At 67.0% G+C, this 230,686-nt stretch carries 194 protein-coding genes, 1 tRNA gene and 1 pseudogene (2 of these 196 cut by a window edge); 84 read left to right on the top strand and 112 right to left on the bottom strand.

Going from position 1 to position 230,686, the window contains the following annotated elements; all coding sequences use genetic code 11:
• Positions 1-939 carry the 5' portion of an L-piperidine-6-carboxylate dehydrogenase gene (gene amaB, locus ACZK4H_RS09830; RefSeq protein WP_049398541.1) on the bottom strand. Its footprint begins 594 nt before the window's first position, so 939 of the gene's 1,533 nt are visible here — the first part of the coding sequence; it begins with the start codon at positions 937-939; its stop codon lies beyond the left edge, outside the window.
• A 183-nt stretch (positions 940-1,122) separates the two neighbouring features.
• Between amaB and ACZK4H_RS09835 the strand changes: the two genes are divergently transcribed.
• The 5 genes from ACZK4H_RS09835 (at position 1,123) to ACZK4H_RS09855 (ending at position 4,817) form a co-directional block, all read left to right on the top strand.
• Positions 1,123-1,199, top strand: a tRNA-Arg gene (locus ACZK4H_RS09835).
• Between the two features lie 820 nt (positions 1,200-2,019).
• Positions 2,020-2,472: a hypothetical protein gene (locus tag ACZK4H_RS09840; RefSeq protein WP_049430985.1), complete on the top strand. Its 453-nt coding sequence runs from the start codon at positions 2,020-2,022 to the stop codon at positions 2,470-2,472.
• A gap of 323 nt (positions 2,473-2,795) precedes the next feature.
• Positions 2,796-3,221 (top strand): GFA family protein, encoded by a 426-nt coding sequence (locus ACZK4H_RS09845; RefSeq protein WP_099552869.1) that lies wholly within the window; start codon positions 2,796-2,798, stop codon positions 3,219-3,221.
• A 120-nt stretch (positions 3,222-3,341) separates the two neighbouring features.
• Complete coding sequence (locus ACZK4H_RS09850; RefSeq protein ID WP_099552868.1) at positions 3,342-3,806, top strand: GNAT family N-acetyltransferase; 465 nt, start codon at positions 3,342-3,344, stop codon at positions 3,804-3,806.
• Positions 3,807-3,923: 117 nt separating this feature from the next.
• Entirely contained in the window at positions 3,924-4,817 is an 894-nt protein-coding gene (locus ACZK4H_RS09855; RefSeq protein ID WP_099552927.1) for an AraC family transcriptional regulator, read from the top strand.
• Here the strand turns inward: ACZK4H_RS09855 and ACZK4H_RS09860 are convergent.
• Positions 4,765-5,595 carry a universal stress protein gene (locus tag ACZK4H_RS09860; RefSeq protein ID WP_099552867.1) on the bottom strand — a complete coding sequence of 277 codons (831 nt, stop codon included), beginning with the start codon at positions 5,593-5,595 and terminating at the stop codon, positions 4,765-4,767. The genes ACZK4H_RS09855 and ACZK4H_RS09860 overlap by 53 nt on opposite strands.
• A gap of 170 nt (positions 5,596-5,765) precedes the next feature.
• Between ACZK4H_RS09860 and ACZK4H_RS09865 the strand changes: the two genes are divergently transcribed.
• The 3 genes from ACZK4H_RS09865 (at position 5,766) to ACZK4H_RS09875 (ending at position 16,558) form a co-directional block, all read left to right on the top strand.
• Positions 5,766-6,332 (top strand): TetR/AcrR family transcriptional regulator, encoded by a 567-nt coding sequence (locus ACZK4H_RS09865; protein WP_099552866.1) that lies wholly within the window; start codon positions 5,766-5,768, stop codon positions 6,330-6,332.
• A gap of 438 nt (positions 6,333-6,770) precedes the next feature.
• Positions 6,771-12,872, top strand: a complete 6,102-nt coding sequence (locus ACZK4H_RS09870; RefSeq protein WP_239503748.1) for a CshA/CshB family fibrillar adhesin-related protein — start codon at positions 6,771-6,773, stop codon at positions 12,870-12,872.
• Positions 12,869-16,558: a TonB-dependent receptor gene (locus tag ACZK4H_RS09875; RefSeq protein ID WP_099552865.1), complete on the top strand. Its 3,690-nt coding sequence runs from the start codon at positions 12,869-12,871 to the stop codon at positions 16,556-16,558. The genes ACZK4H_RS09870 and ACZK4H_RS09875 overlap by 4 nt, the downstream gene beginning before the upstream one ends.
• 74 nt (positions 16,559-16,632) lie before the next feature.
• Here the strand turns inward: ACZK4H_RS09875 and ACZK4H_RS09880 are convergent.
• Together ACZK4H_RS09880 and ACZK4H_RS09885 are read right to left on the bottom strand one after the other, a co-directional pair.
• Positions 16,633-16,983: pseudogene (locus ACZK4H_RS09880) on the bottom strand (response regulator); the annotation flags it as partial.
• Positions 16,973-18,136, bottom strand: coding sequence for a two-component system sensor histidine kinase NtrB (locus ACZK4H_RS09885; protein ID WP_428843490.1), 1,164 nt, complete (start codon positions 18,134-18,136; stop codon positions 16,973-16,975). The gene ACZK4H_RS09885 and the pseudogene ACZK4H_RS09880, both read right to left, overlap by 11 nt.
• A gap of 151 nt (positions 18,137-18,287) precedes the next feature.
• Here ACZK4H_RS09885 and ACZK4H_RS09890 point away from each other — a divergent pair, with 151 nt between their 5' ends.
• The 5 genes from ACZK4H_RS09890 (at position 18,288) to ACZK4H_RS09910 (ending at position 24,436) form a co-directional block, all read left to right on the top strand.
• Positions 18,288-21,398, top strand: a complete 3,111-nt coding sequence (locus ACZK4H_RS09890) for a response regulator (protein ID WP_099552862.1) — start codon at positions 18,288-18,290, stop codon at positions 21,396-21,398.
• Positions 21,395-22,219, top strand: coding sequence for a CheR family methyltransferase (locus ACZK4H_RS09895; RefSeq protein WP_099552861.1), 825 nt, complete (start codon positions 21,395-21,397; stop codon positions 22,217-22,219). The genes ACZK4H_RS09890 and ACZK4H_RS09895 overlap by 4 nt, the downstream gene beginning before the upstream one ends.
• The gene (locus ACZK4H_RS09900) at positions 22,219-22,794 is read left to right on the top strand and encodes a chemotaxis protein CheB (protein ID WP_478473081.1); all 576 of its coding nucleotides are present in this window, start codon (positions 22,219-22,221) and stop codon (positions 22,792-22,794) included. Before ACZK4H_RS09895 ends, ACZK4H_RS09900 begins: the two co-directional genes overlap by 1 nt.
• Positions 22,791-23,924 (top strand): hybrid sensor histidine kinase/response regulator, encoded by a 1,134-nt coding sequence (locus ACZK4H_RS09905; protein WP_099552859.1) that lies wholly within the window; start codon positions 22,791-22,793, stop codon positions 23,922-23,924. The genes ACZK4H_RS09900 and ACZK4H_RS09905 overlap by 4 nt, the downstream gene beginning before the upstream one ends.
• Before the next feature lie 83 nt (positions 23,925-24,007).
• Entirely contained in the window at positions 24,008-24,436 is a 429-nt protein-coding gene (locus ACZK4H_RS09910) for a BLUF domain-containing protein (RefSeq protein WP_099552858.1), read from the top strand.
• Positions 24,437-24,451: 15 nt separating this feature from the next.
• Here the strand turns inward: ACZK4H_RS09910 and ACZK4H_RS09915 are convergent, their stop codons facing one another.
• Complete coding sequence (locus ACZK4H_RS09915) at positions 24,452-24,772, bottom strand: ArsR/SmtB family transcription factor (RefSeq protein WP_099552857.1); 321 nt, start codon at positions 24,770-24,772, stop codon at positions 24,452-24,454.
• A gap of 86 nt (positions 24,773-24,858) precedes the next feature.
• On the opposite strand from ACZK4H_RS09915, the gene ACZK4H_RS09920 reads away from it, so the two are divergent.
• From ACZK4H_RS09920 to ACZK4H_RS09930, 3 genes are all read left to right on the top strand, one after another.
• Positions 24,859-25,296: a YeeE/YedE family protein gene (locus ACZK4H_RS09920; RefSeq protein WP_099552856.1), complete on the top strand. Its 438-nt coding sequence runs from the start codon at positions 24,859-24,861 to the stop codon at positions 25,294-25,296.
• Entirely contained in the window at positions 25,293-25,706 is a 414-nt protein-coding gene (locus ACZK4H_RS09925) for a DUF6691 family protein (RefSeq protein ID WP_099552855.1), read from the top strand. Before ACZK4H_RS09920 ends, ACZK4H_RS09925 begins: the two co-directional genes overlap by 4 nt.
• Positions 25,707-25,774: 68 nt before the next feature.
• Positions 25,775-26,827 (top strand): linear amide C-N hydrolase, encoded by a 1,053-nt coding sequence (locus tag ACZK4H_RS09930; RefSeq protein WP_099552854.1) that lies wholly within the window; start codon positions 25,775-25,777, stop codon positions 26,825-26,827.
• Here the strand turns inward: ACZK4H_RS09930 and ACZK4H_RS09935 are convergent.
• Positions 26,824-27,603 carry a DUF6491 family protein gene (locus ACZK4H_RS09935; protein ID WP_099552853.1) on the bottom strand — a complete coding sequence of 260 codons (780 nt, stop codon included), beginning with the start codon at positions 27,601-27,603 and terminating at the stop codon, positions 26,824-26,826. The genes ACZK4H_RS09930 and ACZK4H_RS09935 overlap by 4 nt on opposite strands.
• An 81-nt stretch (positions 27,604-27,684) precedes the next feature.
• On the opposite strand from ACZK4H_RS09935, the gene ACZK4H_RS09940 reads away from it, so the two are divergent.
• Together ACZK4H_RS09940 and ACZK4H_RS09945 are read left to right on the top strand one after the other, a co-directional pair.
• Positions 27,685-28,383 carry a helix-turn-helix domain-containing protein gene (locus ACZK4H_RS09940; protein ID WP_099552852.1) on the top strand — a complete coding sequence of 233 codons (699 nt, stop codon included), beginning with the start codon at positions 27,685-27,687 and terminating at the stop codon, positions 28,381-28,383.
• Between the two features lie 111 nt (positions 28,384-28,494).
• Complete coding sequence (locus ACZK4H_RS09945; RefSeq protein WP_099552851.1) at positions 28,495-29,445, top strand: DMT family transporter; 951 nt, start codon at positions 28,495-28,497, stop codon at positions 29,443-29,445.
• A 9-nt stretch (positions 29,446-29,454) separates the two neighbouring features.
• On the opposite strand, the gene ACZK4H_RS09950 is transcribed toward ACZK4H_RS09945, so the two are convergent.
• Positions 29,455-29,772, bottom strand: coding sequence for a hypothetical protein (locus tag ACZK4H_RS09950; RefSeq protein ID WP_164145908.1), 318 nt, complete (start codon positions 29,770-29,772; stop codon positions 29,455-29,457).
• Between the two features lie 27 nt (positions 29,773-29,799).
• On the opposite strand from ACZK4H_RS09950, the gene thrA reads away from it, so the two are divergent.
• The 3 genes from thrA to thrC are packed head-to-tail and all read left to right on the top strand — an operon-like array spanning position 29,800 to position 34,531.
• Positions 29,800-32,304, top strand: coding sequence for a bifunctional aspartate kinase/homoserine dehydrogenase I (thrA, locus tag ACZK4H_RS09955; RefSeq protein WP_099552850.1), 2,505 nt, complete (start codon positions 29,800-29,802; stop codon positions 32,302-32,304).
• Positions 32,301-33,215, top strand: coding sequence for a homoserine kinase (locus ACZK4H_RS09960; RefSeq protein ID WP_099552849.1), 915 nt, complete (start codon positions 32,301-32,303; stop codon positions 33,213-33,215). The genes thrA and ACZK4H_RS09960 overlap by 4 nt, the downstream gene beginning before the upstream one ends.
• A 29-nt stretch (positions 33,216-33,244) precedes the next feature.
• Entirely contained in the window at positions 33,245-34,531 is a 1,287-nt protein-coding gene (gene thrC / locus ACZK4H_RS09965) for a threonine synthase (protein WP_099552848.1), read from the top strand.
• Positions 34,532-34,693: 162 nt separating this feature from the next.
• On the opposite strand, the gene ACZK4H_RS09970 is transcribed toward thrC, so the two are convergent.
• Positions 34,694-35,446: a Crp/Fnr family transcriptional regulator gene (locus ACZK4H_RS09970; RefSeq protein ID WP_099552847.1), complete on the bottom strand. Its 753-nt coding sequence runs from the start codon at positions 35,444-35,446 to the stop codon at positions 34,694-34,696.
• Between the two features lie 126 nt (positions 35,447-35,572).
• On the opposite strand from ACZK4H_RS09970, the gene hisS reads away from it, so the two are divergent.
• The 19 genes from hisS (at position 35,573) to cueR (ending at position 56,563) form a co-directional block, all read left to right on the top strand.
• On the top strand, positions 35,573-36,970 hold the full coding sequence (gene hisS / locus ACZK4H_RS09975) for a histidine--tRNA ligase (RefSeq protein ID WP_099552846.1): 1,398 nt from the start codon (positions 35,573-35,575) through the stop codon (positions 36,968-36,970).
• A gap of 26 nt (positions 36,971-36,996) precedes the next feature.
• Positions 36,997-37,263, top strand: a complete 267-nt coding sequence (locus tag ACZK4H_RS09980; protein WP_239503749.1) for a hypothetical protein — start codon at positions 36,997-36,999, stop codon at positions 37,261-37,263.
• A 486-nt stretch (positions 37,264-37,749) separates the two neighbouring features.
• Positions 37,750-38,058 carry a YerC/YecD family TrpR-related protein gene (locus ACZK4H_RS09985; protein WP_005416326.1) on the top strand — a complete coding sequence of 103 codons (309 nt, stop codon included), beginning with the start codon at positions 37,750-37,752 and terminating at the stop codon, positions 38,056-38,058.
• A 34-nt stretch (positions 38,059-38,092) separates the two neighbouring features.
• The gene (gene hisG / locus ACZK4H_RS09990; protein ID WP_099552844.1) at positions 38,093-39,004 is read left to right on the top strand and encodes an ATP phosphoribosyltransferase; all 912 of its coding nucleotides are present in this window, start codon (positions 38,093-38,095) and stop codon (positions 39,002-39,004) included.
• A complete protein-coding gene (hisD, locus tag ACZK4H_RS09995; protein ID WP_099552843.1) occupies positions 39,001-40,296 on the top strand; it encodes a histidinol dehydrogenase in 1,296 nt (431 codons plus the stop codon). The genes hisG and hisD overlap by 4 nt, the downstream gene beginning before the upstream one ends.
• Positions 40,293-41,387, top strand: coding sequence for a histidinol-phosphate transaminase (hisC, locus tag ACZK4H_RS10000; protein WP_099552842.1), 1,095 nt, complete (start codon positions 40,293-40,295; stop codon positions 41,385-41,387). Before hisD ends, hisC begins: the two co-directional genes overlap by 4 nt.
• Positions 41,384-42,457: a bifunctional histidinol-phosphatase/imidazoleglycerol-phosphate dehydratase HisB gene (gene hisB / locus ACZK4H_RS10005; RefSeq protein ID WP_099552841.1), complete on the top strand. Its 1,074-nt coding sequence runs from the start codon at positions 41,384-41,386 to the stop codon at positions 42,455-42,457. The genes hisC and hisB overlap by 4 nt, the downstream gene beginning before the upstream one ends.
• Positions 42,454-43,056 (top strand): imidazole glycerol phosphate synthase subunit HisH, encoded by a 603-nt coding sequence (gene hisH / locus ACZK4H_RS10010; protein ID WP_099552840.1) that lies wholly within the window; start codon positions 42,454-42,456, stop codon positions 43,054-43,056. Before hisB ends, hisH begins: the two co-directional genes overlap by 4 nt.
• The gene (gene hisA, locus ACZK4H_RS10015) at positions 43,053-43,787 is read left to right on the top strand and encodes a 1-(5-phosphoribosyl)-5-[(5-phosphoribosylamino)methylideneamino]imidazole-4-carboxamide isomerase (protein ID WP_099552839.1); all 735 of its coding nucleotides are present in this window, start codon (positions 43,053-43,055) and stop codon (positions 43,785-43,787) included. Before hisH ends, hisA begins: the two co-directional genes overlap by 4 nt.
• Positions 43,781-44,557: an imidazole glycerol phosphate synthase subunit HisF gene (hisF, locus tag ACZK4H_RS10020; RefSeq protein ID WP_099552838.1), complete on the top strand. Its 777-nt coding sequence runs from the start codon at positions 43,781-43,783 to the stop codon at positions 44,555-44,557. The genes hisA and hisF overlap by 7 nt, the downstream gene beginning before the upstream one ends.
• Positions 44,547-45,167 (top strand): bifunctional phosphoribosyl-AMP cyclohydrolase/phosphoribosyl-ATP diphosphatase HisIE, encoded by a 621-nt coding sequence (hisIE, locus tag ACZK4H_RS10025; protein WP_099552837.1) that lies wholly within the window; start codon positions 44,547-44,549, stop codon positions 45,165-45,167. The genes hisF and hisIE overlap by 11 nt, the downstream gene beginning before the upstream one ends.
• Positions 45,168-45,269: 102 nt before the next feature.
• Positions 45,270-46,859, top strand: a complete 1,590-nt coding sequence (locus ACZK4H_RS10030; RefSeq protein ID WP_099552836.1) for a calcineurin-like phosphoesterase C-terminal domain-containing protein — start codon at positions 45,270-45,272, stop codon at positions 46,857-46,859.
• Between the two features lie 35 nt (positions 46,860-46,894).
• Entirely contained in the window at positions 46,895-47,179 is a 285-nt protein-coding gene (locus ACZK4H_RS10035; RefSeq protein ID WP_005409434.1) for a hypothetical protein, read from the top strand.
• Between the two features lie 84 nt (positions 47,180-47,263).
• Complete coding sequence (locus ACZK4H_RS10040) at positions 47,264-48,286, top strand: glucokinase (RefSeq protein ID WP_099552835.1); 1,023 nt, start codon at positions 47,264-47,266, stop codon at positions 48,284-48,286.
• Between the two features lie 51 nt (positions 48,287-48,337).
• Positions 48,338-49,336: a glycosylasparaginase gene (locus ACZK4H_RS10045; RefSeq protein ID WP_099552834.1), complete on the top strand. Its 999-nt coding sequence runs from the start codon at positions 48,338-48,340 to the stop codon at positions 49,334-49,336.
• Entirely contained in the window at positions 49,333-50,064 is a 732-nt protein-coding gene (locus ACZK4H_RS10050; RefSeq protein WP_099552833.1) for a copper homeostasis protein CutC, read from the top strand. Before ACZK4H_RS10045 ends, ACZK4H_RS10050 begins: the two co-directional genes overlap by 4 nt.
• A 399-nt stretch (positions 50,065-50,463) precedes the next feature.
• Complete coding sequence (locus ACZK4H_RS10055) at positions 50,464-53,421, top strand: TonB-dependent receptor plug domain-containing protein (protein WP_099552832.1); 2,958 nt, start codon at positions 50,464-50,466, stop codon at positions 53,419-53,421.
• Between the two features lie 173 nt (positions 53,422-53,594).
• Entirely contained in the window at positions 53,595-56,096 is a 2,502-nt protein-coding gene (locus tag ACZK4H_RS10060; protein ID WP_099552831.1) for a heavy metal translocating P-type ATPase, read from the top strand.
• An 11-nt stretch (positions 56,097-56,107) separates the two neighbouring features.
• Positions 56,108-56,563 (top strand): Cu(I)-responsive transcriptional regulator, encoded by a 456-nt coding sequence (cueR, locus tag ACZK4H_RS10065; RefSeq protein WP_099552830.1) that lies wholly within the window; start codon positions 56,108-56,110, stop codon positions 56,561-56,563.
• Between the two features lie 78 nt (positions 56,564-56,641).
• Here cueR and ACZK4H_RS10070 read toward each other — a convergent pair whose 3' ends face one another.
• On the bottom strand, positions 56,642-56,836 hold the full coding sequence (locus ACZK4H_RS10070; protein ID WP_008267227.1) for a heavy-metal-associated domain-containing protein: 195 nt from the start codon (positions 56,834-56,836) through the stop codon (positions 56,642-56,644).
• Between the two features lie 200 nt (positions 56,837-57,036).
• Complete coding sequence (locus tag ACZK4H_RS10075) at positions 57,037-60,111, bottom strand: TonB-dependent receptor (RefSeq protein WP_099552829.1); 3,075 nt, start codon at positions 60,109-60,111, stop codon at positions 57,037-57,039.
• Positions 60,112-61,278: 1,167 nt separating this feature from the next.
• Here ACZK4H_RS10075 and ACZK4H_RS10080 point away from each other — a divergent pair.
• The 6 genes from ACZK4H_RS10080 (at position 61,279) to ACZK4H_RS10105 (ending at position 71,199) form a co-directional block, all read left to right on the top strand.
• A complete protein-coding gene (locus tag ACZK4H_RS10080; RefSeq protein ID WP_099555228.1) occupies positions 61,279-63,744 on the top strand; it encodes a GH92 family glycosyl hydrolase in 2,466 nt (821 codons plus the stop codon).
• A 96-nt stretch (positions 63,745-63,840) separates the two neighbouring features.
• Complete coding sequence (locus ACZK4H_RS10085) at positions 63,841-64,890, top strand: LacI family DNA-binding transcriptional regulator (protein ID WP_087922403.1); 1,050 nt, start codon at positions 63,841-63,843, stop codon at positions 64,888-64,890.
• A 60-nt stretch (positions 64,891-64,950) separates the two neighbouring features.
• A complete protein-coding gene (gene fucP / locus ACZK4H_RS10090) occupies positions 64,951-66,264 on the top strand; it encodes an L-fucose:H+ symporter permease (RefSeq protein WP_099555230.1) in 1,314 nt (437 codons plus the stop codon).
• A gap of 7 nt (positions 66,265-66,271) precedes the next feature.
• The gene (locus ACZK4H_RS10095) at positions 66,272-67,267 is read left to right on the top strand and encodes a carbohydrate kinase family protein (protein ID WP_099555232.1); all 996 of its coding nucleotides are present in this window, start codon (positions 66,272-66,274) and stop codon (positions 67,265-67,267) included.
• Positions 67,264-68,490 carry an AGE family epimerase/isomerase gene (locus tag ACZK4H_RS10100; protein WP_099555234.1) on the top strand — a complete coding sequence of 409 codons (1,227 nt, stop codon included), beginning with the start codon at positions 67,264-67,266 and terminating at the stop codon, positions 68,488-68,490. The genes ACZK4H_RS10095 and ACZK4H_RS10100 overlap by 4 nt, the downstream gene beginning before the upstream one ends.
• A 90-nt stretch (positions 68,491-68,580) precedes the next feature.
• Positions 68,581-71,199: a beta-mannosidase gene (locus ACZK4H_RS10105; protein WP_099555236.1), complete on the top strand. Its 2,619-nt coding sequence runs from the start codon at positions 68,581-68,583 to the stop codon at positions 71,197-71,199.
• Between the two features lie 86 nt (positions 71,200-71,285).
• Here ACZK4H_RS10105 and mtnC read toward each other — a convergent pair whose 3' ends face one another.
• The 3 genes from mtnC to ACZK4H_RS10120 all read right to left on the bottom strand — a co-directional run bounded on the left by mtnC (position 71,286) and on the right by ACZK4H_RS10120 (position 73,276).
• A complete protein-coding gene (gene mtnC, locus ACZK4H_RS10110; RefSeq protein ID WP_099555238.1) occupies positions 71,286-71,981 on the bottom strand; it encodes an acireductone synthase in 696 nt (231 codons plus the stop codon).
• A 3-nt stretch (positions 71,982-71,984) separates the two neighbouring features.
• Positions 71,985-72,542, bottom strand: coding sequence for a 1,2-dihydroxy-3-keto-5-methylthiopentene dioxygenase (locus ACZK4H_RS10115; RefSeq protein WP_049434983.1), 558 nt, complete (start codon positions 72,540-72,542; stop codon positions 71,985-71,987).
• 92 nt (positions 72,543-72,634) lie between these two features.
• Complete coding sequence (locus tag ACZK4H_RS10120) at positions 72,635-73,276, bottom strand: methylthioribulose 1-phosphate dehydratase (RefSeq protein WP_099551687.1); 642 nt, start codon at positions 73,274-73,276, stop codon at positions 72,635-72,637.
• Between the two features lie 252 nt (positions 73,277-73,528).
• Between ACZK4H_RS10120 and ACZK4H_RS10125 the strand changes: the two genes are divergently transcribed.
• Positions 73,529-73,903 carry a hypothetical protein gene (locus tag ACZK4H_RS10125; RefSeq protein WP_099551650.1) on the top strand — a complete coding sequence of 125 codons (375 nt, stop codon included), beginning with the start codon at positions 73,529-73,531 and terminating at the stop codon, positions 73,901-73,903.
• A gap of 209 nt (positions 73,904-74,112) precedes the next feature.
• Complete coding sequence (locus ACZK4H_RS10130) at positions 74,113-74,430, top strand: hypothetical protein (RefSeq protein ID WP_199157860.1); 318 nt, start codon at positions 74,113-74,115, stop codon at positions 74,428-74,430.
• A 350-nt stretch (positions 74,431-74,780) separates the two neighbouring features.
• Here ACZK4H_RS10130 and ACZK4H_RS10135 read toward each other — a convergent pair whose 3' ends face one another.
• Positions 74,781-76,208 carry an amino acid permease gene (locus ACZK4H_RS10135; protein WP_032128776.1) on the bottom strand — a complete coding sequence of 476 codons (1,428 nt, stop codon included), beginning with the start codon at positions 76,206-76,208 and terminating at the stop codon, positions 74,781-74,783.
• A gap of 82 nt (positions 76,209-76,290) precedes the next feature.
• Positions 76,291-77,766: an amino acid permease gene (locus ACZK4H_RS10140; protein WP_099551651.1), complete on the bottom strand. Its 1,476-nt coding sequence runs from the start codon at positions 77,764-77,766 to the stop codon at positions 76,291-76,293.
• 133 nt (positions 77,767-77,899) lie between these two features.
• On the opposite strand from ACZK4H_RS10140, the gene ACZK4H_RS10145 reads away from it, so the two are divergent.
• On the top strand, positions 77,900-78,514 hold the full coding sequence (locus ACZK4H_RS10145) for an NUDIX hydrolase (protein WP_099551652.1): 615 nt from the start codon (positions 77,900-77,902) through the stop codon (positions 78,512-78,514).
• 69 nt (positions 78,515-78,583) lie between these two features.
• Here the strand turns inward: ACZK4H_RS10145 and serA are convergent, their stop codons facing one another.
• Positions 78,584-79,825 carry a phosphoglycerate dehydrogenase gene (gene serA, locus ACZK4H_RS10150; protein WP_014037034.1) on the bottom strand — a complete coding sequence of 414 codons (1,242 nt, stop codon included), beginning with the start codon at positions 79,823-79,825 and terminating at the stop codon, positions 78,584-78,586.
• Positions 79,826-79,994: 169 nt separating this feature from the next.
• Here serA and ACZK4H_RS10155 point away from each other — a divergent pair, with 169 nt between their 5' ends.
• From ACZK4H_RS10155 to ACZK4H_RS10165, 3 genes are all read left to right on the top strand, one after another.
• Positions 79,995-81,383: an FAD-binding oxidoreductase gene (locus ACZK4H_RS10155; RefSeq protein WP_099551653.1), complete on the top strand. Its 1,389-nt coding sequence runs from the start codon at positions 79,995-79,997 to the stop codon at positions 81,381-81,383.
• 62 nt (positions 81,384-81,445) lie between these two features.
• The gene (locus ACZK4H_RS10160; RefSeq protein WP_099551654.1) at positions 81,446-81,745 is read left to right on the top strand and encodes a DUF2388 domain-containing protein; all 300 of its coding nucleotides are present in this window, start codon (positions 81,446-81,448) and stop codon (positions 81,743-81,745) included.
• Positions 81,746-81,755: 10 nt separating this feature from the next.
• Positions 81,756-83,609 carry an Lnb N-terminal periplasmic domain-containing protein gene (locus ACZK4H_RS10165; RefSeq protein ID WP_278252883.1) on the top strand — a complete coding sequence of 618 codons (1,854 nt, stop codon included), beginning with the start codon at positions 81,756-81,758 and terminating at the stop codon, positions 83,607-83,609.
• On the opposite strand, the gene ACZK4H_RS10170 is transcribed toward ACZK4H_RS10165, so the two are convergent.
• Both ACZK4H_RS10170 and ACZK4H_RS10175 read right to left on the bottom strand, forming a co-directional pair.
• Positions 83,587-84,663 (bottom strand): ATP-binding protein, encoded by a 1,077-nt coding sequence (locus ACZK4H_RS10170; protein ID WP_099551656.1) that lies wholly within the window; start codon positions 84,661-84,663, stop codon positions 83,587-83,589. The genes ACZK4H_RS10165 and ACZK4H_RS10170 overlap by 23 nt on opposite strands.
• On the bottom strand, positions 84,663-85,379 hold the full coding sequence (locus tag ACZK4H_RS10175) for a response regulator (protein ID WP_185959206.1): 717 nt from the start codon (positions 85,377-85,379) through the stop codon (positions 84,663-84,665). Before ACZK4H_RS10175 ends, ACZK4H_RS10170 begins: the two co-directional genes overlap by 1 nt.
• Before the next feature lie 129 nt (positions 85,380-85,508).
• Between ACZK4H_RS10175 and ACZK4H_RS10180 the strand changes: the two genes are divergently transcribed.
• The 4 genes from ACZK4H_RS10180 (at position 85,509) to ACZK4H_RS10195 (ending at position 90,989) form a co-directional block, all read left to right on the top strand.
• Complete coding sequence (locus ACZK4H_RS10180; RefSeq protein WP_099551657.1) at positions 85,509-86,654, top strand: efflux RND transporter periplasmic adaptor subunit; 1,146 nt, start codon at positions 85,509-85,511, stop codon at positions 86,652-86,654.
• Between the two features lie 36 nt (positions 86,655-86,690).
• On the top strand, positions 86,691-89,840 hold the full coding sequence (locus tag ACZK4H_RS10185) for a multidrug efflux RND transporter permease subunit (RefSeq protein WP_099551658.1): 3,150 nt from the start codon (positions 86,691-86,693) through the stop codon (positions 89,838-89,840).
• Complete coding sequence (locus ACZK4H_RS10190) at positions 89,821-90,213, top strand: nuclear transport factor 2 family protein (RefSeq protein ID WP_099551659.1); 393 nt, start codon at positions 89,821-89,823, stop codon at positions 90,211-90,213. Before ACZK4H_RS10185 ends, ACZK4H_RS10190 begins: the two co-directional genes overlap by 20 nt.
• Before the next feature lie 83 nt (positions 90,214-90,296).
• Positions 90,297-90,989 carry a COG3650 family protein gene (locus tag ACZK4H_RS10195; protein ID WP_099551660.1) on the top strand — a complete coding sequence of 231 codons (693 nt, stop codon included), beginning with the start codon at positions 90,297-90,299 and terminating at the stop codon, positions 90,987-90,989.
• A gap of 47 nt (positions 90,990-91,036) precedes the next feature.
• On the opposite strand, the gene ACZK4H_RS10200 is transcribed toward ACZK4H_RS10195, so the two are convergent.
• From ACZK4H_RS10200 to ACZK4H_RS10225, 6 genes are all read right to left on the bottom strand, one after another.
• Positions 91,037-91,582, bottom strand: coding sequence for a hypothetical protein (locus tag ACZK4H_RS10200; protein ID WP_099551661.1), 546 nt, complete (start codon positions 91,580-91,582; stop codon positions 91,037-91,039).
• Positions 91,572-92,138, bottom strand: a complete 567-nt coding sequence (gene yeiP / locus ACZK4H_RS10205) for an elongation factor P-like protein YeiP (protein WP_006363947.1) — start codon at positions 92,136-92,138, stop codon at positions 91,572-91,574. The genes ACZK4H_RS10200 and yeiP overlap by 11 nt, the downstream gene beginning before the upstream one ends.
• Positions 92,139-92,187: 49 nt before the next feature.
• Positions 92,188-92,958, bottom strand: a complete 771-nt coding sequence (locus ACZK4H_RS10210) for an SDR family oxidoreductase (RefSeq protein WP_099551662.1) — start codon at positions 92,956-92,958, stop codon at positions 92,188-92,190.
• A 100-nt stretch (positions 92,959-93,058) separates the two neighbouring features.
• Positions 93,059-93,955 carry a hydroxymethylglutaryl-CoA lyase gene (locus ACZK4H_RS10215; protein ID WP_099551663.1) on the bottom strand — a complete coding sequence of 299 codons (897 nt, stop codon included), beginning with the start codon at positions 93,953-93,955 and terminating at the stop codon, positions 93,059-93,061.
• Positions 93,952-94,353, bottom strand: a complete 402-nt coding sequence (locus ACZK4H_RS10220; RefSeq protein WP_099551664.1) for a VOC family protein — start codon at positions 94,351-94,353, stop codon at positions 93,952-93,954. The genes ACZK4H_RS10215 and ACZK4H_RS10220 overlap by 4 nt, the downstream gene beginning before the upstream one ends.
• A 2-nt stretch (positions 94,354-94,355) precedes the next feature.
• A complete protein-coding gene (locus tag ACZK4H_RS10225; RefSeq protein ID WP_099551665.1) occupies positions 94,356-95,144 on the bottom strand; it encodes an enoyl-CoA hydratase/isomerase family protein in 789 nt (262 codons plus the stop codon).
• Positions 95,145-95,263: 119 nt separating this feature from the next.
• On the opposite strand from ACZK4H_RS10225, the gene ACZK4H_RS10230 reads away from it, so the two are divergent.
• Genes ACZK4H_RS10230 through ACZK4H_RS10240 form a run of 3 tightly spaced genes read left to right on the top strand, consistent with a single transcriptional unit; the run spans position 95,264 to position 97,625 of the window.
• Positions 95,264-95,518 (top strand): FeoA family protein, encoded by a 255-nt coding sequence (locus ACZK4H_RS10230; RefSeq protein ID WP_005409473.1) that lies wholly within the window; start codon positions 95,264-95,266, stop codon positions 95,516-95,518.
• Positions 95,515-97,380, top strand: coding sequence for a ferrous iron transporter B (feoB, locus tag ACZK4H_RS10235; protein ID WP_099551666.1), 1,866 nt, complete (start codon positions 95,515-95,517; stop codon positions 97,378-97,380). Before ACZK4H_RS10230 ends, feoB begins: the two co-directional genes overlap by 4 nt.
• Positions 97,380-97,625: a DUF6587 family protein gene (locus ACZK4H_RS10240; RefSeq protein WP_099551667.1), complete on the top strand. Its 246-nt coding sequence runs from the start codon at positions 97,380-97,382 to the stop codon at positions 97,623-97,625. The genes feoB and ACZK4H_RS10240 overlap by 1 nt, the downstream gene beginning before the upstream one ends.
• Before the next feature lie 114 nt (positions 97,626-97,739).
• On the opposite strand, the gene ACZK4H_RS10245 is transcribed toward ACZK4H_RS10240, so the two are convergent.
• The 3 genes from ACZK4H_RS10245 to ACZK4H_RS10255 are packed head-to-tail and all read right to left on the bottom strand — an operon-like array spanning position 97,740 to position 99,538.
• The gene (locus tag ACZK4H_RS10245) at positions 97,740-98,321 is read right to left on the bottom strand and encodes an NAD(P)H-dependent oxidoreductase (RefSeq protein WP_099551668.1); all 582 of its coding nucleotides are present in this window, start codon (positions 98,319-98,321) and stop codon (positions 97,740-97,742) included.
• Between the two features lie 55 nt (positions 98,322-98,376).
• Positions 98,377-98,772 (bottom strand): MerR family transcriptional regulator, encoded by a 396-nt coding sequence (locus ACZK4H_RS10250; protein ID WP_099551669.1) that lies wholly within the window; start codon positions 98,770-98,772, stop codon positions 98,377-98,379.
• 4 nt (positions 98,773-98,776) lie between these two features.
• Entirely contained in the window at positions 98,777-99,538 is a 762-nt protein-coding gene (locus tag ACZK4H_RS10255; RefSeq protein WP_428843491.1) for a 3-oxoacyl-ACP reductase, read from the bottom strand.
• A 138-nt stretch (positions 99,539-99,676) separates the two neighbouring features.
• Between ACZK4H_RS10255 and ACZK4H_RS10260 the strand changes: the two genes are divergently transcribed.
• The 6 genes from ACZK4H_RS10260 to recJ all read left to right on the top strand — a co-directional run bounded on the left by ACZK4H_RS10260 (position 99,677) and on the right by recJ (position 108,507).
• The gene (locus tag ACZK4H_RS10260; protein ID WP_239503824.1) at positions 99,677-100,348 is read left to right on the top strand and encodes a 4-hydroxy-tetrahydrodipicolinate reductase; all 672 of its coding nucleotides are present in this window, start codon (positions 99,677-99,679) and stop codon (positions 100,346-100,348) included.
• Positions 100,349-100,657: 309 nt separating this feature from the next.
• Positions 100,658-101,785, top strand: coding sequence for a glutamine-hydrolyzing carbamoyl-phosphate synthase small subunit (carA, locus tag ACZK4H_RS10265; RefSeq protein WP_099551672.1), 1,128 nt, complete (start codon positions 100,658-100,660; stop codon positions 101,783-101,785).
• Positions 101,786-101,936: 151 nt separating this feature from the next.
• The gene (gene carB / locus ACZK4H_RS10270; protein ID WP_099551673.1) at positions 101,937-105,179 is read left to right on the top strand and encodes a carbamoyl-phosphate synthase large subunit; all 3,243 of its coding nucleotides are present in this window, start codon (positions 101,937-101,939) and stop codon (positions 105,177-105,179) included.
• A gap of 8 nt (positions 105,180-105,187) precedes the next feature.
• Positions 105,188-105,652: a transcription elongation factor GreA gene (gene greA, locus ACZK4H_RS10275; protein ID WP_026347191.1), complete on the top strand. Its 465-nt coding sequence runs from the start codon at positions 105,188-105,190 to the stop codon at positions 105,650-105,652.
• A gap of 4 nt (positions 105,653-105,656) precedes the next feature.
• Positions 105,657-106,574 (top strand): phosphoglycerate mutase, encoded by a 918-nt coding sequence (locus ACZK4H_RS10280; protein WP_099551674.1) that lies wholly within the window; start codon positions 105,657-105,659, stop codon positions 106,572-106,574.
• A 175-nt stretch (positions 106,575-106,749) separates the two neighbouring features.
• Positions 106,750-108,507, top strand: coding sequence for a single-stranded-DNA-specific exonuclease RecJ (gene recJ, locus ACZK4H_RS10285; protein WP_099551675.1), 1,758 nt, complete (start codon positions 106,750-106,752; stop codon positions 108,505-108,507).
• 85 nt (positions 108,508-108,592) lie between these two features.
• Here recJ and ACZK4H_RS10290 read toward each other — a convergent pair whose 3' ends face one another.
• Positions 108,593-109,642: a DUF1176 domain-containing protein gene (locus tag ACZK4H_RS10290; RefSeq protein ID WP_099551676.1), complete on the bottom strand. Its 1,050-nt coding sequence runs from the start codon at positions 109,640-109,642 to the stop codon at positions 108,593-108,595.
• A 128-nt stretch (positions 109,643-109,770) separates the two neighbouring features.
• On the opposite strand from ACZK4H_RS10290, the gene ACZK4H_RS10295 reads away from it, so the two are divergent.
• From ACZK4H_RS10295 to ACZK4H_RS10335, 9 genes are all read left to right on the top strand, one after another.
• A complete protein-coding gene (locus ACZK4H_RS10295) occupies positions 109,771-112,683 on the top strand; it encodes a VIT domain-containing protein (protein WP_099551677.1) in 2,913 nt (970 codons plus the stop codon).
• Positions 112,684-112,761: 78 nt separating this feature from the next.
• The gene (locus ACZK4H_RS10300; protein ID WP_197577884.1) at positions 112,762-113,013 is read left to right on the top strand and encodes a hypothetical protein; all 252 of its coding nucleotides are present in this window, start codon (positions 112,762-112,764) and stop codon (positions 113,011-113,013) included.
• Positions 112,936-114,061, top strand: a protein-coding gene (gene prfB / locus ACZK4H_RS10305; RefSeq protein WP_099551678.1) for a peptide chain release factor 2 whose coding sequence is annotated in 2 segments (ribosomal slippage) — positions 112,936-113,010 and positions 113,012-114,061 — 1,125 coding nt in all. Because the reading frame shifts where the segments join, the coding sequence is not laid out codon by codon here. Before ACZK4H_RS10300 ends, prfB begins: the two co-directional genes overlap by 78 nt.
• 217 nt (positions 114,062-114,278) lie before the next feature.
• Positions 114,279-115,061, top strand: a complete 783-nt coding sequence (locus ACZK4H_RS10310) for a helix-turn-helix transcriptional regulator (RefSeq protein WP_008267447.1) — start codon at positions 114,279-114,281, stop codon at positions 115,059-115,061.
• 668 nt (positions 115,062-115,729) lie between these two features.
• The gene (locus tag ACZK4H_RS10315; RefSeq protein WP_099551679.1) at positions 115,730-117,115 is read left to right on the top strand and encodes an NAD-dependent succinate-semialdehyde dehydrogenase; all 1,386 of its coding nucleotides are present in this window, start codon (positions 115,730-115,732) and stop codon (positions 117,113-117,115) included.
• Between the two features lie 65 nt (positions 117,116-117,180).
• Positions 117,181-118,821, top strand: a complete 1,641-nt coding sequence (locus ACZK4H_RS10320) for an acetolactate synthase large subunit (RefSeq protein WP_099551680.1) — start codon at positions 117,181-117,183, stop codon at positions 118,819-118,821.
• 197 nt (positions 118,822-119,018) lie between these two features.
• Positions 119,019-120,530 (top strand): lysine--tRNA ligase, encoded by a 1,512-nt coding sequence (gene lysS, locus ACZK4H_RS10325; RefSeq protein WP_099551681.1) that lies wholly within the window; start codon positions 119,019-119,021, stop codon positions 120,528-120,530.
• A gap of 204 nt (positions 120,531-120,734) precedes the next feature.
• Entirely contained in the window at positions 120,735-121,880 is a 1,146-nt protein-coding gene (gene rpfG, locus ACZK4H_RS10330; protein ID WP_099551682.1) for a cyclic di-GMP phosphodiesterase response regulator RpfG, read from the top strand.
• Positions 121,877-124,054 (top strand): response regulator, encoded by a 2,178-nt coding sequence (locus ACZK4H_RS10335; RefSeq protein WP_099551683.1) that lies wholly within the window; start codon positions 121,877-121,879, stop codon positions 124,052-124,054. The genes rpfG and ACZK4H_RS10335 overlap by 4 nt, the downstream gene beginning before the upstream one ends.
• Positions 124,055-124,231: 177 nt before the next feature.
• Here ACZK4H_RS10335 and ACZK4H_RS10340 read toward each other — a convergent pair whose 3' ends face one another.
• From ACZK4H_RS10340 to betI, 6 genes are all read right to left on the bottom strand, one after another.
• Entirely contained in the window at positions 124,232-125,419 is a 1,188-nt protein-coding gene (locus ACZK4H_RS10340) for a hypothetical protein (protein WP_099551684.1), read from the bottom strand.
• 251 nt (positions 125,420-125,670) lie between these two features.
• Positions 125,671-126,543 (bottom strand): crotonase/enoyl-CoA hydratase family protein, encoded by an 873-nt coding sequence (locus ACZK4H_RS10345; protein WP_099551685.1) that lies wholly within the window; start codon positions 126,541-126,543, stop codon positions 125,671-125,673.
• A gap of 161 nt (positions 126,544-126,704) precedes the next feature.
• Positions 126,705-128,381, bottom strand: a complete 1,677-nt coding sequence (locus tag ACZK4H_RS10350) for a long-chain fatty acid--CoA ligase (protein ID WP_099551686.1) — start codon at positions 128,379-128,381, stop codon at positions 126,705-126,707.
• Between the two features lie 227 nt (positions 128,382-128,608).
• Entirely contained in the window at positions 128,609-130,291 is a 1,683-nt protein-coding gene (betA, locus tag ACZK4H_RS10355) for a choline dehydrogenase (protein WP_006441623.1), read from the bottom strand.
• Positions 130,292-130,390: 99 nt separating this feature from the next.
• The gene (gene betB / locus ACZK4H_RS10360; RefSeq protein WP_099604582.1) at positions 130,391-131,863 is read right to left on the bottom strand and encodes a betaine-aldehyde dehydrogenase; all 1,473 of its coding nucleotides are present in this window, start codon (positions 131,861-131,863) and stop codon (positions 130,391-130,393) included.
• 37 nt (positions 131,864-131,900) lie between these two features.
• Positions 131,901-132,491: a transcriptional regulator BetI gene (gene betI, locus ACZK4H_RS10365; protein ID WP_005409501.1), complete on the bottom strand. Its 591-nt coding sequence runs from the start codon at positions 132,489-132,491 to the stop codon at positions 131,901-131,903.
• 170 nt (positions 132,492-132,661) lie between these two features.
• Here betI and ACZK4H_RS10370 point away from each other — a divergent pair, with 170 nt between their 5' ends.
• Together ACZK4H_RS10370 and ACZK4H_RS10375 are read left to right on the top strand one after the other, a co-directional pair.
• Positions 132,662-134,212 carry a BCCT family transporter gene (locus ACZK4H_RS10370; protein ID WP_014037077.1) on the top strand — a complete coding sequence of 517 codons (1,551 nt, stop codon included), beginning with the start codon at positions 132,662-132,664 and terminating at the stop codon, positions 134,210-134,212.
• Between the two features lie 103 nt (positions 134,213-134,315).
• Positions 134,316-134,762, top strand: a complete 447-nt coding sequence (locus ACZK4H_RS10375; protein ID WP_239503832.1) for a hypothetical protein — start codon at positions 134,316-134,318, stop codon at positions 134,760-134,762.
• Positions 134,763-134,838: 76 nt separating this feature from the next.
• Here ACZK4H_RS10375 and acnA read toward each other — a convergent pair whose 3' ends face one another.
• Both acnA and bamE read right to left on the bottom strand, forming a co-directional pair.
• On the bottom strand, positions 134,839-137,592 hold the full coding sequence (acnA, locus tag ACZK4H_RS10380) for an aconitate hydratase AcnA (RefSeq protein WP_099554757.1): 2,754 nt from the start codon (positions 137,590-137,592) through the stop codon (positions 134,839-134,841).
• A gap of 260 nt (positions 137,593-137,852) precedes the next feature.
• On the bottom strand, positions 137,853-138,224 hold the full coding sequence (gene bamE, locus ACZK4H_RS10385) for an outer membrane protein assembly factor BamE domain-containing protein (RefSeq protein ID WP_005409504.1): 372 nt from the start codon (positions 138,222-138,224) through the stop codon (positions 137,853-137,855).
• A gap of 190 nt (positions 138,225-138,414) precedes the next feature.
• Between bamE and ACZK4H_RS10390 the strand changes: the two genes are divergently transcribed.
• The 3 genes from ACZK4H_RS10390 to acnB are packed head-to-tail and all read left to right on the top strand — an operon-like array spanning position 138,415 to position 141,679.
• Entirely contained in the window at positions 138,415-138,639 is a 225-nt protein-coding gene (locus ACZK4H_RS10390) for an AbrB/MazE/SpoVT family DNA-binding domain-containing protein (RefSeq protein WP_099554759.1), read from the top strand.
• A 6-nt stretch (positions 138,640-138,645) separates the two neighbouring features.
• The gene (locus ACZK4H_RS10395; protein ID WP_005409506.1) at positions 138,646-139,044 is read left to right on the top strand and encodes a type II toxin-antitoxin system VapC family toxin; all 399 of its coding nucleotides are present in this window, start codon (positions 138,646-138,648) and stop codon (positions 139,042-139,044) included.
• Between the two features lie 43 nt (positions 139,045-139,087).
• The gene (acnB, locus tag ACZK4H_RS10400) at positions 139,088-141,679 is read left to right on the top strand and encodes a bifunctional aconitate hydratase 2/2-methylisocitrate dehydratase (RefSeq protein ID WP_099554761.1); all 2,592 of its coding nucleotides are present in this window, start codon (positions 139,088-139,090) and stop codon (positions 141,677-141,679) included.
• A gap of 172 nt (positions 141,680-141,851) precedes the next feature.
• On the opposite strand, the gene ACZK4H_RS10405 is transcribed toward acnB, so the two are convergent.
• The 67 genes from ACZK4H_RS10405 to ACZK4H_RS10735 all read right to left on the bottom strand — a co-directional run bounded on the left by ACZK4H_RS10405 (position 141,852) and on the right by ACZK4H_RS10735 (position 215,770).
• Complete coding sequence (locus tag ACZK4H_RS10405; RefSeq protein WP_279947818.1) at positions 141,852-143,444, bottom strand: hypothetical protein; 1,593 nt, start codon at positions 143,442-143,444, stop codon at positions 141,852-141,854.
• Between the two features lie 119 nt (positions 143,445-143,563).
• A complete protein-coding gene (locus tag ACZK4H_RS10410; protein ID WP_099554765.1) occupies positions 143,564-144,508 on the bottom strand; it encodes a hypothetical protein in 945 nt (314 codons plus the stop codon).
• A gap of 90 nt (positions 144,509-144,598) precedes the next feature.
• On the bottom strand, positions 144,599-146,185 hold the full coding sequence (locus ACZK4H_RS10415; RefSeq protein WP_099554767.1) for a hypothetical protein: 1,587 nt from the start codon (positions 146,183-146,185) through the stop codon (positions 144,599-144,601).
• Between the two features lie 93 nt (positions 146,186-146,278).
• Entirely contained in the window at positions 146,279-147,352 is a 1,074-nt protein-coding gene (locus ACZK4H_RS10420; protein ID WP_099554769.1) for a protein-glutamate methylesterase/protein-glutamine glutaminase, read from the bottom strand.
• The gene (gene cheD, locus ACZK4H_RS10425) at positions 147,349-147,945 is read right to left on the bottom strand and encodes a chemoreceptor glutamine deamidase CheD (protein ID WP_014037083.1); all 597 of its coding nucleotides are present in this window, start codon (positions 147,943-147,945) and stop codon (positions 147,349-147,351) included. The genes ACZK4H_RS10420 and cheD overlap by 4 nt, the downstream gene beginning before the upstream one ends.
• Positions 147,942-148,811 carry a CheR family methyltransferase gene (locus ACZK4H_RS10430; RefSeq protein WP_099554771.1) on the bottom strand — a complete coding sequence of 290 codons (870 nt, stop codon included), beginning with the start codon at positions 148,809-148,811 and terminating at the stop codon, positions 147,942-147,944. Before ACZK4H_RS10430 ends, cheD begins: the two co-directional genes overlap by 4 nt.
• Before the next feature lie 37 nt (positions 148,812-148,848).
• Entirely contained in the window at positions 148,849-151,125 is a 2,277-nt protein-coding gene (locus tag ACZK4H_RS10435; protein ID WP_099554773.1) for a methyl-accepting chemotaxis protein, read from the bottom strand.
• Positions 151,126-151,868: 743 nt separating this feature from the next.
• Positions 151,869-154,247, bottom strand: a complete 2,379-nt coding sequence (locus ACZK4H_RS10440) for a methyl-accepting chemotaxis protein (protein ID WP_099552081.1) — start codon at positions 154,245-154,247, stop codon at positions 151,869-151,871.
• A gap of 101 nt (positions 154,248-154,348) precedes the next feature.
• Positions 154,349-154,732: a hypothetical protein gene (locus ACZK4H_RS10445; RefSeq protein ID WP_099552080.1), complete on the bottom strand. Its 384-nt coding sequence runs from the start codon at positions 154,730-154,732 to the stop codon at positions 154,349-154,351.
• Positions 154,733-154,868: 136 nt separating this feature from the next.
• Positions 154,869-155,360 carry a chemotaxis protein CheW gene (locus ACZK4H_RS10450; RefSeq protein ID WP_099552079.1) on the bottom strand — a complete coding sequence of 164 codons (492 nt, stop codon included), beginning with the start codon at positions 155,358-155,360 and terminating at the stop codon, positions 154,869-154,871.
• A gap of 176 nt (positions 155,361-155,536) precedes the next feature.
• A complete protein-coding gene (locus ACZK4H_RS10455; RefSeq protein WP_099552078.1) occupies positions 155,537-156,310 on the bottom strand; it encodes a flagellar brake protein in 774 nt (257 codons plus the stop codon).
• Between the two features lie 157 nt (positions 156,311-156,467).
• On the bottom strand, positions 156,468-158,717 hold the full coding sequence (locus ACZK4H_RS10460; protein WP_099552077.1) for a methyl-accepting chemotaxis protein: 2,250 nt from the start codon (positions 158,715-158,717) through the stop codon (positions 156,468-156,470).
• 357 nt (positions 158,718-159,074) lie between these two features.
• Positions 159,075-161,066 carry a chemotaxis protein CheA gene (locus ACZK4H_RS10465; protein WP_099552076.1) on the bottom strand — a complete coding sequence of 664 codons (1,992 nt, stop codon included), beginning with the start codon at positions 161,064-161,066 and terminating at the stop codon, positions 159,075-159,077.
• Between the two features lie 45 nt (positions 161,067-161,111).
• Entirely contained in the window at positions 161,112-161,477 is a 366-nt protein-coding gene (locus ACZK4H_RS10470) for a response regulator (RefSeq protein WP_005409521.1), read from the bottom strand.
• Positions 161,474-161,782 carry an STAS domain-containing protein gene (locus ACZK4H_RS10475; RefSeq protein ID WP_099552075.1) on the bottom strand — a complete coding sequence of 103 codons (309 nt, stop codon included), beginning with the start codon at positions 161,780-161,782 and terminating at the stop codon, positions 161,474-161,476. The genes ACZK4H_RS10470 and ACZK4H_RS10475 overlap by 4 nt, the downstream gene beginning before the upstream one ends.
• A 287-nt stretch (positions 161,783-162,069) precedes the next feature.
• Positions 162,070-163,305 carry a chemotaxis protein CheW gene (locus ACZK4H_RS10480; RefSeq protein WP_099552074.1) on the bottom strand — a complete coding sequence of 412 codons (1,236 nt, stop codon included), beginning with the start codon at positions 163,303-163,305 and terminating at the stop codon, positions 162,070-162,072.
• Complete coding sequence (locus ACZK4H_RS10485; RefSeq protein ID WP_099552073.1) at positions 163,302-164,084, bottom strand: ParA family protein; 783 nt, start codon at positions 164,082-164,084, stop codon at positions 163,302-163,304. The genes ACZK4H_RS10480 and ACZK4H_RS10485 overlap by 4 nt, the downstream gene beginning before the upstream one ends.
• 4 nt (positions 164,085-164,088) lie before the next feature.
• Positions 164,089-165,105, bottom strand: coding sequence for a flagellar motor protein MotD (motD, locus tag ACZK4H_RS10490; RefSeq protein ID WP_099552072.1), 1,017 nt, complete (start codon positions 165,103-165,105; stop codon positions 164,089-164,091).
• A gap of 1 nt (position 165,106) precedes the next feature.
• Positions 165,107-165,847 (bottom strand): flagellar motor protein, encoded by a 741-nt coding sequence (locus tag ACZK4H_RS10495; RefSeq protein ID WP_005409527.1) that lies wholly within the window; start codon positions 165,845-165,847, stop codon positions 165,107-165,109.
• A gap of 102 nt (positions 165,848-165,949) precedes the next feature.
• Positions 165,950-167,779 carry a chemotaxis protein CheA gene (locus ACZK4H_RS10500; protein ID WP_099552071.1) on the bottom strand — a complete coding sequence of 610 codons (1,830 nt, stop codon included), beginning with the start codon at positions 167,777-167,779 and terminating at the stop codon, positions 165,950-165,952.
• A gap of 2 nt (positions 167,780-167,781) precedes the next feature.
• Positions 167,782-168,387 carry a protein phosphatase CheZ gene (locus ACZK4H_RS10505; protein WP_099552070.1) on the bottom strand — a complete coding sequence of 202 codons (606 nt, stop codon included), beginning with the start codon at positions 168,385-168,387 and terminating at the stop codon, positions 167,782-167,784.
• Positions 168,387-168,779: a chemotaxis response regulator CheY gene (gene cheY, locus ACZK4H_RS10510; RefSeq protein ID WP_005413247.1), complete on the bottom strand. Its 393-nt coding sequence runs from the start codon at positions 168,777-168,779 to the stop codon at positions 168,387-168,389. The genes ACZK4H_RS10505 and cheY overlap by 1 nt, the downstream gene beginning before the upstream one ends.
• Before the next feature lie 57 nt (positions 168,780-168,836).
• Positions 168,837-169,580, bottom strand: a complete 744-nt coding sequence (locus tag ACZK4H_RS10515; RefSeq protein WP_005413248.1) for an RNA polymerase sigma factor FliA — start codon at positions 169,578-169,580, stop codon at positions 168,837-168,839.
• Positions 169,577-170,464, bottom strand: coding sequence for a MinD/ParA family ATP-binding protein (locus ACZK4H_RS10520; RefSeq protein ID WP_005409532.1), 888 nt, complete (start codon positions 170,462-170,464; stop codon positions 169,577-169,579). Before ACZK4H_RS10520 ends, ACZK4H_RS10515 begins: the two co-directional genes overlap by 4 nt.
• Positions 170,451-172,073, bottom strand: coding sequence for a flagellar biosynthesis GTPase FlhF (gene flhF / locus ACZK4H_RS10525; protein ID WP_099552069.1), 1,623 nt, complete (start codon positions 172,071-172,073; stop codon positions 170,451-170,453). The genes ACZK4H_RS10520 and flhF overlap by 14 nt, the downstream gene beginning before the upstream one ends.
• Positions 172,074-172,218: 145 nt before the next feature.
• On the bottom strand, positions 172,219-174,279 hold the full coding sequence (gene flhA / locus ACZK4H_RS10530) for a flagellar biosynthesis protein FlhA (protein WP_180853118.1): 2,061 nt from the start codon (positions 174,277-174,279) through the stop codon (positions 172,219-172,221).
• Positions 174,280-174,323: 44 nt separating this feature from the next.
• Positions 174,324-175,454: a flagellar biosynthesis protein FlhB gene (flhB, locus tag ACZK4H_RS10535; RefSeq protein WP_099552067.1), complete on the bottom strand. Its 1,131-nt coding sequence runs from the start codon at positions 175,452-175,454 to the stop codon at positions 174,324-174,326.
• 163 nt (positions 175,455-175,617) lie between these two features.
• Complete coding sequence (locus ACZK4H_RS10540) at positions 175,618-177,864, bottom strand: CocE/NonD family hydrolase (RefSeq protein ID WP_099552066.1); 2,247 nt, start codon at positions 177,862-177,864, stop codon at positions 175,618-175,620.
• Positions 177,865-177,977: 113 nt separating this feature from the next.
• Entirely contained in the window at positions 177,978-180,110 is a 2,133-nt protein-coding gene (locus ACZK4H_RS10545) for a putative bifunctional diguanylate cyclase/phosphodiesterase (protein WP_099552065.1), read from the bottom strand.
• A gap of 164 nt (positions 180,111-180,274) precedes the next feature.
• Complete coding sequence (fliR, locus tag ACZK4H_RS10550; RefSeq protein ID WP_099552064.1) at positions 180,275-181,066, bottom strand: flagellar biosynthetic protein FliR; 792 nt, start codon at positions 181,064-181,066, stop codon at positions 180,275-180,277.
• Positions 181,067-181,079: 13 nt separating this feature from the next.
• Positions 181,080-181,349, bottom strand: coding sequence for a flagellar biosynthetic protein FliQ (locus ACZK4H_RS10555; protein WP_005413254.1), 270 nt, complete (start codon positions 181,347-181,349; stop codon positions 181,080-181,082).
• An 84-nt stretch (positions 181,350-181,433) separates the two neighbouring features.
• Positions 181,434-182,213, bottom strand: coding sequence for a flagellar type III secretion system pore protein FliP (gene fliP / locus ACZK4H_RS10560; protein WP_099552063.1), 780 nt, complete (start codon positions 182,211-182,213; stop codon positions 181,434-181,436).
• A 1-nt stretch (position 182,214) separates the two neighbouring features.
• Positions 182,215-182,613: a flagellar biosynthetic protein FliO gene (gene fliO, locus ACZK4H_RS10565; RefSeq protein ID WP_180848852.1), complete on the bottom strand. Its 399-nt coding sequence runs from the start codon at positions 182,611-182,613 to the stop codon at positions 182,215-182,217.
• 17 nt (positions 182,614-182,630) lie between these two features.
• Positions 182,631-182,966: a flagellar motor switch protein FliN gene (gene fliN, locus ACZK4H_RS10570; RefSeq protein WP_005409543.1), complete on the bottom strand. Its 336-nt coding sequence runs from the start codon at positions 182,964-182,966 to the stop codon at positions 182,631-182,633.
• The gene (gene fliM, locus ACZK4H_RS10575; RefSeq protein WP_099552062.1) at positions 182,963-183,967 is read right to left on the bottom strand and encodes a flagellar motor switch protein FliM; all 1,005 of its coding nucleotides are present in this window, start codon (positions 183,965-183,967) and stop codon (positions 182,963-182,965) included. Before fliM ends, fliN begins: the two co-directional genes overlap by 4 nt.
• Positions 183,968-183,977: 10 nt before the next feature.
• On the bottom strand, positions 183,978-184,493 hold the full coding sequence (locus ACZK4H_RS10580) for a flagellar basal body-associated FliL family protein (protein ID WP_099552061.1): 516 nt from the start codon (positions 184,491-184,493) through the stop codon (positions 183,978-183,980).
• 186 nt (positions 184,494-184,679) lie between these two features.
• The gene (locus ACZK4H_RS10585) at positions 184,680-185,843 is read right to left on the bottom strand and encodes a flagellar hook-length control protein FliK (RefSeq protein WP_099552060.1); all 1,164 of its coding nucleotides are present in this window, start codon (positions 185,841-185,843) and stop codon (positions 184,680-184,682) included.
• Positions 185,843-186,310, bottom strand: coding sequence for a flagellar export protein FliJ (fliJ, locus tag ACZK4H_RS10590; RefSeq protein WP_005413256.1), 468 nt, complete (start codon positions 186,308-186,310; stop codon positions 185,843-185,845). The genes ACZK4H_RS10585 and fliJ overlap by 1 nt, the downstream gene beginning before the upstream one ends.
• Positions 186,311-186,313: 3 nt before the next feature.
• The gene (locus ACZK4H_RS10595; RefSeq protein ID WP_099552059.1) at positions 186,314-187,699 is read right to left on the bottom strand and encodes a FliI/YscN family ATPase; all 1,386 of its coding nucleotides are present in this window, start codon (positions 187,697-187,699) and stop codon (positions 186,314-186,316) included.
• Complete coding sequence (locus ACZK4H_RS10600; protein ID WP_099552058.1) at positions 187,696-188,337, bottom strand: FliH/SctL family protein; 642 nt, start codon at positions 188,335-188,337, stop codon at positions 187,696-187,698. The genes ACZK4H_RS10595 and ACZK4H_RS10600 overlap by 4 nt, the downstream gene beginning before the upstream one ends.
• Positions 188,334-189,320: a flagellar motor switch protein FliG gene (fliG, locus tag ACZK4H_RS10605; protein ID WP_024958226.1), complete on the bottom strand. Its 987-nt coding sequence runs from the start codon at positions 189,318-189,320 to the stop codon at positions 188,334-188,336. Before fliG ends, ACZK4H_RS10600 begins: the two co-directional genes overlap by 4 nt.
• Positions 189,321-189,327: 7 nt before the next feature.
• Positions 189,328-190,974, bottom strand: a complete 1,647-nt coding sequence (gene fliF / locus ACZK4H_RS10610; protein WP_099552057.1) for a flagellar basal-body MS-ring/collar protein FliF — start codon at positions 190,972-190,974, stop codon at positions 189,328-189,330.
• A 13-nt stretch (positions 190,975-190,987) separates the two neighbouring features.
• Positions 190,988-191,353 carry a flagellar hook-basal body complex protein FliE gene (gene fliE, locus ACZK4H_RS10615; protein WP_005409552.1) on the bottom strand — a complete coding sequence of 122 codons (366 nt, stop codon included), beginning with the start codon at positions 191,351-191,353 and terminating at the stop codon, positions 190,988-190,990.
• A 393-nt stretch (positions 191,354-191,746) separates the two neighbouring features.
• Positions 191,747-192,169 (bottom strand): hypothetical protein, encoded by a 423-nt coding sequence (locus ACZK4H_RS10620; RefSeq protein WP_099552284.1) that lies wholly within the window; start codon positions 192,167-192,169, stop codon positions 191,747-191,749.
• A gap of 200 nt (positions 192,170-192,369) precedes the next feature.
• Entirely contained in the window at positions 192,370-193,875 is a 1,506-nt protein-coding gene (locus ACZK4H_RS10625; RefSeq protein WP_099552283.1) for a sigma-54 dependent transcriptional regulator, read from the bottom strand.
• The gene (locus ACZK4H_RS10630; RefSeq protein ID WP_005409556.1) at positions 193,872-194,249 is read right to left on the bottom strand and encodes a response regulator; all 378 of its coding nucleotides are present in this window, start codon (positions 194,247-194,249) and stop codon (positions 193,872-193,874) included. Before ACZK4H_RS10630 ends, ACZK4H_RS10625 begins: the two co-directional genes overlap by 4 nt.
• 14 nt (positions 194,250-194,263) lie before the next feature.
• Positions 194,264-195,673, bottom strand: coding sequence for an RNA polymerase factor sigma-54 (gene rpoN, locus ACZK4H_RS10635; protein WP_099552282.1), 1,410 nt, complete (start codon positions 195,671-195,673; stop codon positions 194,264-194,266).
• Positions 195,674-195,958: 285 nt separating this feature from the next.
• Positions 195,959-196,591 (bottom strand): response regulator, encoded by a 633-nt coding sequence (locus ACZK4H_RS10640; protein WP_005413261.1) that lies wholly within the window; start codon positions 196,589-196,591, stop codon positions 195,959-195,961.
• A gap of 92 nt (positions 196,592-196,683) precedes the next feature.
• On the bottom strand, positions 196,684-197,262 hold the full coding sequence (locus ACZK4H_RS10645) for a PilZ domain-containing protein (protein WP_099552281.1): 579 nt from the start codon (positions 197,260-197,262) through the stop codon (positions 196,684-196,686).
• Complete coding sequence (locus tag ACZK4H_RS10650; RefSeq protein WP_099552280.1) at positions 197,259-197,552, bottom strand: hypothetical protein; 294 nt, start codon at positions 197,550-197,552, stop codon at positions 197,259-197,261. The genes ACZK4H_RS10645 and ACZK4H_RS10650 overlap by 4 nt, the downstream gene beginning before the upstream one ends.
• Positions 197,549-197,965, bottom strand: a complete 417-nt coding sequence (gene fliS / locus ACZK4H_RS10655; protein WP_049448908.1) for a flagellar export chaperone FliS — start codon at positions 197,963-197,965, stop codon at positions 197,549-197,551. The genes ACZK4H_RS10650 and fliS overlap by 4 nt, the downstream gene beginning before the upstream one ends.
• A gap of 128 nt (positions 197,966-198,093) precedes the next feature.
• Positions 198,094-199,512, bottom strand: coding sequence for a flagellar filament capping protein FliD (gene fliD, locus ACZK4H_RS10660; RefSeq protein ID WP_099552279.1), 1,419 nt, complete (start codon positions 199,510-199,512; stop codon positions 198,094-198,096).
• Between the two features lie 440 nt (positions 199,513-199,952).
• Entirely contained in the window at positions 199,953-201,131 is a 1,179-nt protein-coding gene (locus ACZK4H_RS10665; RefSeq protein WP_005413265.1) for a flagellin, read from the bottom strand.
• Positions 201,132-201,217: 86 nt separating this feature from the next.
• A complete protein-coding gene (locus ACZK4H_RS10670) occupies positions 201,218-202,393 on the bottom strand; it encodes a flagellin (RefSeq protein ID WP_099473109.1) in 1,176 nt (391 codons plus the stop codon).
• Positions 202,394-202,465: 72 nt separating this feature from the next.
• Entirely contained in the window at positions 202,466-203,686 is a 1,221-nt protein-coding gene (locus tag ACZK4H_RS10675; RefSeq protein ID WP_099552278.1) for a flagellin, read from the bottom strand.
• 418 nt (positions 203,687-204,104) lie between these two features.
• On the bottom strand, positions 204,105-205,307 hold the full coding sequence (flgL, locus tag ACZK4H_RS10680; RefSeq protein WP_049432134.1) for a flagellar hook-associated protein FlgL: 1,203 nt from the start codon (positions 205,305-205,307) through the stop codon (positions 204,105-204,107).
• Entirely contained in the window at positions 205,304-207,184 is a 1,881-nt protein-coding gene (flgK, locus tag ACZK4H_RS10685; protein ID WP_099552277.1) for a flagellar hook-associated protein FlgK, read from the bottom strand. Before flgK ends, flgL begins: the two co-directional genes overlap by 4 nt.
• Before the next feature lie 8 nt (positions 207,185-207,192).
• The gene (locus tag ACZK4H_RS10690; RefSeq protein WP_099552276.1) at positions 207,193-208,392 is read right to left on the bottom strand and encodes a flagellar assembly peptidoglycan hydrolase FlgJ; all 1,200 of its coding nucleotides are present in this window, start codon (positions 208,390-208,392) and stop codon (positions 207,193-207,195) included.
• A 1-nt stretch (position 208,393) separates the two neighbouring features.
• Positions 208,394-209,530, bottom strand: a complete 1,137-nt coding sequence (locus tag ACZK4H_RS10695) for a flagellar basal body P-ring protein FlgI (protein ID WP_099552275.1) — start codon at positions 209,528-209,530, stop codon at positions 208,394-208,396.
• A 2-nt stretch (positions 209,531-209,532) separates the two neighbouring features.
• The gene (gene flgH / locus ACZK4H_RS10700) at positions 209,533-210,225 is read right to left on the bottom strand and encodes a flagellar basal body L-ring protein FlgH (protein WP_099552274.1); all 693 of its coding nucleotides are present in this window, start codon (positions 210,223-210,225) and stop codon (positions 209,533-209,535) included.
• A 22-nt stretch (positions 210,226-210,247) separates the two neighbouring features.
• Entirely contained in the window at positions 210,248-211,033 is a 786-nt protein-coding gene (gene flgG / locus ACZK4H_RS10705) for a flagellar basal-body rod protein FlgG (RefSeq protein WP_005409571.1), read from the bottom strand.
• A 102-nt stretch (positions 211,034-211,135) separates the two neighbouring features.
• Positions 211,136-211,885 (bottom strand): flagellar basal body rod protein FlgF, encoded by a 750-nt coding sequence (locus ACZK4H_RS10710; RefSeq protein WP_099552273.1) that lies wholly within the window; start codon positions 211,883-211,885, stop codon positions 211,136-211,138.
• 32 nt (positions 211,886-211,917) lie between these two features.
• Positions 211,918-213,141: a flagellar hook protein FlgE gene (gene flgE / locus ACZK4H_RS10715; RefSeq protein WP_099552272.1), complete on the bottom strand. Its 1,224-nt coding sequence runs from the start codon at positions 213,139-213,141 to the stop codon at positions 211,918-211,920.
• Between the two features lie 32 nt (positions 213,142-213,173).
• Positions 213,174-213,857 carry a flagellar hook assembly protein FlgD gene (locus ACZK4H_RS10720; protein WP_099552271.1) on the bottom strand — a complete coding sequence of 228 codons (684 nt, stop codon included), beginning with the start codon at positions 213,855-213,857 and terminating at the stop codon, positions 213,174-213,176.
• 23 nt (positions 213,858-213,880) lie between these two features.
• Positions 213,881-214,288, bottom strand: coding sequence for a flagellar basal body rod protein FlgC (gene flgC, locus ACZK4H_RS10725; RefSeq protein WP_010485892.1), 408 nt, complete (start codon positions 214,286-214,288; stop codon positions 213,881-213,883).
• 3 nt (positions 214,289-214,291) lie between these two features.
• Positions 214,292-214,687 (bottom strand): flagellar basal body rod protein FlgB, encoded by a 396-nt coding sequence (flgB, locus tag ACZK4H_RS10730; protein ID WP_099552270.1) that lies wholly within the window; start codon positions 214,685-214,687, stop codon positions 214,292-214,294.
• A gap of 138 nt (positions 214,688-214,825) precedes the next feature.
• Positions 214,826-215,770, bottom strand: a complete 945-nt coding sequence (locus ACZK4H_RS10735; RefSeq protein ID WP_099552269.1) for a chemotaxis protein — start codon at positions 215,768-215,770, stop codon at positions 214,826-214,828.
• Positions 215,771-216,030: 260 nt separating this feature from the next.
• On the opposite strand from ACZK4H_RS10735, the gene flgA reads away from it, so the two are divergent.
• The 4 genes from flgA (at position 216,031) to ACZK4H_RS10755 (ending at position 218,715) form a co-directional block, all read left to right on the top strand.
• Positions 216,031-216,687: a flagellar basal body P-ring formation chaperone FlgA gene (gene flgA, locus ACZK4H_RS10740; RefSeq protein ID WP_099552268.1), complete on the top strand. Its 657-nt coding sequence runs from the start codon at positions 216,031-216,033 to the stop codon at positions 216,685-216,687.
• 75 nt (positions 216,688-216,762) lie between these two features.
• Positions 216,763-217,068 carry a flagellar biosynthesis anti-sigma factor FlgM gene (gene flgM, locus ACZK4H_RS10745; RefSeq protein WP_006444133.1) on the top strand — a complete coding sequence of 102 codons (306 nt, stop codon included), beginning with the start codon at positions 216,763-216,765 and terminating at the stop codon, positions 217,066-217,068.
• Complete coding sequence (locus ACZK4H_RS10750; protein WP_006366325.1) at positions 217,065-217,403, top strand: flagellar protein FlgN; 339 nt, start codon at positions 217,065-217,067, stop codon at positions 217,401-217,403. The genes flgM and ACZK4H_RS10750 overlap by 4 nt, the downstream gene beginning before the upstream one ends.
• A 91-nt stretch (positions 217,404-217,494) precedes the next feature.
• Positions 217,495-218,715, top strand: a complete 1,221-nt coding sequence (locus ACZK4H_RS10755; RefSeq protein WP_099552267.1) for an ATP-binding protein — start codon at positions 217,495-217,497, stop codon at positions 218,713-218,715.
• 93 nt (positions 218,716-218,808) lie between these two features.
• On the opposite strand, the gene ACZK4H_RS10760 is transcribed toward ACZK4H_RS10755, so the two are convergent.
• Positions 218,809-220,581, bottom strand: a complete 1,773-nt coding sequence (locus ACZK4H_RS10760; RefSeq protein WP_032127372.1) for an EAL domain-containing protein — start codon at positions 220,579-220,581, stop codon at positions 218,809-218,811.
• Between the two features lie 4 nt (positions 220,582-220,585).
• A complete protein-coding gene (locus ACZK4H_RS10765; protein WP_099552266.1) occupies positions 220,586-222,688 on the bottom strand; it encodes a sensor histidine kinase in 2,103 nt (700 codons plus the stop codon).
• Between the two features lie 131 nt (positions 222,689-222,819).
• Here ACZK4H_RS10765 and ACZK4H_RS10770 point away from each other — a divergent pair, with 131 nt between their 5' ends.
• Entirely contained in the window at positions 222,820-225,579 is a 2,760-nt protein-coding gene (locus ACZK4H_RS10770) for a bifunctional diguanylate cyclase/phosphodiesterase (RefSeq protein WP_099552265.1), read from the top strand.
• A gap of 140 nt (positions 225,580-225,719) precedes the next feature.
• Here the strand turns inward: ACZK4H_RS10770 and ACZK4H_RS10775 are convergent, their stop codons facing one another.
• From ACZK4H_RS10775 to ACZK4H_RS10805, 7 genes are all read right to left on the bottom strand, one after another.
• Positions 225,720-226,226 carry a hypothetical protein gene (locus ACZK4H_RS10775; RefSeq protein WP_099552264.1) on the bottom strand — a complete coding sequence of 169 codons (507 nt, stop codon included), beginning with the start codon at positions 226,224-226,226 and terminating at the stop codon, positions 225,720-225,722.
• 137 nt (positions 226,227-226,363) lie between these two features.
• Positions 226,364-226,711 (bottom strand): hypothetical protein, encoded by a 348-nt coding sequence (locus tag ACZK4H_RS10780; protein WP_099552263.1) that lies wholly within the window; start codon positions 226,709-226,711, stop codon positions 226,364-226,366.
• 97 nt (positions 226,712-226,808) lie between these two features.
• A complete protein-coding gene (locus ACZK4H_RS10785) occupies positions 226,809-227,024 on the bottom strand; it encodes a hypothetical protein (RefSeq protein ID WP_099552262.1) in 216 nt (71 codons plus the stop codon).
• 98 nt (positions 227,025-227,122) lie between these two features.
• A complete protein-coding gene (locus ACZK4H_RS10790; RefSeq protein ID WP_032127364.1) occupies positions 227,123-228,313 on the bottom strand; it encodes a methyl-accepting chemotaxis protein in 1,191 nt (396 codons plus the stop codon).
• A 164-nt stretch (positions 228,314-228,477) separates the two neighbouring features.
• Positions 228,478-229,092, bottom strand: a complete 615-nt coding sequence (gene hflD / locus ACZK4H_RS10795) for a high frequency lysogenization protein HflD (protein WP_010485865.1) — start codon at positions 229,090-229,092, stop codon at positions 228,478-228,480.
• Positions 229,089-230,231 (bottom strand): tRNA 2-thiouridine(34) synthase MnmA, encoded by a 1,143-nt coding sequence (mnmA, locus tag ACZK4H_RS10800; protein ID WP_099552261.1) that lies wholly within the window; start codon positions 230,229-230,231, stop codon positions 229,089-229,091. The genes hflD and mnmA overlap by 4 nt, the downstream gene beginning before the upstream one ends.
• Positions 230,228-230,686: the 3' portion of an NUDIX hydrolase gene (locus ACZK4H_RS10805; protein WP_099552260.1), read on the bottom strand. Its footprint extends 3 nt past the window's final position; 459 of the gene's 462 nt are visible here — the last part of the coding sequence; the start codon falls outside the window, past its right edge — the gene reads right to left on this strand; its stop codon occupies positions 230,228-230,230. Before ACZK4H_RS10805 ends, mnmA begins: the two co-directional genes overlap by 4 nt.

A 230,686-nucleotide genomic window follows, 5' to 3' on the forward strand; every position in this document is an offset into this window, starting at 1 on the left:
GTCGGCGTAGATCGAGCGGTGCACGATCAGGCGGCGGGTGGTGGTGCAGCGCTGGCCGGCGGTGCCGACGGCGCCGAACACGATGCCCGGCACGGCCAGCTTCAGGTCGGCGGTTTCGTCCAGGATGATGGCGTTGTTGCCACCCAGCTCCAGCAGGCAGCGGCCAAGGCGGCGAGCGACCTTTTCGTTGACGGTGCGGCCGACCTGGGTCGAGCCGGTGAAGCTGATCAGCGGCACGCGACGGTCATCGACCATCTTTTCCGACAGCGCGGTGCCCGCATCGTTGATCAGGAAGAAGATGTCCGGGAAGCCGGCTTCGCGCAGGGCGTCGTTGCAGATCTTCAGCGAGGCGATGGCGGTCAGCGGCGTCTTGTTGGACGGCTTCCAGATGCACACGTCGCCACAGATGGCGGCCAGGAACGAATTCCAGCTCCACACCGCGACCGGGAAGTTGAAGGCCGAGATGATGCCGACCAGGCCCAGCGGGTGGTACTGCTCGTACATGCGGTGGCCGGGGCGCTCGGAATGCATGGTGTAGCCGTACAGCATGCGGCTCTGGCCCACGGCGAAATCGGCGATGTCGATCATCTCCTGCACTTCGCCATCGCCTTCCGGCTTGCTCTTGCCCATTTCCAGGGCGACCAGCGAGCCCAGCGCATCCTTGTGCTTGCGCAGCGCTTCGCCGCACAGGCGCACGGCTTCACCGCGACGCGGCGCCGGCGTGGTGCGCCAGACCTTGAAGGCTTCCTGGGCGCGGGCGACGACGGTCTCGTACTCGGCCTCGGTGGTCGCGCGGACCTGCGCGATCGGCTCGCCGGTGGTCGGGTTGACCGGGGTGATCAGCTCACCGCTGGTCGCGCTCGACCACTCCCCGTTGCCCAGGTACGTGCCAGCGTTGATCGCGTCCAGGCCAAGGGACTTGAGCAGCTCGGAAGACATGCAGACTCCTGTGTTTCGTTACGTTGTTTGGTGCCATCGCGGGCAGGTGGGGGACGCGATGAACTGAATCGCCGATGGTAGCAGAGCGGCCTGTCCGGCCATGGTGCAACGCGCCAGCGGAATCGTACGGAGCATGAATGCTTGGAGGGCAGGGTGTGTTGCCTGTAAACTTCCCGGCTGCATGGCCCCGTAGCTCAGCTGGATAGAGCGTCCCCCTCCTAAGGGGAAGGTCGCCCGTTCGAATCGGGCCGGGGTCACCAGAATCAACAGCTTGCGAAAGCCGCTATATCGCCACAGGCCATATCGGGCCATCAAAAGGCACCATAAGGCACCATTTGGTCACAGTGATGGTAATGGCGAATCAATAGGTTGGCTTCGCCACCGCACTGTCATCGCCCTCAGGGGAGAGGTGCGCGTAGTACTTCCAGTAGTGGCGTAGTCGGCATGCCCGGCCGGGATCTGCACCTGTCGCAACGGCACTCCGGTGATGGCCATACCGTGTTCTTGTGCACGGCGACAAGCGGACCGGAGAGACAGCGAAGTGCCCAGCGCGCATACCGGCCCAGCGGCGCCTCGCGCCACTTGCCGACTTCGTGCGCCCCGGCCATCCTCGACTGGATCGCTCTCAACACTTTGGCTGCCCACCTCGTGCGTCCGGACTGGGTACCTGGCCCAGGTGGAGGCTGGATTCACGCGGCCGCAGGCCATGCAACCGGTGTACGCCAAGCTGTGCCCCGGCAAAATGCAGGCAGCGTCGGATTGTCGGTCCCGTGAAAACCGCAATCCTGTGGTAGTAAAGGCCCCAGCGGTGGCATGACGCCGCCGACAGGGGGCAACATGAAGGCGATGACCGCTGTTCTGGTTGCGGCTGTGCTTTGCGTTGGTTGTTCAACCAAGGGGGGTTCCACTGCACCCTACAACGTCTCTTTCGTTGGCCATCCTTCCCGGGCCGACGTAGCACCACCTCCACCTCCACCTCCGCCGCCCCCCGTTGACGGTCAGACCCAGGCGCCTGATCCCAACGGAGTCAAGCCTCCGAGGAGGCATCCCCGCGGCGGATGGTATGAGCCTGGAGAGGAGGTGGATGACGCCTCGGACGTTGAGGAGGCGTTGCCAGCGGTACTGGCGGAATGCAAGAAGCTCATCCTCGGGATGGAGAACAAATCCGTTGATCAGCGAAAGGCGTCCCTCTGGGTGTACGGGATCGGGCTGGTTGCGGGCACGGTCATCGCACCTGCACTTACGGCGGCGAACGCTGCCAAGCACGCCGGTGCGATAGCCGGACTAAGTGCATTGGGGGGCGCCTCGGGTATGGCGGGAAAGGCGCTGGAGGACTCTGGGTTTGGGGGATCCGCGGCAATTGCTGATCGTAGAGCCGTCGCTGACGTGATTCGTCTGAAGCTCCCAGTGATCACGGATCGCAGAGAGGCGTCGCACGATCGACGGAAGGCGCTTACGGAAATGCAGGCTGCATGCTTTGCCTACGATCTGACCACCCCGAAGCCCATCCAGTCGTCAACAACCGGCAAATGAACAAGGAAGGGCCCGCTCTCCGGCGGGCCCTTCTCTTTTACACCCGGCGCCAAGCTCGCCGCCGTCACCTTCCTCCGGGTGAAGAAGGTGGGCAACATCGGCGAGCGCGCCATCAACACCATCGTCGTGCGGTACGACATGCCCGATACCTTGGTGGCCCTGAAGGGAAAGGGTATCGGGAGGAAGCGCCCGAAGACCCCGACGGCGATGGACGACACGTTGCGTCTGTGGGTGAGGCCGATTGAATTTTCTGTTGGGGCAGTCGGCATGTGTTCCAGATATGGCAGTAGAATCCGCGCCAGTCCCCTCTCTTCCGGGTCATCATGTCGATACGAGTAGCGTGCCTGTGCGGGAACGTCGCCATTGAGCTGGCTGGAGAGCCGGTCGCACGCGCCAACTGCCACTGTTCATCGTGCAGGGACTTCTACGGTGTCACCATGTTCTCCGCGACGGCTTGGGAGGCTTCGTCGGTTCAGATGGCCTCCTTCGATGCGCGAAGCTTCAGCCACCCCCAGAAGCAGCTGAAGAAGACCTTCTGTGCTACGTGCGGCGAGGTTGTGTTCGGCACGAACCGTCTGGGCATGTGTGTCGTTCCCAACGCCATGCTCGCCCGCGCAGGCGGCGGATGGCTGGACGTTGCCATGGCGCCCACAATGCATCTCTATTACCGGCAACGCGTAGTTGAGGTTCGCGATGAGTTGCCGAAGTACCTTGATGGCTGGGACGGCCCTACCTACCTGCAGGGCTGAAGCTGCGACTGTGATGGTGCAAGGGCATTGTCGCCGGACAACATTCAACGGCTGCCGCGCAACGTGACGGCGCTGGGCGGGCCGCTCACGATCAGTGGACCAGACCACACAGGCATCCTCATGCCCGCACAGTTGCAACCGGTCCAACCACTGCATTACCCACGTATCGCTGGCTGGCTCGATTCGCTTGCAGCGACGCAACGCTGGGCCGGCCCAGGCGTTGCGTTTCCTCTGCTGCCCGAAGCGTTCGCACAGACGCTTGAACTGGGTGAGCGCCCCGGTTGGGTGCTGCTGGACGGGGAGGGCGCGTGCATGGGGTTCGGCCATTACTGGTTGAGCGCGCCCGGCACCGCCCACCTGGGCCGCATCATTGTTTCGCCACAGGCGCGTGGGCGCGGCCTGGGGCGGGTGCTGATGCAGTTGTTGGGTGCCGAGGCCCTGCGGTCGCCTGGAGTGCAGCGCCTGACCCTGCGCGTCTACCGTGACAATGTCGCAGCGGTGGCCCTCTACCGCGATCTCGGCTTCCAGCCGGTGGAAGACGCTTCGACGCCGGAGCTGCTGTTCATGCAGCGCAGCGGGGTCTGATCCAGCCTCAGCGTCGGCTACTGCGGGTGGGGGCGGTATCTTGATCATTTCGGTACTTTTCACAAGTCTGGCGCCGGGCCCGATATGCTGGGCCCCGGAATCCAGCCGGATCAGCCCGTGGACCGCATTCCCCAGCTTCTGGAACAGGAAGAGTCCATGCGCCTGGAGGTCAGTACGCTGGCTGAAGGCTTGGGTGTTCCACTGTCGTTCGGGCACGCGTATCTGGCGGTGCTGGTGTGCGTGTCCGGGCGTGCGCGATTCGCACTGAACTTCCGCGAGGTGGCGGTGCAGCGGCACGACGTGCTGGTGCTGGCGGAGGATACGCTGGCGCTGCTGCGGCAGCGTTCGCGCGGTTTCCTGGCGGTGGTCTGCCTGATGCCGAAGGCGTTGGCCTCGGAGGTCGCCTACGTGCTGCCCAATGCATTGTTCAAGTTCCTGCACGAGCACCCGCATTGTGTGCCGTCACCGCTGGAGGTGCCGCTGCTGCAGGGCTGGCTGCAGCAGTTGATGGACGCGCAGCACAACGGCGGCCGCCATCGGCACGTGATGCTGCGCAACCTGCTGCAGACCTTGTTCCTGAAGTTCGCCACGCTGCTCCCGGCACACTACGAGGCCGCGCCGCAGGTCGGCCGGCGCGAGCGCCTGGCCTGGAACTTCTGGGAGCTCGTTGGCCAGCGCAGCACGCGCCAGCGCGACGTGCAGTCCTACGCCGAGGCGCTGTGCATTACCCCGTTCTATCTCTCGCAGTTGACCCGGGAATGCTTCGATGAAACGCCGAAGGCGCTGATCGACCGCCAGGTGGTGCTGGAGATCAAGGCCCTGCTGAGCTACAGCGAACTGCCGATCGGACGCATCGCCGAACGCCTGTGCTTCGAGGATGCGTCCTACCTGTGCCGCTACTTCCGGCGGCATACCGGCCAGTCGCTGACCGGCTACCGTCGCGCCGGGCAGGGTGACGCTAGTGCGATACGAACAGCGGCGCCGGAACTTCGGCCAGCAGATCCTCGGTGACGCCGCCGAGCACGCGTTCGACCACGCGGCTGCGGCTGTAGGGCCCCAGCACCAGCAGATCGGCTTCGGCATCGAGTACATGCTGGCGGATGGTGGCGGCAACGCCCCCCTGGCTGGAGCTGATCGCCTGGATTTCGACCTCGACGCCATGCCGCGCCAGATGCTGGGCCATTTCGGCGCCCGGCGCGGCTTCAGCCTTGGGCGTGTCGACCATCAGCAGGTGCACGGCCTGCGCCCGGGCCAGCAGAGGCAGGGCATCCGCCACGGCACGACGGGCCTGTTTGCTGGCATTCCAGGCCACCACGATACGCCGGCCGACCTGCTCGCCCTTCCAGTGCGGCGGCACCAGCAGCATCGGCACGCCGGTCTGGCGCAGTGTGCCCAGTGGGTGCCAGCCGGAAGGAGCGCCGGGCGTACGCGGATAGCCGGCGACGATCAGATCGCAGTAGAGCGACTGCAGGGCCAGATCGGCGCCGCCCAGATAATCCGAGACGATGCGCAGTTCGGTGCTGATCTGCAGCGGCTCGGCGGTGTCGCGCAGGTTCTGCATCAACTGCGCGGTGCAGGCGGCGTCGGCGCGGGCTTCATGGTCGAGTGCGGCGGCGATGCCCGCGCCACGCGCGAAACCGTTGGCGATGTCGGTGGGATGCTGGGCGGTCGATACCGCGACCAGATGCGCCTGCTGCGCCTTCGCCAGATGCGCGGCAATGCTCAGTACGCGGTCCCCGGTATCGCTGGCGTCGAAGAGCACGGCGATGTCGCGTAGCGGATGCAGCATGGCGTTGTCTCCTTCGATGCCTGTGACGCGTTCCCTGCCGTGCACCGACCCGGGTGCACCGGACGCAGGTGTGTTGTAGCGCATTCGTGATTCGAGTGAATCAAATATGATTCAGTTTATTAATTGATGATTCATGCTAGCGTGATCGGACTCTGCATCCAGGCCCCTCCATGCGACCTGCCACTGCCCGCACACGCCGCGACCTGCACCACGCCCTTGCTGCCACCCTGGTCAGCCATCCTCGCTGCACGCTCAGCGAACTGGCGCGCGGGGCAGGCATCAGTCGCGCGACCCTGTACCGGTTCGCGCCAACGCGGGAGGCGATTGACGAGGCCTTGTTCGCGGCGGGATTCGAACGCCTGGAAGCAGCGGCAAGCTCGTTCGATGGCAACGTGGATGCACAGCAGGTGCTGGAGCAGGTCACGGCAGCGCTGCTGGCCGACTGGGAACTGGTGACGCTGGTGTTCGCGCGCATGATGGAAGAGCAGCAGCGCCAGGGTGACCTGCATCTGCTGCCGGAGCGCTGGGCTCCGATCGGTGAACGTTTCGAGGCGTTTTTCCTGCGCGGCCAGCGAGTGGGTGAGTTCAACGTGGAGTTCACCGCGGTGTGGTTGGCCGACTTCTACTGGACCTGCTTCTACGGCATCACCTGGTCGCTTGCGCGCGGCCGTCTGGCCCCGGCAATGGCCGCATCCACGCTGTTGGCCTCGTTCCGGCATGGGGCGATGAAGGGCTGATCGTGGCGCCCATGGCGCATTTCGTGCCGACAAGACCTACGGAACCTGCGCCGAATTCGCGTGACGTCTTGCCGGAAAGGGCGTTCGCGCTGCCGGAATCGTGCACGGTGCCGCACTTCCGGATTGCTACAACTGTGGTCGTCGAACAACGCCGGAATCGGCAAAATTAAATGAGACGTTCATCACACTTTTGTTGCGGTGCGGTATCGTAGTCACTGAAATTCATACCTGACCTACGAGGTCCAGGGACGGTTGTAGTGGCCATCGAGCCGGCAGAACGTGCTTCGCGCGCGTTGCGTGGCTGATGAGTTCGTCCCAGGCGACCTACTGAACAGCGGCCTCTGCGGGCCGCCCGGGGAAATCACCATGTGGCAGTCGACGACGTCGCGCATTCGCGCGGGCGGTGGATGCGTTCATCCCAAGAAAAACACCCGATGCGTGCGGCCCGGCCGCTGGATCGCGCTTGTCCTGATCCTGCTGCTGTCGATGGTGGCGCCATCGTTTGCCTGGGCAGCCGCCTACGCCACGGGTGGCAGCAGCCCGTATCGCAATACGGTGTTGTGGTTGACCTGGGGGGGCGGTGCCAACGGCGTCGACAACGTCGTGCTCAATGATGGGGCGCTGTCGTCCATCGACATGCCGATTGCCGCGGGCATCAACCTGCGCGTCGATTGCCGCTTGAACACGGCCGAGACCGGCGTGCTGCGCAGCTATCGGCCAGGCAACTGGCGCGGCGACAGCCTTGATGATCTGTACAACATCGGTGGTACCGATTCGAGCAACCAGCTGATCGCTGGCATCGCGCGCACCGCCGGCACCTCCAGTTTCAGCATCACCTGCACCTCGACCATGGGTGGTGCCCCGTACCGCCTGCGCGGTGTGGTGATGGCCGACGCCGAATCGATCAACAACAGCGGCGAGTTCGTCGAAGCCAGCGCGCAGGGCACCTGGAACGTGGTGGAGGTTCGCAAGAACCTGGCCAATGCCACCCCCTATCTGGTGAACAAGTCGACCAGCGGTGGCAACCAGGTGATCCGCTTCGGTCCCGGCAACGACGACAACACGGCTGCCGTTACCTTCCTCAGTTTCGACAATGCCGCACACGCGCCGGGCAACCTGGCGGTGAACATGGGCTTCTCGATGCGCGGCGGCGGTACCACCGCCATCGCCATCGGCCTGCTGGTGCCGTATGCCGACTTTGGTGACGCCCCGCAGAGCTACGGCGATGCGATGCACGTGGTGGACGATCTGCAGTTCCGTTCCGATGGCATTCCGCAGGGCGCCAGCAACTTCAACATCAACACCGCCGGTTACACGCCGGGTGGCCTGGCACCACCGCTGACCGATTTCCTCGGCAGCCTGGGCCCGGATACCGAACAGAGGAGCAGCTACAGCGCGGACGCGCTGGGTGATGACAACTTCCCGCAGGCGGGCAGCCGTGAGGAAGACGCGTGGCCGACCAGCTACCGGTTGACGGTGATGCAGGCCGGCACGCTGATCACCCAGGCAGTGGCCTGCGTGGGCAATGGCAGCGTCGCAGGCTGGATCGACTTCAACCGCAACGGCCAGTTTGATGCCAACGAACGCAGCACCACCGCGCTGTGCAGTGGTGGCCAGGCCAACCTGGGTTGGACCGTGCCGACGTCGGTCAGCGCGGGTACCAGCTACGTGCGCCTGCGCTACGCCACCAACGCCACGCAGATACAGAGCCCGACCGGTGTGGCCGATGACGGCGAGGTGGAAGACCACCGCATCACCATCACCGCTCCGTCGCTGAAGGTGGTCAAGGGCAACAACGCCACCGGTGGCATCTGGAACTACGGGCAGGCCGGCACCCAGTACACGCTGGCGGTGAGCAATACCAGTGATGTGCCCACCGGCAATCCGCCGAATGTGCCGGCGGGCGCGATCATCGTGCGCGACCAGCTGCCGGCCGGGATCGTGCCGAACTGGACGGGTGCCCATGTGAGCGGCAACTGGAGCTGTACGGCCAGTGGCCAGGATGTCACCTGTACCAGCAGCCAGGTGCTGGCCGCAGCCGGCAACCCCGGCTCCAGCTCGGCGTTCACGCTGCCGGTGACGGTCACCGCGGCTGCGACCGGCGTGCTGACCAACCATGCCAGCGTGGGCGGCGGCTACGATCCCTTCAACAATGGCAATCCGCCGGCACCGGGCAGCAGCTGCACAGACGCCGACCATTGCACGCGCAGCGACGTGACCGTGCCGGTGACGCGGGTGGGCTACGCCAAGCGTTCGAACACCACCGGCCCGGTCGCGGTAGGCGCGACCGTGAGCTACACGGTGGATGTCACCGTGGCCGACGGCAACACCCGCGATGTGCTGACCTTCACCGACACCCTGGGCACCGGTCTGGATTTCGCCAGCGTCAGCGGCCCCGGTGCATTTACCTGCAACGCGGCCAACCCGCTGGTGTGCACGCTGCCGGCGGGCACGGTGCCGGGCACCTACAGCCTGAGTTACACGGCCACGGTGAATGCGCAGGCCAGTGGCCAGGTGGTCAACACCGTGGTCGGCACGGGCACTGATACACCCACCTGCAGCAGCAACTGCACCACCACCACGCCGGTGGCGGCGCCGCGCATCTCGGTGTCGAAGGCCAGCGGCACCGCCGGTCCGGTCGCCATCGGCGACAGTGTTGCCTATACCGTGACGGTGCTGGTGGCAGACGCGCGCACCACGGCGGTGACCACGCTGACCGACACGCTGGGCACCGGCCTGGACTTCGGCAGCGTCACCAGCGCGGGTAGCTTCAGTTGCACGCCAGGCAATCCGCTCGTCTGCACGCTGCCGGCCGGCACCGTGCCGGGCAGCTATGCGTTGTCGTACACCGGCGTGGTCAATGCGCAGGCCAGCGGCCAGGTGCGCAATGCGGTGGTGCCCAGCGGCACCGACAACCCCTCCTGCGTGGGCAGCTGCGACACCACCACGCCGATGGCCGCCGCGCAGGTGGTCTATGCCAAGCAGGCCTCGACCGGCGGCCCGGTACGGGTGGGTGACCGCATCGACTACACCCTGACTGCGACGGTGACGCGTGCGCGCACCAGCGCCGTGGTCACGTTGACCGACACGCTGGGCAACGGCCTCGATTTTGCTGGTGTCAGCAGCGCAGGCATCTTCACCTGCAACGCCGCCAATCCGCTGGTGTGCACGCTGCCGGCCGGCACCGTGCCTGGCACCTACAGCCTCACCTATGGCGCCACCGTCAACGCGCAGGCCAGCGGCAGCGTGCGCAACGCCGTGCTCGGCAGCGGCACCGACAACCCGTCGTGCAGCGTGAACTGTGACACCACCACCCCGGTGGCGACACCGGGCGTGAGCTACGCCAAGTCGGTGAACAGCACCGGTCCGGTTTCAGTGGGCGATCGCCTGACCTACACCCTGACCACGGTGGTGACCAACTCGCGCACCACCGATGTGGTGACCCTGACCGATACGCTGGGCACCGGCCTCGACTTCGGCGCGATCACCAGTGCGGGCGCCTACACCTGCAACGCCGCCAATCCGCTGGTGTGCACCTTGCCGGCCGGTACCGTGCCGGGCAGCTACAGCCTGACCTACACCGCGGTGGTGAACGCACAGGCCACCGGCCAGGTCACCAACGCCGTGCTCGGCAGCGGTGGCGACAATCCGTCGTGTACCGCCAACTGCGGTACCAGCACGCCAGTGACCGGCAGTGCGATCGACTATCGCAAGACCTCGGCCGCAGCCGGTTCGGTGAAGGTGGGTGACAGCATCGCCTACACACTGTCCGCGGTGGTCAGCAACTCGCGCACCACGGTGGTGTTCACCCTGACCGACACGATGGGCCCCGGCCTGGACTTCGGTGCGGTGACTGCCAGCCAGGGCTTCAGCTGCAATGCCGCCAATCCGTTGGTGTGCACGCTGCCTGCCGGTACGGTGCCGGGCACCTACACGGTGGACTACACCGCGCGGGTGAACGCGCAGGCCAAGGGCAGCGTCAGCAACGCGGTGCTCGGCAGTGGCACCGGCATCAACACGTGCACCAGCAACTGTGGCACCACCACGCCCGTACTGTCGGCGGTGGTGACCTACCGCAAGCAGTCGAGCACCGTTGCCCCGGTTGCCGTGGGCGATGCGGTGGACTACAGCGTGGAAGTGACGGTCGCCAACTCGCAGACCCTCGATACGCTGACCCTGACCGATACCCTGGGCACCGGCCTGGACCTGCAGTCGGTCACCCAGCCGGGACCGTTCACCTGCAATGCCAGCAATCCGCTGGTCTGCACGCTGCCTGCCGGCACGGCGCCGGGCACCTATACGCTGGGCTACCGCGCGCTGGTCAATGCCCAGGCCAGCGGCAGCGTGCGCAATGCCGTACTCGGCACCGGCGGTGACACGCCCACCTGCAGCAGCGACTGCAGCACCGAGCACGCGCTGGCCGAACCGCGCGTGGTGCTGGAGAAGCAGTCCGGACCTGCCAGTGGCACCGAAGTGCGACCAGGCGACCGCCTGCGCTACACGCTGGTGGCCACGGTCGAGCGCGCTGCGCTGCGTCGTCCGCTGCAGCTGGTGGATACGCCCGATGCCGGCTTGAGCATCGAGAGCCTGCCGGCCGGATGCGTCCAGCAGGGGCCGGACATCGTCTGCACGGTGCCGACGGGTACCTCGATCGGTCGCCACGAGTTCGCCTACCAGGCCGTGGTCAACCAGGAGGCCCGCACCGAGGTGCTGAACCGCTTGCGCGGGCAGTATCCGGATGGCTCACCGCCGCCGGACTGCACGACCTGCGAGACGCGCCACAAGGTAGTGTCCGACTTCGCCCTGCGCATCACCAAGACTGCGAGCCCGCGCCGGGTGAAGGTGGGCGACCTGGTGCGCTACCAGCTGGTGGTCGAGAACGTGGGCGGCAGCCATTGGCGTGATGGCGTAGTGGTCGACACCCCGCCGCCAGGCTTCAGCTATGTCGATGGCTCGATGCGCGTGGCCGACGATGACGGTGCATTCTCGCTGGCCAGCAGCCAGGTACCGCTGCGCATCGGTGCGGTGGACATTGCCGTGGGCCGCAGTGCCACCATCACCTACCTGTTGCGGGTGGGCGCCGGCGTGCGCGCGGGCAACCACGTGAACCAGGCGGTGGCGACGGCCGATGACGGCAGCCCGTTGTCGAACGTGGCCACTGCCGAAGTGGCGATGGATGCCGACCCGCTGCTGGAAGACAGCCTGGTGTTCGGCACCGTGTTCGATGATCGCGACGGTGACGGTTGGCAGGACAGTGCCGAGCTGAGCGGCGTGCGCGTGCAAGGCGGATTCGCTGCTGCGGCCTACGTGCCGGGCTCGACCACGCTGGATCGTGGCGAAGGCCCGCAGCCGCTGGCCGATGCCAGCGCGCCGCTGCTGCACGGGGTGCAGATTGGCGTGGTGCATGGCCGCGCGTCCACGTCCGACACCGCTGAGGCGCATCAGGTGGTGCTGCGCCAGCGCCTGCGCGAACTGTCCTTCAGTGATGACTTCGTGCTGGAGAGCGCGCAGGGCCATCGCCTGCGGATGGACGCGCAGGGCGCCACGCGCGTGGAACGCAGTGGTGAGGCCGGCAAGGGCTTGACCGCGGCCGAGCCGAGCGTGCGCCGCGAGATCGCCCGTGTCGCCGAGGGCTATGAAGTGGCCTACGTGATCGGCAACGAAGGCATCCAGGAGCAGGGCATTCCCGGTGTACGCCTGGCCACGGTGGAAGGCCTGCTGGTCGAGACCGATCCGTTCGGGCGCTACCACTTGGCTGACGTGCACGGTGGTGACGCGCGCCTGGGCCGCAACTTCATCATCAAGCTGGACCCGGCCACGCTGCCGGCCGGTGCCGAACTGACCACCGAGAATCCGTTGCTGCGGCGGGTGACGCAGGGCGTACCGACCCGCTTCAGCTTCGGCGTGCGGCTGCCGCCGTCGCCGCAGGCTGCCGCCGAGCGCATGGAGATCGCGCTGGGTGAGGTGCTGTTCGCGCCGGGCAGCAGCGAGCTGCAGGCCAGCTATCGCCCGGTGCTGAAGAAGATGGCCGAGGTGGTGGACCGCTACCAGGGTGGCGACGTCGTGATCGCTGCCAGTGGCGAAAGCCAGGCGCTGGCCTTCGCCCGCGCGGCGGTGGTGCGCGATGCGTTGCAGGCCGAGGTTGTGGAAAGTGCCCGTGCGGGCCTGGCCGTGCAGCTGCGCACCGACGTGCGCGATCCGCACTCGCTGCTGGCCGGTGTGGATGCCGGTGGCGCGCTGCTGGGCAACGTGCTGTTCGACACCGACAAGGCCACCGTACGCGACGAGTTCAAGCCGCTGCTGGCCGCTATCGCCGCGCGTCTGGAAAAGCTGGGCGGTGGTCAGGTCAGCCTGGTGGGTCACACCGATGTGCGCGGCAGCCATGCCTACAACCAGGCGTTGGGCCTGCGTCGTGCCAACGCCGTGTTCGAGGCGCTGCGCAGCCAGCTCAGCCCCGCCGTGCAGCAGCGCCTGCGCGTTCGCAACGAGGAGAGCGCCGCCACCCGTGCGGCTGCCCGTCAACAGGAGGCACGCCGATGAGCGCGCATCACTCAGCCGCCCGCCGTGCGGCCCGCCTGCCGCGCGCCGCGCTGTATCAGGCCCTGCTGCTCGGCCTGGCCGGTGCCGCCCAGGCCGCGCCGCCCGCCGCCGAGCCGGCGCCGATCCGTTGTGACGGCACCCAGTGCAACGCCGAGGGCGAACTGTTGTTCAGCCTGCGCTCGCGCAGCTACGACGAACCGGTGACCGAGGGCACCTCGTCGCGTTCCAGCTCGCAGGCCCTGCAACCGGACCGCCGGGTCAGCCTGGCGATTGATGAGCCGGGCAGGGCCACCGTGCGCGGTGAGTTCATGATCCGCCTGCCGGAAGGCGGCGCGATCTGGGCCACCGAAGACCCGGCGATGGGCCAGCCGGAACTGTCGGTCTCCGCACCGGGCATGGTCGCCTTCGACGAAGGCCGCATCGTGCGGCCGGTCGAGTTCTACGTGCGTGGCAACTACACCGCCTTCATCCAGCGCCTGGAAGTCAGCGTCTACCGCGGCAGCGACACGGATCGCGTGGCAGCACTGGCGACGTTCGAACTGCCGGTGGCCGCCGTTGCCCAGGGCGTGTGGGATGGTACCTTGCCGGCCTCGACGCCGCTGCGTCGGGGCGACCGCCTGGTCTATGTGCTTCGCGCCTTCGATGCCGAGGGCAATGTCGATGAAACCACCGCGCAATCGATGCAGCTGGTGACGCCGGCGGAATTCGAGCGCGGCAACCAGCAGTTGCGTGACGCGCTGGAAGACCGCCGCGGTACCTCGGTGGACGCCAACCAGGCAGCATCGTTGTCACTGCTGCAGCAGGTGTTCGATGGCAATGGCCTGCGCCAGCAGAACATCCCGGTGCATGGCTCGCGGGTGCGCCTGCGCGGCCGCGACCTGCCGCTGGGGGCGTCGCTGAAGATCAACGGCGACAGCTACCCGCTGGACCAGGATCGCAAGTTCGCCGCCGAGTACCTGATGCCGATCGGACATCATGCGTTCGACGTACGCGTGGAGCGGCCGGATGCACCGGTCATCGCACGCACGCTGGAGGTCGATGTCAGCGGCCAGTACCTGTTCGGCGTCGGCCTGGCCGATATCACCGTGTACCAGAACAAGGCCAGTGGGGCAGGGCAGGACCTGGCCCGCGGCGAGCGCAACGATGACGTGCTCAGCGATGGCCGCCTGGCGTTCTACCTGAAGGCCAAGACCCGCGGCCGCTACCTACTGACCGCGCAGGCCGATACCCAGAACCGTCCGCTGGATGAGTTGTTCACCGGCTTCACCACGGCCGATCCGCGCGACCTGTTCCGCAGCCTGGACCCGGACCTGTACTACCCGACCTACGGTGACGACTCGTTGACCCAGCGCGATGTCGACAGCATGGGCCGCTTCTACCTGCGCATGGACTGGGACAAGAACCAGGCGTTGTGGGGCAACTACAACACCGGCCTGACCGGCACCGAATACGCGCAGTACGTGCGTTCGCTGTACGGTGCGGCGCTGTCGTGGCGTTCGCGTGGCGCCAATGCCTGGGGCGATGCGCGCAGCGAGCTGCGCCTGTTCGGCTCACAGGCCGAGACGGCGCCGGGCCACAGCGAGTTCATCGGTACCGGTGGCAGTCTGTACTACCTGCGCCACGCCAGCATTCTCAGCGGCTCGGACCAGGTGGTGCTGGAAATCCGTGACCGCACCACCGGCCGCGTGGAGCAGCGTGTGCCGATGGTGCGGGGTGCCGACTACGAGATCGACGCCCTGCAGGGTCGCATCCTGCTGACCCGGCCGCTGGCCCAGGTCAGCCGCGAGAACCTGCGCCGGATCAGCCGCGACGTGCCGCTGGACGGCTATGAGCAACGCCTGATCGTGGACTACGAGTGGGTGCCGGCCGGATTCGACAGCGATGACATCACCGCGGGTGTGCGTGGCAAGCACTGGTTCGGCGATCACGTTGCCGTGGGCGCCACCTACGTGGACGAGCAGCGCTCCGGCCAGGACTATTCGCTGAGGGGCGCGGACCTGACCCTGCAGGCTGGGCGTGGCACCTACCTGAAGATCGAGCACAGCCGCAGCGAGGCGACCAGTGCGCCGGTGTTCTTCTCGGACAACGGCGGTCTGAGCTTCAGTCGGCTCAATCCGGAGGGGCCGCGCGAAGGCGAGGCGACCGCAGTGGAAGCGCGCGTCAACCTGCGCGAGCTGGGCTGGACCCAGCGCGACTGGAGTGCCGGGGCCTGGTGGCGCCAGGTCGATGGAGGCTATTCGGTGGGGCGCTTCGACACTGGCCAGCGCGTGCGCGAGCAGGGTGCCGAGCTGCTGGGTTACGTGACCGACGACTTCAGCCTGTACGCCCGCTACAGCGAGGCTCGCCGTGGCAGCGAATCGCTGATCCAGGCACAGGCCACCGCCGAGTGGCGGATCGGCGAGAACGACCGCCTGTCGGCTGAGCTGCGTCGCGTGCAGGAAGACCGCGGTGCGGGCGGCAACGTGGCCGGTGTGCTGGCCGCCGCCCGCTACACGCACCGCATCGGCACCTCACTGGATGTGTACGGCGGAGGCCAGCTGACCGTGGATGATGACCATGGCCGCTATGCCGACAACGATGCGGTGGTGGCCGGTGGTACCTGGACCTTCGCCAACCTGTCCACCGTCGGTGCCGAGGTGAGCGATGGTGACCGTGGCACCGCCGCGCAGGTCAACGCCGAGTACCGGCTGACCCCGCAGCACAGCTTCTATGGTGCGTTCACCCAGTCCACCGACCGCAGCGAGTACGACCCGTTGTTCAGCCCGAACGCACAGGATGGCTGGACCCTGGGCCAGCGCTGGCGTCTGTCTGATCAGGTCAATGTGTTCAATGAAAGCCAGTTCCTGAAATCCGGGCAGGAGTCTGGTCTGGCACACACCTTCGGCATGGACTTCTATCCTGCGGTGGGGTGGAACGCGGGCTTCACGCTGAGCAACGGCAAGCTTGATGCCAGCAGTGGCCAGGTGGACCGCAAGGCGGTCAGCCTGTCCGGCGGCCGTACCGCGCCGGGCACCGAGTGGCAGAGCAAGCTGGAATGGCGTCGCGATACCGGCGCCGAGCGGCGCACGCAGTGGGTCAGCACCAATCGCCTCAGCCACCGCCTCAACGACAGCTGGCGCATCGCGGCGCGTTTCAACTATGCCGACACCGACGATGCGATCAATCCGGTGGCGGGCGCGCGCTTCATCGAAGGCAACCTGGGCTTCGCCTACCGGCCGTGGGACAACGACCGCTGGGCGTTGTTCGGTCGCTACAGTTACCTGTACGACCTGTCGACGATGGGCCAGGTGAACGGCGTGGACTACGATCAGCGCACGCAGATCCTGTCGCTGGAGGGCGTGTACCGCATCGACCAGCGCTGGGAGGTGGCGGCCAAGGCGGCGCGGCGCGAAGGCGAGGTGCGTTATGGACGCGGCACCGGCCCCTGGTTCGACTCGGCCACCAGCTTCGCTGCGGGACAGCTGCGCTATGACCTGTATTACCAGTGGCACGGCCTGCTGGAGTACCGCGTGCTGGACGTCCGTGACGGCGGCAGCAGGCAGGGTTGGCTGGCCGGTGTCGATCGCGATATCGGCCGCAATTTCCGCGTGGGCGTGGGCTACAACTTCACCGACTTCAGTGATGACCTGACCAAGTTCGACTACACCCATCGCGGGTGGTACCTGAACCTGGTGGGGCGCTATTGAGGAGCGCAGCCGGGCCTGGGCCCGGCGCTACAGGAACCAGATGCCGGGCCATGCCCGGCGACGGGGCATTCCTGCTTGAGCAGCTGCACCAGCTGGCGCAGCCGATACGGCTTGGGCAGGAACTCCACCTGTTCGGGCAGCGGCGGCAGCTGCGAACGGGCATAGCCGGATGACAGGATCATCCGTGCCTGCGGCTGTTCGCGTGCCACATGCTCGCTCAGCTCGATGCCGGACATGCCGTTGGGCATGCTGACGTCGCTGAACACCACGTCGAAACGTGCCTCCCCCTTCAGCAGGGCGGCGGCCTCATGCGCATCGGCGGTCGTGGCCACGTCGATGCCAAGGTCGCGCAGGGCCAGGCCGATCATTTCACGCAGATCGGTCTGGTCTTCCACCATCAGTACGCGGATCGGGTCATCGGTCATGGGCAGGGTCCTCCATTGCGGGTAGCAGCAGGCTGACCGTGGTGCCGACACCGGGCGTGGTGGACACGTCGACGAAGCCGCCGCTCTGGGTAGTGAATCCGAACACCTGGCTCAGGCCCAGGCCGCTGCCTTTGCCGATGTCCTTGGTGGTGAAGAAGGGCTCGGTGGCCCGCTCGGCGATGTCGGCCGCCATTCCGTGGCCCTCATCGCAGACGCTGAGCGTGACATAGCCACGTTGCAGGGTGGAGTCCGCATCCGGGTCGAGGCGATGCTCCAATGCGGTGCCGATCAGGATGCGCCCACCTTCGAGGGTAGCGTCAGCGGCATTGGCGACCAGGTTGGCCAGTGCGGTCTGCAACTGCATCGCATCAGTGTTCACCCGGGGCAGGCCGGGTGTGAGCCGTACCTCCAGCAGCACCGCAGGTGGGCAGGCACGCTGCAGGTCCGGCAGCCCTTGCCGTACCAGCGCATTGATGTCCAGCGGCTCGCGGATCAGGGTCTGGCCGGTGCTGAAGGCCAGCAGCTGGCGGGTGAGCAGTGCGCCGCGGTCGGTGGCCGCCTGCGCGGCATCCAGCAGCTCGGCGGCGCGCGCATCGTCACCGTTCACGCGCAGCGAAAGCAGGTCCAGGGCATTGCCGATGGTGGTCAGCAGGTTGTTGAACTCGTGGGAAAGGCCGCGGCTGAGACGGCCGACGGTCTCGAACTGCTGGGTATTGCGCAGCGCACGCTGGGCATCACGCAGCAGTCGCTGTGCCTGCCACTGCTCGGTGATGTCGCGGGTGATCTTGACGAAGCCGAGCAGCTCGCCTGCCTCGACGACCGGCTCGATGACCACGCTGGCACGGAACGAGGAGCCATCGCGGCGTACCCGCCAGCCCTCACTGGCAACGTGGCCATGCTGCGCCGCCAGGCGGAGCAGGCGCTGTGGTTCACCGGCGTCGCGGTCGTTGGCCAGGTAGAAGCGGCTGAAGTGCGTTCCTACCACTTCATCGGCTGAATAGCCCTTGATGCGTTCGGCACCCGGGTTCCAGCTGCAGACCACGCCTTCCGGATCAAGCAGGTACAGCGCATGGTCGCGCACGCTGTCGATCAGCAGTCGCAGTTGTCGGGAAGGGTCCGTCAGCACGGACGTCGTAGAAGCGGCTGCGTCCACGTGGAAATGAGCATTACCCCTGGGAGGGACGTGAAGCTAGGCAGTGCAGTGTGAAGAGTGTGTGGAGGCGTGACACGTGCCATTTGTCCTGTGCGGCTGAATACGACACGGAGTACCATCACCGACCCTTTGTCTTCTGGAACCGACCTGCATGCGTCCTGGTGCGACCACGCGTGACCGCTGGATCTGGATGACTTCCGCCGTGCTGCTGGCGGCAACCATCGCCCTGGAACTGGTGGTTCCACTGGGCTATGCCGTGTGGCTGGCCTATTTCCTGGCCGTGGGCGTCACGGTGTTCCAGCGCAGCGCACGCGCGCCGTTCATCGTGGCCGTGCTCGCCTGCGTCCTGCTGGTCATCGGGTTCAACATCGCCCCGGCCAGCTCCAATTCGGCGTTCTCGGTCGTCAACCGAAGCATCGGCGGTGGTGCGTTCCTGATGATCGCGCTGATCGTTTCCCGTGCGATCCAGGCACGCCGGGATGCAATGCGGGCGTTGTGGCTGCAGGAGGCCGAGAACGCGGTGGCGATGAGCCTGCGCGGCGACCTCGGTCCGGAGCAGATTGCCGAGGCGGCAGCCACCAGCCTGGGCGCGCAACTGGGAGCCGACGTCGGCGCCGTATACCGGCTGGACGGAGGGCGGTTGCAGCTGACCGGTGGCCTGGCGTTGCCGTCCGGCATGCCGGCGTCGCTGGCGTTGCAGGAGGGCGTGGCCGGGCAGGTGGCGCGGGACGAGCACATCCGCCACCTGCAGGGGGGCGACGACGCTGTACTTGAACTGCAGACCAGCCTGGGGCGGCTGCCGGTGCGCGAGCGCATCCTGGCGCCGATCAGCAGTGATGGCACCGTGGTCGGCATCATCGAGCTGGGACGCGCCCGGATGGGTGGGCAGCGCGATCTGGATCGCGAGCTGCTGGAGCGCTGCGCCGAGACGATCGGCATGGCGCTGCGGGCCTCGCTGCTGCGCGCGCAGCTGGTCGTGCTGCTGGAAGAGTCGCAGCGCCAGGGCGAGGAGCTCCAGGCGCAGCAGGAAGAGCTGCGCGTGGCCAACGAGGAGCTGGAAGAGCAGAGCCGAAGCCTGCTGCAGTCGCAAAGCCATCTGGAAGAACAGCAGGCCGAACTGGAACAGAGCAACGTCCAGCTGGAAGAGCGCACCCACGAGCTGGAGGCGCAGAAGCAGGCGCTGCTGGTCGCACAGTCACAGCTGGTGCGCAACAGCAACGAGCTGGCGGCTACGTCGCGCTACAAGTCCGAATTCCTGGCCAACATGTCGCACGAGCTGCGCACGCCGCTGAACAGTTCGCTGATCCTGGCCAAGCTGCTGGCCGACAACAAGGACGGCACGCTCACCGGAGAGCAGGTGAAGTATGCGCGTGCGATCCTGTCGTCCAACAATGACCTGCTGGCGCTGATCAACGACATCCTCGACCTGTCCCGCATCGAGGCCGGCCACGTCGAGCTGGCCGACGAAGTGGTGGTGGTGGACAGCGTGCTGCAGCGCCTGCGCGAGACGTTCGAGCCGATGGCGCGGCAGAAGGGCCTGTCCCTGCAGATCGAGGCCGACGCATTGGCGCCAAGCCAGTTGATGGCCGACAGCCAGCGCCTGCAGCAGATCCTGAAGAATCTGCTGGCCAACGCCCTGAAGTTCACTGAGCACGGCAGGGTCGGCCTGCAGGTACGCGCGGGTGGCAATGGCCGCGTCCGGTTCGAGGTCAGCGACAGTGGCATCGGCATCGCGCGGGAGCAGCTGCAGGTCATCTTCGAGGCGTTCCGCCAGGCCGATGGCAGTACCCGCCGTCGCTATGGCGGCACCGGCCTGGGCCTGTCGATCTCGCGGGACCTGGCCGAGCGCATGGGTGGCAGCATCCAGGTCGACAGCGAACCGGGCCGAGGCAGCTGCTTCATCCTGGAACTGCCGTTGCAGGGCGCCCCGGTATCGGTGCCCGGCGACACCCTCGTTGCCGCATCTCCGTCGCCGCAGCCTGCGGTAGCGGTGGTCGATGCACGCAGCACGACCGCACCTGTGGTTGCGCCAACATCGGTGTCTGGCGCCGCCAGCGTGGCCGACGATCGTGGCCGCCGCCAGCGTGCCGGCCGCCTGATCCTGGCGGTGGAGGACGACGCCACCTTTGCCGAAGCCCTGGTGGCACTGGCCCATGAGCTGGACTTCGACTGCGTGGTGGCCGGTACGGCCGAAGAGGCCCTGGCTCTGGCCAGCGAACTGCGACCGAACGGCATCCTGCTGGATATCGGCCTGCCGGATGTGTCCGGCCTGAGCGTGCTGGAACGCCTGAAGCGCAACCCCGATACCCGCCACATTCCGGTGCACGTGGTCTCGGCGATGGACCGAAGCCAGGTCGCGCGCGAACTCGGTGCGATTGGTTTTGCGATCAAGCCGACCACGCGCGAACGCCTGGTGTCGGCCATCGAGCAGCTGGAGCAGACCAGCCAGCGCGATATGCGGCGCCTGCTGATCGTCGAGGACGACAACGAGCTGCGCCACAACCTGGAACTGCTGCTGGGTCGCGAGCAGTTGCAGATTGTCGCGGTGGGTACCCTGGCCGGTGCGCTGGAGCAGCTCAGCACGGTCACCTTCGACTGCATGGTGATGGACCTGTCGCTGCCCGACGGCAGCGGCTACGACCTGCTCGAGCACATGGCCGGCAACGACGATGTCGGCTTCCCGCCGGTGATCGTCTACACCGGCCGCGCGCTCAGCCGCGAGGAAGAACAGCGCCTGCGCCGCTACTCGAAGAGCATCATCATCAAGGGCGCGCGTTCGCCCGAACGCCTGCTCGACGAAGTGACCCTGTTCCTGCACAGCGTGGAGGCCAGCCTGCCGAGTGACCAGCAGCGCCTGCTGCGCGAAGCACGCCGCCGCGACACCGTGCTCGATGGCCGTACCGTGCTGCTGGCCGAAGACGATGTGCGCAACATCTTCGCGTTGTCCAGTGTGCTCGAGCCGCTGGGGGTGACGCTGGAGATCGCACGCAACGGCCAGGAAGCGGTGGACCGGCTGGCCGAGCGTGAGGTTGACCTGGTGCTGATGGACATCATGATGCCGGAGAAGGACGGGCTGGCCGCGATGCGCGAGATCCGCGCGCAGCGACACCTGCAGGACCTGCCGATCATCGCGCTGACCGCCAAGGCCATGCCGGACGATCGCGAGCGCTGCCTGCAGGCCGGCGCCAACGATTACATCGCCAAACCAATCGACGTCGACAAGCTGGTCTCGTTGTGCCGGGTCTGGTGCTCGCGGCAATGAACGAACAGGCCCTGTTCGACCTGGAGCTGAAGGTCCTGCTCGAGGCGCTTTACCAGCGCTACCACTATGATTTCCGCAGCTACGCGGTATCGTCGCTGCGCCGGCGCATGCGCCAGGCCATGCAGCGTTACGAATGTGAGCGCCTGTCTGACCTGCAGCACCGTCTGCTGCACGAGCCGGAACTGTTTGCCCAGGCCATGCAGTTCTTTACCGTGCAGGTCTCGGAAATGTTCCGTGACCCGGCCTATTTCCGTGAGCTGCGCGAGCAGGTGGTACCGGTACTGCGCACCTATCCCTCGGTGAAGCTGTGGGTCGCCGGCTGCAGCACCGGTGAAGAAGTGTGGTCGCTGGCGATCCTGCTGCACGAGGAAGGCCTGCTCGAGCGCAGCATCGTCTACGCCACCGACATCAACCCGTCGGCGTTGGCCACGGCCGAGGCGGGCGCCTATGGCATCGACCGGATGGCCCAGTTCAGCCGCAACTACCTGGCCGCCGGTGGCACCGCGTCGTTGTCCGACTACTACGCCACCGCCTATGACGGCGCGGTGTTCGATCGCCAGCTGCGCCGCAACGTGGTGTTCGCCGATCACAGCCTGGCCACCGATACCGTGTTCTCCGAAGTGCACCTGGTGTCGTGCCGCAACGTGCTGATCTATTTCAACCGCGACCTGCAGGACCGCGCCGTCGGCCTGTTCCGCGAGGCGCTGGTGCACCGTGGCTTCCTCGGCCTGGGCAGCAAGGAGTCGCTGCAGTTCGGGCGTCACCATGATGCCTTCGAGGTTTGTTCGCGCGAGCACCGCTTGTACCGGAAGGTGGCCTGATGGTGGTGCCGGCGCGTCCCGCGCTGCTGGTGATCGGTGCGTCGGCGGGTGGGGTCGCGGCGCTGCAGGCCGTGCTGGGTGCGTTGCCAGCGGGGCTGTCGGCGCCGGTGCTCGCCGTGCTGCACCTGCCGCGTGACCGCACCAGCCGCATCGCCGAGGTGCTGGCGCCGTACTGCGCGTTGCCGGTGCGCGAGGCCGAGGACAAGCAGCCACTGCAGCCCGGTACGGTGACGTTCGCGCCACCGGACTACCACCTGCTGGTGGAAGACACCGGGTCGCTGGCGTTGCCTGTGGATGCGCCGGTTCTGTTCTCGCGGCCGGCCATCGACCCGTTGTTTGAATCCGCCGCCGCGGTGTTCGGTCGGCAGTTGCTTGCACTGCTGCTGACCGGTGCCAGCAGCGATGGCAGCGAAGGTGTCGCCGCGGTGCGTGCTGCCGGTGGCCGCGCCTGGCTGCAATGTCCCGAGGAAGCCGAAGCGTCGATGATGCCGGCTTCTGCCCTGCAGTACGCCGGAGCCGATGCCGTGCTGCCTCTTGAAATGATGTGTCGCCGCCTGAAGGAGTTGTTTGCATGAACCTGCTGCCACCGGACCCTGCGAACTCGCAGACCCCGGTCAACCTGCTGATCGTCGACGACGTGCCGCAGAACCTGGTAGCCATGCAGGCATTGCTGCAGCGCGAAGGGGTCAACCTGCTGCTGGCTGCCTCGGGTGCGCAGGCACTGGAGCTGCTGCTGGAGCACGAAGTGGCGCTGGCCCTGCTCGACGTGCACATGCCGGAGATCGATGGCTTCACCCTGGCCGAGTTGATGCGCGGTTCGCATCGCAGCCGCGACGTGCCGATCATCTTCCTGACCGCCTCGCCTGACGATCCGCTGCGCGTCTTCAAGGGCTACGAAAGCGGCGCGGTGGATTTCCTGCACAAGCCGGTGGCGCCACAGGTGATCCTGAGCAAGGTCAATGTCTTCATCGAGCTGTACCAGCAGCGGCAGTTGCTGAAGGCGCGCAACGAGGCACTGGAGCGCGCGCTGAAGCTCAACGAGACGATGGCGGCGGTGCTGACCCACGATCTGCGCACGCCGCTGTCGGCGATCCTGCTGTGCACCGACAAGCTGGCGCTGGAGCTTCCGGAAGGCAACGCAGGCGCGCAGCAGACCCTTCAGTACCTGGAAGCCAGCACCCTGCGGATGGCGCGGATGGTCGAGCAGCTGCTGGATTTCTCGCGGATCCGCAGCGGTGGCCTGAGGCTGGAGGCAGGTGCCTGCGATCTGGCCGACGTGACCCGCGCGGTAGTAGCCGAAGCGGGCAGCGCGCATGGAATGGACCGGATCCGCCTGGACACGCAGGGAGACACGCGGCTGCAGGGCGATCTGGATCGCCTTGGCCAGGTCGCCGCCAACCTGGTCGGCAACGCGCTGACCCATGGCAGCGAGGCGAGGGTGGAGGTGGATGGGCGCGACCCGCGCAGCGTGCTGCTGCGGGTCAGCAACGCCGGCCGGATCGATGACGCGCTGCTGCCGCGACTGTTCGAACCCTTCAAGGCCAGCTTCCACCAGAGCAAGGGCCTGGGCCTTGGCCTGTACATCGTCGATCAGTTCGTCCGCGCGCACGGCGGTCGCATCGCGGCCCGCAACGACGCGGGCCAGGTGGTGTTCGAGGCAGTGTTGCCACGGCGCTGGGACGCAGCGGTCGTGGCGGCAACCTGAACTCTTCAGCCAATGTCCCGGCGAACTGAGACGGGCTCTTCCGCAACTGCTACCGTGGGTGCACATCCTGTCAAGGAAGCACCATGCCATTGCGTGCCATCGCCTACGTCAGCCGGGCGCTGCCGGACCTTTCCGCCGAGCGCCTGCATCGGCTGGTCGAGGACGCGGCACGTTTCAACAAGCTGGCAGGGGTGACCGGCGTGCTGCTGCATGACGACGAGCGTTTCCTGCAGTACATCGAGGGCCCACCGGACGGCATCGATTCGGTCTACGAGCGCATCCTGCAGGCAGGAAGCCACATCGACATCATCGAACTGGGACGCGGCCGCCTGGGCCAGCGCCAGTTTCCCTATTGGGCGATGCGTTCGCTGCCGGTCGACGCGGCGATGCTGCGCCAGCTTTCTTCCAGTGACTGGTCCGGGTTCACCCGGACCCTGCGGGGCGACCGCTCGGCACCGACGCCGGTGGACCTGCTCGATCAGGTGGTGCAGCCGGCGCTGCACGCTGGCTGAAGGTCTGCGCCGGATTCAGCGCGAAGTACCACCGCAGTAGGCTGCATGTAGCGCCTGCAGCACGCCCAGCGCCGGCCCTTCAACGACCCGGTAGTGGATCGCCTGTGCTGCGCGCCGGGTCGCCACGATATCCAGTCCGCGCAGTACTGCCAGGTGCTGTGACAACGCCGATGCGCTCAGGCCGGTCAGTGCCTGCAGTTCCGGGACCGATGCCTCACCTTCGACCAGGCGGCACAGCACCCGCAGCCGGGCCGGGTGGGCCAGGCTTTTGAGCAGCGTGGCGGCCTGCGAAGCGTGTTCGGCCATCGCGGCGCTGTCGAGCTGGGTCCGGGCCATGGTTGACCAGTTTGTTTAGGATGATCTAATTTAGAGTAATCTAAATAAACGGGCAATCCCATGCACGGCAGCGAAGAGGGCGGGGCATGAACGTGCCATGGAGTGCGGTGGCCGGTGGTGCGTTGATCGGCGCTGCTGCGGTGCTGTTGCTCGCCACCCTCGGGCGCGTGGCAGGCATCAGCGGTATCGCCGCGGGCAGCCTGCGCGCAGCCAAGGGCGAGCGTGGCTGGCGCTGGGCCTTCCTGGCCGGCCTGCTCGCATCGGCGGGGTTGGTGTTGTGGTGGCAATCGGTGCCCGGGGCGTCGCCACGCGCGCTGCTGCGTGACGTGTTGCCGGCGTGGCAGCTGATCGGTGCCGGCCTGCTGGTCGGCTTCGGTACGCGGCTGGGCAATGGCTGTACCAGCGGTCACGGCGTCTGCGGCATGGCCCGCGGTTCGAAGCGATCGCTGACGGCCGTGCTGGTGTTCATGGCATGCGCGATGCTGACCACCTACCTGGTCCGTCATGGCGGAGGCCTGGCATGAGCCGCGTAGTCTGGGCCGCCGGCGCGGCGGGCGCATTGTTTGGCATGGGGTTGGCGCTTTCGGGAATGACCGACGCGCGCCGTGTCCTCGGCTTCCTCGACATCACCGGTGACTTCGATCCCACGCTGATGTGGGTGCTGGGCTCGGCGCTGCTGGTCAGTGCGTTCGGGCAGCGATGGGTGTTGCGGCGCGTGCGGCCGTGGTTTTCGCTCCACTTCCAGCTTCCTGCTGCCCGCAGTGTCGATACTCGTCTGCTGCTGGGTGCCGCGCTGTTCGGCATCGGCTGGGGCTGGGCGGGCTATTGCCCGGGCCCGGCCATCGCCGGGCTGGCAGTAGCGTCGCGCGAGGCCCTGTGGTTCGTGCCGTCGATGCTTGCAGGATTCTGGCTGCACGATCGCTTCGTCCGTTGAGGCTTCACCCCTGTGTCACCGGGCTTGGGGTCCTATGCCTGGATCACGGGGAAAAGGAGTGCAACGTCATGGCACGGACGAAGTGGATGGAAAGGGGCATGCTGGCGGTCGCGCTGGCCGCAACCGTGGCACCGGTACTGGCCTGCACCCGCGCGGTATACCTGGGCGACAACGGTGATGTGATCACCGCGCGCTCGATGGACTGGAAGGTCGATGTGGCGACCAACCTCTACGTGCTGCCGCGCGGCATCGCGCGCACCGGCCAGGCCGGGCCGAAGTCGCTGGCCTGGACGGCACGCTACGGTTCGGTGGTGGCCACCGGCTACGACGTATCGACCACCGATGGCATGAACGAAAAGGGCCTGGTGGCCAACCTGCTGTGGCTGGTCGAGTCTGAGTATCCGCAGCAGCGTGGCAACAAGCCGGGCCTGGCGATTTCGCTGTGGGCACAGTACGTGCTGGACAACTTCGCTACGGTGGAGGAGGCAGTGGCAGCGCTGAAGCGGGAGCCGTACTCCATCGTCACCGACAAGGTGCCCGGCGAGGATCGGCAGGCGACACTGCATCTGTCGTTGTCCGATGCCAGCGGCGACAGCGCCATCGTCGAGTACATCGGCGGTCGCCAGGTGATCCACCATGACCGGCGCTACCAGGTAATGACCAACTCGCCGATCTTCGAGCAGCAGCTGGCGCTCAACAGCTACTGGCAGCAGATCGGCGGCACGGTGATGCTGCCCGGCACCAACCGATCCGCGGACCGTTTCGCGCGCGCCTCGTTCTACATCAACGCCATTCCCAAGGCGGAAGACCCGGTGGTGGCGCTGGCCAGTGTGTTCAGCGTGATCCGCAACACCTCGGTGCCGTATGGCATCACCACGCCGGGCGAACCGAACATTTCATCCACGCGCTGGCGCACCGTGGCTGACCACAAGCGGCGCCTGTACTTCTTCGAATCGGCGCTGACCCCGAACACGTTCTGGGTCGACCTGAACAAGGTTGATTTCGCCGGCAAGGTGCTCAAGCTCGACCTCGGCAAGGACCAGCGCAATACCTTCGCCGGCGATGCGCTGAGCCAGTTCGTGCCCAGCGCGCCGTTCACCTTCCTCGGCGTCGACGGTTAGTTCGACGCTTGGCTGGAGGCCGGGTAGACGGCCTGGATCGTGCAGTTGCCGCGGGTGTACTGCGGCAGCGGCGCGATTCCGTCATGGCGCAGGTCGCCTGCTTCGAACCCGGCGGTCGTGATCCGGTCGCCGGGATTGCCGCAGATCAGGCCATTCTGCAGGCCGGAGTGGAAGCTGAGCTGTGGCGCACGATCGAGCTGACGACAATGGCTGCCGAGTTCCACGCGATAGTAACGATGGCCGCCATTGCGGCGCGGATTGGTCTCCACCAGCATGCCCTGCGCGTCGGACGACCAGGCGCGCACGTTGCGGGTCGCGAAGCAGTACGAGGGCGAGCCGCCGAAGCTGCGGCGCACCTCCCTGCGTTCACGGATGGTCATGGCGGGGAGGGTGGCCGTGCGCAGGCGGTCGCTGTCGCGGGCGACGCTGGCGTAGTCACGATCCTGCAGCGGGGTGACCGCGCTGATGGCGCATCGGCGGCCGTCGACCACGACGCGTTCGCTGGGGCGGCCGCAGGCCCAGCCGGAGGGGGCTTCCAGTTTCAGCGAGGTGGCACCGCGGACGCCGGGACAATCTTCGTTGAAGTCGATCCGATAGGCCTGGCCGGAGGCGGCACGCAGTGCGATCGAGCGTAGTGATGCCTGCTCCACTTCCTGTACGCCGACAGCGTCCATGCAGTGCGGAGCCGGGGGCGTTCGCTCCTGTGCGAAGGCCGAAGCGGCGAGCATCAGGCTGAGGCTGGTGGCGAACACCAGGGAGACCTGCTGATGGGTCATGTCCTGCACTCCCTGCGTTGGATGACGGATCGACTATAGCAACGGTTTGCACGGCCGTTGTTACACGCGCACACTTCACGGATGGGCGCCATCCTCCACCTGCGGCACTATGGTCAGGCCACCGGCCTTGACCGCCATGACTACGCGCAGTGGGTGCTGCCGCTGCAGGGTGAACTGCAGTTCGAGATGGAAGGTCGTGGCGGTCGGCTGGACCTGCTGCAGGGGGCGTTCGTTGCCGCAGGCGAAGCGCATGACCAGATGGCTGATGGTCCCAATGGATTCGTGATCGTTGATTGTCCTCCGGGCGTGCTCGATGACGGCACGCAGGAGCATCTGTGCCGCCAACGCTGGCTTCACCTGCCATTGGCTGTGCGCCAGCGCCTTGCCAGCGTGCAGGCAGGGCAGCCGATGCCGGCGCTGCTGCCGCAGTTGCTGCAGGTATTTGCACCTGCTGGCAGTGGCGCGCGCATGCAGGGCCTGTGTGCGGCGGCCCAGGCCGACCCCGGGCAGGCGTGGCCGGTGGCGCGCATGGCTGCGTTCGTCGGGGTCAGCGAGAGCCGGTTGCACGCGCTGTTCCAGCAGGAGTTCGGGCTCAGCCCGCAGGCCTGGCTCAGTGCGTGCCGCCTGCGCTGGGCCAAGCATCAGCTGCGTGCCAGTACCGCGCCGATCAGCGAAATCGCACTGTGTGCAGGCTACTCCGAGCAGAGCGCACTGACCCGTGCGCTGCGCCGCGAGTGCGGCCAGACCCCGGCCGCCTGGCGCCGGGGCGCCGGACTGTAGCCTCGAGCCATGCTCGACCCTACAAACGCGACGGGGCAGTAGCCTCGGTCAAGAACGACCTACCGGTCACCGCGTACACTGCGCGGCCTCTTCTCCCCCCGAAGAACCCGAATGCGCAACAACCCGATGGCCCTGGGCATCGCCAATGGCGTGGCCGCTGGCGCGCTGTGGGGCGTGGTTTTCCTCGCGCCCGCCGTGCTGCAGTCGTTCAACGCCCTGCAACTGTCGGCCGGCCGCTATCTGGTCTACGGCCTGATCGCCGTGGCCCTGCTGCTGCCGCGCTGGAAGCGGCTGGCACCGCGGCTGGGCCGCGCCGAATGGATCGGCCTGCTGTGGCTGAGCCTGGCCGGGAACCTGGTGTATTTCCTGCTGCTGGCGACGGCGGTGCAGTGGGCCGGCGGGGCGGCGGCGTCCTTGATTGTCGGCCTGATTCCGGTGGTGGTCACCCTGGTTGGCGTGCGCGAGCAGGGAGCTGTACCACTGAAGCAGCTGCTGCCGGCACTCGGCCTGTGCGTGCTGGGCGTAGCACTGGTTGGCTGGGAAGCACTGATGTCCGAGCATCTGGCAACCCCGTGGCGGCAGCGCCTGATCGGCCTGCTGTGCGCGTTCGGCGCGCTGTTCTCGTGGGCGTTGTACTCGATCGGCAACAGCCGCTGGCTGGCACGCCGACCGGATCTGTCCAGCCACGACTGGTCGCTGCTCACCGGCGTTACGACTGGCGGCCTGGCCCTGCTGCTGGTGCCGATGGCCTTCATCGGCCACGCCGGCGGGCACACGGCGGCGCAGTGGAGTGGTTTCTGGGCGATCAGCGCCGGTGTGGCGGTGGTGGCCTCGATCCTCGGCAACGCATTCTGGAACCGCGCCAGCCGCCTGCTGCCGCTGACCCTGACCGGCCAGATGATCGTGTTCGAGACGCTGTTCGCGCTGGCGTATGCCTTCGCCTGGCAGCAGCGCTGGCCCTCGCTGCTGGAAGCACTGGCGATCGTGTTCCTGGTGGCCGGCGTGATGCTGTGCGCGCATGCCCACCGCACGCCGCGGGCGATCGCCGAACATGCCGGCTGAATGCGCGCGTCAAGCGTGCTGATGCCGCCTTGGTCTCAGATGCAACCAAATGCCGGCACGTTGACCGATGATCGCGGCAATGGTTTTTTGCATCGCAGCACTTGACAGCGGACCGGCGCACAGTGTTTTCTGTGCGTCATGGTTCTTGATGCCGCCCACGCCAGCCTGATCGCCCCCGCCACTGCGGGTCGTTCGACTGCGCCGGTCGCCACCACCACCATTACCACCACCGTCACCACTGCCCTGGTGCGGCCCGTCGTCTTCGTGTAACTCCCGAAAACCACGGCCCCGCACCATACAGGTGGCGGGGAAACTCGACACCTGCATGCGACGGGGCCTCCTACCGAGGTCTGCATGTCTTCCCACGCCCCCGCTCATCCCGTTGTCTCGGCCGACCTGGCTGCACCGTCCACTGTCGTGCACAAGTTCGGCGGCACCTCGGTGGCCGATGCCGAACGCTACCGCCATGTTGCCGGCCTGCTGCTGGCCCGTCCCGAATCGCTGCAGGTCACTGTCGTCTCGGCGATGAAGGGCGTCACCGACGCCTTGATTGAACTGGCGCAGCTGGCGGCCAAGGGCGACGAGCGTTGGCGCGAGGCCTGGCATGCGCTGCGCGCGCGCCATCGTGGCGCTGCCGTGGCCCTGCTGGGCGAGCAGGTGGGCGAGACCGTGGAGTGGATCGACGCCCGCTTCGAGCAGCTGGCCGAAGTGCTGGCGGCGCTGGTGGTGATCGGTGAGCTGCCGCGCGAGGTCCTGGATCGTGTGCAGGGGCTGGGCGAAGTGTTCTCCGCGCAGCTGCTTGGCACCCACCTGCGTGCATTGGGCGAAGACTGTGCGGTGCTCGATGCGCGTGATGTGCTGGTGGTCGGGCACGGTGAACTCGGCGTGGATGTCGACTGGGAAACCAGTGCCGACCGCCTGGCCAAGTGGCGCCTGCAGCACCCGCAATCGCGCCTGGTTGCCACCGGGTTCGTCGCGCGTGATCGCGATGACCGCATCACCACGCTCGGCCGCAACGGCAGCGACTACTCCGGCGCGATCTTCGCCGCGCTGTTCAACGCCGATGAGCTGCACATCTGGACCGACGTCGACGGCGTGCTGTCGGCCGACCCGCGGCTGGTGCCCGAAGCGGTGCAGCTGGAATCGCTCAGCTACGACGAGGCCTGCGAACTGGCCTACTTTGGGGCCAAGGTGGTGCACCCGCAGACGATGTCGCCGGCGATCCGCCTGGGCCTGCCGATCTTCATCCGCAACACGTTCCAACCGGCGCATCCGGGTACGCGTATCAGTGCCGAGCGCTCGCCGCGCGGGCCGGTGAAGGGCCTGACCCTGAGCCCAGGGCTGGCCCTGCTGAACCTGGAAGGCACCGGTCTGATCGGTGTACCCGGTACGGCCGAACGCGTGTTCGCGGCGCTGCGCCAGGCGCAGGTGTCGGTCGTGATGATCTCGCAGGGGTCGTCGGAGCATTCGATCTGCTGCGTGGTGCGTGCTGCCGAAGCGGCGCGTGGCCGTGAGGCGCTGCTGCACGCGTTCGCGCATGAACTGTCGGTCGGGCAGGTGCAGCGCGTGCAGGTCAGTGAGGGCGTCAGCGTCCTGGCGGCGGTCGGTGACGGCATGGCCGGGCAGCCGGGTGTGGCCGCGCGCCTGTTCGAGGCACTGGGGCGTGCGCAGGTGAACATCCTGGCGATCGCGCAGGGCTCGTCGGAGCGCAATATCTCGGTGGCGGTGGACAGTACCGATGCCACCCGCGCATTGCGTGCCGCACATGCCGGCTTCTGGCTGTCGCCGCAGACGTTTGCAGTGGGCGTGATCGGGCCGGGCAATGTCGGTGCGGCACTGCTGGACCAGCTGCTGGCGGCGCGCCCGCAGCTGCTGGCCAAGGCCAATGTGGATCTGCGCCTGCGTGCGCTGGCCTCGCGTTCGCGCATGCGGCTGGAAGTGGACGGTCTGCACGCCGATTGGCGGGAGGCACTGCAGGAAGCGGGCGAATCCAGCGACCTGGATCGCTTCACCGAACACCTGCTGGCCGCGCACCTGCCGCATGCGGTGGTGATCGACTGCAGCGGCAGCGCCGACGTGGCCGAGCGCTATGAGGGCTGGCTGGCCGCCGGCATCCACGTAGTCACCCCGAACAAACAGGCCGGTGCCGGGCCGCTGCCGCGTTACCAGCGCATCCGTGCTGCTGCGGCCGCCAGTGGTGCGCGCTTCCGCTACGAGGCCACGGTGGGCGCGGGCCTGCCGGTGATCACCACGCTGCGTGATCTGGTGGATACGGGCGACGAGGTGCTGGCGATCGAAGGCATCTTCTCCGGCACGCTGGCCTGGCTGTTCAACCGCTTCGACGGCAGCCAGCCGTTCTCTTCGCTGGTCGCGCAGGCGCGTTCGATGGGTTACACCGAGCCGGACCCGCGCGATGACCTGTCCGGCGTGGACGTGGCACGCAAGCTGGTGATCCTGGCCCGCGAGGCCGGCCATACGCTCAGTCTGGAGCAGGTGCAGGTGGAAAGCCTGGTGCCGGCACTGCTGCGCGAGGGCAGCGTGGAGGACTTCATGGCGCGATTGGGTGAGTCCGATGCCAGCCTGCTGCAGCGGCTGCACGATGCGCGGGCGCACGGGGCCGTGCTGCGCTATGTGGCGCGGCTTGGCGCCGATGGTGCTTCGGTGGGTCTACAGGAGCTGCCGGCCGATCACGCCTTCGCCAACCTGCGGCTGACCGACAACGTGGTGCAGTTCCGTACCCGCCGCTACTGCGACAACCCGTTGGTGGTGCAGGGGCCGGGCGCCGGCCCGGAAGTGACCGCGGCCGGTGTGTTCGCCGACCTGCTGCGGGTGGCCGCCGGTGAAGGAGCGCGCCTGTGATCGCACGTGCGTTTGCGCCTGCGTCGGTGGCCAACGTGGCGGTGGGCTTCGACATCCTCGGCCATGCCATTGCCGGTGTTGGCGATAGCGTGAGCGTGCGCCGCATCGAGGAACCGGTGGTGCGCATCGAGGCGATCCGTGGCAGTGCGGTCGAGCTGCCGTTGGATGCGGCCGGGAACACCGCGGGCGCTGCGCTGATGTCACTGCGCGAAGGCCTCGGCCTGGAGTTCGGCTTTGAGGTCGAGATCGACAAAGGCATTCCGTTCGGCTCCGGCATGGGTGGCTCTGCAGCGTCATGCGTCGCGGCGCTGGTGGCCGCCAACGCGCTGCTGGATGTGCCGCTGTCGCGCGAGGCGCTTTACCCGTTCGCGCTGGATGGCGAAGCAGTGGCCAGCGGTGGCCGCCACGGTGACAACGTGGGGCCACTGTTGCTGGGCGGTCTTGCGTTGTGCACGGCCGATCGCCTGCTGCCGATCCCGGTGCCCGCGACCTGGCACAGCCTGCTGGTGCATCCGCATGCGGTGCTGGAAACACGTCGCGCGCGCCAGGCGCTGCAGGGCAGCTATGCATTGGGTGAGTTCGTGGCGCAGAGCGCGAACCTGGCGCTGGTACTCAGTGGCTGCCATCGCAGTGATGCGGCACTGGTGCGGGCGGGACTGCGCGATGTGCTGGTGGAACCACGACGGGCCGGCCTGATCGCGGGTTTCGTGGCAGCCCGCGATGCGGCACTGTCGGCGAATGCGATGGGCGCAGGCATCTCCGGTGCCGGTCCCAGCGTGTTCGCCTGGTTCGAGGATGCCGACCAGGCCCACGCTGCCGTGGCGCCGGTGCGGGCCGCCTTTGCGGGTGCCGGCTTTGACAGCGATGCCTGGGTCTCGCCGCTGGACGCGCCGGGAGCCCGGCTGTGCTGAATCCTTCCCCTTTACTGGATACCCAACCCATGCAATTTGTTTCGACCCGCGGCCAGTCTCCGGCCGTTGGCCTCAGTGCGGCCATCGCCGCAGGACTGGCGCCCGATGGAGGGCTGTATGTGCCCGAGGTGCTGCCGGCGCCGCGTGAGCTGCAGGCCGGTGCGACGCTGGCCGATACCGCCACCGACCTGCTGGCTCCGTTCTTTGCCGGCGACGCGCTGGAGTCTGTGTTGCCGTCGATCTGCGGTGACGCGTTCGATTTCCCCGTGCCGCTGCGCCCGCTCGGCGATGGCGACCATGTGCTGGAGCTGTTCCATGGGCCGACGGCCGCATTCAAGGATATCGGTGCGCGCTTCCTTGCCGGTGCGCTGTCGCGGCTGCAGGCTGGCCAGGGTCGCGACCTGACGATCGTCGTCGCCACCTCCGGCGATACCGGTGCCGCGGTGGCGGCGGCGTTCCATCGCCAGCCCGGCGTGCGCGTGGTGGTGCTGTATCCGGATGGCCGCGTGTCACCGCGCCAGGCACACCAGCTCGGCTGCTTCGGTGACAACATCCAGGCGCTGCGCGTGGCCGGTGCATTCGACGACTGCCAGGCCATGGTCAAGCAGGCGCTGGCCGACCGTGACCTGCAGGCGCAGGTGCCGCTGAGCTCGGCCAACAGCATCAGCCTGGGCCGCCTGCTGCCGCAGATGAGCTACTACGCGCATGCGGCACTGACCCATCATGCTGAAACCCGCCGCCGGCTCAACCTGGTGGTGCCGACCGGCAACCTCGGCAACGCAATGGCTGCGGTGCTGGCGCGTGCGCTGGGTGTGCCGATCGGGCAGATTGTGCTGGCGACCAATGCAAACGCCGTGTTGCCGGCCTACTTCAATGGCGCTGATTACCAACCGCAGGCCAGCGTGGCCACCGTGGCCAATGCCATGGACGTGGGTGCGCCGAGCAACTTCGAGCGCCTGCGCTGGCTCTACCAGGGCGATGACGCAGAGCTGCGTGCAGCCTTCCGCGCGTTCGCGGTGGATGACGTGACCATCCGCGCGACGATTGCGGCGGCGCACGCCAGCAATGGTGAGCTGTTCTGCCCGCATACGGCGACAGCGGTGAAGGTGCTGCAGGACCTGCGTGCGCGCGGCGCCGAGGGCGACTGGGCGGTGGTGGCTACGGCGCATCCGGCCAAGTTCGAAGCTGTGGTCGAGCCGTTGATTGGTGGCGTGGTCACGGTGCCCCCGGCGTTGGACGCGCTGTTGCAGCGGCCTGCGCACGCGGAACCGTTGGCGGCCGATTACGCGGCGTTGCGCGAGGTGTTGTTGCGCTGATCGGGGATGTCTGGGGTTGCCGGCCAGCGGCCGGCACTACCGGATGGAGACAACCTGGGTTGGGCACGACCGGATGGAGGCAACACGGGTTGGGCACGACCAGATGGATGGAGCACGGGTAGTGCCGGCCGCTGGCCGGCAACCCAACCAACCGCGATGCGGTCAGATCAACCCTTCGCCGGCCAGCATGCGCAGCCCGTCCTCGTCGAGGATCTCCACTACGTTCAGGTGGGGCAGGGCAATCAGCCCCTGCTGGCGCAGCTTGGTGAAGGTGCGGCTGACCGTTTCCATGGTCAGGCCCAGATGATCGGCGATGTCGCCACGACCCATCGGCAGCGACACGCGCAGGCCGTCGCCGCCCAGCTTGGCCTCGCGTGCGGCCAGGCGCAGCAGGAAATCGGCCAGCTTCTCGGCCGGCTGCAGGCGAGCCAGGGCCAGCGCGGCGTCCTGTGCGGCATCCAGCTCCTGGCAGGCGCGCTGCAGCAGCTTGCGCTCCAGGTGCGGGAAGCGGCTGCGCAGTGCCTTCATCTGCGGCAATGCGACGCGGCAGACGCGGCTGTCGGCGATGGCCTCGATGTCGTAGCGATGGTGGTCGCTGCCGCTCAGGCCCAGGTAGTCGCCGGGCAGCACGAAGCCGTTGATCTGGCGGCGGCCGTCAGCCAAGGTGCGCACCAGGCGCAGTGCGCCGCCGGTCAATGTATAGACATGGTCGCGCTCTTCGCCGGTGCGGGCCAGCGTGCTGCCCATGCTGACCTGCTGCGAGACGGTGACCTGCTCCAGCGCCTGCACTTCATCGGGCGACAGCGCCGAGCACACCGCAAGGTGGCGAACCGAGCAGTGCAGGCAGTCCAGCGTGGTGCAGGACGGCGAGGCGGGATCGTTGGTGGCGGGCGGAGCGCCGGAAGGCCGTGACATGTTGCGGGGGCGTATCGCGGGCGGGGAGGGCCTTATGATACTTCAAGCGGCCGTTCGACCCTGCCCGAGGCGGGGGCGCTAGAATGTCGCCCCCTCCCACGTCCCGTTCCAGCAGGAGTTCCGCCCGTGATCAAGCCCCGTACCCCGCCCGGCACCCTTGAACTGCTGCCGCGCGAGCAGATTGCGTTCCAGCGCATGCTGGACGTCATCCGCCGCAACTACGAGCGCTTCGGGTTCCTGCCAGTGGAGACGCCGGTGTTCGAGCTGTCCGACGTGCTGCTGACCAAGTCCGGCGGTGAGACCGAGCGCCAGGTGTATTTCGTGCAGTCCACCGGTGCGCTGGCCAACGCCGCCGAATCGGGTGACCGTTCGCTGCCGGAAATGGCGCTGCGCTTCGACCTGACTGTGCCGCTGGCGCGCTACGTGGCCGAGCACGAACACGAACTGACCTTCCCGTTCCGCCGTTACCAGATGCAGCGCGTCTACCGCGGTGAGCGCGCCCAGCGCGGGCGCTTCCGCGAGTTCTACCAGTGCGACATCGACGTGATCGGCAAGGACAGCCTGAGCGTGCGATACGACGCCGAAGTGCTGGCGGTCATCCACGCCGTGTTCTCGGAACTGCGCATTGGTGACTTCAGCATCCAGCTGAACAACCGCAAGCTGATGCGCGGTTTCTTCGAAAGCCTGGGCGTGGCCGAGGGCGAGCGCCAGCTGGCCGTTCTGCGCGAAGTAGACAAGCTGGACAAGCGCGGTGCTGACTACGTGCGCGAGACGCTGGTGGGCGAGGGCTTCGACATCCCGGCCGGGCAGGTCGAGAAGATCCTGGCATTCGTGGCCGTGCGTTCGCAGGGCCATGCCGATGCGCTGGCGCAGCTGGCCACGCTTGAAGCCGATGCCGGTTCTTCGGAGATCCTGCGTACCGGTGTTGCTGAACTGCGCGAAGTGCTGCAGCTGGTGCAGGCGCTGGGCGTGCCGGAAACCGCGTACTGCCTGAACTTCTCCATTGCGCGCGGCCTGGACTATTACACCGGCACCGTCTACGAGACCACGCTGACCGACCACCCGCAGATCGGCTCGATCTGCTCGGGCGGCCGCTACGAAGACCTGGCCAGCCACTACAGCAAGTCGAAGCTGCCGGGCGTGGGCATCTCCATCGGCCTGTCGCGCCTGTTCTGGCAGTTGCGCGAGGCGGGCCTGATCGACGGTATCGAAGCCAGCAGCGTGCAGGCGCTGGTGGCGCTGATGGACGAGCAGGGCATGCCGCAGTCGCTGGACATCGCCCGTCGACTGCGCGTCGGTGGCATCAACACCGAAGTGCAGATGGAGCCGAAGAAGATCGGCAAGCAGTTCCAGTACGCTGCCAAGGCCGGGATCCGCTTCGTGGTGCTGGCGGGTGAGGACGAACTGGCGCGCGGCGTGGTGGCGGTGAAGGACCTGCTGCGAGAGCAGCAGTTCGAAGTCTCCCGCGACGAGCTGGCCAGCACCCTGCAGGTGGAGCTGGAGCAGTCCAAGGCAATGGCGTGATGCGGGCCGCCGCAGGAGCGCTGTGCGTGCTCCTGCTGGCGGGCTGCCAGAGCGACCCGGCGCTGCACAGTGCACGGATAGGGCCGGCACAGTACCGGCTGCAGGTCGATCGCTGCCACGTGATCGACCGCGCGCAGCTGGAGGGCGACCTGCAGGCCTTGGCCTCGCGCACGTGTCCGACGGGCGCAGGGGCGTTGCAGAACATCCAGTCCCTGCCGAGCCGGCAGGGCAGCCTGTTCGGCGAATGCCTGCGGCGCGGGGCGCTGCAGGCCGAGGTGCGCTGCGCGCCCTGAGTCGGGCCAGGTTGTTGATTTGAAAGCAGAACGCCCGCCCTTTGGTGGGCGTTCTGCGTTTCAGGGCAACAGCAGTCGAGCATGGCTCGACTCTACAGAAGCCGGTTTCAATCAGTTTCCTGACGAGATCCAGCAGGCCGCAGCCAACTGTCTAAGGCGAGGAGGGTCCGGTGGCAGGGGTGTGAGCGGCATGGGCCCGAGGCATGCCTCGGGCGGTTGGGCAGGATGCCCAGCCCCGGTCTTGCCGTGTGCGCAGGACAGCGCACACGAGCAAGCCGCGACCAAGCCCCCATGGATGGGTTTACGGCGTCCCCTGCCACCGGACCCTCCTCGCCAACGCTCAGGAAATCAGCATTTGCTTTTGCTCTGGCTCTTGGCGGGTGCAGGGCAGCAGCCCTGCCGCACCTCAACCCTCGATTTGACGCACTGCGCAAGAATGCGCTAATGTACTAACGCGCTATTACATTGATGCATGGAAACGACCCCTTGAAAGCCCGCCCCGAAATTGCCGCCAAGGACCCGAAGGCCGACCTGGAAGCCCTGGCCCGGGCCTTTGCTGCCCTGCGCGAACCGGAGCAGGTCGAGGCCTTCCTGCGCGACCTGTGCACGCCGGCCGAACTGGAAGCCATGGCCGATCGCTGGAAGGTGGTGCCGCTGCTGCAGCAGGGCGTGCCTTACCGCGAGATCCACGAGCGCACCGGGGTCAGCGTGACCACCACCGGGCGGGTGGCACGCACGCTCGAGCATGGCCATCGAGGCTATGCCGCCGCCATCGACCGCCTTGCTTCGCGCTGATCCGCGCCCCGTTCCGAACTTCGAGACCTCCCCCATGAGTGCAACCCAGGCAGCGCCGGCACGCGACCGGCTGCGTATCGCCATCCAGAAGAGTGGCCGGCTGGCCGAGCCCGCCCGCAACCTCCTCAGCGCCTGTGGCCTGAGCTGGCGCGAAAGCCGCGACAAGCTGTTCTGCTACGGCGAATCGCTGCCGGTGGACCTGCTGCTGGTGCGCGACGACGATATCCCGGGCCTGATCGCCGACGGCGTCTGCGACCTCGGCATCGTCGGCCGCAACGAACTGGATGAGCAGGCCGCGTCGCGTCGCCAGATCGGCCTGCCGGATGCCTACCAGGCGCTGCGCGGGCTGGGCTTCGGCCAGTGCCGGCTGATGCTGGCGGTGCCCGAGGAGTGGCAGTGGCAGGGCCCGGCGCAGCTGGCCGGTACCCGCATTGCCACCAGCTATCCGGCCATCCTCAAGCAGTGGCTGGATGAGCAGGGCGTGGATGCGCAGGTGGTCGAGCTCTCCGGTTCGGTGGAAATCGCCCCGCGACTGGGCACCGCCGACCTGATCTGCGATCTGGTCTCCAGCGGCGCCACGCTGCGTGCCAACCAGTTGACCCCGGTGCACAACCTGCTCGACAGCGAGGCAGTGCTGGCCGGTGCGGTGCGCGTGCCGGATGATGCGCGTGCATCGCTGCGCGCGATGCTGCTGCGTCGCCTCGACGGCGTGGTGCAGCGCCAGGACCGCAAGCTGCTGATGTTCCGTGCAAGCGAGGATCGCCTCGACGCGCTGTCGCAGCTGCTGGCCGATGCCGAGCCGCTGGTGCGGCTGCCGGCCGATGGCGGCGCGCTGCGCCTGCAGACCATGTGCCCGGGCCCGCTGAGCTGGCAACGCATGGAAGAACTCGAGCGCGCCGGCGCGCAGGGCCTGATGGTACTGAGCGTGGAGCGGTCGCTGGCATGAACCGTCTGATCTGGTCCCGACTTGATGAGACCGCGCGTAGCGCGGCATTGACCCGCCCGGTGCAGACCGTGGCGCAACAGACCCGCGACGCGGTGGCGGCGCTGATCGCGCAGGTGCGCGCAGAGGGCGACGACGCCTTGCGCGCGATCACCGCACGCTTCGATGGCGTGGAGCTGGCGTCCTTCGAAGTGTCCAATGACGAGTTCGCGGCAGCCGAAGCGGCGGTACCCGCCGAACTGCGCCAGGCCATGATGGAAGCTGCCGAGCGCATCACGCGCTTCCACGAGGCTGGCATGGGCAAGGGCTACGCGGTGGAAACCGCACCGGGCGTGGTCTGCGAGCGCATGCTACGGCCGATCGGCCGCGTCGGCCTGTACGTGCCGGCAGGCAGTGCGCCACTGCCGTCCACCGCGTTGATGCTGGGCGTGCCGGCACGGCTGGCCGGTTGCCCGCAGGTGGTCCTGTGCACGCCGCCACGCGACGACGGCACGGCCGATCCGGCGGTGCTGGTGGCCGCGCGCCTGACCGGCGTGCAACGCGTGTTCAAGCTGGGCGGCGCGCAGGCCATCGCGGCGATGGCTTACGGCACGGCCAGCATTCCGGCCTGCGACAAGCTGTTCGGGCCCGGCAACAGCTTCGTCACTGAAGCCAAGCAGCAGGTCGCACAGGATGGCGCGGCCGCCATCGACATGCCGGCCGGCCCCTCCGAAGTGCTGGTGATTGCCGATGCCGGTGCCAATCCGGCGTTCGTCGCCGCCGACCTGCTGTCGCAGGCCGAGCACGGCCCGGATTCGCAGGTGTTGCTACTGACCGACGATGCCTCGATGCTGGCGGCGGTCGAGGCCGAAGTCGAGCGCCAGGTGGCCTTGCTGCCGCGCCAGCAGATCGCACGCCAGGCGCTGTCGGCCTCGCGCCTGATCCAGGTCGATTCGCTGGACGAAGCCTTCGCGATCAGCAACCGCTACGCGCCCGAGCACCTGATCCTGGCCCTGCGTGATCCGCGCGCGTGGCTGGACAAGGTGCAGGCGGCCGGCTCGGTGTTCCTGGGGGATTACACGCCCGAAGCGCTGGGTGACTACTGCAGCGGCACCAACCACGTACTGCCGACGGCGGGTGCTGCACGGGCCTACAGCGGTGTCAGCGTCGCCAGCTTCCAGAACCTGATCAGCGTGCAGAGCGCCAGCGCCGCTGGCTTGGCGGCAATCGGCAGCTGCGCGCGCATCATCGCCAGTGCCGAGGGCCTGGATGCGCATGAGCGTGCGGTCGCAGTGCGCATGGAGGTGGCGGCATGAGCGTGCCTATCGATGATGTGCTGGCACTGGTGCGCCCGGATCTGCAGGCCTTCGCCGGCTACAGCTCGGCGCGCAGTGCGGCAGTGCAGGGCGAGGTCTGGTTGAACGCCAACGAGTCGGCCTGGGCCAATCCGGCCGATGCCGCCGGCAGCAGCCGGCGCTATCCCGAACCGCAGCCGCTGGCGCTGCGCGAAGGCCTGGCCGCACTGTATGGCGTGCAGCCGCAGCAGCTGCTGGTCGGCCGTGGCAGCGACGAAGCGATTGATCTGCTGGTGCGTGCGATGTGTGTGCCGGGTCGCGACGGCGTGCTGGTTACGCCGCCGGTGTTCGGCATGTATGCGGTCTGTGCACGCCTGCAGGGCGCCGGACTGATTGAAGTGCCGCTGGTGGATGGCGAGGACGACCTGCGCGCCGATCTGGATGCGGTCATCGAGGCCGCGACCGCGCGCAATGCCAAGCTGGTGTTCCTGTGTGCACCGTCGAACCCGGCGGGCAGTGATATCAGCCTGGACGAGGTCGAGCGCGTGGCCACGGCGTTGCGCGGGCAGGCGCTGGTCGTGGTGGACGAGGCCTATGTCGAGTACGCGCAACGCCCGTCGGCAACCACGCTGCTGGCCGCGCACGCGAACCTGGCCGTGCTGCGCACGCTGTCGAAGGCACACGCGCTGGCCGCAGCGCGCATCGGCAGCCTCATTGCCGCCCCCGAACTGATCGCCGTACTGCGCCGTTGCCAAGCGCCGTATCCGGTGCCGACCCCATGTGCCGAGCTGGCCGTGCAGGCGCTGCAGCCAGATGCACTGGCGCGCACCGCCGAGCGCGTGGCCACGGTCATCGCCGAGCGCGAACGCCTGTCTGCAGCACTGCCGGGCCTGCCCGGCGTTCGTCGCGTGTATGCCTCGTCCGGCAACTACCTGCTGGTGCGCTTCGCCGATGCCCAGGCGGCGTTCGATACGTTGCTGGCTGCGGGCGTGGTGGTGCGCGACCAGCGCGCAGCGCCGCAACTGGGCGATGCCCTGCGCATCAGCATCGGCAGCCCCGAAGAGAACGACCGCGTGCTTGCGGCCCTGTCGGCGCGGAGGGCCGCAGCATGACCCCCATCCTGTTCATCGACCGCGATGGCACCCTCATCGAGGAGCCGGCGGATTTCCAGATCGACGCCTACGAAAAGCTGCGCTTCGTGCCGCAGGTGATCCCGGCGTTGCTGAAGCTGCGTGATGCGGGTTACCAGTTCGTCATCGTCACCAACCAGGATGGCCTGGGCAGCGAAAGTTACCCGCGTGCCAGCTTCGATGGCCCCAACGACCTGATGCTGCAGATCTTCGAAAGCCAGGGCATCCGCTTCCGTGACGTACTGATCGACTGCAGCTGGCCGCAGGACAATGCACCCACGCGCAAGCCGGGCATCGGGCTGATGACGGCCTACCTGCAGGACCGGAGCATCGACTGGGCGCGCTCCGGAATGGTCGGCGACCGCATCACCGACCTGCAGTTCGCCGACAACCTCAACATTCGCGGTTTCCAGCTGCGCACCGAGCAGTTCGGTGGCGAGTGGGACTGGCCGGGCATCGCCCACGCGCTGGCCGACGCGCCGCGTACCGCAGTGGTCCAGCGCAATACGAAGGAGACGAAGATCCGCGTCGAACTGGACCTGGATCGGGCCGGTGATGCGCACATCTCCACCGGGCTGCCGTTCTTCGACCACATGCTGGAACAGATCGGCAAGCACGGCGGCTTCGCGCTGGACATCCAGGCCGAGGGCGACCTGCATATCGACGAGCACCACACCATCGAAGACACCGGCCTCGCCCTGGGCCAGGCGCTGCGCGAGGCGCTGGGCGACAAGCGCGGCATTGGCCGCTACGGCTTCACACTGCCGATGGATGAGACGCTGGCCAGCGCCGCACTGGATTTCAGCGGCCGCCCGTACTTCGTGTTCGACGGCGAGTTCAAGCGCGAGCGCGTGGGCGACATGCCGACCGAGCTGGTGCCGCATTTCTTCCGCTCGCTGTGCGATGCCAGCGGGTTGAACCTCAACCTGCAGGTACGCGGTGACAACGACCATCACAAGGTGGAGGCCTGCTTCAAGGCGTTGGCGCGCGCGCTGCGGCCGGCGTTGGCTCGGCAGGGCACGGCGTTGCCGACCACCAAGGGGGCGCTGTGAGTGACGTTGCGCTGATCGACGCGGGTGGTGCCAACCTTGGTTCGGTGCGCTATGCGCTCGAACGCCTCGGCGCCAGCGTTCGGCTGGTGCGCGATGCCGATGGGCTGGTCGGTGCGCAGCGGGTGATCCTGCCCGGCGTCGGTGCAGCTGGTCCCGGCATGCAGCGCCTGCATGCGCAGCGCCTGGTCGAGCCGTTGCAGCGGCTGGAGGTGCCGTTGATGGGCATCTGCCTCGGCATGCAGCTGTTGTTCGAGCGTTCCGAGGAAGCGGGCGTGGAGACGCTGGGGCTGATTCCAGGCGTGGTCCGCAAGCTGGTGCCGGCCTGCGGCATCCGCGTGCCGCACATGGGCTGGAACCGCCTGCTGCCGCTACGTGAGTCGCTGCTGTTGCAGGGTGTACCGGAGCGCGCCAGCGCCTACTTCGTGCACAGCTACGCGGCGCCCCTCAATACCCACACCGTCGCTGCCTGTGACCACGGCGGCCTGTTCACCGCCGTGGTGGAGCAGGGGCGTTACTACGGCGCACAGTTCCACCCCGAGCGTTCGGGAGAAACCGGATCGTTGATGCTGCGCAATTTTCTCGAGGGCACTGCTGCATGAGTTTCATCGTTTATCCCGCGCTGGATATCCGCGATGGCCGCGTGGTGCGGCTGCGCCAGGGCGACTACGCGCAGGAAACCTCGTATGGTGATGATCCATTGCCGCGTGCGCAGGCCTTCGTCGCGCAGGGCGCGCAGTGGATGCACCTGGTCGACCTGGACGCTGCGCGCGCCGGTGGCTACACGCTGGCGCCGCTGCTGTCGTCGATCCGCGCGCAGACGTCGCTGCAGGTGCAGACCGGCGGCGGCGTGCGTGGCCGCGACGATGTGGCGCGCATTCTCGACGCCGGCGCGGGCCGCGTGGTGGTCGGTTCGCTGGCGGTGCGTCGCCCCGATGAAGTGGTCGGCTGGCTGGAGGAATTCGGCGCCGAGCGCATCACGATTGCCCTGGACGCGCGCCAGGATGCGCAGGGGCAGTGGCAGCTGCCGGTGCACGGCTGGACCGAGAACGCCGGCGTGACCCTGGATGATCTTGCACAGCGCTACGCGCGCGCCGGCATGCGCCACCTGCTGTGCACCGACATCGCCCGTGACGGCATGCTGGCCGGGCCCAACATCGGTCTCTACCAGCACCTGTCGGGCTTGTTGCCGGGCGTGGCGGTGCAGGCCTCCGGTGGCATCCGCAACGTGGCCGACGTGGCCGAGGCGCGTGCCGCCGGCTGCGGGGGGGCCATCCTCGGCAAGGCACTGCTGGAGCAGCGCATGGATCTGGCGGAGGCGCTGGCATGTTGAGCCGCCGCATCATTCCCTGCCTGGACGTGCGCGAAGGCCGTGTGGTCAAGGGCGTGCGTTTCCGCGACCACGTCGACATGGGCGACATCGCCGAGCTGGCACAACGCTACCGTGACCAGGGGGCCGACGAACTGGTGTTCTATGACATCGGCGCCAGTCCCGAGGCGCGTTCGGTAGATGTTGCATGGATCGAGCGCATCGCGCGGCTGATCGATATTCCGTTCTGCGTGGCCGGTGGCATTGACAGTGTGGAAACCGCGCGTCGCGTATTGTTCGCTGGCGCCGACAAGGTGTCGATCAACTCGCCCGCGCTGGGCCGTCCCGAACTGATCACTGAGCTGGCCGACGAGTTCGGCGTGCAATGCGTGGTGGTCGGTGTCGACTCGGTACGCGAGACCGATGGCCACTGGCGGGTACGCCGCTTCAGCGGCGACCCGGACAAGACCCAGGCAGTGCCGCTGCGCACCCTGGACTGGATTGTCGAGGCGCAACGGCGGGGCGCCGGTGAGATCGTGCTGAACTGCATGGACAGCGATGGCGTACGCCGTGGCTACGATGTGGTGCAGCTGCAGCAGGCGCGGGCATTGTGCCAGGTGCCGCTGATCGCGTCCGGCGGTGCCGGTGCGATGGAGCACTTCGCCGAAGCCTTCGACCAGGCCGACGTCGATGGCGCGCTGGCCGCCAGTGTGTTCCACAGCGGCGCCATCGCCATTCCGGAATTGAAGCGCTACCTGCGCGGACAGCAGATCGAGGTGCGGGATGTCTATTGAAATCAGGCCGTCATTGGACGCATTGCAGGCGATGGACTGGGGCAAGGGCGACGGCCTGCTGCCGGCGGTGGTGCAGGATGCCGATACCCTGCAGGTACTGATGCTCGGTTATGTGAGTGCCGAATCGCTGGCGGCCACGCTGGCCATCGGCCACATGACCTTCTTCAGCCGCAGCAAGCAACGGTTGTGGACCAAGGGCGAGCAGTCCGGAAACGTGCTGGTGGTGCAGTCGATCAGCGTGGACTGCGATGCCGATACGCTGCTGGTGATGGTGCGCCCCGCCGGGCCGACCTGTCATACCGGTGCGGAGAGCTGCTTCGATGGCGCGCCGAAGGACTTCCTTGGCGGGCTGGGCCAGCTGGTGGCGATGCGCGAGGCGCAGCGGCCACCGGGCAGCTACACCACGAACCTGTTCGAGGGCGGTATCCGTCGCATCGCGCAGAAGGTGGGCGAGGAGGGCGTGGAGACCGCGCTGGCGGCGGTGGCGCAGGGCGACGAAGCGCTGCTGGGCGAGGCCTCGGACCTGCTGTACCACCTGCTGGTGCTGCTGCGCGCGCGTGGCTTGTCGCTGGAGGATGCGCGGGCGGTGCTGGAAAAGCGCCATCGTTGAGTGGTAGTGCCGGCCGCTGGCTGGCAACCACCTGGTGCCACCGCGTGCGCGATGTCATCAACGGAATCTACAATAGGCGGTCTTTCTTTCCCGGACCGCCCCATGAAACTGCCTGCTGCCTGGCTGTGCTGCCTGTTGCTGACCTCGCCGGCCTGGGCCGCGGACACCGTGGTCACCGGCAAGGTCTACCTGGAGCGCGACGGCAAGCCGGGCCGCGGTGCCACCGATCCGGGCCTGGCCGGGGTGCAGGTCTCCAATGGCGAGACCATCGTCAAGACCGCTGCCGATGGCAGCTACAGCCTTCCGGTGCGTGACGGCCAGACCGTGTTCGTGATCAAGCCGGATGCCTACGCCTTCCCGAAGGCGACCGATGGTCTGCCGTCATTCTGGCGCCACTACCGCCCGAGCGGTTCGCCGGCACTGAAGTACGGCGGCATCGCCGCGACCAGCGACGTCACCCGCAATTGGGATTTCGCGCTGCAGCCGGATCGCCATGACAGCCGCCGTGGCTTCCAGATGCTGGTGTTCACCGATTCGCAGACCGCCAGCCTGAAGGACATCGGCTACTACCAGCAGTCGATCGTGGCGCCGCTGGTCGGCCAGACCAAGGCCCGCCTGGGTACCACTCTGGGCGACATCGTCAACGACGATCTGACCCTGTACCCGGCGATCAACAAGGTCACCACGTCGCTGGGCGTGCCGTGGTTCCACGTGCCGGGCAACCACGACCTCGATTTCGATGCAGCCAGCGACGAACACTCGCTGGACAGCTGGCGCAACATCTACGGCCCGGACACTTACGCGGTGGAAGAGGGCGGCGCCAGTTTCGTGTTCCTGGACGACGTGGTCTATGACCCCAAGGCCAGGCCGAAGTACATCGGCGGCCTGCGCGAAGACCAGTTCGCCTTCCTCGCCAGCTACCTGAAGGGCCTGCACAAGGACCGCCTGCTGGTGCTGGGCATGCACATTCCGCTGTTCGACGCGGCACCGGGGCGCGAGACCTTCCGCCATGCCGACCGCCAGCGCCTGTTCGATCTGCTGAAGGACTTCCGCAACGTGCTGGTGCTGAGCGGCCACAGCCACACCCAGCAGCACGTCTACCACGGCAAGGCCGAGGGCTGGCAGGGTGACAAGCCGCTGCACGAGTACAACGTGGGTGCCAACTGCGGCGCGTTCTGGTCGGGCGTGAAGAATGCCGCCGGCGTGCCGGACAGCACCATGAGCGACGGCACGCCCAAGGGTTACGCACTGCTGGACGTGGCCGGCAACGGCAGCTACCGCTTGCAGTACCGGGTGGCCGGCGCTGCGGCCAGCGAGCAGATCGGCCTGCATGCACCCAAGGTGCTGCGCCAGGGCGCCTACCCGGCCTGGGGCGTGTACGCCAACGTCTACATGGGGGAGGACGCCAGCGTGGTCGAGTACCGCGTCGATGGCGGCGCCTGGCAGCCGATGAAGCAGGTGAGCCAGCCCGACCCGCGCCTGCTGGTGGAAAACGTGGCCGACGATATGGCGAACAGCCTGCGTGGCTACGACCGTTCGCCGGAGGCCACCGCATCGCCTCACCTGTGGCGGGGCGCGCTGCCGACCGATCTGGCGGTGGGCAGCCACAAGGTCGAGGTTCGCTCCACCCAGCCTGATGGTGCAGTGTTCACCGCCACCACCAGCTACAGCCTGCAGACTGCCCAGCCCTGACCCGCCGCAAGGCCTCTCCAGCGAAAGGACCCCGCATGGATATCCGCTTCATGGCCGGCACCACGCCGGTGACCCTCAGCCGCCACTGGTTCACCGGCGCGATGCTGCTGCAGAGCGCCACCGAGAAGGTCTGGGTGCAGCACCCGCTGCATCCGGGCACCCACTTCTCGTTCTCGCTGGTACAGTCGTGGCTGCGCCACATCGCCGGCCACGAAGTACTGGTAGAACGCACCCGGCCGCTGCTGTTCGCCGGCTTCCGCCCGCAGCGCCTGCGCGTGCTGGTGGACGGCGTGCAGGTGGCCGAACAGGAAGGCATGTAGACCAACCTGAACCACCGGCGTGCTAGGCAAAGCCGCCCCGATGCCCGAGAATCGGGGCGATTCAATCGATCCAAGCAGGCCAGCGTGACCATCGCAGCAGCGTCCCCGGTTTCCTCCGACTCCGCCCGCGGCGGTCTTCCGCGCCATCTGGTCGTCGCCGATGTCGGCGGCACCTTTGCCCGCCTTGCGCTGGCGGAAACGCAACCCGGCCAGGCGCCGCTGCTGGGCAGCCATCGCACCTACGCCTGTGCCGAGCATCCCAGCCTGGCGGCGATCCTTGCTGATTTCACCGCAGGCCTCGGCCAGCCGGTGCAGACCGCCGTGGTGGCCATCGCCGGCCTGCTCGATGGCGATGTACTGATCAATTCCAACCTGCCGTGGATGGTCTCGCTGTCGGCCACCCGCGCGCAGTCCGGGCTGCACGAACTGCAGCTGATCAATGATTTCGAAGCGGTGGCGCTGGCCATCCCGTACCTGCAGCCGGAAACCCTGGCGCCACTGAACGGCGACGCCGATCCGGCGCAGGCGTTCCCGGCGCTGGTGCTGGGGGCGGGCACCGGTCTGGGCGCCGCGCTGCGTTTCGCCGACGGTGAGCGGCCGGTGCTGGCCAGCGAGATCGGCCATGCCGCGCTTGGCGCCGGCAACGCGCTGGAACTGCAGGTGCTGGGCAAGCTGCTGCAGCGCTGGGCGCACGTGGACAACGAGCGCGTGCTGTCCGGCAGTGGCCTGATGAACCTGTATCCATGCCTGTGCGAACTGCGCGGCGTCTCCCCGGTGTGGAGCAGCACCGAGGCGCTGATCGGCGCTGCCCGCAGCGGCGAGGATGCGCTGGCGGTGGAGACGTTGCAGGTGTTCTGCGCCTGGCTGGGCAGCCTTGCCGGTGACGCGGCGATCGCCGTCGGCGCGCGCTCGGTCTACCTGGCCGGCGGCATTTCCGCGCACGTGCAGGATTTCCTGGCCGATGGCCGTTTCCGCGAGCGCTTCCTCAACAAGGGCGTGCTGACCGAGGTGCTGCGCCAGGTGCCGGTATGGCGCGTGGAGCATGGCCAACTGGGGGTGCTGGGCGCAGCGGTCTGGCACGCTGCACGGCAGCCCGCGCACGACTGATCGCTGCGACCGGCATCGTGCCGGCCGCACATTGCAGACTGGGAGGGGAAAATGGTGGATCGCAGGCAGTTCCTGCAGGCCGGTGCGCTGGCCGCAGGCATGGCGGCATTGCCGGGCGTGCAGGCGCGCACATCGGGTGGGGCCAAGGTGGTTTCGACGTGGGACTTCGGTGTTCCGGCCAACCAGGCTGCTTGGAAAGTGCTGGCGCAGGGCGGCAGTGCGCTGGACGCGGTGGAAGCCGGTGCACGCTGGGCCGAGAGCGAACTGTGCAACCCCACCGTCGGCCATTGCGGTAATCCGGATCGCGACGGTGTGCTGAGCCTGGACGCGAGCATCATGGACGGCGATGGCCGCTGTGGTGCGGTGGCCGCGCTGGTCGACATCCTGCATCCGGTGTCGGTTGCCCGCAAAGTGATGGAGAACAGCCCGCATGTGCTGCTGGTGGGCGAGGGCGCGCAGCAGTTCGCGGTGCAGCAGGGCTTCGAGCGCAAGCGCCTTCTGACGCCGCAGGCCGAAGCGGCCTGGCGCGAGTGGCTGAAGACCGAGAAGTACCAGCCACAGATCAATGCCGAGCGCCGTGGTATCCCCGGCAACAGCGACAACCACGACACCATCGGCATGCTGGCGCTGGATGCCAAGGGCCATCTGGCGGGTGCCTGCACCACCAGCGGCATGGCCTGGAAACTGCACGGCCGCGTCGGCGACAGCCCGATCATCGGTGCCGGCCTGTATGTCGACAACGAAGTGGGCGCGGCCACCGCCTCGGGCGTTGGCGAGGAGATGATCCGCAACGCCGCTTCGTTCCTGGTGGTCGAGCTGATGCGCCAGGGTCGCTCGCCGGCGCAGGCCTGTCGCGAGGCGATCGACCGTGTGGTGCGCAAGCGCCCGGAAGCAAGCAGAACGCTGCAGGTGTGCTTCCTGGCCATGAACAAGCAGGGCGAGGTGGGCGCCTACGCATTGCATCGCGGCTTCGTCTACGCCGTATGCGATGGGCAGCGCCAGGATGACCTGCGCGACTCGCCGTCGATCTACACGAGCACCCAGGCGTGAGCACGCGGCTCACCCTGGAAATCGCCAGCAACTCGCTGGCCTCGGCGCTGGCCGCGCAGGCCGGCGGCGCCGACCGCATCGAGCTGTTCGACAACCTGGCCGAGGGCGGTACCACGCCGTCGTTCGCCAGCATCGCGATTGCCCGCGAACGCCTGTCGATTCCGCTGTTCGTGCTGGTGCGCCCGCGACCGGGTGACTTCCACTACGACGCGCTGGAAACCGAACTGATGCTGCGTGATATCGCGCAGTGCCGGGCACTCGGCTGCGATGGCGTGGTGATCGGCGCACTGGATGCGCAGGGCAACGTCGATCTGCCGCTGTGCCGTGAACTGGTGCAGGCCGCCGGGCCGTTGCAGGTGACCTTCCATCGCGCCTTTGATGCCGCCCGCGATCTGCCTGCCGCACTGGAGCAGGTGGTTGGGCTGGGCTGCCAACGGGTACTGACGTCGGGGGGCCAGGTCAGCGCCGAGGCTGGTGCCGATGTACTGGCGGGCCTGGTCACCCAGGCGGCGGGGCGCATCACGGTGATGGCTGGCGCCGGGCTGGGCCCGGCCAACATCACCAGGGTCGCGCGGAAGAGCGGCTGCAGCGAACTGCACGCCTCGGCCAAGGGCCTGCGGCGCTCGGCCATGCAGTTCCAGAATCCGGCCCTGCGCGGCCTGGACCCGGATTGGAGCCAGACCGCCACCGCCACCGTGGCCGCACTGCGGCAGGCGCTGGACGGCTGAGGGCTGCCCGGGGTCGGGTCCCTCCGCAGAAGGGCTTTGACCCCACCGACGCAACCGGGTCAGAGCCCCTCTGCGAGGGGAGCCGACCCGGCCGCTGATCCGCGACGGACAAAACCGTTCCGCGCGCGCTTGTCGCGATCGTGTCATTGATTTCTGCGCCGTTCTCTCAGCGATGTATCGCAAACCTTTGATTGCTCAGGAAAGCGGTAGCCAATAGCGGCACTCCGTTGCGTCTTGCTGCGCCGCCACATGCCGTGCATGGTTCAGCTGTGCTTTAGTTTGGATCGATCCACAGGGGAGGGCGCCGCAACGGTCTTGAACCGATCCAGGCGCCCGGATCAGCCGTAGTGCCGCGCCACCACCCGTCCGTGCGTCCACACTTTCGAAGAGCAACCACCCATGGCTCAGATCGTCCGCAAGCGCCGTCACCTGCTGTCCCAGGCCCTGGTCCTGGCCCTGCTTCCCCTGGCTGCCAATGCGCAGGAAGCCTCAAGCTCGTCCACCAAGGATCTCGACGCGGTCACCGTTACCGGCTCGCGCATCAAGCGCGCCAGCGTTGAAGGGCCGGCGCCGGTCAACGTGATCACCGCCGCGCAGATCCAGAAGGAAGGCTTCGTCAGCGTGTACGACGCGCTGAAGACGCTCACCGAGGCCACCGGCACCGTTGAAGCTGCCTCGCAATGGGGCTCGCACACGCCCAACGCGAGCGGCCTGAACCTGCGCGGCATGGGGCCGAACCGCTCGCTGCTGCTGGTCAATGGTCGGCGCGTGGCCGACTACCCGCTGCCGTACGGCGGCGAGACCAACTTCTCCAACTACGGCAACATTCCGGCTGCTGCGGTGGAGCGCATCGAAGTACTGACCGGAGGCGCCTCGGCCATCTACGGTTCCGATGCGATCGCCGGTGTGGTCAATGTCATCCTGAAAACGAATTACGACGGCGATGAAGTGCGCGTACGCGGCGGCACCTCCACCGAGGGCGGCCGTGATACCTGGGATCTGTCCTGGGCCGGCGGCAAGACCGGTGACAACTGGAGCGTGACCTACGCGCTGCAGTACACCAAGCGCGATCCGTTGTTTGGCCGTGACCGTCCGCAGATGGACGACGCAGACGATGCGCCATACCCGTCCTGGAACATGGAACAGCGAAAGGTCGGCTTCCGTCCCACTGCCGGCCTGGCGCTGATCGACCCGAGCAACGGCCAGCGCCTGGCGCCACCGGCTGGCACCTGCGAGAAGTTCAACGGCGAGTACTACACGGCCGACCGGCTGGTCTACAACTACGCCGCCAACACCATCACCAACACCGGCCGCCTGTGCGGCATGAGCGCCGACTACGCCAACTGGCTGCTCACCGGCGGCGCCGAGAACGTGTCCGGCAACCTGTATGCCACCTTCGATTTCAGCACTGACCTGCAGGCCTGGACCAACCTGGCGGTGTACCGCTCCGAAGCGATCTGGGGCACCAATCCGCCCGGCGTGTCGCTGATCGACGATGACAATGGCTACTACTGGGACGCCAACCGCAAGCGCCCGATCCTGGGCGTGCGCCAGTTCACCCCGAACGAAGTCGGCGGCCTGGATACGCTGCGCAACACCAACCGCGAACTGTCATGGGATTGGAGCGCGGGCCTGCGTGGGCGTCTTGCCGATCGCTTCGACTGGAGCGCCACGGTGGGGCGTTCCTACTACCGCGTGGAAGAGCGGCAGAACGTGGTCGACAAGCAGAAGTCGTACGACTACTTCCTCGGCCCGCGGCTGGGCACCACTGCCGATGGCGAGGCGATCTACGCATTGAACGAGTCGCGCTGGTGGAACCCGCTGACGCCGGACCAGTACTGGCAGATGGGTACGGTGGCGAAGAACCGCGCGACCTCCTGGGTCAACCAGGCGTCCGCGGACATCACCGGCGAGCTGTTCCAGGGCTGGGCCGGCCCGATTTCGTTCGCAGCCGTGGCCGAAGTCGCGCAGCAGGGCTACCACCTCAGCCCGGACCCGCGCGCCGGCATCGACTTCGATCTGCAGAACGTCGACCGTGGTGGCGGCGAGCGCACCCGCTATTCGGCCGGCGTCGAGTTCAAGATCCCACTGCTGGAAACCGTGACCGCCACAGCGGCCGCGCGCTATGACCGCTATGGCAACTACAAGGCTGACAACAGCGGCGAAGCGCTGGACATCGGCAGCCAGAAGGAAACCACCTGGAATGTCGGCCTGGAATGGCGCCCGGTGGAATCGCTGCTGGTGCGCGGGTCGTATGCCACCAGCTTCCATGCGCCGGACATGCACTACCTGCTGGGCCAGCCGAGCAGCTCCGAAGTACAGACCTATGACCGCCTGCGCTGCATCCAGAGCGGCGCTTACCTGGTCAACAACTGCGGCGTCGGCAACACCGATGTCTGGTACACGTTCGACGTGAACCGGCGTGGCACGCCGCTGCTCCGCTCGGAGACCGGTGATTCGTGGACGGTCGGTTTCGTCTGGGATGTGATGCCGAACCTGTCAGTCAGTGCCGACTATTGGGCGATCAAGCTGGAAGACATGATCGTCGACGTCGGTGCCGACGAGGTGCTGGCCAGCGAAGCAGGCTGCCTGACCGGCAAGAACATGGACGGTACGCCGTGGGCCAATCCAGCTGGTGGCGATTACTGCGCCGGCATCCTGGCGCGCGTGAACCGTGACAGCAACGGGCGCCTGGTATCGATCGAGCGCGGTCCGTTCAACCTGGCCAGCCGCGAGGTACGTGGCATCGACCTGACCGCACGCTATCGCCTGGACACCGCGCAGTGGGGCAGCTTCCAGCTGGGCCTGAACTACACCAACCAGATCTCCACCAAGGAACAGCGCTACGCCAACGACCCGAATCCGGAGCGGCGCGATCGTGACCTGCGCAGCAAGCTGCGTGCGAGCCTGGCCTGGCAGCGCGGCAACTGGAACGCCAATGTCTACGCCGACCGCGTCGGCTCGGTGCCGGGCGTGCGCTACCACTGGGGCACCGACCGCCTGGACAACCCCGGCGGCTGCCTGCCGTTCGCCGATGGCTACGTGCCCAGCGACAGCCCGTTGCTGAACTGCCTGGAGCCGGCGACGCGTCCGGATGGCTCGCCCAACCCGAACCCGAATGCAGGCCAGCAGACCGCCCGTTATTTCGGCCGGGTCGGGCCGTTCATCACCTGGAACTTCAACGTGGGCTACCAGGTGACCGAACGCGCCAAGGTCAACGTCTACGTCAACAACGTGTTCAATTCGGCCAGCTGGAACCACAAGGATCCGTACAAGCTGGATTACGACTTCGCCCCGACCCGCCTGCTGGGCGCGGTGGGCCGTGAGTTCGCGTTGGAGTACGTGTTCACCTTCTGAGCAGACCCGCAGGGGGCGCCGGGCTTGATCCGCCTGGCGCCTCCGTCCGCTCAGTAGTTCCACGCCATGCGTGGATGAACCCCATCATGAACCCGGGGGTGGCTGGATTTGACCTTCCCACGATGGCAAGGTTTAGCCTGTCCGCATCCAGAAGGAACCCCGGGAATCCGATCATGAGCACGCCTCGCGCCACTGCAGTCCCCGCCAGCCCCTCCACGATCAGCCTGCCCATCGAGGGCATGACCTGCGCCAGCTGTGTCGGCCGGGTCGAGGCGGCGCTGTCCAGGGTCGAGGGCGTCGGCAGCGTCTCTGTGAACCTGGCTACCGAGCGTGCGGACATCCGGCCCTCCGGCCCGGTTGATCGCGCGGCGCTGATCCAGGCGGTTGAACGTGTGGGCTATGACGTACCCGCCGCGACCGTTGAACTGGCGGTGGAGGGCATGACCTGCGCGTCCTGCGTTGGTCGCGTGGAGCGCGCGCTGCTGGCGGTACCCGGGGTCAGCCAGGCCAGCGTGAACCTGGCCACCGAGCGTGCCACCGTGCGCGGCGTGGCTGATACGGCCGCCCTGGTGGCGGCCATCGACAAGGCCGGCTATGCCGCCCGCCCGATCGAGGCCGGTGTGCAGTCCGATGATGAAGCCGCTGAAAAGAAGGACGCCGAGCGCGCTGAACTGAAGCGCGACCTGATCGTGGCGTCCGCGCTGGCGCTGCCGGTGTTCGTGCTGGAGATGGGTTCGCACCTGATTCCCGGCATGCACGAATGGGTGATGGCCACCATCGGCATGCAGGCCAGCTGGTACCTGCAGTTCGTACTGACCTTGCTGGTGCTGGCCATTCCCGGTCGCCGTTTCTACCAGAAGGGTTTCCCGGCGCTGCTGCGGCTTGCGCCGGACATGAATTCGCTGGTGGCGGTGGGCACCGCCGCAGCGTTCGGTTACTCGGTGGTGGCGACCTTTGCACCGCGGCTGTTGCCGCCGGGCACGGTGAACGTCTACTACGAAGCGGCCGCGGTGATCGTCGCGCTGATCCTGCTCGGCCGCTTCCTCGAAGCCCGCGCCAAGGGCCGCACTTCCGAAGCGATCAAGCGCCTGGTCAACCTGCAGGCCAAGGTCGCCCATGTGATCCGTGACGGCCGCACTGTCGACATCCCGGTCAATGAAGTGCAGAGCGGCGACGTGGTGGAAGTGCGGCCGGGCGAGCGCGTGCCGGTCGATGGCGATGTGGTTGAAGGCCGCAGCTACATCGATGAATCGATGATCAGCGGCGAGCCGATTCCGGTCGAGAAGCAGCCGGGCAGTGGCGTGGTGGGCGGTACGGTCAACCAGAAGGGCGCACTGACGGTACGTGCCACGGCGGTGGGCGCGCAGACCATGCTGGCGCAGATCATCCGCATGGTCGAACAGGCGCAGGGCTCGAAGCTGCCGATCCAGGCGGTGGTCGACAAGGTCACGCTGTGGTTCGTGCCGGCGGTGATGCTGGCCGCGCTGGCGACCTTCGTGGTCTGGTTGGTCTTCGGGCCCTCGCCGGCGCTGAGCTTCGCGCTGGTCAATGCGGTGGCGGTGCTGATCATCGCCTGCCCGTGCGCGATGGGCCTGGCCACGCCGACCTCGATCATGGTCGGGACCGGTCGTGGCGCCGAACTGGGCGTGTTGTTCCGCAAGGGTGAAGCACTGCAGCTGTTGAAGGATGCGCAGGTGGTGGCAGTGGACAAGACCGGCACGCTGACCGAAGGCCGCCCGCGCTTGACCGATCTGGAGATCGCCGACGGTTTTGATCACGGCACCGTGCTGGCAGCGGTGGCGGCGGTGGAGTCGCGCTCGGAGCATCCGATTGCCCGCGCCATCGTCGACGCGGCTACCGAGCAGGGCATCGCGTTGCCGGCGATGGCCGATTTCGAATCGGTCACCGGCATGGGCGTGCGTGCCAGCGTTGATGGCGCGCGCGTGGAGGTCGGTGCCGATCGCTTCATGCGCGACCTCGGCGTGGACATCACCTTGTTTGCGACGCTGGCGGCAGAGCTGGGTACCCAGGGCAAGTCGCCGCTGTATGCCGCCATCGACGGCCACCTGGCCGCAATCATCGCGGTGTCCGATCCGATCAAGCCGAGCACGCCGGCCGCGATCGCGGCGCTGCACCAGCTTGGCCTGAAGGTGGCGATGATCACCGGCGACAATGCCGGTACCGCGCAGGCGATCGCGCGGCAACTGGGCATTGATGAGGTGGTGGCCGAGGTACTGCCGGAAGGCAAGGTTGACGCAGTGCGCCGGCTGAAGGCCGCGCATGGGCATGTTGCGTTCGTCGGCGATGGCATCAACGATGCACCGGCGTTGGCCGAGGCCGATGTCGGTCTGGCCATCGGCACCGGTACCGATATTGCGGTGGAATCGGCCGACGTGGTGCTGATGTCCGGCAACCTGCAGGGCGTGCCGAATGCCATCGCACTGTCGAAGGCGACGCTGGGCAACATCCGGCAGAACCTGTTCTGGGCCTTCGCCTACAACACCGCATTGATTCCCGTGGCGGCCGGCGTGCTGTACCCGGTCTGGGGTGTGCTGCTATCGCCGGTGTTCGCGGCCGGTGCAATGGCACTGTCCAGCGTGTTCGTACTGGGCAACGCGCTGCGCCTGCGCCGTTTCCAGCCACCGATGGCGGATGCCGCCGCAGCGACCCATTGAAGGAGATCCGTATGAACATCGGCGAAGCCGCCAAGGCCTCCAGCGTGTCGGCGAAGATGATCCGCTACTACGAACAGATCGGCCTGATTCCCGCGGCCGATCGCACCGAGTCGGGTTACCGGGCTTACTCGCAGGCGGACATCCACCGCCTGCGCTTCATCCGCCGCGCGCGCGATCTGGGCTTCCAGGTTGCCGAAATCACCGACCTGCTGGGCCTCTGGAACGACACCTCGCGGCACAGTGCCGACGTGAAGCGCCTGGCCGAACAGCACATCGTCGATCTGGAGCAGCGCATCGAGAACATGCGGCAGATGGCCGACACGCTGAAGTCGTTGATCAGTTGCTGCGCGGGCGACGATCGCCCGGAGTGCCCGATCCTGCAGCGGCTGGTCGAGGATGACGAAATACAGTCACCGGTTGATGCTCCGAAGACAGGTGCGGTGCGACGCCGCGCACACAAGCACTGAACTGCCGTCGCGCACATGAAAAAGCCCGCCCGATGCGGTTGCATCGGGCAGGCTTGGTTGTGGATGCGAGGCTGCGGATCAGGCCGTGCGCGGCGGGAAACCGGCATCGTTCACCGCGGCGAACACCTGTTCCTGCGACGCGGTGGTCTGCACCTTGACCAGGCCGGTCGGTGGGTCGGCCACCACGCTGGCGTTCGGATCGATCTGCTGGATCGCGCGGGTCACGCTGCGCGCGCAGCCGCCGCAGGTCATGCCGTCGACATGGAATTCCATCTGTAGCTCCTTGGATGCTCTTGGGATAGGGCCAGTGTGCACCTTCCAACGATGGCAGGGTCAAGCGCCGGGCTGAACGACGGACAAGGCGCGGACAAAAAACGGCAGCCACCTGTACCAGCGCGGCTGCCGTGGAGGATCGTCCCGCCGGAGCGGAGCGCGGGTTGCGCCGGGGCGGGCCCGGGCAACCCGATGCGGGCTTAGAACTTCCAGTTCACGCCGAAATACAGCTGGCGGCCGGCGTACAGGTTGGACAGCAGGCGGGCCTGGCTGTCGTTGCCGATGTAGCTGCGCAGCTCGGACTTGGTGGCGTTCAGCACGGCAGCCGTCACCGTCCAGTCCGGGGTGAGGTTGTAGGCCACGTTCAGGTCAAGCTGGCTGTACGGCTTGGTGTAGGTGGTCATGCCATTGTTCAGGCCGCCGACCACTTCGCCACGCCGGTTGTACGAAGCACGTGCCAGGAACTTGTCGTTCTCGTAGAACACGGTCACGTTGGCCTGGTTCTTGGCACTGCCGACCAGAGGCGATGAGCCGATTTCCTCGCCGTCCAGCACGATCGAGGCCAGGTTGGTGTCGTTGTAGGTGTAGTTGGCCTGCACACCCAGACCGAAGTCGAACGTGTACTGGCCATACAGTTCCACGCCCTGCGACACGCCATCGCGGCCGTTGGCCTGGGTCTCGTACTTCTGCACGGTCACCGACTGCCCACCGACATTCATCTGCTGGTCGCGCACCACCGGCACGGTGAAGTTGTCCACGTTCTTGCGGAACAGCGAAACACCTGCGACCGCGCCCGGCTTGAAGTACCACTCCAGGCCAAGGTCGAACTGGACCGCCTTGAACGGCTCCAACGCCTTGTTGCTGCCCGAGCCGTACCAGCCGGGCGTGTCGGTGCCGCCGGTGACACGACGATCGTTGGCGTACTCCTCGCTGATGTAACGCAGGCCGCCGGGGTAGGCGATGCTGGTGTAGCTCGGGCGCGCGACCACCTTCGATGCCGCGCCGCGCAGCACCAGGTTGTCGGTGATGTCCCAGGCGATGTTGAAGCTGGGCAGCACGTCGGTATAGGTCTTTTCCAGCGACGACAGCGCGTACACCTTGTCGCGCACCTGGGGGTCAGGGAGGCGGACGAAGCCACCCTGGCAGCGCAGGTTCGGATCGGCGGCCGGATCATCGCAGCTCATCGGTGCGCCGCTGGCGTTGTCGACGAAGTAATCGTTGAAGCGCTCTACCGAATCGCTGGACTGGGCGAACTGCTTGGTGCGCACCACGCGCACGCCGATGTTGCCGCGGACGCGCTCGGTGTGGAAGTTGGCCTGGAAGTATCCGGAGTAGATCTTTTCGTTGACGTCGTAGACGAAGTCTTCCTCTGTACGGTTGTGCGAGCCGCCGTAGGTCTTGTTCAGGTAATCGATGTAGGCCGGGTAGTTGATGCCCGGGAACACGTTGGCGTTGAACGCGCCGGTGATGTTGCTGATCGGGTTGGACAGGAAGAAGCCCGGCTGCGCATCGCCTGCGGTCGGGTCGCAACCGGCCTGGTAGCGATTGTTGTCATAGTCTGACGGGTCCAGGCCCGGGCATACCCAATAGGTGTTGCCGGTATTGCGGTGGACCTTGCCATCGCGGTACTTGGCACCGAACTGGATCGAGTCCAGCCAGCCGGCCTCGAACAGTTTGGTGACGTCTGCCTGGAAGTAGTTCTGCTTGACCTCCGTCTGCATCCACGACGAGTCGGTCGAGCCGGTATCGACTTCCGCGACGCCAGCCATCAACTGCTGCTGCAGGTCCGGCGAGAACTGCACCGACGGCGTGCCGGTCAGGTCCCACGCGGTGTACTGGTTGCCGGACTGCCACTGGTTGCCGACCTTGCGGCGCGGCTTGGCCGACATGCGGAAGTTCATCGACGGGCCACCTTCGGACCAGGTGCGGCCACCGGTGAACGAGGCCTTCCACAGCGGGCTGATGTCCCAGTCGATGGTCAAGTCGGCGGTCTGCGAAAGCGCCTTCTCCTTGCTGTAGCCGCCGGTGAGCTGCGGGGTGGGGATGGTGCAGTCGTCCGGGCCCCAGCCGCCGGGCTTGAGGCCGGCGGCCGCCGCTTCTTCTTCGCTGCAGTAGTAGGTCTTTCCGGCCAGCTTCTGGTACTGCGCGCCGGTAACGATGCTGCCACTCGGGTCGAAGTCCAGGCCGTTGAGGAGGCGGCCACCGGCCCAGTTGCCGTCTTGGTTGTAACGGGCCAGGTTCCACTCCGGCACCTTCAGCATGTTCTGCGTGTAGTCGCCCTGCAGTTCGAAGCGGAAGTAGTTGGCCGTCATCGTGACGTTGTCGACCGGCTTGAACTGGAACGTCAGCTGCCCGCCCTTGCGCTCGCGCTTTTCTTCCTTCACTGCGAAGTTCACAGAGGTCGGCATGAAGAACTCGCTGTAGTTCTTGCCGGCCTGGTTGTTGAAGCCGGACTGGCCCCACCAGTAGTGAATACCATCCTGTTCCAGCAGATTGCCATTGGCATCGCGGGCCGTGGTGCCGTTGCCGTACCACTGGTAGTCCTCGGTGCTGGCTTCCATGGTGCGGGTGGTGCGGTTCTGCTGGGTCACGCCGACCAGCACGCCGAAGCGCTCATCCTTGCTGTGCCATGAGTACAGCGCCGACACCTGCGGATCGACATCGTGGCTGGTGTCGGAGGTGGTGCCCTCCAGGTTCACGTAGCCGGAGTTGGATTCCATGTCGAGCGGACGGCGGGTATGCAGGATGACCGTGCCGCCGATGCCGCCTTCGTCGATGCGTGCTTCCGGCGACTTGAACAGCTCGGCGCTGGACAGCATGTTCGACGGCAGCAGGGTGTAGTTGAAGGAACGGGTCGCTTCGTTGTTTGTCTCAGACGAGGCGACGAAGTTGCCATTCAACTGGGTCAGGGTCAGGTCCGGCGCAAGGCCGCGCACGCTGACACTCTTGCCTTCGCCACCGCTGCGGGTGATGACCACGCCGGGCACGCGCTGCAGTGCGTCGGCGACGTTCTTGTCGGGGAACTTGCCGACATCCTCGGCGGTGATCACTTCGACCACGGCGTTGGCGTCGCGCTTCTGCTCAAGGCTCTTTTCAATGGCGTAGCGGTAGCCGGTGACCTGGACGCTGTCCAGGTTGGTGGCCTCCTGCGAGCCGGTGGAAGCGGCCTGCTGCGCGGCGGCGCCGGCCGGAATGACGGCGGCGGCCAGGGCCAGCGCGATGGCCAGCGACAATGCGTCCTGGCCATGCGTACGTGTTGAATGCTTCATTCCCATCTCTCCCTCTCTCCTGGATTGATCCGGTGACGTGGCACGGACAACTTGAATCGATCTAATTTGAAGTGACATTGTCGCTATCGCCATGCAGTGGCCGTAGCACCGTGCGCGTGGCCTGGTACGTCCTGTTACTGCTCCCCCAACTCCCGGCCATCGCAATGTCGTCTTGGATCGATCTAAGCGATGGGCGGGCGATTTTTAGCATGGGTTGCCCGCGGGCGCATGCTGCTGCGCAATATGGTACTGGCGTGGCGAAGGGATGACGGTTTGCTGAAAACAGTGGAAACGTTTTCGTGCGCAGGTGAGGGGGGGCGGCAGGGCTGCGCCCTGCACCTGCCGAAGCCAGGGCAACGGCCAAAGCCAAAGCCAAAGCGGCTCTGGGTTGTCTGTGGGTTGGGCGGGGCGGTGTCGGATTGCGGGGACGCCGTAAACCCCGCTCCGCGGTCCGGCCCAGCCGCTGGCGGCTGTGCGTTCGGGCGCTTGCGAAGCAGTGCTTCGCAAGCAAAGCGCCCTCACCCCTGGGGGCTTGGCCGCGGCTTGCTCGCGTGCGCTGTCCTGCGTACACGGCAAGACCGGGGTCGGGCCTCCTGCCCAACCCGCCCGAGGCATGCCTCGGGCCCATGCCGCGGACACCCCGCAATCCGACACCGCCCCACCTTCGACAGTCTCCCGATGACGGTTGGATTGATCCTGGAACAACATGGGATCTGACCCCGATTGATTTCGTTATCTGTCAGAGATTCATCCACGCATGGCGTGGATCGGCTGCAGATCGCGGAAATCTGTCGAAGGCGGGGTGGGTCCGGTTGCGGGGGCGTGAGCCGCATGGATGCGGCGACCGAGCTTACATGGACGTACTTGCAGCGTCCCCCGCAACCGGACCCACCCCGCCTCCCCTCAGGAAGTCAGCTTCTGCTGTTGCTCTGGCTTCGGCTTCGGCTTCGGCAGGTGCAGGGCGCAGCCCTGCCGAACACCCCCCCTCATGCTGCGCCGCAGAATGCATTCGGCTGAACCTGCATGCTCTACTTGAATCGATCTAAATTCACGGTTGCACGGGTCGGGCGTCATTCCAGGGGGAGCTCTTTGCCGGTCACGGCGGCGCTCAGCGGAACGGTGCCGGACGGCCCCGGCCGTGTGCCTCCGCATCATCGACTACAGGAACCCGACATGCGTCCAGTGCCGTCCGCTCCCGCCGTCCCATTGTCCTCGCGCCCGCTGGCGCGCCTGGCCTGCCTGCTCGCCCTGTCAGCGTCGCCGATGCTGCTGCAGGCCGCGCCGGCTGCGCTGGAGCGCGAGGTCAACACCTTCATCGGCAGCAAGGACGACGGCAATACCTTCCCGGGCGCATCGGCACCGTTCGGCCTGATCCAGGTCAGCCCGATCGGCAGCCACTATTCCGGCTGGCGCTACGACGACGAGAAGATCCGGGGCTTCGGCCACTCGTTCATTTCCGGCGCGGGTTGCTGGGAGCAGGGCGGGCAGGTGTCCATCCTGCCGGTCACCGGCAGTATCGGTCCTGGCGGCGATTTCGATACCGGCAACGCCAAGCAGTTCGACCACAAGGCCTACGCATCGAACTACACCCATGACGGCGAGATCGGCCAGGCCGGCTACTACAAGGTACGGTTGACCAGCTACGGCGGCATCGACGCCGAGGCGACCGCGCGCACCCGTGCCGCGGCCGAGCGCTACACCTTCAGCCAGCGCAGCGGCGATGGCCACGTGCTGGTCAATGTCGGACAGGCCAACGAGCGCCATTCGGTGATCGGCAGCGTGGTTGATGTGGTCGGCGACCGCGTGGTCGAAGGCAAGCTGGTCACCAAGAGTTTCTGTGGCGGCCATCAGTACACCACCTGGTTCCGCATCGAGTTCGACCGTCCGTTCAAGGCCCATGGCACCTGGGGCGAGGGCGGTGGCCTGCCCGGCGCGCGCCACAGCATGGAAGGCGAGCAGAAGCCGAATGGTGCCTGGCTCAGCTTCGATCTGGCCAAGGGCCAGTCGGTGACCGCGGTCAGCGCGATCTCGCACGTGGATGCCGAAGGCGCGCGCACCAACCTGCGCGCCGAGGGCATGCAGGGTGGTTCGCTGCTCGGCTTCGACCGGATGCGCACGCTGTCCCAGCAGTCGTGGCGTGAGCAGCTGGGTCGCGTGCGCGTGCAGGGCGGCACCGCCGACGATCGCAGCGTGTTCTACAGCGCGGTCTACCACGCACTGCTGCAGCCGATGACCGGCAACGATGCCGACGGCCGCTACCGCGGCTATGACGATGGCATCCATCGTGCCGATGGCTGGACGTACTACGAGTATTTCTCGCTGTGGGATACCTACCGCGCGCAGAACCAGTGGCTGGCGCTGACCCGTCCGGATGTGGCGCGCGACATCGGCCGCACCCTGCTGGCGATCGACGAGCAGGGCGGTTGGTTGCCGCGCTGGGGCTATGCCAACTTCGAGACCAACATCATGACCGGCGATCCGGTCACCCCGTTCCTGGTCGACCTGTGGCGCTTCGGTGCGCTCAAGGGGCGCGAATCGCAGGCCTGGGATGCGCTGCGCCGCAACGCCTTCGGTACGCCGCCGTTGAACTCGCGCATGGCCGGCCGCTCGGGCAATCCGACCTATCTGGACAAGGGCTACGTGGTCTACGACCGTGCGTTCCCGTCCAAGGGCATGGACGTTGATCCGCACCATGGCGGTTCGGCCACCTTGGAATACGCGCTGGCCGACTGTGCGCTCTCGCAGATGGCCGATGGCCTCGGCCACGCGCAGGACGCGGCGACGCTGCGTGAGCGCGGCCGCAACTGGCGCAAGGTGTGGGACCCGCAGGTGCGCGACGCCGAGACCGGTTTCACCGGTTTCCCGCGCCCGCGCACCGAAGATGGCCAGTGGTACACGCCGGCCGATGGCCACTACAGCCCGCGCTCGCATCACGGTTTCCATGAAGGCACGGCGTGGCAGTACCAGTGGCTGGCGCAGCAGGACGTGCCGGGCCTGGTCGAAGCGATGGACGGCCGCGAACAGGCCGGTCGCCGACTCGACGCGTTCTTTGCGATGGACGCACTGCAGGCCGACCCGCTCAACGCCGCCCGCAAGGAGTGGGTGGTCGGGCCGTACAGCTACTACAACCAGTTCCGCTACAACCCCAACAACGAACCCGACCTGCACTCGCCGTGGCTGTACACGCTGATCGGCCAGCCGTGGAAGACCGCTGCCGTGGTGCGTGCCGCGCAGCAGCTGTTCACCAACGCCCCCAATGGCGTGACCGGCAATGACGACCTCGGCACGATGTCGGCGTGGTACCTGTTCAGTGCCATCGGCGTGTACCCGGCGGTGCCGGGCAGCGGCCAGTTCCTGCTGCACACCCCACGCTTCAGCAAGGTGGAAGTGGACATGGGCAACGGCCGCACGCTGCGCATCGATGCGCCGGGCGCCGATGGCCGCCGACTGCAGTACGTGCAGGGCGTGCAGGTCGATGGCCAGGCGCATGCACCGGTGTGGCTGGACTGGAACCGCCTGCAGCAGGGCCCGCGCCTGCACTTCGCGCTCGACGAGAAGGCGCCGGAGCAGGGCTGGGGCACGGCGGTGAAGGACCTGCCGGTGTCCTGGTGCGCGGCACCGGGCAGCCAGCTGCGCTGAGCCGGACTGTGCCGTTCGCGGTGACCCAGCGAACGGCACGGCACGACACGGCCCTGATCCATTAGGCTTGAGCCTCCAGCGGAGTCCGGGAAGACGATGAACGACAACGGCAGCAGTCCCAGCAAGCGCGCCGGCAAGGCGGTGACGGTGACCGACATCGCGCGTGCCATCGGCGTGTCACGGGCAACCGTGTCGCTGGTGCTGCGTGGCAGCCCGCTGGTCAATGTCGATACCCGCGCCAAGGTCGAGGCCGAGCTGCGCCGGCAGCGCTATGTCTACAACCGCGCGGCCGCCAACCTGCGCCGTCGTACCTCGTCGAGCATCGCGCTGGTGATCAACGATCTGTCCAACCCGTTCTTCGCCGAATTCGCTTCGGGCGTGGATGAGGCGCTGGGCGGGCGTGGTTATGTGACCCTGCTCGGCAGCACCGGCGAATCGCCGGAGCGCCAGCAGGCGGTGCTGTCCACGCTGATGGAGCACACCCCGGCCGGCCTGATCCTGTCTCCGGCCGAAGGCAGCGACACCGCGCAGCTGCGCCAGGCATTGGGCGCCAATGCCAACGTGCTGCTGTTCAACCGCGAACTGGAAGGCGCCGACTGGGACTTCCTGACCCTGGACAACCAGCACGGCGCCTATCTGGCGACGCGCCACCTGATCGAGCGCGGCCATCGCCAGATCGCCTTCTTCGGCGGCCACGCCGCATCGAGCTCGTGCCACCAGCGTCGTGCCGGCTTCCAGCAGGCGCTGGCCGAAGCCGGCCTGTCGCTGCCGCCGGGCTGGATGATCGAGTCGGCGCCGAACCGGCTGGAAGCCGCTGCGCGCACCGATGAGCTGTTTGCCGATGGCCATCGCCCGAGTGCAGCGGTCTGCTACAACGACACCGTCGCGCTGGGCCTGATGCTGGGCTTGAATTCACGGGGTATCCGTCCGGGCGGTGATTTTGCAGTGACCGGCTTCGACGATATTTCCGAGGCATCGGTCGCGGTTCCGCCATTGACCACGCTCACCGCCGATCCGCGCGAGCGGGGCCGGCAGGCTGCCGCGCTGTTGCTGCAACGATTGGACGAGCCGGACGCGCCACCACGGCGCACGGTGGCGCCGGTGCAGTTGCGCATCCGAGAAAGCAGCGCTGCACGGCCGAACTGATTCCTTCCACGTACCCCTTCCACGCAACAACGACCTTCCGCGCATCGAGGCGCGTACCGCATGCCGATCTCCGCAACGCCCCGTCCATCGGGTTCTTCGGGCAACGCACCCGCCGTCACCAACGGCAAGGCGCTGGCCGTGGTCACCACGATCTTCTTCATGTGGGGCTTCCTGACCTGCCTCAATGACATCCTGATCCCGCACCTGAAGGCAGTGTTCGAGCTGAACTACGCCAAGGCGATGCTGGTGCAGTTCACCTTCTTCGGCACCTATTTCCTGATGTCGCTGCCGGCCGGCCGCCTGGTGGCGGCGCTGGGCTACAAGAAGGGCATCGTGGCCGGCCTGGTGATCGCCGGTATCGGCGCACTGGGATTCTGGCCGGCGGCCGAGCTGCGCGTGTATGGCGCCTTCCTCGGCGCACTGTTCGTGCTGGCCACGGGCATCACTGTGCTGCAGGTCGCTGCCAATCCCTACGTCGCGCTGCTGGGGCCGGAGCAGACCAGCTCCAGCCGCCTGACCCTGGCGCAGGCGCTGAACTCGCTGGGCACGGCCATTGCGCCGATCTTCGGCGGCATGCTGATCCTGTCCAACACGGTCAAGAGCGCCGATGAACTGAGCGCGCTGCCGGCCGCCGAGCAGCTGGCCTACCGCGCCGCTGAGGCGCAGGCCGTGCAGGGTCCGTACGTGGGCCTGGCGGTGGCGCTGGTGTTGCTGGCGCTGTTCGTTTTCCTGTTCCGCCTGCCGGCGCTGAGTGACGCCACCGAGCAGGCTGACCAGGGCCATCACCACAGCTATCTGGATGCGCTGCGCAAGCGCCACCTGCTGCTGGGTGTGCTGGGCATCTTCTTCTACGTCGGCGCCGAAGTGTCGATCGGCAGCTTCCTGGTCAACTACCTGTCGATGCCGAGCATCGGCGGCTTCAGCGAACAGGAAGCCACGCACTACGTGTCGGCCTACTGGACGATGGCGATGATCGGCCGCTTCGCGGGCTCGGCGCTGCTGGCGCGCTTCTCGCCCAGCCGCCTGCTGGCGATCTTCGCGCTGGTCAACGTGGCCCTGCTGGCCACGACCATGCTGACCTCCGGCAGCATCGCGCTGTATTCGGTGGTGGCGATCGGCCTGTTCAACTCGATCATGTTCCCGACCATCTTCGCGCTGAGCATCGAGCGTCTGGGCCCGCTGACCAACAAGGGCTCCAGCCTGCTGATCATGGCCATCGTCGGTGGCGCCGTGGTGCCGTACCTGCAGGGCGTCCTCGCCGATCACATCGGTGTGCAGGCCAGCTTCATCCTGCCGTTGCTGTGCTACGGCTACATCATTTTCTACGGACTGGTCGGCGCACGTACGCCGGCTTCCGCAACGCAGGGAGGCTGAGTCCGGAATGGGTGCCATTGTCTGCTTCGGCGAAATTTTGATCGATCTACTAGCGCAGCCCCCGGCCTCGGCCGATACGCCGCGTGCGTTCCTGCAGTACGCCGGCGGTGCACCGGCCAACGTCGCGGTGGCCGCCGCACGGCTGGGTGCGAAGACCCAGTTCGTTGGCATGCTGGGCCGTGACATGTTCGGTGACTTCCTGGCCGACAGCCTGGTCGAGCATGATGTGGGCACCGATTACATCGTGCGTACCGATGCGGCGAAGACCGCGCTGGCCTTCGTCGCCCTCGACGCCAGTGGCGAGCGCAGCTTCAGTTTCTACCGCCCGCCGGCGGCCGACCTGCTGTTCCGTGACAGCGACTTCCAGGCCGCGTGCTTCGACAGCGCGCAGTGCTTCCACGTCTGTTCCAACAGCCTGACCGAACCGGCCATCGCCGAGGCGACCTTCGCCGGCATGGACCGTGCACGTGCGGCCGGCGCGGTGGTCAGCCTGGACCTCAACCTGCGTCCTGCCCTGTGGCCGGCCAACGAGGACCCGACCCCGCGCCTGTGGCAGGCGCTGGAACGCGCCGATCTGGTCAAGCTGTCGCGCGAGGAGCTGGACTACCTGGCCGCGCCGCTGGGCGCCGATGGCGAGGCGGCGGTGCTGCGACGCCTGCTGGCCGCGCAGGCGCGCTGGGTCATCGTCACCGATGGTGCAGCGACGCTGCATTGGTACACCCGCGACAACCACGGCACGGTCACCAGCTTCCGCGTGGCCACGGTCGACACCACGGCGGCCGGTGATGCCTTCGTCGGTGGCGTGCTGGTCGGCCTGCTGGAGCGCGGCGGGGCCGGTGCAGGTTTCGCCGCGTTCTGCCAGGACCCGGAGGCGATCACCGCCACGCTGCGTTTCGGCGCCGCCGTGGGTGCGCTGGCGGTTACCCGCAAGGGCGCGTTCGCCGCGATGCCCTCGCTCGATGAAGTGCAGCAGCTGCTGCAGGCACAGGACATTACTGCATGAGCACCTCGCCCGATTTCCGTTCGCCCGCGTTCCTGCGCGCGCATATCGCCGATACGATGGCGTTCTACCATCCGCGCTGCATCGATCCGAACGGCGGCTTCTTCCACTACTTCCGTGACGACGGCAGCATCTACGATGCCAGCCACCGCCACCTGGTGAGCAGCACCCGTTTCGTCTTCAACTACGCGATGGCCTACCGCGAGTTCGGCAATGCCGAATACCGGGAGGCGGTCGAGCACGGCGTGCGCTACCTGCGCGAGGTGCACCGCAACCCGGCCACCGGCGGCTACGCCTGGACCCTGCGCGACGGCAAGGTCGAGGATGACATGAACCACTGCTACGGCGTGGCCTTCGTGCTGCTGGCCTACAGCTGCGCGCTGAAGGCCGGTGTCGAGCAGGCCCGCGGCTGGATGGACGAGACCTGGCAGCTGCTGGAAGCACGCTTCTGGGAGCCGCAGCACGGCCTGTACAAGGACGAGGCCGATGGCCAGTGGAACTTCACCGGCTATCGCGGCCAGAACGCCAACATGCACATGTGCGAGGCGATGCTGGCGGCGTTCGAGGCCAGTGGCGAGCAGCGGTATGTCGAGCGCGCGCTGCAGCTGGCCGACAACATGACCCGCCGCCAGGCCGCCAAGGCCGGAGGTCTGGTCTGGGAGCACTATGACGTGAACTGGGAGATTGACTGGGATTACAACCTGGACGACCCCAAGCACCTGTTCCGCCCGTGGGGCTTCCAGCCCGGCCATCAGACCGAGTGGGCCAAGCTGCTGCTGATCCTCGATCGCCATGTGCAGGCCGATTGGCTGGTGCCGACCGCGCAGCACCTGTTCGATGTGGCAGTGGCGCGCAGCTGGGACGAGGCGCGCGGTGGCCTGTACTACGGTTTCGCACCGGAAACGCGCCGTCAGCCGGGCATGGACGGTGCCCCGATCGGCGGCGACAGTTTCGTCTGCGACGACGACAAGTACTTCTGGGTGCAGGCCGAAACGCTGGCCACCGCCGCGCTGATGGCCAAGCGCACCGGCGACGACCGCTACTGGCAGTGGTACGAGCGCATCTGGGCGTACTCGTGGGAACACTTCGTCGACCACCAGTACGGCGCCTGGTTCCGCATCCTCGATGCCGACAACCGCAAGTACAGCGATGAGAAGAGCCCGGCTGGCAAGGTGGATTACCACACCATGGGCGCGTGCTACGAAGTGTTGAACGTCGTGCGTTGAGGTGGGTACGCCGGGCATGGCCCGGTGCTGCCGTGAATCGGATTTGCAGGTAGCGCCGGGCCATGCCCGGCGGAAAAACAGGAGCATCCCGTGCATCGCCTTCCCCTCGTTGTCCGCCTGCTCCTGCTGTTGATCGCGGCCTCCGCTTTCCCGGCACTGGCCGCCCCGCTGCAGGCGCAGTGGGAATTCCGCATGCTGCCCGGTGACGCGCAGGGCGCGGCCCACCCCGGTCTACAGCAGTGGCGTGCGGCCCGGGTGCCTGGCAGCGTGCACACCGATCTGCTGGCGCATGCACTGATCCGCGACCCGTATGTCGGTGCGCCCGAGGCCGAGCTGCAATGGATCGGCCTGGCGGACTGGGAATATCGCGCCCGCTTCGATGTGGATGCCGCGACGCTGGCCAAGGCCAACGCCGAACTTCGCTTTGACGGGCTGGATACCTATGCCGAGGTCGTCCTCAACGGCAAGCCGCTGCTGCGCGCGGACAACGCGCACCGTACCTGGCGTGCCCGGGTGGAAGGGCGTCTGCGCGCCAAGGACAATGAACTGCAGATCGTGTTCCGTTCGCCGATCCGCACGCTGTTGCCGGGCGTGCAGGCGATGCCGCACAGGATCGCCGGCAACTATCCTTCGCCCTATGGCGACGAGCCGAAGGACGCGATGGTCGGCAACTTCGCGCGCAAGCCGGCCTACCACTTCGGTTGGGACTGGGGCCCGCGCTATGTCACTGCCGGTGTCTGGCGCGGTGTCGACCTGCAGGCCTGGGATACGCATCGATTGACTGATCTGGCGGTGCGCACCGATGCACTGGATGCGGAACAGGCGAAGCTGGCGGTGCTGCTGCAGGTGGAGCAGGGCGCAGCGGCGGGCTCGGCGGTGGTGAACGTGGATGTGCAGGATCCGCAGGGCCGAAGCGTGGCCCAGGTGCAGCGCACGGTGCTGCTGAAGCCCGGTCAGAACAGCATCGAGGTTCCGGTTGAACTGGCCGATCCGCGGCGCTGGTGGCCGGTGGGCCATGGCGCGCAGGACCGCTACACCGTGCAGGCCCGCCTGGACGACGGTGGCAGGCCGGAGCTGGCGCGCGAGCAGCGCATCGGACTGCGCACGGTCGAGCTGCGCCGCGAGAAAGACGACAAGGGCGGCCAGGGCTTCGCATTCGTCATCAATGGCGTGCCGATCTTCGCCAAGGGTGCGAACGTGATTCCGTTCGATGCCTTCCCCGCGCGCGTCGATGCCGCGCGCCTGCGCCAGGTGTTGGTCGCAGCGCGCGACGCCAACATGAACATGCTGCGCAACTGGGGCGGTGGCTATTACGAGGACGACGTGTTCTTCGATATCGCCGATGAGCTGGGGCTGCTGGTCTGGCAGGACTTCATGTTCGGCGGTGGCATGCAGCCCGGTTACGATCCGGCCTTCCGCGCCAGCGTGGTGGCCGAGGCGCGCGACAACGTCCGGCGCCTGCGCCATCACCCCAGCATCGTGCTGTGGTGTGGCAACAACGAAGAGGAGACCGCCTGGAAGGACTGGGGCCACGGCCGCGACCTGAAGGCGGCCGACCCGGCGTTTGCAGCGAAGGTGTGGCAGGGCTATGTCGATCTGTTCGGCAACGACCTGCGCCAGGTGGTGGGCGAGGAGGGGTTGGGCGTGCCGTACTGGTCCAGCTCGCCCAGCAACGACCTGGATGAAAAGGCCAACGATTCCACCCGCGGCGACAAGCACTACTGGCAGGTCTGGGGCAATCCGGCACTGCCAGTCCAGGCCTACCTGCGTGAGACCCCGCGCTTCATGTCCGAGTACGGACTGCAGGCGTGGCCGTCGGTGGCGACGGTGGACCAGATCGCCACCCGCGCCGAGCAGCGCATCGACAGCCCGGTGGTCCGCGCGCACCAGAAATTCATGGCCGGCGAGGGCAACAGCCGCCTGCTGCACTACATCGAGCTGGGCTATGGCACACCGAAGGACTTCGAGGACTTCGTCTACCTCAGCCAGGTGATGCAGGCCGATGGCATCGCCCTGGCGGCGCTGCATCACCGTGCCTCGCGGCCGTACACGATGGGATCGCTGTACTGGCAGCTCAACGATGTGTGGCCGGGCGCCTCGTGGTCCAGCGTGGACTACTTCGGCCGCTGGAAGGCGCTGCATTTCGCCGCGCGGCGTTTCTTCGCGCCGGTGACGGTGGCTGCACTGCGCGACGAGGGCAGCACGTGGGTGCGCCTGATCAATGATGGTGCCGCGCAGGAGGCACGTTGGCGGCTGTGGGTGATGGATGTGGATGGCAAGGTGCTGCGGCAGCGTGAAGAAGCGGTGGCGCTGGCGGCGGAGGGTGTGACCTCGATCGGTGACTTCCGCGACGCGGAGCTGCTGGCCGGTGCCGATCCGAAGCGGACGGTGGCGGTGTTCGAACTGCTGCAGGAAGGCGGGGTGAGCGCGCGGCAGGTGGTCGGTTTCGTCGAAGCCCGGGACCAGGTGCTGCCACGGCAGAAACTGAAGGCGACTCTCGCCATCGACGGCGATCACTATCGCCTGCGGCTGCAGAGCGCGGCCTATGTGCGTGCGGCGTGGATCGACTTCGGCGCGCTGGACGTGCAGGTGGAAGACAATCTGCTGGACCTGTTGCCGGGCGAAACCCGCGATATCGCGGTGCGCGGCCCGGTGGATCTGACGACGCTGCGCGAAGCGTTGAAGGTAAAAACCCTCAACGATCGTTGAGCAAAAAAGGGGACGGAGGGGATTAAGTCGTTTGTGGCCCATGTGTGCCACAAACGACTTAATCCCCTCCGTCCCCTTTTTCTTGCTTACAGCTGGATCTGCTGGAAGTTCTCGACCCGCTCATGGCCGTTGGCGGCCTGGCCGGTGCGCGGCAGCGGGTAATCATCCAGGCGGTCGATCAAGCGGGTCTGCAGGCCGGCTTCGCGGGCGGCGTCCAGTTCTTCGACCACATCCGACAGGAACAGAATCTCCCCGGCCGGTACGCCGATCGCCTGCACGATGCGCCGGTAGCTGTCGGCCTCACGCTTGCCGCCCACTTCGGTATCGAACCAGCCCGACACCAGCGGGCTGAGGTCACCGGCATCGCTGAAGCCGAAGAACAGCTTCTGCGCCGGCACCGAGCCGGAGGAGTACACGTACAGCGGCAGGCCCGAAGCGTTCCAGCCCTTCAGCATCGGTGCCACTTCCGGGTAGAAGTGCGCGGTGTAATCGCCTCGGCGGTAGCCTTCGTCCCAGATCAGGCCCTGCAGTGCCTTCAGCGCGGTGTGCTTGCGGTCCTGGTCGATCCAGCCCTGCAGCGTCTCGGCCACCAGGCTGTCCTGGCAGGCGCCGCCGATCTCGGTGGCCACTGCATCCAGCCAGCGACGCACCTCCGGCTGCTGGCCGTGTTCGGCGACGAACGCGGGCAAGGCCTTGCGCGCATAGGGGAACAGCACGTTCTTGACGAACGAGATGCTGCTGGTGGTGCCTTCGATATCGGTCAGGATGACGCGGGGTTGCATGGATCAGGACGCCTGGGTGGGTACGTAACGGGGGAACTTCTGCGCGATGTCGGTGCCGGTGAAGTGACCGACCCAGCCATCCGGCTCGGTGAAGAAGCGGATCGCCACGAAGCTCGGCTCGTCGCCCATGTCGAACCAGTGGGTGGTGCCATCGGGTACGGCGATCAGGTCGTCCTTCACGCACTCGATCTCGTAGACCTTGTCTTCCACGTGCAGGGTGAACAGGCCGGAGCCGGCGACGAAGAAGCGCACTTCGTCTTCCTTGTGGAAGTGTTCGTCGAGGAACTTCTTGCGCAGCTCGGCGCGGTTCGGGTTGTCCGGCGCGATCGAGGCCACGTCCACGCTCTTGAAGCCGTTCTCGGCAACCAGGCGATCGATGTCGGCGCGGTAGGCGGCGAACACTTCCTCCTGGCTGGCGCCGGGTGCGACCGGTGCAGTGGCCTGCCAGCGTTCGAAGGTGACGCCGATCTTCTGCAGTTCGGCGGCAATGAGCGCGCCGTCCTGGGTGTCCAGCAGCGGCGATTCGGGGCGGGTGTCGTCGTAGATGCGCAGTCGGCTCATGGCGGCAGCTTGAACGTCTCGGGGGGAAGACAGGGTAGCAGGGCGGGGGCGGGGCGCAGATTCCGGATCGGCATCTGCACCTGCGCGCGGGTTCAGCCACGCAGCTTGCGCAGTTCCAGCTCGCAGTGGAACAGGAATTCGAAGGCTTCCAGGTGGCGGCGCGCCTCGGCCATGTCACGGCCCCAGGCGTACAGGCCGTGGCCATCAATCAGGTAGCCCCACAGGTTCTGCCGGTCGAGCAGATCGTCGACCTGGGCCGAGAGCACGTCCATGTCCTGGGTGTTGGCGAACACGGGCACATCCACCGCCATCTCATGGGTGCTGTTGCCAGCGAAGGCCTTCAGCAGCTCATAGCCTTCCAGGTGCACATGGCCCTGCGGCGCGTACAGGCGCGAGGCGATGGTCTGTACCGGCGAATGGGTGTGCAGCACGCAGCCGATCTCCGGGAAGCGGCGGTACAGCTGGGTGTGCAGGAGGGTTTCGGCGGAGGGGCGCAGCGGGCGGCCAACGGCCTTGCCATCGAAGTCCACCACCATGATGTCGTCCTCGATCAGGCGGCCCTTGTCCTTGCCCGAGACGGTGATCGCGGCGTGGCGGTCGTCCAGGCGGTGGGAGAAGTTGCTGCTGGTGGCCGGGGTCCAGCCGGCGTGGGCCAGTTCGCGGACGTTGTCGATCAGCAGCTGGGCCAGTTCGCCCAGGCGGGCGGTGTCGTAGGGGAAGGTGGGGGTGTCCATGGCCGCCATTTTACGTGATCCGGCCCATGGCTGGGCCTGTGGCGTGGCGCTGGGCTGTTGCACCGAACATGAGTCGCGGTTGTGCCCGCAGCCAGTGGAGTGGGTTTGGATCGAGTCAGACATAGCGCAAGCTGAATGGGGGAAGCTGCGCTCGCGCTGGAAGCGGTTCCGGTCGTGGACAGCCCTCGTGCTGCGAAACACCATCGAAGTGCCGCAGGAGTTCCGGCGAGCGCCAGGGAAAGGAGTACTTCGATGATCACGCGCGCGATGGGGATGATGGGGGTGATCGGCATCATGCTGGCCAGCAGTGGCTGCACGATGGAATGGGTGAAGATGGATGCAGGTGCGCGTTCATTCGGCCCCGCTCACGCGAGTTGCAGGGCACGGGCAGACGATCACTGGCCGGTCAGGAATGAAGTGGCCACGCGCACCGTCTACGAGGACCGCAAGGTGCCCTGCAGGCTTGATGAAGTCTGCGCCATTGACGGCAAGTACAACATGGTACCCATGCCGAAAGAGGAGAGTTACATCGTGGACGTCAATGCGTCCGACCGCAGCAGCGAGTTCAATGCCTGCATGGCCGGTGCCGGCTGGCAGCAGCAGCTCATCTGGTTCAATCGCCGCTAGCCGAGGCCGGCGCAACGGACTACGGCTGCTCGACCGATTACTGCTCAGCGGCGGCGAGGGAACAGTGGTCAGCGGAGAATGACGTGGCCCTGCGAACCGATCAGGTGTAGAGGCTGGAGACGTGCAGGGAGCAGGACAAGAACACGCACGACGTGAATGGAAAGCACAGTCGCGCCCAGCGGCCGGAAATCGAGGGCGGTGTCCTGGACATGAACCAGAGCCACCGCCACCGCCGTGGCGCGCACACCGGTCCGCTGGATGAGTCGCGGTGGCGCTGCAGGGCAGAGGCCAACGAGAAGTGGCCGGAGAAGATGGACGTTGTCGAGCGCACCGAGGAGATCGAGGTGCTGACGGTCTGCAAGGAAGGCGAGACATGCGACGTGGATGGCAAATACAAGAAGATGCTGATGCCAAAGACCGAGCGCTACACCGTGGACGTCAACGCCAACGGTAACCATGAGTACTTCATGGGGTGCATGGGCGGCGCCGGTTGGATACAGAAGACCATCTGGTTTGGCCGCAGATGATCATCGTCGGGCGCCTTGGTCGCTGGGAATGACCATCATCCACGCATGGCGTGGATCTACCGGACGTGCCGGGAACGTGTCAGGAGTGGGGAGGCATGGGTTCGCGGGGGTGTCCGCGGCATGGGCCCGAGGCATGCCTCGGGCGGGTTGGGCAGGAGGCCCAACCCCGGTCTTGCCGTGTGCGCAGGACAGCGCACGCGAGCAAGCCGCGGCCAAGCCTCCAGGGATGGATTCACGGCGTCCCCCCGCTAACCCATGCCTCCCCGCCAAATCCTCAACCCAGCTGTTGCTCTGGAAGTTGCTCCGGCTCCGGCGGGTGCAGGGCCGCAGGCCCTGCAATGCAGAACCCCTTACTTCCCCCGCAGGCGGCTGTGCCTGAAGCCGTAGCAGAAATAGATCACGAAGCCGACGAAGGTCCACACGCCCATCAGCATCCAGTTGTGCATCGTCATCGCCGACAGCAGCGCCAGGCAGCTCAACACGCCCAGGCTGCAGATCAGCCACGCCATCGGCATGCGGAACGGCCGCGGCAGGTCCGGCTGGGTACGGCGCAGGATCAGCACGCCGGCACACACGGCGGCGAACGCGATCAGCGTGCCCATCGAGGTCAGCTCGCCGAGGATGTCCAGCGGGAACAGTGCCGCCAGCAGCGCGATGCCGATGCCGGTGATCACCGTGTTGATGTGCGGGGTGCGGTACTTCGGATGGATCTTGGTGAACACAGGCGGCAGCAGGCCGTCGCGGCCCATGATCATGAAGATGCGCGGCTGGCCGATGATCATCACCAGCACCACCGAGGACAGGCCGACCAGCGCGCCGACCTCGACCACCCAGCGCAGCCAGCCCAGCTGCGGATGCGCGGCCACGGCAGTCACCACCGGCTCATCGGTGCCCAGCAGCTGGAACGGCACCAGCCCGGTCATCACTGCCGCCATCGCGATGTACAGCACGGTGCAGATCACCAGCGACAGCATCATGCCGAACGGCATGTCGCGCTGCGGGTTCTTCGATTCCTGCGCCGCCACCGATACCGCCTCGAAACCGATGTAGGCGAAGAACACCATCGCCGCGCCGCGCAGCACGCCCTCCATGCCGTACTTGCCGGGGCCTTCGTTGGCCGGGATGAACGGGGTCCAGTTGCTGGTGTCCACGTACTTCCAGCCGACCACGATGACCAGCACGATCAGGCCGGTCTTGAGCACGACCATCGCCATGTTCATCGCCGAGGACTTGCTGATGCCGACGTAGCACAGCCAGGTCAGCAGCAGCACCAGGGCCGCGGCGGGCAGGTTGGCGATCGCGCCGGTGGGGCGCAGCTGTGCATCCAGCGGGGCACTGACCAGTGCTGCCGGTAGATGGATGTCGAACTGGCTGAGCAGGCTGAGGAAGTAGCCGGTCCAGCTGACTGCGACCGCCGAGGCGGAGACGCCGTATTCGAGCACCAGCATCCAGCCGATGAACCAGGCCGACAGTTCGCCGAAGGTGGCGTAGGTGTAGGTGTAGGCGCTGCCGGAGACCGGCACCATCGACGCGAACTCGGCGTAGGCCAGCGCGCAGAAGGCGCAGCAGATGGCGGCCAGCACGAAGGACAGCATGATCGCCGGGCCGGCGTGGTTGGCGGCGGCCTGGCCGGTGATGACGAAGATGCCGCCGCCGATCACGGCGCCGATACCGAGGGCGGTGAGCCCCCATGGGCCGAGGTGGCGGCGCAGGCTCAGGCCGTTGGCGTCTTCATGGGCGGCATGCGGGTGCTTGGTGGCCCACAGTTGCTTGAACATGTGTGGTGGTCTTGTCGAAGCGCGCCGTCAGGGGCGCGCAGGGAAAACGGACGGGCCGGCACGAGGCCGGCCCGTAGGCGGATCAGGGCGACTTGGCCAGCTTGCTGTTGCGGATGCCGTAGCCCAGGTAGATCAGCAGGCCGAGCAGCGTCCAGCCGACGAACAGGTGCCAGTGCACCACGAACGCCTGCCAGAACAGGAACAGGCAGGTGGCTGCACCGAGCGGGCAGATGATCCACACCGCCGGCACGCGGAACGGGCGGTGGATGTCCGGCTTGGTATAGCGCAGCACCAGCACGCCGATGCAGACCGTGGCGAAGGCCAGCAGGGTGCCCATCGAGACCAGTTCGCCCAGCACGTTCAGCGGCACCAGGCCGGCCAGTGCGGCAGCGATCACGCCGACCACGATGGTGGCGACGTACGGGGTGCGGAAGCGGGCGTGGACCTTGCCGAAGAACTTCGGCAGCAGGCCGTCGCGGGAGATGGTGTAGGCGATGCGGGTCTGGCCCATCATCATCACCAGCACCACCGAGGACAGGCCGGCGATGGCGCCGATCTCGACCAGGGTCTTCAGCCAGGACAGGGTCGGGTAGGGTTCCAGCGCGGTGGCCACCGGCTTGTCGGTGCCCAGCAGGTGGTACGGCATCATGCCGGTCAGCACCGCGCAGACGATGATGTAGACGATGGTGCACACGGCCAGCGAGCCAAGCAGGCCGATCGGCATGTTGCGCTGCGGGTCCTTGGTTTCGCCGGCGGCGGTGGAGACCGCATCGAAGCCGATGTAGGCGAAGAACACGATGGTGGCCGCGCGGAACACGCCGCTCCAGCCGAACTCACCCGGCACGCCGGTGTTTTCCGGGATGAACGGCTGCCAGTTGGCCGGGTCGATGTGGGCCGCGCCGATGCCGATGAACAGGCAGATGACGGTGACCTTGATCGCCACGATGATCGCGTTGACGAAGGCCGACTGGGTCACGCCCACGTACAGCAGGCCGGACACCGCCGCCACGATCAGCACCGCCGGCAGGTTGAACAGCTTGCCCGAGGCGACGAACTCGCTGCCGGTCCAGGCGATCGGGGCCGCGCTCAAGGCATCCGGGAACGGCATGTGCAGGGTGGTGGTGATGAAGCTGATCAGGTACGCCGACCAGCCCACCGCGACCGAGGCCGAGGCGAACAGGTACTCCAGCACCAGGCACCAGCCGATGAACCAGGCCATGCCCTCGCCGAGGGTGGCGTAGGAATAGGAGTAGGCACTGCCGGAGACCGGCATCATCGCCGCGAACTCGGCGTAGCACAGGCCCGCCAGGGCGCAGGCGAAACCGGCGATGACGAACGACAGCATCACTGCCGGGCCGGCGTGGTTGGCTGCGGCCTGGCCGGTCAGCACGAAGATACCAGCGCCGATCACCGCACCCACGCCAAGCAGGATGAGGTGTTTAGCCGTGAGGGTCCGTTTCAACGTGGCTTCGCCGTCCAGGCTGCCTTCGATGGGTTCGCCGGCATCGACGTGCCCGGCCGGTTCAACCGGCTTGACCCTCAACAGAGCTTTCAGCATGCAGTACTTCCTAGTGATCGGATTGGGTGGGCCGCCGATACGTTGCCGGCAACCCTGGAATGGTGAAGGCCGCGCGAACGGCCCGCTGTACCTTAGCCAAAGCTGAAGCCAACGCACAAGCGCAATCGCAACAATGAACGGCGATAATGAGCAGTATTTTTCCAGACGCCGCCCATTCATGAGCCAGACCGCCGAAACCCTTGCCGTGCTTGACGATCGCCTGCGTGGCCTGCTGCGGGACTATGCCCGCCGTGAGCCCGCCCACGACGCACTGGCTGCCGAATTCGGCACATTGCTGGACGATCCGGAAGATCCGTTCCGGCGTGAACGGCTGGCCGGGCACTTCACCGCCAGCTGCTGGCTGGTCAGCGCCGACGGCCAGCGCCTGCTGCTGACCCACCACCGCAAGCTGCAGCGCTGGCTGCAGCTGGGCGGCCACGCCGACGGCGACCGCGACCTGGCCCGGGTGGCGCTGAAGGAAGCCGAGGAGGAGTCCGGCCTGAGCGGCCTGGTGCTGGAAGACCCGGCCATCTTCGATCTGGACAAGCATTGGATTCCGGAGCGCAGGGACGTGCCGGGGCACTGGCACTACGACGTGCGTTTCGTGATCCGGGCGCTGGGTGGCGAGGCCTTCGTGCTCAGCGAGGAGTCACTTGACCTGGCCTGGCGGCCGGTGGCCGAGGTTGCCGCAGACCCGGAATCGGACGAGTCCATGCAGCGCATGGCGCGCCGCTGGCTGGCACGTTGAAAAAAGGGGACGGAGGGGATTAACTCGTTAATGCATAAACGACTTAATCCCCTCCGTCCCCTTTTTCAGCTAGTACAGAATGCGCGTACGCAGCGTGCCCGGAATCGCGGCCAGCTCGTCGCGCACGGCGGCGGCCTGTTCCTCGCTGGCGGTGATGTCGATCACCACGTAGCCCACCTTCGGGTCGGTGCGCAGGAACTGGCCGTCGATGTTGACGTTGTGGCGCGAGAAGATCTCGTTGACCTTGGACAGCACGCCCGGCACGTTCTGGTGGATGTGGAGCAGGCGCAGGCTGTCGGCGTGCTCGGGCAGCGTCACCTCGGGGAAGTTGACCGCCGACAGGGTGCTGCCGTTGTCGCTGTAGCGCACCAGCTTGGCCGCCACTTCCACACCGATGTTGTCCTGCGCCTCCAGCGTGCTGCCGCCCACGTGGGGGGTCAGGATCACGTTGTCGTGGCGGGTCAGCGGCGATTCGAAGATATCGCCGTTGCCCTTCGGCTCGACCGGGAACACGTCCAGCGCGGCGCCGCCGACGTGGCCGCTGGCCAGGGCCGCGTCCAGCGCATCGATGTCGACCACGGTGCCGCGCGCGGCGTTGATCAGGTGCGCGCCCTTGCGCATCTTCGCCAGCTCGGTGCTGCCGATCATCCATTGCGTGGACGGGGTTTCAGGCACGTGCAGGGTGACGATGTCGGCGCGTGCCAGCAGGTCGTCCAGACTGGCTGCTGCACGGGCATTGCCCAGCGCCAGCTTGGTTTCCACGTCGTGGAAGATCACCTGCATGCCCAGCGATTCGGCCAGCACGCCGACCTGTGTACCGATGTGGCCGTAACCGATGATGCCCAGGGTCTTGCCGCGCACCTCATGGCTGCCGCTGGCCGACTTCGACCAGCCGCCGCGATGGCACTCGGCGTTCTTCTGGGGGATGCCGCGGGTCAGCATGATCGCTTCGGCGATCACCAGCTCGGCCACGCTGCGGGTGTTGGAATAGGGTGCGTTGAACACCGGGATGCCGGCCAGTTCGGCCGCATCCAGATCGACCTGGTTGGTGCCGATGCAGAAACAGCCCACCGCGATCAGGCGCTTGGCCTCGGCCAGCACCTCAGCGCTGAGCTGGGTGCGTGAACGGATGCCGACGATGTGCGCCTCGGCGATGCGCGCCTTCAGTTCGTCCTCGGGCAGCGCCTTGGTGTGCGCTTCGATCTGGCTGTAGCCGGCGGCGCTGAACACCTCCACGGCGGTCTGGCTGACCCCCTCCAGCAACAGCACGCGGATATCCTGCTTCGGGAACGAGGTCTTCTTCGGCGACATGGGGCAACACGGCCAGTGGGACAGGGGCCAACCACTATGCCAGATCGTGCCGCCAATGGTGCAGTGCGCAATTGGTTGCATCCGTAGCTATCTGCACGACTGCGGGGCTGGACGCTGGCGCGTGCCGCTGGCACGCTTGCCCGTTCTTCACGCCCCGCGCTGGACCGCCATGACCGATTCCCGCATTGCCTCGCTGCAGCTGGCCTGTCCCGGCCTGAAGCTGAAGACCGATCCGGCCGACCTGGAGCACTACGGGCGCGACTGGACCCGGCGCTGGACGCCGGCGCCGCTGGCGATCGCACTGCCGGCCACGGTCGAGGAAGTGCAGGCGGTGATGCGCTGGAGCGCAGGCGAGGGCGTGGCCGTGGTGCCGTCCGGCGGTCGCACCGGCCTGTCCGGTGGCGCGGTGGCCGCCAACGGCGAACTGGTACTCAGCCTGGAGCGGATGAACAAGGCACTGGCCTACGATGCGGTCGATCGCACGCTGGTGGTGCAGGCCGGCATGCCGCTGGAAGCCGTCCACAATGCCGCACTGGACCACGGCCTGATCTACCCGGTGGATTTCGCCGCGCGTGGTTCCTGCACGATCGGCGGCAACATCGCCACCAATGCGGGTGGCATCCGCGTGATCCGCTACGGCAACACCCGCGAGTGGATCGCAGGGCTGAAGGTGGTCACCGCCAGTGGCGAACTGCTCGAGCTCAACAAGGGTCTGATCAAGAACTCCAGCGGCTACGACTTCCGCCAGCTGCTGATCGCTTCGGAAGGCACCCTCGGCGTTATCGTCGAGGCGACGGTGAAGCTGACCGACCCGCCGCCTGCAAGCAACGTGATGCTGCTGGCGCTGCCCAGCTTCGAGGTGCTGATGCAGGTATTCGCCGCGTTCCGCGCGCGCCTGCAGCTGCAGGCCTTCGAGTTCTTCACCGACCGGGCACTGGAGCATGTGCTGGCGCACGGCGCGCAGGCGCCGTTCGATGAGGTGCACCCGTACTACGTGGTGACCGAATTCGCGGCCAATGACGAGGCGCAGGAAGCGGCGGCGATGGCCGCCTTCGAGGACTGCATGGGCAACGGCTGGGTCAGCGACGGCGTGATCAGTGCCAGCGACGCCCAGGCCGCCCAGCTGTGGCGCCTGCGCGAAGGCATCACCGAATCGTTGGCGCGCTACAAGCCCTACAAGAACGACGTGTCGGTGCGGATCTCGGCGATGCCGGCGTTCCTGGCCGAGACCCAGGCGCTGATCGGGCAGGCCTACCCGCACTTCGACGTGGTCTGGTTCGGCCATATCGGCGACGGCAACCTGCACATCAACGTGCTCAAGCCCGACGACACCGGCGACGCCGAATTCGTGGCGCAGTGCGAACATGTGACCAAGCTGCTGGCGCAGGTGCTGGCCCGCTTCGACGGCAGCATTTCGGCCGAGCACGGCATCGGCCTGGTCAAGAAGGGCTACCTGGACAGCACCCGTGGCCCGGCCGAGATCGCCCTGATGAAGGCGGTCAAACGCGCGTTCGATCCCCAAGCGCGGCTGAATCCCGGCAAGCTCTTCGACCTCTGAGTCGGCAAAATCCTTCACGTACCCGTTACGCTCCACGCACCTTCACAACCGGCTTCGCACCGATGACCCGTCCGCTTCTGCTGCTCGCCCTGCTGTCCCTGCCGCTGGCCGGCTTCGCTTCCAGCTTCGCCGGCACCTCGGCCGGCTCCGCCACCGGTGCATCGTCGGGCTCTTCGGCCAGCAGTTCGGGCGATGACAAGGTGGTGCAGGCTGCACGTGATGATGCCGCTGCTTTCGTTGCCAGCGACGGCCAGATCCGGGGCGCGCGCCTGCAGGCCGCGCTGGTCCACCTGCGCGAGCGGAGCACCGCCGCACAGCAGCAGAGCGATCTGGAACTGGCCCGCGCGCTGCTGGCGCGTTGATCCAGGCGGCATGACCTCCGCGTCATCGCTTTCTGTAGCGCCGAGCCATGCTCGGCTGAGCGCCAGGCGCAGATGGGCGGTTACAGCAGCCGCGCATGGCGTGGCTCTACTGCTGGCCGCTCACGTCGCGCATGCAGCTGATCGCCTGGAGCTCGATCCCTCAGGTCTCGATCCGGCACAGCAGCAGCTCGCCAGCCAGACCCTGGCCGACGTGAGGGCGCTGCTGCCGGATGGCCTGCTGGCTGCATTGCCGGCACAGGTCCAGGTGCGCTGGAGCGATGACCTGCCGGCAGATGTGCACGGCCGCGCTTTCGCCGGGCACATCGACCTGCGTCGGGAGTTGCTGGATGACGCCGTGCCCGGCGCCCGCCGCGCGCGGCGCAGCGCCCTGGTGCATGAGCTGACCCATGTTGCAGACCGTGGCGGCGCGAACTGGTCGCGCAGTGCGCGCTGGCGTGATCTGGCCGGATGGCAGCGCAAGCCCTGGCATCTCGGCCGTGGTCACAACGACTTCCGTGACCGTAGTCCGGACACCTATGAATTGAAGGACCCGGCCGAGCATCTGGCCGTGAACGCCGAGCACTTCGTGCTCGATGCCGAGTTTGCCTGCCGTCGCCCGGCGCTGGCGCAGTGGTACCTGGCGCATTTCGGATCACCTCCGTCGCTGCCGCAATCCCATTGCTCCACCGCGCTGCCGTTGCTGCAGGCCGATGCGGAAGAGGGCGCCGCGTCATTGCTGCAGCTCGATCCCTCCCGTGTCTACGCGGTGGACTACCTGTTCGCCGAAGGCAGCGCGCAGCCGATGAGCCGCTGGGGCCACAGCATGTTGCGGCTGGTGATCTGCCGGCCCGGCCGCGCTCCGGGGCCGGACTGCCGCCTGGACCTGGAGTACCACCGCGTGCTGTCGTTCCGCGCATTCGTCGGTGACGTGCAGATCTCCAACTGGCGCGGGCTGACCGGGGGTTATCCTTCGCGGCTGTTCGTGTTGCCGCTGCAGCAGGTGGTGGACGAGTACACCAAGGTGGAACTGCGTGGGCTGCAGTCGCTGCCGTTGCAGTTGTCGCCCGGCGAGATCGCCAGCCTGCTCGAGCGCACTGCACAGGTGCACTGGAGCTATGACGGGCGCTATTACTTTGTCAGCAACAACTGCGCGGTGGAAACCGCGAAGCTGTTGCAGGCGGGTGTGCCGCGCCTGGGCGAGGCCGGGCTGGCCCAGCTGAGTCCGCGCGGATTGAAGCGTCGGCTGTCCCGGCTGCATGTACTGGACGAGCAGGTGCTGACGGACCGCAATGCAGCGCAGGCGCAGGGTTACTACTTCGCCTCGGCACGCGACCACTACCAGCAGTTGTTCGATGTGGCGGCTTCGCAGCTGGACCTGCCGGTGCGCGACGTGCGCGGCTGGCTGAAGCTGCCCGCGCATCAGCGAGCGCCCTGGTTGCTGCAGGGCGACCTGCGTGCCAGCGCCGGCCTGCTGCTGCTGGAGCAGGCCGCGCAACGCCGCGCCGAACTGCGCGCGCGTGACGTGCTGAAGCGGCAGCTGCTGGCCGCACCGGGCAGCAACGAATCCCGGAATCTGCACGGGCTGCTGGAACAGAGCGGGCAGTGGCTGCGCCCCGGCACGTTGCTGCGGGATGGCGGCTATGGACTGCCGTTGGCCGATGAGCAGGCGGCACTGGCCGGGGCAGTGGCCACCGCCAGTGCGCAGGCAGTTCCTGCATGGCGGGCATTGCGCGTGCAGCTGCGCCAGACGCTGCCGGTGCCGCAGCGCGAGGAAATGGACGCGATCGATGCCAATCTCGCCAGGCTCGGCTCGCATCTGCGCGAACAGGCTGCGCCACCGGTTACTGGCGCGGAAGCTCGATGACGAAGCGGCTGCCCCCGGCATTGCCGGGCGTGCAGTAGACGCGGCCACCATGCGCATCAGCGATGGCCTTGACCACCGCCAGGCCCAGCCCGCTGCCGCCGCCCTGGCGGGAGCGCGAGCCATCGGCGCGCATGAACGGAGTGAAGATGTCGGTGTGGAGTTCCGGGTCGATGCCCGGACCTTCGTCTTCGATTGCCACCTGCACGTGTCCCGGCGTGTCATGCACGGCAATCCTCACCTTGCCCGGGCTGGCGTAGCGTCGCGCGTTCTCCAGCAGTGCCAGCAGCGCCTGGCGCAGGCGGGTCGGGTCGCAGTGCGCGTTGTGTTCCTCGCGGCTGGTTTCCAGCTCCAGCACGAAGCCGGCGGCACGGAACTGCGGGTCGACCAGGGTCATCACCGAGTGCACCTCGGCGACCACGTCGGTGCGTGCGCGGCGCACGTCCAGCCGCGCATTGTCGGACAGGCTGAGTACGCGCAGATCCTCGATCAGTCGCGACAAGCCCTCGACCTGCGCGAGCAGGCTGCGGAACTGTGACTGGTCGGGCTGGAACACACCCTCGGCCAGGCCCTGCAGGCGGCCGCGCAGGATCGTCACCGGGGTCCGCAGTTCATGGGCGATGGCCGCATGCCACATCGCGCGCTCGCTCTCCATGTGCTGCAGGCGGCGCGCCATTGCATTGAAGTCCTCAACCAGGGTCGCCACCTCGCCCGGCGAATTCTCTTCGACGCTGGCACGTGCCCCCAGGTCGCCGCCAGCGAGCGCGCGCACGCTGTCCACCAGTGAATTCAAGGGTGACAGGATGCGATGGGCGAGACGGAACGAGGCGGCGATGGCCAGCGCCAGGCCGGTCAGGATCACGCCGACCATCCACGCCAGCTCCGGCCCGGTCGGCAGCCAGCCTTCCGGTTCCTCGGTGCTGCCGGGGAAAAACTCGACCAGCACCGCATACAGCAACCATGACGACAGGATCATCATCACGATCACGCCGATCACCATCAACGACATCGAGACGATGATGTGCCGGCTGAGCCCGGATCGGCGCAGGCGGCCCATCAGCGGTCGGCCATCAGCCGGTAGCCTACACCCCGCACGCTGGCCGGTACGTTGACCATGCCGACTTCGTCCAGCTTGCGGCGAAGCTTGCTTACATGGCTGTCGACGGTGCGCTCCAGCGCCTCGCTTTCCGGCAGGCATTCGTGCATCAGTTCGCTGCGGCTGAAGATGCGTGTCGGCGCCAGCGCCATGCAGTGCAGCAGCTTGAACTCGGTGAGAGTGAGCAGTACTTCATGGCTGTAGCCTTCGCCTTCGACGTGCACGGCGTGGGTGGCCGAGTCGATCAGCAACGGGCCAGCGCGCAGCGCCGTCGGCGCGTCCACGCGTGAGGCACGCAGCGTGCGCCGCAGTACCGCACGCACGCGCGCGGCAACTTCGGCCGGATTGAATGGCTTGACCACATAGTCGTCCGCGCCCATGCGCAGCGCGGTCAGCTTGTCCAGGTCCTGGTCCAGCGCGGTCAGCATGATCACCGGCGTTTCGCCGCGCTGGCGCAGCTGTGTCAGGACGCTCCAGCCATCCAGTCGCGGCAGCTGCACGTCGAGCAGGACCAGGTCGGGGCGGGCGCTGCGGTGCAGGTCCAGTGCACTGTGGCCATCGGCGGCGCGCAGGGTGCGCAGTCCTTCGCGTTCCAGGTAGGCGGTAAGAATATCGGCGATCTCGGCCTCATCCTCGACGATCAGGACGAGGGCGGCGAGGGCAGGGGAGGCATGCATGCAGGGGCGGGGCCTTAAGGTGCTTGCCTCCATCGTATCTCCACAGTTCCTCCATCGAAACCCCATCATCGCCCCGCAGACTGCACCCTTCAGAACCTATCAGCCGCCTGCGCGGCATTGTGCACAGCAATGAGAACCTTCAGGACTCCGGTCGCGTTGATCGCGGCCCTCGCCCTGGCCATGACGGCCTGCTCCAACCCCGAAGCCACGCCCGAAGCCACACCGCGTGTCAGCGTGGTCACCGTCGGCCCGCAGGTGGTACAGCGTGATGACGAACTGCCCGGCCGCGTGGCCGCCGTGCGCACCGCGCAGATCCGTGCCCAGGTGGGCGGCATCGTGCAGCGCCGCCTGTTTGACCAGGGCGCGGAAGTGAGCGCCGGCCAGGCCCTGTTCCAGATCGATCCGGCGGCGTTCCGCGCCGACGTGGATTCTGCACTGGCTGCCCTGCAGCGCAGTGAGGCCGCGCTGGGCCGCAGTCGCGTGCAGTCGCAGCGCCTGCATGCGCTGGCCGCCGCGCAGGCGGTCAGCCAGCAGCACCGCGACGATGCCCGTGCCGAGTACGAACAGGCACGCGCTGCGGTGAACGAGGCGCGCGCGATCCTGTCCCGTCGCCAGCTCGATCTGCGTTACGCGACGGTCAGTGCACCGATTGCCGGCCGCATCGATCAGGCGCTGGTGACCGAGGGCGCACTGGTCGGTGCTGCCGATGCCGAACCGATGGCAGTGGTGCAGCAGATCGACCAGGTTTACGTCGACGTGCGCCAGCCAGCGGCGCAGCTCGAGTCGCTGCAGCGCAGCGCTGGCGGTGGCGAGCTGCCGGTGACGATCATCGGTCCCGCTGGCAAGCCGCTGCCCGAGCGCGGCCAGCTGCTGTTCTCCGGCATCAATGTCGACACGCGCACCGGCGATGTGATCCTGCGCATCCTGGTCGACAACCCACAGCGGCAGCTGCTGCCCGGCATGTATGTGCGCGCGAGGGTGCCACGGGGCGCGCCCGCCAGCGCATTGACCGTGCCACAGCAGGCGGTGCTGCGCAGCGCCGGCGGCCAGGCCTATGCCTGGGTGATCGGCGCCGACGGCAAGGCGGTGATCCGCACGCTGGAAGTGGACGGTAGTGTCGATCGCCAGTGGCTGGTGCGCACGGGCCTGAAGGCCGGCGAGAAAGTAGTGGTCGAGGGCCAGGAACGCCTGCAGGAAGGTGTGGTGGTCGATGCGCGTGACTGGCAGCTGCCGGTCGCAGGCGCCGGTGCCGTGCAGGCCGGCAGCAAGGGCTGAGCCTGTTCCGGGCCGGTCCCTCCAGGAAAATCCAACATGGCACGTTTCTTCATCGATCGCCCGGTGTTCGCCTGGGTGCTGGCGATCTTCATCATCCTGGCTGGCGTACTGGCGATCCCACGGCTGGCCGTGGAGCGCTATCCGGCGGTGGCGCCACCCAGCGTCAGCATCTATGCCAGCTACCCCGGTGCCAGCCCGCAGACGCTGAATGATGCGGTGGTCGGCCTTATCGAGCGCGAGCTGTCCAGCGTCAAGCACCTGCTGTACTTCGAGTCGTCGGTGGACACCTCCGGCGAAGCCTCGATCACCGCCACCTTCAAGCCCGGCACCAACCCGGAGCTTGCACAGGTGGACGTGCAGAACCGGATCAAGGCGATCGAGCCGCGCCTGCCGCGCAGCGTGCGCCAGAACGGCCTGTTCGTGGAGGCCGCCGATTCCGGTTTCCTGATGCTGGTCGGCCTGCGTTCGCCGGATGCCAGCGTCAGCGAGGCCGCGCTGGGCGACTTCATGGCGCGCAACATCATCGAAGAGCTGCGCCGCATTGATGGCGTCGGCCGCGTGCAGCTGTTCGGTGCCGAACAGGCGATGCGGGTGTGGCTGGACCCGACCCGGTTGACCGGCTACGGCCTGACCATGGGCGATGTAGCCACCGCCATCGAGCAGCAGAACCTGGAGATTTCGCCGGGGCGCATCGGCGATTCGCCGGGCGTGCCGGGCCAGCGCATCACCGTGCCGCTGAGTGCCGATGGCCAGCTGTCCACGCCGGAGCAGTTCGCTGCCATCGTACTGCGCGCCGGGGCCGACGGCTCGCGGGTGGTGCTGGGCGATGTCGCCCGCGTCCAGCTGGGCGCGCAGAGCTATGCCTGGGGTACCCGCGAAGATGGCCATCCGGCTACCGCCGCCGGCGTGCAGCTGCGCCCCGGCGCGAATGCCGTGCGGACCGCATCTGCAGTGCGCGAACGCATGGCCGAACTGGCGCCGCTGCTGCCGCGCGGCGTGGAGTCGAGCATTCCGTTCGACACCGCGCCCTTCGTGAAGATCTCGATCCAGAAGGTGGTGCAGACCCTGCTGGAGGCGATGCTGCTGGTGTTCGCGGTGATGTACCTGTTCCTGCAGAACTGGCGTTACACGCTGATCCCGGCGCTGGTCGCGCCGATCGCGCTGCTGGGCACCTTTGCAGTGATGCTGGCGCTGGGCTTTTCGATCAACGTGCTGACCATGTTCGGCATGGTACTGGCGATCGGCATCATCGTTGACGATGCGATCGTGGTGGTCGAAGGCGTGGAGCGGATCATGGCCGAGGAAGGCCTGCCACCCCGTGAGGCCACCATCAAGGCGATGCGCGAGCTGACCGGTGCGGTGATCGGCATCACCCTGGTGCTGACTGCGGTCTTCATTCCGATGGCATTCGCCAGCGGCTCGGTGGGCGCGATCTACCGCCAGTTCACCGTGGCGATGGCCGTGTCGATCCTGTTCTCGGCGCTGCTGGCATTGAGCTTGACCCCGGCGCTGTGCGCGACCCTGCTGCGCCCGAGCACCCATGGCCATCATGGTCGTGGTGGGCTGTTCGGCGCCTTCAATCGCGGCTTCGAGACGATGACCGGGCGCTACCAGCGCGGCGTGGCCTCGGTGCTGCAGCGCAGTGGGCGGGTGATGGGCGTGTTCGCCGCGCTGGTGGTTGCGCTGCTGCTGGGCCTGCACTGGCTGCCGGGCGCGTTCCTGCCGGAAGAGGACCAGGGCTATTTCATGACCTCGATCCAGCTGCCGGCCGAAGCCACCGCCGAACGTACGCTGGCCGTGGTCGAAGCCTACGAACGGCATGTGGCCTCACGCCCGGGAATCGGCTCCAACCAGTCGATCCTCGGCTACAGCTTCTCCGGTTCCGGCCCGAGCGCGGCGCTGACCTACACCATGTTGAAGGACTGGGGCGAGCGTGCAGGCGCTACCGCAGCCGGCGAAGTGGAGGCCGCGCAGAAGGCGATGGCGACGATTGCCGAGGGTGAGGTGATGAGCGTGATGCCGCCGGCCATCGACAGCCTGGGGCGCTCGTCCGGCTTCTCGCTGGCGCTGCAGGCGCGCACCGGGCAGAGCCAGGCAGAGCTGCGCGCGGCGTTGCAGCAGCTGCTGAAGCTGGCCGAGGCCAGCCCGTTGCTGTCGGAGGTGCACGCCGATGGCCTGCCGGCAGGTACCAGCGTGCGGCTGGACATCAACCGCGCCAAGGCCGAGGCGATGGGCGTGGGGTTCGAGCAGATCAGCAGCACGCTGTCGGCGGCAATGGGCTCGCAGTACGTCAACGACTTCCCCAACAAGGGCCGGTTGCAGCAGGTGATCCTGCAGGCCGATGCACCCCACCGGAAGGAGCTGGAGGATGTGCTGAAGCTGTACGTGCGCAACAGCGACGGCGGCATGGTGGCGTTGTCGGAACTGGTGACGCCGCACTGGACCGAGGCGCCGCTGCAGCTGCAGCGCTATCTCGGCTTCCCGGCGTTGAACCTGTCCGGCGCACCGGCCTCCGGCGTATCGACCGGCCAGGCCATGGCGGAGATGGAGCGGTTGGCGGAGAAGCTGCCGTCCGGTTTTGCCCTGCAGTGGACCAGCCAGTCGCTGCAGGAGCGGGAATCGGGGGCGCAGGCGCCGTGGCTGTTGCTGCTGTCGATGCTGGTGGTGTTCCTGGTACTGGCGGCGCTGTACGAGAGCTGGTCGATTCCGCTGGCGGTGATGCTGGTGGTGCCGCTGGGCCTGCTCGGTGCGGTTGCTGCGGTGCTGTTGCGGGGCATGCCCAACGACGTGTTCTTCAAGGTCGGCATGATCACCGTGATCGGGCTGTCGGCGAAGAACGCGATCCTCATCGTCGAGTTCGCGCGCCAGCTGCAGCAGCAGGGGCGCGGCCTGATGGAAGCGGCATTGGAGGCGGCGCGGCTGCGCCTGCGGCCGATCGTGATGACCTCGCTGGCCTTCGCGCTGGGCGTGGTGCCACTGATGCTGGCGCAGGGCGCGTCGAAGGAAACCCAGCAGGCGATCGGAACCGGTGTGTTTGGCGGCATGGTCAGTGCGACCGTGCTGGCGGTGTTCTTCGTGCCGGTCTTCTATGTAGTGGTGCAGGGCGCGCGGCAGTGGATCGCGCAGCGCCTGCGCAGGCGCCGGCCGATGCCGGAAGGATCCGTGGATGGAACGGGACATCGTTGAAGACCTGCATGAGCGGCAGCTGGCAGCGCTGGAACAGCGCCTGCGGCAGGCATTGCTGGATGACGACCACGATGCGCTGACCGCGCTGGTATCGCCGGCATTGTTCATGATGGACGGGCAGGGCGGGCGCATGCTCGATCTGCCCTGGCTGGGCGACTGGCTGGCCGGAAACCTGCAGGTGCGCAGCCTGCAGTCGTACACGGTGGAAACGCTGCTGTGCGGGCGCCTCGCATTGTTGTCCAGCGACGTGCGCTTGTCGGTGCGCGGGCAGGGCCAGGAGCGCGAGCTGAAACTGCGGCTGCTGCGGGTGTGGACCTGCAGTTCCGGCGAAAGCGGCGCACAGCTGTTGTCGATGGCGGTACTGGCCGCATGAGTGCGGTCAGGCCGCTTTCAGGCCCCGCTCACCAACAGGTGGTAGGGTCGAGCCTCTCTGTAGTGTCGACAAGGAGTCGAGCCATGCGTGTAGTTCCCAGTCTGTTGGCAGCCTCCCTCGGGTTGGTGCTGGCCGCGTGCCAGCCAGCCCAGTCACCCGCTGCGGGCGGCAATGACACTCCGCCTGCCATGCCGCAGCCAAGTGCCAGCACCGCGGGTGGCAGCGAGACCACCTATCAGTGTGGTGATCTGAACGTGCGTGCGACCTTCAATGGCGAAGACGCCGCCACGGTGGTGATCGGCGAACGCACCTTCGCCATGACCTCCGAGCGGGCGGCGTCCGGCGCCAAGTATGGCGATGGCCAGGGCAACAGCTTCTGGACCAAGGGCAGCGATGATGGCCTGCTGAGCCTGAAGGGCGAGGCCGACCGCGAGTGCCATGCAGTGGAGGCCACCGAAGGCGATGGCAGTGCCGGCAATGCCGCGTTCCGTGCCACCGGCAATGAACCCGGCTGGCTTGCGGTTGTCGACGGCGACACGCCGGGCCTGCAGGTGGAAGTGGATTACGGTGAGCGTCGTTTCGATGTCGCCAAGCCCACCGAAGGTGCTGACGGATGGAGTGGCAAGGCGTCTGATGGCACCGACGTCAAGCTCAGCTTCCAGCGCACTACCTGCCAGGACGATATGAGTGGCGAGGCGTTCGAGGCCAAGGTGAATCTGACCATCGGCACCCGCCAGTACCACGGCTGCGGCAATTTCGGCGCGAAGCAGCCGTAAGCCATCCGTAGAGCCGAGCTCATGCTCGGCTCTACATCATCGACGGGTCAGCCCTCGCAGGGCTTCAGGTCCAGCTCGAAGTCCAGGTCATAGCGACCGTTGATTCCGATCAGCGCTTCGCGGATCGCACAGTCACCGCGATGACGCGCAACCAGATCGGTGAAGATCTTTTCGCGGCCCTCGCAGTACTTCGCTCCGGCCTCTTCAAGTTCGCGGCGACGCTCGTCGTCGTAGGGTTCTTCACCCGCAAAATGCTGGCAGGTGTTCTCGCGCGCAAGGAAGGCCTGCACGTCAGCCGGCATCGCGCAGTAGATGCGCACGTCGTCGACGTCATACACATCCTCCGGAACCGGACAGCCTGCGGCTGCACGTGCCTTGTCCAGTGCTTCACCGCCCGAGGGCAGGTCGGTAGTGGGCTCGGCTTCGGCGGTGGCCTCGACGGCGGCCGGTGCCTCCACCGCCGGTGCGGTCGTCACCGCCGGTTCGGCCGGCGCGGGTTTCAGCGCAGCATCGGCAGCATTGTCCGCTGCCTGCGGCGAACACGCCGCAAGCAGGGACAGGCAGCCGATCAGCGCTAGGCGCTTAGTCGGCACGGCCAGCGAATTCGCCGGTGGCGGTGTTCACCAGCACGCGTTCGCCGTTGACGATGTACTCCGGCACCATGATCTCGATGCCGGTATTGAGCTTGGCCGGCTTCGGGCGCTTGGTGGCGGTGCCGCCCTTCAGTTCCGGCGGCGTCTCGATCACTTCCAGCACCACCGAGGCCGGCAGCTGGATCGCCACCGGCTGCTCGTCGATCACCTGCACGTAGATGCCGGTCAGGCCGTCGGTGATGTAGCCGGCGTCGTCGCCGATCACGTCCGCGTCCAGGGTGTAGGGGGTGTAGTCCTCATCATCGAGGAAGACGAAGGCGTCGCCGTCCTTGTACGAATACGTGGACTGGCGGCGCAGCAGTTCGACCTCGACCAGGTTGTCGTCGGCATCGAAGCTGGCATCGAGCTTGTTGCCGCCCGGCACGCTGTACATGATGAAGCGGAAGCGGACGTTGCCGCCGCGACCCTGCGGCGAGCTGCGCTCGATGTCGCGGATCTGGTACACGCCGTTGTTGAACTCGACGACGTTGCCCTTCTTGATGTCGTTGGCTTTCATGGTGATCTAGGTCGTTGGGGGAGGGCGCCGTCCCGGCGCCCGGGGGGAATCACTTCGGAGCGAGGCGGGTAGCGCCGTCCAGGCGGATGGTCTCGCCGTTGAGGTAGGTGTTGCCGAGGATGAAGCCGACCAGGCTGGCGAAGTCTTCCGGCTTGCCCAGGCGCGACGGGAACGGGATGGAGGCGGCCAGCGACTGCTGCACGGCTTCGGGCATGCCGTCGACCATCGGCGTCCAGAACACGCCCGGGGCAATCGTGTTGACGCGGATGCCGAAGCGCGACAGTTCGCGTGCCATCGGCAGCGTCATCGAGACCACGCCGCCCTTGCTGGCGGCATACGCGGCCTGGCCGATCTGGCCTTCATAGGCGGCGATGCTGGCGGTGTTGATGATCACGCCGCGCTCGCCGTCGGTGCCGGCTTCATTGTGCTGCATGCGGTTGGCGGCGGCCTTGGCGACGTTGAAGCTGCCGACCAGGTTGACCATCACCGTGCCCTGGAAGCCGGCCAGCGGCATCGGGCCTTCCTTGCCGAGCACGCGGCCGGCGCCGAGGATGCCGGCGCAGTTCATCGCCACGTTCAGGCCGCCGAGGAAGTCGTGGGCCTGGTCGATGGCCGCAGCCACGGCCGCCTCATCGCTGACGTTGACGTTGAAATAGCGGGCCTTGTCGGCACCCAGCCCGGCGACGGCGGCAGCGCCCTTGTCGTCGTTGAGGTCGAACAGGGCCACCTTGGCGCCCTGGGCGACGAGGTGCTGGGCCACGGCCAGGCCGAGGCCGGAGACGCCGCCAGTGATCACGGCACGTACGGAAGACAGCTGCATTGAACGGTCCTGCAGGTTCGAGAACCGCCGATTCTAACGGAAGCCGGGACCGTCGCTGTTGTGCACTGCGCCGCCTTTGCGGGGCGGCGCAGCGCGGCGGTCAACCGGCGGCGGCCAGCGCCTGCCCGGTGCGGCTGGCGGTGGCGCGGCCGAGCAGGCCGGCCAACCAGCGGCCGGTCTCGGCCAGTGCCGGCAGGTCCACGCCGCTGTCCAGGCCCAGGCCCTGCAGCAGGTAGACCACGTCTTCGCTGGCGACGTTGCCGCTGGCGCCCTTCGCATACGGGCAGCCACCGGCGCCGGAGACGGCACTGTCGACTACGCGCACGCCTTCTTCAAGGCAGGTGGCGATGTTGGCGATGGCCTGGCCGTAGGTGTCATGGAAGTGCACGGCCAGTGCTGCCATCGGAATCTCGGCGGCCACCGCCTGCAGCATGGCCCGTGCCTTGCGCGGGGTGCCGACGCCGATGGTGTCGCCCAGCGAGATTTCGTAACAGCCCATCTGGTGCAGGGCGCGCGCCACCCGCACCACGTCGGCCAGCGGTACGTCGCCCTGGTAGGGGCAGCCGAGCACGGTGGAGACGTAGCCGCGCACGCGCACGCCATCGGCGGCGGCACGGCGCAGGATCGGCTCGAAGCGGGCCAGCGATTCGTCGATGCCGGCATTGGTGTTGGTGCGGTTGAACGCCTCGGACGCGGCGGTGAACACCGCCACTTCCTCCACGCCCACCGCACGGGCACGGTCGTAGCCCTGTTCGTTCGGCACCAGTACCGGGTAGTGGATGCCCGGCCGGCGCTGGATGCCGGCATAGACCTCGGCGGCGTCGGCCAGCTGCGGGATCCACTTCGGGCTGACGAAACTGGTCGCCTCGATGCTGCGCAGGCCGGTGGCCGACAGGCGGTCGATCAGTTCGATCTTGTCGGCGGTGGAGACCGACTGCTTTTCGTTCTGCAGGCCGTCACGCGGGCCGACCTCGACGATGCGGACGTAGTCGCTCATGCGGTCACCCCGGCGGCGGGGCGGTGGCAGACCGCCTCGATGTTGTTGCCATCCGGGTCCAGCACGAAGGCACCGTAGTAGTCGGGGTGGTACCACGGGCGCAGGCCAGGCGCACCGTTGTCGCGGCCGCCGGCGGCGAGGGCGGCGGCATGGAAGGCGTCCACCTGGGTGCGGCTGGCGCAGGCGAAGGCCACGTGCACGCCGTGGCTGGCGGTACCGCCATTGCCGAGCCAGAAGAACGGCTTGCCGTCGCTGCCGAAGCCGATGTGGTCATGGGCGCCGGTCTGTTCGGCGGTGACTTCCATCACCACGCCGATCTGCAGAGGTGCCAGCGCCTGCAGGAAGAAGGACTTGCTGCGCGCCAGGTCGGCGCTGGTCAAACCAAGATGATCGAGCATGTTCAGGCTTCCGTGACCCAATGGGGGGCGCGCTTGTCGAGGAAGGCGCCCAGGCCTTCCTGGCCCTCGGCGGACACCCGCAGGCGCGCGATCAGGGCGGCATTATCGCGATCCAGGGCGTCACGGTCATGGCTGTCACGCACCTGCCGCACCAGCTGCTTGGCGCTGGAGGAGGCGATCGGACCGGCCTTGTCGAGCAATGCCAGCTGGCGTTGCACCGCCTCGTCCAGGCGCTCGGGCTCGACCAGCTGGTGGACCAGGCCGATGCGCAGCGCGGTCTCGCCGTCGAAGTGCTCGCCGGTGGCGAACCAGCGACGGGCCTGGCGCGGGCCGATGGCCTCGATGACATAGGGCGAGATCACCGCCGGCAGCAGGCCCAGGCGGCTTTCGGTCAGGCCGAAACGGGCCGAGGTGCTGGCAATGGCAATGTCGCAACAGGCGACCAGGCCGACGCCGCCACCGAAGGCCGCGCCGTGGACCCGGGCAAGGGTCGGCTTGGGCAGCTCGTCCAGGGTGCGCATCAGCCGCGCCAGTGCCAGTGAGTCTTCGCGGTTGTCGGCCTCGCTGGCCGCAGCCATGCCGCGCATCCACTGCATGTCGGCACCGGCCGAGAAGGAGGCGCCGTGGCCGGCCAGTACCACCGCGCGCACCGAAGCATCGTGGCCGGCGGCCTCCAGTGCGGCGGTCAGCCGGGCGATCAGCCCGGCGTCAAAGGCGTTGTGCAGCTCCGGCCGGTTCAGCCAGAGGGTGAGGACGGCGCCGCTGCGCTCGATCTGCAAAGCATCGTTCATGGGATTCCAGGGTCACTCCATACCTGTATGGATCATAGCGGGCCATTGGTCATGGGCCATGACGCGACGCGGGAATGTTAGAATCGAGAACCATTTACATCCAGCAGAGAACACGCTAGATGACGCTGTCCGAACTGCCGCTGCACACCTCGGCCGTGGTCGAGTCCGTGCAGGACCTGCATGCCAACGATGCCATCGCCCGTCGCCTGCGCGAGCTGGGTTTCGTGAAGGGCGAGGAAGTACGCCTGGTGGCCAAGGGTCCGGTGGGGGGCGAACCGCTGCTGGTGCAGGTCGGGTTCACCCGTTTCGCGCTGCGGATCAGTGAAGCCAAGCGGGTCGTGGTCGACGCCGCCAGCCAGGAACGACGCGCATGACCGCCACTGCCACTACCGCCCCCCTGCGCGTTGCGCTGGTCGGCAACCCCAACAGCGGCAAGACCGCACTGTTCAACCAGCTGACCGGCAGCCGGCAGAAGGTTGCCAATTACACCGGCGTCACTGTCGAACGGAAGGAAGGCCGCCTGCGTGCGCCGTCCGGCCGTGAATTCGCGGTGCTGGACCTGCCGGGCGCCTACAGCCTGCACCCGGCCAGCCTGGACGAGGCGATCACCCGCGACCTGTGCCGGGGTTTCTACCCGGGCGAAGCCGCACCGGACGTGCTGCTGTGCGTGATCGACGCCACCAACCTGCGCCTGCACCTGCGTTTCGCGCTGGAACTGCGCGAGCTGGGCAAGCCGATGGTGGTGGCCCTGAACATGGTCGATGCCGCCCAGCGCCGTGGCATCCAGGTGGACGTGGCCGCGCTGGAGCGCGAGCTGGGCGTGCCGGTGGTGGAGACCGTGGCGGTGCGCAAGCAGGGCGCCAAGGCCCTGGTCGAGCGCCTCGATGCGATGGTGCCGCACCTGGATGCGCCGGTGCCGGGCCCGGAAGGTGGCATCGACTACCACGCCAAGGTGCGCGAGATCCTGTCGGTGGCCGTGCGCATGCCGGCGCGGACCGCGAAGGTCGACGATGCGCTGGACCGCTGGCTGCTGCACCCGGTGTTCGGCCTGATCAGCCTGGCCGTGGTGATGTTCCTGATCTTCCAGGCGGTGTACGCCTGGGCCACGCCGCTGATGGACGGCATCGAGGCCGGTTTCGCCTGGCTCGGCGCCTTCGTCGGCAGCGTGCTGCCGGAAGGGCCGCTGGCCAGCCTGCTGACCGACGGCATCATCGCCGGTGTCGGTGGCGTGGTGGTGTTCCTGCCGCAGATCCTGATCCTGTTCTTCTTCATCCTGGTGCTGGAGGAATCCGGCTACCTGCCGCGTGCGGCGTTCCTGCTCGACCGCATGATGGCCGCCGCCGGCCTGTCCGGCCGCTCGTTCATCCCGCTGCTGTCCAGCTTCGCCTGTGCGGTGCCGGGCATCATGTCCACCCGCAGCATCCAGGACCCGCGTGACCGCCTGGCCACGATCCTGGTGGCGCCACTGATGACCTGTTCCGCACGCCTGCCGGTGTACGCGCTGCTGATCGGTGCGTTCATCCCGCAGAAGACGGTGTGGGGCGTGTTCAACCAGCAGGGCCTGGTGCTGTTCGGCCTGTACGCGGCCGGCATCCTCAGCGCGCTGGCGATGTCGTGGATCATGAAGAAGTGGCGCCGCGACAAGAGCGAGCATCCGCTGATGCTGGAGCTGCCCTCGTACCGCCTGCCGCACGTGCGCGACTTGGCGGTCGGCCTGTACGAGCGCGGCATGATCTTCCTCAAGCGCGTCGGCGGCATCATCCTGGCGCTGACCATCCTGTTGTGGGTGCTGCTGTCGTTCCCGGCGGCACCGGCCGGCGCCACGATGCCGGCCATCGACTACAGCTACGCCGGCCAGATCGGCCATGCGATGGCCGTGTTCTTTGCGCCGCTGGGCTTCAACTGGCAGATCTGCATCGCGCTGATCCCGGGCCTGGCCGCGCGTGAAGTGGCGGTGGCTTCTCTGGCCACGGTGTACGCACTGTCCGCGGCCGATGACGATGCCGCCAGCCAGGCACTGACCCCGCTGATCAGCGATGGCTGGTCGCTGGCCACCGCGCTGTCGCTGCTGGTCTGGTACATCTACGCCCCGATGTGCATCTCGACGCTGGCCACCATCAAGCGCGAGACCAACTCGTGGAAGCAGATGGGCTTCGCCGCGTTCTACCTGTTTGCCGCAGCTTACGTGGCCGCACTGATCACCTACCAGGTGACCAAGGCGCTGGGAGGCGGCTGATGGATACCGGCCTGCTGATCCAGTACCTGATCATCGCGGTGGCCGTGCTGGTCAGTGCCTGGGTGGTGCTGAAGAAGCAGTTCCCCGGCACCGTGCGCAAGCTGCGCGGGGCGCTGGCGCTGGCCCTGCTGAAGCCGGACCGTGCTGCCTGGCTGCAGGCGCTGGGGCGGAAGGTCGCGCCGCCGGCGAGCGGGAGTGGTGGTGCCTGTGGTGGCTGCGACAGCTGCGGGCCAACGAAAAAATAGCGTCGAGCCGTGCTCGACTGCCGTCGCCTGGTGGGTGCGAACCATGGTTCGCACGCTTTCGAGGCCCATCCACGCATGGCGTGGATCTACTGGACCGTGGCATAGGGCGTGGAACTACGTGGCCCGTGATCCGAGCTCTGCCGCCAGCGCCAGCCACGTGCTGCGTTGTGCCGGAGTACTGCTGCGTACCGCGCCGAGGCGGCTGACGCGCACCGGGCGGATGCCGCAGAACTCCAGGAGGGTGGCGCGGATCTGGGTGATGCCCGGGTCGCGGTAGATCCAGCGGTAGTACCAGGGGGGTGTATCCAGCGTGGTGATCACCCGTGCGCTGCGCCCGGCCAGCAACCGGTCCCACCACACTGAGTCGCGCCGGTAGCGGAAGGCGTACCCCGGCAGCAGCACGCGGTCGAAGAAGCCCTTCAGCAGCGCCGGCATCGCGCCCCACCAGGTGGGGTAGACCAGCACCAGATGATCGCAGGCCTCGATCGCATCGGCGGCGTCCTGCAGGTCGGCTTCCAGTGGCTGGATCTGGCGATAGCCATGGCGCAGCACCGGATCGAACTCGAGTTCACCCAATGCGATCAGGCGCACCCGGTGGCCGGCGTTCTCGGCGGCCGTGGCATAGCGCTGGGCGAGGGCGCCGCACAGGCTGTCACGGTCAGGATGGCCGAGCAGGATCAGGATGGAACGGGACACGGCAACCTCGGGCAATGGAAAGTGCGCGAGGTTGGGGTCTGTCCCAGGGGCAGAGTCAAACCGGGGTGGTGCAGCCGCTGGGTTCCAGGATGCAGTCGCCGCTGCCGGAGTGCAGCCACAGCTGCAGTTCGTCGCTGACCTGCTGCAGGTCGCGCTCGACCTGTGCCAGCCGCACCCGCTCGCTGGCAATGCGGCTGCGCTGCTGCTCCAGCAAGGCCAGCACCGCTGGCCAGTCGAGCCGACCATCACGGCCCTGCAGGCGCGAGATCGCGGCCAGGGTGATGCCCAGCCCCAGTGCCTGCCGGATCAGCTGCACCCAGGCCACGTCCTGTTCGCTGTAGTCGCGATAGCGGTTCAGGCGTGGCACCGGCGGCAGCAGTCCACGCGCCTCGTACAGGCGGATGGCCTTGGCGCTGGCACCGGTCAGGCGGCTGACCTCGGAGATGCGCATCGGCTCAGTCCCGCACCAGCCCGCCATCGACCACCAGGTTCTGGCCGGTTACCGCGCGCGACCAGGGACTGGCGAAGAACAGCGCGGCATCGGCGAACTCGGCCGGCGTGGTGACGCTGCGCAGCGGGGTGTTGGCAGCGATGTAGTCGAATACTGCTTCCGGCGTGGCGGCACTGGCATCGGTGGTGCGCAGCAGGCCACCGGACAGCATGTTCACGGTGATGCCATGCGGGCCCAGGTCGCCGGCCAGGGTGCGGGTCAGCGACAGCAGTGCGGCCTTGGCGGCGGTGTAGTCGTGGTAGGGCACCACCGGATTCTGGAACAGGTTGGTGCCGATGTTGATCACGCGGCCGAAGCGACGCGCCTGCATGCCGGGCAGGGCGGCCTGCACGGTGTTCAGCGCGCCGCGCACGCTGCCCTCGAACTGCGCCTGGAAGGCCGGCCAGCCGATATCCGCGGCGCCGTCGCGGGCATCGCCATTGAACGAGAAAGCGGCCAGCGCGTTGTTGACCACGGTGGTGACACCTTGGCCGAAGTGGGCCAGAGCGTGCTGCAGCATCGCATCGACCTGAGCGCGGTCGGTGACGTCGGCCGGCAGCGCGATCGCCTGCCCGCCCAGCTCGGCAGCCAGAGTACGTGCGGCGGCTTCGCTGCGGTGATAGTTGACGATGACGCGCGCGCCCTGCGCAGCGAACGCGCGGGCGATGTGCTGGCCAAGGCCGCGGCCGGCACCGGTGACCAGCACCAGCTGTTCGCTGATCTGCATGAGGGAGCTGCCATCCATTGCATGAAAGGGCATGCAGCGTAGCAGCGATGACGCTTGCCGGAGCGGGCGTGCTGCCGCTAGCCTGCAGGCATGAACCAGACTCCCCTGCGATTGCTCATTCACGGTGCCTCCGGGCGCATGGGCCAGGCCCTGCTGCGGCTGGCCGCCGAACAACCCGAAACCCTGCAGATCGTGGCTGCGGTAACCGGCCGTGCGCCGGCGCAGCGCGTGGTTGACGGTGTGCCGTTCTTCGGCGCCAGCGAACTGCCCGGCGCGCCGGTGTTCGATGTGGCGATCGACTTCAGCCTGCCGGAGGGTTTCGACCCGATGCTGGCGTTGTGCGTGGAGCGCGGGGCAGGGCTGGTGTCGGGCACCACCGGTATCTCCAGCACGCAGCGCCAGGCGCTGGAGGCCGCGGCGGCGAAGATCCCGCTGGTCTGGGCATCGAACTTCAGCCTGGGCGTGGCGGTACTGGACGAACTGGTGGAGCGTGCGGCGCAGGCGCTGGCCGGCTGGGACTGCGACATCGTCGAATCGCACCACACCCAGAAGAAGGACGCGCCATCGGGCACCGCGCTGACCCTGGGCACGGCCGCGCAGCGGGGCGGGGCGGAGCCGCATTACGCCAGCCTGCGTGCCGGTGACATCGTGGGCGAGCACCTGGTGCAGTTCACCGGGCTGGGCGAGCGCATCGAGCTGGTGCACCGCGCCACCAACCGCGACATCTTCGCCCGCGGCGCCCTGTTCGCCGCCCGCCAGCTGCAGGGCCGGGCGGCGGGCAGCTACCGGGTAAGGGACCTGCTGCAGTAAGTCGGTCGTGCCGGCCGCTGGCCGGCAACCTCGTGAAGCCCGACGGCAAGGGAATTGCCGGCCAGCGGCCGGCACTACCGGGCGGCGGACCCCGCATACGCCGCCGGATTGAAATGAACGCGCAATCGCCTGTTCATGAACAGCGATAACCGCTGGCGCGAGCGCCCCGGCAGCGCTACAATTCGCACTCGCCGAATCACGAAAGCCGGACCGGTCCCAGACCGTACGTCCGCGCTTTTTTGCAACCGGATTTCCGTGAAGCGCAGGCGTGACTTCGGCAGCCCCCTCGGTAGCCAAAGTGAGATTCCCGTGACCCAAGCCGCAATCCTCGTCCTCGAAGACGGCACCGTATTCGAGGGCGAATCCGTAGGCGCGCCCGGCCTGTCCGTCGGTGAGGTGGTGTTCAACACCGCCATGACCGGCTACCAGGAAGTGCTGACCGACCCGTCCTACGCCCGGCAGATGGTCACGCTGACCTATCCGCATATCGGTAACACCGGCATGACCGACCAGGACAATGAAGCGTCCAAGGTGTGGTCGGCCGGCCTGATCGTGCGCGATGTTCCCCGCCGCCCCAGCAACTGGCGCAGCCAGGTGTCGCTGCAGGACTGGCTGATCCAGCGTGGCGTGGTCGCCATCGCCGGCATCGACACCCGCAAGCTGACCCGCATCCTGCGCGAGAAGGGCGCGCAGAACGGTGCGCTGATGGCCGGCGACATCGACGTGGAAAAGGCACTGGAAGCCGCCCGCAAGTTCCCGGGGCTGAAGGGCATGGATCTGGCCAAGGTCGTCACTACCGAGAAGACCTACACCTGGACCGAGGGCCAGCTGGACCTGGATGCCAATGCCTTCGTCAGCGTGCCGGCCAGGTTCAAGGTCGTGGCCTACGACTTCGGCGTGAAGACCAACATCCTGCGCATGCTGGCCGAGCGCGGCTGCGAAGTGACCGTGGTACCGGCACAGACCCCGGCCGCCGACGTGCTGGCGCTGAAGCCGGACGGCGTGTTCCTGTCCAACGGTCCGGGTGACCCGGAACCCTGCGACTACGCCATCGAAGCGATCAAGACCTTCATCGACGTGAAGATCCCGACCTTCGGCATCTGCCTGGGCCACCAGCTGCTGGGCCTGGCCTCGGGCGCGCAGACCATGAAGATGGGCCACGGCCACCACGGTGCCAACCACCCGGTGCAGGACCTGGACAGCGGCCGGGTGATGATCACCTCGCAGAACCACGGCTTCGCGATCGATGAAGCGACCCTGCCGCCGACCCTGCGCGTGACCCACCGCTCGCTGTTCGATGGTACCAACCAGGGTGTTGCCCGCACCGACGTGCCGGCGTTCTCGTTCCAGGGCCATCCGGAAGCGTCGCCGGGCCCGACCGATGTCGGTCCGCTGTTCGACCGCTTCGTGGTGCTGATGGAGCAGGCCAAGGCGTGATCAGTACGCCGCCGGCCCCCCCGGTGGCGTCGCGATGGACCGTAAGCCCCCGCATCGCTGCTGCCCCTGGCGCGGCGCTGCGGATCAAGATTCCTGATCGACAGCGTGCGATCACTCCCCCTTGTCACGCTGTACTGACTTAGAGAAGAAAATGCCCAAGCGCACTGACCTCAAGACCATCCTCATCATCGGTGCTGGCCCGATCGTCATCGGCCAGGCCTGCGAGTTCGACTACTCCGGCGCCCAGGCCTGCAAGGCCCTGCGTGACGAGGGTTACCGCGTGGTGCTGGTCAACAGCAACCCGGCCACGATCATGACCGACCCGGAGATGGCCGACGCCGTCTACATCGAGCCGATCAACTGGCAGACGGTCGAGAAGATCATCGCCAAGGAAAAGCCCGATGCACTGCTGCCGACCATGGGTGGCCAGACCGCGCTGAACTGCGCGCTGGACCTGGCCGACAACGGCGTGCTGGAGAAGTACAACGTCGAGCTGATCGGCGCCAAGCGCGAAGCGATCCGCATGGCCGAAGACCGCGAGCTGTTCCGCGTGGCCATGGGTGAGATCGGCCTGGAATGCCCGACCGCCGCCGTCGCCCACACCCTGGACGAAGCGCTGGAGATCCAGACCCGCGTCGGCTACCCGACCATCATCCGCCCCAGCTTCACCCTGGGCGGCAGCGGCGGTGGCATTGCCTACAACCGCGAAGAGCTGGTCGAGATCGTCAGCCGCGGCCTGGAACTGTCGCCGACCACCGAAGTGCTGGTGGAAGAGTCGGTGCTGGGCTGGAAGGAGTTCGAGATGGAGGTGGTCCGCGATACCGCGGACAACTGCATCATCGTCTGCTCGATCGAAAACCTGGACCCGATGGGCGTGCACACCGGTGACTCGATCACCGTGGCGCCGGCGCAGACCCTGACCGACAAGGAATACCAGCGCCTGCGCGATGCCTCCATCGCCGTGCTGCGCAAGATCGGCGTGGATACCGGTGGCTCGAACGTGCAGTTCGGCATCAATCCGAAGACCGGCCGCGTGGTCGTCATCGAGATGAACCCGCGCGTGTCGCGTTCCTCGGCGCTGGCCTCCAAGGCCACCGGCTTCCCGATCGCCAAGGTCGCTGCCAAGCTGGCCGTCGGCTACACCCTGGACGAACTGAAGAACGAGATCACCGGCGGCCTGACCCCGGCCTCGTTCGAACCGTCCATCGACTACGTCGTCACCAAGATCCCGCGCTTCGCCTTCGAGAAGTTCCCGGCCGCCGACGCGCGCCTGACCACCCAGATGAAGTCGGTGGGTGAGGTGATGGCGATGGGCCGCACCTTCCAGGAGTCGGTGCAGAAGGCCCTGCGTGGCCTGGAAACCGGCAAGGTCGGCTTCGACCCGACCGGCCTGGACCTGGCCAACGAGGAAGACCTGCAGACCCTGCGCCGCGAGCTGAAGGCACCGGGCCCGGAGCGCCTGTTCTTCGTCGCCGATGCATTCCGCGCCGGCATGAGCGTGGAAGAGATCTACGCGCTGTCGTTCATCGATCATTGGTTCCTGGACCAGATCGAGGAAATCATTGCTGCCGAAGCTGACGTCGCTGCCGGTGGCATCGACGCGCTGGACGCTGCGCGCCTGCGCAAGCTGAAGCGCGCTGGCTTCTCCGACGCGCGCCTGGCGCAGCTGACCGGCACCAACGAAGCCGCCATCCGCGCGCTGCGCCGTGCGCACAAGGTGCGTCCGGTCTACAAGCGCGTGGACTCCTGTGCCGGTGAATTCTCCACCGGTACCGCCTACCTGTACTCGACCTACGAGGACGAGTGCGAGGCCGCGCCGAGCAACCGCGACAAGATCATGATCCTGGGCGGTGGTCCGAACCGCATCGGCCAGGGCATCGAGTTCGACTACTGCTGCGTGCACGCGGCACTGGCGCTGCGCGAGGATGGCTATGAAACCATCATGGTCAACTGCAACCCGGAAACCGTGTCGACCGACTACGACACCTCCGACCGCCTGTACTTCGAACCGCTGACCCTGGAAGACGTGCTGGAAATCGTCGAACTGGAACAGCCGAAGGGCGTGATCGTGCAGTACGGCGGCCAGACCCCGCTGAAGCTGGCGCGCGCGCTGGAAGCCAATGGCGTGCCGGTGATCGGTACCAGCCCGGATTCGATCGACCTGGCCGAAGACCGCGAGCGCTTCCAGCAGCTGGTCGACAAGCTGGGCCTGAAGCAGCCGCCGAACCGCATCGCCCGCAACGACCAGGAAGCCCTGCTGCTGGCCCGCGAGATCGGCTACCCGCTGGTGGTGCGCCCGAGCTACGTGCTGGGCGGCCGTGCGATGGAGATCGTCTACGGCGAAGCCGACCTGGCCCGCTACGTGCGCGACGCGGTGAAGGTGTCCAACGATTCGCCGGTGCTGCTCGACCGCTTCCTCGACAACGCCGTCGAGTGCGACGTCGACATCATCGCCGACAAGGATGGCAACGTCCTGATCGGTGGCGTGATGGAGCACATCGAAGAAGCCGGCGTGCACTCGGGCGATTCCTCGTGCTCGCTGCCGCCGTACTCGTTGTCGGCTGAAACCCAGGCCGAACTGCGCCGCCAGGTGGTGGAGCTGGCCAAGGCCCTGAACGTGGTCGGCCTGATGAACACCCAGTTCGCGATCCAGACCAGCGACGAAGGTGCCGACACCATCTACCTGCTGGAAGTGAACCCGCGTGCCTCGCGCACCGTGCCGTTCGTGTCCAAGGCCACCGGCATGCCGCTGGCCAAGATCGCCGCCCGCTGCATGGCCGGCAAGAGCCTGGCCGAGCAGGGCGCGACCAAGGAAATCGTGCCGGACTACTACTCGGTGAAGGAAGCGATCTTCCCGTTCGCCAAGTTCCAGGGCGTCGACCCGATCCTCGGGCCGGAGATGCGCTCCACCGGTGAAGTGATGGGCGTGGGCCGCACCTTCAACGCCGCCTTCGCGCGTGCGCAGGAAGCCGGTGGCATCAAGGCGCCGCCGGTCGGCAAGGCCTTCGTTTCGGTGCGTGACCCGGACAAGAAGCGCGTGCTGCCGGTGGCCAAGGCGCTGCTGGCACGTGGCTACAGCCTGGTCGCCACTCGTGGCACCGCCGCATGGCTGCAGCAGCACGGCATGGACTGCGAGATCATCAACAAGGTTGTCGAAGGCCGTCCGCACATCGTCGACTCGATCAAGAACGGCGAGATCGTCTACATCGTCAACACGACCGAAGGTCGTTCGGCGATCAACGACTCGTTCTCGATCCGTCGCGAGGCGCTGCAGCACCGCGTCACCTACTCGACCACCATTGCCGGCGCCAAGGCGCTGGTGGATTCACTGGAATTCCGCGGCACCGGCCCCGTCTGGTCGCTGCAGGAGCTGCACAAGGAGTTGAATGCATGAGAGCCCCCATCACGATGAAGGGCGCGCAGAAGCTGCGCGACGAACTGGATCACCTGAAGTCGGTCAAGCGCCCGAAGGTGATCGCCGCGATCGCCGAAGCGCGTGAGCATGGCGACCTGAAGGAGAACGCCGAGTACCACGCCGCGCGCGAGGAACAGGGCTTCATCGAAGGCCGCATCAAGCAGCTGGAAGGCGAGCTGTCGCACGCCGAGATCATCGACGTGAGCAAGCTCAATGCCGGCTCCAAGGTGGTGTTCGGTGCCAGCGTGACGCTGGCCGACGTGGAAACCGACGAAGAGAAGAAGTACCAGATCGTGGGTGACCTGGAGGCGGACATCAAGCTGGGCCTGATCGCCATCTCCTCGCCGGTGGCGCGCGCGATGATCGGCAAGCTGGAAGGCGATTCGATCGTGATCGACGCCCCGGCCGGCCAGCGCGAGTACGAGATCGTCAGCGTCAGCTACGTGGACTGACCCGGTGGCAACGGCGACTCTGCTGTTGCCTGCACGCAGCCGCTTTGCCGCGGCTGCGCTGCCCGATGACGTGGCGCGTGCCCTGGGCCGCGCCAACGCCTCGCAGTTCGAAGCCGGCGAGCGGGCACAGCTGCAACGCCATTTCACGGTCGCCGCGCCGCACTGGCCGGTGGCCGCACTGAGCCGCCAGCGTGACGTCGGCGATGCGGCCGGCGCGTGCTGGCTGCGTGCCGATCCGGCCTGCATGGTGCCGGACATGCACGGCGCGCGGATGATGGCCTACGGCGAAACGCTGCGGCCGACCCTGGCCGATTGCCTGGCCCTGCTGCCGGTGCTGCAGCCGTTGTTCGCCGATGCCGGGTTCGTGCTCGACGCACCGGACCCTTCGCGCTGGTACCTGCGGCTTCCGATCGACCTGGCCCTGCCGGACTTCGACAGTCCGGACGAGGTGCTGGGCGATGACCTGTTCTCGCACCTGCCGGCAGGCGAGGGCGGCCGCCGTTGGCGGGCGCTGATGACCGAAGCGCAGGTACTGCTGCACAATCATTCCTGGAACCAGCAGCGCGCCGCGCAGGGACAACAGCCGATCAATTCACTGTGGTTCTGGGGTGGTGGCGTGATGCCGGTGTCGGTCAGTACGCCGCACGCACAGGTGCGCAGCCGCGACGCGCTGCTGCAGGGCCTGGCCCTGGCTGCCGGTGTGGCCGTGGACGGCGAGCAGGCCGTGGATGCACTGGTCGATCTGCGCCAGCTGCGTTCCCTGCAGCAGCTCGGCAATGATGCGATCCGTCCGCTGCTGGCCGCGCTGAAGCGTGGCGAGCTGCAACGGCTGGTGCTGGATTTCGAGGACGGCCTGCAGTTCCAGCTGGACCGTGGCCAGCGCTGGCAGTTCTGGAAGAAGCCGCGCCAGCTTCACGACTGAGCGGGGCCTCGGCCGAGCGGGGGCGGATCCGTTTTCCATCGGAGAACGGCTCTGACCCCGATGTTTGCCGGGGTTGCCGGCCAGCGGCCGGCACTACCGCAGGTGCCGGGCGCAATCCCGACAGCCTCTCCCGCGCGCGGTATCATCCCTCTGTCTTTCGTAACCGGCGATGCCGATGTCCCTTGCCGCCGATGCTGTGCATCCCGCCTCTGATACGCCGACGATCCACCGCCGCGATGCGGTCGCGCCCGGCAGCTGGCCGGAGGGCACGCTGCCGTTGCTGGCGCGTCTCTATGCCAGCCGTGGCGCAGGTACACCGGAGTTGGCGCAGCCGAAGCTGGGCAATCTGCACGCCCCCGAGCTGCTGACCGGCATCGACGATGCGGTGGGCCTGCTGGTCGAGGCCATCGCCAACGACAAGCGCATCCTGGTGGTTGGCGACTTCGATTGCGATGGGGCCACTGCGTGTGCGGTCGGCGTGCGTGGCCTGCGCATGCTCGGCGCGCAGCATGTCTTCCACGCGGTGCCGAACCGCATGGTGCACGGCTACGGCCTGTCGCCGTCACTGGTGGAGGAGCTGGCCGAGCTGAAGCCGGACCTGCTGGTCACGGTTGACCACGGTATTGCCTGCCATGCCGGCGTGACTGCGGCCAAGGCGCGTGGCTGGCAGGTGCTGGTCACCGATCATCATCTTCCCGGTCCGCAATTGCCGCCGGCCGATGTCATCGTCGATCCCAATCTGGACGGCGATGCTTTCCCCAGCAAATCGCTGGCCGGTGTCGGCGTGATCTTCTACGTGCTGATGGCGTTGCGCCGGCAGATGCGCGAGGCCGGTGTCTTTGCCGATGGCAAGGGGCCGGACCTGACCACGCTGCTGGACCTGGTGGCGGTCGGCACCGTTGCCGACCTGGTGGCGCTGGATCCGAACAATCGGGCGCTGGTCAGTGCGGGCCTGCGCCGTCTGCGCGCAGGGCAAGGTTGTGTCGGCCTGCGTGCGCTGATCGAAGCCAGCGGCCGTGACGCCGCGCGACTGACCGCCACCGACATCGGCTTCGCCCTGGGCCCCCGCCTGAATGCAGCAGGCCGCCTGGAAGATATGGCACTGGGCATCGCGCTGCTGCTGACCGAAGACCCGCGCCAGGCGCGCGAGATCGCGCAGACGCTGGAACAGATCAATTCGGAACGCCGCGCCGTGCAGCAGTCGATGACCGACGACGCCGAGCAGGCGTTGACCCGCGTGGTGCTGGACATGGCCGGCCAGCGCCCGGTGGCGGCCTGCCTGTTCGATGCCGACTGGCACCCGGGCGTGGTCGGCCTGGTCGCGTCGAAGATGAAAGATCGCCTGCATCGCCCGGTGATCGCCTTCGCCCCGGCTGAACCGGGTGCCGACACCCTGCGCGGCTCGGCGCGCTCGATTCCCGGCCTGCACATCCGTGACGCACTGGCGCTGGTCGATGCACGCCACCCGGGACTGATCGAACGCTTCGGTGGCCATGCCATGGCGGCCGGCCTCAGCCTGCGCCTCGATCACGTCGATGACTTCAAGGCCGCCTTCGTCGCCGTGGTACTGGAAATGCTCGACCCGGCGGCACTGCGGCAGCAGGTGCTCAGCGACGGCGAACTGGCCGCCGACGAGCTGGATCATCGCCATGCCGACGCGTTGCGCCTGGCCGGACCGTGGGGCCAGGGCTTCCCCGAACCGCTGTTCGACGGTCACTTCGAAGTGGCCAACTGGCGTGTGCTGAAGGAGCGCCACCTGAAGCTGGAACTGCGCCTGCCGGGTGTACCCGGCACGATCAACGCGATCCACTTCGGCGGCTGGCACGGCAACGCGCCGGGCCGCCATGTGCATCTCGCCTATCGGCTCGCCTGCGACGACTATCGCGGCGGCAGCGCCATCCAGCTGATCGTGGAGCACAGCCTCCCCGCCTGAAGAAAAGGGGACGGAGGGGATTAAGTCGCAAATGGCAAACAAGGCAAAAGCGACTTAATCCCCTCCGTCCCCTTTATCTGTCAGGTCAGCGGACCTCGGTTACCAGCGTCGGTAGTTCCCAGGTGCCACCGGGCACGCCCCGGCACAGGCCGGCCGCTACCTCCGACGTCGCGATGAAGCGCGTGCCGTCCCACGTCCAGGTGTTCTGCGAGATGCAGTCGCCCAGGCCGCGGCCCTTCTGCGCAGCAATGATCTGGCCGTCGGCGTAGTCGATCGCATCGCTGGTCACCCATTGCGCCTGGTAAGGCGCCTCCGGACGGGCCACCCAGTAGCCATCGCCGGTGTTGTAGGCCGCGCGCCAGCACTGCACGTTGACCAATACGTGCTGCGCATCCAGGCGCTGGATCTGCAGCGGGGAGTTGCTGAGCGGAACGTCGGCGTCGGTCTCCAGCAGCCCATCGCAGCTGTCGTCCTTCAGCGAGGCACGCAGCGCCGCGCGCAGGGCGGGTGAGGCGGCCAGCCGAGCAAACGCCGGATCACCCGGGGTCGAGTCCACGGTTGCGGCCTTGCGAACCACCGGCACCGCCAAGGCGGCGGGGACGCTGGATTCCGGCGTACTGCCCTTGCGCATCACGGCACCGGGTGTGCCGAGGCGCCCCTGGTACTCGTCGATCTTCAGCAGTACCGCTGCCGCCCCCTTGTCCGACAACGGCCAGCGGCGGCCTGCGCCATCGGTTACGCTGACCCCACCGTCGCGCACCAGTGCCGACAACAGCGCGCTGGTCTGCGCGGCATTCAAGCTGTGCGTGCCTTCGCCCTTTGCCGGGGCCAGAACGCCGAGATCCTGCTGCTGGATGCGCAGATGCAGTGCGCCCTTGGGCTGGGGCTGGCCTTCTTCCGGCTGCAGCGACAGGCGGCCCTGGATGGCCTGGTTGGGGCCGCCCTTGCGGGTGAGCAGGACGCTCAGGGTGCTGTCCTCGTCGGTGGCGTACCCAGCGGCGCGGCAGGTGCGGGTATTGTCACAGGCCGCGACCCAGTCGTGATGCTGGAAATACAGGCTTTTGGCCGGGGCCGCCGCAAGGGCGGTCAACGGGCAGGCCAGGAGCAGCAGAATGGTGGGCAGGGGGAGTCGCATCGGCATCCTTGCGCATATGGGAGTGGGGCATCGTGCCTGTGGGCGACGACATTGAAAAGCTCGGCTCGTCAAACCCCGTTCCGTCTGTTCGTGCGTTCAACCCTCCACGATCCCACTGGAGTCCGGTCATGGTCTTCGCCCGTTGCTGCACTGTGTTGTTGCTGGCCCTTGTGGCCTGGCCCGCTGGCGCGCAGTCGCCACGGATCTCCCGGCCGCAGGCCACCACGCCGCTGTTGATCGCGCCAGCCGCCGAACAACCGGTGCAGCTGCAGCGTGCACGCATTGAAGGCGACGTGCAGGCCGGCGTTGCCCAGACCCGGATCACACTGGAATTCCACAACCCGAACCGGCGCGTGCTGGAGGGCGAGCTGCAGTTCCCGCTGGCCGATGGCCAACAGATCTCCGGCTTCGCCCTGGATATCAACGGCGAGCTGCGTGACGCGGTGCCGGTGCCCAAGGACCGCGGCCGTCAGGTGTTCGAGGAGATCGCCCGCCGTGGTGTCGACCCGGGCCTGCTGGAACAGACCGCCGGCAACCAGTTCCGCCTGCGCGTCTACCCGCTGCCGGCCGGTGGCAGTCGGCGTGTGCAACTGGTGATTCGCGAGCCGTTGGCCTTCGCCGGCCAAGGCTGGCAGTGGACGCTGCCGCTGCAGTTCGCGGCCGGTGCAGCCTCGGTTGAACTGAAGCTGCAGGCTCCCGGCGCGGCCACCGCAGGTACGGCACCCTTCCGTATCAGTGCGGGCCAGCTGCAATGGCAGGGCAGGGGCGCGCAGTTGCCGAAGCAGCTGCAGTGGAGCCTGCCGGCAGCCCGCCAGGCACAGGTGCAGGTGGCGCCCTGGGAGGATGGCCATTACCTGCTGGCGCAGCTGCCGGTGGCGGCCAGCAGTACGCCCCGCACGTTGCCCAGCGAGATCGGCCTGCTGTGGGATGGCTCCGGTTCGGCGGGGCAGCGCGATCGCACGCGTGAGTTCGCACTGCTGGATCGCTACTTCGCCGCGATGGGCGACGGTACGGTGTCGCTGACTGTGCTGCGTGATCGGGCCGAACCGGTGCGCCGCTTCCGTATCCGCGCAGGCAACTGGAGTGAGCTGCGCGCAGCACTGCAGGTGGTGCGCCCGGATGGTGCCAGTGCGCTGGCCCAGTGGCAGCCGCAGCCGGGCGTGAAGGAATACCTGCTGGTCAGCGACGGTCTGCTGACCTATGGGCCGGAACAGCTGCCGGCGATGGCGGCGGATCAACGCCTGTTCGCGATCAGCAGCGCCGGTGCGCGCACCGATGCCGTGCGACTGCGTGGTTGGAGTGAAGCGCATGGCGGCCGCTTCGTTGCGCTGGGCAAGGATGTCGATGCGGCGGCGCGTGAGCTGCTGTCGTCGCCGTTGGATGTTCAGGTCGATGCAGGGCGCGGCGTGCAGGATGTGGTGATCGATCGTCGCAGTGAAGCCCAAGGCTGGCTCTGGCTGCACGCACGACTGGCGGCCGATGGTGTGCCGATGCGGGTGCGCGTGGGTGGCGGCGAATGGCAGGCGCTGCCCGCGACGCAGAAAAGTGAAGACGGCGAACTGCTGGCCGGCTTGTGGGCACAGGCGCGCCTGCAGCAGCTGGCCGCCGACCGCCGCGGCAACCGCGAGGCCATGCAGCGCCTGTCGCAGCAGTTTTGCCTGATCGGTCCGGATACCTCGCTGATCGTGCTGGAGACGCTGGAGGACTACCTGCGCTATGCGATCCGTCCGTCTGGCACGCTGCGCGCTGAGTACGACGCCAGGTTTGCAGTGCAGGTGGCGGATCGTGCCGCTGCAGATCGCCAGCGCCTGGATGAAGTGGCTGCACGCTGGAAGGAGCGCCAGCAGTGGTGGAACCGCAGCTGGCCGAAGGGAATGCCGCCGCAGGCGAAGGGCGGGGCATTGGAAGTGGCCTCCGCGGACTATGCGATGGAATCGGCGCCGGTGGCGATGCTCGGCGCGCCGGCCCCGGCGGCACCGCCCGCCCCGGCACCGATGGCCGCCGCCGCCGAGCAGCGCATGGAAGCCAGCAGCGCGCGTGCACGTCGCTCAGCGCCTGCATCGAACAAGGCCCTGGATTCAATCACGGTCACTGGTGGTCGTGTCGCTGCGCCCGCTGCCGCCAACGAGGGCGAGCTCGGCATCCAGCTGGCGGCGTGGCAGCCGGACTCCGCCATCGCCCGGCGCCTGCGCCAGGGCCCGCCGTCGCAACTGTATGACCGCTACCTGGCCGAGCGCGATGCACACGCCGACAGCAGCGCATTCTTCCTCGATGTGGCCGACCTGCTGCTGGAGCAGGGTCAGCGCGACCTGGCACTGCGGGTGCTGTCGAACCTGGCCGAGATGGATCTGGACAACCGCCATCTGCTGCGCGTGCTCGGTTACCGCCTGATGCAGGCCGATGCGCCTGCGCTGGCGGTGCCGGTGTTCGAGCAGGTACTGGCGATGGGCCAGGAGGAACCGCAGAGCTTCCGTGACCTGGGCCTGGCGCTGGCCGCGGCAGGAAAGCCGCAGCAGGCGCTGGCGCCGTTGTACCAGGTGGTGGTGCGGCCGTGGGATAGCCGCTTCGATGGCATCGCCCTGATCGCATTGGATGAACTGACCAACCTGGTGACCCGCAACACGCCCCGGCTGGATACCACCAGCATCGACCCGCGCCTGCTGCAGGCGATGCCGCTGGACCTGCGCGTGGTGCTGTCGTGGGACGCCGACAACAGCGACATGGACCTGTGGGTGACCGACCCGAACGGCGAGCGCGCCTACTACGGCAACCGCCTGACCTACCAGGGCGGGCAGATGTCGCAGGACTTCACCGGCGGCTATGGTCCCGAGCAGTTCTCGCTGCGCAACGCCAAGCCGGGCAGGTACAAGGTGGAGGCGAATTACTTCGGCAGCCGCCAGCAGCTGGTGACCGGTGCGACGACCCTGATGCTGCGCCTGACCACCCATTGGGGTACGGCCAAGCAGAAGGACCAGAGGGTGACGATGCGCCTGAAGGATCGCGCCGAAACCGTGCTGGTGGGCGAGTTCGAGGTGAAATAGTCAACTGCCCGAAGTGGCCGTCCGAGGGTGGGCCAGGAATACCCTCGTCGACCCCGCTCTGGGGCAAGGAGGCCCTGTGTGGGGTCGGCTGCAGCCCAGCCGGCTCCCCACGCCAAGGCGGGCATCGCCTGCCTGAATGCAGCGCCGGTGCATCACGCTCGAGCCTTCCCGGTGCAGGCCCGGGCCCTCATTCCGGGCGCCCCCGGCCTGCGGTATCATTACCAGTCATCTTTTGAATGCATAACCGCCGACATGATCGAACTGAATCCTGTCCGCCAGCGCATCACCGATCTGACCGATCGCGTGCTGTCGCTTCGGGGGTATCTTTGACTACGACGCCAAGAAAGAGCGTCTTGAAGAAGTAACGCGTGAGCTGGAAAGCCCCGACGTCTGGAACAACGCCGAGTACGCCCAGAACCTGGGCCGCGAACGTTCCAGCCTGGAAAAGACCGTGGGCGGCATCGCCTCGGTGCTGGACGGCCTGACCGACGCGACCGAACTGCTGGAGCTGGCTGAATCCGAACAGGACGAGGACACCGCGCTGGCGGTGGTCGCCGACCTGGACAAGCACCAGGCGCACGTGGAGAAGCTGGAGTTCCAGCGCATGTTCTCCGGCGAAATGGACAATGCGGCGGCGTTCGTCGACATCCAGGCCGGTGCCGGTGGTACCGAAGCCCAGGACTGGGCCGAGATCCTGCTGCGCATGTACCTGCGCTGGTGTGAATCGCGCGGCTGGAAGACCGAGCTGATGGAAGTCTCCGGTGGCGACGTCGCCGGCATCAAGTCGGCCACGCTGCGCGTGGAAGGCGACTACGCCTATGGCTGGCTGAAGACCGAGACCGGCGTGCACCGCCTGGTGCGCAAGTCGCCGTTCGACTCCGACAATCGCCGCCACACCAGCTTCACCTCGGTGTTCGTGTCGCCGGAAATCGATGACAACATCGACATCACCATCAACCCGGCCGACCTGCGTACCGACGTGTACCGTTCGTCCGGTGCCGGTGGCCAGCACGTGAACAAGACCGAGTCGGCAGTGCGTATCACCCACATCCCGACCAACATCGTCGTGGCCTGCCAGACCGGCCGCAGCCAGCACCAGAACCGCGACAACGCGATGAAGATGCTGGCCGCCAAGCTGTACGAGCTGGAAATCCAGAAGCGCAACGCCGAAAAGGACGCGGTGGAAGCCACCAAGTCCGACATCGGCTGGGGCAGCCAGATCCGCAACTACGTGCTCGACCAGAGCCGTATCAAGGACCTGCGCACCGGCATCGAGCGTTCGGATACGCAGAAGGTGCTCGACGGCGACCTGGACGAGTTCGTCGAGGCCAGCCTGAAGGCCGGCCTGGCCGTGGGCTCCAAGCGCGTCGATGCCTGATCGACGCGCCTGCGCGGATATCGTCACCCTCGCGCGCAAGGCCGAGGGTGGCGTTTTTTGTGGAGCTGAAGGCAGCGGCAGGAGCCGCTGCCAACGTCGCTCGCGACGGCCCGCAGGGTGCCGGTCAGGACGACCGGCATAGCCATGCTCGGCTGCTTTTCGCGAGCTGGCGGATGCGTCGAGCATGGCTCGACGCTACAAAGGGTAGGACGGGCCGATGATGCGCAGCGAAAGTGAACGCAAGGAACTGGGCGGCTTCCTCAAGGCCTGCCGCGCTCGTGTCGACCCCGCCACGCTCGGCCTGCCGGCCGGGCGCCGGCGTACCCCGGGCCTGAAGCGCGAGGAAGTGGCGCTGGCGATCGGGGTCAGTGTCAGCTGGTACACCTGGATCGAGCAGGGCCGTGAAGTGCGTGCCTCGCCCGAGGTGCTTGAGCGCCTGGCGCAGGTGCTGCGCATGAGCGATGACGAGCGCGCCTATGCGTTCGCGCTCTCCGGCTATGGCGTGCCGCTGGAATCACCGGACGAGAGCGTGACTGATGGTCTGCGCCAGCTGGTGGAAGCGATGCAGCCGATCCCGGCCTACGTCCGCAACACCCGTTTCGACATCCTGGCCTGGAACCCCGCCATCGCCGAGCTGTTCGTGGACTACAGCCAGCTGGCGCCGCATGAGCGCAACACGCTGCGGCTGATGTTCCTCTACCCGCCGTACCGCACGCTGATCCTCAACTGGGAAGAAATGACCCGCGGTCTGCTGGCCGGCTTCCGCGCGGCGATGGCGCAGGCGCCGGACAAGGCGCCGTTCCTGGCGCTGGTGGAAGACATCGCCGCGCACAGCGAGGAGTTCCGCCAGTGGTGGCCGGAGCACGATGTGCGCCGGTTCGATGAAGGGGCGAAGAAGCTGAACCACCCCACGCGCGGGTTGTTGGACCTGCAGTACGTGGCGCTGGTGCCGGAGAGCCGGCACGATCTTTCCTTGGTTACTTACCTGCCGCGGAAGTAGGTGGGTCGGCAGGGCTGCGCCCTGCACCCGCCGAAGCGAGTGCAAGAGCCGGAGCAACAGCAACAGCAACAGCAACAGCGTGCATTCCGTGAGATGGCGGGGCACTGTGGGTTTGCGGGGACGCCGTAAACCCTTCCATGGGGGAGTGGTCGCCGCATCCATGCGGCTCACACCCCGCAAACCCACAGTGCCCCGCCTTCGACAGATTCCGGCGGCTGTTGGTAGGTGTCGACCTTGGTCGACACATCTGTCAGATATCGAATGAGTCATCCACGCATGGCGTGGATCTACTGTGTCGACCAAGGTCGACACCCACCAGGCAATACGTCGCTCCAACAGATCCCGGAAAACTGTCGAAGGCGGGGTGGGTCCGGTTGAGGGGGCGTGAGCCGCATGGATGCGGCGACCGAGCTTACATGAACGTACTTGCAGCGTCCCCCTCAACCGGACCCACCCCGCCAACCCACGGAATGCCAGCTTCTGCCGTTGCCCTTGCCTTGGCTTGAAGCCTCTGCGGGTGCAGGGCGCAGCCCTGCCAGGAGCCCCCATTCAGGCAGGTAAGTGCAGGTCACAGGATAAGCAGACGCCTTGTTGCCTCCGCCAATCGGGTCCACATTCCTGTGCAGGAGACGGGCCGCCGCCCGTTGTCGAGACAACAGGAGCCCTGCATGTCCACTGCCCCCAGCACCGCCATTTCCCGCGATCCGGCCACCGGGCAGCAGATCGCCAGCCATCCCTTCGCCACCGATGCCGAACTGGAAGCCATCCTCGATCGCGGCCAGGTTGGCTTCGCCGTCTGGAGCGCAAGGAGCCTGGAGCAGCGGGCCGAGGTGCTGCGTGCGATGGCCGCGGTACTGCGCCGCGACCGCGAGAAGCTGGCCGCGCTGGCTACCGCCGAAATGGGCAAGGTCCGGGCCGAATCGTTGGCCGAGATCGAAAAGTGCGCCGTGCTGTGCGACTGGTACGCCGACAACGGGGCACGGTTCCTGCGCGACGAACCGACCCAGGTGCCCGACGACAAGGCCTACGTGTCCTACCTGCCGCTGGGCGTGGTGCTTGGCATCATGCCGTGGAATTTCCCCTACTGGCAGGTGATGCGGGCGGCAGTGCCGATCCTGATGGGCGGCAACGGGTTCCTGCTGAAGCCGGCGGAGAACATCGTCGGCACTGCGCAGCTGCTCGACGCGGCCTGGCGCGATGCCGGGCTGCCTGAGGGCACCTTCATCGCCGCCAACATCAGCCGCGAGGGCACCAGCCGCGCGATTGCCGATGACCGCATTGCCGCGGTGACCCTGACCGGCAGCGTGGCCGCCGGCCGCAGCATCGCTGCCCAGGCCGGGCAGGCGCTGAAGAAAGTGGTGCTGGAGCTGGGCGGCTCGGATCCGTTCATCGTGCTGGCCGATGCCGATCTTGATGCGGCCGTCGATGCGGCGGTGGCCTCGCGCTTCCAGAACACCGGGCAGGTCTGCATCGCCGGCAAGCGCATCATCGTCGAAGACGCGGTCTACGATCGTTTCGTGGCGCAGTTCTGCCAGAAAGTGCAGGCGCTGACCATCGGTGACGGCCGCGACCCCGGCAACCGCATCGGCCCGATGGCGCGCCAGGACCTGCTTGAACAGCTCGATGCGCAGGTGCGCGCGTCGGTCGACGCCGGTGCGCAGCTGCTGGTCGGCGGGCACCAGCTCGATCGTCCCGGCGCGTTCTATGCGCCCACCGTGCTGGCCGGGGTGGAGCCGGGCATGCAGGCCTTCGATACCGAGACCTTCGGGCCGGTGGCCTCGATCAGCCGCGCCCGCGACGCCGACCATGCGGTGGAACTGGCCAACCAGAGCGAATTCGGCCTCAGCGGCAACCTGTGGACCGGCGACCGTGCCCGAGCCATGCAGCTGGCACGCCGGCTGCAGACCGGCGGTGTGTTCGTCAACGGCTTCTCGGCCTCCGACCCGCGCGTGCCGATCGGCGGTGTGAAGAAGAGCGGCTTCGGTCGTGAGCTGTCGCACTTCGGCATCCGCGAGTTTGTCAACGCGCAGACGGTGTGGTTCGACAAGCGTTGACGCGCGGCTTCCATCCTTCCTGCAACGATCCACCACCAGTCCAGCGAAAAAAGGACGGCATTCCCATGTCCAAGGGTTCAGACCTGCTCGTCGCCGCACTTGAGAACGAAGGCGTCGAGCGTATTTTCGGCATTCCCGGCGAAGAGAACCTCGACGTCGTCGAGTCGCTCCGCCATTCCAGCATCGAGCTGGTGATCACCCGCCACGAACAGGCGGCGGTGTTCATGGCCGCCACCTACGGGCGTCTTACCGGCAAGCCGGGCGTGTGCCTGGCTACGCTCGGCCCGGGTGCGCTCAATTTCACCACCGGCGCCGCCTACGCGCTGCTCGGTGCCTGGCCGGTCATCATGATCACCGGCCAGAAGGGCATCGTCGCCAGCAAGCAGGCACGCTTCCAGATCGTCGACATCGTCAGCACGATGAAACCGCTGACCAAGCAGGCGCGGCAGATCGTCTCGGCACGCACCATCCCGACCATCGTCCGCGAGGCGTTCAGGGTGGCCCAGGAAGAGCGGCCGGGCCCGGTGTTGCTGGAGCTGCCCGAAGACATCGCGGCCGATGAGGTCGAAGGCGTGGCGCTGATTCCGCCGCACGCGGTGGACCGTCCCATTGCCAGCCCTGAAGCGCTGGATCGGGCGGCTGAGATCATCCGCAATGCCAAGCGGCCGTTGCTGATGATCGCCTCGGCCGCTTCGCGGCCGCAGTCCAGCGAGGCGCTGTCTGCGTTCGTGCTGCGCGCCGGGATTCCGTTCTTCACCACGCAGATGGGCAAGGGTGCGGTGGCCGGCGGTTCGGGCCTTTACATGGGCACCGCAGCGCTGACCGAGCGTGACTACGTGCACATGGCGATCGACCAGGCCGACGTGATCGTGACCATCGGCCACGAGGTGACCGAGAAGCCGCCGTTCGTGATGCGTCCGGGTGGGCCGACCGTGATCCATATCGGTTACTCGCAGGCGGCGGTGGAGCAGGTGTACTTCCCGCAGGTGGAAGTGATCGGCGATATCGGCCGTTCGCTGACCCAGCTGGCGGACCGCATCGAAGGCGCGGTGCCGAACGCCGATGCGCTGCTGCCGCTGCGCGCGACCATCCTGGAGCATCTGGCTGACCGTGCCGAGGAAGCTGGATTCACCCCGCAGCGGCTGGTGCATGACGTGCGCCAGGTGATGCCGCCGGACGGCATCGTGGCGCTGGACAACGGCATGTACAAGATCTGGTTCGCGCGCAACTACCGCACCCAGGTCGCCAACACGCTGTTGCTGGACAACGCGCTGGCGACCATGGGTGCAGGCCTGCCGTCGGCGATCATGGCCTCGATCCTGTACCCGCAGCGTCGGGTGCTGGCGGTGTGCGGCGACGGCGGTTTCATGATGAACAGCCAGGAGCTGGAGACCGCGCGCCGGCTGGGCCTGAACCTGGTGGTGCTGATACTCAACGACGGCGCCTACGGGATGATCCGCTGGAAGCAGGCGGTGGACGGCTTCACCGACTACGGCATGACCTTCAGCAACCCGGATTTCGTCAAGTACGCGGAAGCCTATGGCTGCAAGGGGCATGAGGTGACGGCCATCGAGCAGTTCATCCCGACGCTGGAAGCGGCGTTCAACGAGGGTGGCGTGCACCTGGTATCGGTGCCGATCGACTACTCGGAGAACCAGCGGGTGCTGGTGGACGAGCTGCGGCAGGCGTTCCCGGGCAACGGTTGAGGCCAACCCCGCGCTCTGGTGGGTGTCGCGCAATCTGGTGGGTGTCGACCTTGGTCGACACGCGGACCGCCAACCAAGGTTGGCGGCTACCGGGGCGAGGGCGGCCGCCAAGGCTGGGGCAGGGCGGTTTTGGTATGCTGGGCAACCGGCCGTGCCGGGCGCAACATCCCCCCTCACTACACGATTCCCGCAGATCCATGAGCGAAGCTACCGATACCCCCGCCGTTGACGAAAACAAGTTGATCGCCGAGCGCCGCGAGAAACTCAAAACGCTGCGTGGGCAGGGTATCGCGTACCCGAACGACTTCCGTCGCGAGGACTTCGCCGGCCGCCTGCAGGAAGAATTCGCCGATGCCGAACAGTGGACCGCCGAGGCCCTGGAGGGCAATGGCCGCCAGGTGAAGATGGCTGGCCGCCTGATGGCCAAGCGCATCATGGGCAAGGCCAGCTTCGCGCAGATCCAGGACGAGTCCGGCCGCATCCAGCTGTTCCTGCAGGGCACGGTGCTGGGCGATGCCTATACCGCCTTCAAGGGCTGGGACGTGGGCGACATCATCGCCGTCGAAGGCGGCCTGACCCGTACCAAGACCGGCGAGCTGTCGGTCAAGGCCGAATCGATCCGCCTGCTGACCAAGTCGCTGCGCCCGCTGCCGGACAAGTGGCATGGCCTGGCCGACGTCGAGCAGCGTTACCGCCAGCGTTACGTCGACCTGATCGTGACCCCGGAGTCGCGCGCGGTGTTCATCAAGCGCTCGAAGATCATCCGCGCCATGCGCGCGTGGCTGGACAACCGCGACTTCCTGGAAGTCGAGACGCCGATGATGCATTACATCCCCGGCGGCGCGGCGGCCAAGCCGTTCACCACCCACCACAATGCGCTGGACCTGGACCTGTATCTGCGCGTGGCGCCGGAGCTGTACCTCAAGCGCCTGACCGTGGGTGGCCTGGAGCGCGTGTACGAGATCAACCGCAACTTCCGCAACGAAGGCGTCAGCACCCGCCACAACCCGGAATTCACCATGATGGAGCTGTACGAGGCCTATGCCACGTACAACGAAATCATGGACCTGACCGAAGGTGTGATCCGTGACGTGGCCAAGGCCGTGAACGGTGGCACCGAAGTGGAATGGGACGGCGCGAAGATCGACCTGGGGCCGGCGTTCCGCCGCTGGCGCATGGATGAAGCGGTGCGCCACCACAACCCGGAAATCTCCGCGGCGGACTGCACCGACCGTGAGGCGTTGCTGCGCCATTGCGAGCGCTTGAAGATCCGCGTCAAGCCGTCCTACGGCTGGGGCAAGCTGCTGCTGGAGATCTTCGAAGCCACGGTCGAACACACCCTGATCCAGCCGACCTTCATCACCGATCATCCGGTGGAGGTCTCGCCGCTGGCCCGCGCCAACGACAACGATCCGGGCTACACCGACCGCTTCGAGCTGTTCGTCAACGGCAAGGAGCTGGCCAACGGCTTCTCCGAGCTGAATGACCCGGAAGACCAGGCCCAGCGTTTCCAGGCCCAGGTGGCCGCGAAGGAAGGTGGCGACGACGAGGCCATGCACTACGACGCCGACTACATCCGTGCGCTGGAGTACGGTATGGCGCCGACCGGTGGCCTTGGTATCGGCGTCGATCGCCTGGTGATGCTGCTGACCGGCAGCAGTTCGATCCGCGACGTACTGCTGTTCCCCTACATGCGTCCGGAGCAGTAAGTCGCTTTTCTGACTCCTGATTGTGCGCGCCGTCGCGAAACGAGACGGCGCATTTGACGCCTCCCGCACTCGGCGTATCGTTAATGCACTACCTTGACGTCCGTTATGGCTTGATCGACGTCGGGGGATGACGCATTGTGGAGAGTCCGCTTCACAATGCGATGACGATCATGAACCGGGACGCATGACACGGGAGTCGGGCCGATGCAGGGTGCGAGCGTTCGCAGCAGCAGGATATCCTCGCCTGCTGATGATCCAGCATGGTCGAGAAACCAGGCGGAGTACGCGTTGAACATCGTCATTGTTGACGACCAGACGTCCGCGCGGACGATGCTGCGTCACGTCATCGAAGACATCGCGCCGGAATTGAGCGTGTATGACTTCGGTGATCCGCTGACCGCATTGGCCTGGTGCGAGGCGCACCCGGTCGACCTGTTGCTGCTCGATTACCGCATGCCGGAGATGGACGGGCTGGAGTTCGCCCGTCGTTTCCGTCGCCTGCCCAAGCACCGCGATATCCCGGTGATCCTGATCACCGTGGTCGGTGACGAACCGATCCGGCAGGCAGCGCTGGAAGCAGGCGTGATCGATTTCCTGGTCAAGCCGATCCGCCCGCGCGAACTGCGCGCGCGCTGCTACAACCTGCTGCAGCTGCGCCAGCAGACCGAGAACGTGAAGCAGCGGGCGTTGTCGCTGGAGCAGCGCCTGTTGGCCAGCATGCACGAGGTCGAAGAGCGCGAACGCGAAACCCTGTCGCGATTGGCCCGGGCCATCGAGTTCCGTGATGCCGGCACCAGTGCCTACCTCGAACGCATGGCCCGCGTGGCCGGGCTGATCGCCGAGCAGCTGGGGCTGCCTGAGGATGACGTGAAGCTGATCGAGATGGCCGCCCCGCTGCACGACATGGGCAAGATCGCCATTCCCGATGCGGTACTGCTCAAGCAGGGCAAGCTCAACGACGAGGAGCTGGCAATCATGCGCCGGCACCCGCGCATCGGCCACGAGCTGCTCAGTGGCAGCCAGAACCGTTTCATCCAGGTGGGCGCGCTCATCGCGCTGCGCCACCACGAGCGCTATGACGGCAGCGGCTATCCCGATGGCCTGGTCGGCGAGGCGATCCCGCTGGAAGCGCGGATCGTTGCTGTCGCCGACGTCTTCGACGCACTGATCTCGCCCCGTCCGTACAAGGAAGCATGGACCATGGAAGCCACACTGGCTTATCTGTACGCCCAGCGTGGGCGACTGTTCGATCCGCGCTGCGTGGATGCGCTGATGCGCGGCCGTGAGCAGCTGGACCAGATCTGCGCCGAGCATTCGATGGCGTCCGCACGCCCGGGGCTGGGCGCGTGAAACGCCTGTTGTCGCGGCTGCGGCTGCGCCTGTCCCAGCGGCAGGACAGTGAGCACGGCCAGCAGATTGTCCGTATCGTCCTGATCAGCCTGATCCTTGCCTACGTGCTGTTGCCGGCGCCGCGCCACGATCTGCCGCATGGGCAGTACGTGGGTGTGCTGGCGATCGTGCTGACCGGATTGAGCCTGTCCCTGCTGCTGTTCGGTTGGTTGCTGTGGCGGCCGGCACGTTCCGACGCGCGCCGCGTGCTGGGCATGCTGGCCGACTACGGCCTGATCGCGGCTGGCATGGTGCAGATGGGTGAGCCGCTGGCGTGGGTCTACATCGTGGTGATGTGGGTGACGGTCGGCAACGGCATGCGGTTCGGCAACCATTACCTGTACGTGGCAGTGGCAATGGCCATGGTGAGCTTCGGCTTCACCGTGCTCCAGACGCCGTACTGGATGCAGAATTTCCGCCTGGCCATCGGCCTCTGGCTCGGACTGGCCGCAGTGCCGCTGTACTTCTCCACGCTGTTGCGGCAGCTGACCGAAGCGATGGCCGAGGCCCGGCGCGCCAGCGAGGCCAAGAGCCGCTTCCTGGCCAACATGAGCCACGAGTTCCGCACCCCGTTGAATGGCCTCAACGGTATGACCGAAGTGCTGGCGACCACGCGCCTGGATGATGAGCAGCGCGAGTGCCTCAACACCATCCAGGCGTCTTCGCGCAGCCTGCTGGCGCTGGTGGAGGAGGTGCTGGACATCTCTGCCATCGAGGCCGGCAAGCTGCGCGTGGTGGCTGAGGATTTCGCCGTGACCGACGTGATCCAGGCGATCGGGTTGATCCTGATGCCGCAGGCCAGGGCCAAGGGCCTGGATTACCGGGTGAAGGTTGCCGACGGCGTGCCACCGCGCGTGCGCGGCGACGTCGGGCACCTGCGGCAGATCCTGTTGAACCTGGCGGGCAACGCAGTCAAGTTCACCGACCATGGCCGGGTCGAGATCCGCGTCGGCGTGGTGCATGCAGATACCAGCGGCGCGGTGCGCCTGCGCTTCGACATTTTCGATACCGGCATCGGCGTGGCACCGGCGATGCGTGCGCGCTTGTTCGATGCCTTCGAGCAGGCGGATGTCAGCATGGCGCGCCGTCATGAGGGCACGGGACTGGGCACGACCATCGCCAAGGGCCTGGTCGAAGCGATGGACGGCGACATCGGCTATCTGGAGAACCCACCGCGCGGTAGTCACTTCTGGGTCGAGCTGCCCTTCGCGCCACCGCAACCGATGGTGCCGGGCGCGGTCCCGACCCTGTCCGGCGAGGAGGACGCGGGGCCCGGTGGGAACGTGATTGCCTTTGCCGACCCATTCCTGCGCCATCGCGCGCGCGTGCGCAGCATGCAGATCCTGGTGGCCGATGACCACGAGGCCAATCGCATGGTCCTGCAGCGCCTGCTGCAGAAGGCCGGTCACCGGGTGCTGTGCGTCGATGGTGGTGAAGCCGTACTGGACGCCTTGGCCGACAGCGAGTTCGATGCGGTCATCGTCGATCTGCACATGCCGGGCATGAGCGGGCTGGACATGCTCAAGGAACTGCGCGTGATGCAGGCCGGCGGTGGTCCGCGCACGCCGGTGCTGGTGCTCAGTGCCGATGTCACGCCGGAGGCGATCCAGCGCTGCACCCAGGCCGGTGCCCATGCCTTCCTGGCCAAGCCGGTGGTGGCGGTACGGCTGCTCGACACCCTGGCCGAGATCGCCAGCAATGCCCAGTTGAGGACTATGGCCGCGCCGGTCGTGCGACCTGCGGCGCCGGTGCAGGATGGCGTGCTCGACAGCAGCGTGCTGGACGAACTGGCGTCACTGGGAATGGGTGAAGGGTTCGAGCGTGAGTTCATCCGCCAGTGCCTGGAGGACGCAGCGAGCTGCATGGGCAAGGCCGAGCAGGCGGGTGAAGCCGCGCAGTGGGAGGTGTTCCGCGAGCAGTCCCATGCGATCAAGGGCGTGGCCAGCAACCTCGGCCTGATGCGTGCGTCCAACCGCGCCGGCGAGTTGATGCGGATGGCCGACTGGCAGTTGAAGGCCGAATGGCGCGTACGCCTGGGTGTGCTGCAGGACGCCATCAAGGAAGGCCGGCGTGCGCTGGATGCGCGTGCCGAGCGCCGCCTGCGTGGTGCCGCCGAGGATGGTGAGGCGCGCTAGGATCTGCGGCTGTGTCACCGGCTGTTCGTGCGAGCGATTGCGTTCAAGCCTGCTCAGCCCATTGCTTGAGGCGGGATCGTTCCGACGGGTGAAGGTCGGAGTGTGATTCGGGGTGCGCTCCCTCGGAAGCGGGCGACTGCTTGCCTCCTTTCGATTCAGGCGGTGTGCTTCTCACGATCAGGGCGCCGGTGGTACCTGCATGCGCCACGAACGTCTCTGCGGGTTGTCGGCGTGCCCGCCGAACCAACGTGACGTGCTTGGGTCATCATCCATCGGGCGCGTAACAGGGCTGGCGGTTTTGCGTTGTTCGGCCACCCGGATTCCAGGCACGTCCTTGGCACCGGAGAAAACCTCCGAGGCGCACGCCTTTACGCAGATCTTGTTGTACCCCTCAAGAGTCGCTCTGTCGTCCAGGACGAGGCGTGCCTGGATACTGGATCCCAGCGATTCGATGGTTTCCAGTCTCTTTTCGAAGGTCATTCTCCTGGACTGGCAGAATGCATCAAAATGCGGGGTTTCGATCTTTGTGTGCTGCACGGCAATGATGCAGTGTTTCGATACGTTCATGTAGGTCACTATCCCGTCGTCCAATGCGTCCGTCACTACGCCTGTATCCGGAAGTAGCGCGCAGCCTTCCTTGAACGAATGTACCTGGATGAGCGTCATATAGTCCTTCGCATTGAAGAACTCATCCACACAGCCGTCCAGAAGGGTCTCTTCGTCCGCCTTCGGGTACAGCAACAGGATCAGTAGCCTGATCCATACTCGATAGTCATCGCGGGACAGTTTATAGGTTTCGCAGATGTGCCTCTCTTCCCCGGGGTCCTTTCCATCCAGGGCCCGATGCAGCGCCAGGGCTTCCAGGTCGGCGACGCTGTGGTCAAGAAAATCCTGGAATCTACCGAGTGTTTCTTTGACTCGTAGCGGATTTCGTGCGCCGACAAGAATCTTGTGCCGGTAGATGCGCTTTATCAGGTCGATTGTTGGGGAGTGCTTCGAGTATGGTCGACGGTCCTCTGTCAACAGAAGGGTTGCCGGTCCGGGGCTGGACCTCGCCATTGAGATGGCTTCAATGATTGATCTTGCACTTTCGGCGTAATCAGCCTCGTAGCGGTTGAACAGGGCTTCAAGATTGATCCGCTTGCTATGGCCCGTCCTCATGATCGTGAAGAGATCATGGAAGGCGAGATTGTTCTCTATGGTTGCTTTGTTCTGCGGGTTGATTGTCGATGGCTGGCTTTTATCTACAGTGAACCTGAATATCTTTGCCTTCTTTTTCCCTGGATTATCCGAGCAGGAATTCATGCGCTGCTCCGCCTGGGAGACGAAGTGCTGGTTGTGCGTCAGATTCGTGTGCTTTTCCATGGCGATGAACGGTGTCCTTGTTCCGGGCGGCGGATGGAGCCCAGCCGAAACTGCATGGTGCGGCAATCGAGTGCGAGATGCACTGCAGAGGGTGCTCAGCTGAGCCAATTACGGCACATGCCCGGGTCAAAGGCGGCACACGTCCCGACCGGAAAAACCGGCGGCATGCATGCGGCATGACGGCGCATCGGCTGGACAAAAAAAGCCCGGCGGCCAACCGGGCTTGAACCCATCCTGGGGGAGGGGATGAATCAGGCCGCGTCGAGGCCGGCGCGACGGGTCTGGGCCTTGATCAAGCGATCCATGGTGCGCAAGGAGCGGTCGCCGAGGGCGAGGGCGGAATCGACCCATACCTTGGTGATCTCCAGCAGTTCGTCGTAGCTGACAGCCTGGGCAATGCTGCGTGCGGCGTTCATTGCCAGATAGGACTGTGGGGTACGTTGCTGCTGGCGGATCAGCTCCTCAACTGCGGCACGACCTTCGCCCTTCTTCGCCAGTACATCGACGATGCCCAGCGTATGCATTTCCTCGGCGCTGTAGACACGGCCGTCAAGGATGATCTTCTCGGCCAGGTGCGGTGACACCCGCCGGCACAGGAAGGAATAGGCCCCCATGCCGGGGAAAAGGCCGAACAGCACTTCGGGCAGGCCCATTCCGCTGCCTTCCTCGGCCACGATGGTGTGGCAGGCCAATGCCATTTCCAGGCCACCGCCAAGCGCGTCACCCTGGATCAGGGCAATCGAACGCACGTCGCCGCCGAATCCGGTATGCAGGTGGTGCACGCCTTCCACGCACCGCTGGGCGTAGTTCAGCAGGAGGTCGCGGTTGCCTTCGCGGATCAGGCGGGTGAACAGGTCCAGGTCGCCCCCCAGGTTGTAGGCGACGGCATCGGACGCCAGCACGAAATGCCGCAATGTGCCGCTGTGGCGCTCGGCGGGGCTGCGGGTGATGGCGGCCATGAAGCTCCACATCTCGTCGAGCATGTCCTTTCGGCAGCACGGACGGATGCCGGTGGCAGCATCGGCGTGCATGAACAACCAGTGGGCATTGCCGTCGGCGCTGTCCTCGGTACGGATGGTGGCAAAACGCGAGCCGCTGCTGGGCAGCTTTTCGATGGTACTCATGGAAGGGTCCTCGGCATGCGGCCCGCAGAGTCAGGTGGGTGGCCGGCGGGCCGAACGGTCCACACACGCGGCGATGCTACACCGCCACCGGGGCGCCGCATGCGAAAGGGCCCGGAACGTTTCCGTCCCGGGCCCGATGCCGTTCAAATTGCCCGAAACCCTTACTGGGCGGGCGTATCGCGGAGTTCGCGACGGAGGATTTTGCCGACGTTGGTCTTCGGCAGTTCCTTTCGGAATTCTACGATTTTGGGGTGCTTGTAGCCGGTCAGGTTGGCCCGGGCATGCTCCTTGACCATTTCGGCGGTCAGGTTCGGGTCCTTCTTCACGATGACCACCTTGACCACCTCGCCGGACTTCTCGTCCGGCACGCCGACCGCAGCCACTTCCAGCACGCCGGGCATCATCGCGATGACATCCTCGACTTCGTTCGGGTACACATTGAAGCCGGACACCAGGATCATGTCCTTCTTGCGGTCGACGATGTAGAAGAAGCCGTGTTCGTCCATCTTCGCCATGTCGCCGGTGTGCAGCCAGCCGTCGGCATCGATGGCCTTGTCGGTTTCTTCGGGACGCTGCCAGTAGCCCTTCATCACCTGCGGGCCCTTGATGCAGAGTTCGCCGACCTCGCCCAACGGCAGGATGTTGCTGTTGTCGTCCTTGATGCAGGCATCGGTGGACGGGATCGGCAGGCCGATCGAACCGTTGTACTCGGTGAGGGTCAGCGGGTTGATGCAGGCCGCCGGCGACGTCTCGGTCAGGCCGTAGGCCTCGACCAGCGTCACGCCGGTGACCTTTTTCCAGCGTTCGGCCACGGCGCGCTGCACGGCCATGCCGCCCCCCAGGGTGACCTTCAGCGACGAGAAGTCGACCGTGTCGAAACCGGGGGTATTGAGCAGGCCGTTGAACAGCGTGTTGACGCCGGTGATGGCAGTGAAGCGCACCGACTTGAGTTCCTTGACGAAACCCTTCATGTCGCGCGGATTGGTGATCAGGTGATTGCAGCCACCGAACTTCATGAAGACCAGCCCGTTCGCGGTCAATGCGAAGATGTGGTACAGCGGCAGGGCGGTGATGATCCACTCCTTGCCCATCTCGATGCCCGACGCACTGATCCACGCCGACGCCTGCTGCATGTTGGCGATCAGGTTGCGGTTGGTCAGCATCGCACCCTTGGCGACGCCGGTGGTGCCGCCGGTGTACTGGAGGAAGGCGATGTCGTCGTGGTCGATCTCGACCGGCGGGAGCGCGTGGCGGCTGCCCAGCTTGAGTGCCTGCCTGAAGCGGACGGCGCCCTTGATGTGGTAGTTGGGCACCATCTTCTTGACGTACTTCAGCACGAAGTTGACGATCGCGCCCTTGGCGCCGAGCAGGTCGCCGAGGCCGGTGGTGACCACGTGCTTGACCGGCGTGTCGGCGATGACCTGCTCGACGGTATCGCCGAAGTTGTCGACCACCACCAGCGCGGTCACGCCGGCGTCGACCAGCTGGTGTTTCAGTTCGCGGGCGGTGTACAGCGGGTTGACGTTGACCACGGTGAGGCCTGCGCGCAGCACGCCGAAGGTGGCTACCGGGTACTGCAGGCAGTTGGGCATCATCAGGGCGACGCGGTCACCCTTCTTGAGCTTGAGCTCACCCAGCAGGTAGGCCGCGAACTGGGTGACCAGCGCATCGGTCTCACCGTAGGTGAGCACCTTGCCGAAGCTGGAGTAGGCCGGACGGTCGCGGAATTTTGCGACGGAAGCGTCGAAGACCGAAGCTACCGAATGGAACTCGTTGACGTCGATTTCGGCGGGAACGCCTTTCGGATAGCTCTGCAGCCAGGGACGATCCAGACTCATATTCCCCCTCCAGGAATCGTGATGTATTAGGTTCCGGCCCTGAGCGTAGCGACAATGGCCGTTCATTGCAGCATACCCCGCCGTAGGGAAAACGCGAAGAGGGGGTTGCGTGGCGCATTGTGCGAACGCGTCAAACGCCGCCGGGCATGGCCCGGCGCTACCGAAGGCAGAACGCGCCTGGTAGCGTCGGGCCATGCCCGGCGGGGGGGGTACCGTGAGCGGCCGGCTCAGCCCTGCTTGCGCACCGGTGCACCATTGGCCTTGTAGTACGGCGCGGTGCTGCGGGCCAGCGGGGTGCGGCCGCGGATCACGTCGGCCAGCTTCTCGGCCATCATGATGGTCGGCGCGTTGAGGTTGCCGGTCACCACCTGCGGCATGATCGAGGCATCGACGATGCGCAGGCCTTCCAGCCCGTGCACGCGGCCCTGGCCATCGACCACCGCCATCGGGTCATCGGCATGGCCCATCTTGTTCGAGCACGACGGGTGGTAGGCGGTCTCGGCATGCTCGCGGACGAACGCATCGATCTGCGCGTCGGTCTGCAGCGCGCTGCCCGGCGAGATCTCGCGGCCGCTGTACGGTGCCAGCGCCGGCTGCGCGAAGATCTCGCGGGTGATGCGGATCGCTGCACGGAACTCGCGCCAGTCCTGGTCGTGCGACATGTAGTTGAACAGGATGCTGGGATGTTCGCGCGGGTCCTTCGAGCGCACATGGATGCGGCCGCGGCTCGGCGAGCGCATCGAACCGACGTGCATCTGGAAGCTGTGAGCCTTGATCGGGTTGGAGCCGTTGTAATTGATCGCCACCGGCAGGAAGTGGTACTGCAGGTTCGGCCAGTCGAATTCGGCGTCGCTGCGGATGAAGCCACCGGCCTCGAACTGATTGCTGGCGCCGATGCCGGTGCCCAGGAACAGCCACTCGGCGCCGATCGCCGGCTGGTTGTACAGCTTCAGTGCCGGGGCCAGCGACACCGGCTTCTTGCACTCGTACTGCAGGTACATCTCCAGGTGATCCTGCAGGTTGGCGCCGACGCCCGGCAGGTGGTGCACCAGGTCGATGTCCAGGCTGCGCAGCAGGTCGGCCGGGCCGACGCCCGAGCGCTGCAGGATCTGCGGCGAGGCGATGGCGCCGCCGCACAGCAGCACTTCGCGGCGGGCGGTGGCACGCTGCGGCTGGTCGTTGTGCAGCCACTGCACGCCTACCGCGCGCTTGCCCGAGAACAGGATGCGGTCGGTCAGCGCGTGGGTGACGATGGTCAGGTTCGGGCGCGGCTTGGCCAGGTCCAGGTAGCCGCGGGCGGTGCTGGAGCGACGGCCCTTCGGGGTCACCGTGCGGTCCATCGGGCCGAAGCCTTCCTGCTGGTAGCCGTTGAGGTCGTCGGTGCGCGGGTAGCCGGCCTGCACGCCGGCCTCGACCATCGCAGCGAACAGCTCGTTGTTGCCGGCCTTCGGCGTGGTCACGCGCAGCGGGCCATCACCACCGTGGTAGTCATTGGCGCCGATATCGCGGGTTTCAGCCTTGCGGAAGTAGGGCAGGCAGTCCAGGTAGGTCCAGTCTTCCAGGCCCGGCATGCTGGCCCAGTTGTCGTAGTCCATCGCGTTGCCGCGGATGTAGCACATGCCGTTGATCAGCGAAGAGCCACCCAGGCCCTTGCCGCGGCCGCAGTCCATGCGACGGTTGTTCATGAAGGGCTCGGGATCGGTCTTGTACGCCCAGTTGTAGCGCTTGCCCTGCAACGGGAAGGCCAGCGCCGCCGGCATCTGGGTACGGAAGTCGAGCCGGTAGTCCGGGCCACCGGCTTCCAGCAGCAGCACGCTGACATCGGCATCTTCGGTGAGGCGGGTGGCCAGCACGTTGCCGGCCGAACCGGCGCCGATGATGATGTAGTCGTACTCGTTATGGGTGCTCATGGGTGTCTCCTGCAGGCCGGGGCGCGCTGCATGCAGGCGTCCCGGCGGAATGTCGGATCGGCACGATGGCCGGACGATGGGGCGCGCAGGGCGCGCCGGTCAGAACACGCTGGCGTAGTCGCCCAGCTCGACCTGCACCGACTTGATGCGGGTGTAGTGGCCGAGGGTCGAGATGCCGTTCTCGCGGCCGACGCCGGATTCCTTGTAGCCACCGACCGGCATTTCGGCCGGCGACTCACCCCAGGTGTTGATCCAGCAGATGCCGGCTTCCAGGCGGTGGATGATGCGGTGGGCGCGGCTGACGTCCTTGCTGACCACGCCGGCGGCCAGGCCGAAGGTGGTGTCGTTGGCACGACGCACCACTTCGTCTTCGTCGTCGTAGGCAAGGATGCTCATCACCGGCCCGAAGATCTCTTCCTTGACGATGGTCATGTCATCGCGGCAGTCGGAGAACACGGTCGGCAGCACGTAGGCGCCGTTGGCCAGCGCGCCTTCGGTGGCGCGGCCGCCGCCGGTCAGCAGGCGGGCGCCTTCGGCCTTGCCGCTTTCGATGTAGCGCAGCACGTTTTCCATGTGCGGGAAGCTGGTCAGCGGGCCGAAGTTGGTCTCGGCGGCCATCGGGTCGCCGATGCGGATGCGCTTGACGCGCTCGACAACGGCCGCTTCGAATGCGGCCAGCATGCTGCGCGGCACGAACACGCGGGTGCCGTTGGTGCAGACCTGGCCGGAGCTGAAGAAGTTGGCCATCACCGCGATGTCGGCGGCGCGGTCGAGGTCGGCGTCATCGCAGATCACCAGCGGTGACTTGCCGCCCAGCTCCATGGTCACTTCCTTCAGCGACGAGGACGCGGCGCTGGCCATGACCTTCTTGCCGGTGGCGACGCCGCCGGTGAAGGAGATCTTCTCGATCACCGGGTGCTCGGTCAGCCACTGGCCGATCTCGCGACCGGGGCCCTGCACGACGTTGAACACGCCGGCCGGCACGCCGGCTTCGGTGTAGATCTCGGCCAGCCGGATCGCGGTCAGCGGGGTCACTTCCGACGGCTTGAACACCATCGCGTTGCCGGCGGCCAGGGCCGGAGCCGACTTCCACATGGCGATCTGGATCGGGTAGTTCCAGGCGCCGATGCCGGCGACCACGCCCAGCGGCTCGCGGCGGGTGTAGAAGAAGCTCGATTCGCGCAGCGGCAGCTGGATGCCTTCGATGGCGGTGGCCAGGCCGGCGTAGTACTCGACCACGTCGGCACCGGTGACGATGTCCACGGTGGTGGTCTCGGCCAGTGCCTTGCCGGTGTCCAGGGTTTCCAGCTGGGCCAGCTCGTCGTTGCGTTCACGCAGGATCTCGACGGCGCGGCGGAGGATGCGCGAACGCTCCATGGCCGTCATCGCCGCCCACACCTTCTGGCCTTCGGCCGCGCTCTGCACGGCGCGTTCGACGTCGGCCTGGCTGGCGACCTGCACTTCAGCGATCACCTCGCCGGTGGCCGGGTTGACGGTCTTGAAGGTCTTGCCGCTGGTGGCATCGACGCGCTGGCCGTGGATGTAGAGCTGTTGGACGGGCAGGGTGGTCATGGACGTACTCCTTGGAAGGGGGCGGGTGCTGCAGCGCTTATAGCGCGACAGCCTGCAACTGGAAGTCGATGTAGCCGTAAGCGATGCGCCGGGACTTCTCGGCATTGAACTGGCCGCCGACCAGGCTGCCGCGCAGCCACAGGCCATCGATCATCGCGGCCAGGCCGCGGGCGGCCAGGCGGGCCTGCGGGTGGGGCAGCAGGCGGTTGAACTGGTGGCACAGGTTGGAGAACAGGCGCTGGTCGTTGGCGCGCTGCAGCCGGGCCAGTTCCGGCTGGTGCATGCTCGCGGCCCAGAAGGTGAGCCAGACGCGCATGGCGGTGCCGTTGATCTGGCTGTCGTCGAAGTTGCCATCGACGATGGCGCGCAGCTGCTCGCGCGGGTCGTCGCTGGCGTCGGCGCGGTAGCGGGCGACCGCGTCCTTCAGTTCACGCAGGATCTGCCGCATTGCAGCATTGAGCAGGCCGTCCTTGTCGCCGAAGTAATGGGCAACGATGCCGCTGGACAGCCCTGCCTTCTTCGCGATGGTGGCGACGGTCGCATCGGCCATGCCGATCTCGTCGATGGTCTGGAAAGTGGCCCGGATCAGCTGCTCGCGCCGTACCGGTTCCACGCCTTTCTTCGGCATTGTCTCTCCACGGATTGCGACCCGAAGGATCGGGCTGCCCGCCATTATGCTTTTTATTGATTGAACGTTCAATCAATAAACCCTAGGATGCGCTCGCGCCCCACGCCATGGGCCCGGTTTACCGGTCCGGCCCCGCCCATGTGCTCCCTCGGACTTGATGAGACGACCCCATGTCTTCCCTGGCTCATCCCAAGCGTTCGCCCCTGCGCTTGAACCGTTTTGTCTTCTTCAGCTCCTCGGTGTCGATCGGCATCCTCGGGCTGCTCACCGTTCTCTATCCCGAAGGCAGCGAGCACTGGCTGCAGTGGGCGCAGGCCGAGGTGTCGGCCGCGTTCGGCTGGTGGTACATGCTGCTGATCGTGCTGTGCCTGGGCTTCGTGCTGTGGCTGGCGTTCTCGCCGTATGGCCGCATCCGCCTGGGCCACAACGAGGAATCACCTGCCTTCGGCTACGTCGCCTGGGTCTCGATGCTGTTCTCGGCCGGCATCGGCATCGCGCTGCTGTACTACGGCGCCTATGAGCCGCTGGACCACTTCCTCAATCCGCCCGGGCAGCCCGGCGGCACTGTGGCCGCCGGTCGCGAGGCGATGGTGCTGACCTTCCTGCACTGGGGCCTGCACGGCTGGGCGCTGTATGCGCTGGTCGGCGTGGCGCTGGGCTATTTCGCCTACCGCCGCGACCTGCCGCTGGCGTTGCGCTCGGCGCTGTACCCGATCTTCGGTGAGCGCATCCATGGCCGCATCGGTGACATGGTCGATGGCTTCGGCATCCTCGCCACGCTGATCTCGATGGTCACCAACCTCGGCATCGGCGCGCTGGTGGTGCAGTCCGGCCTGGTCTACCTGTTCCACATCCCGGATACGCCGCAGGTGCTGGTGGCGATCGTGCTGGTGATGATGGTGGTGGCCACCATCGGCGTGGTGGCCGGTGTGGAGAAGGGCATTGCCTGGCTTTCCAACCTCAATGTGCGCCTGCTGTGCGGCCTGCTGCTGTTCGTGCTGGTCACCGGCCCGACCCTGCACCTGTTCGATGGCCTGATCCAGAACACCGGCGACTACCTGGGCGCCTTCGTGCGCAAGAGCTTCGACATGTACCTCAACGACCCGAAGGGCCGTGAGTGGATGGGCTCGTGGACGTTGTTCTACTGGGCGTGGTGGATTGCCTGGGCACCGTTCGTCGGCCTTTTCGTGGCGCGCATCTCGCGCGGCCGCACCATCCGCGAAGTGATCATGGGCGTACTGCTGATCCCGCTCGGCTTCACCCTGGCGTGGCTGTCGATCTTCGGCAACACCGCCATCGACCTGGTGCTCAACCACGGCCAGGCGATCCTGGGTGACGTGGCCCAGCACGATGCGGCGATGACGCTGTTCAAGTTGCTGGAGTACCTGCCCGCCGCGCCGTACGTCGCGGGTGCCGCGGTGGTGATCGGCTTCGTGCTGTTCCTGACCCCGGTCGATTCGGGCACGCTGATGATCGCCAACCTGTGCACGCGTCGCGTTGACGACGGCGTGGAAGATGGCCATGACGCACCAATCTGGCTGCGCGTGTTCTGGGCGGCGGGCATCACCGTGGCCAGCGTCGGCCTGCTGCTGGCCGGCAACTTCAGTGCGATGCAGACGGCGGTGGTGCTGTGCGGCCTGCCGTTCTCGTTCACGCTGGCGTTCTATATGTGGGGGCTGTTGAAGGCCCTGCGGACTGACCCGGATGCGCCGCGGCGGTGAGGGCAGGGCCTGGCATTTCGTAACTGTCTGAAAGACAGGCGCGCCTGTCGGCTGCAATCATCACTCGACCTGCCGTTGTTGGAGTCGAGTGATGGTTCGAATCTTGGGTTTTTCCCTGCTGTTGTCCCTTTGCTGTCTTCCCGCGGCGATGGCCTCGCCGCCGGAGCAGCTTGATTTCCCGGTGCTGGCGCGAGGTGAATCGGCACCAGTCCGCCTGCGGTTGGCGCCGCATGTGGGTGGGGTGGCGTTGTACTCGATCCACATGCGCCGCCTCGACGATTCGGATCCCAGCGGGTATCAGATCAGTGGGTATCGGGTCACCGGGGTGCAGTGTCCCGAAGGCTTCCTGTTCAATCTGTACCCGGAGAATCAAGGGGCGGTCTGCTACCGCATGGAGGAGACGCCGCATGCCGGTGGTGAGATGGTGGTGCAGGTCGTCAATGTCGACGCACCCGATGGGCCTACCGTCTGGGAAGAGGGACTCGGCTTCGTGGACTGGCATGGGCCAGCGCAGAAGACCGCGTGGCATTTTTTCGCGGTAAGGCCCTGAGCGTGTAAAGCAGGCGGCCGGATCCTGGGATCCGGCCGTTCGGGTTTGCAGAGAGCGTAGTCGAGCGAGCTCGACTCTACTTGGCGGCCAGCTGGCGCAGCACGTACTGCAGCAGGCCACCATGACGGAAGTACTCGACTTCCTTCGGGGTCAGCAGCATCACCGAAACCTCGAAGGTCTTCTTGGTGCCATCGGCCTTGGTCGCGGTAACCGTGGCGCGCTTGCTGGCACCGTCCTGCAGGCCGGTGATGTCGATCACTTCCGAGCCGTCCAGGCCCAGAGATTGCGCGTTCTCGCCGTTGCGGAACTGCAGCGGCAGCACGCCCATGCCGACCAGGTTGGAGCGGTGGATGCGCTCGAAGCTTTCGGCGATGACCGCCTTCACTCCCAGCAGCAGGGTGCCCTTGGCCGCCCAGTCGCGCGACGAGCCGGTGCCGTATTCCTTGCCGGCCAGCACCACCAGCGGCACCTTGTCGGCCTTGTACTTCATGGCCGCATCGTAGATCGCCAGCTTCTCCGGCTGGCCGCCGCCGGCCGGGTAGTACAGGGTGTTGCCGCCTTCCTCGCCACCGAACATCAGGTTCTTGATGCGGATGTTGGCGAAGGTGCCGCGGACCATCACGTCATCGTTGCCGCGGCGGCTGCCATAGCTGTTGAAGTCGGCCGGCTGCACGCCGCGTTCCTGCAGGAAGCGGCCTGCCGGCGAGTCCTTCTTGATGTTGCCGGCCGGGGAGATGTGGTCGGTGGTGATCGAGTCGCCGAACAGGCCCATCACGCGTGCGCCGTGCACGTCGTCGATGCTGCCGGTCTGCATGGTCATGCCATCGAAGTACGGCGGGTTCTTGATGTAGGTGGACGCGTCGCTCCACTCGTACAGGTTGCCGTCCGGCGAGGCGATGGTGTTCCAGCGGGTGTCACCCTTGAACACATCGGCGTAGTTCTGCTTGAACATCTCCGGGCCGATGGTGGCGGCGATGACATCGCCGATTTCCTTGTTGCTCGGCCAGATGTCGCGCAGGAACACCGGTTGGCCATCGCTGCCGGTACCCAGCGGCTGGGTGGTCAGGTCGATGTCGGTGGTGCCGGCGATGGCGTAGGCAACCACCAGCGGCGGGCTGGCCAGGTAGTTCATCTTCACTTCGGGATGCACGCGGCCCTCGAAGTTGCGGTTGCCCGACAGCACCGAGGTGACCACCAGGTCGCCGGTGGCGATGCCGGCGCTGACTTCGGTCGGCAGCGGGCCGGAGTTGCCGATGCAGGTGGTGCAGCCGTAGCCGACCACGTAGAAGCCGATCTTCTCCAGCTCCTTCAGCACGCCGGCCTTTTCCAGGTAATCGGTGACCACGCGCGAACCCGGCCCGAGCGATGTCTTCACCCACGGCTGGCGGTTCAGGCCCTTGGCGGCCGCATTGCGGGCCAGCAGGCCGGCGCCGATCATCACCGCCGGGTTGGAGGTATTGGTGCAGGAGGTGATGGCAGCGATGACCACTGCACCATCCTTCAGGCGGACCTTGCGGCCTTCGGTTTCGATATCGGCGTAGCCCTTGGCCAGCTGCTCGTTGCCGACGGCCGCGCCGCCGCCTTCATTGACGAAGGAGGAGACGTCGTCGCTGCGCTTGTCACGGTTGGCGGTCATGCCGACCAGCGCTTCGCGGTAGTTCTTCTGCACGTCTTCCAGCAGCACGCGGTCCTGCGGGCGCTTGGGGCCGGCCAGCGACGGCTTCACCGTGCCCATGTCCAGTTCCAGCGTGGTGCTGTACTGGGCGTGCGGGCTGCCCGGCTCGTGCCAGAGGCCCTGCGCCTTGGCGTAGGCCTCGACCAGCTCGATCTGCTCTTCGCTGCGGCCGGACAGGCGCAGGTAGTTCAGCGATTCGGCGTCGATCGGGAAGATGCCGCAGGTGGCACCGTATTCCGGGGCCATGTTGCCGATGGTGGCACGGTCGGCCAGCGGCAGGTGTTGCAGGCCATCACCGTAGAATTCGACGAACTTGCCGACCACGCCCAGCTTGCGCAGCATCTGGGTGACGGTCAGCACCAGGTCGGTGGCGGTGGCGCCTTCGGGCAGCTTGCCGGTCAGCTTGAAGCCGACCACCTGCGGGATCAGCATCGACGACGGCTGGCCGAGCATGGCCGCCTCCGCTTCGATGCCGCCCACGCCCCAACCGAGCACGCCGATGCCGTTGATCATCGTGGTGTGGCTGTCGGTGCCGAACACGGTATCGGGGTAGGCCACCGTCTTGCCGTCCTTGTCCGCGGTCATCACCACGCGGGCCAGGTTCTCCAGGTTCACCTGGTGGACGATGCCGGTGTTGGGCGGCACCACCTTGAAGTTGTCGAAAGCCTTCTGGCCCCAGCGCAGGAAGCCGTAGCGTTCCTGGTTGCGCTGGAATTCGATCTTGCCGTTGAGGTCCAGTGCGTCGGGCTTGCCGAACACATCGACCTGCACCGAGTGGTCGATGACCAGTTCGGAGGGGATCTGCGGGTTGATCTGCTCCGGCGAGCCGCCAAGCTTCACCACGGCATCGCGCATCGCGGCCAGGTCGACCACGCAGGGCACGCCGGTGAAGTCCTGCAGAACCACGCGCGCCGGCATGAAGGCGATTTCGGTGTCCGGCTCGGCGGACGGGTTCCAGCGGGCCACGGCTTCGATGTGGTCGGGGCCGACGGTTGCGCCGCCGTCTTCATGCCGGAGCAGATTCTCCAGCAGGATCTTCATCGAATAGGGCAGGTGGGAGATATCGAAGCGCTGGCCCAGCGTGGGCAGGCTGAAGTAGTCGTAGGTCTTGCCGCCGACATTCAGCTGGCTGCGGGTGGAGAACGAATCGCTCATGCGGGGTAACTCCTTCTTGCGGATGGCTTGCTCTGGCCCGTGCGTCTACGGGCCTGCTTGCGGTCGCCGGTGGCATTCCAGCCCCGGATCCTGCCCAGTATCGGCGATCCAGCGCCCGGCAATGACCCGGCTGGCTTGGAACGCAAGGTTACAGCGGTGTGTGTAGCCTTCGTGTCATCGCGTGCGGTCGTTGCCTGCCGGTCCGAACGCAGACGGGGCGCCCATGGGCGCCCCGTCCGGGAGTGCGTGTCGAGCAGGGCTTACTTGCCGTTGGCGGCATCCAGCAGCGGGTTGCCGGTCTTGCCGACGGCGTTGCTCTTGGACTTGGCCGTCAGCACACCCTGCTTGTTGAACTCCAGGACGGTTGCTTCCTGGATGTTCTTGCCGAAGGTTTTGATCTTCACGTAGTCGTAGTACCAGACCTGGGTGTCGCCCAGCTGTTCGCGGCGGCCGGGTGCGCCGAACTTTTCACGGACCTGGTCCTGGCTGGTCTTGCCGACTTCCAGGGTGTCCATCTGCTGTTGGGTGATCTCGACGCCGGTGGTGTAGGCGCCGAACGGATTGGCGTGGGCTGCGGTCGTCGAAAGGGCCAGCGGGGCAGCCAGCATCAGGGCAAGGGTCAAGGCGCGCATGGAACATCCTTTTATGGCGGGTGGGTACGGGCGGCACGCGGCGCGTCCAGCCCGGGGCCGCAGCAGGTCGCTGCGGCGCCAGTCTAACCCCCGGATGCGACCAGCATAGGATCGCGGTCACGGATTGGGCGGGTTTGTCGCGGATGTCGCGAGTATGTATAATTCATGCATACTTTTTGAGGCGTACCCCATGGAAGCCACCGTTGCTGAACGCGGACAGATCACCCTGCCCAAGGCGGTGCGTGATGCCCTTGGCCTGACCAAGGGCACGCTGCTGAAGGTCGAGCTGGACGGCAGCCGCATCATCCTGCGCAAGAGTGTTGACGATGCCATTTCACGGGCGCGCGGCAAGTTCGCGCTGGACGGCTTCGAGTCGTCCGAAGCGGCAGTACGCGCGGTGCGTGACGAGGAGTAAGCCGTGATGATCGCCGTCGATTCGCCGGTGCTGGTCGAGCTGCTCAGCAATGGCCCGCAGGCCGATGCGGTGGAAGCCATCCTCCGGCAGAGCCTGGTCGGTGGCCGCGTAGTGGTCTGTGGCGCGACCCTGGCCGAAGTCTGCGCATCGCTGCGCGGCGGCGCCGAAGTGCTCGAAGCACTGGAAGAGATGGGCGTGCACTTCAATCCGATGGAGGCCAAGTCGGCACTGCGCGCGGGCGAGATGCACCGCCGTCATCGCCAGCGTGGAGGCAGCCGCCGCAGCCTGGACGAATTCATGGTCGGCGCCCACGCACTGCTGCAGTGCGATGGCCTGATCACCTGGAACGACACGTTTTACCGCGACTACTTCAAGGGCCTGAAGCTGATCGTGCCGCAAGCCTGAGCCCACTTTGTTTTTTCAACCTACGCATTACCCGGGAGTTGTCATGTTGGAAGCCTACCGCCACCACGTCGCCGAGCGCGCTGCGCTTGGCATCCCGCCGCTGCCGCTGAGCGCGCAGCAGACGGCCGATGTCATCGAACTGCTGAAGAACCCGCCGCAGGGCGAGGCCGAGTTCCTGCTCGACCTGCTGACCCACCGCGTGCCGGCCGGCGTCGATGACGCAGCCAAGGTCAAGGCCTCGTACCTGGCCGCGATCGCGCTGGGCAGCGAGCAGAACCCGCTGATCAGCCGCGAGCGCGCCACCGAACTGCTGGGCACCATGCTCGGCGGTTACAACGTCGCCCCGCTGGTGCAGCTGCTGGACGACGCCAGCGTCGGAACCATCGCCGCCAACGGCCTGAAGAAGACCCTGCTGGTGTTCGATGCGTTCCACGACGTGCAGGAAAAGGCCAAGGCGGGCAACGCCAACGCCCAGGCCGTGCTGCAGAGCTGGGCCGATGCCGAGTGGTTCACCAGCAACCCGGAAGTGCCGCAGAGCCTGACCGTCACCGTGTTCAAGGTGCCGGGCGAGACCAACACCGACGACCTGTCGCCTGCACCGGACGCGACCACCCGCCCGGACATCCCGATGCACGCCCTGGCGATGCTGAAGAACAAGCGCGACGATGCGCCGTTCACCCCGGAAGAAGACGGCAAGCGCGGCCCGATCCAGCAGATCCTCGACCTGAAGGACAAGGGCCACCTGGTCGCCTATGTCGGCGACGTGGTCGGCACCGGTTCCTCGCGCAAGTCGGCCACCAACAGCGTGCTGTGGTGGACCGGCGATGACATTCCGTTCATCCCGAACAAGCGCGCCGGTGGCGTCTGCCTGGGTTCGAAGATCGCCCCGATCTTCTACAACACCATGGAAGATGCCGGCGCACTGCCGATCGAGCTGGACGTGTCGAAGATGGAGCACGGCGATGTGGTCGAGCTGCGTCCGTACGAAGGCAAGGCGCTGAAGAACGGTGAAGTGATCGCCGAGTTCCAGGTCAAGTCCGACGTGCTGTTCGACGAAGTGCGCGCCGGTGGCCGCATTCCGCTGATCATCGGCCGTGGCCTGACCGGCAAGGCGCGCGAAGCGCTGGGCCTGGCCCCGACCGATCTGTTCCGCCTGCCGGTGCAGCCGGTCGACACCGGCAAGGGCTTCTCGCTGGCGCAGAAGATGGTCGGCCGCGCCTGTGGCCTGGCTGAAGGCCAGGGCATGCGCCCGGGCACCTACTGCGAACCGAAGATGACCTCGGTCGGCTCGCAGGACACCACCGGCCCGATGACCCGTGACGAGCTGAAGGACCTGGCCTGCCTGGGCTTCTCGGCCGACCTGGTGATGCAGTCGTTCTGCCACACCGCCGCTTACCCGAAGCCGGTGGACGTGAAGACCCACCACACCCTGCCGGAGTTCATCTCCACCCGTGGCGGCGTGTCGCTGCGCCCGGGCGACGGCGTGATCCACAGCTGGCTCAACCGCATGCTGCTGCCGGACACCGTCGGCACCGGTGGTGACTCGCATACCCGTTTCCCGGTGGGCATTTCGTTCCCGGCCGGTTCGGGCCTGGTCGCCTTCGCCGCTGCCACCGGCGTGATGCCGCTGGACATGCCGGAGTCGGTGCTGGTGCGCTTCAAGGGCAAGATGCAGCCGGGCGTGACCCTGCGTGACCTGGTCAACGCCATCCCGCTGTACGCGATCAAGTCGGGCCTGCTGACCGTGGCCAAGGCTGGCAAGAAGAACATCTTCTCCGGCCGTATCCTGGAAATCGAAGGCCTGCCGGAGCTGAAGGTCGAGCAGGCGTTCGAACTGTCCGACGCCTCGGCCGAGCGTTCGGCCGCCGGTTGCTCGGTGCGCCTGAACAAGGAACCGATCATCGAGTACCTCAACAGCAACATCACGCTGCTGAAGTGGATGATCGCCGAGGGTTACCAGGATCCGCGCTCGCTGCAGCGTCGCATCGAGAAGATGGAAGCGTGGCTGGCCAACCCGGAGCTGCTGGAGCCGGATGCCGACGCCGAGTACGCTGCCGTCATCGAGATCGACCTGGCCGATATCCACGAGCCGATCGTGGCCTGCCCGAACGACCCGGACGACGTGAAGACCCTGTCCGAAGTGGCCGGCGCCAAGATCGACGAGGTGTTCATCGGTTCGTGCATGACCAACATCGGTCACTTCCGTGCGGCTGCGAAGCTGCTGGAAGGCAAGCGTGACCTGCCGACCCGCCTGTGGGTGGCCCCGCCGACCAAGATGGATGCCTCGGAGCTGACCAAGGAAGGCGTGTACGGCACCTTCGGCGCCACTGGCGCGCGCATGGAAATGCCGGGCTGCTCGCTGTGCATGGGCAATCAGGCGCAGATCCGCGAAGGCTCCACCGCGATGTCGACCTCGACCCGCAACTTCCCGAACCGCCTGGGCCGCAACACCAACGTGTACCTGGGTTCGGCGGAACTGGCGGCGATCTGCTCGCGCCTGGGCCGCATCCCGACCAAGGAGGAGTACATGGCGGACATCGGCGTGATCAACGCCAATGGTGCGGAGATCTACCGCTACATGAACTTCGACCAGATCGAGGAATACCAGGACGTGGCCAAGACGGTCGCTGCCTGATGCGGTAGTGCCGGCCGCTGGCCGGCACTTCGATGAAGCCAAACGCCGCGATCCCGGGAGGGGTCGCGGCGTTTCTGCATGGGTGCCGGATTGCGCGGCGATACCGCGCTGTGCTCGCCGGGCATGGCCCGGCGCTACCGCACCTCGCGTTCCGGCATCGGCAGACGATGCGTCACTGCACTCGGAAGTTCAAGCGGCCCAGCGTTTGGCAGTGCTGTACGGCGGCCTGCAGATCGATCGGCGCTGCCGGGACCGCCCGGCGCGCCTGATTGACCGTCGCGGCGGTCTCCCACAGACCAGGCAATGCCGAACCGTGTTCCAGCACGTAGTCGCGCAGCAGCGTGTTCAACGGGCTGGCATGATCGTGTTCAGGCACGATCACGCAGGCGCGGGTTCCCGGCTCTGCCAGCATCTGCTGCAGCAGCATCTCCAGTCGCGCAGCGCCGGCAGGAGCGTCGGCCAGCTGCAGCGGTGCGCTGTCCCGCTCCGCGGGCTGTACCTGCAACCCGCTGTCGGTGAACAGAAACACGCCCATGGCGTCCAGCGGTTCGCGTGGCGTCTTCGCTGTGAGCGTCGTGTAGTCCACGTCTGGACGCGTGCACGTCTCTGGCGCGCGCCTGGCCGGCACGGCGAGGCGGACACCTTCGCGATCGACGCTATGGACGTTCAGTCTGCAGACCTGACCCACGGTATCAAGCTTCACTTCGTAGTCCACACCAGTGACCGGAATGATCTGTACAGCCAGCGTGCCGCTGCAGAACGCACCCCGGTAGCGGACGTCCGCGTCGAAGATCAGCGGCTGCCCTGCCTGCACGGCATATTCGCGATACTTCGGCGACTTCAGGCTGCGCATGGTTTCCGTTTCGGCGATGCCGAGGCTGACGTTGCCCGCCTCGCTGTCCTGTGCGGGGACGTCTCTGGAGGCCGGCCAGCGCGGATCATCGAAGCGCCGGCTGCCATCGGCCAGGCAGTAGGCATCGCTGAGCATGGTGACCTGTTCCGTTGCCGAGTTGAAGACCCGCACGCGCGCCGTACCGTCGCCGCTGCCGGCTGTTGGCAGCGGCTCCGGGAAGAACTGTGGCAGCTTGCTGGTAAGGCGCTGCACACAGGAGGCGGCCAGTTCCCTGGCGCTGGCGCGAAGGCGCGCGTAGTCATTGGCCTGCCATTGCTCGAGCGTGGCGTCGCGCCCGGGATCATTGCAATACGCTGCATCCACCGTGCTGCCGTCGGGTTGTTGCAGGCGCAGGCGGGTAAAGTGATTGAGCTGATAGAGCTGTTGCCCCGCCTTGGGCTTCTGGTAGACCAGCGCCCACTGATTTGCCTCCACCCTCAACAGCGTTCGACCCTGGGGGATAGCGCTCGGGAACACGGTGAAGTACCGCTCCAACCAGTCATTGAGCAAGCCGGGCATGAGCTCCATGGCAGGGCTGGGTACTGCATGTACACTCGTTCCGCGCAGATACCTGGGGTCAAGGCGCGTTGTGGGGCTGGCACCGAAGACCTGGCGTACGAACTGCCCGGTCTTCGCTGCGCCAGTGATGCGCTCGCCATCTTCCGGGGTGACGATGCGCAGTACCACATCGGGGTGGTGGTCATGGATGTGCTGGCCGGCGCCGGCGCTGATCGCCACGTGTTCGCTCCAGCGCGCAGGGGGCGCCGTGGGTGCCGATGGAGCGCCATCGGTTCGACCGGCACCGCTGGCGAGCGTGGGCAACAGACAGGCCGCGGCAAGCATGCTGTGTGGTGAAATCAGGCGTAATGCCATGATGAAACTCCTTGAAAAGTGGAACAGCACGGGCGGCCCTGGGCGGGCCCCCTGCTGAAAGGCGGCAGCGGGCATTCCCCAGACCACGTTGTGCGCCAGCGGTCGGCACTACCGGCGCGTCAGGCCTGGGTAATGGCGGCCGCTTCCTCGGTTGCGGCCGGCGCTTCTGCCGGGAGCTCGGCTTCCACCGCAGGCTGTGGCAACACGCCATGGTCGGGGAACAGGCGGGGCAGCTCAGCCACGAAACGCGCGATGCAGGCCTCTGCAAAGTCACGCGAGGCGGCCTTGGCCTTCGCATAGTCGTCTGCCTGCCATTCCTGCAACGGGGCAACCCGTGCTTCGTCCCGGCAGTGCACGCCCTGGCCGCCACTGGCGCTGCGGAACAGCTTGCGCACCACCGGGAAACCGATGGTTACATCGTGGCGCAGCTCGTAGGGAGTCTCTGCGTCGCTGAGCTTCTGGTAAACCAGCGACCACTGACCGGCGCTGGCTTCCACGGTGCGCTCGTCGCTGGGAATGGCGCCGGGATGGGCCGCGAAATAGAGTGCCAGCTGCTCGCGGATCATGCCGGGCAATGCGCCGAAGGCCGGGCTGGGCACCGAGTGGATGTCCTCGCCACGAACGTTGTTCTTGCTGAAGCTGTTGCTGGTGCCGATGTCACCTACGCCGGTGACGAACGCCAGAGCAGACAGACCGACCTTGGCGGCGGTGACGGCAGCGGTGTCGGCGCGCATCACCAGGCGCAGCACCTGATCGCCCAGGCGATTGCCGTTGGGGCCGGCACCCAGCCCTGAGGTGACCTTGATGTGCTGCAGGCTGCTGTAGTCGAGAGGGGGCGCCGCGGCGGCTGTGACATTCCCGATGGCCGGATCGGCCGGCGGGGTGGCGTGCGCCGCGTCTGGCGCGGTCGCCGCATCCGTTGCTGGATCGAGCGTTGACCCGCTGGTGACTGCGGAAGCCACGACAGGCGTGGCTGCGGGGACTTCGTCGTTGGCGTAGGCCGGCGGCGCCAGCAGCAGGATGGCCGCGATCGCGGCGGTGAGGCAGGTTGGGCGTAATGCCACGGTAGTACTCCTTGGGAAAACGAAAATGAGGCTCTGTGCGCGCTCTGGCGGTTGATGCCCGGCGAGGGCCGAAGGCAGGGGAGCAATTGCTCAGCGAGGCGCGAATTCCCTGATCGGGAACGCATTGCAATGGGCGATCGCAGCGGCGATGTCGACCGGAGCATCGGCGGCGGCACTGCGGCGCCTGTTCACCGTGGCCATCTCTTCCCACAGGCTGGGCAATACCTGCGGTGCGTCCAGTACGCGTTCGCGCACGGCATCGTGAAGGGCGCTGCTGTAATCGGTAGTCGGTACCACCACGCACAGGCGTGTGCCGGGATTGCTGCTGGCCTGCTGCAGCATCTTCCGCAGTGCCTCGGTGCTGCCCGCGTCGTCGGTCAACCGTTCCGGTGCGCTGCCTTGGGTGGCATCCTGGATCTGCAGCTGGCCTGGGCTGAACAGCAGGACCTGCATGTCCTGCCGTGGTTCAACGCGGACCGGTGCACGCGTGCCCTCACAGATGCTGGGGGTCTTGCGTGCGACCTGTGGTGTCGTGGTGCCATCGGCGTGTACCTGGCGCAGATGCAGGCGGCACATCTTGTCGGCCACTTCCATTTCCACTTCGTAGTCCTGTCCGGGCCTGGCCACGAACTGACCCGACAACTGGCCCTCGCAGTACATGCGGCTTGATGCGTCGAAGCGCGCTTCGACGATCAGCGGCTTGCCGCCGGCGACTTCGTACTCCTGGTAGCTGAGCATGGAGAACCGCTCGTTCTCCTTGCTGCGCAGGGTTTCCGTGGCGGGGATGCCGAGCACGCCCTTGTCACCGGCGTTGTTGTACTTGACGTCGATCTTGTCGCGGTAGTCCTCGCGGCAGGCGGCGTCGGTGTACAGGGTGGTGGTCCGCCCCAGGCTGGCATAGATGCGCACCCGTGCCGGCGGCACGGCACCGCCTGCGTAGGCCGTGAGATCTTCAGCAGCAAGCGGGCGAGGGTACATCGCCGGTATTCGCTTGATGAGCTGCTCGGTGCACTTCATCGTGATCACCTGGGCGGCAATCTTGAGCCTGGCGTAGTCATTGGCCTGCCACTCGCCCAGGGTCGCCCGGTCGTCGCTGTCACTGCATCTGATGATTTCAGCCAAGGTGCCATCGGCACGGCGTTGCTCGATGGTGCTGACGTGGTTGAGGCGGTAAAGGGGATCCTTCCGCGTGTTGCCCTGGTGCACCAGCGCCCAGGTGTCTGCACTGAAGCGCAGGGTGCTGCTCTGGTTGGGCAGCGCGTCGGGCGCATAGCTGAAGTAGCCACCCACCAGCGCCCTGGCTACGTTGGGCATCAGCGTGGTGGCGGGGCTGGCCTGGCTCTCGACGATGCTGCCGGGCAGGGTGTTGCGGCGGAAGTAGTCCGGCTCATTGCCGCTGAAGAGCAGTGCGAGCCCCTTTGGCGTGAGCGACTCGCTGTCATCGGGGGTGACGATGCGCAACGCCACGTCGGGTGCGTGGAGGCGCTTCGATGCGGAATCCGGACCACTCTGGATCTGGACGCGATCGGTCCATGCGGCGCCCTTCGTGACGGGGGCGGGGGGAGCGCCCGGAGCGGCCTGCGGCGGTGCTGGCACGCCGGCAGCGGTGGCCGCCAGCGGGGCCAGCAGAGCGGCCGCCAGCAGCGACGGTTGGTAACGGAAGAGACGCAGGGCCATGGTCAAACTCCTTGGAAAAACACGACAGCCGTGCCGACCCTTCCGGGGCCGGCATTTGAAAGAGGGAATGAGACGGTGCGATGCCGCGGACGATCAGCCGCGGGCGAGCGCCAACAGTCGTTCGGCAATACGTTCCAGCGGAACCTGTTCGTCGGCCGCCCCAAGCTTGAACGCGGCACCGGGCATGCCCCAGACCACGCTGGTGGCTTCATCCTGGACCAGCGTCGGCGCGCCGGCCTGGCGCATTTCCAGCAGGCCGCGCGCGCCGTCGTCACCCATGCCGGTGAGGATGGCGCCGATGGCGTTGCCGCCCGCGCTCTGCGCGACCGAACGGAACAGCACGTCGACCGCGGGCTTGTGACGGTTCACCGCCGGGCCATCGTCAACGCGGCAGCGCCAGCGCGCACCGTCGCGGATGATGCGCAGGTGCTTGCCGCCAGGAGGCAGGTAGGCATGGCCGGGCAGCACAGCTTCGCCGTCGCTGGCCTCGCGCACGGCCATCGCCGAGTGCCGATCCAGTCGTTCGGCAAAGGCGCTGCTGAAGCTGGCGGGCAGGTGCTGCGTCATCACCACGGCGGGGGCATCCGCAGGCATGCCTTCCAGCACCACGCGCAGTGCTTCGGTGCCGCCGGCCGAAGAACCAATCGCGATCAGGCGGTCGGTGGTGCGGAACTGCGGTGCAGCCGGGCGCATTGCAGGAGCTGCTTCCAGCAGGAGCTTCGGAGCGGCCGCCCGCAGCAGCGGGCGCACCCGTGAGCGCGCCGCCATCTTGACCTTGGCGATGATCTCATCGGCGTAGCCCTGCAGGCCGCGCGCGACGTCCAGCTTGGGCTTGGAGACGAAGTCCACTGCGCCCAATGCCAACGCCTGCAGCGTGGTGTCGGCGCCGCGTTCGGTCAGCGACGAGATCATCACCACTGGCAGCGGGTGCAGCCGCATCAGGTTTTCCAGGAAGGCCAGGCCGTCCATGCGTGGCATTTCCACGTCCAGCGTGATCACGTCCGGGGCCAGGCGCTTGATCTTCTCGCGCGCCAGCAGCGGGTCGGCGGCGGTGCCAACCACGTCGATGGTCGGGTCGCTGGACAGGATCTCGGTGAGCATCTGGCGCACGACGGCGGAGTCGTCGACGATCAGGACCCGGCAGGGGGCGTTGCCGGTCAGGGTCATTCGAACAGCTCCACGCCACCGGTGACCGGGGCCTTGGACAGGCGCGCACGCACCGCCGATTCGGTGGCAGCCACCTCGGCCTCGTGGGCGTGCGGCAGGCGCTGCACCACCACGCGGCCGGTATCGGCGAAGAACCAGATCTTGCGCGGATGGATGCCGCAGAGGTCCTCGGCGATGATCGGAATATGCTCGGCCTGCAGGTACTGGCGCACGAACTCGGCGTTGCGGGTGCCGACCGGATTGCTGGTGAAGCCCTTCAGTACGTTGGCGCCGCCGAACACCTTTGCTTCGATGCGCTTGCGGTGCGCGCCGCGCTTGAGCATGTCGTTGATCAGCAGCTCCATCGCATAGCTGCCGTAGCGTGCGGGCGCGCCGTCGCCAGCGTTGCCTTCCGGCAGCAGGAAGTGGTTCATGCCGCCGATCTTCAGCACCGGGTCGCGCAGGCAGGCCGCCACGCACGAACCCAGGGTGGTGGTCAGCGCGGTGGTGTCATCGACCACCAGGTACTGGGTCGGCAGCAGCTTGGCGGCAATGGTCTGGAAGCGCGCATCCTGGTAGCGCATCACATCGTCAGTACGCAGCGAGGCGTTCATGCGCCGGCCTTTGCCGCGCGGCGGTACAGGGTGCGCCCGCAGGGCTGGATCAGGTCGGCGGCGTGCAGGTAGTTCTCCGAGTGTCCGGTGTAGAGCAGGCCATCGTCGGCAAGGTGCTGCACAAGGCGGCCGAGGATGGCGCGCTGGGTCGGCTTGTCGAAGTAGATCATCACATTGCGGCAGAACAGGGCATCGAACGGGCCGCCGACGTCGTAGCGTGGGGCGAGCAGGTTCAGCGGACGGAACTCGATCAGCTCGCGCAGCGCCGGCAGCACGCGGCACTGGCCCTCGTTGGGACCGCTGCCACGCTGGAAGTAGCGGCGGCGCAGGTCCGGGTCGAGATTGGCGACACGGTCGATGTTGTAGACGCCACGGCCGGCGGTGGCCAGTACCTGGGTATCGACGTCGGTAGCAACGATGCGCACCGGCGGCTTCAGCGTACCGAAGGCCTCGCAGGCGGTAATCGCCATCGAATAGGGCTCTTCACCGGTGGATGCCGCGCACGACCACAGCAGCAGCGGCGTGCGGCTGGAGCGCTGCTGCAGCTCCTCGCGCAGCTTGTCGAAGTGGTGCGGTTCGCGGAAGAACGAGGTCAGGTTGGTGGTCAGGGCGTTGGTGAACGCCTGCCACTCGTCACCATCTTCCTGCTCCAGATGGTCCAGGTACTGCTGGAAGCTGCGCATGCCCAGCGTGCGCAGGCGGCGCGACAGGCGGCCATAGACCATGTCGCGCTTTGCCGGGGCAAGGGCGATACCCACGCGCTGGTAGATCAGGTCGCAGACGCGGCGGAAATCACGGTCGGCGAATTCGAATTCGCGCGGGCCGGTGACGATGGGAGTAGGACTTTGCACGGGGGACGTGTCCATCGGCAGAGGCGGCGGCCGAAGCCGCCGCGGGTGGGTCTCAGAATTCCTGCCAGTCGCTGTCGCTGGCGACGAAGGTGCTGGCGTTGCTGCTGCTACGGCGGACCGGTGCAGGCGCGTGCGCTGTCTGCGGGCGCGCAACGGGGGCGGCGGTGCGGAGCGGCTCGGCGTGTGCGGCCGCCGCCTTCATCGCGGCCGAGACCTGGTTGTCGAGGCGGAAGATCGCCACGGCGTCGGCGAGCTGGCCGGCCTGGTCCTCCATCGCGCGCGCGGCAGCGGTGGCTTCTTCCACCAGCGCGGCGTTCTGCTGGGTGGTCTCGTCCATCTGCACCACGGTCTGGTTGACCTGCTCGATGCCGGCCGACTGTTCCTGCGAGGCGGCGGAGATCTCAGCCATGATGTCGGTCACGCGCTGCACCGAGGCGACGATCTCGCCCATGGTGCTGCCGGCCTGGTGGACCAGGCTGGAGCCTTCGGCGACCTTGCCGACCGAGTCGTCGATCAGGCCCTTGATCTCCTTGGCAGCGGCGGCCGAGCGCTGGGCGAGGGTACGCACTTCGCTGGCGACCACGGCAAAGCCGCGGCCCTGTTCACCGGCACGCGCAGCTTCCACTGCGGCGTTCAGTGCCAGGATGTTGGTCTGGAAGGCGATGCCGTCGATGACGCTGATGATCTCGGCGATCTTCTTCGACGAGGCTTCGATGGCCGACATGGTGGTGACCACCTGGCCGACCACATCACCGCCCTGCGAGGCGACACCGTGCGCGCCGATGGCGAGCTGGTTGGCCTGGCGGGCGTGCTCGGCGTTCTGGCGCACGGTGGAGGTCAGTTCCTCCATCGAGGCAGCGGTCTCTTCCAGGTTGGCGGCCTGCTGCTCGGTGCGGCGCGACAGGTCGCTGTTGCCGGAGGCGATCTCGCCGGCGGCGAGGGTGATGCTGGAGGCACTGGCCTGGATCTGGCCGACGATCTGGGTCAGCTGCGCGACCGTGGTGTTGGCGTCGTCGCGCATGCGCGCGAACACGCCCTGGTAGTCGCCGTGCATGCGCGCGGTCAGGTCACCTTCGGCGATGGCCGACAGCAGCTGCGAGAGCTTGCCGAGGTTGTCATCGCTGACCGCCATCATCGCGTTGAGGTTTTCCAGCATCAGGCGGAAATCGTGATCGAAGCGCTGTGCGTCGCCACGGCGGCTGAAATCGCCGGCGGCGGCGGCGCTGGCCAGCTGCTTGATCTCGGCGTTGATGCGGCCGAGGTTGGTCTTCACCGTGTCGACGGTGGCGGTCATTGCCGCCTTCTCACCCGGGTAGCGCGCGATGTCGCGGCTGAGGTCGCCAACTGCATACTGCTGCACCACGTCCAGCACATCGTGCAGGGTCTGTACGTGGCCGCCGACCAGGGCGTTGGTTTCCTGCACCATCAGCCCGTACTCGCCTGGGAAGGCACTGGCGTCGATGCGGTAGCTGAGTTCGCCACCGTCGTGGCGACGGGCCATTTCGCGCTGGCCGCTGATGACCGCATGCAGCTGCTGCTGCATGCCGGACATGGCATCGAGCAGGCGACCGGTCTCGTCGTGCGGTTGTGCGCCGATGTGGCTGTCCAGCTTGCCACGGGCAATGCCTTCGGCCACGGCCGTGGCCTGCTTCAGCGGCACGGCGATGCGGTTGCCGATAACCCAGCTCAGGGCCAGCACGATCAGCACCAGCACGCCACCGGAGACCGCCATGATGGCGGTGAACACCAGCGCCTGCTTCTGCACGTCGTCCATGTAGACGCCGCTGCTGACCACCCAGTTCCAGGGCGCGAACAGGCCGGCGTAGGCGACCTTCTCGACCTCGCCCTTGCTGCCGGGCTTGGCCCAGCGGTAGTTGACGAAACCGCCGCCGGCCTTGGCCGCTTCGACCTGGTCGTAATAGATGCGCACGCCGTCGTCGGTACGGAAGTCCTTCATGTCCTTGCCGACCAGGTCCTTGCGGAACGGGTGCATCAGCAGGCGGTAGCCGGTGTCGTAGATGTTGAAGTAGTACGCATCGTTCTCGGCACGCATCACCTCCAGGGCCTGCAGCGCGGCGCTCTTCGCGGCGTCCTCGCTGAGCTCGCCGGTGCCGGCCAGGCGATGGTAGTGCTGGAGGATGCCGTAGCTGAGTTCGACCTGGGTCTTCAGCGCGGTCTTGCGGGTCTCGGTGAGGTCCAGGTACTGCATGCGGGCGGCGATCACCGAGAGCGCGATCACGCCGAGCGCGATGAGCAGCGTCAGCAGGTTGAGCTTGCGCCGGACGGAGAGATTGCTGAAGTAGTGTTGCCAGCGATGCAGGAGATTCATCGAGCAGGACCAGGTCGAAGCGGGCGGGCGGCGCCGAGCCGGTCAGCGGCGGGACAAGCCGTGACAACCCCGTTATCGGCCGATGGGGCGGGGGATTGAGGTGTCGTGTCCGAACGTATTCAGGTTTCCTTGCAGCGGCGGCTGCGGCGCTGCCTGCGGCAGGCGTTTGAAGCGACGGCAACAGCAACAGCAACAGCAACGGCGGTTGGCCGGCGATCACGAGTTGTGAGAGGGGTCGGGCCAGGGTGGGTTGGCGGGGGGCGCCGTGAACCCATCCCTGGGGGCTTGGCCGCGGCATCCATGCCGCGGACACCCCCGCCAACCCACCCTGGCCCGGCCCATTCGACATCCCGGTGTCGGACGGCAAGAGCGTTGGGTTTCCAAATGGAAAGAGGGGTCGGATCCGTTTTCCTGCGGAAAACGGATCCGACCCCGGAAGCAATGCGGCTGTTGCTCTTGCTCTTCTTTCTTCAATCCGGGGTGGGCGCGCACGGAAAGTGTCCGTGGCCGGGAGGGTGGGTTGCGCAGGGGCGTGAGCCGCATGGATGCGGCGACCGAGCTTACATGGACGTACTTGCAGCGTCCCCTGCGCAGCCCACCCTCCCGGGCAACCCTCGCCAGCCAAGCGCTTTCCGCGACCCACCCCGAGGGGCTTCGCCGTTGGCTGGATATCCAGATACCCCGTAAACGAAAACGCCCCAGCGCAGGGCCGGGGCGTTCTCGTACCTCAGGTCAGGCTGGCATCAGAACTCCTGCCAGTCTCCGTCGGCCAGCTCGGTGGCCATCGGGCGACCACCCGCAGTGCGGCGGGCGGGCGGGGCAGCCGGAGCCGGTGCTGCCGGTGCAGCAGTACGCGGGGCCGGGGCAGCGGCGCGCGGCGGGGCGACCACGGCTTCGGCTTCGTCGACCACGAAGATCGACACGGCCTCGCTGAGGTGGCCGGCCTGTTCTTCCATCGCACGTGCGGCGGCGGTGGCTTCTTCCACCAGCGCAGCGTTCTGCTGGGTGGTTTCGTCCATCTGCACCACGGTCTGGTTGACCTGCTCGATGCCGGCCGACTGTTCCTGCGAAGCGGCGGAGATCTCGGCCATGATGTCGGTCACGCGCTGCACCGAGGCGACGATCTCGCCCATGGTGGCGCCTGCCTTGTGCACCAGTGCCGAGCCGTCGTTGACCTTGCCGACCGAATCGTCGATCAGGCCCTTGATCTCCTTGGCAGCGGCGGCCGAGCGCTGGGCGAGGGTACGCACTTCGCTGGCGACCACGGCAAAGCCACGGCCCTGTTCACCGGCACGCGCGGCTTCCACCGCAGCATTCAGCGCCAGGATGTTGGTCTGGAAGGCGATGCCGTCGATGACCGAGATGATCTCGGCGATCTTCTTCGAGGAGGCTTCGATGGCCGACATGGTGGTGACCACCTGGCCGACCACATCACCGCCCTGCGAGGCGACACCGTGCGCGCCGATGGCGAGCTGGTTGGCCTGGCGGGCGTGCTCGGCGTTCTGGCGCACGGTGGAGGTCAGTTCCTCCATCGAGGCAGCGGTCTCTTCCAGGTTGGCGGCCTGCTGCTCGGTACGGCGCGACAGGTCGCTGTTGCCGGAGGCGATTTCGCCGGCGGCCGAACTGATCGCGCGGCTGGACTGCTTGATGCGGGTGACGATCTCGCTCAGCTGCGCGGCAGTGGCGTTGGCGTCGTCGCGCATGCGGGCGAACACACCCTGGTAATCGCCGTGCATGCGCACGGTCAGGTCACCCTGCGACAGCGCGGCGAGCAGGCCGGAGATCTGTTCGATGCTGCCGGCGTTGGCGTCGAGCAGGCCGTTGATCTGCTGTGCCAGCTGCAGGAAGAAGCCTTCCTTGTCGCTGGCATCGATGCGGCCGGACAGGTCGCCGGCAGCCGCCTGGGCGATGACGCGCGCCACTTCGGCTTCGACCAGGGCTTCCTGGGTGCGGTCGCGCCATTCCACCACGTAGCCAACGGTGTCGCCGCCTTCATTGCGGATGGTCGACACCACCTGTGCGAACTGGGCATCGCCGTACTGCATCGGGCGACGGGCAACGCCGTGCGCCTTCAGGTTGCCCAGCAGGGTCTGGTCCATCTCGCCGCGGTGTTCCAACACGGTGACCGGCTTGCCGATCAGCGAGGCCTGGGCGTCGAAGTCCGGCAGGTCGCGGCGCACTTCATCCTGGTACTGGCTCAGGGTCTGCTGCAGGGCGCGGTTGCTGTAGACGATGGTGTTGCTGGTATCGGTCAGGTAGACGCCGGTCGAACTGTAGTCCAGCGCGGTGCGGATGCGCAGGTTCTCGCGGGCAACGGCCTGGTCGGTTTCGATGCGCTCGCGCAGGTCGCGCTGCATGCGCTGCATGGCCTGCATCAGCTCGCCTACTTCGTCCTGGCGGCTGACGTCGATGTGGCCATCGAGCTTGCCGCCGGCGACGTCGTTGGCGACCGAAACGGCGCCACGTACGCTGCCGACCAGGGCGCGGGCGAACAGCCAGACCAGGACCAGGCCGAGTGCGGCGCCGCCCAGCAGGGCGATCACGGTCAGCACGGCGGAGGCAGAATAGGTGGACGCGGCCTCTTCGCGCGAGGCGCGGGCGAGGCGGTTGTCTTCGGCGATCAGCGCTTCCAGCGCCGAAGCAGCCTTGCGGTGCTTGGTGCGGGTCTCGCCCACGAAGGTATCGATGGCATCGTCCGGCAGGTCCAGCTCCAGCATCTCGGTGACGCTGTCGTAGGAGGCCAGGGCGTCCTTCCACTCCTTGGCGAAGGTATCGAACAGCTTCTTCTGCTGCGCGTTGTCGACCAGCTTCGGGTAGTCCTTGATCGACGTGTCCATGCTGGTGCGCAGGTCGACGGCCTGCTTGCGCGCGTCGGACTTGACGTCATCGCTGGCGCGGATCAGCTGCTGGTAGGCGGCATTGCGGTACTCGCCCAGCATGCCGCGCATCTCGCCGGCCATGCGGATGCTTTCCATGCGCGAACCGGCCAGCTCGGTGGTGACGTTGTTCAGCGAATGCAGTCCGCGATAGGCGACGATGCCCTGCAGCAGCATCACCAGCAGGAGGACACCGAAGGTCAACAGCAGCTTCGGCATCAGTTTCAGGTTGTTGATCCACGGCATGGGCGTTGCGATCTCCTAAGGCAGACGCGTCCGGGCATCGGGCCCGGTTGCAGCAGAAACCACGCCGGCACAAGCTCCGGCGTGGTTCGACGGACAGCGGATTACTTGATGTTGGCCAGCTTCAGGCCCGCCGGCGAGCTGACTTCGATTTCCGCGCGCGAGGCGTCGCGCTGGATCTTGCCGATCACGCACACGGTCTTGCCTTCCAGGGTTTCCAGCGGGAAGGAGAACTTGCCGCGGTTCTCGCCGGCGATGCGGGCCGAGAAGGTGTGGCGCGGGAAGGCGCCGCCCATGTACAGGAAGGTCGGCTGGCCTTCGGAACCTTCTGCGTAGCGGGCCTTTTCGACCTTGCCACAGACCATGCCGTCCTTGCCGACCGAACGCGGGGCCAGTTCCGGCGGGATCATGTCGGCCGCCTGGGCGAACGCGGAGGAAGCGGGGGTGGCCAGGACAGCGGCCGAAACGAACGCAAGCAGGGACTTCATCGAGGTGTATCTCCGGGGATGGTGATGGTCGTTCCGGTTCCGCGCGCTCCTGCGCGACCGGCTTCTGTCCCCCTATCGGCACTGCCGGGGGGAACTGAAGGGTTTTGTGACCAGAACGTGAAGCAGGTCCGCTGGGTCAGGCGGCAGCGTCTTCGGCGAGGGTGGTCTGGCCCATGTCGGCGCTGTCGAGCAGGGTCTCGATGTCCAGCAGGATCAGCATGCGGTCGTCGTGGGTGCCGATGCCGGAGATGAAGCGGGTATCGACCGCAGCGCCGAACTCCGGGGTCGGGCGGATCTGCTCGGCCGACAGCGGGATCACGTCCGACACGCTGTCGACCACGATGCCGACCACGCGATCTTCGACGTTGAGCACGATCATCACGGTGAAGGCGTCGTAGCGGGCGTTGTCCAGGCGCAGCTTCAGGCGCAGGTCGATGACCGGGACGATGGTGCCGCGCAGGTTGATCACGCCCTTGATGTAGTCCGGGGCATCCGGCACGCGGGTGACCGCATCGTAGCCACGGATTTCCTGCACCTTGAGGATGTCCACGCCGTAGTGTTCGGCGCCGAGGGTGAAGCTGAGGAATTCGCCACCGGCGCTGGCGGCGGAGCTGGTCTTGTCGTTCATCGAGGGGTCCTGGTTCTGCCGGAAGTCCCGGTGTCAGGCTCGATATCGGCCCCGCGTGGGGGGACTTTAGGTGTGGCGCCTGGGGCATCCACGCAGGGCGTGGATCTGCCGGGGCGGGGTGGGCATCCGCAAATGGCGTGGATCCGCCGAAGATCGGTAGTGCCGGCCGGGCGGTCCTACAGTTCGCCGTTGCGGCGGGCCTTGCGCTGGCGGTCGATGCGGAAGATGTAGCGCTGGATGGCGCTGTCGCCACCGCGCGGCAGGCTGTCAAAGCGCATGCCCACGCGCTTGACCTCGATGCCGTTGGGCTGTCGCTGCGGCAGCAGGTTGCAGACCACCAGTTCGATGTCCAGGTCCGGGCCATCGGGCAGCGACAGCTGCGCCGTGTAGCGCTTCTGCAGGCCGAACACGGCGCAGTCGTTGGGCACCACCACGGCCAGGCCACCACCGCTGATGTCCACCACCCGCATTGAAAGTGCTTCGGCGCGGGCTTCGCCGGGTGGCAGAAGCAGCTGTGGCGAGTCGGTGACGGGGGTCTCCAGCCGGTACAGCTCGCGGCGCTGCAGGTGCACCAGTTCGTCCGGCAACGGGGCGCGGAAGGCGACGTGGCCATCGTTGTCCACGCGCTGCAGCGCGTGCAGGCGGAACCGCACAAGGACACGTTCAAGCTGGGCGAAGCAGAGCAGATGGTCGGCCTGCTCGGCGGCACGGTTCGATGCCTCCTGCGGGCTGCCGTCGAGCAGCAGGTAGTCTTCGTCCTCGTCGAGATCAAGCAGGGCGGTCGGGAACGAACGGTCCCGGCCGTCGATATGCGCATTGATCAGTGATCGCTGGTCGATCAGCGAGCGCAGCAGCTGCCGCAGCTGGCGGGGGTTGCGGACCAGGAAGCGTTCGTCCGCGGCGTCGGCCGCGTGGACATCGTGCAGTTCAGTGTCGTGGCCGTCGGACATGGAATCTGTGATCAGGGGCGGGCGCCAGCACGCGTTGGCGCGAGGCTCGATGGGGATATCGGCCTCTGCATTGGATTATGAAGTGAGATTTGCATCACTTTCCATGCGTAGGGGGTCAGATCCCTTCCCGTGGGAAGGGGATCTGGCCCCGGGTACATCAGAACTCCTGCCAATCACCCTCGGCAGCCAGCGCCGGCTGGGCGGCCGATGCGCGCAACGGTCGTGTCGGTGCTGCCTTGGTGGCGGGCAGAGCGGCCGCGACCTGGCGTGGCTGCGGCGCATTTGCCAGCCGTGCCGGTGCAGCGGCGACGCCCTGCGATGCCAACCGGAAGCGCGCCACAGCCTCGCCCAGCTGCACGGCCTGGTCTTCCATCGCGCGTGCGGCCGCCGTGGCTTCCTCCACCAGCGCAGCGTTCTGCTGGGTGGTCTCGTCCATCTGCACCACGGTCTGGTTGACCTGCTCGATGCCGGCCGATTGTTCCTGCGAAGCCGCAGAGATCTCGGCCATGATGTCGGTCACGCGCTGCACCGAGGCGACGATCTCGCCCATGGTGCTGCCGGCCTGGTGCACCAGGCTGGAGCCTTCAGCGACCTTGCCGACCGAATCATCGATCAGGCCCTTGATCTCCTTGGCGGCAGCGGCCGAGCGCTGGGCCAGGGTACGCACTTCGCTGGCGACCACGGCGAAGCCGCGGCCCTGTTCACCGGCACGCGCGGCTTCCACTGCGGCATTCAGCGCCAGGATGTTGGTCTGGAAGGCGATGCCGTCGATGACCGAGATGATCTCGGCGATCTTCTTCGACGAGGCTTCGATGGCCGACATCGTGCTGACCACCTGGCCGACCACTTGACCGCCCTGCGAGGCGACGCCATGCGCGCCGATGGCGAGCTGGTTGGCCTGGCGGGCGTGCTCGGCGTTCTGGCGCACGGTGGAGGTCAGTTCCTCCATCGAGGCGGCGGTTTCTTCCAGATTGGCGGCCTGCTGCTCGGTACGGCGCGACAGATCACTGTTGCCCGAAGCAATCTCGCCGGCGGCCAGGGTGATGCTGCTGGCGCTGGCCTGGATCTGGCCGACGATCTGGGTCAGCTGTGCAACGGTGGTGTTGGCGTCGTCACGCATGCGTGCGAACACGCCGTTGAACTGGCCGTCCATGCGTGCGGTCAGGTCGCCGGCGGCGATCGACTGCAGCAGCTGCGAGAGCTGGCCGAGGTTGCCGTCGGCCACCTGCATCATGCTGTTGAGCTGCTCGATCATCACGCGGAAATCGTGATCGAAACGCTGCGCATCACCGCGCTGGCTGAAGTCGCCGGCGGCGGCGGCCGAGGCCAGCTGCTGGATCTGCGTGTTGATGGCCAGCAGGCTGGCCTTGGCCGCATCCATCGACTCGTGCAGGATCGCGCGGCTGCCCGGCAGGCGGCGTGCGTCCGGGGCAAGGTTGCCGGTGGCGTACTGGTTGAGCACGTCGATGGCATCGCGGATCGAGTCGAGATGCTCGAAGATGACCGTGTTGATGCCGCTGGCCAGCTGCCCGTAGACGCCCGGGAAGTCTTCCGGAATGCGGTGGCTGATGTCCGGGCCGGCGTGCATCTGCGCCATCAGCTGGGTCTGCTCGGAGAAGCGGCGCAGCATCGCGGTCATGTCGGCGGTGGCCGCCAGCATGCGGCCGGCCTCGTCCTTGCCGGTGCTCTGGGTGGTGACGCTGAGGTCGCCGCGTGCGACGGCCTGGATGGCGTTCACGGCCTTGCCGAGCGGGCCGACCACGGCGCGTGAGATGACCACCGCCAGGGTTGCGGCGACCACAACCAGCAATACGACGGCGGCAATGATAGCCAGCATGCTGTTGCGGTGGGTGGCATTGGCGTTGTCGATCTTGCCCTGCATCAGCGAGCTGCTGTACGCGCCCAGTGCCTTGAGGTCTTCAAAGGCTTTGCGGCGCAGTGGGCGCGACTGGTCGTCGGAGATCTGCCGTGCGACGACGCCATCGCCGGCGGTGGCCGCTTCGCGCAGCTTGGCATTGGCTGCGAAGTAGCCATCGACGTCGGCCTGCACGGCGCGGTAGAGCTCGCGCTCCTTGGCGCCGGCCGGCAGCTTGGCGTACGCGGCCAGCTGTTCGCGCACGACGGCGGCGGTGTCGTCCATGCGCTTGTTGTAGTCGGCCACCTTCTCGGGCTGGTCCAGCATGCTCAGCTGGGCCAGCTCATAGGTACGGAACTCACCCAGCTGCGAGCGCACTTCGCCGAGGTACTGCACGGACGGAATATCGTTGGAGGCCATGGCGCTCAGCTGCGCGTTGGCCTCGGACAGGCGGACCAGGGCGAAGGCACCCAGTACGACGGTCATCAGGGTGGTGAGGGTGAACCCCACGGCCAGCTTGCGGGCGATGGGCAGATCGTGGAACCACTTCATGCAGGGTGCTCCAGGTGGGCAGGGCGCCGGCGTCGTTGCGTCGGCTGGGGGTGGTTGCAGAGCGAACGGTGGTGCCCGGTGGGGGTTCGGTGACGGCCGTCAAAGCGAAATAGCGGCGCAGTTCGGATGGACTTTATGGACGCAGATCACATTCGGTTGCGTAGGGATGACGGCGCGAAAGTGCCGCCGTGGCGGGGCTTGCGCTTGCATGACGTAGTTGCGCGCGAAACCTTCGCGTCGACGGAGTTCACGGAATGCAGGGCGCAGTGGGTTGGGGTCAGATCCCTTGGCAGGGCGCGCGCAAACAAAAACCGCCGCCCCGAAGGGCGGCGGTCCAGTACACGCCTGCAGCGTGGATCAGGCGGCCTGCGGCATCCGCAGCGAGCGTACCAGGCCGCCGATGTCGACGATCAGAGCCACGCGGCCATCGCCGAGGATGGTGGCGCCGGACACCCCGCCGATGCGGCGGTAGTTGTTCTCGATGTTCTTCACCACCACCTGCTGCTGGCCGACCAGCTCGTCCACTTCCAGTGCGATCTTCTGGCCATCGCCTTCGACCACCACCACCAGCGATTCGCTGCCCGGTGCGCGGTTGCCGTAGCCGTAGTACTCGCTCAGCGAGAGGATGGGCAGGTACTCGCCACGTACGCGCAGCACGCGGCCTTCGCCGGCCATGCTGCGGATGTCCTCGGCCTGCGGCTGCAGGGCCTCCAGAACGTAGGCCAGTGGCAGGATCAGCGTCTCGCCCGCCACCGCTACGGTCATGCCATCGAGGATGGCCAGGGTGAGTGGCAGGCGGATCAGCGTGCGGGTGCCGGCGCCGAGGCTGCTTTCGATCTGCACCTCGCCACCCAGCGCCTGGATGTTGCGGCGGACCACGTCCATGCCGACGCCGCGCCCGGACAGGTCGGTGACCGCATCGGCGGTGGAGAAGCCGGGTTGGAAGATCAGGTCCCAGACCTGCGAATCGGTCGGGTTGTCCGGCACCGCCAGGCCGCGTTCGGTGGCCTTGGCCAGGATCTTGGCCCGATCCAGGCCGCGGCCGTCGTCGCTCACTTCGATGACGATGTGCCCGCCCTGGTGCGATGCGGCCAGGGTGATCGTGCCGGTCTCGTCCTTTCCCGCACCGCGACGCACGTCGGGCATTTCCAGGCCGTGGTCGATCGAATTGCGCACCAGGTGCACCAGCGGATCGGCGATCTTCTCGATCAGGCCCTTGTCCAGCTCGGTGCCTTCACCGACGGTGCGCAGGCGCACCTGCTTGCCCAGGCGGCTGGACAGGTCGCGGACCAGGCGCGGGAAGCGGCGGAACACCGCATCGACCGGCAGCATGCGCACGCCGATCACCGCTTCCTGCAGGTCGCGGGTATTGCGTTCCAGCTGGTCCAGGCCGGCGAACAGGCTCTCGGCGTGGACCGGGTCCAGCGCGTGCGAGACCTGCTTGAGCATGGCCTGGGTGATGACCAGTTCGCCGACCAGGTTGATGAGCGCATCGACCTTGTCGACGCTGACGCGGATCGAGGTCTCGGCTTCCTGGCTGGCAGTGCCGCTGGCAGCGGGTGCGGCAGGCGCTGCCGGTGCGACGGCAGCAGGTGTGGAAGGGGCTGCTGCAACGGGTGCCTGGGTAGCCAGGCTCGGCGGCGCTGCCGGACGGATGTCCAGCTCGCAGTCGTCCAGTACCCAGGCGAAGGTGTCTTCGATTTTGCTGCGCGGCACCTTGCCGACCAGGCCGAGGTCCCATGCCAGGTGGGCCTCGAGCGGGTCGAGCTGGGCAAAGCCGGGCAGGCGCTCCATGCGCGCGGCCACCTGCAGCGAACCGAGGTGTTCCAGTTCGCGGATGATGCGCAACGGGTCGTTGCCGCTCATGAACAACGACGGTGCCGGGGTGAAGCCGATCTGCCAGGCTTCCGGCGTATCGTCCACCTTGGCTGCGACAGCGGCCGGCGCGCTCGCTGCGGCCTGGCCGGAGAGAACGGCTTCCAGGCGTGCCTTCACCGCGGCAACAGCGGCGGGGTCGGCGGCCTGTCCGTGTTCGGCTTCGCGCAGCAGGGCGCGCAGCACGTCCACCGATGACAGCATGGCGTCGACGGCGTGGCCTTCCAGGGCCCGCTTGCCGGCACGCAGCTCATCGAGCAGCGTTTCCAGCACGTGGGTCAGGCCGGCGATGGCATCGAAGCCGAACGTGCCGGCGCCGCCCTTGATGGAGTGGGCGGCGCGGAACACCGAATTGATGATCTCCGCGTCCTGCTGCCCCGATTCCAGGGCCAGCAGGCCAGCCTCCATCGCGTCGAGGCCTTCGCGGCTCTCCTCGAAGAAGGTGGCGTGGAAGCGTTGCAGGTCCATGCTCATGGCAGTGGTGGTCCGGAAGCGAAGAGGGGGAGCGGTGCGGGGCGATCAGCCCAGCACTTTCTGCACGGTGGCGACCAGCTGTTCCGGATTGAACGGCTTGACCAGCCAGCCGGTGGCGCCGGCGGCCTTGCCTTCGGACTTCTTGTCGGCGGCCGATTCAGTGGTCAGCATCAGCAGCGGGGTGAACTTGTAGTCCGGCAGCTGGCGCAGTTCGCGGATCAGCGCGATGCCGTCCATGTTCGGCATGTTGACGTCGGTGACCACCGCATTGAAGCGCTGGCCCTTGGCGCGACCGAGCGCGACCGCGCCGTCTTCGGCTTCTTCGACGGCAAAACCGGCCGAGGTGAGGGCGAAGGAAACCATCTGGCGCATCGACGCCGAATCGTCCACCACCAAGATACGTGCGCTCATGCAGCGTTCTCCACAGATTTCAGGTTGTCATGGGTTACGTCCAGGCCCAGGGCCTGGGTGACGCCCAGCAGGCGTGCGGCGTCACGGAAGGTTGCGGTGCAACCGTGGAAGCCGGTGCCCAGGCCTGCCTTGCGGCGGGCCTGCACGAATGCACACAGCACCTGCACGGCGGCCGTGTGGATGCGGGCGACCTGGCTTGCATCCAGGGTCAGCTCGCCTGCCTGCGCCACCAGCGGGGCGAGGCGGTTCTTGAGCTCGGTGCTGCTCTCGATGCCGAGATCCTCACCCAGTTCGACAGTGCTCATCGTTGCTCCGGACAAACGGTTCCGTGATCCATAACGGCACCCCGGCAGGGTTCTTTAGGGGAATCGACGCGGTGCGTCGTTGCGGTCGCTGCTGAAAAGGGGACGGAGGGGATTAAGTCGCAAATTCCCGCGTCCCTCTGCGACTGCCAGTAGCAACGGCGACCGCGCAGTGGGGACGTAAGGTGCTGATCCAACGGATCAACTCCTTGCGTCCCCGACATTCACCGCGTCGGCGCAAAGCGCCGAGCCAGTTGCGACTTAATCCCCTCCGTCCCCTTTTTTTCCGCTCAACTCAACAGCCGTGTGGCGTCCAGCAGGATCATCGGGCGCTGGCTGACCCGGGCGACGCCGCGGAACAGATCATTGGAGATCTGGCAGATGCGGGCGGTATCCGGGGGTTCGATCTGCGAATCGGTGAGGTTGGCGACATCTTCCACGGCCGACACACGCAGGCCGATGGTCTCGCCATCCTCTTCCAGCACCACGATGCGGGTCTGGGCATCGTCTTCCGCCGCCGCGGCGCCGAGGTGCAGGCCGAGGTCCATTACCGGTACCACCTGGCCACGCAGGTTCATGATCCCGAGCATCGCCGGTGCGGTGCCGCGCAGCGGCAGCAGCGGCACCGGCAGCACGACCTCCTGCACCTTCAGCAGTTCCAGTGCATAGGCCTGGGTGCCGCAGCGCAGGCGCAGCCAGCGCGAAGTACGCTCGCCGGCGCGACGGTTCTGCGGATGCGGACTGCTGGCGGGCTGGTGCGCCTGTGCCTGCAGCTCCTGCCAGGTGCCGGGACGGCTGGTGGCCGGAGCATCCACGGCAACGCGCGGGGGCGGCGCGGCGGCGGCGCGTGCTGCTGGGACAGCCGGAGCGGGTGCAGGGCGGGGTGCCGGGGGTGCGACCACGGCCGGTGGCGGCGTGGGGACATCCTCGCCTCCGGCGGCGGCTTCGAATGCTGCCTGCAGGCCAGGGCTGTCAGTGTGGGCGAGGTGATGGCTGTCGGCCGCGTCGGTCTCGAAGATCACTTCGTCGGGCAGGTCGTCCCAGGTGGGCTCTGGGCCACTCGTTGCCGCCGGAGCTGCTACGGGCTCCGTTTCGTGGATTACCTCATCGGGCAGGTCGTCCCAGATCGGTTCGCGCTCGGGAGTGGCGACCGGCATTGCGGCGGCCTCGAATGCGGCTTCCAGTGCTGCGTTGTCCTCTGCCGGGGCAGCGGCAACAGTCTCCGTTTCGTAGATCACCTCGTCCGGCAGATCGTCCCAGGTCGGCTCGCGTTCGGGTGCAGCAGTGGCGGCCTCGAATGCGGCTTCCAGTGCTGCGTCGTCCTCTGCCGGGGCGGCAGCAACAGTCCCCGTCTCGTAGATCACTTCTGCCGGCAGATCTTCCCATGTCGGCTCGCGTTCGGCGTCCGCTGCAATCGCCGGGCACGCTTCGTCGCTGGCCGGCGGCGGTGCAGCCGGTGGCGCCACGGCAATCGCTTCGCCCAGCAGTTCGTCCAGGTAGTCGTCCAGTACACCGGTGCTGTTCATGCGGCCTGCTCCAGCGCGCGGGCATCCTCGCCGAGGACCCAGTTCAGGGCGCGGCGGTAGGCGGCCAGGCCACGGCCCGGGTAATCTTCGCCGACGCTGGGCAGGGTGAGGCCTGCGGCATTGCTGATGCGGGTGTCGATCGGAATCGCGTCTTCCCACACCCGGGTGCCGTGACGATCCTGCATGGTGCGCAGCGATTCGTTGCCGGCGCGGGTGCGGCGGTCGAACAGGGTCGGCAGGATCGAGATCGGCAGGGGGCGTCGGCGCGAGCGCTCGACCATCTCGCCGGTGCGGACCATGCCGTCCAGGCCATGCAGGGCCAGCGGCTCGGCCTGGGTGGGGATGATCAGGCGGTCGGCGGCGGCCAGCGCGTTGATCATCAACAGGCCAAGGGTGGGGGCACAGTCCAGCAGGATGTAGTCGTGCTGGCCCTGGTGACGCGCCAGTGCGTTCTGCAGGGCCAGGCCGAGGCCGGGTTGGTTGGCGCTGCGGCGCTCCAGCGTGGCCAGCGCCGACTGCGCGCAGACATAGTCCAGGCCGTGGATGTTGCTGGCATGGCACAGGCTGGAAAGATCCGCCGGCGGGGCGCCGAACAGTTCCAGTACGCCGGCCGGCGGCGGATCCACCGGCACGCCGAAAGCGCGGCTGAGCGAGGCATGCGGATCGAGGTCGATCAGCAGCACGCGATGGCCAAGCGCGGCCAGGCCACGGCCGAGGGCGAGGGTGGTGGTGGTCTTGCCGACTCCGCCCTTCTGGTTGGCGACTGCCCAGATGCGCATCGGTTTACTCCTTCATTGCCGGGGGAACGGCGGCGCCGACACGGCTGCCAGCCGGCACCGGCGGCAACTTCACCGGTGCGATGGGGGAGGTGGGGGCGGCAGCCGGAGTTGCGGCGGCTTGTTCGGTGGCGCTGTTGTCGGCGGCGCCGGTGGCCGCATTGAGGCGCTGGCCAAGTGGATCCACCGAATGCGAGGTGTCGGCCAGGATGATGACCATCACCCGGCGGTTGCGGTTCCGCCCCTGCGCGCTGTCGTTCTCTTCGCGCGGACGGAACTGGCCATAGCCGACCATTGCCAGTCGCGACGGCTGCACGCCCTGGTCGGCGAACAGGTGCACCACGCTGGCTGCGCGTCCAGCCGACAGCTCCCAGTTCGACGGGAAGGTGGCGGTGGCGATCGGCACGTTGTCGGTATGGCCTTCCACGCGCACGCTGTTGGGCACGTCACGCAGCACCTCGGCCAGGCTGGCCAGCGTCTGTCGTGCATGCACGTCCAGCGCGGCCGAGCCGGTGGGGAACAGGATGTCGCTGTTGATCTCCACTTCGATCCACAGTTCGGTGCGGCGCACGCTGATCATGCCGCGGTCGATCAGTGGCGCCAGCGCGGCGGTGAGGCGGTCGGCGATGCTGTTGAGCTGGCGCTCGGCACGGGCGATCTGTTCCTGGTTGTGCACCGAAACAGGCATGCGCATCTGCGAGGCCATCGACGGCAGCAGGGTCGGGTCGTGCGAGGGTGCCGGCGCGGACGGGCCGACCTTGGTGCCGGACTTGATCACCGACGGGCTGTCCCAGCCGCCGCCCTGCACCTGCTTGTTGCCGACCTGCACCGGGTTGATCGTGCGCGGCGCACCACCAAAGGCATCGGTGAGCGCGTCGGCCATGATCCGGTACTTGCCCTCGTTGACCGAGGAGATCGCGTACATGACCACGAAGAAGGCGAGCAGCAGCGTCATCAGGTCGGCATAGGGGATCGCCCATGCTTCATGGTTGGCGTGCTCTTCGTGGTGCTTGCGGCGGGCCATGTCAGTGCAGGAAGCCGGAGAGGTTGGTTTCGATGTTGCGCGGGTTCTCGCCCTGGGCGATCGAGATCAGGCCTTCGATGACCATCTCGCGATCGCGGGTGTTGTGCGAGATCACACTCTTGAGCTTGGCCGCGATCGGCAGGAACAACAGGTTGGCCGAGGCGATGCCGTAGATGGTGGCGGTGAACGCAGCGGCGATGCCATGGCCCAGCTTGCTCGGGTCGGCCAGGTTCTTCATCACGGCAATGAGGCCGAGGACCGCACCGATGATGCCCAGCGTGGGTGCGTAGATGCCCATCGCTTCGAAGACCTTGGCGCCGGCCTGGTCCTGGTGTTCCTGGCTGCCCAGTTCGATCTCCAGCATGTGACGCATCGATTCGGGTTCAACGCCGTCCACCAGCAGCTGCAGGCCCTTGCGCAGGAACGGGTCCTGCTGCGCTTCCACCTGCGATTCCAGGCCCAGCAGGCCCTGGCGACGGGCGATGTTGCTCCACTCGACGATCTGCTGGATCAGTTCGCGGCGATCACTGTGTGGCGGGCGCACGACCCAGCGCACGATCTTGAAGGCATGCTTGAACACCGCCGGCGAGGTATGCAGCAGGATCGCGGCGACGGTGCCGACGATGACGATCACGAACGCCGCAGGCGACCACAACGACGCCAGGCCGGCGCCCTTGAGGATGCTGCCACCGACCAGCGAGGCCAGGGCGAGAAAGAGTCCAATGAGGCTGAGTCTATCCATGGTTCCGGTATCGGCTTGTATGAATGGGACTTGAGACACCGGGAGAGCGCGTACAGACGGTAGTCACAGTTTTCGGGTCGCTGGGCCATGCCCGGCGGGGTTTCAGCGTATGCCGTCCACGTCCAGGATCAGTGCCATGCGACCATCGCCGATCAAGGTTGCACCGGCATAACCGCGCAGGCCGCGCAGGGCTTTGGGTAGTGGCTTGATGACCACTTCCTCGCGCCCGCGCACCTGGTCCACGACCAGTCCGAAGCGCGCTTCACCGGCCTGCAGCACCACGATGGTCAGCAGGGTCGACGCGGCGGGCGTCACATCCAGCCACTGGCGCAGGTCGACCAGCGGCAGGGTGTGCGAGCGGCGATCGAGCACGGCGCGGCCATCGAACCAGCCCAGCGAGGTGCGCGGCGCGTGAAGCACTTCCATCACGCGTGCCAGCGGTAGCGCGTAGACGTCCTCGCCGGCCTGCACCAGCAGGGTCGGCAGGATCGCGAGGGTGAGCGGCACGCGGATCAGGAAGCGGCTGCCACGGCCCAGCTCCGACTGGATCTGGATCTGGCCGCTCAGTTCGCGGATGCGCGACTGCACCACGTCCATGCCCACGCCACGACCGGAAATATCGGTGACCTGCTGCTTGGTCGAGAAGCCGGGCAGGAACACGAGATGCAGGCATTCCTCGCTGCTCAGGCGGGCAGCGGCCTCCGGGTCGATCAGGCCCTTCTCGCGCGCCTTGGCACGCAGCTTCTCGGGGTCGATGCCGGCGCCATCGTCCTGCACCTCGATGCTGACGTAGTCACCTTCCTGCTGGGCGGACAGGCGCACATGGCCCATCCGCGGCTTGCCCTGTGCTTCACGCAGATCGGGCATTTCCACGCCGTGGTCGATGGCGTTGCGGACCAGGTGCACCAGCGGGTCGGCCAGCGCTTCGACCAGGTTGCGGTCGAGCTCGGTCTCGGCACCGACCAGCTCAAGGTCCACTTCCTTCTTCAGCGAGCGGGCGACGTCGCGGGCGACCTTGGGGAAGCGCGAGAACACTTTGCCCACCGGCTGCATGCGGGTACGCATCACCGCCGACTGCAGGCGCGCAGTGGCGATGTCCAGCGTCGATACGGCGCGATCCAGCTCCTCGTCGCGCAGGCGTGCACGGAGGGTCTTCAGGCGGTTGCGGGAAAGCACCAGTTCGCCGATCAGGTTGACGATCGCATCCAGGCGCTTGGTGTCCACGCGCACGGTGTGCTCGGCCTCGGCCATCGGCTTGGCCGCTGGCTTGGCTGCGGGCGCCGGGACAGGTGCCGGGCGCGGTGCTGCGGCGGGTGCCGCCGCGATGGCGGCAGCAGGCTTCGCGCCTGGCGCAGCACCGCCGTGCAGCTGGTCCAGCAGGGCTTCGAACTCGTCTTCGCTGATCAGGCCGTCGTCGGCCTTCTTCGCTGGCGCGACCGCGGTCGGCGCGTTGCCGCCGTGCAGCTGATCGAGCAGGGCCTCGAATTCGTCGTCGGTGATCAGATCGCTGCCGCCTGCCGCAGGCGCGGCCGCAGCGACCGGCGCGGTAGTGCCACCGTGCATGTCGAACTGCGCGATCAGGTCCGGCGGCGCATAGCCCGGCTCGGTACCGGAGGACACGGCGTCCAGCATCGACTGCAGGTAGTCCAGCGACTGCTGGGCGGCGTCGAAGTGGTGGGCCTGCAGTACCGCCTGCCCGGCACGCGCGATGCCCAGGGCTTCTTCAGCGGCGTGGCACAGCTCGACCATGGCGGTGACGCCAAGGAAGCCGGCGCCGCCCTTGAGCGTGTGGTAGCCGCGGAACACCGCGTTGAGTTGCTCGGTGTCCTGCGGTGCCTGCTCCAGCGACACCAGCTGTTCGCCCAGGCGATCCAGGATTTCCTGGGCCTCGATGATGAAATCGGCAGTGATGTCGTCGGATACCGCGCTCATGCTTACAGCCCCAGATCCGACAACAGGTCGTCGGCGTCGTTCTGCGAGACCGCGTGGCGGTCCAGTCCCTTCAGTGCCGGCCCGGCCAGTTCCGGATCGGTGCGATGCTGTTCCGGCGGCAGGCCAAGTGCGCCAAAGCCCTCGTGCACGCGGCGGACGATGCCGACCACGCGACGGATGATCTGCCCGGTCAGGTCCTGGTAGCTCTGGGTCAGGGCGATCTCGGTCAGGTTGTGGCGGATGCGCTCGAGCTGCGTGTCCTGGCCCGGCTGCAGGCCTTCGGCGCGCAGCTGTTCGGTCAGGCTGCGGCATTCCTCGGCCAGGTCCAGGGTGCGGTGCGTGGCCTGTTCGGTCATCGCCACCACGTGGTCAAGGCGTGCGCAGGCGTCGTCCAGCTCACCGGCCTCGCTGGGTACGGTCGGCAGTTCACCCAGTGCCTGTCCCAGCTCGCGGGCCAGCCGCGAGAGGCCGCTCATCATCGGCTGCGTACGCAGCGCGACCAGTCCGTCGATGCGTTGCCGCCAGGCGGCTTCGTCACCGGACTCCAGGGCGTCCAGGGCTTCCTGCAGGCGCAGGGCGAGGGCGTTCTTGTCGACCGTGGTATCCATCAGGCGCTGGCCGCCAGGCGTTCGAAGATCTTGCCGAGCTTCTCTTCCAGCGTCTGCGCGGTGAACGGCTTGATGATGTAGCCGTTCACGCCGTTCTGGGCGGCTTCGATGATCTGCTCGCGCTTGGCTTCGGCGGTGACCATCAGCACCGGCAGGGTCTTCAGCTTGGCATCGGCGCGGATCGCCTTCAGCAGTTCGATGCCGGTCATCACCGGCATGTTCCAGTCGGTGACCACGAAATCGAACGGCTGGCTCTGCAGCAGCGACAGCGCGGCATGCCCGTCCTCGGCTTCGGCGGTGTTGGTGAAGCCCAGATCGCCCAGCAGGTTCTTGACGATTCGACGCATGGTCGAGAAGTCGTCGACGATCAGGATGCGCATGTTCTTGTTCAAAGCAGAGTTCCTTTGTTGTTCATTCCGGGCGGCCGGGGGCAGCCGCCTCGGGCATGTTCATTCTTCCAGGCCGGCGTCGGCGGCCTCGAAGATTTTCAATCGGCCACGCAGGCGCAGTACCGCCTGGCCGTGGATCTGGCAGACCCGCGACTCGCTCACGCCGAGCACCGCGCCGATCTCCTTCAGGTTCAGTTCCTGCTCGTAATAGAGCGAGAGCACCAGCTGTTCGCGCTCGGGCAGGTGGCCGATGGCCTTGCCCAGTTCGCGGCCGAACTCGCCGCGCTCCAGCACCTGCTGCGGGGTCGGGCCGCCCTGGGCGACGGTGTCCAGCTCGCCCTGGTCCTCGATGCGCGACTCCAGGCTCAGCACCTGGCCGCGTGCGGCGTCTTCCATCAACCGCAGGTATTCGGGCAGCGGCATCTCCATCGCGGCGGCCACTTCGGTGGCGCTGGCGGCGCGGCCACTGCTCTGTTCCAGGCGGCGGATGGTGGCGGCGGCATCGCGGGCACGCCGGTGCACCGAGCGCGGCACCCAGTCGCCACGGCGGATCTCGTCGATCATCGAACCGCGGATGCGGATCGAGGCATAGGTTTCGAACGAGGCGCCCTGGTCGGCGTCGTAGCTGCGCGAGGCTTCGATCAGGCCCATCATGCCGGCCTGGATCAGGTCGTCCACTTCAACGCTGGCCGGCAACCGCGCAGCCAGGTGGTGGGCGATGCGCCGCACCAGGTCCGAGTGCTGGGCGATGACCTCGTTGGCCGCCGAGCGCTGGACCTCCCGGTACTGGGCTGCGCCTTTCATGCGGCCACCCCGCGCTGCTTGAGGATGCGCTCGAGGAAGAACTCGACGCCGCCACGCGGTTCGGTCGGCGCCTGCCAGCGTGCGGTGCGGCGCGCGATCTCGGTGATCGCCAGCGCGGCCGGGCTGGACGGATAGGCCTTCACCACCGGCTGCTGGCGCTGCACCGACAGGCGCAGCCAGTCATCCTGCGGCACGCAGCCCAGGTAGTTCAGCGAGACATCGGCGAGGAACTTCTCGCAGACGCGGGTCAGCTTTTCGTACAGCACGCGGCCCTCGTTCGGGTCGCGGACCATGTTGGCCACCACCTGGATGCGGTCCACGCCGCGCTCGCGCGAGAGCACCTTGATCAGCGCATAGGCGTCGGTGATCGAAGCCGGTTCGTCACAGACCACCACCACGGTGTCCTGCGCGGCCTGGCAGAAGGTCAGTACGCCGTCGGTGATGCCCGCGGCGGTGTCGACCACCATGATGTCCAGTTCACGTTCCAGCTCGGAGAACACGTTGACCAGGCCGACGTGCTCGGCCGGGGCCAGCTCGGCCATGTGCCGGCGGCCGGATGCGGCCGGCACCACCAGCACGCCGTTCGGGCCTTCGACGATGACGTCGTCCAGCGAGCAGCGACCGGCGACCAGGTCGGCCAGCGTAAAGGTGGGGTTCAGCCCCAGGATCACGTCGATGTTGGCCAGGCCAAGGTCGGCGTCCAGCAGCAGCGTGCGCTTGCCCATGCCGGCCAGTGCCACGGCCAGGTTCGCGGACACATTCGTCTTGCCCACGCCGCCCTTGCCGCCGGTCACGGCAATGGTGCGCACAGGGCCGAGCGGCTCGCTGCGGGTCGCCGACAGCGGGAAGGTCTTGGTCAGCTTGGCGTACTCACGCGACGGCATGGTTCAACTCCGGGTTGCAGGGCATATCGGCCGCTCGGCGCAAATCTTCAAGGCGAAGTACAAGATTGGCTGCACTGGCCCGGTGCAGGTCGTCCGGAACGTCCTGGCCATCGGTCACCCAGGTGATCGGCAGGGCGTGGTCCACGGCCACCGACAGGGCGTTGCCGAAGCGGCCGGTCTCGTCCAGCTTGCTCAGCACCAGGCCCTGCAGGTTGGCGGCGCCGAAGCGGCGGACCACCTCGTCCATGTCGCCGAAGCTGGTGTTGGCCGGCAGCACCAGCAGGGTGCGCACCTGGCGGGCGGCGCGCAGCCACTGCAGCTGGGCGGCCAGTGCGCGGTCGCGCGGGCCCAGCCCGGCGGTGTCGATCAGCACCAGCTTGTAGTCCTTCAGGCGTTCCAGCAGCTGGTCCAGGTCGGTGCCGCTGTTGGCTTCGTGCACGGCGATGCCGAGCTGGCGGCCGTAGCCGTACAGCTGCTCGCGGGCGCCGATGCGGGTGGTGTCGGTGGTCACCAGGGCGACGTCACGCGGCGCGTGTTTCTCGGCGAAGCGCGAGGCCAGCTTGGCGATGGTGGTGGTCTTGCCGGCGCCAGTCGGGCCGACCAGGGCGATCACGCCGCCTTCTTCCAGCGGGTCGACCGGGGCGATCGGCAGCTTGCGCGAGATCAGCCCCAGCATCAGGCCGCGACCACGGTGGGCTTCGGTCTCCAGCGGAATCTGCATGGCCACGTCGCGGGCCAGGCCGGCATCAAAGCCGTACTCGTCCATCAGGTCCAGCGCGGTGGCGCGTACCGGGCAGCCGCGCAGGCGCTCGTCGGTGAAGCGGTTCATCTCGCGCTCGATCACCTGGCGCATGCCGGCCACTTCCTGGCGCAGCTGGCGGATCTCGGCGTCGTCCTGGGCGACCACGGTCAGCGTCGGTGCCGGGGCCAGCACGGGGGCCGGACTGGCTTCGGCGACGGCTTCGAGCGCTGCCGGTTCGCTGGCGGCGATGTCAGGCTGGACATCGGCCATGGCAGCGCCCGGCAGCGGCGGCGGCTGCACGGCGGGGGGCACGCTTTCGTGATGCGTGTCGTGCGGCGGGTCGATCTGGAAGCGGGCGCGGTTGGCCGAAGCGGTGACGGCCGGGCCCGGTGCGACGATGGCCTCGGCGAACGGGGCGAAGATCTGTTCGGGCAGCGCCGGTTCGTTGACGGCGGCGCGCGCCAGGGTGGCTGCGAAGCCGGTGCTGCCGCGGGTCGGCACGATCTCGTCGGCGCTGTCCAGGGTGCGGCCGGTGGCACCCACGGCCGCACGGGCGAGGGCGGCCACGGCCGAGGTGGTGGCGGCCACCGGCTCCGGCGCCGGGGCAGCGCTGCGGCGGCGGGTCACCGCAGCGATCACAGCATCGGCGGCGGTACGCGGCTTGGGTGCCGGCGGAGGAGCGACGTCACGACGCGAGGCTTCCAGTGCACGCTGCACGGCGCTCTCGTCGTAGTTGGCGGCGGCGACGATCTCGATGCCTTCCTCGATCCGGCGGTTGGACAGGATCACGGCGTCAGGACCATGTTCCTTGCGCACCAGGTTCATGGCCGAGCGCATGTCGGCGGCGACGAATCGTTTGATTTTCATGCTGTGGTCACGGGACGAAGACGGCGGGGTGGCGGTCGGAGAACTCGGGTGGTCGGTGGTCTGCACGGTGCGGGTTCCCCTTGGTATCTGTCTGTTGCGTTGGTTCGAAAGTGGTGTCTGTTTTCTGGCGCATCGGCGGGCGGCGTCAGCTGATCGTTCCGACCAGCTTCAGGCGCTTGTCCTCCGGCACCTCGCTGTAGGCCAGGACCGACAGCGACGGAACGCTGTGGCGGACCAGGCGCGCCAGCGCGGCGCGCACCGGGCCCGGTACCAGCACGACCGCCGGCTCGTTTCGCGCTTCCTGCTTGCTGACACATTCGGCCAGGCTCTGGTGCAGTCGCTCCGCGAGTCCGGGTTCCAGCGCGGCGCCGTTGCCCTGCGTGGACTCCTGCAAGACACGTTCCAATTGCGGGTTGAGGGTGAACACCGGCAGCTCCGCCGACATTCCGGCGATCTCCTGCACGATGAAGCGGCCCAGTGCGGTGCGCACGGCAGCGGTCAGCACCGCCGGGTCCTGGCTGCTGGGCGCGTGTTCGACCAGTGCCTCGGCGATCTTGCGCAGCTGGCGGATCGGAATGCGCTCCACCAGCAGGTTCTGCAGCACGCGCACCACCGCCGACAGCGGCAGCGCCTTCGGCGTCAGATCTTCGACGAGCTTGGGCGCGCTCTTGGCCAGGTTGGCCAGCAGGTGCTGCACTTCCTCGTGGCCGAGCAGTTCCGGCGCGTGTTCGCGGATCAGGTGCGAGAGGTGGGTAGCGACCACCGTGGCCGGGTCGACCACGGTGTAGCCCAGCGTCTCGGCCTGGGCACGCTGGTGCGGCTGGATCCAGGTGGCATCCAGGCCGAACGCGGGGTCCTTGCCGGCGATGCCTTCCAGCGCGCCGAGGGCACTGCCGGGGTCCAGCGCCAGTTCGCGGTCCGGGTGGATCTCGGCGGTGGCCACTGGCACGCCATGCACCAGCACGCGGTAGCCGTTGGCCGGCAGTTCCAGGTTGTCGCGGATGTGCACCGAGGGAATCAGGAAGCCAACGTCCTGGGTCAGCTTGCGGCGCACGCCCTTGATGCGCGCCATCAGTTCGCCCCCCTGGTTGCTGTCCACCAGCGGGATCAGCCGGTAGCCGACCTCCAGGCCCAGCGGATCGACCGGGCGCAGCTCGTCCCAGCTCAGTTCGGCGGTCGGTGCCGGCGCGGCCGGGCGGCCCAGCGCATTGAGTGCGGCGGCATCGGTGCCGCCGGCCGCGGCGTCGGCGGCCGGAGCCTTGCCCTTGCGATAGACCTTCCAGGCGATGAAGCCGAGGATCGCGGACAGCGTCAGGAAAGCGACGTTGGGCATGCCCGGCACCAGGCCGACCACGCCGATGATGCCGGCGGTGATCGCCAGCGCCCGGTACTGGCCGAACACCTGGCCGGTCATGGCCTGGGCCATGTCCTGCGAACGCGAGGCGCGGGTGACCAGCATGGCCACGGCGCTGGAGACCAGCAGGGCCGGCAGCTGCGCCACCAGGCCGTCACCGATCGACAGCAGGGTGTAGGTGGCAGCGGCCTCGCCGAACGGCATGCCATGCTGCAGCACGCCCACGGCCAGGCCGCCGAGCATGTTGATGAACAGGATCAGGATGCCGGCGATGGCGTCGCCGCGGATGAATTTGCTGGCACCGTCCATCGCGCCGTAGAAGTCGGCTTCCTCGCGGACTTCCTCGCGGCGCAGCTTGGCTTCTTCACGCGTCAGCAAACCGGCGTTGAGGTCGGCGTCGATCGCCATCTGCTTGCCGGGCATGGCGTCCAGGATGAAGCGCGCGGTCACTTCAGAGACGCGGCCGGCACCCTTGGTGATCACCACGAAGTTGATGATGGTCAGGATCGCGAACACCACGATGCCGACCGCGTAGTTGCCGCCGATCACGAATTCGCCGAAGGCGGCGATGACCTTGCCCGCGGCGTCGTGGCCGTTCTGGCCGTTGAGCAGGATCACGCGGGTGGAGGCGACGTTCAGCGCCAGCCGCAGCATGGTGGTGATCAGCAGCACGATCGGGAAGATGGTGAAATCCAGCGGGCGCTTCACGTAGACCACCGCCAGCAGCACCATCAGCGAGATGGCGATGTTGAAGGTGAACAGCGCGTCGAGCACCGGCGCGGCCAGCGGCACCACGACCATGGCCAGCAGGGCCAGCACGATCAGCGGCGCGCCAAGGCCCTGGCGGATCATTTCCAGGGCGCGGCGGGTGTTGAATCCGGTGGAGGGCTGGGCGCTCACGGGCGGCCTCCCTTGCCGAATTCATCCACCTGGATGTGCGGGGCGTCCGGCATCGGGCCAGTGCGCCAGGCGCGCAGCTGGTAGACGTAGGACAGGACCTGGGCGACGGCCGAATACAGTCTCACGGGGATTTCCTTTCCGAGTTGGCCTTCCCGATACAAGGCGCGTGCCAAAGGCGGGGCAGAGACAATCGCGACCTTGTTGCCGTCGGCCACTTCACGGATGCGCAGGGCGGTCTCGTCCACGCCCAGGGCGACCACGGTCGGGGCGTTCATGGCCCCGCCTTCGTACTTCAGGGCCACCGCGTAGTGGGTGGGGTTGACCACCACCACGTCGGCGGTGGGCACTGCTTCCATCATCCGGCGGTTGGCCATCTGCTGCTGCAGCTGGCGGATGCGGCCCTTCACCTCCGGGCTGCCTTCGCTTTCCTTCATTTCCCGGCGCAGCTCTTCACGGGTCATCTTCAGCTTGCGCATCCAGTTCCAGCGCTGGTAAGGCGCGTCGATGGCGGCCAGTACCAGCATGGCGCCGGCAGTGGCCAGCAGCAGCCGCAGGGTGAAGCCGAGGCCGTCGGTGATGGCCGTTTCCAGTGGGTGGTGGATCAGCCCGCGCAGGGTGTCGAAGCCGGTCCAGACCACCAGCCCGGCGGCGACGCCGACGAAGGCCACGCGCAGCAGCGACTTGGTGAACTCGGCGATGGCCTCCGGGCCGTACAGGCGCTTGAGCCCGCTCATCGGGTTCATGCGGTTGAAGTCCGGCAGCATCGCTTTCTGCGACCAGCGCAGGCCACCCATCGCCAGCGGTGCGACGAAGCTGGCCAGCAGGCAGACCAGCACCAGCGGCGCGATCACCAGCATGAACTGCAGCAGCAGGTCGCCGAAGTGGCCGAACAGTTCCTTCGGGTTCTGCCGCAGGCTCTGTTCCGGGCTCAGCGCCTGCTTCATCCAGGCCGCGGCACCACGGCCGATCGAGCCGCTCATCGCCATTACCGCCAGCACGCCGGCGCCGAACACGGCGGCCGTGCCGAGCTCGCGCGAGCGCGGCAGGTTGCCCTGTTCACGGGCGTCGCGCAGGCGTTTTTCGGTAGGTTGTTCGGTCTTTTCGCCGGCGGATTCGTTCTCGGACATCACGGGGCACTACGGCAGGGGATGCCGGGGTGCGTGCAAGAACCGTTCCACGCATGGCGGGTGGCGCATCCACGCATGGCGTGGATCTGCAGGAGGGTGCCGCAAGAACCGTTCCGTGATGGCGGGCGGCGGCACGGGTGGCGCCGGGCCGTGCCCGGCGCAATCATCCGTCCGGCGTCACCGGCTGCAGCGGAATCGACACCATGCTGTCGCTGTGCCAGTCCACCCGCAGCGGCTCACCCGCATCGGCCACGCTCTCGTCGCTGACATCGCGGCCGGTGCCGTGGTTCACCTGGTGCATGGCGTCCTTCAGCACATCCACCTTCACCAGCAGGCGGCTGCCTGCAGCCAGGCGGCGGGCGACCATGCGCGTGCGGTCGAAGGGCAGGCGGGTCCATTGCCCGGGTTGCAGCAGCTGGCGCGTTGTCGGGTCGCGTACATGGCTGGCCCGGCCCATGTAGTAGGACAGCTGCATCCGACGTCCATCGGCGCGCAACTCGTACAGGGTGACGGTGAAATCGAAATCCCGCTTGTTGATCCGGACCTTCAGGTCGCCGGAGAAGCTGCCAACCATGTCCATGGGACGGGTGAACGGGGCGGAGACGAAGGACAGCGCGGTATCCACCTCGTCCCGCGCGGCGATGATCGGGAACGGGTAATAGCCATGCCGCATTTCATTGCGGTCGGCCAGGTCCACGGTCTGCTGCAGCTGGCCCGCTACCGGTGGCTGTTCCTGCAGCCGGTGGTAACCATCGGACGATGCCTGGTCGGCGGAGAGGTGGTAGCGGCGGTGATCGCCGGCCGCGGCCTCCAGCGTTGCCGCATGACCCCACGTGTTGGCGCCCATCAGCTGATAGTTCACACGGTCGGGCACCAGCGCCGGTCGCGGTGCACCGCGCAGCACATGGTCCAGCCATTGGAAGGTCAGTGCGGGCGTGTCGAACTGTGCGACAGGGTCCAGCTCATATTCACGCAGCTGCATCGGCTTGAGCGCCGACTGCGCGCCGCCATGGTCGTAGGGGCCGATCAGCAGGGCATGGTCGGTGTCGGGACGGTGCTGCAGGTGGTCCTTGAAGTACTGCAGTGCCGAGATCTGGCCATCGTCGTAGTAGCCGGTGATGGTCAGCACCGGTATGCGGATGTCGTTGAACTGGTTGCCATGCGGGACCATCGCCTGCCAGTAGGCATCGTAGGACGGGTGGGCCAGCCAGCGCTGCAACCATGGGTTGGGTGTGCCATCGACCTGGTCGATCTGCCGGTAGGGGCGGCCGGAGGCATACCAGCGTCGGCCGAGTTGGGACCAGCGGCGGTTCTGCGCGTAGGTAGCCTTGTCCAGCATCGGGCCATTGGCCACGTAGAACGCCCAGCCATAGTTGGCGCTCAGGAAGACGTTGTTCTCCATCGGCAGGCCCTGGCCGGGGATGGCGGCAACGTAGGGCACGATGGTCTTCAATGCAGGATGGTGGTGGCGCGCCGCAGCCCAGGCGGTGAAGCCCTCGTAGCTGCCGCCGTACATCGCCACGCGGCCATCGCTCCACGGCTGGCGGCTGATCCAGTCGATCGCCGCGGTGGCATCGTTGCCGTCGTGCTCGTAGGGGGCGATGGTGCCGATACCCTGGCCCTTGCCGCGGGCGTCCACCACGATGCCCGCATAGCCATGCGCGGCAGCCAGCAGCATCTTCAGCCGGTTCTTCGGTGGATCGGTGTAGATGGTGAACAGCATGGCTGTCGGCAGAGCTGCCGATGCGGCGCGAGGACGGGCCAGCTGCGCCGACAGCACGACGCCATCGCCGGCGGGGATGCGCAACGCATCGTCGATGGCGAAGCGGCGCTGTTCTTCCGCCGCAACCAGCGGAGGGGCCAGTGCGGCGGCCAGCGTCTGTGCGCGCAGTACCGCCCGCAGGCGCAGCAGGTCCAGTGCGACGGCCTCGCCGATGGTCGCGGCACCCGCCTGCGCCGCGATGGCCTGCTCCAGCTGGGCGCGCACCGGGGCTGGCTCGACCGAGAGCGCGGCATCGGCCTGCACCGCGGCAACGTCGTCGAGTGCAGCGAAGGCGCCGTGGAAGGCACGCGCATAGGCGGCTGTGTCCCGCTCGCCGGCGGTGGCGAGCAGCAGCATCGGCACCCAGCGCTGCACCGCCGCGGTGTCACCGTCGCTTGCCAGCGATGCGCGTGCCTGCTGGATCGATTGCCGCGCTTCGGCCGTCTGGCCCACCGCCAGCAGCGCGTGGCCGCGCTGTGCATCGGTCAGGCTGGGGGACTTCAACACGCCCTTGCCGAGGGCCTGCAGGGCGGCGTCGACCTGGGCCGGGGAAGCATCGGCTGGCAATGACCAGGGCAGATCAGCGGCGGCGGCGTGGCCAACAGCAAGGGCCAGCAACAGGCCAGCAAGGGTGGTGCGTAGGGCCACGGACGCTTCCTTGGATGACGGAGGAACGGCTCATCCACGCATGGCGTGGATCTACCGGGGATCGACACTCAATGGTAGCGCCGGGCCATGCCCGGCGGGTGCGCGCCCCGATGTCAGCCGGGCGGGTGTTGCCGCGGCGGGCTCTGCGCCAGTTCCACACGCGGCCGCGGCAGGTCGTGCAACTGCATGAAGCGCGCCGCATCGACCGGGCGGCCGAGCAGGTAGCCCTGCAGGTAGTCGCAGCCCAGGCGCTCCAGGTAGGCGCGCTGGGCGGCGGTCTCCACGCCTTCGGCGACGATGTCCATGTCCAGCGCGTGGCCCAGCGCCACGATCGCCGAGACGATCACCACGTCCTCGGCGCTGTGCTCCAGGTCGCGCACGAAGGCGTGGTCGATCTTGATCTCGGTGGCCGGCAGCCGCTTCAGGTACAGCAGGCTGGAATAGCCGGTACCGAAGTCGTCGATGGAAATGCCTACGCCCAGTGCCGACAGTGCCTGCAGCAGGCGCAGGCTGGTGTCGGTATCGCGCATCACCGTGCTTTCGGTGATTTCCAGCACCAGGTGCCGTGGCGCGATGTTGTGGCGCTCGATCACCGTGCGCACGTCCTGCAGCAGGTGTGGCGAGCTGAACTGCACCGGCGACAGGTTCACCGACATCGACCAGCCTTCATGCCCGGCGTCGTGCCAACGCCGCAGCTGCTGGCAGGCCTGGTCCAGCGCCCAGCGCCCGATCTCGTTGATCGCACCGCTGCGCTCGGCCAGGCGGATGAATCGATCGGGCGGAATCAGGCCATGTTCCGGATGCCGCCAGCGGATCAGCGCCTCGGCGCCGGCCACCTTCTGTGTCGCCACACGGATCTTGGGCTGGAAGTTCAGGAACAACTGGTCGCTGCCGATCGCCCGGCGCAGGTCGGCCAGCAGCCGGAACTGCTGCTCGGCACTGTCGTTCATCCAGTCGGCGAACAGCACGAAGGCGTTGCGTCCGGATTCCTTGGCCTGGTACATCGCCGCGTCGGCAAACGCCATCAGCTGCCGCTCGCTGGCGGCGTGGTCGGGGCAGATCGCCACACCGATGCTGGCGGTGACCTGCAGTTCGTTGTCCGGCAGCAGCGGTCCACTGCCGACCGCCTGCAGGATGCGCCGGGCGAGGGTAGGCAGATCCTCGTCGTGCTCGATGCGTACCACCAGCACGAACTCATCGCCGCCCAGGCGGGCCAGCATGTCGTGGGGGCGCAGCAGCTGGCGGGTGCGCTCGGCCACCGCCACCAGCAGCGCGTCGCCGGCCTGGTGGCCATAGGCATCGTTGACCTGCTTGAAGCCGTCAAGATCCATGAACATCACTGCGAAACGGCTGCCGCCCTGTTCGGCCTCGGCCAGCGCCTGCACGATGCGCCGCTGCAGCAGCAGGCGGTTCGGCAGGCGGGTGAGCGGATCATGCAGTGCAGCCTGGGTCAGCTCCTGCTGCGCGTCGGTCAGCGACGTGCTCAACATCGAGTTGCGCAGGCGCAGCAGCTGGGCCTCGACCCGCTGGTCCAGCCACGACACCACCAGCACCACGGCCAGGATTGCGACGGTCAGCATCACCACCAGCATGGCCAGCCATTCGCTCTGCAGGCCATCGCCGACCGCCGCGCCACAGATGCTGCCTTCCGGAAAGCGTGCGGCGGCCATGCCGGTGTAGTGCATGCCGACGATGGCCAGCCCGAGCAGGCCGGCGGCCGCGAGCCGGTCGCCGACACGGGTGCGCTGCGCGCGCAGGCGGAATGCCACATACAGTGCAGTCCACGAGGCGGCGACCGCTACCATCAGCGAAAACAGCAGCCAGCCCGGGTCATAGTCGATGCCGGGTTGCATGCGCATCGCGGCCATGCCGACGTAATGCATGCCGGCGATGCCGGTACCCATCAGCAATGCCCCGCCGGCCAGGCGTGGATGCGGGAGGGTGCGCAGCGAAACCAGCCACAGCGCGAACACCGACGAGGCGATGGCCAGGGCCAGCGAGAGCAGGGTGATGGGCAGGTCGTAGCCCAGTGGAATGGGCAGGTCGAAGGCGAGCATGCCGATGAAGTGCATCGACCAGATGCCCAGGCCCATGGCGAAGCCACCCCCCAGGCGCCACCACCACGCCGCGCCCTTGCCTGGCGCGGTGACGGTGCGTCCGGCCATCGCCAGCGCGGTGTAGGAAGCCATCACGGCGACCAGCAACGAAATCGCCACCAGCCACGGATTGTACGTGCCTACCAGCATTCGTCAGTCTCCCGGACCTGCCTGTCGACGGAAACCACGGTGGGGCATGCATGAGGCAGGCCGACGCAGGGCGGCGGCCATGTGCGGCATCCCCCCGGTTGCCGCGCATTCACTCTAGCGCGCAGACCCGGGGGAAGGGCAAGCAGTAAAACGTGATGATCGGGTCAGTGTGTGACCGCGTCCGCAGCCTGGAAGGCGGCGTCGAACAGGCGCTGCACCGGCGGGCCCATTTCGCCGGCCAGCAGGGCCAGCAGGAACAGGCCCAGCAGCAACGAGACCGGCAGGCCCAGCTGGATCGGGTTCAGTGCCGGCGCGGCGCGGGCCAGTACGCCGAACGCCAGATTGACCGCCAGCATCGCCACCGTCAGCGGTATTGCCAGGGTCAGTGCGCCGCGCAGGACCGTCAGCAGGAAGGTCGGGGCAATGCTGAAGAACGCGTGCGGGTCGGGCAGCGGGGCGCCGATCGGCAGTGCCCGGTAGCTGTCCACCACCAGCGAGATCAGCGCGAGGTGGCCATTGGCGGTGAAGAACAGCAGGCCGAACATCAGGTAGAACCACTGCCCGATCACGCCGGAGGTGCCGCCGCGCAGTGGGTCGCTCATCTGCGCGAAGGCCAGGCCAGTGCCCTGGGCGATCAGTTCGCCGGCCAGCGCACCGGCTTCGAACACCAGGCGCAGCAGGAAGCCGATGGACACGCCGATGGCCAGTTCCCGCGCGATGGTCAGCACGGTGGCGGCATCGAAGCCGGTCCAGTCCGGTACCGGTGGCAACAGCGGTGCCAACGCGATGGCAAGGGTGCCGGCCAGGATCACGCGGATCCGTGCCGGCACCGCGCGGGTGCCGACCATGGGCATGGCCATGGCCACCGCACCGATGCGCAGCATGGTCCACAGTACGGTGCCGATCATGCCGAAGGCCTGCAGGCCGTCGGCAGCCATCTGGGTGGCAGCGTCCATCGAAGCGCGTGTCCTAGCCGATCAGGTGCGGGATGCGCTGGAACAGCAGCGTGGTGAATTCAACCAGGTGGCCGATCAGCAGGCTGCCGAGCGCGAACAGCACCGCGGTCAACGCCGCCGCCTTGGCAACGAAGGCGATGGTCGGTTCATTGAGCTGGGTCGCGGCCTGCACGACGCCGACCACCACGCCCACCACCAGTACGGTGAGCAGCAGCGGGCCGGCCACCCACAACACGGTGATCAGGCCGCCACGCAGTTCGGTCAGGGCAAGTTCGGGAGACATCGTCTTTCCATCGGTAGCGCCGGGCCACGCCCGGCGACGCTTGTGTAGCGTCGAGCCAGGCTCGACGGCCGTTACGGGGTTGAATCAGGCCGGATTGAAGCTGGCCGCCAGCGTTCCCACGGTCAACACCCAGCCATCGACCAGCACGAACAGCAGGATCTTGAACGGCGCCGACACCAGCATCGGCGACAGCATCATCATGCCCATCGACATCAGCACGCTGGCCACCACCAGATCGATGATCACGAACGGGATGAAGATCAGGAAGCCGATCTCGAAGGCGGTCTTCAGCTCGCTGGTGACGAACGAGGCCACCAGCACCGGGAACGGGATCGCATCGGGGCTGGCGTAGGTGCCGTGCCCGGCGATACCGGCGAAGGTCATCAGATCGGTCTCGCGGATCTGCGCCAGCATGAAGGCGCGCAGCGGCGTGGTGGTCAGCGTCCAGGCGGTCTGGAAGTCGATGTCGCCGTTGAGGTAAGGCGCCATGCCGGTGCTCCAGGCTTTGTCCCAGGTCGGCAGCATGATCATCGCGGTGAGGAACAGGGCCAGGCCCAGCAGCACCTGGTTGGACGGCGTCTGGCCGGTGCCCAGCGCCTGGCGCAGCAGGCCCAGCACGATGATGATGCGGGTGAACGAGGTCAGCACCAGCAGCATCGACGGGATCAGGGTGATCGCCGTCATCAACAGCAGGGTCTGCAGTGGCAGGCTGACCGGTGCACCCCCGATCTTGCCGACGTTGATGTCCGGCAGTGGCGTGGTCGGTGCGCCGGGCGCGGCGAGCGCCAGTGCCGGCAACAGGCACAGGGCAAGCAACAGCAGCCACGGCATCAGGGTGGCAAGACGGGTACGGGTGACACGCATGTCAGGGGTCCTTGCGCAGCCGCTGCTGCAGCAGCTGGGCGAAATTCGGCAGGTTCTTGAAGTCCGGCACGCGTACCGGCGCCGGTGGCGGCAACGGTTCGGGCAGGGTATGCAGGGTGTTGATGCCGCCGGCGGTGACGCCCAGCAGCAGTTGCTGGCCATTGACCTCGACCACCACCACGCGTTCCTTGGCGCCGACACTCAGGCTGGCCACCAGCTTCATGCCTTCTGCAGGGCGGAAGCCGCTGCCGGGCATGCGCTTGAGCAGCCAGCCCAGGCCGATGACCAGGGCCAGCACTGCCAGCAGCGCCAGCACTGCACCGAACAGGCTGGGTGCGGCGGCCGCATGCTGGCCGACCTGCGGGCCAACCGGGGCGGCGGCCTTGCCGACCGCCAGCAGGGTGGAGGCCAGCAGGCTCAACGCAGTCTCCGGATCCGCTCGCTCGGGCTGACCACGTCGGTCAGGCGCACGCCGAAGCGGTCATTGATCACCACAACTTCGCCGTGGGCGATCAGGGTGCCGTTGACGAACACATCCAGCGACTCGCCGGCACCACGTTCCAGTTCCACCACCGAACCCTGGTTGAGCTGCAGCAGGTTGCGGATCGGCAGCCGGGCGCGACCGACTTCCAGCGACAGCGTCACCGGCACGTCGAGGATCACGTCCAGGTTCAGGTCCGGGCCGTTCGCCTCATCGGCCTGCAGGCTGCTGAACTGGGCCGGGGTCGGTTCGAGGGCGTCGATATCGTTCATTGCGGGTCTTCCTGGATGACGGGTACGCGCGGGCGGGTGCCCGGCGGATGGGTAGCGGTGATCTTCACGGCGTTCATGCCGTTGGCGATGCCGAACTCGCCGGTGAACACGGGAATGTTCTCCACGCACAGCGGCACCTGCGGGCTCAGGTCGATCGGCAGGATGTCGCCGACCTTCAGCTGGGTCAGGTCGCGCAAGGTCATGCGCTTGCTGGCCAGCACGCTGGACAGGGTGACTTCGGCGATGTTGAGCTGTTCACGCAGGGTCTGGCCCCAGCTCTCGTCGCGATCATTGCGGTCGCTCTGGATGCCGGCATCGAGCAGCTCGCGGATCGGCTCCAGCATCGAATACGGCAGGGTCACGTGGATGTCGCCGCCACCGCCGTCGAGCTCGACGTGCAGGCGGCACACCACCACGTACTCGCGCGGCGTCACGATATTGGCGAAGTGCGGGTTGATCTCCGAGTTGATGTACTCGAAGTCGACATCCATCACCGGTGCCCAGGCCTCGCGCAGGTCGGCGAAGGTCTGCTTCAGCAGCAGGTGGATCACGCGCATTTCGGTGGCGGTGAACTCGCGGCCCTCGATGCGGGTCGGGTAACGCCCGTCGCCACCGAAGAAGTTGTCGACGATGGCGAACACCAGGGTCGGCTCGAACACGATCAGGCCGGTACCGCGCAGCGGCTTGAAGCGGATCAGGTTCAGGTTGGTCGGCACATACAGCGAGTGCATGTAGTCGTTGAACTTGATCAGCTCGATGCCGCGCACCGACAGCTCCGCCGAGCGGCGGATCAGGTTGAACAGGCCGATCCGCCACAAGCGTGCGAAACGCTCGTGGACCATTTCCAGGGTCGGCATGCGACCACGGATGATGCGGTCCTGGCTGGCGAAGTCGTATGAGCGCGCTTCGCCTGACGGTGGTTCCGCATCGGTCTCGACCGCACCGCTGTCCACGCCGTGGAGCAGGGCATCGATCTCGTCCTGGGACAACAGATCATTCATCGGTGGGCCCTTACTGGGTCACGAAGCTGGTGAACAGCAGGTCGTCGGCACCATTGCTGCCGGTCTCGGCCTTGAGCACTTTCTGCACTTCGGCCAACGACGCAGCCTGCAGCTTCTGCTTGCCTGCGACATCGGCGATCTGGTCGGGGCTGACCTGCGAGAACAGCATCAGCAGGCGCGCGCGGATGGCAGGGGCGTGGGTCTTGATCGCTTCCAGTGCGGCCGGGTCACGCGTCATCAGCTGCACTTCCAGCTGCAGGTAACGCGGGCCATCGACCGGGCCGTTGAGATTGACCACGAAGGCCGGATCCAGCGCGAAGTACTGGGCCGGAGCCGGCGTCGCCGCCTTCTTCGGCGCCTGTGCGGCCTTTTCCTCGTGCTTGGACTGGGTGAAGAACCAGACGCCGCCACCGGCGGCTGCGGCGGCCAGCACGGCCACCAGGGCAGTGATCAGGATCGGACTGCGCGGCTTGGTGGCCTTGTCCTTCTCGGCGGTCTTCTTGGTTTTGTCAGCGGCTGCGGCCACGGGGTGAAGCTCCTGAGGGTTGCTTCACCGGGATATGCAAAGGGCGTGCCGAAGGTGGGGCCAAGGGGTGCGACGGAATTCCGTCGGGTTCCCGGCATTCCGCCGGGCATGGCCCGACGCTGCCTCTGCTCTGGTGGGTGCCGACCGCCCCCTTCTGGTGGGTGCCAACCTTGGTTGGCACGCCTGTCAGGCGTACGCGTCCAACAAACCGCGCTGGCGGATCAACTGCGTGGACGACACGCTGGCGTCGCCCGGCGACGGTTCTCCGTCACCGGCCATGCCGCCGGCGCCGGGCTGCCCCGACGCATTGCCGTCGCCGCCTGGCGACTGGTGGCCAACATCAGCGTGTGCCAGCTGGAAGCCCTGCTCGCCCAGCAGTTCGCGCAGGCGCGGCAGGCTGCTTTCCAGTGCCTGCCGCACGTCCACATGCGGGCTGCTGAAGCTGGCATGTACCTTGTCGCCGTTCAACTGCAGGCGAACGTCCACCGGGCCCATGTCGTCCGGACTCAGGCGGATATGGGCGTGGCCGATCTTCTGGTCCGCCAGCCAGCCCAGGCGTGCGCCGATGGCCTGGTCGAAGCCGTCGTCGCCGAACACCGGCTTCGGCGTCGGTTCGCCGTTGAAGACTGCATTGCCGGCGGTGAGCGCGGCCTTGAGATCCTGCAGGGCTGCCGGGGCAGGGGCGTGCAGGAGCGGGGCAGCGCCACGGTCGCCGATCGTGGCCGGGTCGCTGCCCTCGCCGCGGTCGCCGCGCTTGCCGCTGGGCAGGATCATCTCCGGCAGTGGCAAGGTCGTGGCATCGTCGGTGCTGGCGGCCGACGGTTTGTTGTCAGCCGCTGGTGTGGCGACGGTAGCCGGGGTGGTGGCGGGCAGTGCTGCCCCGGTCGTGGCGGGCAGCGCCGTACCGTCACTGGCGAGCGCCGGCGCACCCGCACCCGCAGCCGCGGGCAGAGCCGCCGCCGGGTCGGTGGGCGTAGGCATGGCCAACACCAGGCCCGCCAGGCCCAGGGGGGGCCATGGAGCGTCCTCTGCTGCGTTGGGCTTGTCCTTGTCGGTACCGGGGCCACCGGTCATCGATGGCAGCGGCGGCGGGGCGGTGGCGTCGCCTGGGGGAGTGTGTGCATCTGCGCTGCGCTCATCCGGCGCCTGGCCATTGCCGTCGCCGGTCGATGGTGGGCTTGGTGTGGACGTGGCTGGCGACGCTGGCGTGGCCGGTTCCGGTGAGGCAGGCGTGCCGCCCTGCAGCAGCTGGCTGAATTCCTTGCTGCCATCACTGCGCGGCGCACGCGTTGTACTGCCGCCGGCATTCTGGGCCTGCGCATTGGCGCTGCTGGCGAGCGGGGCGGGCATCACGAGCGGCCTCCCTGCTCGGTGCCGTCCTGGTCTTCAGCCTGCACCAGGCGCGCGCGGCGCGCACCAATGTCGTCCATCTCGCGCTGGTCGCGGCGGTCGGTCACCACCTTTTCCTGCGCGCGGTAGCTCGCGGCCAGCTGCTCCAGCACCGCCTTGTCACGGCTGGCCAGGATCAGGCGGGCACGCTCGGCCTCCACTTTCTCGCGGTTGCCGTTGACCGTGGCCTGCTGCTGCTCGACGGCACTATCCAGGCGGTCCAGGAAAGCGCGTCGGTTCAGCAACTGCGCCGGGCTGGTCGCTGCCATCTGCGCATTTGCATACTCCTCGGCATAACGTCGCAGTTCGTCCAGTCGCGATAGATGTGTATCGAGCACGCGCTGGCGTTCGGCGAGGTCTCGGGCGACTGCGTCCTCGTGTTCCTGGGCCCGTTTGAGCAGGGGATCGATGCGCTTGGACTGGTTCATGGCTTAACTCTCTTGTTCCACCAGGCGCTGCAGTGCCGCCTGGCTGTGCGGGAGATCTGCGGCCCTGGCAACGTCCTGGCCGAGGAACTCCATGATTTCCGGCCAGCGTTCCAGGGCTTCGTCGGTGGCCGCGTCGTTGCCGCGCTGGTAAGCACCGATCGCGATCAGGTCACGGTTGGCCGAGTAGGCCGAGACCAGTCGCTTCAACTTGCGGATGCGCAGGCGCCACGGTTCGTCAGCGATTTCCGTGACCACGCGGCTGACCGACGATTCGACGTCGATGGCCGGGTACAGACCGCTGTCGGCGACGCGTCGAGAGAGCAGGATGTGACCATCGAGGATCGCGCGTGCCGCATCGGCGATCGGATCCTGCGGATCGTCGCCCTCGGTCAGCACGGTGTAGAACGCCGTGATCGAACCACGCCCCTTGGCGCCGTTGCCGGCGCGTTCGACCAACGCCGGCAGCTTGGCGAACACCGACGGCGGGTAGCCGCGGGTTGTCGGCGGCTCTCCGACCGACAGGCCGATTTCGCGCTGTGCCTGGGCAAAGCGGGTCAGCGAGTCCATCAGCAGCAGCACGTTCAGTCCCTGGTCGCGGAACCACTCGGCGATGGCGGTGGCACGGTAGGCGCCGTGCAGGCGCGCCAGTGGCGGTCGGTCGGCGGGGCTGGCCACGACCACAGCGCGGCGCAGGCCTTCTTCGCCCAGCGTGGTCTCGACGAAGTCGCGCACTTCGCGGCCTCGCTCACCGATCAGGCCGACCACGATCACGTCGGCGGCCGTGTAGCGGGTCATCATGCCGAGCAGCGTGGACTTGCCGACGCCGGAACCGGCGAACAGGCCCACGCGCTGGCCACGGCCGATCGGCAGCAGCGCGTTGATCGCGCGCACGCCCACGTCCAGCGGCTGGGTGATCGGTTCACGTGCCAGCGGATTGATCGAGACGCCGGCCATGCCGACGTGGCCTTCGGCGCGGATCGGACCCTTGCCGTCCAGTGGCACGCCATCGCTGTCGATGACCCGGCCAAGCAGGCCTTCGCCCACTTCCACGCCGCCGCGGCGTGCCGACGGCACCACGCGGGCGTTGGGCAACAGGCCGTGAAGCTCGGCACTGGGCATCAGGTACGTGCGCTCGCCGGCGAAGCCCACCACTTCGGCATCGACCCAGCCGCCGTCGACCACTTCCACTTTGCAGCTGGCGCCCAGCGGCGCCTCGCAGCCAACCGCTTCCAGGGTCAGCCCGACCGCGCGGCGCAGCACGCCCTCGCGGATCAGGCCACGACCATGCGCGGTATCCACGCGCAGGCCGTCGAGGCGACGGGCCAGGCGCAGGTTGCGGGCCACGGCCCAGTCGGCCGGCGGTGGTGCTGGCTGCGATTCGGGCGTCATGCGCCTGCTCCGGTCTGGCGGATCACTGCATCCAGCGCGCCACGCAGGCGGGCTTCCAGGGTGCCGTCGATGCGCACGGCTTCGGCGTGCACGCGCAGGTCGCCGCGGCTGAGGCTGGTGTCGGGCACCAGTCGTTGCTGCGGCGAGAGGTTCAGCAGGGGGGCAAGGGCAGCGATGTCGTCCGGGTGCAGGCGCACTTCGACTTCGCGGGTGCTGCCGCCGACTGCGTCGATCGCCTCACCGACCAGCTGCGCCAACAGCGCAGGGTCGGCCTCGTAGGCACGCCCGACCAGCGCACCGGCAATGCGCACGGCCAACTCGCCGAGCGCACCCACCACTTCATTTTCCAGCCGCACCAGGGGCCGGCTGAAGTTGTCGAGGATGCCCTCGATCTGCGCAGCGAGGCGACGTACCTCGGCCTGGCCCTGGCCATAACCGTCGGCATGGCCGTGCTGGAAGCCTTCCTTCTCCGCGCTGTCCTGGATCGCCTGGATCTCCTCCAGGGTCGGCAGCTGAAGCGGTGGCTCCGGCTCGTGTTCCGGGTCCGGCTCGGTGAGTTCGAACGCATCCTCCTGATCCAGCGCCGGTTCGGGCTGGGCCAGCAGGTCCGGGGCAAGCCAGCGCACGACGTTGCTCACAGCATGGCCTCCGCGCTGCCACCGATGGTGACGGTGCCTTCATCGGCCATGCGCTTGACGATGGCCAGGATCTCGCGCTGCGCGCCCTCCACGTCGGACAGGCGCACCGGGCCACGGGCCTCCATGTCTTCCAGCAGGATCTCGGCCGCGCGCTGCGACATGTTGCGGGTGATCTTGTCGCGCACCTTGATGTCGGCGCCGCGCAGGGCCAGGCCCAGGCGCTCGCCGCTCACTTCGCGCAGTACCAGCTGCATTTCGCGATCGTCCAGATCGACCAGATCGTCGAACACGAACATCAGGTCCTGGATGCGGTTGCTCAATGGCGCGTCGATGCGCGCGATCTCGCCCAGGATCGCCTGGTCCTGGCCGCTGTCCATGAAGTTCAGGATGTTGGCCGCGCACTGCACGCCGCCGATGTTGGATGACTTCAGATTCTGGTTGCCGGCAAACTGGCGCTCCATGATCTCGTTGAGTTCATTGAGTGCGTTCGGCGGAATGCCGTCGAGGGTGGCGATGCGCAGCAGCACGTCGACGCGGGTGCGGTCGGGCAGCAGCTTCAGCGCGTCGGCAGCCTGGTCGGTTTCCAGGTGCGCCATCACGATGGCGATGATCTGCGGGTGTTCGTTGCGCACCAGGTCGGCCACCGCGCGCGGGTCCATCCACTTCAGTGCGTCCAGGCCGGTGGTATTGCGGCCAAGCAGGATGCGGTCGATCAGGTTGCCGGCCTTCTCGCTGCCCAGTGCCTGCACCAGCATGTTGCGGATGTAGTCGTCCGAGCCCACGCCCAGCGAGGTCTTCGAGCCCAGTTCCTGGCCGAACTGGTCCATCACCCGTTCCACCTGCTCGCGGGTGATGTCGGTCATGGTGGCCATGGCGATGCCGATCTTCTGCACTTCCTTGGGTTCCATGTGGCGCAGCACCTCGGCCGCGTCCAACTCACCCAGGGACAGCAGCAGTACGGCCGCGCGCTGCACGCCGGTCAATTGCGGCTCAGTCATTGGCCACCCAGCCCTTGACCACCTGGGCCACGCGCTTGGAGTCGGTCTTCACGGCTTCACGCGCCATCCGCAGTCGTTCCTCATATGAATCCACCGGCAGGGCCAGTGCGTCTGGTCCGGCCAGGCTGGCCCGGTCGGCGCCCAGCGCCGGCAGCGGGGTGCCATCGTCATCCACCAGCTGCACGTCCGCGGTATGCGGTTCCAGTGCGTGCTCGTCGTTCTTCTTGTTCTGGCCGGTGATGGCACGCAGCGCCGGGCGCAGCACGCCGAACAGCAGCGCCAGCACCACCACCGCGCCGAGCAGCATGCGGCCGGCATCGTGCACCCACGGCAGTTCCCACCAGGCCGGGCCTTCGACCGGCGTGGTATCCCGCACGAACGGGGCATTCATCACCGACACGGTATCGCCGCGCTCGGCGTTGAAGCCGACGGCCTGCTTCACCAGCGCCTCGACGCGGGTCAGTTCGGCGGCCGACAGCGGCTGCGGGGCAACCTTGCCGTTGGCACCGGCGCGCGGCACGTTGTCGACCAGCACCGCCACCGAGACGCGCTTGATGCGGCCGGCCGGTTGGCGGGTGTGCTGCAGGGTGCGGTCCAGCTCGTAGTTGCGGGTGGCGTTCTTGCTGCTTTCGGTCGGGGTCTGTGCGGTGGCCGGTGCGGCCTGCTGGCCCGGCGGGCTGTTGCTGGTCGCGCCCGGCACGCCCTGCGGGCCCGGGGTGCTGGTGGTGTTCTCGCTCATCTGCTCGCTGCGCAGCTTCTGCGGCTCGCCGTTATAGAGCTCGCGGGCTTCCTCGGTCACCGAGAAATCCATGTCCACGCTCACTTCCGGGTTGACCCGGCCAGGACCGGTCATCGGTTCCAGCAGCTCGCGGATGCGCTGGTTGAACGAGGTTTCCTGGCGGCGCACCTGTTCGAACTGGGCCGCGTTGACCGCCGCCTCGCTGTTGGGGTCGGTGATGCTGAGCATGCGCCCGCTCTGGTCGACCACGGTGACCCGTTCCGGGGCGAGATCCGGGATGCTGGCCGCAACCATGTGCACGATGGCGTCCACCTGGCTGCGTTCCAGCTGCTGGCCGCCGCGCAGTTCCAGGGTCACCGAAGCACTGGCGACATCGCGCTGGCGGGTGAAGGCGCTGGGCTTGGGAATGGCCAGGTGCACGCGCGAATCCCGCACCGGGCGCAGCGTGTTGATGGTGCGCGACAGCTCGGTTTCCAGCGCGTGCTGGTAGCGCGCGCTTTCCACGAACTGGCTGACACCGAAGCCGGGGTCGCGCTCCATCAGCTCGAAGCCGAGCTTGCCGCTGTCGGTCAGGCCGGAGCCGGCCAGCTTCAGGCGGGCGTCGTGCAGGTTCTTTTCCGGCACGGTGATGCCGCCGGTGGCGGGATCGAGCGCGAACGGAATCTGTGCGGCGCGCAGCAGGTCGGTCGCTTCAGCGGTCGCCTTCTGGTCCAGGCCGGTGTACAGCGGGACCATGCCCGGCTTCTGCGACCAGAAGAACACGGACAGGCCTGCCGCCACCGCCACCGCGATCATCGCCATCAGGCCCAGCCGACGGGTGATCTGCAGACTCTGCAGGCGGTCGAACCATTGCCCGGCCTTCTCGGCGTTCAGGCTGTCCTTGGAGAGCGTCAGTGCCATGCGTCAATGTTCCTTACAGCGGCATGTTCATCACGTCCTGGTAAGCCTGGACGAGACGGTTGCGGACTTCCACGGTGGCGCGGAAGGCGATCTGGGACTGCTGCGAGGCGACCATCACCTTGGCCAGGTCGGCGCTGGGGTCGCCCATTTCGAAGGCCTTGGCGAGGGCGCCGGACTTCTGTTGCGCATCGTTGACGCCGGCAATCGCACCACGCAGGGTTTCGGTGAAGCTGGCCGGCTGGGCCTGCGGCGCGTCCAGCACCGTGCCCGGCAGGGCGTTGCTGCGCGGCGTTTCGCCCAGCGGGTTGAGCGCCGGCTGTCCCATCTGGGTCTGATAGGAGCGGATCTGCGAAAGGATCGAAGTGACGGAGTGGGACATCTGCAACGGTTCCAGAAACAGGGGATGGGGTTGTCTGCTGGAGCAGTGCAAGTGCCGTGCCGAAACCGGTTTTCGATTCAGTGAAGTGAGGGTGTGGGTGTTTGGTGGCAGGGCTGCGCCCTGTACCCGCCGAGGCCACGTCAACGTCAAGGTCAACGGCGGGCTGTCCGTGGGTTGGCGGGGTGGGTCCGGTTACGGGGGACGCCGTAAACCCGTCCCTGGGGGCTTGGCCGCGGCATCCATGCCGCGGACACCCCCGCAACCGGACCCACCCCGCCTTCGACAGACCTCCGCGATCTGTCAGGACGGCATCCTGCTCTGGTGGGTGTCGACCTTGGTCGACACGCTCTGACCCCATTGGAGGCGCCATTTAACCGGCGTCGGTTTTCTGTCCTACGGCTGCAGGGTCCAGTGGCCGGAATTCTGGCGTTGGCGCGGTGCGATGGGGCCGTCGTGCTGGGTGTAGATGAAGCGGCCCTGGCGGTCGGTCTGGCAGGTCAGCAGCAGGGTGTAGCGGGCGGGGCCGGCGGGGTGGCTTTCGACCATCTCGATTTCCGCGATGTGCGGGGCCAGACGCTGGTAGCGGTATTCGCCGCCGATGCGGGTGTCGGTGCCGAGGATGTCCAGCACGTACTGGTTGCCGGCGAAGCTGACCTGGACCATGCGCCCGGCATTGGGGTTGTCGGGCGCGTACAGCGGGTCGCTGAGGTTGATGAACTGGCGCTGGTCCAGTGTGGCGGGCAGGGTGCAGTCGGTGGCGGTGGCGGTGGCGAGTGCCGGGAACAGCAGGGCGGCGAGCAGGGTGATGCGTTGCATGGTGGAACCTCGTTGGGAAGTCCCACTCCATCCTCCGGAACGCGGCAACGTTGTCTGTAGGAATTTGTGCAAATGCGCGGCGTTGTCAGCGCGCGGCCACGGTCTCTATCCACGCATGGCGTGGATCTACTATGGCCCCACAAACACGAACGCCCGGGCAAGCCCAGGCGTTCGTGCCCCCTTCATGCTGGTGACGCGCGTCAGCCGGCCAGTTCGGCCTGCTCGCGCTCGATGCCGTACTTGCGCAGCTTTTCCACCAGGGTGGTGCGGCGCAGGCCGAGCAGCTGGGCGGCGTGGGCGACCACGCCCTGGGTGCGTTCCAGTGCTTCGTTTATCAGGCCCAGTTCGATGCTGGCCATGTGGTTGCGCAGGTCCATGCCCTCGTCGGGCAGTGCGGCCGGTGCCGCCGGGCGATTGACGGCGATGCCGTGCTCCAGCGCCGGCTGGTTACCGCTGCCGGGCGTGTGGAACGAGAAGCTGCGCAGGTCCAGTCGCTCTTCGCTGGCGGCGGGCTGTGCCGGTGCCGGCGCAGCGACGGCGGCCAGTGCCGCATCGCCACGGTAGCGGGCCGGCAGGTCCTGCACGCGTACCGAGCCACCCGGGTGCAGCACCGCCAGGCGCTCGACCAGGTTGGTCAGCTCGCGCACGTTGCCCGGCCATTCGTAGCCGGCCAGTGCCTGCAAGGCTTCCGGGGTGAAGCGCACTTCGCCACGGCCGGTGCGGGCCAGCTGCGCGGCGATGGTCTCCACCAGTGCCGGCAGGTCCTCGCGACGCTCGCGCAACGCGGGCACTTCAATCGGGAACACGTTCAGGCGGTAGAACAGATCCTCGCGGAACTTGCCTTCGGCGATGCGCGTTTCCAGATCGCGGTGGGTCGCGGCCACCACGCGCACGTTGCAGCGGATGGTCTGGTTGCCACCCACGCGCTCGAAACTGCGCTCCTGCAGCACGCGCAGCAGCTTCACCTGCATCGGCAGGCTCATGTCGCCGATTTCGTCGAGCAGCAGGGTGCCGCCCTCGGCCATTTCGAAACGTCCCTTGCGGGCGGTCAGTGCGCCGGTGAAGGCACCCTTTTCGTGGCCGAACAGTTCGCTTTCCAGCAGGTCGGCCGGAATGGCGCCGCAGTTGATCGCCACGAACGGGCCGTCACGACGCGGCGAGCGCTGATGGATTGCACGCGATACCACTTCCTTGCCGGTACCGGATTCACCCAGCACCAGCACGGTGGTATCGAATGCGGCCACCTGCTCGATCATGGTGCGCAACGCAGTCACCGCCGCGCCGTTGCCGGTCGGGCCTTGATCCTGCGCGGCGCCGGCCTGGTGCTCGGCGTCCAGGCGCTTGAGGCTGGCGCGGCGCAGAAGGGCTTCCATCTGCGCGTGGCGCAGTGGTGTTTCAAGCGGCCAGATATTGGCTTCGTGCAGGCCGTGCTGCTGCGCGAATGCAGAGGCATCACCATCGGCCAGCAGCACCGGCGGTGGCAAGCTGCTGCCGCCCAGCCAGTTGTAGAGTGCAGTGCTGGCCGCGTTGTCGTCCAGGCAGCCGACGATCACCGCCATCCAATCGTTCTGGCGCTGCCGGCCCAGATCGAAGTCGGCCGCGTCGGAGACCCAGCGCGGGTTGAAGTCCATGAATTCCAGCAGGGCAACGGTGCGCTCTGCACGCACGGCGTCGTTGTCCAGCACCAGGATGCGCGATTCGCTCACGACTGTTCCTCCCTGAGGCCTTCCAGGATCGGCATGACTTCCTGGATGTAGGACAGCTTGCTGACGAAATTGTCGGCACCGGCACGCAGCGCATGCTCGCGGTGCTCGGCATCGTCGAAGTGGCTGGCGATCACGATGTACGGTGCATCGTCCTGCGACTTGATCAGGCGGGTGGCCTGCAGGCCACCCATCTCCGGCATTGCCAGATCCATCAATACGACCTGCGGGCGCAGCGTTTCCGAACGCTCGATCGCTTCCAGGCCGTTGCCGGCGCTGCCGACGATCTGCAGCCAGTCGATCTTGCGGAAGTGGCGCATCGCCGCATTGATGAAGCCCTCGTGGTCATCGACCAGCAGGACCGTGAGCTTGTTCATGTCCAACATCCTTTTCAGCCCACCCGGGCCAACAGCGGTTGCCTGGCGCCGAGCCGGCGCCGTTCACGGGCCGGGGCGATGTCCAGTTGTTCTCGGTATTTTGCGACGGTTCGGCGGGCAATGTTCACCCCCTGGCGCGACAGCAGGCCGGCGATGGCCTCGTCGGCCAGCGGCCGACCGGCCGGTTCGGCGTCGATCAGGCGACGGACCATGGCCTTCACGGCCTGGCCGGAGACGCTGGCGCCCTCCAGGCGCACGGCGAAGAAGTGCTTCAGTTCGAAGGTGCCGCGCGGGGTCTGCAGGAACTTGCCGGTGGTGATGCGCGAAACGGTGGATTCGTGCATGCCGATTTCTTCGGCCACTTCCTTCAGGGTCAACGGCGCCATGGCTTCCTCGCCACGCACCAGGAACGCGGCCTGGCGCTCGACGATCACTCGCGCGGTGCGCAGCAGGGTGTCGTAGCGCATCGACAGGCCGCGGCTGAACCAGCGCGCTTCCTGCAGCATTTCGCGCAGTGCCGGGGCGGCCTCGCTGGTCTCTGCCAGGGCCTGTTCGTACTGGCTGTTGATGGAGACGCGGCGGCTGGTCGTCGGGTTCAATGCCACCTTCCACTGGCCATCGGCGTGCCAGGCGACCACGTCCGGAACCACAACGGCATTGCGTTCCGGCAGCAGGCTGTCGCCCGGGCGTGGCTGCAGCGACAGGATCAGGCGTACCGCTTCGCGCACGTCGTCGATTTCGGCGTCGTGCTGGCGGGCGAGGGCGGGGTAATCATGTGCGGCAAGCGCATCGAGCGCGCCGTCCAGGATGCGCGTGGCCAGGTGGCGGGCAGGTACCACGCCGTGCAGGCTGCGCAGCTGCGCCTGCAGGCCCTCGCGCAGGTCCTGCGCGGCCATGCCGGCCGGTTCACCGTGCAGCAGCTGCTGGCGGATGGCTTCGACGCCGTCGGCAGCGATGTCGAACTGGGCGCTGGCCAGCAACTGCAGCTGGTCCAGCGGTGCCTGCAGGTAGCCGGCCTCGTCGCAGTGATCGAGCCAGAATGCTGCGACAGCCAGCTGGCGATCGTCCATGTCCAGCGACAGGCGCTGCAGCACGCGCAGCTGCGGGTCGGTCGATTCGCCGGCGGCGATGCGCGCCATGCGATCATCGTCGCCGTCCTGCCAGCTGGTACCGGCCACGTCCCACATCGAGGACTCCGGGAGCTCATCGAACGCAGCCGTCTCCAGCGTGGTGGCGGCGACCTCGGTGGCATCGGCGGCCGGCGCTTCGGCCTCTTCGATCTCCAGCAGCGGGTTGGAGTCCAGCAGTCGCTGGATTTCCTGTTCCAGGTGCAGGCCATCGAGCTGCAGCAGCCGGATCGACTGCAGCAGCTGCGGGGTGAGGTGAAGTTGTTGGCCCAGCTGGGTCGAGAGTGCAGCCTTCATCGTGGTTCCCCGGCACCGCTCCCCGGCGCCTTGTGGAACGCATCTTGCTTTTGATCCGGCGAGGGCGGAATCAGGGGGTTCCTGAGGGGCTTCGTGAATGTCCTGACAGGGTGTGGGGGAATTCCCTACATTGACGCGGAATGTTGACGATGATCGCCGCTAAGTTGCTGATTTCCGGTGCGAGTGCAGGGTTGATCAGGCTGCGCCGTGTACGGATTCCTGTCGGGGCGTGTCAGGGTGACGGGAATTCGTCGCCGGTGCAGCGCTGACCTCATTCGCAGGCAATCACTCCAGCTCGTGCTGGTGGCGCGCAGCCAGCAGCAGCAGATCGTTGGCGCGACGGCAGCCCAGTGATTCCATCATGCGTGCGCGGTGGGTTTCCACCGTCTTGACGCTGATGCCGAGGTCGGCGGCGATTTCCTTGTTGCTCTCGCCCTTGCCGATGCGGCGCAGGATCTCGCGCTGGCGTGGCGACAGTGCGGCGATGCCGGTGGGTTTCTCGCGGCCGAGCATCGGTGCCAGCATCTTGGCGGAGATCTGCGGGCTCAGGAACACCTGGCCGGCATGCGCCGCACGAAGCGCCAGTTCCAGTTCCTGCGGCGCCGCGTCCTTGACCACGAACCCGACCGCGCCGCGGTCAAGTGCATCGCGCACGTGCGCGGCATCGTCATGCATGGTCATCATCACAACCCGGGTACCGGGCGCGCGCAGCCGGATATCGCTGAGCGCTTCCAGGCCCGTACGGCCCGGCAGTGACAGGTCCATCAGCACCACGTCCGGTGCGTGCTGCAGGGCCAGCTGCAGCGCCTGCTCGGCGTTGCTGGCCTCCGCCACCAGCTGCACGTCGGCAAACCCCTGCAGAAGCCGCGCCAGGCCGGCGCGGACCAGGGTGTGATCGTCGACGATGAGAACTCGCACAGGCACGCAGCAGGTCCGTGTAGGGGAGTCCACCTTAACTTAGCTGAACGGGCGCGCCAAGGCTTGCCCGCCAAGCGTGATGGTGGCAGGTTTCAGCGCGCCCGGCGTGCCTCGGCCACCTGGCGTCGGTGGAGGCGGAACAGGTGGCGTTCCATGGCCATTTCCAGGCCGTCGCCAAGGCGCTGGAAGCGCAGCCACAGGTAGTGGCCGCCGCCGCCATCGGCCGCTTCGGCAATCACTTCCACCGGCAGGTCGATATGGTCGGGCAGCCAGTCGCTGGGCTGCAGGCGCACCAGGCCCGCCTGGCCGGGGCTGGCACCACTGCGCGGGCCCAGTTGCAGGCGTATCCCGCGACGCGACCAGCGCACCGGGCGCAGGGTCAGTTCCTGGCCCTGCTGGCGGACCAGTCGGCCAAGCAACACCATCGCCAGATCCAGCTTCGCCTCCAGCCGCTGCAATTGCAGGCTGGCTTCATTGCGGTCGTCATGCTCGTCAACGCGGCTGTCTTCAACCAGGGCCAGGCTGCGCAGCAGGCCCTCGGCACTGCCGGTACGGCCGCCGCCACTGCCTGCCTGGAATTCGGCGGGTAGTGCAAGCTCGCAGCTGAGCGTTTCGTCGAACAGCTCGCTTTCGGCGGGATGGTGCAGCGACGTTGTCGGCAGTTGGGTCATGCCAGCGATTCTGCCTGCAGGTAGGCATGCGCCGCGCGAAGGGAGCGTTGGCCGTCATTCATCAGTGCAGCCACTGCATCGCGGCGCTGGCGCAGCAGGCCCAGCAGATTCTGCTGGCGCTCGAACAGCGCACTGAGGGGGGCGTGGTCGTCCACGGTCAGCGGCTGGCTGAGCAGGGCATGCAGCGTGCTGTCGTGGCCATCGAGCAGGCTGTCGGCCTGGTCGAGCGCATCTTCGCCCAGGGCCTTTTCGAAGGCGTCCAGCTGGGCGTGCAGTTCGTGCAGGCTCATGGTGCCACCGCGGCCGGGCGGCGCTGTTCCATCGGGATCGCATTCCAGGCGCTGTCGATCTCGCCCAGCAGCTGCAGGGATTCGTCGAGGGCGGCACGGTCGTTGTGCAGGTTGGCCTCGGTCAGGCGCTGCAGCACGTAGTCGTAGAGCGCCGACAGATTTCCGGCGATTTCACCGCCGGCCTCATGATCCAGCGAGCCATTGAGGTGGCCGACGATCGCGCAGACCTCACCGATCGCCTTGCCCTTGCCGGCCTGGTCGCCACGCTCGAGGCTGGCCAGGGCGCGCCGCACGCGCTCCAGCGCGCCGGCCAGCAGCATCGCCACCAGCTTGTGCGGATCGGCGTCGGCAACCGCACTGGTCACTCCCACCTGGCGGTACTGCTCGGCATATTGACGGCTGGAACCGTACATTCGTGATTCTCCTTGCGCTGGGTGCCGCCGGCAGGTCGTGGGGACCGTTGCCGGCGGTGCGGCGTTGATTGCTGTTGCGTCCGTTATCGGTGCGTTGCACGCCAAACTTGAGCGTTGTACGCCGTCCTTTAGCGGTTCAGCTGTGCCAGCTGCTGCTGCAGCGACGTATTGCTCTGCTGCAGCTTGCCCATCAGGCTGTCCAGCGCGATGAACTGCTTCTTGTAGCGCTCTTCCACGTTCTTCATGCGCGTGTCGAGGTCCTTGCGGCGCTTGTCGATGTTGTCCAGCGTGGTGTTGAGGCCCTTGGTGCGGGCGACGAAGGCGCCTTCCTTGCCGACCGTGGTGCTGACGTAGCCGTCGACCATGGTGTACAGCGTGCCGGCACCACCGGTGTCGCCGGTGATCGCCGAGCGGATCTTCTCGGGCTGGCTGGCCAGCGCGGCGGCAAACTTGGTGGCGTCCAGCACCAGGCTGCCGTCGGCGTTGGGATAGCCGCGCGTCTGCAGTCCCAGCGTCTTCGGGTCCAGGCCATCGGCGGACAGCTCCTTCAACACGCCCGACATCACCGAGCGCAACTGGCTGGAGGCACCACGCATCTGCGCGTCGCCGGTCAGCGTGGCGGCTTCCTTGGTCTTGGCGTCGTACTTGGTCTCGGTGTTGATCGCCGCGATTGCTGCGTTGTAGGCGGTCACGAACTCCTGCATCACCTTGGTGGCTGCAGTGGTATCGGTGCTGATCACGACGGTGCTCTTGCCCTTGACCTTGAGGTTCAGGGTCAGGCCCGGCACGGCATCGGCCACGGTGTTGCTGGCGCTGACCACCGTGACGCCATCGATGGTCAGCTCGGCATCGGCTGCCGCGGTGTTTTCCTGCAGGCTGCCCACCAGTGCGCTCAGTTTCGGGTCGCTGCCGCCGTACTCGAGCTTGATGGCATTGGCGGCACCGGTCTTTTCCTGGGCGATCGACAGGTACTGGTTGTCGCCCGAGGCGATCAAGGTCGCCTGCACGCCTTCCTTGCGGCCTGCGGCGTCGATCTTGTTCCGCACGGTGGTCAGCGTATCGCCGGCTTCCACCTCGACCTTCATCGTCTTTGCCTTGTCGCCCACACCAACGGTCAGCGTCAAGGTTCCGGCGCCGAAGGTGTCGGTCTTCCCCACCGAGGTATTGGCAATCAGCTTGTGTGCGGTGGCAAGGGATTTCACCTCCACCTGATGCGTGCCATTGGAGGCTGCTGCCTTGGTCGTGCCCAGGTCGTACAGCGCCACCGAGGCCGTCAGCACGTCGTCGGTGTTGGCGGGCTGCGCCTTGCCGGTGGCGGTCACCGTGCGGGTATCGAAGGCGGTGGTGGCCTTCAGTGCGGTCAGTGCAGTCTTCAGCTTGTCGAAGGCCGAAGTGACGGTGCCGATCGACGACAGCTGCATCTTGGCCTTGGACTGCTGCAGGTTCAGCGCATTGTCGGCGGGCTTGCGGTCGGCTGCGACCAGCTGGTTGACGATGTCCGAGATGTTGAGCCCCGAGCCAATGCCACCGTATCCAAAGCTTGCCATGTGATTCTCCTGGTATCCGGGCCTGGCCGCCGTGCGGTGGCCCGTCGTCAACGAAAATAGCGGCCTGCGCCGCTGGGTCTTGAGGACTTCGTTGATGCATGCGCCGTGCCAGTTGTCTGGCGGCGGATCTGGCACGCGGTTTGCAGGAGGGTTGGGGCAGGGTGCGGGTGGAATCACCGCAGGCTGCCGGGAGTCTGCAAAAAACCCTCCCCCAAGGCAGGGGAGGGATCAGGCTACTGACAATCGGGGGGAGACGAAGCCGCCCGGTACGTACAGTCAAAGGTACAGCGCTGAAAGAGAGGTCCGCAGGAGCGGGCGATGCCAAGCCGGTTCGGGAGCGATCCCGGGCCGGGCATGGCCCGCGCCTTCGTGCACCGTGGCTTCCGGGTTGCCGCTACCGTCGGTTCGATCCGACGGTAGCGGCGCCTTCTTGCCGTGGATCAGCGCAGCAGGCTGAGCACGCCCTGCGGCACCTGGTTGGCCTGGGCCAGCATGGCCGTACCGGCCTGCTGCAGGATCTGGGTGCGGGTCAGCTCAGCGGTTTCCTTGGCGAAGTCGGTGTCCTTGATGCGGCTGCGCGACGCCGACAGGTTTTCCGACGAGGTCTGCAGGTTGGCCACGACCGAGGTGAAGCGGTTCTGGATCGCGCCGAGGTCGGCGCGGGTGCTGTTGATCGCACCCAGGGCCTTGTCGACCACTTCCATTGCCTGCTGTGCACCAAGCACCGTGCTCACGTCCAGCTTCTGCACGTTGGCGGCGGTGGCGGTGCCAGCGGTGTAAGCACCGGCTGCAGTCTTCGCGCTCCACACGCCGGTCGCGGCGGTCAGATCGCTGCGCTCAAGCGCGATGTCGGCAGCGACGACGGCCTTGCCTTCCTTCACCGAGGTCAGTTTCATCGAGCCGTCGGCATTCGCCTCGGCATAGAGGCCGGCTTCGCCGATCTTTGCGTTGATCGCCGTGGCGACAGCCTTGGACGCGTCGGCAGTGGTGGCGCCGGCCTTGATCTCGACGGTGCCGATGTCCACGCCCATTACCTTGCCGGTAATGCGCGAGCCGTCGGTACTGGCGGCCAGTACGTCAGTTGCACCGCTTGCGAAGGTCGAGGTGCCGAGCGAACCCGCTTTCGCATCGATGGTCTTGTCGATGGCGATGGCCTGGCCGGCATTGGCGCCGACCTGGAACAGCTGGCTGGAGAACGTGCCGTCCAGCAGCTTGGTGCCGTTGAAGTCCGACTGCTTGGCGACGCGGTCGATTTCCGAGACCAGCTGGGTCACTTCAGCCTGCAGCGCCTTGCGGTCGCTGGCCGAGTTGGTGGCGTTGGAGGCCTGCACCGACAGCTCGCGGACGCGCTGCAGGTTGTTGCCGATTTCGGTCAGCGAACCTTCGGCGACCTGAGCCAGCGAGATGCCGTCGTTGGCGTTGCGGATGGCAACGTCGGTACCGCGGATCTGCGTGCCGAAGCGCTCGGAGATCGCCAGACCGGCGGCGTCGTCCTTGGCGCTGTTGATGCGCGAACCGGAGGACAGGCGCTGGATGGTGGTGGCCAGCGAGCTGCCGCTGGTGCTCAGGTTACGCTGAGCATTCAACGACATCGTATTGGTGTTGATGACTTGTGCCATGGTGCTTTTCCTTTGGCGAAGGTGGAACGTATTTCAGGATCCGGGCGCCGCGTCATGCAGCGCCCGGAGGTCGATCAGCGAGCGGATCAGCGCAGCAGGCTGAGCACGCCCTGCGGCACCTGGTTGGCCTGGGCCAGCATGGCCGTACCGGCCTGCTGCAGGATCTGGGTGCGGGTCAGCTCTGCGGTTTCCTTGGCGAAGTCGGTGTCCTTGATGCGGCTGCGCGAAGCCGACAGGTTTTCCGACGAGGTCTGCAGGTTGGCCACGACCGAGGTGAAGCGGTTCTGGATCGCGCCGAGGTCGGCGCGGGTGCTGTTGATCGCACCCAGGGCCTTGTCGACCACTTCCATTGCCTGCTGTGCACCCTTCACGGTGGACACGTCGATCTTGTCGGCGAACTGCTTGCCCGGGACCGGGGTTGCCGCGGCGAAGCCGGCCAGCGAGCTGCCGATGGCAGTGAAAGCGCCCGCGTTGTTCACGCTGTCCTTGACCGAGGTCAGGGTCAGTGCGCCGGCGGCATCGGTTTCGGCCAGCACGCCGGTTTCGCCGATCTTGGCGTTGATGGCGGCAGCGACGGCCTTGCCGTTTGCAGCGGTGTTGGCGGCAGCGTCACCGACGCTCTTGACCGTCATGGCGCCGAAGTTGAAGACGGTGCCCTTGCTGTCGGTGATGGTGAACGCACCCACTGCGGTGTCGGTGTCAGCGGTACCGGCGATTGCGGTTGCGGTACCGCTGGAGAACTGTGCACCACCCAGGGCGTTGGCCTTGGCATCGATGGTCTTGTCGATGGCGATGGCCTGGCCGGCATTGGCGCCGACCTGGAACAGCTGGCTGGAGAACGTGCCGTCCAGCAGCTTGGTGCCGTTGAAGTCCGACTGCTTGGCGACGCGGTCGATTTCCGAGACCAGCTGGGTCACTTCAGCCTGCAGCGCCTTGCGGTCGCTGGCCGAGTTGGTGGCGTTGGAGGCCTGCACCGACAGCTCGCGGACGCGCTGCAGGTTGTTGCCGATTTCGGTCAGCGAACCTTCGGCGACCTGAGCCAGCGAGATGCCGTCGTTGGCGTTGCGGATGGCAACGTCGGTACCGCGGATCTGCGTGCCGAAGCGCTCGGAGATCGCCAGACCGGCGGCGTCGTCCTTGGCGCTGTTGATGCGCGAACCGGAGGACAGGCGCTGGATGGTGGTGGCCAGCGAGCTGCCGCTGGTGCTCAGGTTACGCTGAGCATTCAACGACATCGTATTGGTGTTGATGACTTGTGCCATGAGGAGAGGTCCTTGAGCGGTTGCACGTGAGTTGGGTTAGACGCCCCCGACGTGCCCCGGGGGCGGCTCATGTCAGCGCTGCAACAGGCTGAGCACGTTCTGCGGTACCTGGTTGGCCTGGGCCAGCATGGCCGTACCGGCCTGCTGCAGGATCTGGGTGCGGGTCAGTTCGGCGGTTTCCTTGGCGAAGTCGGTATCGCGGATGCGGCTGCGCGAGGCCGACAGGTTCTCCGAGGAGGTCTGCAGGTTGGCCACCACCGAGGTGAAGCGGTTCTGGATCGCGCCAAGGTCGGCGCGCACGCTGTTGACCGACTCGAGGGCCTTGTCGACGATCGACAGCGCCTTCTGCGCGCCCTCGGCCGTGGTGACGTTCAGGTCCTTGACGAAGTTGGCCGTGGCGCCGGTCAGCAGGCCGCCGTCGGTGCTGGTCTGGGTCAGGCCCAGGCCGGCGATGGTCGCGGCGGTGGCGCCGGCCGGCGGGGTTGCGGCACTGACGCCCAGGGTGAAGGTCTGGCCGTCCTTGACCGAGGCCAGGCTGATCACACCGGCATTGACCGAGGCCATGACGCCGGTTTCGCCCAGCTTGTTGTTGATCGCGGCGGAGGTGGCCGAGGTGATCGATTCACCCGCCTTCACGGTGAAGTCGTTGATGGTGACCGTGGTCGCAGTGCCGCCCGGCGGAGTCACCGAGATCTGCAGGCCGGAGTAGGTGGTGTCGGCGGTGGCCTTGTCGGCCGCGGCCAGGCTGGTGCCGGTGTAGCCGTTGGCGAAGGTCGCCGCGCCCAGCGAATCGGCCTTGGCGTTGACCACGCTGTTGATGGCGATGGCCTGGCCGGCGTTGGCGCCGACCTGGAACAGCTGGCTGGTGAAGGAGCCGTCCAGCAGCTTGGTGCCGTTGAAATCGGCCTGCTTGGCGACGCGGTCGACTTCCGAGACCAGCTGGGTCACTTCAGCCTGCAGGGCCTTGCGGTCGCTGGCCGAGTTGGTGGCGTTGGAGGACTGCACGGCCAGTTCACGGATGCGCTGCAGGTTGTTGCCGACTTCGCTCAGCGAACCCTCGGCGACCTGGGCCAGCGAGATACCGTCGTTGGCGTTGCGGATGGCCACGTCCAGACCGCGGATCTGGGTGGTGAAGCGCTCGCTGATGGCCAGGCCGGCCGCGTCGTCCTTCGCGCTGTTGATGCGCAGGCCGGACGAGAGGCGCTGGATGGTGGTAGCGAGCGAGCTGCCGCTGGTGCTCAGGTTGCGCTGAGCGTTGAGCGACATCGTATTGGTGTTGATTACCTGTGCCATGGGGTCGTCTCCTCTTATATGGAACCCGTTGGTGAATGAAACGAAGCGCCGCCTGTTTTTTTGTGTGGCTGTGTGCTTCGCTGTTGCCAAATGAATAACGGCGCTTTGTCAACAACCTTTAGCCGTGAATTCCGTCGAAGCTGAAATCCGGTGCCGGAGGCTGTTTTCCCGGGGTTTTTCAGCCCTGGTCGGGCGTGAAGGCAACCCCGGAAGGGGCGGTTGGGCATGCCCAACCAGCGCTGATGAAGGTATCGGCGGGGCAGGGCCGGGCTTGATGGGAAATCACGGAAAATGCGCCGGAGCAGCTTTCCGGCAGCGCCGGACCGCGCCGGGCGAGCGCGACTGAACGGGCACGCAGGAACGAAAAAGGCCGCGATGCAGGGCATCGCGGCCTTCAGAGGGTGACGCTTGGGAAGCGTCAGCGGATCTTGTTGAACAACGACATCGACTGCATCTGCGAGAAGATCGTCTGTGCCGCCTGCAGTGCGGTGCTCTGCAGCTGGTACTGGCTCAGCGCATCGGCGTAGTCCAGGTCGCGCATCTGCGACAACGTGGTCTTCAAGGTCACGCTGTTGGCTTCGCGCATGTCGGCGGCATTGTCCAGTGCTTTCAGCTGCGCACCGCCGGCCGCACGCGAATCGATCATCCGCTCCGACGCACGGGCCACATCGCGCAGGGCGCTCTGCAGTTCGTTCTGCTGCGCGCTCATCTTCGCGGTGGTACCGGTGTCGGCATCAAGCGCGGCAATCAGCTTGTCCATGGTGTCGAAGATGTCGCGGCTGGTTGCCGGCTTCACATTGAAGCTGTCACCGGCAGCAGGTGCGCCGGTGATCTGCAGGCGTACACCGTTGACTTCCACGTTGTCACCGGCCTTGAACGTGCCGGTGCCGGTCACGTTGCCAGCGCCGTCCAGTACCTGGTACTGGTCGGCGGCGGTGAAGCGGATGCTGAAGGACTGGCCGTTCCAGCTGTCGCTGCCATCGCGGGTGATGTTGGTCAGCACGCCGTTGCCGGTATTGCCGGCCGCGGCACCGCCATCGACGAAGCCGTCGCCGGTAGGAATGCGCATGAAGATTTCACTGCCGGGCAGGGCATCCCGCACATAGGTGTCGGGGCCGACTTCAATCTGGCGCTGGGTCTGGTCGCCACGGTAGACCACCTTGCCATTGATCTTGGCGAACGGCGGATCGCCATCGTTGGTGCCGCCGAACACGTAGCGGCCGGTGCCGTCGTCGGCGTTGGCCAGCGACAACAGACCCTCGCGGATCTGGTTCAATTCGGTGATCAGCGTTTTCTTGTCGGCGGCGCCCAGTGCCGGATTGCTGGCCTGGATGGTCAGGTCGTTGACGCGCGCCATCAGGTCGTTGACCTGGGCCAGGGTGTTCTCCTGCACCCCCAGCCGGTTCTGCACGTTGCCGGCATTGAGTTTCATCCGGTCCAGTGCGGCCAGACTGCGGTCAAGCCCAACCGCCGCACCAGCGGCGACCGGATCGTCCTTGGCGCTGACGATCTTGCTGCCGGTGGCGATCTGCTGTTCCAGGTGGCTGAGCTTGGCCTGCTTGGCCATCATCAGCGACACGGACTGGTTGAACATCATGCTGGTGGAGATACGGCTGCTCATCGGCGGACGGCTCCCAGGATGGTCTGGAACATGCTGTCGGCGGTGGAGATCAGCTGCGAGGCGGCCTGGTAGGCCTGCTGCAGGCGCAGCATGTCGGCCGCTTCCTCGTCCAGGTTGACGCCGGACACTTCATCGCGCGCTTCCTGCGCCTTGTCATTGATCACCAGCTGCGCTTCCAGCGAATACTCGGCCGAGCGGGCGGCTGCACCGACCTGGGTGGTCAGGCCGCCCAGAGCGCCGTTGAGGGTGACTGTGCCACTGTTGAACGCCTTGGTGCTCTCCACCTTGGACAGCCTGGAGGCGTTGCTGTTGTCCGAAGAGCCCGCCGGGGTCGGAGTGATGTTGAAGGTGTCGCCGACCTTCGGCGCACCGTCCAGCACGAAGCTCCAGCCATTGGCGCTGATGGTCTGGCCGGGCGTGTAGGTCTGCGGCGGGCCACCATCGATGGTGTAGGTGGTGGCCGAGGTGAACACGATCGCGGCCGGATTGCGCAGGTTGGCGTTGGTCGAATCGCTGACGGTGACACCGCTCAGCTTGCCGGTGCCGGTGTTGGACGTCGCCGCCGCGCCCTTCACCGCCGCTGCGGCGGCGATGCGCGAGGGATCGGTGATCGCCACTTCCATGCTGCCAGCCACGCCTGCGGTCGGCTGCAGCAGGAAGCGGTCGTTGGCTGCCGGGGTACCGCCGACCACCAGCTTGACGCCGTTGATCACCAGTGGATCGGCGGCCGTGCCGGTGCCGGTCAGCGGAACGTTGGCGCCGGTGTCGGCACGGCTGGCCTTCCAGTTGCTGCCATCGAACTGCAGCACCACGTTCTGCGCGTCCAGCTTGCCGAGGTCGCCGTAAGTGGCGCTGAGGCTGGCGGTACTGGTGTTGGCATTGTTGGCGGTGACGCGTGGGTTGCCGATGTTGAAGAAGTCCCCCCCCAGCTGGCCATACAGGTCCACGCCCTGGTGATGCACCTGGTTGAAGCTCTCGGCCAGCCCTACCGCCAGCTTGCCCAGTTCGGCCTGGGCGGGCGTCAGCACGGTGTCGCGGAACTCCAGCAGGCCGCCGATCTGGCCACCGACCGCCTTCGGGTCCAGCCGGATGGTGTTGCCCTGCGTTTCCAGCGCCAGCTGCAGCCGCTCCGGCTGGTACGGGTCGGCAACGGTGGTGACCTTGGTCGCCGTGGTGCCCACCACCAGCGCGTTTCCGCCGGCGGTGTAGACATTCATGATGCCGCCGTCCTGGATCACGGCGGTGCCACCGGTGTAGCCGATCAGCTGGGTGATCAGCTGGTCGCGGCGGTCGAGCAGGTCCGGTGCGGCGGTAGCGATGTTGGTGCCGATCGCACCGTTGATCTGCGCGATCTCCTGCGCCAACCGGTTGACCTCGGTAGCGCCGGCCAGCAGGCCGTTGTTGACCTCGCTGTTGAGGTTGTTCAGGTGCGTGTTGAGCTGCACGAAGCGGTTGGCCAGGGCCTTGCCACCGTCCAGCATGTTCTGGCGGTCGGCGGTGCCGGCGGCATTGGAGGACAGGCCGCTGACCGAATCGAAGAACTTCGACCAGACGCCGGACACGTTGGTTGCCGCGTCGGAGAACAACGAATTGACCCGGTCGGCCATGCCGGAGAGCTGCTTCAGGCGCGCCAGCTCGCCGCTGCTGTCGAGCAGGCGCGAGATCGCCAGCTGGTCGGCGGTACGGCGGATGTCGGTGATGCGTGTGCCGTTGCCGACCGTGCCGTAGCCGTAGTTCTGGGGATCAGCCGTGGCGAAGTTGACCTTCTGCCGGCTGTAGCCCGGGGTATTGAGGTTGGCCACGTTGTGGCTGGTGGTCGCCAACGCACGCTGGAAGGCGAGCAGGGCACCGGTACCGGTGGAAAGTACGCTGGACATGGGGTTCCTCAACGACGGGTGATACCCAGCGCCGCAGTTGCGGTGCTGGCGAAGGTCTGGCCAAGGCGCGCGCCGGCGTCTGCCACGGCGCTGACGGCGCGCTCGATGGTCGGTCCGCCGGCGATCGCGGCGATCTTGGCTGCGTAGCGCGGGTCGGTGGCATAGCCGGCGCGCTGCAGGCCACTGGCGAAGCCCTGCACATCGGTGCCGGCCTGCAGGGCCTGCTGGTAGCGCGGGCTGGTCTTCAGCAGGCGCACGTAGTCGGCAAAGCTCTCGGCCGGCGAACTGTAGGCACGGAAGCTGGCGGTCTCGTTGCGGCGCACGCCAGCGACATACTCGTGGGTGCCGGCCACGGCGCGCTGGCCGTTCCAGCCATTGGCCTTGATGCCGAACAGGTTGTGCGAGGTGCTGCCGTCGGCGTGCTTGATGTGGCGCTTGCCCCAGCCGGTCTCCAGCGCTGCCTGGGCGACCAGGGCGCGGGCATCCACGCCCAGTTCCTTTGCCGCACGCTGCGCGTGCTGCCAGATGCTGGCGACGAAACCTTCGGGGGTGTGCTCGCCCAGCTGGGCGACAGCGGTGCGGGTAGCCATCGCATCGGCCGGGCTGATGGCCGTGCCGCGATTGCTGGCGGTGGCCGACCACTGATCGCTGTTGGCGGCCCAGTCCTCGCCCTGCAGGCTGCCGATGTACGGATCTTCGGTGCCCAGCGAGCGGTGCATGCTGCTGCTTTCGCGACCGGCGATCAGGTCCAGCGCCTGTTCCATCGGCGCAACCGCCGCGTGTGCGCCCGACTGGGCGCCGGCGGCCATCTGCTGCAGCAGGCGCACGGCCTGGCTGCCGTCTTCCAGCGGCAGCGATGGCGCAGGCTTGGCCGGTGCATTGAGCTGATAGGCACGACTGGCCTTGGCCGGGTCCACGCGGGTATCCAGCGCCGGGCCATCGGCGGCCTGGCCGGACAGCTGCCGGCTGATCATGCCGGACAGGCCCAGGCCCTTGCCGCGGGTCATCGCCTCGGCGATCTTCTGGTCGTACATGTCGCGGAACATCTTGTTTTCGCCGGGGAACAGCGAGTCGCCGAAGCTGGCGTCACGCATGCTCTTGACCAGCATCTGCGCGAACTGGCCTTCCAGCTGTCGCGCGACCTTGTCGATCTTGGCCGGATCGTTCTGTTGCGCCGGGTGCAGATCGAATGCGGGATTGATGCGCATATCAGATCACCTCGAGCTCGGCACTCAGGGCGCCGGCCTGCTTCAGGGCTTCCAGGATCGCAATGAGATCGCCCGGTGCCGCGCCTACCGCGTTCACCGCGTGCACGATCTCGTCCAGGGTGGTGCCGCCGCTGAACTTGAACATGCGGCTGCCGTCATTGGTGGCGGTGATGGTCGACTGCGGGCTGGCCACGGTGCGGCCGCCGGACAGCGCGTTGGGCTGGCTGACATTGGTGTTTTCCTGGATCGTCACGGTCAGCGAACCATGCGAGATCGCGGCAGGTCCGACCCGCACCTGCTGGCCGATGACCACAGTGCCGGTACGCGAATTGACCACCACCTTGGCCGGGGCGCTGCCCGGGGTCAGTTCCAGGTTCTCGATGCGAGCCAGCAGGCCGATGCGTGCGCCCGGATCGGTCGGTGCGGTGACCGCCACGGTCACGCCATCGACCGCGCGTGCCGCACCTTCGCCGAACGCATTGTTGAGCGCCGCGACCATGCGCGAGACGGTCGTGAAGTCATTGTTGTGCAGGTTCAGGGTGATCTCGCCGCCATTGGCCAGCGGGTCGGGCAGGGCACGTTCCACGGTGGCGCCATTGGGAATGCGGCCGACACTGGGTACGTTCACCGAGACGCGCGAACCATCCTTGCCCTGCGCGCCAAAGCCACCCACGATCAGGTTGCCCTGGGCGATGGCATAGATCTGGCCATCGGCGCCGCGCAGCGGGGCCATCAGCAGCGAACCGCCGCGCAGCGACACCGCGTTGCCGATCGAGGACACCGTGATGTCGATCGGCTGGCCCGGCTTGGCGAACGGCGGCAGTTCAGCGTGGATCGCCACCGCCGCCACGTTCTTCAGCTGCGGATTGACGTTCGGCGGAACATTCACGCCCAGCTCGCCGAGCAGGTTCTTCAGGCTCTGCACGGTGAAGGGCGCCTGGCTGGTGCGGTCGCCGCTGCCGTCCAGGCCGACCACCAGGCCGTAGCCCACCAGCGCATTGCCGCGTACGCCACCGACCTGGGCCAGGTCCTTGATGCGTTCAGCGCTGGCTGGGGCTGCCACGATCAGCAGCATCAAAGCGACGAACGACGCCGCGCGTCGCTGCCAGGAGGAAGAGAAGAAGGATTTCATGGCCATACTCAGAACGGCGTCAGGCCGGAGTTGAAGAAGCGGCTCAACCAGCCCATCGCGTTGGACTGCGCGACAGGGCCGCGGCCGCCGTAGACGATGCGCGCCTCAGCCACGCGGCTGGAGGGCACGGTGTTGTCGGCGCTGATGTCGCCGGGGCGCACGATGCCCTGTACCTGCACCAGCTCGTCGCCCTGGTTCAGGCGCAGGTTCTTCTGCCCCTGCACCACCAGGTTGCCGTTGGGCAGGCGCTGCACCACGGTCACGGTCACGTTGCCCTGCAGGCGGTTGCTCTGCGCGCTGTTGCCCTTGCCGGTGAAGTCACGCGCACCCTTGGCCGTCGCACTGAGGATGTCCTTGCCGCCCAGCGTAACGGGCGCGCCGAGGATGGAGGGCGTGCCCAGGCTCAGGTTGGACTCCTTGTTGGTGGCTGTGTTGGCACTGGTCTGCGCGGTGGTGTTTTCCAGCAGGGTGATGGTCAGCAGGTCGCCGACATCGCGCGCGCGACGGTCCGAATACAACTGCAGGGTCGGGCCGGCCGCGTAGATCGCGCCGGCGGTCGGTTCGGCCTGCGGTGGCATGATCGGCTGGATCGGTGCCATTGCCGGATAGGGGCGCACATCGCCGGCAATCACGCAGCCACCGAGCAGGGCAGCCACGGCGCAGGCGAGGGTAGTGCGGGCGAAGTTGGAAATGGGCGACATGGCGGTTTCCCGGGTTGGCCGGTCAGAGCTTGTTGTTGAGGTAGCCGAGCATCGAATCGGTGGTGGAGATCGCCTTGGCGTTCATTTCGTAGGCGCGCTGGGTTTCGATCATCGACACCAGCTCTTCCACCACGTTGACGTTGCTGCCCTCCAGCGCGCCCTGCACCACGGTGCCGAGGCCGTTGAGGCCGGGATTGCCGTTCTGTGCCGGGCCGGAGGCCGTGGTCTCCAGGAACAGGTTCTCACCGCGGGCCTGCAGGCCGGCCGGATTGACGAAGTCGGTCAGGGTCAGCGCGCCCACTTCCACCGAGGCGGCGCCGTCGGCCATCTTCACGCTGATGGTGCCGTCGGTACCGATGGTCACCGACTGCGCGCCTTCGGGAATCTGGATGCCCGGCTGCACCGGGTAGCCGCTGTTGGTGACCAGCTCGCTGTCCTGGTTGATCTTGAACGAGCCATCACGGGTGTAGGCCGAGCTGCCATCGGGCATCTGCACTTCGAAGAAGCCGCGGCCGTTGACCATCACGTCCAGTGCGCGGCCGGTCTGCTGCTGGCCACCCTGTTCGAAGTTCTTGGCGGTGGCGACCACGCGCACGCCGGTACCCAGCTGCAGGCCGGTCGGCAGCTGTGTCTGTGCCGAGGAGGAGCCGCCGGGTTGGCGTACCTGCTGGTACAGCAGGTCCTCGAAGCTGGCACGGTCCTGCTTGAAGCCGGTGGTGTTGGTGTTGGCGAGGTTGTTGGAAACCACCGACATGCGCATCTGCTGCGCATCCAGTCCGGTTTTCGCGATCCACAATGCCTGGTTCATCTTCGGTGTCCTGTCTGGTGGAGCCGGCCGCGCGGTGCGGCCCTTGTCTTCGGGTGTGCAAGCGGTGTGCCAGCGCCGCATTCAAGCAGCGCCGGAATTCCGTCAGCTGCCCAGGCGCAGCAGGCTGTTGGCGCTGCGCGCGTTGTCGTCGCCGTGCTTGATCACCTGCACCTGCATTTCGTACTGGCGCTGCAGCTGGATCATCTGCACCAGCGCACCGGCGGCATCGACGTTGCTGCCTTCCAGCTGGCCGCTGTGCACCGCCGTGCCCTGCGCAGGCGCAAACGGCTGGCGCGGATCGGTGTTGCGGAACAGGCCATCCAGGCCACGCTCCAGGCGCTCGTCCGGTGCCTGCACCACCTTGATCCGTCCGACCTGGGCCATCGTCTGCGGGCCTTCGCCCTGCGGAATGATCGAGATCGTGCCGTCGGCACCGATCTCCATCGCCTGGTAGGGCGGAATGGCGATCGGGTTGTTGTTGTCATCCAGCACCGGGCGGCCGCTGGACGTCACCAGCTGGCCGTTCGGCGTGACCGACAGTGCAGCGCCGCGCGTGTACGCCTCGCTGCCATCGGTGGACTGCACGGCCAGCCAGGTGCCGGTCTGCAGCGCCAGGTCCAGCGGCTTGCCGGTGATGTGCTGCGCGCCGGGCCGGCGGTTGAAACCGGCGTCGACGTGCAGTGCATCCACCCGCGAGGCAAAGCCCGGGCCCTTGATCGGGAAGGCTTCGGTGTTGGCCAGCGCTTCCTTGAAGCCAGGGGTGTCCGAGTTGGCGAGATTGTGGCTGAGCGTGCCCTGCGCCTGCAGGGAGGCGCGGGCACCGGTCATCGCCACGTAAAGGGCTTTATCCATGCGGGAAGTTCCGAGACGGGGTCAGCAGTTCATCAACGGATGTTGATGACGGTCTGGGTGATCTGGTCCTGGGTGGTGATCATCTGCGCGTTGGCCTGGAAGTTGCGCTGCGCGGTGATCATGTTGACCAGCTGCTCGGTGAGGTCGACGGTGGAGGCCTCCAGCGAACCGGCCTGGATCTTGCCGAGGTTGGAGGTGTCCGGCATGCCGGTACGCGGCGTACCCGAGCTGAAGGTATCCACCCACAGGTTGTTGCCCTTCGATTCCAGGCCCTGCGGATTGTTGAAGGTGGTCAGCGCGACCTGGCCCAGCGGCTTGTCGGCGCCGTTGGAATAACGGGCGTAGACCACGCCGGTTTCCGACACGGTGATCTCGTTGAGCTTGCCGGCGGCATAGCCGTCCTGCTGGGTGTTGCGCAGCGCGAACTTCTCGCCGTACTGGGTCGAGCCGTTGATATCCAGCGTCATGTTCAGCACGCCCGCACCCGTGGTCGGGGTGAAGGTGCCGAGGCTGACCTTGCCGTTGGCCGGCGCGGTGAGCTTGCCACTGTTGTCGAAGGTGACCGGGGTCGGTGCGCCAGCCGGCTGGCCGTCCACGTAGTTGCGCACGGTCCACTCGTTCGGGTTGGCACCCTTCACGAAATAGGAGACCTGGATGTGGCTCACGCCCAGCGAGTCGTACACCGTGATGCCGCCGCTGGAGTGGTTGTAGCTGTTGGAGTCGGTCGGGTCGAAGGTGGTGACGGTCGGCTGCTTGGCGTTGGCCGGCAGGGTGAAGCCAACCTTCACTTCGCTGGTCTGCTTCGGCGGGCTGTCGGTGGTCAGCAGCTGCAGGTCGACCATGCGGCCGGCATCGAAGTTGGTGCCGTCTGCATTCGGCGCGAACACCTGCAGGCGCGCTCCCTGCGGGTTGACCACGTAACCCGATGCATCGGTCTGGAAGTTGCCCGCGCGCGAATAGACCCGGGTGCCGTTCATGTTCATGGTGAAGAAGCCCTCACCGGAAATGGCCATGTCCAGGCTGCGGCCGGTCTGTTCGTTGTGGCCCTGCTTGAACTGCTGGGCAACATTGGAGACACGGACGCCCGAACCCACGGCGTTCTTCGACAGGCCGTAACCGGTGGCCGAGAACAGGTCGGCGAACTCGGCGCGCGATTCCTTGAAGCCGGTGGTGTTGACGTTGGCGACGTTGTTGGCGGTGACGCTCAGGTCGGAATTGGCGGCATTGATGCCGGACAGCGAGACATTGAAGCCCATGGGATGCTCCTGGTAAGTGCGGGGTGTGCGGCTCAGCTGACGCGGAGCACGTAGTCGATCGGGGCCGTGCCCAGGCCCTTGAGGTTCAGGTACAGGCCGTCGGAACCGACGGTCACGCTTTCCACCGGTGCCTGCACGTAGGTGGACAACTTGGTGCTCTTGCCGGCGGTGTCGACGTGGTTGGCGACGATGGAGTACTTGCCCGGTTCCATGCGCTTGCCGTTGGCGTCCTTGCCGTCCCACTTGAAGGCGGTTTCGCCGGCGGCCTTGGCTTCCACGCTCAGCGAAGTGACCTTGGCGCCGGTGGCATCGGTGACGTCGACGGTGATGATGCCGGCCGAAGGCGCGGCCACCGTGCCTTCAACGCTGCCTTCCTTCTCCAGCACCAGCTTTTCCGACGGCACCAGCACCTGGTGGCCGACCAATGCGGCACCGCGCAGCACCTGGTCGCTGGCCATCGATTCCTGGAAGCCCTTCACCGTCTTGTTCAGATCGGTGATGCCCTGCACGGTGGACATCTGCGCCATCTGCGCGACCATCTGCGTGTTGTCCATCGGCTTCAGCGGATCCTGGTGCTGCAGCTGCTCGGTCATCAGGCGCAGGAAGTCGGCCTGGTCCAGCGTGTTCTTCTTCTTCGTAGCGTTGCTGTTCGGGGCGTTCAGGCCGAGTGCGGCGTAGACGTCCTGATTGGTCTGGTTGTTGACGGCGGTGGTCATGGCGGTATCCGGTACTGCGGGCCTCAGCGGCCCATGGTCAGGGTGGCCAGGGCCAGTTCCTTGGCGGTGGTCAGCATCTCCACGCCGGCCTGGTAGTTACGCGAGGTCGAGATCAGGTTGACCATCTGCGCCACCGGATCGACGTCGGGCTGGTAGATGTAGCCATCGCCATCGGCCAGCGGGTGGCCCGGCTCATAGCGCTTGATCGGCGCGGCCTCGCTCTGGGTGATCTCCTTGACCTTCACCGAGGTGATGTTCGGATCGTTCTTGCTGGTGACGGCCTGGAAGATCGGCTCCAGCGGCTTGTACACCGCGTCGGCGGAGCCGGCGACGGTGTCGGCGTTGGAGAGGTTGGAGGCGATGGTGCTCATGCGCACCGACTGCGCCTGCAACGCGGAGCCGGCGATATCGAAGATCGGCAGGTTGCTCATGGCTTATTGCCCCGTGATCGCGGTCAGCATGGAACGCACCTTGCTCTCGACGAAGCTGAGCGAAGCGCGGTACTCGAGCGCGGCACGGCCATAGGCCGCACGCTCGGCATCGGGATCGACGGTGTTGCCGTCCAGGCTGGGCTGCACGCCGTCGCGCGCGATCTGGAACGGGTTCAGGCCACTACTGATTTCGTAGTGCTGCTCGTGGGTGGTGGCCATCAGGCCGTTGGCATCCAGCCCCTGGGCATGGCGCAGGGCGGCATCGAAGTCCAGGTCCTGGGCCTTGTAGCCGGGAGTGTCGGCATTGCCGAGGTTGCTGGCGATCAGCTTCATCCGCTGTTCGCGCAACGGCATGGCCTGGGCATGGACGCCCAGGTAGTCGGTAATCAGGTTGCGCACGGTGCACTCCCACGGGAACGTTGCCCGGGAAGTTGCAAGGGGTGTGCCAAATTCGAGAGGGTAGTGCCGGCCGCTGGCCGGCTCCCCGATAGATCTGCGAATGCCGGCCAGCGGCCGGCACTACCGGATCAGTGGACGTCAGGCCGCCAACGCCACCTTGCGCAGGCGGTCCAGCACGAAGTCGGCCAGCTCGTGCGGCGAGTACTTGGCGACGAAGGCGTTGGCACCCACGCGCTCGACCATCGCATTGTTGAATACGCCCGACAGCGAGGTATGCAGCAGCACATACAGGCCGGCCAGGCCCGGATGGCGCCGGATTTCCGTCGTCAGCGTATAGCCGTCCATGGCCGGCATCTCGATGTCCGAGATGACCATGGCGTAGCGTTCGGCCGGGTTCTCGCCGGAAGCGTGGATCTGCAGCAGGTGGTCCAGTGCCTGCTTGCCGTCGGAGAGCAGGGTGGCACCTACGCCCAGCTGGTCGAGCACGCTGCGGATCTGCTGGCGGGCCACGCGCGAGTCATCCACCACCAGCACCTGCAGCTGCGGGCCGTCGGAGGGCATTGCCATCGCGGGGTCGAGCACCGCCTCGCCGCGCACCTGGGCAATGTCGGCCAGCACGCTTTCGACATCGATGACCTGGATCAGCTCGCCCTGGAAGCGGGTTACGGCGGTCAGGTAGCTCGATTCGGCGCCCAGCTCCGGTGGCGGATGGATGTCTTCCACCGCGATGTTGACGATGCGCTCCACACCGCTGACCAGGAAGCCCTGGATCGAGCGGTTGAACTCGGTAACGACCAGATAGCCGGGCGAGGTGTCGGCCTCCGGCTCGCGTTCGGGATGGCCGATGGCCAGGCCGAGATCCAGCACCGGCACCGAGCGGCCACGTACGTCGGCCACGCCGGAGAACTGGCTGGGCAGCCCGGGCACCTGGAACAGGTCCGGGCGCCGCAGGACTTCCTGCACCTTGAAGACATTGACGCCAAAAAGCTGACGTCCGCCGAGACGGAACAGCAGCAGCGCCAGGCGATTGTGGCCGGCCAGGCGGGTCCGCTGGTCGATCCGGTTGAGCAGGTCATGGGACATGGCTGCTGTATCGGCGCTGCGGCGGCAGAACTTGAGGGTGGTGTGCCGCCCGCGTGCTCCACACCGCTTCTGTAGAGTCGACTGTCAGTCGACTGCTCTTCGATCCGTTCGTGGGAACCCCCGCGCTTCGCGCGAAAGTCGACTGACAGTCGACTCTACCCATCCGGTCGCATCCCCGCCCCGGACTCGATCAACAGGCCCCGTCGCTCTGGCACGCCCCTTGCACGCAGCTGGGCCAGGTCCCATCGACAGGAGGCGCCATGCGCCGGGTCACATCTTTATTGGCCGTCGCGCTTGCCCTGGCCTCGCCGTGGGCGGCGGCCTCCGACTGGCAGCCCGTAGCCAGCATCCGCGCCGCAGCGCTGACGACCCTGCCGGCGGGCAGCGAGGGCGAGGCCCAGGTGGCCGATGCGCTGCGCCTGCCGAAGTGTGGCGGCGCGCTGCAGGTGCAGCCCACTGCCAACACCACGGTCGAGGTCAGTTGCCCCGACGCGGGCGGCTGGCGCCTGTTCGTGCCGGTAAAGGTGCGGCGCAACCAGACCGTGCTGGTGCTCAACCGTGGAATCGGCACTGGAGAAACCCTCACCGCCGCCGATATCACGACTGCCCAGCGTGACGCGGCCCGGATTGCCGGTGCTGTGCTGGCCGATCCCAACGCGGCGATCGGTCGCATCGCCCGCCGTCCATTGCAGGCCGGGGCCCTGCTGTCGAACAACGATCTGGTGGTGCAGCGTCTCATCAAGCGAGGAGACAGTGTGGCCCTGGTGTCACGTCGCGGCTCGGTCGAGGTCCGCATTGCCGGTCGCGCGATGGGCGATGCCGGTGAGAATGAACGGGTCTCGGTGGAGAACCTGTCCTCGCGGCGGATCGTGCAGGGCACGGTCGACGCCGCAGGTGACGTAATCGTGGCGCGTTGATTTACCGCAAAATATCCCTAAAGATCGCGGCCCTGAGGCCGTTATCCCTTGTGAACGGCAACTCCAGGACACCCCATGAGCCAGAAAATCGACGGCAACCTGCAGGTCCCCCAGGCACTGCGCAGCGTGACGACCCCGGCCAGCAAGCCCGGCGTCAGCAGCGATTCGCCGGCACGCCCGGTCGAGGCAGCCGACAGCCTGCGTCTGACCGGCGAGGCCACCAATCTGCAGGCCATCGAGCGTGAGCTGACCACCGCCCCGGCGATCGACGCCCAGCGTGTGGCCGCCGTGCGCGAGTCGCTGCAGAACGGCACCTACAAGATCAATCCGGACGCGATTGCATCGCGCATGCTCGATCTGGACCAGCAGCTGCAGGGATGACCGCAGCGATGAGCGAGCCGCTGCAGCGTCTCGCCCAGGCCCTGGACGTTGAGCGCCAGGCCCTGGTCGAGCACGACGTGCACGCCCTGATCCGTGCCACCGGCGCCAAGCTGGAGGCGTTGCGAGCGCTGGAAGGCGCACCGCCGGTCGGCGAGGGCGAACAGCTGCAGGAACTGGCCGAGCGCAACCGCGCCAACGGCGTGCTGCTTTCGCGGCGCCGGCGCGAGGTCAACTGGGCACTGCGCCAGTTGGGCCGTACCGAAGACGCCTCGGCCTATGACGCCAAGGGCCAGTCACATACCGTTACTGCCCGCCGCCCACTCGCCGTCGCCTGACGCGACGGCGGTCGCACTACCCACCCCCGCGGGCTGAAGCCCGCTGCGTGACCGCGTATATTGGGCGCCTGTTCGAATGCCCCGAGTCGCCGTGTCCGCTGCCAACGCCCTGGTTACCGCCCCCCTTCCGCCGCAGCCGGTGCTGCAGGCCCTGCTTGAGCGCCTGCGCGAAGGGCTGTTGCTGTTCACTGAAGACGGGCAGGTGGCGCTGGCCAATCCGGCCGCGCAGAACCTGCTGGCCGGCGGCGGGGAAGGTTCATTGCCGCCGCCGCAGCGGCTGCGTGAACTGCTGCCCCCCGATGCGCTGGAACAGGCGCGGCAGCATGGTCACTGGAATGGCAGCCTGCCGCTGGGAGAGGGGGTGGTCATCGCCCACCTTTACCACCACGGTCCGGTGGGCCAGGGGCACTTCCTGGCGTTGTTCCGCCATATCGAAGGGCAGGAAGACTACGAGCGCGAGCTGCAGCAGCGCCATGCGGAGCTGCGCCAGGCCTACCTGCGCCTGAACGGCACCCAGGAGAAGCTGCTGCAGTCGGAAAAGATGGCCTCGATCGGCCAGCTTGCCGCGGGCGTTGCGCACGAGATCAACAACCCGATCGGCTACGTGCACTCCAACCTGGGCAGCCTGCAGGAGTACCTGCGCAGCCTGTTCACGGTGATTGAAGCCTACGAACGCGCCCTGCGGGCGCCGGACCCGAAGGCGTTGATTCCGGAAATCGACGATATCCGTGACCGCCTGGACATCGATTTCATCAGCCGTGACCTGCCGCAGCTGATGGCCGAATCGCGCGAAGGCATCGAGCGGGTCACCCGCATCGTGCGTGACCTGAAGGACTTCTCGTATTCCGGCCGCGACGAATCGTGGAAGCTGGTCGACCTGCATGCAGGGCTGGAATCGACCATCAACATCATCTGGAACGAGCTCAAGTACAAGGTCACCCTGCATCGCGAGTTCGGCCAGCTGCCGCTGGTGGAGTGCCTGCCGTCGGAGTTGAACCAGGTCTACATGAACCTGCTGCTCAATGCCGGCCACGCCATCGCCGAGCGCGGCACGATCACCGTGCGTACCGGTGTCGACGGTGACCAGGTGTGGGTCGAATTCGAGGACACTGGCGGAGGCATCTCGCCGGAACTGCGGCAGCGCATCTTCGATCCGTTCTTCACCACCAAGCCTGTTGGCAGCGGCACCGGCCTGGGCCTGTCGATCTCCTACAGCATCATCAACAAGCACCATGGCCGCATCGACCTGGACAGTACCCCGGGCGTCGGTTCGCGCTTCCGCGTGGTGTTGCCAGTGAAGCAGCCGCGCTGACCGCTTCCGGTCGTGCCGGCCGCTGGCCGGCAACCTCATTGAACCCGATATCCAGAGCAGCCGGCCAGCGGCCGGCTCTACCAGAGGGGATCATCACCGCAACGGGCGATCCTCACCGCCATCTCCGCTTTCCACCGGCGCCGGACCGGCGTTGCTGCGGCGCTGCTCCTCATAGGTGCGGAACGCCTGGTGGATGTGCTTGCGCAGCTCATCGTCGTTCCAGGGTTTGGTCAGGAAACGGTAGATCGCACCACGGTTGATCGCGTCGGTCACGGTGTTCAGATCGGTGTAGCCGGACAGCACCAGGCGGATCGTATCGGGGTACAGCATCTTCACCCGGCCCAGGAACTCGGTGCCGCTCATGTCGCTCATGCGCTGGTCGGACAGGATCACCTGCACGTCGTTGATCGCCAGCAGGTCGAACGCATCGCGCACGTTGCCGGCCGCCAGGATACGGTAGCCGTCGCGGCGGAACAGGCGCACCAGCGAGCGCAGCACGTTCTCCTCGTCATCCAGCAGCAGCAGTGTCCGGTCCGGGCGCGTTTCGGCGAAGGCTTCCGGGCGCAGGTAGCGTCGGCGCAGGGTCATGCCGGCGGCATCGGCCGACATCGGCTCGCCGAACAGGTAGCCCTGGAACACGTCGCAGTCGTTGCGGCGCAGGAAACCCAGTTGGGCCTGCGATTCCACGCCGTTGGCGATCACGGTCATGCCCAGCTGGTGGCCCATGGCGATGATCGCGCGGGCGATGGCCGCCTCGCGGTTGCCGGCTGGCGCGCTCTTGATGAAGCTGCGGTCGATCTTCAGCTTGTCCACCGGGTAACGCACCAGCGCGCTCAGGCTGGAATCGCCGGTGCCGAAGTTGTCCAGGCTGAGGCTGATGCCTTCGTTGCGCAGGTTGGCCAGCGTCTCGTGCACGAAGTTGACGTTGTTGGTCAGCGCGCTTTCGTTGATCTCCAGCGTCAGCATCTGCGCCGGCACGCCTGCAGCCTGGATCAGGCCCATGACTTCAGCGAAGAAGTTCGGCCGCAACAACTGCAGGGTGGAGACGTTCACGGCGATGGTGAAGTCGTCGAAGCCCTGGTCGCGCCACAGGCGGGCCTGCTTCAGTGCGCCTTCCAGCACCCAGGTGCCGATCTGCACGATGATGCCCAGCCGCTCGGCGGTGCGCATGAAGCGCTCCGGCACCAGCATGCCCAGCGTGGGGGACTGCCAGCGCAGCAGCGCCTCCATGCCCACCACGTGGCCGTCGCGGGCACTGACCAGCGGCTGGTAGCGAAGCTTCAGCTCGCCATTGGGGATCGCGTCGACGATCTGGCGCGCGATGATGCTCTCGCTGTGCGCGCTCGGCGGGGTATCCACTGCGTGGATGCGCACCGCATTGCCGCCTTCGCGGGCCGCCTGGTACAGCGCATCCTCGGCGTGGTCGAGCAGGCGCGAGGTGCTGCTGGCATGGTCCGGGCACAGGCTCACGCCCAGCTTGCCGGTCATGAACAATGTGTACGGCAGCACCGACAGGGGCAGCTCCATCTGCTGCCGGATCTCCTCGGCGAAGTCCTCCGGCAGCGGCACGTCGGCGGTGCGCGGCACCGCGATCAGGAACTCGTCGCTGCCATGCCGCCACAGTTTGCCGCGGCCGCGCAGGTAGGACTGCAACCGCTGCGCCACCAGCACCAGCGCCTGGTCACCTACCTCGGCACTCATGTTCTCGTTCACCGAAGCGAAGTGGTCGATGTCCACGTGCATCAGCATCAGCGCGGTGCCGCCGGAGGCCGCCTCGGCGACCATCGCCTGCAGCTCGGGGTTGCCGGCACCGAGGCGGTCGGGTGCATCGTCGATGCTGACCGGGGGCTGGTTGGGATTCCACATAGGCTCAGTATTCCGGTGAATCGACGGCAGCCATGCTGGCCGCCTGGTAGGGGAGGTGGACGTCGATCAGGGTGCCTTCGCCATGTGCGGATTCGATCCGCACATGGCCGCCGACACTCTGCGCACGCTCGCGCATTACGATCAGGCCCAGGCCGCGCGGACCGTCCGGGTCGAACCCCTCGCCGTCGTCGCGGATCTGCAGGTGCAGGCCGCGCTTGCCGACGTCGCGCAGCTGAAGTTGTACCTGGCTGGCGCGCGCGTGCCGCAGCACATTGGTCAGGCTTTCCTGGGCGATGCGGAAGCAGGCCTGTTCGATGCTGTTGTCGGGGCGGTGCGGCAGGGGCTCGATCTCGGCCAGCAGTTCCACCGGCGACGAACGAAACAGCACCCGTGCCTGCCAGCTCAGGGCTGCTTCCAGGCCCAGCGCGTCGAGCTGCGGCGGACGCAGCAGGGTAGAGATGTCGCGCAGCTTGGCCACCGTGGTGTCGGCCAGGCTGACGATCTGTGCCAGGTCCTCGCCGCGGCGCTGTGGATCATGCTCGTCCTGCGCCGCATGGGCGGACAATTTGATCGCCGTGATCGCCTGGCCGATGTCGTCATGCAGGTCGCGCGAGATCGCGCGGCGTTCGTCCTCCTGCAGCGAGAACAGCCGGCCGGCCATCGCCTGCAGTTCGCGGTTGCTGGTTTCCAGTGCACTGCGCGTCCGTTCGGAATCGCTCAGGTCACGCACGATCAGCAGCTTGCAGTCGCGGCCGCCGTAGCGCACCTCGCCGACCGCCAGGCCGGCATGGAAGCTGCGCCCGTCTGCGCGCTGCATGGCCACCACGCTGCTGTGGCCGGGGCCCAGGTGTGGCTGCCCGGCGCGCAGCTGGCCGCGGACGCGGGCCAGATCACCGGCAGCGACCAGCGCCGACAGCGGCTCACCCAGCAGGGTGTGGCTGCCATAGCCGAACAGGCTGGCCGCCCAGGCATTGGTGTACAGCACGTGCTCATCGGAGAGGATCACCACGCCATCGGGCAGTACCCGCACCAGCTCGCGGAACTGTTCTTCGCGCTCGCGCAGCAGGCGTCGCGACTGCTCGCGCTCGGTCACGTCCTGCAGGGTACCCAGCACGCGGCTGCGACCGGACTCATCGACACCACTGGCGGCTCGCAGGTGCACCATCAAGGCGCGGCCATCCATCGACAGCAGGGGCAGCAATACGTCCACCTGCACCGGATCAGCCGAGCACAGCTCGGCCAGCAGCTGCTCGGTCTGGGTGGCGGTGGCGGGGTCGGCGGGCACCAGCAGCTCATCGAAGCGGTGCCAGCGGCGGGCTTCCGGAGGCCGGCGGCCAAGCAGGCGGTAGACCTGGTTGGAATAGCGGCCCATGCCGGTGGATGGATCCAGTTCCCAGGCGCCGATGCGCGCCAGCTCGTGGGCTTCCTCGACCCGGGCCAGCGCCTGGTCGCGGCGCAACTGGGCCAGGTCTTCGGCGGTGCGGTCGATGGCGATCAGCAACCGGGCATTGTGGCCGTCATAGCTGATGGCGTTGGAGCGCAGTTCCATCTGCCGCAGCGAGCCGTCGCGCAGCTGCAGCTGGGTCCGCAGGACGCACAGCTCCTCGGGTGCTTCACGGATCGCCTCCAGCTTGGTCTGCAGCGCCTGATCCTGGCCGGGTGGCCACAGCGAGTCGATGGTCTGCTCCAGCAGTTCATCGCGCTCCCAGCCGAATGCGCTGCAGGCCGCCGGATTCGCGTCGAGGATCGCCAGCGTATCCAGGTCGTAGACCAGGATCGGGCCGGGGTTGCCTTCGAACATCTGCCGCAGGCGCAGCTCCGAGGCCTGCTGGCGTGCATGGGTGTGCAGCACGTGCTCGGCCAGCGGTCGCAGCAGCAGGTACAGCAGGCCGGCACTGGCCAGTGCGAAGAACGAGCCCTTCACGCTCTGCCACATCGCCGCCTGCTGCGGATCCGGCACCAGCGCCTGCACGGCACTGTCGGAGGCGATCATCCAGGCCAATGCCATCACCAGGTAGCTCAGCACCACCCGCCGCCGGTCGCGGCTCAGCGCCTGCGCCATCCGCGGGTCGGGAACAGGGGCGGTGCCGGTCGGTTCTGCAGGCATGGACGGGCTGGATGAAAGGGGCGCTGGCCATCTTACCGCGCGGGTGTGCCCTGACCACTCAATTATCCGCCGCAGGCGCCGTTAACCACTGCGTGCCCCGCTGACGGGCGTGTCATCCGGAGCAAGATCGCGTGGACCAAGGGATCATCGCCAGCCTGCTGCAGCACCCGCTTGCGTCGGCGCTGGTCATCGTCGACCGCACGGGCCGCCCGCTGGCGGCCAATCCGGCTGCGCGCGAGCATGGCCTGCCGGCCACCGTGGCCGCCTATGCGCCGATGCTGGAGGATCTGCGCCTGATGGCGGCCGATGGCGGCATCGTTGCCTGCACGCTGCCGGGTGGCCCGCACGGGCACTACGACGGCCACCTGCGCGCTGTGCATGATGGCGCCGGCAATCTGCTGGCCTTCACGTTGAGCATTCCCGAGCCGGTTCCGCTCGGCGGCGGTGGGCGCTGGGAGCTCGCGCTGGACAGCGCCGGCCACAGCCTGTGGGACTGGGACATTCCCAGCGACCGCGTGGTGCGCACCCCGGCACTGGGCGATGAAACCGCCACCGAGATACTGGCGCGCGTGCACAGCGAGGACATCGCCCAGGTGCGGTTCGCACTGGACGAGCATCTGCGTGGGCTGAGCGAGCAGTACAGCGCACAGTTCCGTTTCCGCCAGGCCGATGGCCAGTGGCGCTGGGTGCTGGACCGGGGCCGCGTGGTCGCGCGCACCGCCGATGGCCAGCCGTTGCGCATGGTCGGCACCCATACCGATATCGAGCAGCAGAAGCAGCTGGAAGGGCTGCTTCAGGAACAGCAGCTGCACCTGAGCGAGGCCCAGCGCATCGCCAGCATGGGCAGCTGGTCGTTCGACCCCAACAGCGGTCACTTCTGGTGGTCGCCGGAGCTGCGTTCGCTGCTGGCGCTGGAGCAGGGCGCCGTGCCCGGCCAGCGTCGCTGGCTGAAGCAGCTGCACCCGCGTTCACGGGGTGCACTGCGTGCGGCCTGGCGGCGGCTGTGGCGCGATGGCCGCGCCGCCAATCTCGAGCTGGAACTGACCCGCGGCCCTGAGCCATCGCAGCACCTGCGGCTGTGGATGCAGCCACTGCTGGACATGGACGGACAGCCCAAGCGGTTGCTCGGACAGGTGCAGAACATCACCGAGCAGCACCAGACCGATGCGCTGATCCGCTGGCGCACCGAGCTGCTCAACCGCGTCTCCGCGCTGGGCCGCATCGGCGGCTGCGAGATCGAGGTGCAGACCCGGCACATGCAGTGGACCGAGGAGTGCTACCGCATCCACGGCCTGCGCAAGGAGCCGATCACCCTCGACCAGGCGCTGGCGCTGTATACCGAGGATTCACGCAACGCCTTCGAAGCGGCGTTGGGGCGCATCGCTGATGGTGGGCTGCCCGAGCAGCTGGACCTGTGCTTCTACCGGCAGTCCGGCCTGCGCGTCTGGGTGCAGGTGCTGATCGAACTGGACCGCCGTGATGGGCTGCCGCCGCGTTTCGTGGTGCTGTTCCGTGACATCACTCGGGAGCGCGAGGCCAACGAGCGCATCGAGCTGCTGGCCCATTACGATCTGCTCACTGGCCTGCCCAATCGCGTGCTGCTCGGCGAACAGACCGCCGAAGCCATCGAAGAGGCGCGCGACCGCGGCACATCGCTGGCGATGCTGTTCATCGATCTGGATGGCTTCAAGACCATCAACGACAGTTTCGGCCACGCCACCGGCGACGCCCTGCTGAAGGCGGCCGCGACCCGGCTGCACCAGAACCTGCGCAACAACGATCTGTTTGGCCGCTTCAGTGGTGATGAATTCATCGTGGTGCTGCGCGACCTGGCCGAGCCGGAGGATGCGGGCCATGTGGCACGCAAATTGATCGCTTCGTTGGCCGAGCCGCTGCGCCGGGGCGAAACAACGTTGAAGGTGGGCGCCAGCGTCGGCATTGCGATGCTGGGTGACGCACAGACCGACTTCGATTCCCTGCTGCGTGCCGCCGATGCGGCGATGTATGCAGCCAAGGAGGCCGGCCGCAATACCTACCAGTACTACAGCCAGGACGCGCTGGCCCGCATCCAGCGCAAGCTTGAGCTTGAGCATGCCCTGCACGGTGCCATCGAGCGCGAAGAGTTCAGCCTGGCCTACCAGCCGCTGCTGCATGCCCATCACGGCGAGCCGCCGGCGATCGAGGCGCTGCTGCGCTGGCACCGACCCGGGATTGGCTATTGCAGTCCGGCCGAGTTCATCCCCATCGCCGAGAAGTGCGGCGAGATCGTACGGATCGGCGACTGGGTACTGAATGAGGCCTGCCGCCAGGCCACGGCCTGGGACCGCGCTGGTCTGCGCTTCGACCGCATCGCAGTGAATGTCTCGGCGGTGCAGCTGCGTGACCGCGGCTTTGCCGAGCGCGTGATCGAAATCTGCCACGCCCATGGCTGGCCACCGCAGCGGCTGGAGCTGGAGCTGACCGAGTCGGCGCTGATCCGTGACACCGACATCCTGCGCCATTGCTTCGATGTGCTGGAACGGCACGGCGTACCGTTGGCGGTGGATGACTTCGGTACCGGCTTCTCCAACCTCAATTATCTCAACCGCTTCCCGGTCGGGCGCCTGAAGATCGACCGCAGTTTCGTGCAGGGCATGCTGCATGATTCGGGCACGGCCGAAGTGACCCAGGCCATCGTGCACCTGGGTCACGCGCTGGGCATGAAGGTGGTGGCCGAGGGCGTGGAAACGCACCAGGAAGAAGACATGCTGCGCCGCCAGGGTTGCGACGAAATCCAGGGCTACCTGTACTCGCGCCCGCTCAGCCCGCGTGACCTGGCTCAGTGGCTGCGCCAGCCGCAGCCGGCGCCGATGCGCACCGACGCCAGTGGCGAAGCAGTGCTGGTGCGCTGACAACCCGACGCTGGTGGGTGCCTGCGCTCGCGACCATCCACGCATGGCGTGGATCTACTGACGGCGCCGACTCTGGTGGGTGCCGACCGTTGGTCGGCACGGAAGCCCGTGCCTCTCGATCATCCACGCATGGCGTGGATCTACCTCGGAAACTCCGCCTTCAACTGCATGCGCAGCGCTTCCACGATGGCAGCGTAGCGCCGCTTCTGGACCAGATAGCTGGCCAGGAACAACGGCAGCACCAGCAGCATGGGTGCCACCATCGGGCGCATCGCCACCAGTGGCAACAGCAGCAGCGACAGGGTTGCCACGAACCAGCTGCACAGGCCGATCACCCGCACTTCGTGCCGTCGCGCGTTGAGTACGATACGACCGCGCATCACCGGGAAGTAGCGCAGGCCGAAGCTCGGCGCGAAGCTCTCGCGGAACGCCATGCTGCCGTCGGGCAGCGCATGGAAGGCCAGTTGCAGCCATCTGTCCTGCGGCAGGTCACGCTCCAGGTTGCCCAGCGAGAGCCGGGCCTGTATGGCCGGTGACGCCGCGATGCGCTCATTGAACAGGGTGATGCCCCAGCTGAAATAGGCGGCCACCCACGCCATCAGAAGGATGGTCTCGATCAACAGCACTGCGATCAGGGCGATGGCCATCGGTCTTCCATGAACGGGACCGGGGCATCATGCCACAACGATTTCGCCACCCCGGTAGATCCGCGCCATGCGCGGATGTTGCGGCGAGGGCCAGGCGTCACACCGGCAGATGAAAGCCATCCACGCATGGCGTGGATCTACCGGTTCATCAACGCAATGCCTGCAATGGAATAGCTGGCGATCATCAGTCCGACCACGTACGCCGCCACGATGATCAGCCAATACGTCACCGGCTCGATGTCCCGCCATGCATCAATGGTGCCGGCGCGGTGGTGGCTTAGATGGACATGCCCGGTGTTGATCGCCGTTGCCGCCATCCAGGCACATAGAAAGGCCATCAGCATGAATAGCAGGCTGCCGAACAGGAATGCGACAGGTCGATGCCGGGGCGGCCGCAAGGTGGCGTAGGCGGGGCGCCAGGTGAAGGTGACGGCAATGAGCACCATCGCGGCAAATCCCAGCCAGGTCATGAACGTGGTACTCATGCGACGACACTCCGTGTCCAGCCGTAGGTGGCATGGCCGGATCATGCCATGGGTTTGGAGCGGGTGGCGGTGACAGCCATCCACGCATGGCGTAGATCTACTTCAGGGCCTCGCCATCCAGCCCGAGATCCCAAGCCAATCCCAGTAGTTCGTCGTCCGCCCGCGACGGAGCGGGGCGCGCATCCGCCAGCTGCTGCAGTTCGCGGATCTCTTCGCGGGCGACCTCTTCCAGCTGCTGCAGCTGCTCACGCACGCTCGCGTTGCGCGGGCGCTCGGTGTCGGTGAGGGAGGGCAGGGCGCGGATCAGGGTCATGGTGCGCGTACAGGATGCATCCAGCGGCAGGGTACAGGCAAAGGCCCCGGACGAACCGGGGCCTTGCGGGCTGCCGGCGAGGGCAGCGGACATCAGGATCAGAACAGCTCGACAGTGCCGGCGCCCATGCTCTGCTGGGCAACCGGCTTGTGCGGCGGGCGTTCCCATTCGCTGCGCAGTTCGCGCAGGCGGCTGCCGGTGCGCTGCAGGGCGGTGGCGATCTCTTCGTCGAACACGCCGCCATTGCGGTGCAGCAGTTCCTGCAGGGCCACTGCTTCACGGTTGATCGCGGTCAGGCGGTCCAGGTGGGTGTGCACGCCGCCCAGCGCCTGGGTCGCGATGTCTTCGAACTGCAGGGCGCGCACGGCTTCGGCCACGCTGCCATCGATCGAACGGGCGCAGTCGGACACTTCGCGCATGCCGTCGCCCAGCGAGGCATTGATCTGCGCGACGTTGTCGAGCATTGCCGCTGCTTCCTGGCGGGCTTCGCGGGAGCGGTCCATGTCACGCGAGGCCATGTGCGAGACCGTCTCGCGGACCTTGGCGATGGCGTCCTTGGAGCTGTGCGCCAGCTTGCGGATCTGCTCGTTGAAGGTGGTCGAGCGCTCGGACAGGTTGCGCACTTCGTCGGCGACCACTGCGAAGCCACGACCGGCTTCACCGGCACGCGCCGCTTCGATTGCAGCGTTCAGGGCCAGCAGGTTGGTCTGGTCGGCGATCGACTTGACGTCTTCCAGCAACGCGAAGATGCCATCCAGGTGCTGCGCCATCTGGTCGATGTGCTGCACGGTGGTGCTGCTCTGGCCGCTCACCTGTTCCAGCGCTTCCACCAGCTGTTCCATGCGGTGGCTGGCGTGCTGGGCGAAACGGGCAACGTCCAGGCCGGCATTGCCTTCATCGCCGGCGCGGTCGACGATGCGCGACAGGGCCTGGCTCTGCTGGCGCGACTTGCGGTTCATCGCATCGAAGCTGCCACCGAGGCTGGAGACGGCCTGGCGGATCAGGTCACGGGCGCGTTCCACTTCGCCGCGCGAACCGTCGATTTCGTTGCCGACGAAGTTGCGCAGTTCGGTCAGCAGCTGGTCCTGCTCACGCAGGACACGGGCATGTTCCGGGGAACGGTGCGCCTGGGCGCGGGTGGTCCACCACGCAAAGCCGAGCCAGCTCAGCGTCATCGTGGTCAGGATCGCCCAGCGCAGGGCGGCCGGCCATTCGAAACCGATGGCGAAGGGGAGCAGCAGGGTCAGAGCCAGGGGGGCGGCCAGACGGATGAAAATGCGTGAGTACATGGACGTTCTCGGGAGGTGCACGGAGGATGTATCGGCCGTACCCCCTTTCTCTTTAACGTCGATGTGCCTCGAAGTGCATTCTGAATGCGCCGGTTTTCCGACGCCTTGGCGGCTTCGGGGTCAGAGCCCTTTCCGTGCCGGAAAGGGATCCGACCCCATGGGGCTCAGGCCAGCTGCCGGTCCACGGCCTCGATCATCGCCTTGCGGCTGAACAGGAAGTCCCAGTAGCTGCCGCCCAGCTGGCGCCACAGCACTGCCGAGCGCACAGCGGCCAGCAGCAGGGCGCGGATCTCGGCCACCACCCCGGCCTGGCCCAGGTAGTGCGGGTTGCCCTGCACCATCACCCGCGGCTTGAGGTGGCTGATGGTGTCCGCGTACAGGCCACCCAGATTGGCCAGCACGTCCGGATGGCCGCTGTCGCCCAGCTCGGTGGCCTGGCGCTGGGCGCGTTCGATGCCCGAGGCGACCTTGTTCACGGTGGCGCCGTCCTGCACGAAGCGGCGCTCCAGCTGCAGCACCGACAGGGCCAGCTTGGGCAGGATCGGGTCCTGACCCTGGCTGCGGAAGTAGTTGTGCAGCAGGCGCAGGCCGGCCTTCAGTGCATGGCGGTCACCGAACACCTCCTGCGGCGAGGACGCATCGACACGGAACACGCTGTCCACGGCGGTGCGTACGGCGGCGGCGTCGGAATGGCCGGTATCGGCGATGCGGCGTACCTGCTGCAGGGCCTGGGCAATGCCGGCCAGGGCCAGGACGCGGTCGTCGACAGTGAAACTCATGCAGCGATTACCTCAAAAGGGGAAGGGGTGGTGCGCAGGCGCTGTTCCAGCGGCGCATCGGTGGCGGCGATCACCGCGCCACCCAGGCACACATCACCGTCATACAGCACCAGCGATTGACCAGGGGTAACGGCGCGCTGCGGGCGCGCGAAGGTGACCAGCACGCTGCCATCGTCCAGCACCTCGACCGTACACGGCTCGTCGGGCTGGCGGTAGCGGGTCTGGGCGGTGCATTCAAAGCGCCGTGCCGGCGGCGAACCGGCGATCCAGTGCGCGGTTTCCGAGCGCAGCCGGTCGGACAGCATCCACTTGCTGTCGCGGTCCTGGTCCACGTACAGCACGTTGCTGGCCACATCCTTGCCGACCACGTACCACGGTGCGGCCGGGCGGCCGCGCACGCCGCCGATGTTCAGGCCCTCGCGCTGGCCGAGGGTGAAATAGAACACGCCCGGATGTTCGGCGATGACGCTGCCGTCGGCCGGGTCGAGGATCTGGCCGGGCTTGGCCGGCAGGTAACGGCCGAGGAACTCGCGGAAGTCACGCTCGCCGATGAAGCAGATGCCGGTGGAGTCCTTCTTGGCGTGGGTCGGCAGGCTGACGTCACGGGCGATCCGGCGCAGGTCGGTCTTTTCCAGGTCGCCGATCGGGAACAGGGTCGCCGACAGCTGCTCCTGGCCCAGCTGGTGCAGGAAGTAGCTCTGGTCCTTGGAGCGGTCGGCGCCGCGCAGCAGCAGCCACTGGTGGCCGCGCTGGGCCACCCGTGCGTAGTGGCCGGTGGCGATGCGCTCGGCGCCCAGCTCGCGGGCGGCATCCAGGAAATGCTTGAACTTCACTTCGCGGTTGCACAGCACGTCCGGGTTCGGCGTGCGGCCGGCGGCGTACTCGGCCAGGAAGTGTTCGAACACGCCCTGCCAGTACTCGCTGGAGAAATCGCGGAAGTGGAAGGGAATGCCGAGCAGGCCGCACACCGCCACCGCATCGCGGCGGTCGTCCTCGGCGCGGCAGTCGCCGCTGCCATCGTCGGCCCAGTTCTGCATGAACAGGCCGGCCACGGCCTCACCCTGCTGTACGAGGCGCCAGGCGGCGACCGAAGAGTCGACACCACCAGAGACGCCCACCATCACGCGCGGAGTGCTCATGCGACCTCCCGGACCAGCGAAAGCGGGTGGCGCTGGCCACCCAGGTAATCGGCCACTACCTGCCAGACCAGCGGGCTGCGCTGGCGATCGCCGGCGGTCTGCAGTTCGGCCGGGGTCAGCCACAGCGCGCGATCAATGCCGGTGTCCAACGGCTGCGCCGGGTCATGCGAGACCGGGCGCGCCGCATAGCAGAAGCGCAGGAAGGTCGTGCCGTCGCCGGCAGTCCACTGGTAGCAGCCGATGAAATGGGTCAGCTGCACCGTCCAGCCGGTTTCCTCGCGGGTCTCGCGCAGGGCTGCCTCGGCCAGGCTTTCGCCGGGTTCAAGGTGGCCGGCCGGCTGGTTCAGCACCTGCCGGCCGTCAATGGTCTCTTCAACCAGCAGCACGCGGCCGCCGTCGACCACCACGGTGGCGACGGTGGCGTGCGGTGCCCAGCGCGGGTCCGGCGTGGCGTT

It is taken from the genome of Stenotrophomonas sp. 78350_Sma (assembly GCF_056482105.1).

Bases quoted from the DNA above. Each gene is read 5' to 3' on its own strand.
- ACZK4H_RS10595 (WP_099552059.1), bottom strand. From the start codon at position 187,699: ATGACGCCCGAATCGCAGCCAGCACCACCGCCGGCCGACTGGGCCGTG.
- ACZK4H_RS10345 (WP_099551685.1), bottom strand. From the start codon at position 126,543: ATGAGTACCATCGAAAAGCTGCCCAGCAGCGGCTCGCGTTTTGCCACC.
- ACZK4H_RS10180 (WP_099551657.1), top strand. From the start codon at position 85,509: ATGAGAACCTTCAGGACTCCGGTCGCGTTGATCGCGGCCCTCGCCCTG.
- thrC (WP_099552848.1), top strand. From the start codon at position 33,245: ATGCAATTTGTTTCGACCCGCGGCCAGTCTCCGGCCGTTGGCCTCAGT.
- acnB (WP_099554761.1), top strand. From the start codon at position 139,088: ATGTTGGAAGCCTACCGCCACCACGTCGCCGAGCGCGCTGCGCTTGGC.
- hisB (WP_099552841.1), top strand. From the start codon at position 41,384: ATGACCCCCATCCTGTTCATCGACCGCGATGGCACCCTCATCGAGGAG.
- acnA (WP_099554757.1), bottom strand. From the start codon at position 137,592: ATGAGCGATTCGTTCTCCACCCGCAGCCAGCTGAATGTCGGCGGCAAG.
- ACZK4H_RS10735 (WP_099552269.1), bottom strand. From the start codon at position 215,770: ATGTCCCATGACCTGCTCAACCGGATCGACCAGCGGACCCGCCTGGCC.
- ACZK4H_RS10310 (WP_008267447.1), top strand. From the start codon at position 114,279: ATGATGCGCAGCGAAAGTGAACGCAAGGAACTGGGCGGCTTCCTCAAG.
- fucP (WP_099555230.1), top strand. From the start codon at position 64,951: ATGCCGATCTCCGCAACGCCCCGTCCATCGGGTTCTTCGGGCAACGCA.
- ACZK4H_RS10440 (WP_099552081.1), bottom strand. From the start codon at position 154,247: ATGCCGTGGATCAACAACCTGAAACTGATGCCGAAGCTGCTGTTGACC.
- flgL (WP_049432134.1), bottom strand. From the start codon at position 205,307: ATGAGCAGCCGTATCTCCACCAGCATGATGTTCAACCAGTCCGTGTCG.
- flgK (WP_099552277.1), bottom strand. From the start codon at position 207,184: ATGTCCAGCGTACTTTCCACCGGTACCGGTGCCCTGCTCGCCTTCCAG.
- ACZK4H_RS10240 (WP_099551667.1), top strand. From the start codon at position 97,380: ATGGATACCGGCCTGCTGATCCAGTACCTGATCATCGCGGTGGCCGTG.
- ACZK4H_RS10390 (WP_099554759.1), top strand. From the start codon at position 138,415: ATGGAAGCCACCGTTGCTGAACGCGGACAGATCACCCTGCCCAAGGCG.
- ACZK4H_RS10250 (WP_099551669.1), bottom strand. From the start codon at position 98,772: ATGCGCATCTCCGAGGTCAGCCGCCTGACCGGTGCCAGCGCCAAGGCC.
- ACZK4H_RS10085 (WP_087922403.1), top strand. From the start codon at position 63,841: ATGAACGACAACGGCAGCAGTCCCAGCAAGCGCGCCGGCAAGGCGGTG.
- ACZK4H_RS10220 (WP_099551664.1), bottom strand. From the start codon at position 94,353: ATGCTCGATCATCTTGGTTTGACCAGCGCCGACCTGGCGCGCAGCAAG.
- ACZK4H_RS10430 (WP_099554771.1), bottom strand. From the start codon at position 148,811: ATGGACACGTCCCCCGTGCAAAGTCCTACTCCCATCGTCACCGGCCCG.
- ACZK4H_RS10500 (WP_099552071.1), bottom strand. From the start codon at position 167,779: ATGAGCGCGGTATCCGACGACATCACTGCCGATTTCATCATCGAGGCC.
- ACZK4H_RS10260 (WP_239503824.1), top strand. From the start codon at position 99,677: ATGGGCCAGGCCCTGCTGCGGCTGGCCGCCGAACAACCCGAAACCCTG.
- ACZK4H_RS10155 (WP_099551653.1), top strand. From the start codon at position 79,995: ATGACCGATTCCCGCATTGCCTCGCTGCAGCTGGCCTGTCCCGGCCTG.
- ACZK4H_RS10395 (WP_005409506.1), top strand. From the start codon at position 138,646: ATGATCGCCGTCGATTCGCCGGTGCTGGTCGAGCTGCTCAGCAATGGC.
- serA (WP_014037034.1), bottom strand. From the start codon at position 79,825: ATGTCGCCGAAGAAGACCTCGTTCCCGAAGCAGGATATCCGCGTGCTG.
- hisG (WP_099552844.1), top strand. From the start codon at position 38,093: ATGAGTGCAACCCAGGCAGCGCCGGCACGCGACCGGCTGCGTATCGCC.
- ACZK4H_RS09945 (WP_099552851.1), top strand. From the start codon at position 28,495: ATGCGCAACAACCCGATGGCCCTGGGCATCGCCAATGGCGTGGCCGCT.
- ACZK4H_RS10255 (WP_428843491.1), bottom strand. From the start codon at position 99,538: ATGCAGATCAGCGAACAGCTGGTGCTGGTCACCGGTGCCGGCCGCGGC.
- ACZK4H_RS10465 (WP_099552076.1), bottom strand. From the start codon at position 161,066: ATGAGCATGGACCTGCAACGCTTCCACGCCACCTTCTTCGAGGAGAGC.
- ACZK4H_RS10785 (WP_099552262.1), bottom strand. From the start codon at position 227,024: ATGACCCTGATCCGCGCCCTGCCCTCCCTCACCGACACCGAGCGCCCG.
- fliD (WP_099552279.1), bottom strand. From the start codon at position 199,512: ATGGCAAGCTTTGGATACGGTGGCATTGGCTCGGGGCTCAACATCTCG.
- flgH (WP_099552274.1), bottom strand. From the start codon at position 210,225: ATGTCGCCCATTTCCAACTTCGCCCGCACTACCCTCGCCTGCGCCGTG.
- ACZK4H_RS10765 (WP_099552266.1), bottom strand. From the start codon at position 222,688: ATGCCTGCAGAACCGACCGGCACCGCCCCTGTTCCCGACCCGCGGATG.
- flhA (WP_180853118.1), bottom strand. From the start codon at position 174,279: ATGATCCGCCAGGGCCTTGGCGCGCCGCTGATCGTGCTGGCCCTGCTG.
- ACZK4H_RS10225 (WP_099551665.1), bottom strand. From the start codon at position 95,144: ATGAACGATGCTTTGCAGATCGAGCGCAGCGGCGCCGTCCTCACCCTC.
- ACZK4H_RS10650 (WP_099552280.1), bottom strand. From the start codon at position 197,552: ATGAGCCTGCACGAACTGCACGCCCAGCTGGACGCCTTCGAAAAGGCC.
- ACZK4H_RS10520 (WP_005409532.1), bottom strand. From the start codon at position 170,464: ATGCCGTCGCGTGAGTACGCCAAGCTGACCAAGACCTTCCCGCTGTCG.
- ACZK4H_RS09925 (WP_099552855.1), top strand. From the start codon at position 25,293: ATGAGCCGCGTAGTCTGGGCCGCCGGCGCGGCGGGCGCATTGTTTGGC.
- ACZK4H_RS09905 (WP_099552859.1), top strand. From the start codon at position 22,791: ATGAACCTGCTGCCACCGGACCCTGCGAACTCGCAGACCCCGGTCAAC.
- ACZK4H_RS10545 (WP_099552065.1), bottom strand. From the start codon at position 180,110: ATGCTGGTAGGCACGTACAATCCGTGGCTGGTGGCGATTTCGTTGCTG.
- ACZK4H_RS10135 (WP_032128776.1), bottom strand. From the start codon at position 76,208: ATGTTCAAGCAACTGTGGGCCACCAAGCACCCGCATGCCGCCCATGAA.
- rpfG (WP_099551682.1), top strand. From the start codon at position 120,735: ATGCAGGGTGCGAGCGTTCGCAGCAGCAGGATATCCTCGCCTGCTGAT.
- flgA (WP_099552268.1), top strand. From the start codon at position 216,031: ATGCGCCGGGTCACATCTTTATTGGCCGTCGCGCTTGCCCTGGCCTCG.
- ACZK4H_RS10060 (WP_099552831.1), top strand. From the start codon at position 53,595: ATGAGCACGCCTCGCGCCACTGCAGTCCCCGCCAGCCCCTCCACGATC.
- ACZK4H_RS10405 (WP_279947818.1), bottom strand. From the start codon at position 143,444: ATGGCATTACGCCTGATTTCACCACACAGCATGCTTGCCGCGGCCTGT.
- ACZK4H_RS10170 (WP_099551656.1), bottom strand. From the start codon at position 84,663: ATGGGCCGCCTGCGCCGATCCGGGCTCAGCCGGCACATCATCGTCTCG.
- ACZK4H_RS09920 (WP_099552856.1), top strand. From the start codon at position 24,859: ATGAACGTGCCATGGAGTGCGGTGGCCGGTGGTGCGTTGATCGGCGCT.
- ACZK4H_RS10445 (WP_099552080.1), bottom strand. From the start codon at position 154,732: ATGAAGTCCCTGCTTGCGTTCGTTTCGGCCGCTGTCCTGGCCACCCCC.
- fliF (WP_099552057.1), bottom strand. From the start codon at position 190,974: ATGGCACTGACGCTCTCCAAGGACAGCCTGAACGCCGAGAAGGCCGGG.
- motD (WP_099552072.1), bottom strand. From the start codon at position 165,105: ATGGCCCGCCGCAAGCACCACGAAGAGCACGCCAACCATGAAGCATGG.
- ACZK4H_RS10190 (WP_099551659.1), top strand. From the start codon at position 89,821: ATGGAACGGGACATCGTTGAAGACCTGCATGAGCGGCAGCTGGCAGCG.
- yeiP (WP_006363947.1), bottom strand. From the start codon at position 92,138: ATGAAAGCCAACGACATCAAGAAGGGCAACGTCGTCGAGTTCAACAAC.
- ACZK4H_RS10495 (WP_005409527.1), bottom strand. From the start codon at position 165,847: ATGGATAGACTCAGCCTCATTGGACTCTTTCTCGCCCTGGCCTCGCTG.
- hflD (WP_010485865.1), bottom strand. From the start codon at position 229,092: ATGAGTTTCACTGTCGACGACCGCGTCCTGGCCCTGGCCGGCATTGCC.
- ACZK4H_RS09950 (WP_164145908.1), bottom strand. From the start codon at position 29,772: ATGCAGGTGTCGAGTTTCCCCGCCACCTGTATGGTGCGGGGCCGTGGT.
- hisIE (WP_099552837.1), top strand. From the start codon at position 44,547: ATGTCTATTGAAATCAGGCCGTCATTGGACGCATTGCAGGCGATGGAC.
- flgG (WP_005409571.1), bottom strand. From the start codon at position 211,033: ATGAACCAGGCATTGTGGATCGCGAAAACCGGACTGGATGCGCAGCAG.
- fliE (WP_005409552.1), bottom strand. From the start codon at position 191,353: ATGTCCCACTCCGTCACTTCGATCCTTTCGCAGATCCGCTCCTATCAG.
- ACZK4H_RS09860 (WP_099552867.1), bottom strand. From the start codon at position 5,595: ATGCTGCATCCGCTACGCGACATCGCCGTGCTCTTCGACGCCAGCGAT.
- flhB (WP_099552067.1), bottom strand. From the start codon at position 175,454: ATGTCCGAGAACGAATCCGCCGGCGAAAAGACCGAACAACCTACCGAA.
- ACZK4H_RS10295 (WP_099551677.1), top strand. From the start codon at position 109,771: ATGGTCTTCGCCCGTTGCTGCACTGTGTTGTTGCTGGCCCTTGTGGCC.
- ACZK4H_RS10115 (WP_049434983.1), bottom strand. From the start codon at position 72,542: ATGAGCCGACTGCGCATCTACGACGACACCCGCCCCGAATCGCCGCTG.
- ACZK4H_RS10230 (WP_005409473.1), top strand. From the start codon at position 95,264: ATGACGCTGTCCGAACTGCCGCTGCACACCTCGGCCGTGGTCGAGTCC.
- betA (WP_006441623.1), bottom strand. From the start codon at position 130,291: ATGAGCACCCATAACGAGTACGACTACATCATCATCGGCGCCGGTTCG.
- ACZK4H_RS10160 (WP_099551654.1), top strand. From the start codon at position 81,446: ATGACCCGTCCGCTTCTGCTGCTCGCCCTGCTGTCCCTGCCGCTGGCC.
- ACZK4H_RS10695 (WP_099552275.1), bottom strand. From the start codon at position 209,530: ATGGCCATGAAATCCTTCTTCTCTTCCTCCTGGCAGCGACGCGCGGCG.
- ACZK4H_RS10290 (WP_099551676.1), bottom strand. From the start codon at position 109,642: ATGCGACTCCCCCTGCCCACCATTCTGCTGCTCCTGGCCTGCCCGTTG.
- ACZK4H_RS09900 (WP_478473081.1), top strand. From the start codon at position 22,219: ATGGTGGTGCCGGCGCGTCCCGCGCTGCTGGTGATCGGTGCGTCGGCG.
- hisC (WP_099552842.1), top strand. From the start codon at position 40,293: ATGAGCGTGCCTATCGATGATGTGCTGGCACTGGTGCGCCCGGATCTG.
- fliM (WP_099552062.1), bottom strand. From the start codon at position 183,967: ATGAATGATCTGTTGTCCCAGGACGAGATCGATGCCCTGCTCCACGGC.
- ACZK4H_RS09930 (WP_099552854.1), top strand. From the start codon at position 25,775: ATGGCACGGACGAAGTGGATGGAAAGGGGCATGCTGGCGGTCGCGCTG.
- flhF (WP_099552069.1), bottom strand. From the start codon at position 172,073: ATGAAAATCAAACGATTCGTCGCCGCCGACATGCGCTCGGCCATGAAC.
- ACZK4H_RS09940 (WP_099552852.1), top strand. From the start codon at position 27,685: ATGGGCGCCATCCTCCACCTGCGGCACTATGGTCAGGCCACCGGCCTT.
- ACZK4H_RS10450 (WP_099552079.1), bottom strand. From the start codon at position 155,360: ATGAACGACAAGACCAGCTCCGCCGCCAGCGCCGGTGGCGAATTCCTC.
- ACZK4H_RS10195 (WP_099551660.1), top strand. From the start codon at position 90,297: ATGCGTGTAGTTCCCAGTCTGTTGGCAGCCTCCCTCGGGTTGGTGCTG.
- mtnC (WP_099555238.1), bottom strand. From the start codon at position 71,981: ATGCAACCCCGCGTCATCCTGACCGATATCGAAGGCACCACCAGCAGC.
- ACZK4H_RS09895 (WP_099552861.1), top strand. From the start codon at position 21,395: ATGAACGAACAGGCCCTGTTCGACCTGGAGCTGAAGGTCCTGCTCGAG.
- ACZK4H_RS10075 (WP_099552829.1), bottom strand. From the start codon at position 60,111: ATGGGAATGAAGCATTCAACACGTACGCATGGCCAGGACGCATTGTCG.
- ACZK4H_RS10165 (WP_278252883.1), top strand. From the start codon at position 81,756: ATGACCTCCGCGTCATCGCTTTCTGTAGCGCCGAGCCATGCTCGGCTG.
- ACZK4H_RS10645 (WP_099552281.1), bottom strand. From the start codon at position 197,262: ATGACCCAACTGCCGACAACGTCGCTGCACCATCCCGCCGAAAGCGAG.
- ACZK4H_RS10415 (WP_099554767.1), bottom strand. From the start codon at position 146,185: ATGGCCCTGCGTCTCTTCCGTTACCAACCGTCGCTGCTGGCGGCCGCT.
- hisD (WP_099552843.1), top strand. From the start codon at position 39,001: ATGAACCGTCTGATCTGGTCCCGACTTGATGAGACCGCGCGTAGCGCG.
- lysS (WP_099551681.1), top strand. From the start codon at position 119,019: ATGAGCGAAGCTACCGATACCCCCGCCGTTGACGAAAACAAGTTGATC.
- ACZK4H_RS10780 (WP_099552263.1), bottom strand. From the start codon at position 226,711: ATGAGTACCACGTTCATGACCTGGCTGGGATTTGCCGCGATGGTGCTC.
- ACZK4H_RS10370 (WP_014037077.1), top strand. From the start codon at position 132,662: ATGTCTTCCCTGGCTCATCCCAAGCGTTCGCCCCTGCGCTTGAACCGT.
- ACZK4H_RS10455 (WP_099552078.1), bottom strand. From the start codon at position 156,310: ATGTCCGACGGCCACGACACTGAACTGCACGATGTCCACGCGGCCGAC.
- ACZK4H_RS09910 (WP_099552858.1), top strand. From the start codon at position 24,008: ATGCCATTGCGTGCCATCGCCTACGTCAGCCGGGCGCTGCCGGACCTT.
- mnmA (WP_099552261.1), bottom strand. From the start codon at position 230,231: ATGAGCACTCCGCGCGTGATGGTGGGCGTCTCTGGTGGTGTCGACTCT.
- flgC (WP_010485892.1), bottom strand. From the start codon at position 214,288: ATGAGCAACCTGCCGATCTTCGATATCGCCGGCTCCGCGTTGCAGGCG.
- ACZK4H_RS10720 (WP_099552271.1), bottom strand. From the start codon at position 213,857: ATGACCACCGCCGTCAACAACCAGACCAATCAGGACGTCTACGCCGCA.
- ACZK4H_RS10790 (WP_032127364.1), bottom strand. From the start codon at position 228,313: ATGTACTCACGCATTTTCATCCGTCTGGCCGCCCCCCTGGCTCTGACC.
- ACZK4H_RS10215 (WP_099551663.1), bottom strand. From the start codon at position 93,955: ATGAGCGACTACGTCCGCATCGTCGAGGTCGGCCCGCGTGACGGCCTG.
- ACZK4H_RS10210 (WP_099551662.1), bottom strand. From the start codon at position 92,958: ATGCAGCTGTCTTCCGTACGTGCCGTGATCACTGGCGGCGTCTCCGGC.
- ACZK4H_RS10760 (WP_032127372.1), bottom strand. From the start codon at position 220,581: ATGTGGAATCCCAACCAGCCCCCGGTCAGCATCGACGATGCACCCGAC.
- ACZK4H_RS10315 (WP_099551679.1), top strand. From the start codon at position 115,730: ATGTCCACTGCCCCCAGCACCGCCATTTCCCGCGATCCGGCCACCGGG.
- ACZK4H_RS10665 (WP_005413265.1), bottom strand. From the start codon at position 201,131: ATGGCACAAGTCATCAACACCAATACGATGTCGTTGAATGCTCAGCGT.
- ACZK4H_RS10130 (WP_199157860.1), top strand. From the start codon at position 74,113: ATGAACCAGAGCCACCGCCACCGCCGTGGCGCGCACACCGGTCCGCTG.
- bamE (WP_005409504.1), bottom strand. From the start codon at position 138,224: ATGCGCGCCTTGACCCTTGCCCTGATGCTGGCTGCCCCGCTGGCCCTT.
- feoB (WP_099551666.1), top strand. From the start codon at position 95,515: ATGACCGCCACTGCCACTACCGCCCCCCTGCGCGTTGCGCTGGTCGGC.
- cueR (WP_099552830.1), top strand. From the start codon at position 56,108: ATGAACATCGGCGAAGCCGCCAAGGCCTCCAGCGTGTCGGCGAAGATG.
- ACZK4H_RS10185 (WP_099551658.1), top strand. From the start codon at position 86,691: ATGGCACGTTTCTTCATCGATCGCCCGGTGTTCGCCTGGGTGCTGGCG.
- ACZK4H_RS10630 (WP_005409556.1), bottom strand. From the start codon at position 194,249: ATGAACAAGCTCACGGTCCTGCTGGTCGATGACCACGAGGGCTTCATC.
- ACZK4H_RS10145 (WP_099551652.1), top strand. From the start codon at position 77,900: ATGAACGGCGATAATGAGCAGTATTTTTCCAGACGCCGCCCATTCATG.
- ACZK4H_RS10710 (WP_099552273.1), bottom strand. From the start codon at position 211,885: ATGGATAAAGCCCTTTACGTGGCGATGACCGGTGCCCGCGCCTCCCTG.
- ACZK4H_RS10585 (WP_099552060.1), bottom strand. From the start codon at position 185,843: ATGCCCGCCCCGCTCGCCAGCAGCGCCAATGCGCAGGCCCAGAATGCC.
- ACZK4H_RS10120 (WP_099551687.1), bottom strand. From the start codon at position 73,276: ATGGACACCCCCACCTTCCCCTACGACACCGCCCGCCTGGGCGAACTG.
- hisA (WP_099552839.1), top strand. From the start codon at position 43,053: ATGAGTTTCATCGTTTATCCCGCGCTGGATATCCGCGATGGCCGCGTG.
- fliS (WP_049448908.1), bottom strand. From the start codon at position 197,965: ATGTACGGTTCCAGCCGTCAATATGCCGAGCAGTACCGCCAGGTGGGA.
- thrA (WP_099552850.1), top strand. From the start codon at position 29,800: ATGTCTTCCCACGCCCCCGCTCATCCCGTTGTCTCGGCCGACCTGGCT.
- fliR (WP_099552064.1), bottom strand. From the start codon at position 181,066: ATGGACGCTGCCACCCAGATGGCTGCCGACGGCCTGCAGGCCTTCGGC.
- ACZK4H_RS09845 (WP_099552869.1), top strand. From the start codon at position 2,796: ATGTCGATACGAGTAGCGTGCCTGTGCGGGAACGTCGCCATTGAGCTG.
- flgE (WP_099552272.1), bottom strand. From the start codon at position 213,141: ATGGGCTTCAATGTCTCGCTGTCCGGCATCAATGCCGCCAATTCCGAC.
- flgM (WP_006444133.1), top strand. From the start codon at position 216,763: ATGAGCCAGAAAATCGACGGCAACCTGCAGGTCCCCCAGGCACTGCGC.
- ACZK4H_RS10775 (WP_099552264.1), bottom strand. From the start codon at position 226,226: ATGGCCATCGCCCTGATCGCAGTGCTGTTGATCGAGACCATCCTTCTG.
- ACZK4H_RS10555 (WP_005413254.1), bottom strand. From the start codon at position 181,349: ATGTCTCCCGAACTTGCCCTGACCGAACTGCGTGGCGGCCTGATCACC.
- cheD (WP_014037083.1), bottom strand. From the start codon at position 147,945: ATGAACGCCTCGCTGCGTACTGACGATGTGATGCGCTACCAGGATGCG.
- ACZK4H_RS10320 (WP_099551680.1), top strand. From the start codon at position 117,181: ATGTCCAAGGGTTCAGACCTGCTCGTCGCCGCACTTGAGAACGAAGGC.
- fliN (WP_005409543.1), bottom strand. From the start codon at position 182,966: ATGAACGATATCGACGCCCTCGAACCGACCCCGGCCCAGTTCAGCAGC.
- betB (WP_099604582.1), bottom strand. From the start codon at position 131,863: ATGACCACCCTGCCCGTCCAACAGCTCTACATCCACGGCCAGCGCGTC.
- ACZK4H_RS10485 (WP_099552073.1), bottom strand. From the start codon at position 164,084: ATGCGCATCTGGGCAGTCGCCAACCAGAAGGGCGGAGTCGGCAAGACC.
- ACZK4H_RS10675 (WP_099552278.1), bottom strand. From the start codon at position 203,686: ATGGCACAGGTAATCAACACCAATACGATGTCGCTCAACGCTCAGCGC.
- ACZK4H_RS10045 (WP_099552834.1), top strand. From the start codon at position 48,338: ATGGTGGATCGCAGGCAGTTCCTGCAGGCCGGTGCGCTGGCCGCAGGC.
- ACZK4H_RS10140 (WP_099551651.1), bottom strand. From the start codon at position 77,766: ATGCTGAAAGCTCTGTTGAGGGTCAAGCCGGTTGAACCGGCCGGGCAC.
- hisF (WP_099552838.1), top strand. From the start codon at position 43,781: ATGTTGAGCCGCCGCATCATTCCCTGCCTGGACGTGCGCGAAGGCCGT.
- ACZK4H_RS10420 (WP_099554769.1), bottom strand. From the start codon at position 147,352: ATGACCCTGACCGGCAACGCCCCCTGCCGGGTCCTGATCGTCGACGAC.
- ACZK4H_RS09875 (WP_099552865.1), top strand. From the start codon at position 12,869: ATGAGCGCGCATCACTCAGCCGCCCGCCGTGCGGCCCGCCTGCCGCGC.
- ACZK4H_RS10480 (WP_099552074.1), bottom strand. From the start codon at position 163,305: ATGAACAGCACCGGTGTACTGGACGACTACCTGGACGAACTGCTGGGC.
- fliP (WP_099552063.1), bottom strand. From the start codon at position 182,213: ATGCGTGTCACCCGTACCCGTCTTGCCACCCTGATGCCGTGGCTGCTG.
- fliJ (WP_005413256.1), bottom strand. From the start codon at position 186,310: ATGAACCAGTCCAAGCGCATCGATCCCCTGCTCAAACGGGCCCAGGAA.
- ACZK4H_RS10070 (WP_008267227.1), bottom strand. From the start codon at position 56,836: ATGGAATTCCATGTCGACGGCATGACCTGCGGCGGCTGCGCGCGCAGC.
- rpoN (WP_099552282.1), bottom strand. From the start codon at position 195,673: ATGAAGGCTGCACTCTCGACCCAGCTGGGCCAACAACTTCACCTCACC.
- ACZK4H_RS10690 (WP_099552276.1), bottom strand. From the start codon at position 208,392: ATGCGCATCAATCCCGCATTCGATCTGCACCCGGCGCAACAGAACGAT.
- ACZK4H_RS10460 (WP_099552077.1), bottom strand. From the start codon at position 158,717: ATGAAGTGGTTCCACGATCTGCCCATCGCCCGCAAGCTGGCCGTGGGG.
- ACZK4H_RS10515 (WP_005413248.1), bottom strand. From the start codon at position 169,580: ATGAAAGGCGCAGCCCAGTACCGGGAGGTCCAGCGCTCGGCGGCCAAC.
- carB (WP_099551673.1), top strand. From the start codon at position 101,937: ATGCCCAAGCGCACTGACCTCAAGACCATCCTCATCATCGGTGCTGGC.
- ACZK4H_RS10350 (WP_099551686.1), bottom strand. From the start codon at position 128,381: ATGAGTCTGGATCGTCCCTGGCTGCAGAGCTATCCGAAAGGCGTTCCC.
- ACZK4H_RS09935 (WP_099552853.1), bottom strand. From the start codon at position 27,603: ATGACCCATCAGCAGGTCTCCCTGGTGTTCGCCACCAGCCTCAGCCTG.
- ACZK4H_RS10340 (WP_099551684.1), bottom strand. From the start codon at position 125,419: ATGGAAAAGCACACGAATCTGACGCACAACCAGCACTTCGTCTCCCAG.
- ACZK4H_RS09970 (WP_099552847.1), bottom strand. From the start codon at position 35,446: ATGTCACGGCCTTCCGGCGCTCCGCCCGCCACCAACGATCCCGCCTCG.
- ACZK4H_RS10095 (WP_099555232.1), top strand. From the start codon at position 66,272: ATGGGTGCCATTGTCTGCTTCGGCGAAATTTTGATCGATCTACTAGCG.
- ACZK4H_RS10475 (WP_099552075.1), bottom strand. From the start codon at position 161,782: ATGAGCACTGTCGAACTGGGTGAGGATCTCGGCATCGAGAGCAGCACC.
- ACZK4H_RS09915 (WP_099552857.1), bottom strand. From the start codon at position 24,772: ATGGCCCGGACCCAGCTCGACAGCGCCGCGATGGCCGAACACGCTTCG.
- ACZK4H_RS09890 (WP_099552862.1), top strand. From the start codon at position 18,288: ATGCGTCCTGGTGCGACCACGCGTGACCGCTGGATCTGGATGACTTCC.
- ACZK4H_RS10055 (WP_099552832.1), top strand. From the start codon at position 50,464: ATGGCTCAGATCGTCCGCAAGCGCCGTCACCTGCTGTCCCAGGCCCTG.
- ACZK4H_RS09850 (WP_099552868.1), top strand. From the start codon at position 3,342: ATGCCCGCACAGTTGCAACCGGTCCAACCACTGCATTACCCACGTATC.
- ACZK4H_RS10030 (WP_099552836.1), top strand. From the start codon at position 45,270: ATGAAACTGCCTGCTGCCTGGCTGTGCTGCCTGTTGCTGACCTCGCCG.
- ACZK4H_RS10175 (WP_185959206.1), bottom strand. From the start codon at position 85,379: ATGCATGCCTCCCCTGCCCTCGCCGCCCTCGTCCTGATCGTCGAGGAT.
- ACZK4H_RS10100 (WP_099555234.1), top strand. From the start codon at position 67,264: ATGAGCACCTCGCCCGATTTCCGTTCGCCCGCGTTCCTGCGCGCGCAT.
- ACZK4H_RS10505 (WP_099552070.1), bottom strand. From the start codon at position 168,387: ATGGATACCACGGTCGACAAGAACGCCCTCGCCCTGCGCCTGCAGGAA.
- ACZK4H_RS10750 (WP_006366325.1), top strand. From the start codon at position 217,065: ATGACCGCAGCGATGAGCGAGCCGCTGCAGCGTCTCGCCCAGGCCCTG.
- ACZK4H_RS10435 (WP_099554773.1), bottom strand. From the start codon at position 151,125: ATGAATCTCCTGCATCGCTGGCAACACTACTTCAGCAATCTCTCCGTC.
- ACZK4H_RS10670 (WP_099473109.1), bottom strand. From the start codon at position 202,393: ATGGCACAAGTCATCAACACCAATACGATGTCGTTGAATGCTCAGCGT.
- betI (WP_005409501.1), bottom strand. From the start codon at position 132,491: ATGCCGAAGAAAGGCGTGGAACCGGTACGGCGCGAGCAGCTGATCCGG.
- ACZK4H_RS10470 (WP_005409521.1), bottom strand. From the start codon at position 161,477: ATGAGCGCACGTATCTTGGTGGTGGACGATTCGGCGTCGATGCGCCAG.
- ACZK4H_RS10620 (WP_099552284.1), bottom strand. From the start codon at position 192,169: ATGCAACGCATCACCCTGCTCGCCGCCCTGCTGTTCCCGGCACTCGCC.
- ACZK4H_RS09865 (WP_099552866.1), top strand. From the start codon at position 5,766: ATGCGACCTGCCACTGCCCGCACACGCCGCGACCTGCACCACGCCCTT.
- ACZK4H_RS10080 (WP_099555228.1), top strand. From the start codon at position 61,279: ATGCGTCCAGTGCCGTCCGCTCCCGCCGTCCCATTGTCCTCGCGCCCG.
- ACZK4H_RS10035 (WP_005409434.1), top strand. From the start codon at position 46,895: ATGGATATCCGCTTCATGGCCGGCACCACGCCGGTGACCCTCAGCCGC.
- recJ (WP_099551675.1), top strand. From the start codon at position 106,750: ATGTCCCTTGCCGCCGATGCTGTGCATCCCGCCTCTGATACGCCGACG.
- ACZK4H_RS10125 (WP_099551650.1), top strand. From the start codon at position 73,529: ATGATCACGCGCGCGATGGGGATGATGGGGGTGATCGGCATCATGCTG.